The organism is Leuconostoc mesenteroides subsp. mesenteroides ATCC 8293, assembly GCF_000014445.1.
GTDB classification, from domain to species: Bacteria; Bacillota; Bacilli; order Lactobacillales; family Lactobacillaceae; genus Leuconostoc; species Leuconostoc mesenteroides.
In genome coordinates, this window is sequence record NC_008531.1 from 268,595 (window position 1) to 499,280 (window position 230,686).

The 230,686-nt window shown below is 38.0% G+C and carries 208 protein-coding genes, 8 tRNA genes, 1 other RNA gene, 2 pseudogenes, 1 riboswitch and 1 other annotated feature (2 of these 221 cut by a window edge); of the genes and pseudogenes, 187 read left to right on the plus strand and 32 right to left on the minus strand.

All coding sequences use genetic code 11. The features are described from left to right. From fabF to LEUM_RS01605, 19 genes and pseudogenes are all read left to right on the plus strand, one after another. Positions 1-550, plus strand: the end of a protein-coding gene (fabF, locus tag LEUM_RS01520) for a beta-ketoacyl-ACP synthase II (protein WP_011679194.1). 713 nt of this gene lie to the left of the window's left edge; only the last 550 of its 1,263 coding nucleotides appear in the window; the start codon falls outside the window, past its left edge; it ends in the stop codon at positions 548-550. Between the two features lie 3 nt (positions 551-553). Next, entirely contained in the window at positions 554-1,012 is a 459-nt protein-coding gene (accB, locus tag LEUM_RS01525; protein WP_010286228.1) for an acetyl-CoA carboxylase biotin carboxyl carrier protein, read from the plus strand. Positions 1,013-1,091: 79 nt separating this feature from the next. After that, positions 1,092-1,524, plus strand: a pseudogene (gene fabZ, locus LEUM_RS01530) (3-hydroxyacyl-ACP dehydratase FabZ). Between the two features lies 1 nt (position 1,525). Beyond that, complete coding sequence (gene accC, locus LEUM_RS01535; protein ID WP_011679196.1) at positions 1,526-2,902, plus strand: acetyl-CoA carboxylase biotin carboxylase subunit; 1,377 nt, start codon at positions 1,526-1,528, stop codon at positions 2,900-2,902. A 56-nt stretch (positions 2,903-2,958) separates the two neighbouring features. Next, positions 2,959-3,801, plus strand: coding sequence for an acetyl-CoA carboxylase carboxyltransferase subunit beta (locus tag LEUM_RS01540; protein ID WP_011679197.1), 843 nt, complete (start codon positions 2,959-2,961; stop codon positions 3,799-3,801). Next, a complete protein-coding gene (gene accA, locus LEUM_RS01545; protein WP_010291045.1) occupies positions 3,802-4,605 on the plus strand; it encodes a carboxyltransferase subunit alpha in 804 nt (267 codons plus the stop codon). It begins immediately after the preceding gene. A gap of 52 nt (positions 4,606-4,657) precedes the next feature. After that, positions 4,658-5,015: a transfer-messenger RNA gene (ssrA, locus tag LEUM_RS10455) on the plus strand. 86 nt (positions 5,016-5,101) lie between these two features. Beyond that, positions 5,102-5,602, plus strand: coding sequence for a MepB family protein (locus tag LEUM_RS01550; RefSeq protein WP_011679198.1), 501 nt, complete (start codon positions 5,102-5,104; stop codon positions 5,600-5,602). Positions 5,603-5,918: 316 nt separating this feature from the next. Further along, positions 5,919-8,603 (plus strand): valine--tRNA ligase, encoded by a 2,685-nt coding sequence (locus LEUM_RS01555; RefSeq protein WP_011679199.1) that lies wholly within the window; start codon positions 5,919-5,921, stop codon positions 8,601-8,603. Positions 8,604-8,782: 179 nt separating this feature from the next. Next, positions 8,783-9,751 (plus strand): beta-ketoacyl-ACP synthase III, encoded by a 969-nt coding sequence (locus LEUM_RS01560; protein ID WP_011679200.1) that lies wholly within the window; start codon positions 8,783-8,785, stop codon positions 9,749-9,751. Between the two features lie 318 nt (positions 9,752-10,069). Next, the gene (locus tag LEUM_RS01565) at positions 10,070-11,380 is read left to right on the plus strand and encodes a LysM peptidoglycan-binding domain-containing protein (RefSeq protein WP_011679201.1); all 1,311 of its coding nucleotides are present in this window, start codon (positions 10,070-10,072) and stop codon (positions 11,378-11,380) included. A gap of 1 nt (position 11,381) precedes the next feature. Further along, positions 11,382-11,735, plus strand: a complete 354-nt coding sequence (locus LEUM_RS01570; protein ID WP_002815861.1) for an NlpC/P60 family protein — start codon at positions 11,382-11,384, stop codon at positions 11,733-11,735. Positions 11,736-11,926: 191 nt separating this feature from the next. Further along, entirely contained in the window at positions 11,927-13,045 is a 1,119-nt protein-coding gene (locus tag LEUM_RS01575; protein WP_011679202.1) for a LysM peptidoglycan-binding domain-containing protein, read from the plus strand. Positions 13,046-13,120: 75 nt separating this feature from the next. After that, positions 13,121-14,374: an aminoacyltransferase gene (locus LEUM_RS01580; protein WP_011679203.1), complete on the plus strand. Its 1,254-nt coding sequence runs from the start codon at positions 13,121-13,123 to the stop codon at positions 14,372-14,374. A gap of 80 nt (positions 14,375-14,454) precedes the next feature. Next, entirely contained in the window at positions 14,455-16,497 is a 2,043-nt protein-coding gene (locus LEUM_RS01585) for a peptidoglycan D,D-transpeptidase FtsI family protein (RefSeq protein ID WP_011679204.1), read from the plus strand. A 122-nt stretch (positions 16,498-16,619) separates the two neighbouring features. Next, positions 16,620-16,886 (plus strand): autorepressor SdpR family transcription factor, encoded by a 267-nt coding sequence (locus tag LEUM_RS01590; protein WP_010290287.1) that lies wholly within the window; start codon positions 16,620-16,622, stop codon positions 16,884-16,886. After that, positions 16,876-17,511 carry an SdpI family protein gene (locus LEUM_RS01595; RefSeq protein ID WP_010290289.1) on the plus strand — a complete coding sequence of 212 codons (636 nt, stop codon included), beginning with the start codon at positions 16,876-16,878 and terminating at the stop codon, positions 17,509-17,511. Before LEUM_RS01590 ends, LEUM_RS01595 begins: the two co-directional genes overlap by 11 nt. 205 nt (positions 17,512-17,716) lie before the next feature. After that, entirely contained in the window at positions 17,717-19,705 is a 1,989-nt protein-coding gene (locus tag LEUM_RS01600) for an ABC transporter ATP-binding protein/permease (protein ID WP_011679205.1), read from the plus strand. A gap of 204 nt (positions 19,706-19,909) precedes the next feature. Continuing rightward, on the plus strand, positions 19,910-21,070 hold the full coding sequence (locus LEUM_RS01605) for an LCP family protein (RefSeq protein ID WP_011679206.1): 1,161 nt from the start codon (positions 19,910-19,912) through the stop codon (positions 21,068-21,070). A gap of 49 nt (positions 21,071-21,119) precedes the next feature. Here the strand turns inward: LEUM_RS01605 and LEUM_RS01610 are convergent, their stop codons facing one another. Next, complete coding sequence (locus LEUM_RS01610) at positions 21,120-21,521, minus strand: YbaN family protein (RefSeq protein ID WP_011679207.1); 402 nt, start codon at positions 21,519-21,521, stop codon at positions 21,120-21,122. Between the two features lie 59 nt (positions 21,522-21,580). Between LEUM_RS01610 and LEUM_RS01615 the strand changes: the two genes are divergently transcribed. From LEUM_RS01615 to LEUM_RS01720, 22 genes and pseudogenes are all read left to right on the plus strand, one after another. Next, on the plus strand, positions 21,581-22,504 hold the full coding sequence (locus LEUM_RS01615; RefSeq protein ID WP_011679208.1) for a Ppx/GppA phosphatase family protein: 924 nt from the start codon (positions 21,581-21,583) through the stop codon (positions 22,502-22,504). Next, on the plus strand, positions 22,497-23,702 hold the full coding sequence (locus LEUM_RS01620) for a hydroxymethylglutaryl-CoA reductase, degradative (protein ID WP_011679209.1): 1,206 nt from the start codon (positions 22,497-22,499) through the stop codon (positions 23,700-23,702). The genes LEUM_RS01615 and LEUM_RS01620 overlap by 8 nt, the downstream gene beginning before the upstream one ends. Next, positions 23,686-24,636 carry a hypothetical protein gene (locus LEUM_RS01625; RefSeq protein ID WP_011679210.1) on the plus strand — a complete coding sequence of 317 codons (951 nt, stop codon included), beginning with the start codon at positions 23,686-23,688 and terminating at the stop codon, positions 24,634-24,636. The genes LEUM_RS01620 and LEUM_RS01625 overlap by 17 nt, the downstream gene beginning before the upstream one ends. Positions 24,637-24,677: 41 nt before the next feature. Further along, a complete protein-coding gene (locus LEUM_RS01630; protein ID WP_010284065.1) occupies positions 24,678-25,382 on the plus strand; it encodes an NAD-dependent protein deacylase in 705 nt (234 codons plus the stop codon). Positions 25,383-25,483: 101 nt separating this feature from the next. Further along, the gene (locus LEUM_RS01635) at positions 25,484-26,401 is read left to right on the plus strand and encodes a cation diffusion facilitator family transporter (RefSeq protein WP_011679211.1); all 918 of its coding nucleotides are present in this window, start codon (positions 25,484-25,486) and stop codon (positions 26,399-26,401) included. A 374-nt stretch (positions 26,402-26,775) separates the two neighbouring features. Further along, a complete protein-coding gene (locus LEUM_RS01640; RefSeq protein ID WP_011679212.1) occupies positions 26,776-28,170 on the plus strand; it encodes an Nramp family divalent metal transporter in 1,395 nt (464 codons plus the stop codon). A gap of 38 nt (positions 28,171-28,208) precedes the next feature. After that, positions 28,209-28,676 (plus strand): universal stress protein, encoded by a 468-nt coding sequence (locus LEUM_RS01645; RefSeq protein WP_010290864.1) that lies wholly within the window; start codon positions 28,209-28,211, stop codon positions 28,674-28,676. 84 nt (positions 28,677-28,760) lie between these two features. Then, a complete protein-coding gene (locus LEUM_RS01650; RefSeq protein WP_011679213.1) occupies positions 28,761-29,105 on the plus strand; it encodes an ArsR/SmtB family transcription factor in 345 nt (114 codons plus the stop codon). 48 nt (positions 29,106-29,153) lie between these two features. Further along, positions 29,154-29,237 (plus strand) — tRNA-Leu (locus LEUM_RS01655). Between the two features lie 182 nt (positions 29,238-29,419). Next, positions 29,420-31,053 (plus strand): annotated as a pseudogene (locus LEUM_RS01660) (peptide ABC transporter substrate-binding protein). Between the two features lie 291 nt (positions 31,054-31,344). Next, positions 31,345-32,292, plus strand: coding sequence for a ribonucleoside hydrolase RihC (gene rihC / locus LEUM_RS01665; RefSeq protein ID WP_011679215.1), 948 nt, complete (start codon positions 31,345-31,347; stop codon positions 32,290-32,292). Positions 32,293-32,368: 76 nt separating this feature from the next. Next, complete coding sequence (rsmG, locus tag LEUM_RS01670; protein ID WP_011679216.1) at positions 32,369-33,088, plus strand: 16S rRNA (guanine(527)-N(7))-methyltransferase RsmG; 720 nt, start codon at positions 32,369-32,371, stop codon at positions 33,086-33,088. Positions 33,089-33,106: 18 nt separating this feature from the next. Then, a complete protein-coding gene (locus LEUM_RS01675) occupies positions 33,107-33,868 on the plus strand; it encodes a ParA family protein (protein ID WP_004164768.1) in 762 nt (253 codons plus the stop codon). Next, positions 33,858-34,757 (plus strand): ParB/RepB/Spo0J family partition protein, encoded by a 900-nt coding sequence (locus tag LEUM_RS01680; protein WP_010280682.1) that lies wholly within the window; start codon positions 33,858-33,860, stop codon positions 34,755-34,757. The genes LEUM_RS01675 and LEUM_RS01680 overlap by 11 nt, the downstream gene beginning before the upstream one ends. Next, positions 34,757-34,966 (plus strand): DUF951 domain-containing protein, encoded by a 210-nt coding sequence (locus LEUM_RS01685; protein WP_011679217.1) that lies wholly within the window; start codon positions 34,757-34,759, stop codon positions 34,964-34,966. The genes LEUM_RS01680 and LEUM_RS01685 overlap by 1 nt, the downstream gene beginning before the upstream one ends. A gap of 1 nt (position 34,967) precedes the next feature. Then, complete coding sequence (gene ychF, locus LEUM_RS01690) at positions 34,968-36,068, plus strand: redox-regulated ATPase YchF (protein WP_011679218.1); 1,101 nt, start codon at positions 34,968-34,970, stop codon at positions 36,066-36,068. 44 nt (positions 36,069-36,112) lie between these two features. Beyond that, complete coding sequence (locus tag LEUM_RS01695) at positions 36,113-36,811, plus strand: DUF1129 domain-containing protein (protein WP_004164763.1); 699 nt, start codon at positions 36,113-36,115, stop codon at positions 36,809-36,811. 36 nt (positions 36,812-36,847) lie between these two features. Further along, positions 36,848-37,540: a response regulator transcription factor gene (locus LEUM_RS01700; RefSeq protein WP_004164761.1), complete on the plus strand. Its 693-nt coding sequence runs from the start codon at positions 36,848-36,850 to the stop codon at positions 37,538-37,540. After that, positions 37,537-38,622, plus strand: coding sequence for a sensor histidine kinase (locus tag LEUM_RS01705; RefSeq protein WP_011679219.1), 1,086 nt, complete (start codon positions 37,537-37,539; stop codon positions 38,620-38,622). Before LEUM_RS01700 ends, LEUM_RS01705 begins: the two co-directional genes overlap by 4 nt. Before the next feature lie 7 nt (positions 38,623-38,629). Continuing rightward, complete coding sequence (locus tag LEUM_RS01710) at positions 38,630-39,964, plus strand: D-alanyl-D-alanine carboxypeptidase family protein (protein ID WP_011679220.1); 1,335 nt, start codon at positions 38,630-38,632, stop codon at positions 39,962-39,964. 134 nt (positions 39,965-40,098) lie between these two features. After that, on the plus strand, positions 40,099-40,800 hold the full coding sequence (nagB, locus tag LEUM_RS01715; protein ID WP_010285057.1) for a glucosamine-6-phosphate deaminase: 702 nt from the start codon (positions 40,099-40,101) through the stop codon (positions 40,798-40,800). Between the two features lie 47 nt (positions 40,801-40,847). Beyond that, complete coding sequence (locus LEUM_RS01720; RefSeq protein ID WP_011679221.1) at positions 40,848-42,200, plus strand: glucose-6-phosphate isomerase; 1,353 nt, start codon at positions 40,848-40,850, stop codon at positions 42,198-42,200. A 119-nt stretch (positions 42,201-42,319) separates the two neighbouring features. On the opposite strand, the gene LEUM_RS01725 is transcribed toward LEUM_RS01720, so the two are convergent. Continuing rightward, positions 42,320-42,934, minus strand: coding sequence for a GntR family transcriptional regulator (locus tag LEUM_RS01725; RefSeq protein ID WP_011679222.1), 615 nt, complete (start codon positions 42,932-42,934; stop codon positions 42,320-42,322). Positions 42,935-43,149: 215 nt separating this feature from the next. On the opposite strand from LEUM_RS01725, the gene LEUM_RS01730 reads away from it, so the two are divergent. Both LEUM_RS01730 and LEUM_RS01735 read left to right on the plus strand, forming a co-directional pair. Continuing rightward, positions 43,150-44,343 carry a quaternary amine ABC transporter ATP-binding protein gene (locus LEUM_RS01730; protein ID WP_011679223.1) on the plus strand — a complete coding sequence of 398 codons (1,194 nt, stop codon included), beginning with the start codon at positions 43,150-43,152 and terminating at the stop codon, positions 44,341-44,343. After that, positions 44,336-46,051: an ABC transporter permease/substrate binding protein gene (locus LEUM_RS01735; RefSeq protein WP_011679224.1), complete on the plus strand. Its 1,716-nt coding sequence runs from the start codon at positions 44,336-44,338 to the stop codon at positions 46,049-46,051. The genes LEUM_RS01730 and LEUM_RS01735 overlap by 8 nt, the downstream gene beginning before the upstream one ends. A 38-nt stretch (positions 46,052-46,089) precedes the next feature. On the opposite strand, the gene LEUM_RS01740 is transcribed toward LEUM_RS01735, so the two are convergent. Genes LEUM_RS01740 through LEUM_RS01760 form a run of 5 tightly spaced genes read right to left on the minus strand, consistent with a single transcriptional unit; the run spans position 46,090 to position 49,368 of the window. Further along, the gene (locus LEUM_RS01740; RefSeq protein ID WP_004164751.1) at positions 46,090-46,569 is read right to left on the minus strand and encodes a hypothetical protein; all 480 of its coding nucleotides are present in this window, start codon (positions 46,567-46,569) and stop codon (positions 46,090-46,092) included. Positions 46,570-46,583: 14 nt separating this feature from the next. Beyond that, on the minus strand, positions 46,584-47,804 hold the full coding sequence (locus tag LEUM_RS01745) for an ABC transporter permease (RefSeq protein WP_011679225.1): 1,221 nt from the start codon (positions 47,802-47,804) through the stop codon (positions 46,584-46,586). Then, positions 47,797-48,690 carry an ABC transporter ATP-binding protein gene (locus LEUM_RS01750; RefSeq protein WP_011679226.1) on the minus strand — a complete coding sequence of 298 codons (894 nt, stop codon included), beginning with the start codon at positions 48,688-48,690 and terminating at the stop codon, positions 47,797-47,799. Before LEUM_RS01750 ends, LEUM_RS01745 begins: the two co-directional genes overlap by 8 nt. A gap of 11 nt (positions 48,691-48,701) precedes the next feature. Then, entirely contained in the window at positions 48,702-49,169 is a 468-nt protein-coding gene (locus tag LEUM_RS01755) for a hypothetical protein (RefSeq protein WP_011679227.1), read from the minus strand. Next, on the minus strand, positions 49,162-49,368 hold the full coding sequence (locus tag LEUM_RS01760; protein ID WP_011679228.1) for a helix-turn-helix transcriptional regulator: 207 nt from the start codon (positions 49,366-49,368) through the stop codon (positions 49,162-49,164). Before LEUM_RS01760 ends, LEUM_RS01755 begins: the two co-directional genes overlap by 8 nt. A 143-nt stretch (positions 49,369-49,511) precedes the next feature. Here LEUM_RS01760 and LEUM_RS01765 point away from each other — a divergent pair, with 143 nt between their 5' ends. From LEUM_RS01765 to LEUM_RS01775, 3 genes are all read left to right on the plus strand, one after another. Beyond that, positions 49,512-49,727: a P8 family protein gene (locus LEUM_RS01765; protein WP_011679229.1), complete on the plus strand. Its 216-nt coding sequence runs from the start codon at positions 49,512-49,514 to the stop codon at positions 49,725-49,727. Positions 49,728-49,821: 94 nt separating this feature from the next. Next, positions 49,822-49,893: transfer RNA gene (locus LEUM_RS01770), tRNA-Glu, on the plus strand. A gap of 175 nt (positions 49,894-50,068) precedes the next feature. Next, positions 50,069-50,374, plus strand: a complete 306-nt coding sequence (locus tag LEUM_RS01775; RefSeq protein ID WP_010280212.1) for a hypothetical protein — start codon at positions 50,069-50,071, stop codon at positions 50,372-50,374. 430 nt (positions 50,375-50,804) lie between these two features. On the opposite strand, the gene LEUM_RS01780 is transcribed toward LEUM_RS01775, so the two are convergent. Next, positions 50,805-51,305: a cysteine hydrolase family protein gene (locus tag LEUM_RS01780; RefSeq protein ID WP_011679230.1), complete on the minus strand. Its 501-nt coding sequence runs from the start codon at positions 51,303-51,305 to the stop codon at positions 50,805-50,807. Between the two features lie 624 nt (positions 51,306-51,929). On the opposite strand from LEUM_RS01780, the gene LEUM_RS01785 reads away from it, so the two are divergent. The 29 genes from LEUM_RS01785 (at position 51,930) to LEUM_RS01925 (ending at position 86,464) form a co-directional block, all read left to right on the plus strand. Further along, a complete protein-coding gene (locus LEUM_RS01785) occupies positions 51,930-52,676 on the plus strand; it encodes an amino acid ABC transporter permease (RefSeq protein WP_011679231.1) in 747 nt (248 codons plus the stop codon). 50 nt (positions 52,677-52,726) lie between these two features. Beyond that, entirely contained in the window at positions 52,727-53,554 is an 828-nt protein-coding gene (locus LEUM_RS01790) for an amino acid ABC transporter substrate-binding protein (protein ID WP_011679232.1), read from the plus strand. A 12-nt stretch (positions 53,555-53,566) separates the two neighbouring features. Next, entirely contained in the window at positions 53,567-54,271 is a 705-nt protein-coding gene (locus tag LEUM_RS01795; protein WP_011679233.1) for an amino acid ABC transporter permease, read from the plus strand. A gap of 2 nt (positions 54,272-54,273) precedes the next feature. Then, entirely contained in the window at positions 54,274-55,011 is a 738-nt protein-coding gene (locus LEUM_RS01800; RefSeq protein WP_011679234.1) for an amino acid ABC transporter ATP-binding protein, read from the plus strand. A gap of 32 nt (positions 55,012-55,043) precedes the next feature. Then, positions 55,044-56,279: an aminotransferase-like domain-containing protein gene (locus LEUM_RS01805; RefSeq protein WP_011679235.1), complete on the plus strand. Its 1,236-nt coding sequence runs from the start codon at positions 55,044-55,046 to the stop codon at positions 56,277-56,279. Between the two features lie 11 nt (positions 56,280-56,290). Beyond that, entirely contained in the window at positions 56,291-57,262 is a 972-nt protein-coding gene (locus LEUM_RS01810; protein ID WP_011679236.1) for an NAD(P)-dependent oxidoreductase, read from the plus strand. A 10-nt stretch (positions 57,263-57,272) separates the two neighbouring features. Next, positions 57,273-58,046 carry an amino acid ABC transporter ATP-binding protein gene (locus LEUM_RS01815; protein WP_011679237.1) on the plus strand — a complete coding sequence of 258 codons (774 nt, stop codon included), beginning with the start codon at positions 57,273-57,275 and terminating at the stop codon, positions 58,044-58,046. Further along, on the plus strand, positions 58,043-59,278 hold the full coding sequence (locus LEUM_RS01820) for an MFS transporter (protein ID WP_011679238.1): 1,236 nt from the start codon (positions 58,043-58,045) through the stop codon (positions 59,276-59,278). Before LEUM_RS01815 ends, LEUM_RS01820 begins: the two co-directional genes overlap by 4 nt. A gap of 150 nt (positions 59,279-59,428) precedes the next feature. After that, entirely contained in the window at positions 59,429-60,649 is a 1,221-nt protein-coding gene (gene tgt / locus LEUM_RS01825) for a tRNA guanosine(34) transglycosylase Tgt (protein ID WP_011679239.1), read from the plus strand. 91 nt (positions 60,650-60,740) lie between these two features. Next, positions 60,741-61,103 carry a preprotein translocase subunit YajC gene (gene yajC, locus LEUM_RS01830; protein ID WP_011679240.1) on the plus strand — a complete coding sequence of 121 codons (363 nt, stop codon included), beginning with the start codon at positions 60,741-60,743 and terminating at the stop codon, positions 61,101-61,103. 57 nt (positions 61,104-61,160) lie between these two features. Further along, the gene (locus LEUM_RS01835) at positions 61,161-61,895 is read left to right on the plus strand and encodes an alpha/beta fold hydrolase (protein WP_011679241.1); all 735 of its coding nucleotides are present in this window, start codon (positions 61,161-61,163) and stop codon (positions 61,893-61,895) included. After that, entirely contained in the window at positions 61,882-64,416 is a 2,535-nt protein-coding gene (gene mprF, locus LEUM_RS01840; protein WP_011679242.1) for a bifunctional lysylphosphatidylglycerol flippase/synthetase MprF, read from the plus strand. Before LEUM_RS01835 ends, mprF begins: the two co-directional genes overlap by 14 nt. A gap of 57 nt (positions 64,417-64,473) precedes the next feature. Beyond that, positions 64,474-65,127: a YfbR-like 5'-deoxynucleotidase gene (locus LEUM_RS01845; RefSeq protein WP_004164739.1), complete on the plus strand. Its 654-nt coding sequence runs from the start codon at positions 64,474-64,476 to the stop codon at positions 65,125-65,127. A 1-nt stretch (position 65,128) separates the two neighbouring features. Continuing rightward, on the plus strand, positions 65,129-65,623 hold the full coding sequence (locus LEUM_RS01850) for an NUDIX domain-containing protein (protein WP_011679243.1): 495 nt from the start codon (positions 65,129-65,131) through the stop codon (positions 65,621-65,623). Continuing rightward, positions 65,620-66,276 (plus strand): histidine phosphatase family protein, encoded by a 657-nt coding sequence (locus LEUM_RS01855; protein WP_011679244.1) that lies wholly within the window; start codon positions 65,620-65,622, stop codon positions 66,274-66,276. Before LEUM_RS01850 ends, LEUM_RS01855 begins: the two co-directional genes overlap by 4 nt. Before the next feature lie 198 nt (positions 66,277-66,474). Further along, entirely contained in the window at positions 66,475-67,665 is a 1,191-nt protein-coding gene (locus LEUM_RS01860; RefSeq protein ID WP_011679245.1) for an MFS transporter, read from the plus strand. Positions 67,666-67,667: 2 nt separating this feature from the next. After that, positions 67,668-69,146: a sucrose phosphorylase gene (gtfA, locus tag LEUM_RS01865; protein ID WP_011679246.1), complete on the plus strand. Its 1,479-nt coding sequence runs from the start codon at positions 67,668-67,670 to the stop codon at positions 69,144-69,146. Between the two features lie 195 nt (positions 69,147-69,341). After that, positions 69,342-71,060 (plus strand): ABC transporter ATP-binding protein, encoded by a 1,719-nt coding sequence (locus LEUM_RS01870; RefSeq protein WP_011679247.1) that lies wholly within the window; start codon positions 69,342-69,344, stop codon positions 71,058-71,060. Next, positions 71,060-72,841, plus strand: coding sequence for an ABC transporter ATP-binding protein (locus tag LEUM_RS01875; RefSeq protein ID WP_011679248.1), 1,782 nt, complete (start codon positions 71,060-71,062; stop codon positions 72,839-72,841). Before LEUM_RS01870 ends, LEUM_RS01875 begins: the two co-directional genes overlap by 1 nt. A 178-nt stretch (positions 72,842-73,019) precedes the next feature. Then, the gene (locus tag LEUM_RS01880; protein WP_011679249.1) at positions 73,020-74,246 is read left to right on the plus strand and encodes a glycosyltransferase family 4 protein; all 1,227 of its coding nucleotides are present in this window, start codon (positions 73,020-73,022) and stop codon (positions 74,244-74,246) included. Next, positions 74,247-75,254 (plus strand): LTA glycolipid anchor biosynthesis glycosyltransferase, IagA/BgsA family, encoded by a 1,008-nt coding sequence (locus LEUM_RS01885; RefSeq protein ID WP_011679250.1) that lies wholly within the window; start codon positions 74,247-74,249, stop codon positions 75,252-75,254. 9 nt (positions 75,255-75,263) lie between these two features. Continuing rightward, positions 75,264-76,301 (plus strand): lysylphosphatidylglycerol synthase transmembrane domain-containing protein, encoded by a 1,038-nt coding sequence (locus tag LEUM_RS01890; protein WP_011679251.1) that lies wholly within the window; start codon positions 75,264-75,266, stop codon positions 76,299-76,301. Further along, complete coding sequence (locus LEUM_RS01895) at positions 76,294-76,557, plus strand: YkuJ family protein (protein WP_011679252.1); 264 nt, start codon at positions 76,294-76,296, stop codon at positions 76,555-76,557. Before LEUM_RS01890 ends, LEUM_RS01895 begins: the two co-directional genes overlap by 8 nt. Before the next feature lie 51 nt (positions 76,558-76,608). After that, complete coding sequence (locus LEUM_RS01900; RefSeq protein WP_041775226.1) at positions 76,609-78,747, plus strand: LTA synthase family protein; 2,139 nt, start codon at positions 76,609-76,611, stop codon at positions 78,745-78,747. Positions 78,748-78,863: 116 nt separating this feature from the next. After that, entirely contained in the window at positions 78,864-80,873 is a 2,010-nt protein-coding gene (gene uvrB / locus LEUM_RS01905) for an excinuclease ABC subunit UvrB (protein WP_011679254.1), read from the plus strand. A gap of 31 nt (positions 80,874-80,904) precedes the next feature. Next, on the plus strand, positions 80,905-83,763 hold the full coding sequence (gene uvrA / locus LEUM_RS01910; RefSeq protein WP_011679255.1) for an excinuclease ABC subunit UvrA: 2,859 nt from the start codon (positions 80,905-80,907) through the stop codon (positions 83,761-83,763). Positions 83,764-83,860: 97 nt separating this feature from the next. Further along, positions 83,861-84,829, plus strand: coding sequence for a gluconeogenesis factor YvcK family protein (locus LEUM_RS01915; RefSeq protein ID WP_011679256.1), 969 nt, complete (start codon positions 83,861-83,863; stop codon positions 84,827-84,829). After that, positions 84,830-85,774, plus strand: a complete 945-nt coding sequence (gene whiA / locus LEUM_RS01920) for a DNA-binding protein WhiA (RefSeq protein ID WP_011679257.1) — start codon at positions 84,830-84,832, stop codon at positions 85,772-85,774. An 87-nt stretch (positions 85,775-85,861) separates the two neighbouring features. Next, positions 85,862-86,464 (plus strand): ATP-dependent Clp protease proteolytic subunit, encoded by a 603-nt coding sequence (locus LEUM_RS01925; protein WP_004164719.1) that lies wholly within the window; start codon positions 85,862-85,864, stop codon positions 86,462-86,464. Positions 86,465-86,535: 71 nt separating this feature from the next. On the opposite strand, the gene cbpA is transcribed toward LEUM_RS01925, so the two are convergent. Continuing rightward, on the minus strand, positions 86,536-87,180 hold the full coding sequence (gene cbpA, locus LEUM_RS01930) for a cyclic di-AMP binding protein CbpA (RefSeq protein ID WP_011679258.1): 645 nt from the start codon (positions 87,178-87,180) through the stop codon (positions 86,536-86,538). 125 nt (positions 87,181-87,305) lie between these two features. Between cbpA and pth the strand changes: the two genes are divergently transcribed. The 14 genes from pth (at position 87,306) to LEUM_RS02000 (ending at position 100,548) form a co-directional block, all read left to right on the plus strand. Continuing rightward, entirely contained in the window at positions 87,306-87,872 is a 567-nt protein-coding gene (pth, locus tag LEUM_RS01935; protein WP_010291225.1) for an aminoacyl-tRNA hydrolase, read from the plus strand. Beyond that, positions 87,873-91,412 (plus strand): transcription-repair coupling factor, encoded by a 3,540-nt coding sequence (mfd, locus tag LEUM_RS01940; protein ID WP_011679259.1) that lies wholly within the window; start codon positions 87,873-87,875, stop codon positions 91,410-91,412. A gap of 15 nt (positions 91,413-91,427) precedes the next feature. After that, positions 91,428-91,709, plus strand: a complete 282-nt coding sequence (locus LEUM_RS01945; protein WP_004164715.1) for an RNA-binding S4 domain-containing protein — start codon at positions 91,428-91,430, stop codon at positions 91,707-91,709. Between the two features lie 81 nt (positions 91,710-91,790). Further along, complete coding sequence (locus LEUM_RS01950; protein ID WP_011679260.1) at positions 91,791-92,189, plus strand: FtsB family cell division protein; 399 nt, start codon at positions 91,791-91,793, stop codon at positions 92,187-92,189. Positions 92,190-92,219: 30 nt separating this feature from the next. Further along, positions 92,220-93,512, plus strand: a complete 1,293-nt coding sequence (gene tilS, locus LEUM_RS01955) for a tRNA lysidine(34) synthetase TilS (RefSeq protein ID WP_011679261.1) — start codon at positions 92,220-92,222, stop codon at positions 93,510-93,512. Then, positions 93,513-94,052, plus strand: a complete 540-nt coding sequence (hpt, locus tag LEUM_RS01960) for a hypoxanthine phosphoribosyltransferase (protein ID WP_010277907.1) — start codon at positions 93,513-93,515, stop codon at positions 94,050-94,052. A 27-nt stretch (positions 94,053-94,079) separates the two neighbouring features. After that, entirely contained in the window at positions 94,080-96,182 is a 2,103-nt protein-coding gene (gene ftsH, locus LEUM_RS01965; protein WP_011679262.1) for an ATP-dependent zinc metalloprotease FtsH, read from the plus strand. A gap of 108 nt (positions 96,183-96,290) precedes the next feature. Beyond that, positions 96,291-97,184 carry an Hsp33 family molecular chaperone HslO gene (gene hslO / locus LEUM_RS01970; protein WP_011679263.1) on the plus strand — a complete coding sequence of 298 codons (894 nt, stop codon included), beginning with the start codon at positions 96,291-96,293 and terminating at the stop codon, positions 97,182-97,184. A gap of 86 nt (positions 97,185-97,270) precedes the next feature. Then, complete coding sequence (gene lysS / locus LEUM_RS01975; protein ID WP_011679264.1) at positions 97,271-98,758, plus strand: lysine--tRNA ligase; 1,488 nt, start codon at positions 97,271-97,273, stop codon at positions 98,756-98,758. Between the two features lie 62 nt (positions 98,759-98,820). Beyond that, a tRNA-Asn gene (locus LEUM_RS01980) sits at positions 98,821-98,893 on the plus strand. Between the two features lie 106 nt (positions 98,894-98,999). Continuing rightward, a tRNA-Asn gene (locus LEUM_RS01985) sits at positions 99,000-99,072 on the plus strand. 4 nt (positions 99,073-99,076) lie between these two features. After that, positions 99,077-99,149, plus strand: a tRNA-Thr gene (locus tag LEUM_RS01990). Positions 99,150-99,227: 78 nt separating this feature from the next. Next, positions 99,228-99,761, plus strand: a complete 534-nt coding sequence (locus LEUM_RS01995) for an rRNA large subunit pseudouridine synthase E (RefSeq protein WP_011679265.1) — start codon at positions 99,228-99,230, stop codon at positions 99,759-99,761. A gap of 70 nt (positions 99,762-99,831) precedes the next feature. Continuing rightward, entirely contained in the window at positions 99,832-100,548 is a 717-nt protein-coding gene (locus LEUM_RS02000) for a YebC/PmpR family DNA-binding transcriptional regulator (RefSeq protein WP_004164706.1), read from the plus strand. Positions 100,549-100,596: 48 nt separating this feature from the next. Here the strand turns inward: LEUM_RS02000 and hemH are convergent, their stop codons facing one another. Together hemH and LEUM_RS02010 are read right to left on the minus strand one after the other, a co-directional pair. After that, positions 100,597-101,544 (minus strand): ferrochelatase, encoded by a 948-nt coding sequence (gene hemH, locus LEUM_RS02005; protein ID WP_011679266.1) that lies wholly within the window; start codon positions 101,542-101,544, stop codon positions 100,597-100,599. Positions 101,545-101,950: 406 nt separating this feature from the next. After that, positions 101,951-102,022 (minus strand) — tRNA-Glu (locus tag LEUM_RS02010). 334 nt (positions 102,023-102,356) lie between these two features. Here LEUM_RS02010 and LEUM_RS02015 point away from each other — a divergent pair. From LEUM_RS02015 to LEUM_RS02040, 6 genes are all read left to right on the plus strand, one after another. Next, on the plus strand, positions 102,357-103,805 hold the full coding sequence (locus LEUM_RS02015; protein WP_011679267.1) for an NCS2 family permease: 1,449 nt from the start codon (positions 102,357-102,359) through the stop codon (positions 103,803-103,805). A 119-nt stretch (positions 103,806-103,924) separates the two neighbouring features. Next, positions 103,925-104,725 carry an ATP-binding cassette domain-containing protein gene (locus tag LEUM_RS02020; protein ID WP_011679268.1) on the plus strand — a complete coding sequence of 267 codons (801 nt, stop codon included), beginning with the start codon at positions 103,925-103,927 and terminating at the stop codon, positions 104,723-104,725. Continuing rightward, positions 104,722-105,450, plus strand: coding sequence for a membrane protein (locus tag LEUM_RS02025; protein WP_011679269.1), 729 nt, complete (start codon positions 104,722-104,724; stop codon positions 105,448-105,450). The genes LEUM_RS02020 and LEUM_RS02025 overlap by 4 nt, the downstream gene beginning before the upstream one ends. Further along, positions 105,428-105,895: a LytTR family DNA-binding domain-containing protein gene (locus LEUM_RS02030; protein ID WP_011679270.1), complete on the plus strand. Its 468-nt coding sequence runs from the start codon at positions 105,428-105,430 to the stop codon at positions 105,893-105,895. Before LEUM_RS02025 ends, LEUM_RS02030 begins: the two co-directional genes overlap by 23 nt. Beyond that, positions 105,882-106,292, plus strand: coding sequence for a DUF3021 family protein (locus tag LEUM_RS02035; protein WP_011679271.1), 411 nt, complete (start codon positions 105,882-105,884; stop codon positions 106,290-106,292). Before LEUM_RS02030 ends, LEUM_RS02035 begins: the two co-directional genes overlap by 14 nt. Before the next feature lie 133 nt (positions 106,293-106,425). Beyond that, positions 106,426-108,516, plus strand: a complete 2,091-nt coding sequence (locus LEUM_RS02040; RefSeq protein ID WP_011679272.1) for a DNA topoisomerase — start codon at positions 106,426-106,428, stop codon at positions 108,514-108,516. A 32-nt stretch (positions 108,517-108,548) separates the two neighbouring features. Here LEUM_RS02040 and LEUM_RS02045 read toward each other — a convergent pair whose 3' ends face one another. Then, positions 108,549-110,375: an MFS transporter gene (locus LEUM_RS02045; protein ID WP_011679273.1), complete on the minus strand. Its 1,827-nt coding sequence runs from the start codon at positions 110,373-110,375 to the stop codon at positions 108,549-108,551. Positions 110,376-110,597: 222 nt separating this feature from the next. Between LEUM_RS02045 and LEUM_RS02050 the strand changes: the two genes are divergently transcribed. Together LEUM_RS02050 and alr are read left to right on the plus strand one after the other, a co-directional pair. After that, on the plus strand, positions 110,598-111,146 hold the full coding sequence (locus LEUM_RS02050) for a TetR/AcrR family transcriptional regulator (protein WP_011679274.1): 549 nt from the start codon (positions 110,598-110,600) through the stop codon (positions 111,144-111,146). 111 nt (positions 111,147-111,257) lie between these two features. Next, a complete protein-coding gene (gene alr / locus LEUM_RS02055; protein WP_010292339.1) occupies positions 111,258-112,379 on the plus strand; it encodes an alanine racemase in 1,122 nt (373 codons plus the stop codon). A 45-nt stretch (positions 112,380-112,424) separates the two neighbouring features. Here the strand turns inward: alr and LEUM_RS02060 are convergent. After that, a tRNA-Gln gene (locus LEUM_RS02060) sits at positions 112,425-112,496 on the minus strand. A gap of 98 nt (positions 112,497-112,594) precedes the next feature. Here LEUM_RS02060 and LEUM_RS02065 point away from each other — a divergent pair. From LEUM_RS02065 to LEUM_RS02075, 3 genes are all read left to right on the plus strand, one after another. Then, a complete protein-coding gene (locus LEUM_RS02065) occupies positions 112,595-113,119 on the plus strand; it encodes a phosphatidylglycerophosphatase A family protein (protein WP_011679275.1) in 525 nt (174 codons plus the stop codon). A gap of 140 nt (positions 113,120-113,259) precedes the next feature. After that, positions 113,260-114,396, plus strand: a complete 1,137-nt coding sequence (nagA, locus tag LEUM_RS02070; RefSeq protein ID WP_041775259.1) for an N-acetylglucosamine-6-phosphate deacetylase — start codon at positions 113,260-113,262, stop codon at positions 114,394-114,396. Positions 114,397-114,400: 4 nt separating this feature from the next. Next, the gene (locus LEUM_RS02075) at positions 114,401-115,099 is read left to right on the plus strand and encodes a GntR family transcriptional regulator (protein ID WP_011679277.1); all 699 of its coding nucleotides are present in this window, start codon (positions 114,401-114,403) and stop codon (positions 115,097-115,099) included. Between the two features lie 33 nt (positions 115,100-115,132). Here LEUM_RS02075 and LEUM_RS02080 read toward each other — a convergent pair whose 3' ends face one another. The 6 genes from LEUM_RS02080 to LEUM_RS02105 form a co-directional block, all read right to left on the minus strand. After that, positions 115,133-115,828: a methionine ABC transporter permease gene (locus LEUM_RS02080; protein ID WP_004164688.1), complete on the minus strand. Its 696-nt coding sequence runs from the start codon at positions 115,826-115,828 to the stop codon at positions 115,133-115,135. Positions 115,829-115,830: 2 nt separating this feature from the next. After that, a complete protein-coding gene (locus LEUM_RS02085) occupies positions 115,831-116,910 on the minus strand; it encodes a methionine ABC transporter ATP-binding protein (protein ID WP_011679278.1) in 1,080 nt (359 codons plus the stop codon). After that, on the minus strand, positions 116,907-118,238 hold the full coding sequence (locus LEUM_RS02090) for a M20/M25/M40 family metallo-hydrolase (RefSeq protein ID WP_031941264.1): 1,332 nt from the start codon (positions 118,236-118,238) through the stop codon (positions 116,907-116,909). The genes LEUM_RS02085 and LEUM_RS02090 overlap by 4 nt, the downstream gene beginning before the upstream one ends. Positions 118,239-118,289: 51 nt before the next feature. Continuing rightward, the gene (locus tag LEUM_RS02095) at positions 118,290-119,132 is read right to left on the minus strand and encodes a MetQ/NlpA family ABC transporter substrate-binding protein (protein ID WP_011679279.1); all 843 of its coding nucleotides are present in this window, start codon (positions 119,130-119,132) and stop codon (positions 118,290-118,292) included. 27 nt (positions 119,133-119,159) lie between these two features. Next, complete coding sequence (locus LEUM_RS02100; RefSeq protein ID WP_011679280.1) at positions 119,160-120,005, minus strand: MetQ/NlpA family ABC transporter substrate-binding protein; 846 nt, start codon at positions 120,003-120,005, stop codon at positions 119,160-119,162. 447 nt (positions 120,006-120,452) lie between these two features. Next, positions 120,453-121,112, minus strand: a complete 660-nt coding sequence (locus LEUM_RS02105) for a YoaK family protein (protein WP_011679281.1) — start codon at positions 121,110-121,112, stop codon at positions 120,453-120,455. Positions 121,113-121,208: 96 nt separating this feature from the next. Between LEUM_RS02105 and LEUM_RS02110 the strand changes: the two genes are divergently transcribed. From LEUM_RS02110 to LEUM_RS02120, 3 genes are all read left to right on the plus strand, one after another. Next, the gene (locus tag LEUM_RS02110) at positions 121,209-123,050 is read left to right on the plus strand and encodes a DUF2207 domain-containing protein (protein ID WP_011679282.1); all 1,842 of its coding nucleotides are present in this window, start codon (positions 121,209-121,211) and stop codon (positions 123,048-123,050) included. 271 nt (positions 123,051-123,321) lie between these two features. Beyond that, the gene (locus LEUM_RS02115) at positions 123,322-125,985 is read left to right on the plus strand and encodes a calcium-translocating P-type ATPase, PMCA-type (protein ID WP_011679283.1); all 2,664 of its coding nucleotides are present in this window, start codon (positions 123,322-123,324) and stop codon (positions 125,983-125,985) included. Between the two features lie 6 nt (positions 125,986-125,991). Further along, on the plus strand, positions 125,992-126,438 hold the full coding sequence (locus tag LEUM_RS02120) for a hypothetical protein (RefSeq protein ID WP_011679284.1): 447 nt from the start codon (positions 125,992-125,994) through the stop codon (positions 126,436-126,438). A gap of 70 nt (positions 126,439-126,508) precedes the next feature. Here LEUM_RS02120 and LEUM_RS02125 read toward each other — a convergent pair whose 3' ends face one another. Further along, positions 126,509-127,486 (minus strand): sugar transferase, encoded by a 978-nt coding sequence (locus LEUM_RS02125; RefSeq protein WP_041775227.1) that lies wholly within the window; start codon positions 127,484-127,486, stop codon positions 126,509-126,511. Between the two features lie 173 nt (positions 127,487-127,659). Here LEUM_RS02125 and LEUM_RS02130 point away from each other — a divergent pair, with 173 nt between their 5' ends. The 22 genes from LEUM_RS02130 (at position 127,660) to LEUM_RS02230 (ending at position 152,301) form a co-directional block, all read left to right on the plus strand. Then, the gene (locus tag LEUM_RS02130; protein ID WP_011679286.1) at positions 127,660-128,715 is read left to right on the plus strand and encodes a BMP family lipoprotein; all 1,056 of its coding nucleotides are present in this window, start codon (positions 127,660-127,662) and stop codon (positions 128,713-128,715) included. 257 nt (positions 128,716-128,972) lie between these two features. Continuing rightward, positions 128,973-130,415, plus strand: a complete 1,443-nt coding sequence (locus LEUM_RS02135) for an ABC transporter substrate-binding protein/permease (protein WP_011679287.1) — start codon at positions 128,973-128,975, stop codon at positions 130,413-130,415. Further along, on the plus strand, positions 130,412-131,164 hold the full coding sequence (locus LEUM_RS02140) for an amino acid ABC transporter ATP-binding protein (protein ID WP_011679288.1): 753 nt from the start codon (positions 130,412-130,414) through the stop codon (positions 131,162-131,164). Before LEUM_RS02135 ends, LEUM_RS02140 begins: the two co-directional genes overlap by 4 nt. A 66-nt stretch (positions 131,165-131,230) precedes the next feature. After that, positions 131,231-132,676 carry an ABC transporter substrate-binding protein/permease gene (locus LEUM_RS02145; RefSeq protein WP_011679289.1) on the plus strand — a complete coding sequence of 482 codons (1,446 nt, stop codon included), beginning with the start codon at positions 131,231-131,233 and terminating at the stop codon, positions 132,674-132,676. Between the two features lie 41 nt (positions 132,677-132,717). Continuing rightward, positions 132,718-133,086, plus strand: a complete 369-nt coding sequence (locus LEUM_RS10930; protein WP_306457259.1) for a competence protein CoiA — start codon at positions 132,718-132,720, stop codon at positions 133,084-133,086. After that, complete coding sequence (locus LEUM_RS02150) at positions 133,076-133,741, plus strand: competence protein CoiA family protein (protein WP_306457258.1); 666 nt, start codon at positions 133,076-133,078, stop codon at positions 133,739-133,741. Before LEUM_RS10930 ends, LEUM_RS02150 begins: the two co-directional genes overlap by 11 nt. 57 nt (positions 133,742-133,798) lie before the next feature. Then, complete coding sequence (gene pepF / locus LEUM_RS02155) at positions 133,799-135,592, plus strand: oligoendopeptidase F (RefSeq protein WP_011679290.1); 1,794 nt, start codon at positions 133,799-133,801, stop codon at positions 135,590-135,592. A gap of 110 nt (positions 135,593-135,702) precedes the next feature. Continuing rightward, positions 135,703-136,092 (plus strand): cytidine deaminase, encoded by a 390-nt coding sequence (locus LEUM_RS02160; RefSeq protein ID WP_011679291.1) that lies wholly within the window; start codon positions 135,703-135,705, stop codon positions 136,090-136,092. A 16-nt stretch (positions 136,093-136,108) separates the two neighbouring features. After that, on the plus strand, positions 136,109-136,549 hold the full coding sequence (locus LEUM_RS02165) for a nucleoside 2-deoxyribosyltransferase (RefSeq protein ID WP_004164656.1): 441 nt from the start codon (positions 136,109-136,111) through the stop codon (positions 136,547-136,549). After that, the gene (locus LEUM_RS02170) at positions 136,549-137,478 is read left to right on the plus strand and encodes a phosphoglycerate dehydrogenase (protein ID WP_011679292.1); all 930 of its coding nucleotides are present in this window, start codon (positions 136,549-136,551) and stop codon (positions 137,476-137,478) included. Before LEUM_RS02165 ends, LEUM_RS02170 begins: the two co-directional genes overlap by 1 nt. 19 nt (positions 137,479-137,497) lie before the next feature. Next, entirely contained in the window at positions 137,498-137,866 is a 369-nt protein-coding gene (locus LEUM_RS02175; RefSeq protein ID WP_011679293.1) for a winged helix-turn-helix transcriptional regulator, read from the plus strand. A gap of 10 nt (positions 137,867-137,876) precedes the next feature. Next, positions 137,877-138,070: a binding site (T-box leader), on the plus strand. Between the two features lie 99 nt (positions 138,071-138,169). Further along, entirely contained in the window at positions 138,170-139,219 is a 1,050-nt protein-coding gene (pheS, locus tag LEUM_RS02180; protein ID WP_025267790.1) for a phenylalanine--tRNA ligase subunit alpha, read from the plus strand. Positions 139,220-139,221: 2 nt separating this feature from the next. After that, positions 139,222-141,678, plus strand: coding sequence for a phenylalanine--tRNA ligase subunit beta (gene pheT, locus LEUM_RS02185; RefSeq protein ID WP_011679295.1), 2,457 nt, complete (start codon positions 139,222-139,224; stop codon positions 141,676-141,678). Positions 141,679-141,758: 80 nt separating this feature from the next. Next, entirely contained in the window at positions 141,759-143,045 is a 1,287-nt protein-coding gene (locus LEUM_RS02190) for a UDP-N-acetylglucosamine 1-carboxyvinyltransferase (RefSeq protein ID WP_011679296.1), read from the plus strand. A gap of 92 nt (positions 143,046-143,137) precedes the next feature. After that, positions 143,138-143,404, plus strand: coding sequence for a type B 50S ribosomal protein L31 (locus tag LEUM_RS02195; RefSeq protein ID WP_004164650.1), 267 nt, complete (start codon positions 143,138-143,140; stop codon positions 143,402-143,404). 39 nt (positions 143,405-143,443) lie between these two features. Then, entirely contained in the window at positions 143,444-144,835 is a 1,392-nt protein-coding gene (rlmD, locus tag LEUM_RS02200) for a 23S rRNA (uracil(1939)-C(5))-methyltransferase RlmD (RefSeq protein WP_011679297.1), read from the plus strand. Between the two features lies 1 nt (position 144,836). Then, a complete protein-coding gene (locus LEUM_RS02205; RefSeq protein ID WP_011679298.1) occupies positions 144,837-146,165 on the plus strand; it encodes a UDP-N-acetylmuramoyl-tripeptide--D-alanyl-D-alanine ligase in 1,329 nt (442 codons plus the stop codon). Positions 146,166-146,188: 23 nt separating this feature from the next. Further along, positions 146,189-147,331 carry a serine hydrolase domain-containing protein gene (locus LEUM_RS02210; RefSeq protein ID WP_011679299.1) on the plus strand — a complete coding sequence of 381 codons (1,143 nt, stop codon included), beginning with the start codon at positions 146,189-146,191 and terminating at the stop codon, positions 147,329-147,331. Positions 147,332-147,366: 35 nt separating this feature from the next. Beyond that, entirely contained in the window at positions 147,367-148,953 is a 1,587-nt protein-coding gene (gene cshA, locus LEUM_RS02215; RefSeq protein WP_011679300.1) for a degradosome RNA helicase CshA, read from the plus strand. 144 nt (positions 148,954-149,097) lie between these two features. Next, on the plus strand, positions 149,098-150,279 hold the full coding sequence (locus LEUM_RS02220; RefSeq protein ID WP_011679301.1) for a bifunctional folylpolyglutamate synthase/dihydrofolate synthase: 1,182 nt from the start codon (positions 149,098-149,100) through the stop codon (positions 150,277-150,279). Then, a complete protein-coding gene (locus LEUM_RS02225; RefSeq protein WP_011679302.1) occupies positions 150,269-151,657 on the plus strand; it encodes an MFS transporter in 1,389 nt (462 codons plus the stop codon). Before LEUM_RS02220 ends, LEUM_RS02225 begins: the two co-directional genes overlap by 11 nt. Positions 151,658-151,662: 5 nt before the next feature. Further along, positions 151,663-152,301, plus strand: coding sequence for a JAB domain-containing protein (locus tag LEUM_RS02230; RefSeq protein WP_105295940.1), 639 nt, complete (start codon positions 151,663-151,665; stop codon positions 152,299-152,301). 23 nt (positions 152,302-152,324) lie between these two features. Here the strand turns inward: LEUM_RS02230 and LEUM_RS02235 are convergent, their stop codons facing one another. Further along, positions 152,325-153,293, minus strand: coding sequence for a thymidylate synthase (locus tag LEUM_RS02235; RefSeq protein WP_011679304.1), 969 nt, complete (start codon positions 153,291-153,293; stop codon positions 152,325-152,327). Positions 153,294-153,493: 200 nt separating this feature from the next. Continuing rightward, positions 153,494-153,970 (minus strand): deoxycytidylate deaminase, encoded by a 477-nt coding sequence (locus LEUM_RS02240; protein WP_011679305.1) that lies wholly within the window; start codon positions 153,968-153,970, stop codon positions 153,494-153,496. 71 nt (positions 153,971-154,041) lie between these two features. Between LEUM_RS02240 and LEUM_RS02245 the strand changes: the two genes are divergently transcribed. The 11 genes from LEUM_RS02245 (at position 154,042) to LEUM_RS02300 (ending at position 163,553) form a co-directional block, all read left to right on the plus strand. Beyond that, a complete protein-coding gene (locus tag LEUM_RS02245; RefSeq protein WP_004164635.1) occupies positions 154,042-154,887 on the plus strand; it encodes a bifunctional 5,10-methylenetetrahydrofolate dehydrogenase/5,10-methenyltetrahydrofolate cyclohydrolase in 846 nt (281 codons plus the stop codon). Positions 154,888-154,995: 108 nt separating this feature from the next. Continuing rightward, positions 154,996-155,937 (plus strand): competence type IV pilus ATPase ComGA, encoded by a 942-nt coding sequence (comGA, locus tag LEUM_RS02250; protein WP_010289199.1) that lies wholly within the window; start codon positions 154,996-154,998, stop codon positions 155,935-155,937. Beyond that, positions 155,906-156,916, plus strand: coding sequence for a type II secretion system F family protein (locus tag LEUM_RS02255; RefSeq protein WP_011679306.1), 1,011 nt, complete (start codon positions 155,906-155,908; stop codon positions 156,914-156,916). The genes comGA and LEUM_RS02255 overlap by 32 nt, the downstream gene beginning before the upstream one ends. Then, entirely contained in the window at positions 156,913-157,224 is a 312-nt protein-coding gene (comGC, locus tag LEUM_RS02260) for a competence type IV pilus major pilin ComGC (RefSeq protein WP_011679307.1), read from the plus strand. Before LEUM_RS02255 ends, comGC begins: the two co-directional genes overlap by 4 nt. Next, the gene (locus tag LEUM_RS02265; protein WP_011679308.1) at positions 157,208-157,609 is read left to right on the plus strand and encodes a type II secretion system protein; all 402 of its coding nucleotides are present in this window, start codon (positions 157,208-157,210) and stop codon (positions 157,607-157,609) included. Before comGC ends, LEUM_RS02265 begins: the two co-directional genes overlap by 17 nt. Before the next feature lie 176 nt (positions 157,610-157,785). Next, positions 157,786-158,199 carry a prepilin-type N-terminal cleavage/methylation domain-containing protein gene (locus LEUM_RS02275; protein WP_010290465.1) on the plus strand — a complete coding sequence of 138 codons (414 nt, stop codon included), beginning with the start codon at positions 157,786-157,788 and terminating at the stop codon, positions 158,197-158,199. Further along, complete coding sequence (locus LEUM_RS02280) at positions 158,192-158,479, plus strand: hypothetical protein (RefSeq protein ID WP_011679310.1); 288 nt, start codon at positions 158,192-158,194, stop codon at positions 158,477-158,479. The genes LEUM_RS02275 and LEUM_RS02280 overlap by 8 nt, the downstream gene beginning before the upstream one ends. 37 nt (positions 158,480-158,516) lie before the next feature. Further along, positions 158,517-159,506, plus strand: coding sequence for a class I SAM-dependent methyltransferase (locus tag LEUM_RS02285; RefSeq protein WP_011679311.1), 990 nt, complete (start codon positions 158,517-158,519; stop codon positions 159,504-159,506). 62 nt (positions 159,507-159,568) lie between these two features. Next, positions 159,569-160,828: an acetate/propionate family kinase gene (locus LEUM_RS02290; RefSeq protein ID WP_011679312.1), complete on the plus strand. Its 1,260-nt coding sequence runs from the start codon at positions 159,569-159,571 to the stop codon at positions 160,826-160,828. Between the two features lie 74 nt (positions 160,829-160,902). Then, positions 160,903-162,204: a glycoside hydrolase family 73 protein gene (locus tag LEUM_RS02295; protein ID WP_011679313.1), complete on the plus strand. Its 1,302-nt coding sequence runs from the start codon at positions 160,903-160,905 to the stop codon at positions 162,202-162,204. Between the two features lie 383 nt (positions 162,205-162,587). After that, on the plus strand, positions 162,588-163,553 hold the full coding sequence (locus LEUM_RS02300) for a GRP family sugar transporter (RefSeq protein ID WP_010294328.1): 966 nt from the start codon (positions 162,588-162,590) through the stop codon (positions 163,551-163,553). A gap of 81 nt (positions 163,554-163,634) precedes the next feature. On the opposite strand, the gene greA is transcribed toward LEUM_RS02300, so the two are convergent. From greA to LEUM_RS02315, 3 genes are all read right to left on the minus strand, one after another. Further along, on the minus strand, positions 163,635-164,117 hold the full coding sequence (greA, locus tag LEUM_RS02305) for a transcription elongation factor GreA (protein ID WP_011679314.1): 483 nt from the start codon (positions 164,115-164,117) through the stop codon (positions 163,635-163,637). Positions 164,118-164,172: 55 nt separating this feature from the next. Next, on the minus strand, positions 164,173-166,782 hold the full coding sequence (locus LEUM_RS02310) for a YfhO family protein (RefSeq protein ID WP_011679315.1): 2,610 nt from the start codon (positions 166,780-166,782) through the stop codon (positions 164,173-164,175). Positions 166,783-166,870: 88 nt separating this feature from the next. Further along, positions 166,871-167,488 (minus strand): SDR family oxidoreductase, encoded by a 618-nt coding sequence (locus LEUM_RS02315; protein WP_011679316.1) that lies wholly within the window; start codon positions 167,486-167,488, stop codon positions 166,871-166,873. 124 nt (positions 167,489-167,612) lie between these two features. On the opposite strand from LEUM_RS02315, the gene LEUM_RS02320 reads away from it, so the two are divergent. The 14 genes from LEUM_RS02320 to LEUM_RS02385 all read left to right on the plus strand — a co-directional run bounded on the left by LEUM_RS02320 (position 167,613) and on the right by LEUM_RS02385 (position 180,498). Then, a complete protein-coding gene (locus LEUM_RS02320; RefSeq protein WP_011679317.1) occupies positions 167,613-168,764 on the plus strand; it encodes an AAA family ATPase in 1,152 nt (383 codons plus the stop codon). Next, positions 168,761-169,918 (plus strand): vWA domain-containing protein, encoded by a 1,158-nt coding sequence (locus LEUM_RS02325; protein WP_011679318.1) that lies wholly within the window; start codon positions 168,761-168,763, stop codon positions 169,916-169,918. The genes LEUM_RS02320 and LEUM_RS02325 overlap by 4 nt, the downstream gene beginning before the upstream one ends. Further along, positions 169,915-170,205: a hypothetical protein gene (locus LEUM_RS02330; RefSeq protein ID WP_010291654.1), complete on the plus strand. Its 291-nt coding sequence runs from the start codon at positions 169,915-169,917 to the stop codon at positions 170,203-170,205. Before LEUM_RS02325 ends, LEUM_RS02330 begins: the two co-directional genes overlap by 4 nt. Further along, positions 170,202-170,708: a hypothetical protein gene (locus LEUM_RS02335; RefSeq protein ID WP_010291656.1), complete on the plus strand. Its 507-nt coding sequence runs from the start codon at positions 170,202-170,204 to the stop codon at positions 170,706-170,708. The genes LEUM_RS02330 and LEUM_RS02335 overlap by 4 nt, the downstream gene beginning before the upstream one ends. A gap of 350 nt (positions 170,709-171,058) precedes the next feature. Beyond that, positions 171,059-172,234, plus strand: coding sequence for an ABC transporter substrate-binding protein (locus LEUM_RS02340; protein WP_011679320.1), 1,176 nt, complete (start codon positions 171,059-171,061; stop codon positions 172,232-172,234). A 57-nt stretch (positions 172,235-172,291) separates the two neighbouring features. Then, entirely contained in the window at positions 172,292-173,170 is an 879-nt protein-coding gene (locus LEUM_RS02345) for a branched-chain amino acid ABC transporter permease (protein ID WP_011679321.1), read from the plus strand. Beyond that, positions 173,170-174,144, plus strand: coding sequence for a branched-chain amino acid ABC transporter permease (locus LEUM_RS02350; protein ID WP_011679322.1), 975 nt, complete (start codon positions 173,170-173,172; stop codon positions 174,142-174,144). Before LEUM_RS02345 ends, LEUM_RS02350 begins: the two co-directional genes overlap by 1 nt. Further along, positions 174,116-174,901, plus strand: a complete 786-nt coding sequence (locus tag LEUM_RS02355; protein ID WP_011679323.1) for an ABC transporter ATP-binding protein — start codon at positions 174,116-174,118, stop codon at positions 174,899-174,901. Before LEUM_RS02350 ends, LEUM_RS02355 begins: the two co-directional genes overlap by 29 nt. Next, on the plus strand, positions 174,898-175,611 hold the full coding sequence (locus LEUM_RS02360; protein WP_011679324.1) for an ABC transporter ATP-binding protein: 714 nt from the start codon (positions 174,898-174,900) through the stop codon (positions 175,609-175,611). Before LEUM_RS02355 ends, LEUM_RS02360 begins: the two co-directional genes overlap by 4 nt. Positions 175,612-175,648: 37 nt before the next feature. Beyond that, a riboswitch (TPP riboswitch) is annotated at positions 175,649-175,739 on the plus strand. A 144-nt stretch (positions 175,740-175,883) separates the two neighbouring features. Next, on the plus strand, positions 175,884-176,663 hold the full coding sequence (gene thiM, locus LEUM_RS02365) for a hydroxyethylthiazole kinase (protein ID WP_011679325.1): 780 nt from the start codon (positions 175,884-175,886) through the stop codon (positions 176,661-176,663). After that, complete coding sequence (thiD, locus tag LEUM_RS02370; RefSeq protein WP_011679326.1) at positions 176,656-177,489, plus strand: bifunctional hydroxymethylpyrimidine kinase/phosphomethylpyrimidine kinase; 834 nt, start codon at positions 176,656-176,658, stop codon at positions 177,487-177,489. The genes thiM and thiD overlap by 8 nt, the downstream gene beginning before the upstream one ends. Continuing rightward, the gene (gene thiE, locus LEUM_RS02375; RefSeq protein ID WP_011679327.1) at positions 177,482-178,120 is read left to right on the plus strand and encodes a thiamine phosphate synthase; all 639 of its coding nucleotides are present in this window, start codon (positions 177,482-177,484) and stop codon (positions 178,118-178,120) included. The genes thiD and thiE overlap by 8 nt, the downstream gene beginning before the upstream one ends. Positions 178,121-178,239: 119 nt before the next feature. Further along, entirely contained in the window at positions 178,240-179,646 is a 1,407-nt protein-coding gene (locus LEUM_RS02380) for an NAD-dependent succinate-semialdehyde dehydrogenase (protein ID WP_011679328.1), read from the plus strand. 111 nt (positions 179,647-179,757) lie between these two features. After that, on the plus strand, positions 179,758-180,498 hold the full coding sequence (locus tag LEUM_RS02385; RefSeq protein WP_011679329.1) for a DUF1003 domain-containing protein: 741 nt from the start codon (positions 179,758-179,760) through the stop codon (positions 180,496-180,498). A 49-nt stretch (positions 180,499-180,547) separates the two neighbouring features. On the opposite strand, the gene LEUM_RS02390 is transcribed toward LEUM_RS02385, so the two are convergent. Further along, positions 180,548-182,359, minus strand: a complete 1,812-nt coding sequence (locus LEUM_RS02390) for a M3 family oligoendopeptidase (RefSeq protein ID WP_011679330.1) — start codon at positions 182,357-182,359, stop codon at positions 180,548-180,550. Between the two features lie 157 nt (positions 182,360-182,516). Here LEUM_RS02390 and LEUM_RS02395 point away from each other — a divergent pair, with 157 nt between their 5' ends. Next, the gene (locus tag LEUM_RS02395; protein WP_010282851.1) at positions 182,517-183,446 is read left to right on the plus strand and encodes an alpha/beta hydrolase; all 930 of its coding nucleotides are present in this window, start codon (positions 182,517-182,519) and stop codon (positions 183,444-183,446) included. 58 nt (positions 183,447-183,504) lie between these two features. Here the strand turns inward: LEUM_RS02395 and LEUM_RS02400 are convergent, their stop codons facing one another. Then, positions 183,505-183,909, minus strand: a complete 405-nt coding sequence (locus tag LEUM_RS02400; RefSeq protein WP_004164584.1) for a Fur family transcriptional regulator — start codon at positions 183,907-183,909, stop codon at positions 183,505-183,507. A 122-nt stretch (positions 183,910-184,031) separates the two neighbouring features. Between LEUM_RS02400 and LEUM_RS02405 the strand changes: the two genes are divergently transcribed. From LEUM_RS02405 to LEUM_RS02420, 4 genes are all read left to right on the plus strand, one after another. Beyond that, positions 184,032-184,718 carry a VIT1/CCC1 transporter family protein gene (locus LEUM_RS02405; protein WP_011679331.1) on the plus strand — a complete coding sequence of 229 codons (687 nt, stop codon included), beginning with the start codon at positions 184,032-184,034 and terminating at the stop codon, positions 184,716-184,718. Between the two features lie 14 nt (positions 184,719-184,732). Further along, on the plus strand, positions 184,733-185,416 hold the full coding sequence (locus tag LEUM_RS02410) for a VIT1/CCC1 transporter family protein (protein WP_004164582.1): 684 nt from the start codon (positions 184,733-184,735) through the stop codon (positions 185,414-185,416). A gap of 77 nt (positions 185,417-185,493) precedes the next feature. Next, entirely contained in the window at positions 185,494-186,354 is an 861-nt protein-coding gene (locus LEUM_RS02415; protein WP_011679332.1) for a YihY/virulence factor BrkB family protein, read from the plus strand. Then, the gene (locus LEUM_RS02420) at positions 186,338-186,931 is read left to right on the plus strand and encodes a DUF1054 family protein (protein ID WP_011679333.1); all 594 of its coding nucleotides are present in this window, start codon (positions 186,338-186,340) and stop codon (positions 186,929-186,931) included. The genes LEUM_RS02415 and LEUM_RS02420 overlap by 17 nt, the downstream gene beginning before the upstream one ends. Before the next feature lie 43 nt (positions 186,932-186,974). Here the strand turns inward: LEUM_RS02420 and LEUM_RS02425 are convergent, their stop codons facing one another. Beyond that, positions 186,975-189,062, minus strand: a complete 2,088-nt coding sequence (locus LEUM_RS02425; protein ID WP_011679334.1) for a cation:proton antiporter — start codon at positions 189,060-189,062, stop codon at positions 186,975-186,977. Between the two features lie 45 nt (positions 189,063-189,107). Continuing rightward, positions 189,108-190,097, minus strand: a complete 990-nt coding sequence (locus LEUM_RS02430) for a LacI family DNA-binding transcriptional regulator (protein ID WP_041775228.1) — start codon at positions 190,095-190,097, stop codon at positions 189,108-189,110. Between the two features lie 119 nt (positions 190,098-190,216). Here LEUM_RS02430 and LEUM_RS02435 point away from each other — a divergent pair, with 119 nt between their 5' ends. The 11 genes from LEUM_RS02435 (at position 190,217) to LEUM_RS02485 (ending at position 205,189) form a co-directional block, all read left to right on the plus strand. Continuing rightward, complete coding sequence (locus LEUM_RS02435) at positions 190,217-190,471, plus strand: hypothetical protein (RefSeq protein ID WP_010286019.1); 255 nt, start codon at positions 190,217-190,219, stop codon at positions 190,469-190,471. 10 nt (positions 190,472-190,481) lie between these two features. Then, positions 190,482-191,225, plus strand: coding sequence for a sugar phosphate isomerase/epimerase family protein (locus tag LEUM_RS02440; protein ID WP_011679336.1), 744 nt, complete (start codon positions 190,482-190,484; stop codon positions 191,223-191,225). A gap of 15 nt (positions 191,226-191,240) precedes the next feature. Further along, positions 191,241-192,518 carry a hypothetical protein gene (locus tag LEUM_RS02445; RefSeq protein ID WP_011679337.1) on the plus strand — a complete coding sequence of 426 codons (1,278 nt, stop codon included), beginning with the start codon at positions 191,241-191,243 and terminating at the stop codon, positions 192,516-192,518. A gap of 21 nt (positions 192,519-192,539) precedes the next feature. Further along, positions 192,540-193,502: a sugar kinase gene (locus LEUM_RS02450; RefSeq protein WP_011679338.1), complete on the plus strand. Its 963-nt coding sequence runs from the start codon at positions 192,540-192,542 to the stop codon at positions 193,500-193,502. Between the two features lies 1 nt (position 193,503). After that, the gene (locus LEUM_RS02455; RefSeq protein WP_011679339.1) at positions 193,504-194,448 is read left to right on the plus strand and encodes a phosphoglycerate dehydrogenase; all 945 of its coding nucleotides are present in this window, start codon (positions 193,504-193,506) and stop codon (positions 194,446-194,448) included. Positions 194,449-194,529: 81 nt separating this feature from the next. After that, the gene (locus LEUM_RS02460) at positions 194,530-197,064 is read left to right on the plus strand and encodes a M1 family metallopeptidase (protein WP_011679340.1); all 2,535 of its coding nucleotides are present in this window, start codon (positions 194,530-194,532) and stop codon (positions 197,062-197,064) included. 142 nt (positions 197,065-197,206) lie between these two features. Further along, complete coding sequence (locus LEUM_RS02465) at positions 197,207-198,979, plus strand: oleate hydratase (RefSeq protein ID WP_011679341.1); 1,773 nt, start codon at positions 197,207-197,209, stop codon at positions 198,977-198,979. A gap of 72 nt (positions 198,980-199,051) precedes the next feature. Continuing rightward, complete coding sequence (locus tag LEUM_RS02470; protein WP_011679342.1) at positions 199,052-201,382, plus strand: Xaa-Pro dipeptidyl-peptidase; 2,331 nt, start codon at positions 199,052-199,054, stop codon at positions 201,380-201,382. A 141-nt stretch (positions 201,383-201,523) separates the two neighbouring features. Further along, positions 201,524-202,009 (plus strand): PTS sugar transporter subunit IIA, encoded by a 486-nt coding sequence (locus LEUM_RS02475; protein WP_010284928.1) that lies wholly within the window; start codon positions 201,524-201,526, stop codon positions 202,007-202,009. 2 nt (positions 202,010-202,011) lie between these two features. Further along, positions 202,012-203,526 (plus strand): PTS transporter subunit EIIC, encoded by a 1,515-nt coding sequence (locus LEUM_RS02480; protein WP_011679343.1) that lies wholly within the window; start codon positions 202,012-202,014, stop codon positions 203,524-203,526. A 13-nt stretch (positions 203,527-203,539) separates the two neighbouring features. Continuing rightward, on the plus strand, positions 203,540-205,189 hold the full coding sequence (locus LEUM_RS02485; protein ID WP_011679344.1) for an alpha,alpha-phosphotrehalase: 1,650 nt from the start codon (positions 203,540-203,542) through the stop codon (positions 205,187-205,189). 43 nt (positions 205,190-205,232) lie between these two features. Here LEUM_RS02485 and treR read toward each other — a convergent pair whose 3' ends face one another. Further along, positions 205,233-205,955, minus strand: coding sequence for a trehalose operon repressor (treR, locus tag LEUM_RS02490; RefSeq protein WP_011679345.1), 723 nt, complete (start codon positions 205,953-205,955; stop codon positions 205,233-205,235). A 9-nt stretch (positions 205,956-205,964) separates the two neighbouring features. Beyond that, positions 205,965-207,311: an HD domain-containing protein gene (locus tag LEUM_RS02495; protein WP_011679346.1), complete on the minus strand. Its 1,347-nt coding sequence runs from the start codon at positions 207,309-207,311 to the stop codon at positions 205,965-205,967. A gap of 61 nt (positions 207,312-207,372) precedes the next feature. Here LEUM_RS02495 and LEUM_RS02500 point away from each other — a divergent pair, with 61 nt between their 5' ends. The 11 genes from LEUM_RS02500 (at position 207,373) to alsS (ending at position 219,611) form a co-directional block, all read left to right on the plus strand. Continuing rightward, a complete protein-coding gene (locus LEUM_RS02500) occupies positions 207,373-207,819 on the plus strand; it encodes a YwiB family protein (protein ID WP_004164570.1) in 447 nt (148 codons plus the stop codon). Positions 207,820-207,846: 27 nt separating this feature from the next. After that, positions 207,847-208,434 carry a DNA-directed RNA polymerase subunit delta gene (gene rpoE, locus LEUM_RS02505; RefSeq protein ID WP_011679347.1) on the plus strand — a complete coding sequence of 196 codons (588 nt, stop codon included), beginning with the start codon at positions 207,847-207,849 and terminating at the stop codon, positions 208,432-208,434. Positions 208,435-208,639: 205 nt separating this feature from the next. Beyond that, a tRNA-Lys gene (locus LEUM_RS02510) sits at positions 208,640-208,713 on the plus strand. 475 nt (positions 208,714-209,188) lie between these two features. Continuing rightward, the gene (locus tag LEUM_RS02515; protein ID WP_004164568.1) at positions 209,189-210,598 is read left to right on the plus strand and encodes an amino acid permease; all 1,410 of its coding nucleotides are present in this window, start codon (positions 209,189-209,191) and stop codon (positions 210,596-210,598) included. 81 nt (positions 210,599-210,679) lie between these two features. Next, positions 210,680-211,222, plus strand: a complete 543-nt coding sequence (locus LEUM_RS02520) for a biotin transporter BioY (RefSeq protein ID WP_011679348.1) — start codon at positions 210,680-210,682, stop codon at positions 211,220-211,222. Continuing rightward, entirely contained in the window at positions 211,219-211,524 is a 306-nt protein-coding gene (locus LEUM_RS10460; protein WP_011679349.1) for a CHY zinc finger protein, read from the plus strand. Before LEUM_RS02520 ends, LEUM_RS10460 begins: the two co-directional genes overlap by 4 nt. 9 nt (positions 211,525-211,533) lie before the next feature. Continuing rightward, positions 211,534-212,511, plus strand: coding sequence for a biotin--[acetyl-CoA-carboxylase] ligase (locus tag LEUM_RS02525; RefSeq protein WP_011679350.1), 978 nt, complete (start codon positions 211,534-211,536; stop codon positions 212,509-212,511). Positions 212,512-212,727: 216 nt separating this feature from the next. Then, positions 212,728-214,341, plus strand: a complete 1,614-nt coding sequence (locus tag LEUM_RS02530) for a CTP synthase (protein WP_011679351.1) — start codon at positions 212,728-212,730, stop codon at positions 214,339-214,341. A 117-nt stretch (positions 214,342-214,458) separates the two neighbouring features. Further along, a complete protein-coding gene (gene uvrC, locus LEUM_RS02535) occupies positions 214,459-216,258 on the plus strand; it encodes an excinuclease ABC subunit UvrC (protein ID WP_011679352.1) in 1,800 nt (599 codons plus the stop codon). Positions 216,259-216,423: 165 nt separating this feature from the next. Further along, positions 216,424-217,743 (plus strand): GTPase ObgE, encoded by a 1,320-nt coding sequence (obgE, locus tag LEUM_RS02540; RefSeq protein WP_011679353.1) that lies wholly within the window; start codon positions 216,424-216,426, stop codon positions 217,741-217,743. A 182-nt stretch (positions 217,744-217,925) separates the two neighbouring features. Then, the gene (gene alsS, locus LEUM_RS02545; RefSeq protein ID WP_011679354.1) at positions 217,926-219,611 is read left to right on the plus strand and encodes an acetolactate synthase AlsS; all 1,686 of its coding nucleotides are present in this window, start codon (positions 217,926-217,928) and stop codon (positions 219,609-219,611) included. Positions 219,612-220,125: 514 nt separating this feature from the next. Here the strand turns inward: alsS and LEUM_RS02555 are convergent. Then, positions 220,126-221,355: an aminopeptidase gene (locus tag LEUM_RS02555; RefSeq protein ID WP_011679355.1), complete on the minus strand. Its 1,230-nt coding sequence runs from the start codon at positions 221,353-221,355 to the stop codon at positions 220,126-220,128. 144 nt (positions 221,356-221,499) lie between these two features. On the opposite strand from LEUM_RS02555, the gene LEUM_RS02560 reads away from it, so the two are divergent. From LEUM_RS02560 to LEUM_RS02605, 10 genes are all read left to right on the plus strand, one after another. Further along, a complete protein-coding gene (locus LEUM_RS02560) occupies positions 221,500-222,237 on the plus strand; it encodes a GH25 family lysozyme (protein WP_011679356.1) in 738 nt (245 codons plus the stop codon). Further along, positions 222,234-223,238, plus strand: a complete 1,005-nt coding sequence (locus LEUM_RS02565; RefSeq protein WP_011679357.1) for a Gfo/Idh/MocA family protein — start codon at positions 222,234-222,236, stop codon at positions 223,236-223,238. Before LEUM_RS02560 ends, LEUM_RS02565 begins: the two co-directional genes overlap by 4 nt. Before the next feature lies 1 nt (position 223,239). Beyond that, on the plus strand, positions 223,240-224,535 hold the full coding sequence (locus LEUM_RS02570; protein ID WP_011679358.1) for a DEAD/DEAH box helicase: 1,296 nt from the start codon (positions 223,240-223,242) through the stop codon (positions 224,533-224,535). A 190-nt stretch (positions 224,536-224,725) separates the two neighbouring features. Further along, a complete protein-coding gene (gene mutM / locus LEUM_RS02575) occupies positions 224,726-225,559 on the plus strand; it encodes a bifunctional DNA-formamidopyrimidine glycosylase/DNA-(apurinic or apyrimidinic site) lyase (RefSeq protein ID WP_011679359.1) in 834 nt (277 codons plus the stop codon). A 1-nt stretch (position 225,560) separates the two neighbouring features. Continuing rightward, the gene (locus tag LEUM_RS02580) at positions 225,561-226,295 is read left to right on the plus strand and encodes a DUF975 family protein (protein WP_011679360.1); all 735 of its coding nucleotides are present in this window, start codon (positions 225,561-225,563) and stop codon (positions 226,293-226,295) included. Next, positions 226,296-226,916 (plus strand): dephospho-CoA kinase, encoded by a 621-nt coding sequence (gene coaE / locus LEUM_RS02585; RefSeq protein WP_011679361.1) that lies wholly within the window; start codon positions 226,296-226,298, stop codon positions 226,914-226,916. It begins immediately after the preceding gene. Beyond that, positions 226,903-228,192: a DnaD domain protein gene (locus LEUM_RS02590; RefSeq protein WP_011679362.1), complete on the plus strand. Its 1,290-nt coding sequence runs from the start codon at positions 226,903-226,905 to the stop codon at positions 228,190-228,192. The genes coaE and LEUM_RS02590 overlap by 14 nt, the downstream gene beginning before the upstream one ends. Before the next feature lie 7 nt (positions 228,193-228,199). Further along, positions 228,200-229,147, plus strand: a complete 948-nt coding sequence (gene dnaI, locus LEUM_RS02595) for a primosomal protein DnaI (RefSeq protein ID WP_011679363.1) — start codon at positions 228,200-228,202, stop codon at positions 229,145-229,147. Further along, the gene (locus LEUM_RS02600) at positions 229,144-230,229 is read left to right on the plus strand and encodes a YibE/F family protein (protein ID WP_011679364.1); all 1,086 of its coding nucleotides are present in this window, start codon (positions 229,144-229,146) and stop codon (positions 230,227-230,229) included. The genes dnaI and LEUM_RS02600 overlap by 4 nt, the downstream gene beginning before the upstream one ends. Further along, positions 230,229-230,686, plus strand: the 5' portion of a protein-coding gene (locus LEUM_RS02605) for a YibE/F family protein (RefSeq protein ID WP_011679365.1). The gene runs 319 nt beyond the window's last position; 458 of the gene's 777 nt are visible here — the first part of the coding sequence; it begins with the start codon at positions 230,229-230,231; the stop codon falls past the right edge of the window. The genes LEUM_RS02600 and LEUM_RS02605 overlap by 1 nt, the downstream gene beginning before the upstream one ends.

A 230,686-nucleotide genomic window follows, 5' to 3' on the forward strand; every position in this document is an offset into this window, starting at 1 on the left:
TGAAGGTTCAGGAATTTTGGTTATTGAAAGTCTAGAACATGCTCAAGCACGTGGTGCTCATATTCTTGCGGAATTAGTTGGTTATGGTGCATCATCTGATGCATATCACATGACGTCACCATCCCCAGATGGTGAAGGTGCTGCACGCGCAATTCGTGATGCATTAAATGACGCTAATTTGGAAGCCAATCAAATTTCATATATCAATGCTCACGGAACAGCAACAGGAGCAAATGATTCGGGTGAAGCACATGCTATTGCCACTGTGTTTGGAGAAAATACAGTACCTGTTTCTTCAACAAAGGGAATGACAGGTCATTTGCTTGGTGCTGCTGGTGCCATAGAAGCTTTGATTTCTGTAGGTTCTTTGACACGTGGTGAATTACCAGTAAACGTCGGTCTTGATGAACAGGACGAGGACACTAAGGTAGTTAATTTAGTTGATCAAGAAAACAAGCATCAAGCACCTGAGTATGTAATGAGTGCTAATTATGGTTTTGGTGGTCACAACGCTGTCATCGTATTTAAGAAATGGCATGAAGGAGTGTAATTGATGAGTTTAAATATTGAGGAAATTCGTGGATTAATTGCTGATTTAGAGAACAGTTCTTTACGCGAATTCAAAGTTGTTGATGGCGAATTCAGTTTGCATTTATCAAAGAACAAAAATGAAGCAGTCGTGAACGCGCCAGTTCAAACTCCAGTTGTTGCTCCTGCCGCTGTTACATCAGATCAAGCTCAAGTAGCTGCAGAACCTGAAACGCTTAAAACAGGAACTGAAATTGTTGCTCCTATGGTTGGAACAGTATATTTGCAACCAAAACCTGATGCACCAATGTTCAAACAAGTTGGTGATAAGGTCTCAGTGGGAGAAACAGTTGCTGTGATTGAAGCGATGAAATTAATGACAGAAATTCATAGTGAAGTCAGTGGAACAGTAGCCGAAATACTAGTTGCTAACGAAGAAGTAGTAGACTACAATAAGCCACTCTATAGAATAACAACAGATTAAATGTAATTTTAAGGTTTGTATCGGTATGAAATATAAATATCATACAAACGTACATAATACATACTACGAAGGAGCCAAAATGTCGATTCTAAACACACAACAAATTCAAGAAATATTACCTCACCGTTATCCAATGCTTATGCTAGATACAGTGGAAGAATTAGTACCAGGTGAGAGAGCAGTAGCAATTAAAAATATCAGTGTCAATGAAGAAATTTTCCAAGGCCATTTCCCTGGGGAATCCAACTTTCCCGGGTGCTTTGACTGTCGAGGCATTAGCTCAAACTGGTGCGGTTGCACTGTTATCTATGCCTGAATTTAAGGGTAAAACGGCTTACTTCGGGGGCATTAAAAAGGCTCGTTATCGTAGAATGGTTCGTCCAGGAGATCAACTACGTTTAGAAGTTACTTTGGATCGTTTGCGCGGACCAATTGGTACTGGCAAAGGTATTGTTTGGGTTGGTGACAAAAAAGCGACAACAGCAGAATTGACGTTTATTATTGGAGACTAAAATGTTCAAAAAGGTTCTAGTGGCAAATCGCGGTGAAATCGCGGTGCGTATTATTCGGACATTGAGAGAAATGGGTATTGCATCAGTTGCTGTTTATTCAACAGCTGACAAAGATAGCTTGCACGTTCAAATTGCTGATGAAGCAATCGCAGTTGGTGGTGTTAAGCCAACAGATTCATATTTGAATATGAAAAACATTCTGAGTGCGGCACTATTAACAGGTTCTGAAGCTATTCACCCAGGATACGGCTTTCTGTCAGAAAATGCTCTATTTGCTGAAATGGTTGGCGAAGTAGGAATTAAATGGATTGGCCCACGTCCAGACACAATTGAATTAATGGGTAACAAAGCTAATGCTCGTGAAGAAATGCGTCAAGCAGGTGTTCCGGTTATTCCTGGATCTGACGGTTTCATCCGTGACTTTTCCGAAGCTAAGGTTGTTGCTGATCGTATCGGATATCCTTTGTTGCTAAAAGCCGCTGCTGGTGGTGGTGGAAAAGGCATGCGTTTTGTTTATAGCGAAGATGAATTGAGCGACAAATTTGATGATGCCCAAAATGAAGCGCGCCTGTCAGTTGGTGATGATCAAATGTACATTGAAAAAGTGATGGAACATGTCCGACACATTGAAATGCAGCTTTTGAGAGATGAAAATGGTCATGTTGTCTATCTACCAGAACGTGATTGCTCATTACAGCGTAAAAATCAAAAGGTGTTGGAAGAGTCACCTGCTGTAGGTGTAACGCCTGAGATGCGTGCTTATTTAGGTGGTATTGTAACAAAAGCTGCGCAAGCGATCAGGTATGAGAACACTGGAACAATTGAATTTTTGCAAGACCATGAGGGCAATTTTTACTTCATGGAGATGAATACTCGTATCCAGGTTGAACACCCAGTCACTGAGATGGTAACCAATTTAGATTTAATTAGATTACAAATAGAAGTCGCTGCAGGGCAAGATTTACCTATAAAACAGGACGATATTCAAGTTAATGGTCATTCCATCGAAGTACGCTTGACGGCCGAAAGACCTGAAAGTAATTTTGCACCAAGTGCAGGCACAGTTGATCTTGTATTTTTACCTACCGGAGGACCTGGTGTTCGAATTGATTCCGCACTATTTGTGGGCGATAAAGTCCAACCATTTTACGATTCAATGATTGGTAAATTAGTGGCGAAGGCAGATACTCGTGAACAAGCGGTTCAAAAAATTCATCGCATTGTTGATGAAACTGTTGTGCATGGCATTTCTACAAGTTTAAATTTCCAAAAAGCTTTATTGGAAGATCCACACGTGCAGCGTGGCGAATTTGATACACGCTATTTAGAAACTGAATTCTTACCACGGTGGACTGAGAGCTTATCAGAAGATGAATAATACAATGCCGCATGCGTTTGACGTGTGCGGTATTCTAGTAAATGGAGACATTTAATATGGACTTATACAACAATAAAAATAGCGATACATCAAAAATTAAAAGAGATGCTTCGGTTAATGATCGCATTCCTGATGGTCTTTTTCTAGCGTGCCCATACTGTGGTGCACAAATGTACAATAAACAGCTTGGCAAATATCGTGTGTGTGCAAAGTGTAATTATGGTTTTCGTCTCCAAGCATGGGAACGTGTTGAATTATTGACTAAAAACTTTGAAGAAATGGATTCAGATATCCAAATGGATCATCCAGAGTTTCCAGGTTATGCAGAAAAACTAAAGCGGGCACAGTCACAAACTGAGTTGGCAGAATCTGTTTTGACTGGAACGGCTGACATTGAAGGGGAACAGGTGGCTTTAGGAATCATGGATTCCTACTTCATGATGGGGTCTTTGGGTTCAATGACAGGTGAAAAAATTACGCGCTTGTTTGAATACGCAACGGCTCATACGTTACCGGTTGTTTTGTTCACTGCATCAGGTGGCGCACGTATGCAAGAAGGAATTGATTCCTTAATGCAGATGGCCAAGGTTTCAGCAGCTGTTGCAGCCCACCAGGAAGCTAAGTTATTGTACCTAGTTGTGCTAACTGATCCTACAACTGGCGGAGTAACTGCAAGTTTTGCTATGCAAGGGGATGTTACTTTAGCTGAACCACACGCGCTTGTTGGTTTTGCTGGGGCAAGAGTGATTGAATCAACAATACATGAAAAACTACCAAAAGACTTTCAACGGGTAGAGACATTATTGGAAAATGGTTTTGTAGATCAAATTGTACCTCGATCAGAATTAGCTCAACTGATTGCCAAAATTGTTAGATTACATACAGCGGAGGCCGAATAAATGCCTGATATTTTAAGTGGATTGAAATTATTTAAACGTGAATTAACGCCAGCGCAAGTGGTTAAAAAATCCCGTGAAGACCGTTTTATGGCGCGGGAAATCATTGATGGCATTTTTGCAGACTTTGTCGAATTGCATGGTGATCGTCTCGGTGGTGACGATATGTCTATCATTGGTGGCATTGCATTTTTAGCAGACCGGCCTGTTACGGTGATTGTTGTTGACAAGGGTACAGATATTCATGACAAGTTGAGCAAACGTAATGGTTCGCCAGAGCCATGGGGCTACCGTAAAGCTCAACGTCTAATGCAACAAGCTAATCGATTTAATCGTCCAATTATCATGTTTGTTAATACACCAGGTGCTTTTCCAGGCAAAGAGGCTGAGGCGCAAGGGCAGGGTGAGGCAATTGCTAAATCAATCCTAGACTCAATGAAGTTAACCGTTCCAATGATTTCTATCATATATGGTGAGGGAGGCTCTGGTGGTGCACTTGCATTGGCCACGGCTGATCAAGTTTGGATGTTCCAAAATGCAACCTATTCGATACTATCACCAGAAGGATTTGCATCCATTCTTTGGAAAGATAGCAAACGTAGTGAAGAAGCAGCGGCTGTTATGGGACTAACTGCTAAAGATCTCTTGGAGAAAAATGTTATTGAGTATATTATTCCAGAGTCTCGTAATCATCCTCGAGTTTTCAACTTAATTCGGAAGCGGTTAAATGACGAGATACATACATTGAATCAATTAACACCAGATGAACTATTAACGAAGCGACGTAACCGCTTTAGAGCATTCTAATCCGATAAATATGTTATAATAAAGTCTCTCAGATAATGGGTAGATTTTAGACGGGTCTGTTTTTGGAATTCGACAGGTCGTTTAGAGCATTGATTGCGTTTCGCCATCCGGGCGCAAAACGGGCAGAAATTTTAACTGCAAAAAACGAAAACTCTTTCGCTATCGCTGCCTAAAAACCAGTGATGCGTAGCTTAATCTTGGTTGCTGGCGTCTGAGGTTAGGCCATAAAAGGCCAGATCGTACTGCTTCTTACATCTGGAAAAGCAGTATTAAATCAATCAGGTTAGTTATATTGAAGAGCCTTGAGCTATGGCAGACAATATAATGAACTACAAATAATAGCCCTATAAACGTAGATATTGGTGTATCGGGCGATTTGGACAGGGGTTCGACTCCCCTCAGATCCATTTAGTATTTCATGGCGTTGCATAAGGTTTCAAAAACCTTGATGTAGCGCTTTTTCTTATGAAAAACGTTGATTGTGAGGAAAAGTAAAATGGAGTCACTCAACTTAATTGAAGGCGTTGTTGCACGTATGTACCAATGTGACGTAACACGAGTATCAGAAGAATCACAAAATAACGAATATGAAGGGACAACTTTATTTGTTGGTAACAAAAGTCTTCGTATCCGTTTGGCGAAGAAAACACCTACTAAACAAGGATACTTTGTCGTGTTGTGGGAAAAAGACGACAGAGGTCAAAATAAACCATTTGATGCGTACAATAGTCCTGAGTTATTAGTGGTTTGTGTGATAGATAATCAGCAAAAGGGAGTCTTCATTTTTCCTAAAGTGTTACTGGTACAACAGAAAATATTGAGTTCGCAGCAAACCAAAGGAAAAATGGCTTTCAGAGTTTATCCAGATTGGGTAGTTGAATTAAATAAAACTGCTCAGCAAACACAAACATGGCAGAAAAATTACTTTGTGGATTTGTCAACTGATCAAGTTGATGAAGATAGGTTTAAAAGATTGCTTTCTAAATCTAACTGTTGATTAAGATACTATGAAATAAATACCAGTTATGCAGCGTCTTGAATATCTGCTTGACGAACTGTCTAATTTACGGTAACATTAAAATAATCTTAGAGGATTAAGCAAGCGCACGTCTAGAGAGTTGATGTTTAGTGGAAATCAATCGTGTTAATGCCCAAGGTTGCTGAGAATTATAATTAATCATATTAAATAAATAAGCGGTCGTTTAAAAACGACAAATTAGGTGGTACCACGGTAGAAAGATCGTCCTAATCTCTGTAATTTGAGATTAGGACGATCTTTTTTCGTGTTACGACTTAAAAGAAAGGAATTAACAATGCGTGATATTGATATGTCAACAAAGTATGATCCAACTTCTGTTGAAGCTGGCCGTTATGACAACTGGCAAAGCAAAAAGTTATTTGCACCCGAATCAAACAAAGAAATTCAAGGCAATGAGCCAGAACCTTATTCTATTGTCATTCCACCTCCTAACGTTACCGGAAAACTTCATTTAGGGCATGCATGGGATACGACATTACAAGACATGATTATTCGCCAAAAGCGGATGCAAGGATTTGATACCTTGTGGTTGCCCGGAATGGATCACGCTGGTATTGCAACGCAGGCAAAAGTTGAACAAAGATTACGTGGTGAAGGTGTTTCACGTTACGATTTGGGTCGTGAAAAATTTGTTGAACAAGTATGGGACTGGAAAAACGAGTATGCTACTACCATCAAGCAACAATGGGGTAAGATGGGGCTGTCACTTGACTTTGACCGCGAGCGCTTTACGCTTGATGAAGGTCTGAATAAGGCTGTTAACAAGGTATTTATTGATCTATACAATAAAGGATTAATTTACCGTGGGGAATATATCATTAACTGGGACCCACAGGCAAGAACTGCCTTATCTGACATTGAAGTTATTTATCAAGATGATGCTGGCGCATTTTATCACGTTAAGTATCCATTTACAGATGGGACAACATTCGATGGAAAAGATTACATTGAAATTGCAACAACTCGTCCAGAAACAATGTTTGGGGATGTCGCTGTTGCGGTTCATCCTAGCGATGAACGATACAAAGATTTAATTGGTAAAAAGGTTTTGGTGCCATTAGTTGGTCGTGAAATTCCAATTATTGCAGATGAGTATGTAGAAAAAGATTTTGGTACTGGTATGGTGAAAATAACACCAGCCCATGATCCTAATGATTTCCAAGTGGGTAATCGTCACGATTTGGAACGCATTAATACGATGACTGAAGACGGTCATTTAAATGAATTTGCTGGTAAATACAATGGCATGGATCGTTTCGATGCTCGTAAAGCAATTGCCGCTGACCTTGAAGCTGGCGATTACATGCTAAAAGTAGACCCAATTGTTCATTCTGTTGGTCATTCAGAGCGTACAGGTGTTCAGGTTGAATCACGTCTATCAACGCAATGGTTTGTTAAAATGGAACCATTGGCTAAACAAATTTTAGACATGCAAAAGAATGACGATGAAAAGGTTGAATTTGTACCAGCACGTTTTGAAGATACATTTTCACGCTGGATGGAAAATATTCGTGACTGGGTTATTTCACGTCAATTGTGGTGGGGTCATCAAATTCCTGCTTGGTACAAAAATAAAGGAACAGATCAAGAAGAATTATATGTTGGTACTGAAGCACCAGCAGGTGACGGCTGGGAGCGTGATCCGGATGTTTTGGACACATGGTTTTCATCTGCTCTATGGCCATTTTCAACCATGGGTTGGCCAGAAAAGCTAGACGGTGACTTCGCCCGTTATTATCCAACAAATACATTAGTAACTGGCTATGATATTATTTTCTTCTGGGTAGCACGGATGATGTTCCAGGGGAAAGAATTTACTGGACAACGACCTTTTAAAAATGTCTTGATTCATGGTTTAATTCGTGATGGTGAAGGGCGTAAAATGTCGAAATCATTGGGTAATGGCGTTGACCCGATGGATGTTATTGAAAAATATGGTGCTGATGCATTACGTTGGTTCCTAGTAACGGGATCAACTCCGGGACAAGATTTACGATTTACTTACGAAAAGATGGATTCGGCTTGGAACTTCATTAACAAAATTTGGAATGCGTCACGTTATGTTATTATGAATTTGGATGAAGATACACCATCTACGTTACCAGATATGAGTCAATTAACATTAGCTGATCAATGGATTTTGTCACGTTTGAATACAGTGGTTACGAATGTAACACGTAATTTTGACAAATTCGAGTTTGGTGAAGCAGGACGTGAGTTGTACAACTTCATTTGGTCTGATTTTGCTGATTGGTATATCGAAATGACCAAGGAAACTTTGAATGGTGATCAAGATAAGGCACCAGTTCAGCAAACATTGGCCTACGTATTGGATCAGACATTACGTCTATTACAACCAATCATGCCATTTGTTACTGAAGCTATTTGGCAGGAAATGCCAGCTCAAAATGGCAGCGAAGCCGATTTTGCTATTGTAAAATATCCGGTCGTGCGCGAAGAGTTAAGCAATCCTGACGCAGAACAAGCCTTCAAATCGTTGCAGGATTTGATTGTAGCTGTTCGTAATATCCGAGCAGAAGCAAATGCACCAATGTCTACACCAATTGATTTAATGATTCAAACCACGGATGATAATTTGAAGCACATTTTTGAAGCGAATGCTGATTATATTAATCGTTTTGCTCACCCTAAAACGTTAATAATCAGTGATGATGTGCAAGCTCCTAATTTGGCAATGTCACAAGTAATTTCAGGTGCTGAAATTTATGTTCCACTGGCTGAGCTGATTGACATTGACGAAGAAATAACACGCTTACAAACTGAAGTGAAAAAATTTTCTGGGGAAGTAAAACGAGCTGAAGGAAAACTAGGAAATGATAAGTTCGTTTCTGGGGCCCCTGAAGCGGTTGTTGCTGCGGAAAAAGAAAAATTAGCTGATTGGCAAGCCAAACTTAACGCAACAGAAGAAAGATTACAGACATTAAAGGCAAATCAATAGAAATTATAAAATCACTCTTAACAGGGTGATTTTATTTATTATTTGACAAGGTAATGAGCAATAGTTTTGTATGGTAAAAAAATCAAGTAGTGGACTTTTTTCTTAAATTCGATACAATAGTTAGAGTATAAAATAGCGTGTAATATATGGCAGTATGCAATTTTTTAAGGAGAGTTACAATGTCCGGAAGTAAAATACTCGCAAGTGCACATTATGTACCTAGAGACATCGTGACTAATAATGATTTAGCAAAAATCATAGATACCAGTGACGAGTGGATTCAGGCTCATACTGGTATCAAAACGCGACATATATCATTGCAAGGTGAAAATACGAGTGATTTAGCGACACGTGCCGCGGAGTCAGTATTGAGCCAAACTGATATTAAACCAGAAGATATTGATTTAATTATTGTAACAACATTTACCCCAGATGGATTGGCACCATCAACGGCAGCATTAGTACAGCGCAATTTACATGCTGAAAATGCTTGGGCCTACGATATTGTAACAGCTTGCTCAGGGTTTGTTTTTGGGTTGAGCACAGCTGACAAGTTTATTAAATCTGGTCAATATAAGAATGCATTAGTCATTTCTGCGGAAGTCAACTCCAAAATGATGGATTTCAAGGATCGCACCAGTACTGTCTTTTTTGGAGACGGTGCAGGAGCAGTGCTGATGACAGCTGATGATTCCGGTATTGTGGAAGCTGAAAAAATGCACACAATCGGGAATGCCGATGTTGTACATTCAGGGCGAATAGCACCACTGACAAGTCTATCTGTGGATAACTATCCAAAAATAGATGCTTTTTCACAACAAGGACGTAATGTATTTGATGAAGTAACAACTATTGTTCCAGATCATATCCGCAATTTTTTGAGCGAACATAATTTATCAACTAGTGATATTGATTACTTTATACCCCATCAAGCAAATTTACGTTTGATCGAGTATATTGCAAATGATCTCGGCGAACCAATGACAAAGTTTTCAACAAACGTTGTTACGAATGGTAATACATCATCTGCTGGGATCGCTATTGGACTAGATGAATTAAATAAGTCAGTTAGCTTAAAAGGAAAACGGGTATTGCTAACTGGATTCGGTGCTGGCTTTACTTATGGCAGCATGCTTTTACAATTTTAAAGAAAACCTTAAGAGTTTTAGTTGGATTTAATAATATTGAAATGGTGAAAAAATGCAAAATGAAGCGTACTTTTTCACCATTTTTATGTGGAATGAGTTCATTTTTAAATTATTAAAAGGTCTTAAAATACCTATATATCAACGTTTATTCGAGTATGACATATTTCAGTAATATTGTTACAATATTGATATAGTCGCACAATACACACGTTACAACAAACGGATATACTAATTAATGTTATTAAGATTTGCTTAACAGTAAATCTAAAATTTAATTATTACGAGTTAATACAATTCATTCAGGAGTTACATAAGAATATGGGTAAATTTTTTAAGAAGACTTTATTGACTACTGCAGCTGGTGCTGCGGCCTTTGTTGGTGGACATGCAGCAGCTTCTGCTGATACAGTAGAAGTGCAATCAGGCGACACTTTGTCAAAAATTGCAGCAGCAAACAATACTACTGTTGATGCGTTAGCTAAGGCTAATGGAATTAGCAACAAAGATTTGATTTTAGCAGGTTCATCACTAGAAATTAACGCAACACAAGAAGTTTCTGGTTTATCAGAAGACGGTACATCATATACAGTGCAATCAGGTGATACATTATCAAAGATTGCTGAAAAAACTGGTGTAGATGTATCAGTATTGTCTTCATTGAATAGTTTGTCAAATACTGACCTTGTTTTGACTGGACAAGAATTGTCATTGAAGGCTTCAACTACTCAAGCAACCAGTTCAGCTGCTACAACTGTGACAGCAGCTTCTGCACAATCTTCATCGGTTGACACAAGTAATTTGAAATATATTGCAGCAGCTGATACAGACAGCAATAACTTTATGACGCTTGATGAATATAATACATATGTTGCAAATGGTGGCTCAACATCATCAGCTGCGACAGAATCATCAGCTTCATCAGCAAGCGCTTCATCAGCTACAGAAGATATCACATATATTGCAGCAGCAGATTCAGATAATGATGGTTACATGACAATGGCTGAGTATAATGCATACAAAGCTAACGGTGGGTCAACATCATCATCAGCGCAAGCCACCACATCAACGGCCTCATCTTCAGCAAGCACATCAAGTGCTTCATCATCAACTAGTGACAATATCACTTATGTTGCTGCGGCTGACACTAATAATGATGGCTACATGACAATGGCTGAGTACAATGCGTACAAGGCTAATGGCGGTTCAACATCTAGCGCATCATCAGCTTCTTCGTCAACGCAAACGACAACTACTAATACTACTGCCACTGCAACAACAACTAACGTTTCAACTGGTAGCACAACGGCAGATGCAACAATCAACGCATGGAATGCAAAGCGTGCAGAATTAGGATTATCACCCGTTACAATTTCTGCATCATTGACTTCACAAGCTCAAAGTCGCGCACAATCAATTGGAACATCGTCAAACTGGTTTAGTACACATATGTCTTCCGGTACTGCTGAAGTTGTTGCAAATGGTTTTGGTGCTGGATCTTCTGTTATTAATGCTTGGTATTATGAAACAGGTATGGTGAACGGCGGGCACACAGCATTTATTGTTAACCCTAACTTCACACAAGCAGGTGTTGGCTATTACAACGGTTGGATTGTTATTAACGCACAATAATATGCAAAATGATTATTTAAAATTAGCATTAGATAACTTAGGAAAAACATTCAACGACTACAATAGTGGTCGTTTTGTTGCTCAACAGCTTATGAGAGCGCAAGTACCATTACCCGAAGGATCGCATTGGGATGCTTCACCAGCGCATCTCATTAAACAAATGCATCATTTATTGGGCGTTTTACAAGCGACACCAGGAGATTTGCTATTTTGGGGCACACAGAATGCACCATATGAAGTGGGTATTTATGTCGGTGGGAACCACTTTATTGCTGTAAATAACGGGGACCATGTGGCAAAAATTCAAACGTTATCAAGAAACTGGTATCCATGTATTGCCGGTTCTATATTTTGACACACAATTGTCATTTAGATGTTTGTTTTGTTACAAAAGAAACTCCTTTGATATATTGACAACAAAGTGCAAAGTACAGAAAATATCCATGACACAGCGGATTGCTATACTAGGAATTGTCGAGAAGACGGAAAAGAATTTAAATTAAAATATATTACTGAATATGAGTCCCTATTAGGAGTTTGACTATTATGAAAAAATCTACTATTGCTAAATCTGTCGTTACAGCTGCCGGTGCTTTTGCCGTTGCTGGTGCTGCTCAAGTTTCTGCTAATACTGTATCAGTTAAAGCTGGTGACACACTTTACAAGATTGCATCAGCAAACGGTACAACTGTTGACGCTTTGGTTAAAGCTAATAACATTTCAAATGCTAATTTGATTTTTGTTGGACAGCAACTACAAACTGCATCTTCATCATCAACTACTACACAAAGTTCATCATCAGAGAGCTCAACTACAACAACTTCATCATCTAATGGTTCATACACTGTTAAATCAGGTGATACATTAAACAAGATTGCAGCAGCAAATGGTACAACGGTAGCAAATTTGGTAGCAACTAATAACATTTCAAATGCTAACTTGATTACTGTTGGTCAAACATTGAAGTTATCAGCTTCATCAACTTCAAGCTCAACAACAACGCAATCATCAACTACGACAACTCAAACAACATCAAATAACACAGCAACTGCCTCAAATGGTTCATACACTGTTAAGTCAGGTGATACATTAAACAAGATTGCGGCAGCAAACGGTACAACAGTAGCTAACTTAGTAGCTGCTAATAACATTTCAAATGCTAATGTGATTACTGTTGGTCAAACTTTAAAGTTGTCAGCATCATCTGCTTCAACTTCAAGTTCATCAACTGCAACAACATCACAATCATCAAGTTCTACACAATCATCATCAACTTCTAATAATACTGCTTCAACATCAAATACAAGCAATACAAGCAACAGCTCATCAACTTCAACAACAGCTGATGCTACTATTAATGCTTGGAATGCAAAGCGTGCTACTCTTGGCTTGTCACCAATTAAGATTTCAGCTTCATTGACAGCACAAGCTCAAAGCCGTGCACAAGCTCTTGCAACATCATCTAACTGGTTTGGTTTGCATGAATCATCATCAACTCCTGAAGTTGTTGCTAATGGTTTTGCTGCAGGTGCAACTGTAATTAATGCTTGGTACTATGAAACAGGTATGGTTAACGGTGGTCACACTGAATTTATTGTTAACTCTAGCTTCACCGAAGCTGGTGTAGGTTATTATGACGGATGGATCGTCATTGACGCACATTAATAACACCAAAAAGTGGATAGTTGCTATCCACTTTTTTTGTGTTCTCATGTATAGTAGAGTGCAGAGGTATAAAAAATGTTGTACAAATTTACTGAATTAACAAAAGAAGAATATACAGAATTTGAAAAGCAAAGTTCTGTGGGTACCTTTTTACAATCAGGTGAACAAGCTGAATTATTACAAAAACGAGGCTATAAAATATGGTTGTTAGGTATCAAAGCTGACGACAAGGTAGTGGCTGCAGCGTTGGTCATGCGTGAAAAGGTACATATGGGATACATCTTTTCAATTGATCGTGGGCCATTATTGGATTTTGAAAATCATGAATTGTTGGCTTTTTTCATGTCTAATTTCGTAAAGTTTTCACGCGAGAATAAAGGGCTTTATATTGAAGTAAGGCCAAATGTGACTTTGAAAATGACGAATAACCATGGCGATCTTCTAGGTGAAGAGAATACGGTGTTTATCGAAGAGATGAAAAAGCTTGGATTTACTCATTTGCCATTTGTAGATGGTTTCACTACAGCTGGTTCTCCAGAATGGGAGTATATCAAAGATTTGTCAGAATTAACCGATGAGAAATCTGTTCGTGCCTCGTATAATAAGAAGGCTCAGTATTATTTAAAAAAGAATGCTCAGTTCGGTATTCGTTTACGTCAATTAACACGAGATGACTTGCCAGATTTTAAGGAATTAACACAAAAAACTGCCGATAGGTTACATTATAAAGATAAAAACTTGAATTTTTATCAAACAGTATATGATGTGTATGGCGATGATGCAACATTTGTCTTTGCTGAACTAAACTTTGACAACTATATTAAGGAAGAGAATGAAAAAATCTCTGAATTAGATGCCAAACTGGCCAAAATTAATCAGAAGATCGAAAAATATCCTACGAATGATAAATTTAAGCGTCAGTATGCTGAATTTGATGATCAAAAAAATCAACATAGCAAGCGCATATTAAAAGCGGAACAACAGAAAGAAGCTGCTGGTAAATCGACAGTCGTCGTCGCTGGTGCATTATTTATACAGCAACCTCAAGAAATGAATTATCTGTATTCAGGCACTTATGAAGAGTATATGGACTATTACGGCCCTTATCAAATACAAGACGTTATGATCAACAAGGCAGTTCAGGCAGGACTCAAGCGCTATAACTTCTACGGCATTGCTGGAAAGTTCGATGGTAGCGATGGTGTACTAGGATTCAAAACGACTTTTGAGGGACAAGCACGTCAACTGGTAGGAAACTTCATGATGCCTGTTAATCCCTTTAAATATGGCGTCTATCGATTGCTCAAAAAAATGATGGGCCGTGCTTAAAATGAGCTTTTTTAGCGAGTAAAACCCGTTTTGTGGTATGGTATATAAGGTAATTATTAAATTGGCGGTACACAATACTTATGAAACACAATCCATATCTAGAAGAGCGAGATAATAAAAATGACGCACGTGCTAACTTACCAACACGTCTGCGAATTTTGTTGTTTATATCGTTTATACTAATGGTTGCCCTAGTTGTACAATTAGGGTTTTTAACGATTAAGCAGGGAGCCAATTATTTGGCTGAAGTCAACCGAAGTGAAGAGACCGTTGAAAAAGGAAATACACCACGAGGTTTAGTTTACGACTCAACCGGCCGTGTTCTGGCTGGAAACAAGGCGCAAACGGCGATTACATTTACGCGTGGTACTAATATTACTTCTAGCACAATGCGAAGCACTGCAATTAAACTTGGAAAATATTTGACAGTTGATACGACCCGCCTCAGTGATCGTTCTAAAGCTGACTTTTATTTGGCTGACGCAACTAACGCGGCTAAGGTGCAGAAACGCGTTGCTAAAGAACATAAGAATGGTAGTAGCCTGACGACATCAGAGATTAATAGTCTGTCGGTAAGTTATGTAGAAGAGCATAACTTGCTTTCAAAAGTTAGTGATAATGATGCAATGATATTTCAGCGGATGAGCGGTGCTTATTCATTGTCAACGACATTTATCAAAGAAGACGATGTGACAGAAACAGAATTAGCGGAGATTGGCGAGCGTTTAAGCCAATTCCCTGGTATTAAGATAGGTACAAGCTGGGCAAGACAATATCCTGAAGGAAACGATTTTAAGGCTTTGATTGGTACAGTAACTAGTGAAGATAATGGGTTGCCAGATGATAAGTTACACACACTCTTAGCACAAGGATATTCACAAAATGAATCAGTTGGTAGTTCTAATTTGGAATCTAGCTATGAATCCTTATTGAAGGGATCAGCCTCACAGACTGTAGTTACAACTGCTTCTGACGGTACGGTAAAATCATCTTCTGTAAAATACAAAGGGCAGTCTGGAGATAGTCTTAAATTAACCATTAATGCTGACTTTCAGAAAGAAGTTCAGAAAATTTTGGAAGACAATTTACCAACTGGGGATGTTCAAGGTGCTTATGCTACAGTAATGAATCCCTATACTGGCGGTATCTATGCTATGGCAGGCGTAGACAGAGATTACTCAACCGGAACAAAAACAGCTGATCCGTTGGGAAATATTAATCATGCTATTGTCATGGGATCTGTGGTTAAGCCGGCGGTATTAGCTACAGCTTTCCAAAAAGGTGTGATTACTCCCTCAAATTCTACATTGTTGGATCAAGCTATTAAAATTGCGGGAACACCAACAATCACATCATATTGGAATAAAACAGGTACGCCTGTTTCAGTTGATGCACAAACAGCCTTAGAGCGTTCTTCGAACACTTATTTCGTTCAATTGGGTATGAAGATTGGTGGACAGACTTATAGCTCGGGATCGGCATTAGCATTGAATTCTGATGCCTTTCAGACATTACGTAATGGGTTAGGACAATTCGGATTAGGGACAAAAACAGGTATTGATGTCAGCGGAGAAACTGCTGGTTATCGCGGAGATACTACAGGGTCAAATATTGGTAAATATTTGTACGAATCATTTGGTCAATATGACACCTATACAACACTTCAACTTGCACGATACGTTTCTACAATTGCTAATGGTGGGTATTTGATTCAGCCTCATTTGGTAAGCTCAATATTACAAAGTTCAACTAATAGTTCAAAAAAGCGTACAGTGTGGACAGCCACACCGAATATACAAGGGCAAGTTCAGTTGGATTCTGACGAATGGAAAGTAATCCATGAAGGAATGAATCGTGTTGCAAATGGTACGGACACGTACAATACTGGTGGAACAGATATACATAAACTTGAACCACATGTTTATGCTAAAACAGGAACCGCCGAAACAACAACCAATGGACATACGACTTATACAGAATCCATTGTTGCTTATGTACCGGGACAACCGATGGTCATGGCCATGGCTATCCCAGGTATGAATAATTATTTAGATGGTACCAATGGTAAGATTGCGGCAAAAATAATTAATGCTTACTGGAAGTATGTTCAAAATAAACCATAACTTTATAAAAAAGACAGTAATCATGATTACTGTCTTTTTTATTCTTACCTATTTTGCTATATTTCTAAATAGATGTTCTAATCTATTTAGAAATATAGCAAAATAGGTAAAGGAAAGAAATAATGAGTTTACAAAATACACTGAAAGCGATTTCGAATCCTGTCAGGCGTGATATTCTTACGCTACTGAAAGAAGGGCCTCAGTCAGCGGGAAGCATTGCGGATCATTTTGAATTGAGTAAAGCAACAATATCATCACATTTAGCCCAATTAAAACAAGCTGATTTGATAAGAGAAGATAAATATAAAAATTTTATTTATTATGAATTAAATTTATCTGTGTTTGAAGAAGCCACATTATGGTTGAAAGGATTTACTAATGAAAAATAAAAAAAGCTTTTTACCACTAATTATTACCTTGTTACCCATTTTTTATGGGCTAATATTGTGGACGAAGCTGCCAGTTGAGCTTCCAATCCATTTTAATATTAACGGAGAAGTGGATAGATATGCTAATAAAGTATGGCTTATCATTATTTGGCCAATAATAGCAACACTCTTGCACCTGTTTCTAATTATTTATCGTACGAAAATAGTTGCTCGTAGTCAAAATAATAAAATGCATACAATTATTAGTTGGTCTATTCCATTAGGCAATAACATTTTATTATCTTATATATTTGCTTATGGATTAGGTAATCACATCAATATAACTAGTATATTGTTGCCGACTATTGGCATTTTATTTATAGCATTAGGTAACTACATGCCCAAAACACAGCGAAATCGCTTTGTTGGGATACGAATACCAACCGCTCTGAATAATGATATAAATTGGTTTAAGACGCAACGTATTGGTGGTTTGATGTTTGTTGTTGGCGGGTTTATGATGATTGGTGGTGGTTTTTTAGGAATGATTTCTGAATTTTGGACTATAGCATTAATGATTCTGCCCTTAGTATTAATTACTGTCGTACCGATTATTTATTCGATTAGATCAAGCCATAAAGCTTAACTTGAGTCGGCATAGTAGTGTTTTTCACATTTGATCAAACAGAAGAAATAAATAAGAAACTAAAATATTTAACGGAAAAGATTGAAAAAGAACATGACTATTGTATACTAGATTACAACTAGTCAAAAGTAGTGTACTAATTTAACTATTTTTAAAAGGGTTGCATATTAAACGACATAGTAAATTCAAAAGAGGGAGAAAAAGTATGTCATTTTTAGAATTAAAAGATATTCATAAATCCTATTTTTTAGGAAAAGATGAATTTCCAGTTTTGAAGGGGATCAACTTATCATTTGATAAAGGTGAATTTGTTTCCATTCTTGGTGAATCAGGTGGCGGTAAATCAACACTAATGAATATTATTGGTGGCCTTGATCGAAACTTTTCAGGTGATGTGTTGATCAACGGAAATCGATTAGATCATAAACAAGAAAAGAAGTTAGATGTTTATCGTCGTGAGACGATTGGCTATATTTTCCAAAGCTTTAACCTAATTAATTATCAAACGAACTTGGAAAACGTTGAAACCAGCTTAAACATGACTACTTTATCATCCGCGCAACGTAAACAACGTGCCATGGAATTATTGGAAAAAGTTGGTTTGAGCGAGCATGTTCATAAGTATCCATCACAACTTTCCGGTGGTCAAAAGCAGCGTGTCGCCATTGCGCGTGCGTTAGCAGCAGATCCTGATGTCATGATTGCTGATGAACCAACGGGCGCATTAGATTCTGTGAATACCACTGAAGTACTGGAGCTTCTTGAGCAAATCGCCCAAGAAGGTAAATTGGTTATTGTTGTTACGCATTCACAAGCGGTAGCTAATTACGGAACGCGTATTTTGCACATGGCTGATGGAAAAATTGATGAAGAAAAAAATTTGAAAGACAAGTTTGAGGCACCATCGGCACCTGATCGGTTAACATCGAGACCGTTGTCAACTAGATCAGTTTGGGACATGGCCTTTGATCATTTGAAGTATAAAAAATTACAAAACTTTTTGATTATTCTCGGATCGGCTATTGGTGTTTTCTCGGTAATACTATTCCTCGGATTGGGTAATGGTATTAAAGGGTATATTAATAATCAAGTTAGTTCGTTGGCTAACCCTAACTATCCAACTGTTGTTAAGAACACGTTAGATGATGATGATGCGTCAAGCAATGAACGTGTTCAAGCCAGAGCGCAAGCATCAACAACAAATTACTCGTCGATTGTTTTTTCTGATAATGTAATTAAAAAAGTTAGTAATGTAAAAAATGTTGCCAAGACTTATCAAGGATATGAGTTTAATGGTGCTGTATTCAAGTACGGGAAAGCACAATCACAGGCTGGTACGCAGGTACAAACATGGTCACCAATCTATGCCGACAAAGTCATCAAGGCGGGGCACAAGCCATCTGGTGACAATGAAATTGTGATTGACAAAACATTTGCTCAAAAAGCTAATAAAAATTGGAAATCTTTGATTGGTAAGAATATCACGTATACTTACGTAGCTTATAATCAAAATAATCAAGCAGTTCCTGTGACATCAACAATGAAAATTGTTGGAATCACTGACGGCGGACAAGCTGGTACAGTGTTTGCAACTACATTTGCTGCAATGAAAAAAGACTTAGCAAAGGCTAATGCCATGACCGAAGCTAACTATTTGACATTAAAGGTTAATGATACGGAAAACGTAAAGTCAACAGTGAGTGCGGTTAACAAAATCAAGGATAATGGTAAACAAGCCGTCGTGGCAGTATCCATTGGTAGTGTGCTAGACACGATTAACACAATTACAAGTTTGGCTTCATATGTATTGGCTGCCATTGCCGGAATTTCATTGATCGTATCAGCGATTATGATTATTGTGACAACTTATATGTCTGTTTCTGAACGTACCAAAGAAATCGGTGTATTGCGCGCACTTGGTGCACGTTCAAAAGATATTCGTGGTTTATTTACAAATGAAGCGCTGTTAATGGGAATCATTTCAGCTGTTCTTGGTATTGTCACAGCTTATCTAGGACAATTTGCTATGAACGCAGCTTTGTATGGCTTAATTAAATTTGATATTGTACAGGTTTCTCTTGGTAATGTTATATTTGCGGTAGTGATTTCTCTTGTTATTGCTCTAGTTGCTTCATTTGTTCCTTCGCGTCGAGCGGCTAATTTGAATACGATTGATGCATTAGCAGCTGATTAATATGTTGAATAAAAAACATTCACTTCTTGTGAGTGTTTTTTTGTTATTGATTAGACAAGTTATAAACAAAAATGTCAACAAAAGCTCTAAAATAAATCGGCTAACCTAATTAATATGGCGTTATTATTAACTTAATTGTATTAGCGCCATTCTTGGTTTTAATGGTATAATATTAAATCAGGATATCCCTGGGGGTACAAAACAATGGATAATAACATGAGTCGAATGGCACGTCAAAATCAAGCGCCAAGACCAGACGATAAGCAACCACGAAAACCTAAAAGACGACATAAAAAATGGCGTTGGATTGTTAGTATAATTGTTATTCTGTTGATTATTGGTGGCGTTGTGATATCGATGCTATTGAGTAATATCAAAGAATCGGTTGATACAATGCATCGTAGTGCGAATATTACAAAAGCTCGCGATGTTAACCAAGTCTTAAAAGATGGCAAACCATTTTCAATTTTAGTACTAGGTACAGACACAGGTGCTTTAGCACGTGATCGAACAGGGTTAACCGATTCTATGATGCTAATCACTGTTAATCCAAAATCTAAAACAACGACAATGTTGTCAATCCCTCGTGATATTATGGTTTCAATTGTCGGTCGAGAAGATACTTTTCCACAAAAACTTAATGCTGCATTTCCAATTGCTGGTGTTGGGGCAACGATGTCTACGTTGCAAAACTATTTGAACGTACCAATTGACTTTTACGCTCTGGTTAACATGGGCGGACTTGAAAAAGTTATTGATCAAGTAGGTGGCGTGAAAGTTAAGTCTCCACTAACATTCACTTATCAGCCTGAAAATGACAAGTCTGATGTTTATAAATTTTACAAAAATCAAGAAAAATATGAATATGCCTCTGATGGTAAGAATTTTAAAACGTATACGACAATGGATGGCTACGCCGCGTTGTCATTTTCAAGAATGCGTTATGACGATCCAGAGGGAGACTACGGTCGACAAAAGCGTCAACGGCTAGTTTTGAAAGCTTTGGTTAAAAAATCAGCCAGCGCTAAAACTCTACTGAATGCAAAGTTTATGAAATCAATATCTAAAAATGCAGAAACAGACTTAACTTATAATAATGTGACAAAAATTGCTTTATCTTACATGGCAGCCACTAAAAATCAGAAATCTGATCATTTACAGGGCGTTGGTGATATGTATAATGGTGTGAGTTACCAAATGGTGAAAGCATCAGAAAAGCAACGTGTTACAAATCTACTACGCAAGTCATTAAACTTGGGCAGTAAAACAACAGGCACACAGTTTGGTAGTTCGGTACCCGTACTATCTTATGGCGTTGCTGAATATAACTTAAATGTTATTGGTGAAACATTAGACGCGCAATAAAAAAATACTTCCCTCATATTTGTTTGAGGGAAGTATTTTTTTATTTGAATTACTCACGTGTTTTTGCTTTGGTAAAGGGAATGCCATCGCGCCAAAGATAGCCACGATAGTAGCTTTCCATTGATATAATCTGTGTTAACGAGGTGAGTGGTAGTACCCATTTTAGCCAAACCATATCTGTCTTGAAAAATGGGATAGCCATCATGGCAGCAGTCACTAAATAAATTAAAGCCCGCCCCTTTAGTGATAGTTGCCGATCAAAAACAGCTTCGTCAACGTACTTTTGATAATATTTATTGTTGTGTAGCCAACTATCTAGCTTTTTAGAAGATTTAGACCACAAAATTGCGGTTAGGACATAAAATCCTGTTGTTGGCAAGCCGGGAATCCATATCGCGATGGTACCAATAGCAAAACTGAGCGCCCCAAGGGCAATTAATAGTATTTTCATATATATAGTGTACCATCACATGGTACAATTAAACTAATAAAATTGATTAGGATGTCTATATGAGCTATTTAGCAATCGTTGATCTTGGTAGTAATTCTGCCAGAATGGTAGTCGAAGAGCTGCATGATGATGGTACTCATACTGAGTTAATCCGCGAAAAAAGAGACACGCGCATTGCTCAAAATATGGGAGAAGAACTACTACTAAAAGAAACACCAATTTTGCGTACTATTGAGGCGCTAAAATATTTTCAATCTAAATATATCAATTTTCATCCGAAAGTCCGTGCGATTACAACGGCAGCAGTTCGTATGGCTAAAAATCAAACTGAGTTTTTAGATCGTGTCGCACGAGAAACGGGAATTCAGTTTCAAGTTTTGACGGGTGATCAAGAAGCATATTATGATTATTTGGGTGTGATCTCAACCTTAAATGTTACCGAGGGTGTGATTCTAGATACTGGTGGTGCTTCAGTTGAATTGATTGCTGTGGATAATCGACGCAGCAAGGAAGCTGTAAGCTTATCTTTTGGTGCAGTTACTTTATCAGAACAATATCACTTAGCTAATAATATCATGCCGAACAATCTGGCTTCCGCAAGTGATTATATATTAAGTCAGTATAACACGTTGCAGTGGTTGGAAACGCAATACCAAAAGCCAGTTATTTTATTAGGTGGGGCAAATCGTTCGCTCGCGCGTATGGCACGTACACGACTTGGTGAAACCGAAGTAAGTATGATTCATGGATTTGAGATGCCAGTTGACTTAGTTGAGCAGATTTTTGAAGAAATCCGACAGATGACACGAAAAGAACGTGAGAAAATTGCCGGATTAGAAACTTCTCGCGCTGATATTATCGTCAGTGGCTTACTACCATTATTGAATCTTATGAGAAAAATTAATTCACCTAAAGTTATATTTTCAGAAAGCGGGGTTCGCGAAGGTCTAATTGCTGAGACTTTAGCACAGCAGGATGAGTAAAAAATTTTATGAATTAACACCCGATGAGCGTTTACTCGCATTAAATTTAAAAGAAGATATACGATTATCATTTTCAAGTCGTCAAAGCCCAGTTAACGCTCAAATGGTTGAGAATTACATTAGTGATTTTCGCATGCCAATGGGCGTTGTTCATGATATTCTGATTGATGAACAACATTTTAGAGTGCCGATGGCTATTGAAGAACCAAGTGTGATTGCAGCAGCTAATAATGGTGCCAAAATGTTATCTAATGGGGTTCATGTCATCATGGCGGATACTGCTATGATCGGCCAAATGCTGCTGGTTGATGCTGCTGGTGTGGATGAATTCATTAACTTACATCGCGATGAGATTTTTGCTAAGGCAAAGCAAGCCAAACCATCGATTTATAAACGCGGTGGTGGTTTGCGTGATGTTCGAGTAAGAAACATCTCGAAAACGGAAACGAGTGTTGACTTTATTATCGACACAAAAGACGCAATGGGCGCTAATATTGTTAATACAATTTTAGAAGCAGAATTACCATTGTTTGAAAAGTTCATACCTTTAGGTGTGATTTTATCTAATTATGCCACAAATCAATTGGTCACAGTGACTGGTGATGTCGATTTTGAGCGCATAGGTGGTCGTGAAGTAGCTCAGAAAATAGTCGCATTAAACCATTTTTCCAAAAACGATCCTTACCGTGCAACTACGGAGAATAAAGGTCTTTTTAACGGCATTAGTGCTGTGGTTTTGGCGACGGGTAATGATTGGCGAGCTGTAGAAGCTAGTGGTCATGCCTATGCAAGTCGTGATGGTCAATACCGTGGTTTAGTAACTTGGACAATTTTAAACGGTAAACTTCATGGTGAGCTGACATTGCCTATATCTGTTGGCACGGTTGGCGGTGCAATTTCGGCTATGCCAGATGCTAAGCAGGCCTTGTCAATCATAGGTGATGTGAATGCTGACACACTTCGTGGTGTGATTTTATCTGTTGGGTTGGCGCAAAATTTAGCAGCCTTAAAATCAATTGCCTCAGGCGGTATTCAACGGGGACACATGCGAATGCAGTATCGCGCGTTAGCGATGCAAGTAGGCGCAAAAACTGATGAAATTGCCGCAGTAGTATCACGGCTAATATCCCTCAGTCATGTGGATGCAAGTGTTGCCAAAAAAATATTAATGGAGATAAGAAATGAACCCAAAAATTAAAGATTTGTTGGATAACGTTAATGGTGTCTATCCAGGAACTGTGATGACACGTGTTAATGGAGGAGAGACTGGGGAATTACATATCGACCAAGTTTCACAAGAAATTTTAGGACAACGTTTGCTAATAGAAATTGCTAACAAAACTGAGAGTGATTTCTTGCTTGGTAATGAGTTATTAAAAATGCTATTAACATTAAATGGCATTGCCCCACAAGTATTTTTTGCGCTAACATTCAATGATGGAAAATTAGACGATCAGCTGATACAAATTGCAACGCGCATGCATCGTACAGTTGTTCATGCAATCACCTATCGTGAATTAGCTAAGCAAGGCATTACAACTTCTGCGACGGTAAAGGCTTATTTTTCTGGGCTTAACGCTGAGTTAACGCCTGAAAATGGTGAAGTGGATGATGAAAGTTTATGGCGTTTACTCATGATCTTGGATGCATTAGTATTTGCTAATACGATTTCTGACAGCAGTTTTGTTGCCGAGTTGCAACAAAAATATCCGCTAGCTTACACGGCCGCGAGTTCGCTTATTAAACCTGTAATGGCAGCTGATCTGAAGCAGGCACGTAATATTCGTCATCAAATGGTTTCTTTGTTTGAAGGCATTGACGAAGTATTGACAAGATGGGGCAAACCTACTGTAAACGCTAAAGAATATGTCACATTAACAAGTGTCTTGTCAAAACGTCAATTGGATTTACCAGTTAATCAAGTATTTACAATATATCATTCGGAAATGACCGATTTTCAGACGCAGAAGACAGCTTACGTTGGGCTAAGTAAAAATGATAATCAAAATAGTTTTGTAGTATCGCCACCGGATAATGAAGCTGATAAACCAACCTTTTTCAAAGAACTATATGCTCTAAAAGTGTCGGAACTATTCCAAAAGTTAGCGCTACCTTACATTGAAAGAGACTAAATTAATTATTATCAGTTAACATTCATAAAGAAAGGATATTCATGTTAGTCACAGCAGAAATTCAAAAGCGCTTTGACAACGCCAAAAATATTGTATTCATGACCGGAGCGGGTGTTTCAACTTTATCAGGAATACCGGATTACCGTTCTAAAGGTGGTATTTATGATGGCATTAGTTTGCAACCTGAATACCTATTGAGTGCAACAGCTTTTCATAATGAGCCCGAAAAACAGTATCAATTTATGATTGATAATATGTACTTTCCCGAGGCTGTTCCAAATGTTATTCACAAAAAAATGGCAGCTTTAACTCGACAAGGTAAGGCCAAAATTATCACGCAAAATGTTGATGATTTGCATGTCAAAGCGGCATCGGATCCAGAAAAATTGATCCGTTTTCATGGCTCATTATATGATGTGTATGCGCCTGTTGATGGCCAGAAATCTCCCTATCAGGATTACTTGCGTGCAATGAGACGTGCAGACAATGCCCTATTACGTCCGCGAATTACATTTTACGAAGAAATGCCTTTTGACGTTAAAAAATCAGCCCTATGGGTACGAAATGCTGATTTAATTGTTATTGTAGGCACTAGCTTTAAAGTTTATCCTTTTGCTGGATTATTGCAGTATGCTAGTCCGGCAGTTCCGGTGATGTCAATCAATTTTGAACGTATTGCTACGCCATTTGATGTGGATCAGATTGTTGGGGATGCAGGCGAATTCTTTTCAGAGTTAAAACTTTAAATAAATATGAATACCTAAAAAGTAGCAGATTAATCTGCTACTTTTTTAAATATATGAATTATTTTTCAGATAAAGTGTTAAAATAGAATCGAGGTGAAAATATGAAGAAACCAATGGAGCAGTTAAAAATGAAACAAATGCCTTATTTAATAGGTATTTCTTTAAATATGATTTTTGTTTTATCTGAGTTAGTATTTGCTAAATTAGCACATTCAACCGCACTATTTGCTGATGCTTTCCACAATTTAAGTGATGTATTAGCATTAATGATCGCTTGGCTTGCAGTTGTAGTATTTGGTCTACAAGCCACTAAACGACATACTTATGGATGGCATAATATGTCCATTCTAGCTAGTGTATTTAATACAATTTTGTTAATATTTGCGGTGATAACGATTTTTTACGAGAGTATTCGTAATTTGATTTTGCCAGAAAATACTGTTACTACAGGCTGGTTAGTGATGGTTGTTGCAGCGGTTGGTATCGTGATTAACTTTGCCACTGCTATGCTTTTTAAAGCATCAGGTGTTCCTGATGAACATGGGCATCACCATGAACAAGATTTGAATGCCAAAACAGCTTACATTCATCTTTTAGCTGATGCTGGTGTGTCGGTTGGCGTGATTATTGCTGGACTTTTAATCCAAGTTACTGGTTGGCACGTCATTGATCCTATCGTATCAATGATTATCGGTGTTATTATTGCCGTGACTTCATGGCCAGTTATGAAATCAACATTTAACTTAGCATTAAATGGGGTACCTGATAATGTGAATGAGTCAGACGTTTTGCGATACTTATCAACACATGAAGGTGTGGAACAACTTCACGACTTACACATTTGGCCTCTTTCTACGACTGAAGCTGCCATGACTGTTCATCTATCTGTTAAAAAGAATGTAGATGAACAAGAATTATTAGCAAATATCTCTAGTGACCTACGAGAAAAATATGATATTAGCCATGTCACCATTCAAATTGAAACAAACGAATTTGATCAGTCTTGTAATGTTATTTGATATAAAGATAAAATTATGTCACGTAACTAATTTGTAATATTTTAATAAAATAGCGTTTTGCCCCTTTAATACAATGTTTTTCTATCATAAAATTGATAATACACAACTTTATTTTTTGTAAGTAAAAAATTTTTGTTGACGAATTTAGAATTGGGTGTATTATAAAGTATGTATTAGAGCGATTATAGCCGAGTTAGGTAATTTTCATAAGCTTTCAACAGCCAAGTTGAATGAAATTCTTTATGAAATTTATTTAGCACTTGATGTTTTATTTTGGTGTTTATCAATTGTCAAAAAGTGAATATTTCACGATATTTCAGTCAAGTCGAAATTCGTTTATTTAGCTCTGAGGAGAAATCTAAAGGAGAGATAGAATGCAAGATTCTACAAGTGTTAATCCGAAACATCACCTTGTTCAAAAAACTGAGGATGATTTAAGTTTATCGGATGTTAATGGTTCCATAGAAGTACCAGAAAATGGGTCATTTTGGCGTAAATTATTGGCCTTTTCTGGTCCCGGAGCCTTGGTGGCCGTTGGCTATATGGATCCGGGTAACTGGGTTACTTCGGTAGCCGGTGGTGCGCAATACCGTTATACATTGTTGTCTGTTGTTTTAATTTCTAGTTTGATTGCCATGATGCTACAGTACATGGCCGGTAAGTTAGGAATTGTTAAGCAAGAAGACTTAGCGCAAGCAACACGTGATCGTACAAATAAAGTTGGTGGATTCGTACTATGGATCATGACTGAATTAGCATTGATTGCTACAGATATTGCCGAAGTTATTGGAGGGGCTATAGCACTTCACTTATTGTTCGGTTGGTCAATGATTGCATCTGTTCTGACCACAGCTTTTGATGTTATTTTGTTGCTATTGTTGATGAAATTTGGTTTCCGTAAAATCGAAGCTATTGTCATGACATTGATCATTACTATTTTGGTTATTTTTGCTTATCTAGTTATTTTATCAACACCACAATTATCAGCACTGTTTGGCGGTTATTTGCCTCAATTACAGACTTTAAGCTCACATACGCCAATTGGTGGTGGTGATTCTCAGTTAACATTAACATTGGGAATTATCGGTGCCACTGTTATGCCACATAATCTGTACTTGCATTCATCAATATCTCAGACACGTAAAGTAGATAGAAGTAACAAGTCAGAACTTAAAGAAGCTGTTCGCTTCATGACTTGGGATTCAAATATTCAGTTGTCATTGGCATTCGTTATTAACTCATTATTGTTGATTTTGGGTGCAGCATTATTCTTTGGACATGCTGATAAAGTTGGTACATTTGGTTCAATGTATAACGCTTTGAAGGATAATTCAATTGCTGGTGCTATTGCATCACCAATTTTATCAACATTGTTTGCTGTTGCTTTGCTTGCTTCAGGACAAAACTCAACAATCACTGGAACGCTTACTGGTGAAATTGTCATGGAAGGTTTCTTGCACTTGCGCATTCCAATGTGGCTACGTCGTGTTGTTACTCGTGGTTTGGCATTGATACCAGTTGTTGCCTTCACGTTGATTTATGGTGGATCTGAGGGTAAGTTAGATGATTTGATGGTTCAATCACAAGTCTTCCTTTCAATTGCTTTGCCATTTACTATGGCACCATTAATCTATTTCACGTCTTCAAAGAAGATTATGGGAGAAGAATTTGCTAATCCAAAGTGGATTGCAACCTTAGGATGGATTGCATTTGCCGTTCTGACTTATTTAAATGTTCAACTTGTCGTACAACAATTAATGGGATCTTAATCAATATAGATACTAAGCGATACTAAAGGAGAGATAAAATGAGTGAATTAAACTTAAACATCGAACCAACACAATTTAAGAACATCTTAGTTGGTGTTGATGAATCAGAACAAGGTTACTTTGCTTTGGCAAATGCGATTCATCAAGCTAGCGAAGATGGTGCCACATTGACAATAGCAACAATTCTTGAAATGGGTGACCTATCAGCAATCGAAGCGCTACACCTTGACTTTATCAAGGAAAAGCGTGCTGAATTTGAAGCTAACCTCGTTCGTTACAAGGAATATGCGTTGTCAAAAGGGGCTACGAACGTTGAAACAGTTTTCGAAGATGGTTCTAAAGCTGGAGAAGTATTAGTCCAGAAAATTGCGCCACAAGTAGGTGCTGATTTAATTATTGTGGGTGCGCATTCTCGTGAAGGCTTCTGGGGATCATTAGGATCTCAAGCAGCTTACATTGCTCGCCATGCAAAAGTATCTTCAATGGTTGCACGTAAAGAGAATTAAACATCATTAATGAAAAGTCGCTAGATAGCGGCTTTTTTTGTTTTATTTAATACATTACGATATGGAGGCTGTTATAATTAAAATATGAAAAAAGAAGCCATCATAGAACTTGAAAAAATATTTAAACTATTAGGCAATAAGCAACGTCTGATCATTTTAGAATTGCTCAGAGAGCGCTCGTACAGTGTTTCAGAGATTATCAATTCTTTAGGTATGGAGCAATCTGCTGTATCACACCAATTAAAACTGTTGCGTGAGGCGCAACTTGTTGAAACAGAAAAACGTGGCCGCGAAGTATTGTATGGGTTAAGTGATTCACATATCTTAATTTTATTAGATAATGCGCTTAAACACGTGAGCCACACCATCACAGGAAATGTTAATGATACAACACGTCAAGTCAAAAAAGAAAAGCCAAAAAAAGGTTGACGAACAAATATTTTACTGGTATTCTAATATAGTTGTTTAATATTTAACGCCGCTGTGGCGGAATTGGCAGACGCGCTGGACTCAAAATCCAGTGGTGGCAACACCGTGTGGGTTCGACTCCCACCGGCGGCATCAACAAAAGTAGTAAACATAAAGCATTACACAATTATTGTGTAGTGCTTTTTTTGATCGTTATTTTTAAAAATGATGTTTTGTATCGTAAATGTAATACATTTTGTGTGCAAATGTTTTTCATTGTGCTAGAATAAAAAAATAGAGTAAATTTATGATGAGAATGTAGCGAGGAAAATATAATGAAAAATTGGCAAAAACTCACACTTGTGGGAGTAGCCCTTGTAGCGGTAGTTGGTGGCACTCGTGCTGCTGGATTGTGGGGAATAGTGGGAACAGCAATGATAAGACACTTCGCTTTTCATTACCAACACCACTAAACGGGTTAGATTCAGCGACAATTACTGATGAATATTCGATAACAGTTGTTGGTAACGCTGGTGAAGGCTTAATGCGAGCCGATAAAAATGGCAAGCCACAACCAGCATTAGCTAAGTCAGTTAAGTCATCTAGTGACGGTAAGACCTGGACAATCAAGCTGCGTAATGGGCTTAAGTGGTCCGATGGTAGCAAGTTAACTGCTAAAGATGTTGTGTATGCTTGGCAACGTGCCAATGATCAAAAAACGGCTTCGGAGTATGCCTATTTGTATAGCGGTATTAAAAATGCTGATGCTATTCAGGCAGGTAAAGTTGATAAGAAGGACCTCGGAATTAAAGCGAGTGGGAATACATTAACTGTTTCACTCGAAAAGCCAATGCCACAATTTAAGAGCTTGCTAACATTTCCAACATTTTTCCCACAAAAGCAAAGTTTTGTTGAGAAATATGGCAAAAAATATGGCACAACAACAAGCAAGACATTATATAATGGTCCGTATACTTTTAAAGGATGGAATGGAACCAATAACAAGTTTAAACTTGTGAAAAACAAGTATTATTGGGATGCAAAAAATGTTAAAACACCTGAAATTGATTTGCAAGTTGTTCAAAAGCCAGAAGTGGCTGTACAAATGTATAAGACGGGTAAGTTAGATTCAGCACTGGTTAATACGCCACAATTGTCACAGGCCAATAAAACAAATAAGGGCTACCGAATAACACCACAAGCCACAACGGTATTCTTAGCATATAATCAATCAGGAAATGTTAAAGCTCTAAATAACAAAAAAATTAGACAAGCACTGAATATGGTTACGAATCGTTCCGAGTTGAATTCCCAAGTTCTATCGGGCACTTCAACACCAGCAACATCATTTACACCTAAAGGCTTAAGTACTGTGAATGGTACGGATTTTGCCACATATGCTAAGCAAGATTATACGTATAATAAATCAGAGGCACAAAAACTATTCAAAGAAGGACTAAGTGAACTAGGTGAAAAGTCGATTACGCTTGAAATTGAAGCTGATACAGACCGAGTAGCAAATGCCAAAGATGTAGTCAACTATCTTCAAGGACAATGGAGTAAAAACTTGCCAGGTCTAAAGGTTACCGAAAAATTTGTACCATTTAAGCAGCGTTTGCAAGATGGAACTGACGCTAATTTCCAAGTTATGCTGACACAATGGGGAGCTGATTATGCCGAACCGACAACATTCCTGGATCTGGCTTCAACTGGCAATGCAAACAATTATAATCATAATTCTAATGCCGATTACGATGCTTTATGGAATAAGGCTAAGGGAGCTGATGCGACGAATGATACAAAGCGAGCTGCTGATGAAAAGGGACTTGAGAAGATTATTCATCAAGAAGCAATTTTGAACCCACTATATTATCAGGCACAGCCAGAATTGGTTAACCCCAACATTACTGGTTTCTATCATCATGCGGTCGGTGTACCACTGGACTTTAAGTTAGCTGCTCGTAAATAATGATTAGATAAAAAAGCACGCTAGAAAGCGTGTTTTTTTATTAGGCAATATGGTAAAAAAGAAAATAAAAAACCACGAAGCAGAATCTAAATCAAACTTGCTTCGTGGTTGCTGCAATCGAATCGACCGCTTTTCCTATTAAGCGGCCAAAACGATTGAGCGTTTTCCGTTAGAATTACTCAAAAGTTATGACCCCCTTTCCTAGATTGCTTATATAATAAATCTACTAAGCAGAAAAGTCAAACCTTTTGTTCTGGTATAATTAATTGAATAATATATAGAGGTAAAATAATGACGATTCCACTTATTTTTGATACTGATCCCGGCATTGATGATGCAGCAGCAATCGCAATTTTGTTAACTAATGATGACTTTGAAGTACGTCTGATTACGTCTGTTTCCGGTAATGTTTCGGTTGATAAGACAACAAACAATGTTTTGAAATTAACACACTATTTTAATCGACCAGACGTTAAGGTGGCCCGTGGTGCTGAGAAACCACTAGTCAAACCATTTAAGGATGCATCAAATATTCATGGGAAGAGCGGAATGCCAGGTTATGAATTTGGCGAGCTTTCTACCAGAACTATAAGTAAAAAAGCTGTAGATGCTATTCATGAAACGCTGAATAGCTATGATGATCAAACGACATTAGTAGCCGTTGGTGCATTCACTAATATTGCAAACTTAATTCAAAAGTATCCACAAGATTTACAAAAAATAGAGCGATTAATCGTAATGGGTGGTTCGCTTACCGGTGGGAATTTAACATCGGTGGCAGAGTTTAACGTATTTACAGATCCGGACGCAGCGAAAATTGTTTTTGAAAGTGATTTGGATATCACAATGATTGGGCTTGATGTTACTGAAAAAGCGTTGTTAACCAAAAAATCTATGTCTGAATTACTTCAGATGAATGAGACCGGAAAAATGCTGATGGGACTGTTTGGACACTATCAAGATGGTTCTAATGCTGGTGGTAAACCAATGCACGATGTCAATACACTTTATTACTTACTGCACCCTGAAAAATACAAATTAGAAGATTTATGGGTTGATGTCGTGACAGATGGACCTGCGATTGGTGCCACGGTAGCTGACATTCTTCATAGTACGCATAGCCAAACGAATGTTCATGTTGCTAAGGATATCGATGTACCTGCATTCAATGCTTGGTATTTACTACAAATTTCTGGTATTTCTGATGGAAATATTAATGCTGGAAGGCTTGAAAATTAAGCGTTTTTTAGGTATTCTGGTATTAGCTGAAACTGGCGCTTTTTCGTGCTGAATTAACTGAAATCGGAGCAGAATATTGACAAACGAAGACTTCATCGAAGCATTAAGTAGTGCTGGTATAACTTTAACAACACAGCAGGTTCGGCAATTTGAACGTTATTACGAGTTGCTGGTCGCAACTAATGAACACGTTAACTTAACGGCTATTACTGAAAAAAAAGACGTGTACTTAAAACATTTTTATGATTCTTTAACTGTAGCAATGTATGAACAAAAGTTAAAAAGCTCTGAAAGCACTTTAATTGATATTGGCACAGGCGCAGGTTTTCCGTCATTACCCTTGAAAATAGCCTTTCCAGACTTAAAAATTACAATGGTTGATGCGTTAAAAAAACGAGTTAATTTTTTGCAAGAAGTGGTTGATACGCTCGACTTAACCGGCGTAGAAATCGTTCACGGGCGTGCAGAAGATATAGGACAAAATCCAAAGTACCGGGAAAATTTCGATTATGCAACGGCTCGAGCAGTTGCCCGTACTAGTGTTTTGGCTGAGTATACATTACCTTTTGTTAAGATTGGTGGCAGATTCTTAGTCATGAAGGGATCAGCTGCCCATCAAGAGCTCCTCGATGGTCAAAAAGCATTAGCTATGCTTGGCGGTCAGGTTAACGAAGAGTTTGTATTTACACTACCAAATGGTGATCAGCGTTATATACAGATAGTAGATAAAAAAACAAAAACACCTAAAAAATACCCTAGGCAAGCTGGAACACCAAGCAAAAAGCCAATCTCATAAATAAAGGAGGCACCTAAAATGGCGCAAATAATTGTATTAGCTAATCAAAAAGGTGGTGTGGGTAAAACAACAACCAGTATCAACTTGGGCGCAGCATTGGCACAAGCTGGACAACGTGTGTTACTGGTTGATATTGATGCACAAGGGAATGCTACAAGTGGGTCAGGTGTTGATAAATCTTTGTTAGAGCACGATAGTTATGATGTAATCGTTGAACAAACGCCACTTCACGAAGTAATCGTAGCGACTGATAATTATGACCTAGTCCCAGCTACCATTCAATTGTCCGGTGCTGAGATTGAACTCGCTAAGCAACCGCAACGTGAGTATCGTCTAAAAACGGCACTTGAAACAGTGCGTGATGATTATGACTTCATTTTAATTGATAATCCACCAGCTTTAGGATTAATGACTGTCAATGCATTTACAGCTGCTGATGCTATTCTTATCCCGGTACAGACCGAATTTTATGCTTTAGAAGGTCTAGGACAACTACTAAATACGATTGAACTTGTTCGGCAGCAGTTTAACCCAGATCTTGATGTTGCTGGTATTTTGTTAACAATGTATGATGGACGAACGAACCTCGCCAAGCAAGTGGCCCAAGAAGTGCGTAGTTATTTTGATGATAAGGTTTATGATACAATCATCCCACGTTCGGTACGCCTGAGTGAAGCGCCATCTTATGGACAAGCGATTATTGATTTTGATCCACGGAGCGTGGGTGCACAAATGTACAACAATCTCGCACAGGAGGTTTTGAAACAATATGGTAAGTAAAAAAGGCGGGCTTGGCAAAGGCATGAATTCACTTTTTGGCGCAAATAATGTGTCAAAAGAAGCCGTTGAACATACAAAGGTGGTTACAAAAGAACAAGAAGCAACGGAACAAGTCGTTAAGTTACCATTGAAAGATATCCAACCTAATCCGTTTCAACCGCGGTATCATTTTGATGAAAGCAAGCTAAAGGAATTATCAGCATCTATTACAGAAAATGGTGTTTTGACACCAATTATTGTACGTCAAATTGGTCAAAAATTTGAAATCATTGCTGGTGAACGTCGTGTTCGTGCTTCAAAATTATCTGGTTTGAAATCAATTTCAGCTATTGTACGCCATGTCGATGATGACACGATGGCAGCACTGGCGTTGATCGAAAATTTACAACGTGATGATTTGGACGCTATCGAAGAAGCACAAGCTTTTGACGCACTTATGACACGCTTGCAAATGACACAGGCAGAAGTAGCTGAAAAAGTTGGTAAAGATCGCGCTACCGTTGCTAACTTACTGCGCCTATTGAAATTGCCGGAATCAGTACAAGTACTGATTCAAGATGGTGAGTTATCAATGGGACAGGCGCGAGCATTACTAGGATTAAAAAAGAAGCCGCAAATCGAAAAAGTAGCAGAAACAGTTGTTTTCCGTGGATTGAATGTTCGTCAAGTGGAAAACTTGGTCAGGCAAATGAATGATGGTGTACCCGAACCCAATACGAAAGAAATTTCACCCTTTGCTGTTTCTTTGTCTAACCAATTAGAAGAAAAGTTTGGGACCAAGGTCAAAGTCAACGCGGGCCGTAAGGGAAATGGTAAAATTGAAATTAATTATGTTTCCAATGAGGACTTAAGTCGCATTTTGGCATTGTTAGATATTGAGGTGGACTAATGGCAATAGCACCGGACTATAAACTTCATGATATCGTTGAGATGAAAAAGCCGCACGCTTGTGGCGCCAATTCTTGGGAAATTACACGTGTTGGTGCTGATATTAAGCTGTCATGTACGAATTGCGGTAGAGGCATTATGATGTCGCGTTTTGATTTTAACAAACGAATAAAAAAGATTTTACAAGTAGCAAATCAGAAAGAAGAATAAAATGGCACTAACTGCTGGAATCGTCGGCTTACCAAACGTCGGCAAATCAACACTATTTAATGCAATTACTAAAGCTGGTGCTGAAATGGCAAACTATCCGTTTGCTACGATTGAACCAAATGTTGGCATGGTAGAAGTCCCAGATACTCGCTTGGCGCGTATCCAAGAAGTTGTACCTGCTGATAAAATTATTCCAACCACGTTTGAATTTACCGATATTGCTGGTATTGTCAAAGGCGCTTCTCAGGGAGAAGGTTTAGGGAATAAATTTTTAGAAAACATTCGTCAGGTAAATGCTATTGTGCATGTTGTACGAGCTTTTGATGGGGATGAAATTATTCACGTGAATGGGGTAGTTGACCCGTTAGATGACATTGAAACAATCAATACTGAATTAATTTTGGCTGACTTAGAAGCTGTTGACAAGCGTTATTCTAAAGTTGCACGTGCGGCAAAAGGGAATGATAAAAATGCCAAAGCTGAGTTTGTTGTACTAGAAAAAATCAAACCAGTTCTTGAAGCGGGCAAGTCTGCTCGCACCATTACATTTACTGAAGAAGAGCAAAAAATAGTTAAAGGTTTGTTCTTATTGACAACAAAACCTATTTTATACGTTGCCAATTTGGCTGAAGATGATATGGCAGATCCAATGGGATCAAAGTATTTCAATCAAATTAAAGAGTTTGCTGCCACTGAAGGAGCTGACGTAATTGGCTTGTCTGCTAGCGCAGAAGAAGAAATTGCTCAATTGCCAGAAGAAGAAAAAGCTGAATTCTTAGAAATGGCTGGAGTAGAGGAAGCTGGTTTAAATAAGTTAATTCGAGCAGCCTATCACTTATTAGACTTACGAACGTTTTTCACTGCAGGTGGTAAAGAAACTCGAGCATGGACATTCACTGCGGGATCAAAGGCACCCCAAGCTGCTGGTGTGATACACTCTGACTTTGAAAGAGGATTTATCCGTGCAGAAACAATTGCATTCTCGGATCTTGATGAGTTAGGGTCTGTTAAAGCAGTCAAAGAAGCCGGAAAATTACGTTCAGAAGGTAAGGAATACGTTGTACAGGACGGCGATATTATTGAATTCCGTTTCAACGTGTAAATGGCGCTGATCGCGCTGTACATAATATTTTAGGGAGACATTTTATGTCAGAACAAAAAAGAGAATTGACGAAAAAAAATCAGGATTTTATCTTTCAATTTAAAAAGCTGTTAGCTCAAAACAGTAAATTGACTGGTGAACAAATTGAAGGTATTGTGACTGAGGTTGAAAATAATCTTCTTGAAACCCAAGGGAAAGGGCAGACAGCAGCGCAAATTTATGGTACGCCAACAATGGCTGTTCAGCAGTATCTTGATCCTAAGCGAACGGCCAAGAAACTTTTTGATTATAAATTTAGTACTTTGGCACTCGATACATCTTTAGCCATCTTCATGTTATTTGCTGTGGTATTTGGTTTGACATTGTTCTTTTCCAAAAATGCTAGTAACCAAGGTGCGGGAATCGTTTCCTTGCTTCTTATCGCAGCATTGGGTGGCTCAATCTATACAGGTGTAGTCTTAAAGTTAACACCAAATCCTAAAGCAAAAGACAAACAAGAACCAACGAGTCGTCGATGGGTTTACCTGTTAATGGCTGTTGTGGCTTGGCTTGGAGGATTTTTGATATTAGGTATGTTACCACAGGTAATTAATCCAACCTTACCACCAGTTGTATATATTATTCTTGGTGCCGCAGCATTTGGTGTCTTCCGTTGGAACCGTAAGAAATACGGTTTAACAGGTGGGTTCTTCGCAATCAGTCAATTATCACAGCAAGCACGTTTAGAAGCATCTAAAAAATAGTTACTATTGTTGCAGACATTTAAGAGGATAATATAAATGAAAATTTTAGTAGTTGATGATGACATCGAAATTGCAGAATTACTTGAAATTTACCTAAAAAATGAAGGCTATGAGCCAATTATGGCTGACGATGGTAAAGAAGCACTTTCTAAGTTGAATACAAATCCAGACATTGCTTTAATGATTTTGGATGTTATGATGCCAAACATGAACGGTTTAGATGTTGTAAAAACTGTTCGTAAGGATAGTCGCATTCCTATTTTAATGTTGTCAGCAAAATCTGGTGATATGGACAAAATTCAGGGACTAATTACAGGTGCGGATGACTACGTTACCAAGCCATTTAATCCGCTTGAGGTCATGGCTCGTGTTCGTTCATTATTGCGACGCGCGGAGAATGCTGTTCAAGATCAGACACCAGATGTCTTGGACATTGGCTCGCTAATAATTAATAAAGACAGTCACGAAGTCAAGACTTCTACGGGTGATTTGGTCAACTTAACGGCTTTAGAGTTTGGTATTTTGTATTTATTAGCATCGCATCCTAATCGTGTTTTCTCGGCAGATGATATTTTCGAGCGTGTCTGGCAACAAGAATCTGTTGTTTCTGCAAAAACCGTTATGGTGCACGTTTCACATTTGCGAGATAAAATTGAAGAAGCCACAAATGGCGATCAAGTTATTCAAACAGTTTGGGGCGTTGGTTACAAAATTGAAGTGAATCAATGACAAAAGTAGCATTGATATTAAAGCACAATCGTACTAAAATATATTATTTGGTAGTGACGATATTGTTACTACTTCTTTTTAGTTGGACAATCATGACTGGCTTTGATGCACTAAGACACCGATTTTCCTTTATATCGTTTAATATTTGGAATGTTTTAGAGTTTGTGACTTTTGTTTCAGGAAATATTGGTATTGTGTTTTGGCAGTACTTGAAGTGGCGCCGTGATGAAAGTTTGTATCGTTTGATTAGAGAGATGCGTCAGGTCGCACGTGAAAATTCTGACATGACAATTTCGTGGCGTGCTCCTTATGCGCCAACAACTCAAGCGCTGATTGATGTATCTAATACAATTGCTGAAAACACTCGTCGTATTAGAGAAGAAGAACGTCAGAGTGAACGTTCTAAGGATGAGATGATTACCAATATATCTCATGACTTGCGAACACCACTAACCGCTATTATCGGTTATCTTGGCTTGGTTGAAATGGGACAAGCATTGAGTGAAAAGGATCGAAAAAAGTATATTCACACAGCGTATAGTAAGTCTAATCAAATGAAGGTTCTAGTTGAGGATTTGTTTGAGTACTCACAGACACAGGCACAAGACGCCGCCTTAAATATTACGTCACTCAGTCTAAATGATTTGTTTGGCCAATTACTTGCTGGTTATGAATTAGAAGCACAAGAGAAGAATATTGCATTGAATCAATTAACAAATCCTGAGATGATTGTTATTGAGGCTGACTCTGATAAATTGGCACGCGTCTTAATGAATTTGGTTTCTAATGCGTTTAAATACGGTGATGGAGCTACTTTCATAAAACTTACGGCACAAATTGATGATAAAAATGTTGTTATTCGTGTAACGAATGATGGTGTCAAGATACCAGATGAGGCAATCGGGGATATTTTTGATCGATTTTATCGTGTTGAAAGTTCGAGAAATAGTAAAACAGGTGGCACAGGATTGGGACTTGCCATCGTGAAGGGGATTGTTGTACAGCATCATGGTAGTGTAGCTGTTGAGTCTGATGATGATATGACTTCATTCATTATTACATTACCGTTGAAGCAGACATGAGGGGAATATGTTACAAAATAAAAAGCATCAAGTGAAAAGAATATGGTTTATTATTACTGCATTAGTGGTTGTATTATTGGCTATATTTTTTATGGTTCCTCGTCATGAGCAATCAACGCAATCAACAACCAAGGTGGCAACAGTCGATGATCAGCCGGTTCAATTAAACACCAGTGCAACCTCTGCTTTAGTGGTTGATTTGACTACGGGGCAAATTTTGGGCCAAAAAAATTCTTCAAAACAGGTAGCCATTGCTTCGCAAAGTAAAATGTTGACAGCGTATGGCGTGCTTAAAAGTATTAAGTCAGGAAAAATAAAATGGTCTACGATGGTCCCAATTACTAGTAAGGCAGATTTATCGAAAGAAGACAGCCATTTGTTTTCTCATATCGCGATCAAAGCTGGAGACAAAGTATCAGTTCGTGAACTTTACGATGTCATGTTTGCTAATTCTGCTAACGATGCGGCTTTTGCATTGGGTGAGTTTGTGACTCCTAAAGGGGAAACAACACAACAGGCACTAGAATCATGGGCTAAAGAACTTCATTTGAGCGGTTCACAATGGTACAATTCTGCTGGACAAGTTAATGAGAATGCTTTTGAAAATGAAATCTCTTCGGCCCCTAAAACAGCTTCTAATAAAGCCAGTAATCAGCAACTAGCTATGATTGCACGAGCTATCTTAGAATTGGATCCTTCCCTGCGTCAATTATCAAAAAAATTAACGATTTCTTATCATATGACGCCTAACTTTGTTGTGACAGATAAAACTGATTATTGGCAATTAATGACTGAAACAATGCCCAACCTTAGTAACCCCAACCAGTTAACCATAGAGGGGCTTAAGACGGGATCTTCGCCTGAATCTGGTGCTGGATTCACTGGTTTAATTAAAGATAAAAACGGTCACGAATTCATAACTGTAGTCAATGGTATTGCTAATTACATGGATGAAACAAAGCGTTATCAAGAATCTCTGCGTATTGTTGATCAGGTATTAGCACAAAAACAGCCAAACTATATTAAAGAAAATCAAACAGTTGGCCATTTAAAAACGTTGACGTTTCCAAATACGAAGCAAGAACATATAATTGTTAAGGCTGCACAAACAAGGCATTATTGGACAAACAAGGGTGTAAAATTGGCATTTACACAACCTACTTTTGACTCAAAGTTAGCCAATATAAAAAAGAACCAAACCGTGGGCTATACAACAGCAGCGTTGAATGCTCAATATCTGCCTTATGCTCAAAAAACAGAAAAAAGGATTTCATTAAAATCAACTTCCTCATCAAAACCAGTTAATTGGTTTGTTAAATTTTGGCGTGATAGAACAAAATAATTGTTAAATTGACCATAATTGGTCTTTTTTTATGTCATCAAATACTTCTCGAAAAACTTGCTACAAGACTAGAAAGGTGTTATTATATTGGTATAGACCAAAACGGTATAGACCAATTTGAAAGAGGTTGGATTATGAACATTATTAGAGTAAAAGATGTTGAACAAAGTGCAGAAAAAGCACTCGAAATTTATCAAAATGCTGTGCAACATGGTGCGAAGGTACTGGGTTTGGCAACTGGATCAACACCAATACCCTTATATCAAAAATTGGCAACTAGCCAAATCAATTTTTCTGAATTAGTGTCGATAAACTTGGATGAATATCTTGGCTTGGATGGCGAAGACGAGCAGAGCTATCGTTATTTTATGACTAAACACTTATTTCAATATAAACCATTTAAACATTCCTATGTTCCAGACGGTAAGTCTGAGGATCATGAAGCAGCAATTAAAGCTTATGACAGAATTATTGTTGAGCATCCAATCGATTTACAATTATTGGGCATTGGACGCAATGGACACATTGGTTTTAATGAACCAGGAACATCGTTTGATTCAACTACTCATATTGTGAATCTTACACAATCTACAGTTGCCGCCAACGCTCGTTTCTTTGAGAAGGAGTCGGATGTGCCCACGCAAGCAATTTCTATGGGAATTGCTTCAGTAATGTCTGCAAAGAAAATTTTGCTGATAGCCACTGGAGAAAGCAAAGCAGAAGCAGTGGCAGCTACTATCAATGGTCCAATAACCGAAGATGTACCAGCATCTATTCTTCAAAAACATTCAGACGTTACGATCATTATTGATGAGGCAGCAGCATCAAAGTTGTGATAGAATAAACTTGTAACCGATTTCATAATTTTTAATAGGAGTAAAAAATGGCACACATTACATTTGACACAAAGAACATTGAGAATTTTGTTGCAGATCATGAACTTGATGAAATGCAACCGCTAATCAAAATGGCGGACGAGCAGCTTCGTAATCGAAGCGGTGCTGGGGCAGAATATTCTGATTGGATTACCTTACCAACAGATTATGATAAAGACGAATTTGCCCGCATTCAAACTGCTGCTCAGAAGATCCAATCTGATTCGAAAGTCTTGGTTGTTATTGGTATTGGTGGCTCATATCTTGGCGCAAAAATGGCTGTTGATTTCTTGAATCCAATGTTTAATAATGAACTGGCTGACAATCAACGTCAAGGTGTTAAAATTTATTTTGCTGGTAATTCAACATCTGCTTCGTATATCAACGATTTGGTACGAGTAATTGGTGATCAAGACTTTTCAGTTAATGTTATTTCAAAGTCTGGGACAACAACAGAACCATCAATTGCTTTCCGCGTGTTCAAACAATTATTGGAAAAGAAGTACGGTGCTGAGGCCGCTAAGCAACGTATTTATGCTACAACTGACGCGAACCGCGGTGCATTACACGATGAAGCAAAAATTTCAGGATACGAGACATTTACAATTCCTGATGGGGTTGGTGGTCGCTTTTCTGTCTTAACGGCGGTCGGTCTTCTACCAATTGCTGCTTCCGGCGCTGACATTGAAGCCTTGATGACAGGTGCTAGAGATGCTCAAGAAGAGTATTCTGATTCAGATATAAAAAATAACGAAGCTTACAAATATGCTGCTGTTCGTCGTATATTGTACGACAAGGGTTATACAACTGAACTATTGATCAACTGGGAACCAACGATGCAATACTTGTCTGAGTGGTGGAAACAGTTGATGGGAGAGTCAGAAGGTAAGAATCAAAAGGGCATCTATCCATCATCTGCAAACTTCTCAACAGATTTGCATTCTTTGGGCCAATATATTCAAGAAGGACGTCGTGATTTATTTGAAACAGTTGTTAAACTAGATAATCCAGTTTCAAATATTGATCTTCCTCATGAAGATGGCAATAATGACGGGTTGCAATACCTTGAGGGCGTTACAATTGATGAAGTAAACACAAAAGCTTCGCAAGGTGTTACATTGGCTCACGTTGATGGCGGGGTACCAAACTTGGCTGTCCACTTGCCAGCACAGGATGCCTATTCATTAGGATATTTGATTTACTTCTTTGAAATCGCTGTTGGTGCATCAGGATACACATTCGGTATTAACCCCTTCAACCAACCAGGTGTTGAAGCTTACAAAACAGCAATGTTTGCCTTATTGGGTAAGCCTGGTTATGAAGAACAAACGAAGGTTTACCGGGCTCGTCTAGGAAAATAAGTTAATTAATCATATTTTATAACAGTATGCTCTTATCTTAAGTTTAAGGTAAGAGTTTTTTATATGAGAAAATAAAAAAGGCCTAGCAGGCCATGATAATATGATGAAAAATTGATTAGTTATTGAAAAAAATTTTGGACAGCATGAAAGGCCATTTCGGTGCCAACAAAATAAAGCGTGTCACCACTTTCAATGACAGCATAAGGTCCAGGCGATACTACAAGTTCTTCATTATGTAAAATAGCGATTATTGTTGCGCCAGTATTTTGCCATATATTCAGATTGCCAATTGATTCACCAAGTTGCTTAGAAGAATCTGATAAGCTAAATTCATAAGGAGTTAGTGGGTTATGACGCTGTACACGTTGCGTTTGGTCAAATAAAGCCGTTAGGGAATCAGAAAGACTATTTAAAGACGTTCTTTGGGTCTCAATTAAATCGTTAATCTGATCATGAATTGTTTGAATATTAGTAGTTTCTTGGGCCTGATTTAAAAAATATTTTGCTCTTTCACGTGATAATACTTCAATACCACTACCGTGTATTGGTTTAACAATATCGAGGTCCGATAAAATATTAATAGCCTTTCGGGCAGTTTCGGCTGAAACACCAAATGTTACTGACAAGGTTGACCTAGCGTGAAGCTTGGAACCAACCTTGTACTCATTATTAACGATTTTTTCAGCTATTTGAAAGGCTATTTTTCGGTAACGCGGTTCTCTGATTTTTGACATTTTTATATCCTGCAAGTTCAAAATTTGACACAAGTGACAATCTATGTAAAAATTGAAGTTGTCAATTAAAGAGACAACTTGTTATAAAGTATAGGTTGTCACTATATTTTATACGGAAATTCGAAAAGAAGCAAGGAGGAGATGTGTGTGGTGTCATTAGAAATGATGTGCATGATGTAGTATTTTTATATTACGCGGCACCACCACTTTAGAACATGCCAAAAGTAGAAATTAAGCATCTCACCAAAATATTCGGTAAGCGTCCAAAAGCTGCGATGAAAATGGTGAAGCAAAACAAAAGTAAGAACGAGATCGTTGAGAAGACAGGGAGCACGGTTGGTGTCTATGATATCAACATGTCCATTGAAGAAGGCGAGATTTTTGTCATCATGGGTCTTTCTGGTTCAGGAAAATCAACTTTAATTCGCTTGCTAAACCGTCTGATTGAACCAACTGCGGGTCAATTGTTTATTGACGGTCAAGAAATTACTAAATTGAATAAAAAACAGATGATAGAAATTCGTCGTAAAAAAATGAGTATGGTTTTCCAGAACTTTGCTCTATTTCCACACCGTACTTTGTTAGAAAATACAGAGTATGGTTTAGAAATTCAAGGTGTAGGCAAAGAAGAACGCCGTAAACGAGCAGAACAAGCCTTAGAAAATGCCAAATTGCTATCGTTTAAGGACCAATATCCACACCAATTATCTGGTGGTATGCAACAACGAGTTGGTCTGGCTCGTGCACTAACCAATGATCCTGATATATTATTGATGGATGAAGCTTTTTCAGCATTAGATCCATTAGTACGTGGTGAAATGCAGGATGAGTTGCTAGATTTACAAGCTAACGTTGAAAAAACAATAATCTTTATTACTCATGATTTGAACGAAGCGCTTCGTATTGGTGACCATATTGCCATTATGAAAGATGGTCGTTTACAACAAATTGGTACTGGAGAAGAGATTCTTACGAACCCAGCCAATGATTATGTGAAAACATTCGTGGGTGATGTTGATCGTTCTAAGGTATTGACGGCTGATAGTATTATGATCCCAGCTTTAACATCGAACATTTATGTTGATGGGCCAACTGTTGCTTTGAGAAAAATGACAGCAGAAGAAGTTTCAGGCCTCGTTGCAGTCAATCGTCACCGTCAACTTGAAGGCTATTTGTCATCAGAAGAGGCGGTTCGCGCACGTCGTGAAAAGTTGCCACTTGCAGATGTTCTAACAGAAATGCCAAAGATTAAACCTGACACGCTTATCATGGATATTATGCCTATTATTTACGATGCTCAGACACCTGTGGCTGTTGTAGATGATGATAACCGTTTGAAGGGTGTTGTTATTCGTGGCGCGGTATTGAAGGCGCTTGCTGATACAGAAGGGGAAGATGACAATGAATAATTTAGTAAGTATTCCAAAAATTCCACTTGAAGATTGGGTCAGTTCAGCGGTTTCATGGTTAACTACTAATTTATCCGGATTTTTTGATGCCATTCAATCTGGCGGTCAATACATAATGGATGCTTTAACAAATGGTTTAACTGCTGTACCCATGGCACTAATGATTATTGGTATCACAGTAATTGCCATTGTTACGACACCGAAAAAGATTGGCTTTCCGTTATTCACACTTTTGGGACTTTTGTTAATTGCCAATCAAGGACTTTGGTCTGACTTAATGAATACCGTTACATTGGTAATCATGGCGTCTATTGTTTCGTTGATTATTGGTATACCCCTTGGAATTTTAACAGCAAAGTCACAAAAGACTGCGGTAGTTGTTCAACCAATCTTAGACTTTATGCAGACTATGCCAGGATTTGTTTATTTAATTCCTGCTGTTGCCTTCTTTGGAATCGGTGTGGTTCCTGGTGTGTTTGCTTCGATAATCTTTGCCCTACCACCGATGGTTCGTATGACTAGTTTAGGTATTCGTCAAGTTCCAGTTGATTTGGTTGAAGCAGCTGATTCATTTGGATCAACTACTTGGCAAAAGTTGTTTAAATTAGAACTTCCTAGTGCAAAAAATACTATTTTAGCAGGCGCTAACCAAACAATCATGTTGGCATTGTCGATGGTTGTCACAGCTTCTATGATTGGTGCACCAGGTCTTGGGCGTGGCGTCTTGTCTGCGGTTCAACACGCTGATGTTGGTTCTGGATTTGTTAACGGGCTTGGATTGGTGATCTTAGCTATTGTTATTGATCGTTTTACACAAAAGTTTAACACCCAACCCGGACAAAAAGCGGTGACAAAGCCATGGCGTCGTTGGACAGTACTTGCGGCTTTGTTGGTTATGATTGGTGGAGGTGTTGTCAACACTTTGACTTCCGATAAAACAACAGGTCAAAAAGTTACTATTGGCTATGTTGAGTGGGATTCAGAAGTTGCCTCTTCGAATGTGCTGGCTGAATCATTACGTCAACATGGATACGATGTCACGTTAACGCCATTAGATAATGCTGTTTTGTGGCAGTCGCTATCTAATAATCAAATTGATATTTCAGTTTCAGCATGGTTGCCAGATACACACAAAGCTTTGTATGATAAGTACAAAAATGATGTAACATTGCTTGGCCCTAACTTGAAAGGTGTTAAAACTGGATTAGTTGTTCCTGATTATATGGATGTAAATTCCATTAGTGATTTAACAACTCAAGCAAATAAGACAATCACAGGTATTGAGCCGGGGGCCGGTGAAATGGCCACAGCTGCTAATGCTTTGAAGTCGTATTCAAACTTATCGGGTTGGAACTTATCATCCTCATCTTCTGGTGCTATGGTATCAGCATTGGATAAAGCTTACAAAAATAAGCAAGATGTTGTGGTGACCGGTTGGTCACCACACTGGATGTTTAGTAAGTACCACTTGAAGTTCTTGTCTGATCCAAAAAACGTGTTTGGATCTGGAGAAACCATTAATACGATTGTGAATAAGAAGTTTAAAACTTCTAACCCCAAGGCCTATAAGGTTGCTGATAATTTTAATTGGACGAAAGATGACATGGAATCAGTCATGCTCGATATTCAAAATGGTCAAACACCAAAGCAGGCTGCTGCTAAATGGATTAAGTCACATCAAAAGTTAGTTGATAGTTGGTATAAATAAAAAAATAACGCTAAGCTGAAAATCAGCCTAGCGTTATTTTATTTGTTATTCTGGATTGTCATCCTCTTATCTTGTTCAACGATAAAATGGCACAAGTCTCCGTCATCAATACGTGTAGGATGTTCTTTTAGAAACCGTTTGTATAGGAAAGCAATACGTGGTTTAAAAATCAATGTATTGGGTGCTACTAAATCATCACTCAGTAACTGATAACTGCGAATCGCATACGTCATAAGTTCATGTTCTCGTTGCCATGATTCTTCGCTTAGTCCGTTTTTTTCGACAAACAAATGTTGACGTTCTGCATATCCCAAAGCTTGTTGAAATCGATTTAAATTGTTAGGATCAATAGAAGAGTCAGGTCCAATGGCAATCATTGTTTGTTTAAAACTAGCTATTGCTTCTGGTGTTGCGTGTTTCGTTAATTCAAAACGTTGAAAGGGAATGCCAGTGCTAGTCTGACGTTCTTCATATTTGTACCATTTGGGATTTGTTAAAAAGTATGGTGTATTGTTCAAATGTGCTCCTCCGTTTACTTGTGGCGCAGTCTTGCTGCTAGTTGTTTCATAATTGGTTCATCAGAGTAAGATAGAACGTTTCTGGCGTAAATACCTTGACCAAACCATAGTAGTAAGAATAATGTGATAACAGCAATGAGTAATGCACTTATGGCTGCAGGCCATCCCTCAGTATGCGTAACAAGACGTATTGGCATCATACTTTGAGAGGCAAATGGTATATAACTAAGAATGCGAATCAAGAGATTATTCGGCATTTGAGTCATGATAAAGCTAAATACATAGCCAACCATAGCAATCATGGAAATGGGTTGAATAGCCTGCTGAACTTGTGCATTATCATTAATTAGAGAGGCAATCATTGACGTTAGCACTAAGTACAGCGCAACAGAAACAAGAACAAAAATTACTGCATAGATTATAAATGATAATGTCACACCATTTAAGTTAGATGCTAATCCTTTTACAAAACTGTTTTCTTTAAAGAAATTGAAAGTTGTGAATCCGGCGATGACGTAGATTAGCAGATGTGTGGTTACCAGAGCAAAAATACCGATGATCTTTCCAAAATATTGTACGCGTGCAGACGTCGCTGCCAATAGAATTTCCATAATGCGAGATGATTTTTCATTGGCGATTGCATTTGCAATCATTGATGTATACCACATGACTATAATAATAGTGATGATACCAATTGCACTGGCTATTAATTGGTTAGCGCTTTCAGTATTGCCACTATTAGTTGATTGTTTTGCTTGTTTGACAACGCTTTTTAAGTTATAAGGTTGCACTAAATCAGCAGTTTGTTCAGCAGTTAGTCCATATTGAGTAGCTTTTTGGGAACGTGATAAGTTACCTAATATAGCAGTAATCTTTTCTTTTGGAATCTGTTCACTTTTAGGCTGTGTGGTAATTGTGGCTTCATTCTTGTTGACGGTTAACACACCATCTAACTTTTCGTTTTGCAGTGCTGTATTGGCTTTTTTCTCATTGGTTATGTTGGAAACATGGATGTCTAATTCCTTTTCCGATTGAACTAAAATACTGCGGACTTCTTGGTTGCCAACAACAGCAATATTGGGTGTTGTATTGCCTTGCATTTTGGTAATGCCAAATATAACTGCACCAGCTAAAGCAGCGAAAATCAAGGGAGAAATCACAAGCATCCAATAACCGCGTGATTTAAATTGGCTGAGAAAAGTGTCTTTAATAACAATAAAAAGTTGATTAGTCATGAATAGCGACCTCCTGGCGGAAAATGTCATCGAGTGTTGGTGGTTGTTGGCTGAAGGCTGGGATATAGCCATTTTTTGTAACGAGGTCAAACACACGGTGCCCAGCTTCCTCTTCTGACAAAATTAAGTCATAGCCAACACCATGTGGCGTAACTGAGGCGACACCATCAATAGCTTTTAATGCTGCACTTGAAGTGGAGGATTCCACATAGACACGTGTGCGACCAAATTGTTCACGGATATTTTGCACAGGACCTTGGAGAACGATTTTTCCACGTTTTAACATAGTTAGATCGTCAGAAATCTTGGTCACGTTGTTCATGTCGTGACTTGAAAAAATAATCATTGCACCATTATCACGTAAGCGTATGATTTCATCCATCATTAAGCTTGTATTGACAGGATCTAAACCAGAAAAAGGTTCGTCGAGTATGAGTAGACTGGGTTCAAAGATTAATGAAGCGATCATTTGAACTTTTTGTGCGTTTCCTTTGGAAAGTGATTGTACTTTATCACTTACTTTACCAACGACATCAAGGCGTTTCATCCAATCTTTCAATGCAACGCGGGCATCTGAACGTTTCATACCGTGTAATTCTGCAAAGTACAATATTTGTTCTTCAACGGTCCGTTTTTGGTATAAACCACGTTCTTCGGGTAAGAAACCAATACGCTGTTTATCATTTTGGGTAATTTGCTGGTCGTTCCAAGTGATTGTTCCTGATGTTGGTTTAATGAAGTTTAAAAGCATACGGAAGGTGGTCGTTTTACCAGCACCGTTTTGCCCAATGAGTCCCATTACTTTTCCTTCGGTAAGCGTCATATTCATATTAGAGACAGCAATGTTTTGTCCGAACGTCTTGTTAAGATTAGTCAGTTGAATCATATTTTTATTCCTTATAATATTTTATTTAGTATATATCGCACACCACTATTGAACAAATAAATTAAGACAATTAAGAGATATAGATATGCAGCTCTTCGGTCCCAATAAAAAGTTGCCCAGCAAATAGCAATATAACTTACAATTAGTAACATAATAAAAGTTATTGTATTTGCGCGGTGAGTAATTTCTTGCAGTCGTTCGTCTGTTGCCTTTATTTTGCTTTTGTGTAGATACTTGCGATTATGAAATAGTATTCTAGATGTAATTATGGTACCGATACCCCCGCCAAGTATACCGGATGAAAATCCACGTAGAAAACTTCGCGAAGCTGGTGACTTTTGCAAGCTTGCTAAAAGCATTGTAATAGTCACAGTCAATATGATAACGATTGTCAAAAAATTAACTTGATATTTGATTTTTGCACGATATTCGTCGTCAGTTATTCCTGGTTTTGGTGATGCGAATAGTTTATTAATCATTTTTTCCCCCTTCAAAAATAAAGACATCTTCAATCGGTAAGTCAAAGAACTCGGCAATTCGATGTGCCAAAAACAAAGAGGCATTATATTTACCTTTTTCGAGTGATATCACGGTCTGACGCGTTACCTCAAGTTCAGCAGCAAGCTCTGCTTGAGTTAATTTACGTGATTTTCTTAGTTCTTGAATACGATTTATCAAAGTATGCCTCCTATAGTTTGGCTATTCAACAAAAATAGTATAGCGTACTTTACATTAAATGTAAAGTTTTGCTTACATTTTGAAAAGGTTGCATTTATAGGAAATAAGAACTATAACTAAGGTATAGAAAAGGGGGCCGAAACATGGCTGATGAAAAATTTGAAACATTGGATCTTCCAATGAGCGAAGTCTTTAGTTGGAGCGAGGACAAAACCCCACTACGCGATGCATTGTGGAACCATTATATGGACACAAGCAACAAAAACACTTTGGAAACTTTGAAACACTTGAAGGCTTATGAAAGCATGAGTTCTGATGAAGTTAAGCTTGAAGCTGAAAAAGTATTGCAAGAAGCATAATCGGATAAAAAGAGATTGATATTGTTTCAATCTTTTTTTGTTGCAAAAACCATTGACGCATGCTGGTTTTTTCGGTATACTTAATATTTGTTATGGCGCTATGGTCAAGTGGTTAAGACGTCGGCTTCTCAGGCCGAAATCGAGGGTTCGACTCCCTCTAGCGCTATTAGTATATTTCATGGCGTTGCATCAGGTTTCAAAAACTTTGATGTAGCGCCTTTTCTTATGAAAAACGTTGCACTGTATTTCGTAATAAATTGGAAACATTATAAATACGCAAGTAGGCAGTATAACGGCATATAAGCCGTTTTTTATTTGTAGAAAAGGAAGTGAGTAATAGTATGGAATTTTTAGGATTAGTTATTAGCTTAGCTGATGAACTATTTGATGTAGACGATAATAAGCCATTTGGCTTTAAATTTTGGCTGTCTATATTTGTATGGTTAATCATGCTTAGTGGGTTTATAGTTGTAGCTACAGTATTTATAATTTTATTTCCAGCTGTGTTTTTAAAAATCCTAAATACTATTTGGCTTGCGGTGATGGGTATAGAAATATTGTTAGCATGGTTTTGTTATTATTCTGGTAAACGTGTAGTAATATGGGCATTTCAAATTAAAAATAATATACAAGCACACAGTAAGTAAGTGTTGCATCAATTTTTAATAAATGATCTACGAGCTTGGAAAGCTGGTCTATGTTTTAGCGTATATCTGTTATTTATTAATTTAATCAACCAATGTCAATTAATTACTTTTATTTACACTTAAAAACCTGTACACAAAAAAGCCCCTGATTAATTTTAGAAGTTTTTTATTATCGATAAATATACAGATGGCGGTATAGTTTTTGAGCAACAGATAGAATGATGAGTGGGCTAACTATATGTATGCCTCACATAACATAGGTGTTCCCTATGTATCTAAAGCTCACTATGAAAACAATAATGGCGATAACCGCCACTGCTGCTCTCAATTGAAATGTTTTACTTTTGGTATCTATCCTGTTCATATTATGTTGCTTTCTAAAATGTTCATATTCTGATTCAGCATCAAAAACTTGTTTATTTTGGGGTACCTAAAACAGTCTTAAAAACCGATCATTCCATATGTTCTCATAAAATTGCACAGTTTGTTTTGCACTCATGTAGTAATTGTCTAATGTGGTGCTAAGTCCTTTTTTCATTTGCAATTCATAGCCCAAACCGTGTGCCATTTTGATTGTGGTGTCAACATAAAACTCTGTTTGAGCACCACAAATTTCAATGCTACGAACATCGTTTTCGTTGAGTAGTTTTCTTAGTTTAGTGTGATAGAAAGAATTGGCATGTGTTTTCTGAATGAAATAATCATTTGGTTGACTATCAATTTCGGGGATGATTTTCCAAAGGAAGCTTCCAAATATTAATTCTTCGTCGTTATGTTGGATAAAAATAATCGGTTTATGTGCATGACGATAAGCCGTAATGCGACTGTTTATACCAGTCACACATTCTTGAATGTTAAAAATGTCCTGCGGCTCTTTACAAACGCCATTTTGAAAATCAATAACTAGTAGTGTGTCTGATATTGGTAACATCATTTTTCCTTCTTTTAAGTTAAGTGTTCAAATTTAGGGAGCCACTAAACGAATAGAAAGACGTATTATAGTCCAATATTATTCGTTTTCTTTCACTTACTCTTACCATGAACTAATACATTAGTATCTTCGTAAATAAGCTATTTGAATTACAACGTTATATTAACACATTAAAAAAACGTATGTTGATGCACGAATAAAGTAGCTGCGTATTTTAAAGGTTTGTTAAATACATAAGTTGCGGTGCCAGTGACATTAATTTTGTACAAGCACTGGTACGTCATAAAATTTTTCTTCTTATATATTATCAAAAAAAGGCCAATCAATATTGTTATTGATCGGTCTTTTTTATATCAAGTTGAGATGAATATACGAACAAATGGTGATAATTTTTAGAACTAGTAGATAGGAAGTATTGTTTTACGTTGTGCAATGTGAACAAATTTAACATAATTATTGTTTAATTGATTTATAACGTGTATGATGTATTTTAACACCTAGTTAATTTTATGATTATAATAATGTTATTTAACCGGTTAATAACTTTATAAATTAATATATAAAATATTGTTCTTTATTAGGTTCTTATAATTTTAATTTCATCGATGAAGTAGGAGGCGTTTTATGAATAATTTTTTTCAACCACACCTTATATGGGAATATTTGCCTGATGTATTGTCAGCATTACCGACAACGCTGTTGCTTACTCTAGTATCAACAATCATTGGCGTAATCGTCGGCGCAGGTATTGCGTTTGTCAAAATGGAAGATACACCAATCTTTAAACAAATTGCAGTAGTCTTCACTTCTTTTATTAGAGGGACACCAATTTTGATACAAATGTTTTTAGTTTATTATGGACTGCCTATGTTTCTAGGATATGTGGGCATTAACACAGATGACGTCAGCCCATTAATCTATTTATTTATTACATATGGGTTGAATATGGCGGCTTTTCTTTCAGAAATCATTCGTGCCGCATTGGAAAGCGTGCCAGCAAGTCAACGTGAAGCGGCTTTAACTTCAGGTTACACAAAGCGTCAGATGTATTTTAAAATTATTTTCCCTCAGGCAGTAATTATTGCGGTGCCCAGTTTTGCGACAATGGTCATTTCGTTGCTGCAAGATACATCATTGGCATTCACAATCGGTGTATTAGATGTTGTTGGTAAAGCCAAAGCATTGGGTACGGCGACATTTCACACAGTTGAGGCTTACATTAGTGCGATGATCATATTTATTATTTTAAGTTTCATTTTAGAAAGATTCTTCCGTTGGATTGAAAAGCGCAGTAACTTTACGTCACGCAAAACACCAATTTTGGCTAATAATCCTGTGATACCAGTGATTGAGACACCAAAAACAACTTAATACATACACAAGATGTTGATAAATGAGAAGAGAGCTAGAGGAGTAATATTATGCAGAACAAAGCAAGTCGTAGCAAGGGCCTATGGATTGGTATTATTGTAGTCGTGGTAGCAGTTATTGCGGTCGCATTATTACACAATAACGGAAAAAGCAGTGGATCATCTTCTAAAGTACAGACAATTAAAGTTGGTTCCGGTAACGATGCTCAACCCTTTGCTTATTTAGATAAAAGTGGAAAACCAGTTGGTATGGATATTGCTTTGATCCAAGCCATCGATAAAAAGTTACCACAATATAAATTCAAGCTAACACTATCTGATTTTCCTACGTTAATCACAAACTTGAAGAGTGGTAAGACAACGATGGCTATGGAACAGATCGAACAGAATACAGAACGAAAGCAAGACTTTAAGTTTGGAAGCGTTGGCTATACTGTCTGGGATACCTTGTTGGCTACAAAGAAATCAACCGGCGTTTTGAACTCATTTGCGGATGCAAAAGGAAAGAAGCTTTATGTTACTAATTCAACGAACCAAGCAACTCTAACAGATGCTTACCTAAAGAAAAATCCTAATGCATATTCAGTTGTACGTGGAACCTACACAATGGAGCAAGTTGCGCAAGGAATCAATTCTAACCAGTTTAACGTTTACCCAGCTCCTAAGTATTCAATTGATTTGTTGAATCGTCAATTCAAAACGAAATTAGTCTATGGAAAAGCTGTTAACCATTCTAACGCTTATCCAATGTTTAATAAAAAGGCTGATCCAAAATTGGTTAAGGCTGTTAACAAGGCAATGGAAGAATTGAAGAAGGATGGCACAATTAAGAAGTTGAGTAATAAGTGGTTAAAGGGCGATTATGTACCTAAGGATTAGTGGAGGATTTCAATGAACTTTGATATTGGATTTATATTTCAAGTGGTAGTTAAATTAATTCCATACATCCCCATCACGATTTACATGGCGTTTGTTAGCTTAATTCTTGGCGGATTATTAGGATTAGTCATCGCACTAGTACGACACTATAAAGTGCCGGTATTATCACAGTTGTTTACCATCATGATTACCATTCTTAAAGGCGTTCCCTTGATTTTAGTTTTTTTGCTTATCTTCATGGTTACTTCCCAGAATTTTAATCGTGTGGCTAAAGCACTAGGATGGCATATGCACTATGGTGATTTACCAATGAGCCTTCTAGCAATCATTGGGTTATCCTTGATGGCAATGGTTGGTCTGAGTGAGGCATTCCGAGGTGCTTTTGAGTCAGTGAAAACTGTTCAGTTTGACGCTGCACGATCACTTGGTATGACCAACTTGCAGACAATTCGTCGTGTGTTAATACCCCAAGCATTTCCAGTCGCTTTACCAATGATTATTAATATGTTGATTAACTTAATCAAAGGTACAGCAATTGCATCATTAATTTCTGTGGTTGAAATTTTCTCAACGGCAACGCAAGCCGCTAGTTCTAACTATAAATATTTTGAAGCTTACATTGCTGCGGCAATCATTTACTGGTTAATGACAATTGTTATTGAACGAGCTGCTGTTCTATTAGAAGGACGTATGGATAAAAAGACAAGGAGGGCGTAATAATGATTGAAGTTAAGGATGTCCATAAAAGTTTCAATGATAATGAGGTCATTAAGGGCGTTAGCTTGTCTTTAAATGAGGGTGAGGTAGTGACCATTCTAGGGCCATCTGGGTCTGGAAAAACAACCTTCCTACGTTGTTTAAATTTTTTGGAAACAGCCGATTCAGGATCAATAACGGTAAATGATGAGCAAGTTACATTTGGTCAAGCAAATGCGAATGATATTCTACAGTTGCGACGACAAATGGGGATGGTATTTCAAAACTATGCGTTGTTCTTAAACAAAACTGCAAAGCAAAACATCATGGAACCCATGGTTATTGTTCATGGATTTAGTGTTAAAGAGGCTGAAGTGCGTGCCGCTGAATTATTGGAAGCTGTCGGTTTACCAGATCATGGTGATTATTACCCAGCACAATTATCAGGTGGACAAAAACAACGTATCGGTATCGCACGAGCATTGGCAGTCCACCCAGCGGTATTACTGTTTGATGAACCAACAGCGGCATTAGACCCAGAACTTGTGGGCGAAGTGCTTAAAGTCATGAAAGGGGTTAAAGATGCCGGTGTAGCCATGATTGTAGTGACACATGAAATGCAATTTGCGTACGAAGTGAGTGACCGGGTTATTTTTATGGCCGATGGCGTGATTGTGGAGGAAGGAACGCCGCAACAGATATTTGAAACACCGAAAGAAGAACGAACAAAAGCATTCTTAAACCGTTTTACAGTACAATAAGCGATTAATAATTTTAAAGGAGACTGCGTAATATGTCAGAAAAGCGTTATGAATTTGCAACACGGGTAGCAGGATTGCTCCCAAATCCTTTGCGGGAACAAGCCAAACATGTTCAAGAGGCTGATGATTATATTAAACTAACTTATGGTTATCCTAGCAATCAGGCCTTTCCTGTTGAAAAGTTGGCCAAAATTTCTGAAAAAATTTACCGTGATCACGCATTTGACTTTATGCAGTATGGTGAAACCGAAGGGATTCCGAGATTAAGAGCACAAATTAAAGAAAGATTAGCAAAATACCAGTCTTTAGATGTTGAAAATAATGATGTTTTGATTACTTCTGGTTCGACGCAAGGAATGGATTTGGTTTTTAAAATATTTGTGAATGAAGGTGATATTGTTCTAACTGAAGAACAAACATTTGTTGGCGCAGTTAATGCGATTAAATCTTACGGGGGCACGGTGCAAGGGTTACCATTTGATTTCTCGGCTGGAAGTATTGATACATCAGCCTTGAAAGCCACACTTGAAGCGGACACGGAGCATAGGATTAAAGTGTTGTACTTAATCCCAACTTTTCAAAATCCGGTTGGCACATCAATGCCACTTGAAAAACGTCAAGAAGTATATGATATTTGTCAGGCACATGAAGTCATGATTTATGAGGATGATCCATACGGTGATTTGCTGTATGCAGAAAAAACAGCCATTCCAAAAATTAAATCATTTGATCAGACGGGTAATGTCATTTACGCAGGTTCTTTTTCAAAAATATTAGCGCCAGGATCACGTTTGGGATACTTATTAGCACCAAAAGACGTATTCGATAAATTAGTTTTGATGAAACAAGTTGCCGATTCGTTTGCCAATTTATATTGGCAATATTTGGCTAGTCAGTTGATAGACGATTACGACTTTAATGAACATATTGATTACTTACGCCAGCTTTATAAGGAAAAAATGGACACAATGATTTCATCGCTAGCCCAAAAGTCTGATGATAATATGGCATTTGTTGTACCAGATGGTGGTTATTTCATATCAGTTAAACTAAATGACGATATAGAAACCGAAGCATTTTATGACGAATTGGAACAGCGCCATATCGGTGTCATTCCAGGCAATATTATGAGTGCAGCAGGTAGCGGTTATGAGCAATACTTTAGATTGAACTTTACGTTACCCACATTATCTGAAATCAAAATTGGCATTGAAAGAATTTCTGAGGCAGCAGCGGCGGCAAAACAAACTAAGTCCCCAGTAATTTGAGAGACGGGCATATGAAAATACTATTTTTTAACGTCTCAGCTGTAGAGAAAAATATTATCGATGAGTGGGCTGACACACAACTGATTTCTGTTAAAACGTTACCTGTTTCGATTGACTACGATAACATTGACTTAACTCGCAATTTTGATGCTGTTATTTTTTATCCAGGAAAATCTTTTCAAACTGATGAAAAGTTATATGCTCGATTGGCAGAGAATGGTATGAAACAAATTTCTGTCAAATCAACAGGTTATGATAATATTAATTTCGAATTTGCTGAAAAATATCACCTGACAATAACTAATGTTCCTGATTATTCGCCAGAATCTGTATCGCATTTTACAGTGATGAGCGTGCTCATGTTGTTACGTAATTTACCGCGATATCTTGATAGCCCAGAAACGACACAGCGAAAAGAGTTTATGGGAAGAGAATTAACAGAAGTGACCGTGGGCATATATGGTGCTGGCCGATTGGGTAGTCTTGTGGCTAAGACGTTGAAATTCATGGGTGCACGGGTAATGATGAATTCTCGTAGTCTGAAGCCAGAGTTAATTGGATCAGGCATAGAATTTGTTGATTTTAAACAGTTATTAGTTGAAAGCGATGTGTTGAGCATTCACGTGCCACTAAATAAACAAACTTTCCATAAATTTGACTTTGATAATCTTAGTTTAATGAAACAAAATGCCATATTAATTAACACAGCTCGAGGTGAGATAGTTGATACATCAGCACTGATAACGCACTTACAGCAAGGAAAATTTCAAGGTTTGGCACTTGATGCATTGGAAGATGAGGATACGAAAGGATTTGCAACAAATCCCTATTACCAGTCACTTCATAAATTTGAGAATGTATTGCTGACACCGCATATTGCGTATTTTACGAAGGCAGCTGTTCGTGATATTGCAATAACTGCATTAGAAAATGCACGTGATATTGTTATTGAAGGTAAATCAGAGAATACTGTTGTACAATAGGAGGTAAGCAATGAGTTTTATTGAAATTAAAGATGTACACAAGTCCTTTTACCAAAAAGAAATTTTAAAGGGTATTGATCTAACCCTGCATAAAGGTGAAGTTATTGTTATCTTGGGCCCATCAGGTTCTGGTAAAACAACTTTCTTACGCTGTTTGAATACACTTGAAAAAGCAGACAAAGGACAGATTAAGATTGATGATGTGACAAAAGATTTTACAGTAAAAGATCGTCAAAATACACGAGACCTAATTTTAAAGACAGCGATGGTTTTTCAAGGGCATGCTTTATTTGATAATATGACGGTATTGCAAAATGTTATTGAAGGTTTGATTCGTGTGAAAAAAATGGATCGCGAAGCGGCCACAAAAATTGGGTTGTCAACTTTAGACAGAGTTGGGCTATCTGACCGAGCAAATTATTATCCTGTTCAACTCTCTGGTGGGCAACAGCAGCGTGCAGGGATTGCTCGAGCAATGGCGATGCAGCCAGAACTATTATTGTTTGATGAACCAACGAGTGCTTTGGATCCTGAATTAGTAGGTGAAGTTTTATCCGCTATGAAAGAGTTGGCACAAGAAGGGCACACGATGATTGTCGTCACGCATGAAATGCAATTTGCTTATGAAGTGGCAGATCGGGTATTATACATGGAAGGTGGCGTTGTGGTAGAGCAAGGTCCACCAGAAGAAATATTTAATGCACCAAAAGATAAGCGGACTCAACAATTTTTGGCACGACTATCGGGTAAAAATTTTGGAGAGCCAGAATTGGTAAATTCATGATGCAGAATAATCAACAAAGTTTGGACAAAGTAAAAGGCGCAGTCAGTACTCAAAGCAGAGATACTGATCAGCGTCTTTTTACCAAGGATTTTATCATTCTAATGATGATTAACTTCTTGGTTATGACAGCAGTTACTACTCAAATGGGTACGCTGCCACTTTATGTAACCCATTTAGGTGGTAATTCGATTATGTCGGGATTAGTTGTCGGCATCTGGGGATTGGCTGCTCTTTGTGCGCGAATTCCAGTTGGCAAGTTACTGGACACATACGGTCGAAAAAAATTAATTTTTATTGGTTTAGCAATTTTGATGGCTGATTTTTCTATGTTGATTTTTTATAGTACAATTGCTAGTTTAATTGTTTTAAGAGCGCTACAAGGTATTGGTAATGGTACCCAATCTACGTCGGTTGCAACTATGGTAGCTGATAAGTTACCGAAGCAAAAGTTATCAATTGGTTTGGGGTATTTTAGTATATCGCAAACTTTACCGGCCGCCATTGGTCCTGCAATAGGGTTAGTTGTTGTTGAAAATTTTGGATTTCAATCACTTTTCTATTTTAGTTTGTCACTGATTTGTTTAGCGTTTGTTTTATCATTTTTCGTTAAGGATAATTATACTCATGTTGAAAAATCTAAGCATGTAGTAGATGAGAATACAGGCTTTCTCGATTTAATTCGTCTAAAAAGTGTGTGGGTGCCAAGTCTAATTGTTTTTGTGGTTTGTTTCGCAAATGCTGCTGTTACGGCGTTTTTAGTCCAATTTGGTGAGCAAAAAAATTTATCAGCGACGATTGTTGGGTTTAGCTTTACTATGCAGGCGATTATTGGTGCTTTAGTTCGTGTTTGGTTTGCGAAGTTATATCTATACTTTAGGTCTTATGTGTTAGTAATAGCCGGCATATTAATGATTGCCTCAGCCTATTTTATGATTGCTTTTGGTGCAACGGTGGAATGGTTAGTTTTAGCCGGTGCTTTGAATGGATTTGGATTTGCATTGCTTATTCCGTTGATGAATGCAGTGGTTTTGAAGAATGTTTCCTCAGCACAACGTGGTCGGGCAACGGCAATTTTTTCCTCTGGTACGGATGTCGCCTATGGCTTAGGGGCGTTTATGTGGGGTGTAGTTGCCAATTTTATCGGTTTCTTTGGAATGTATTGTCTCACGGCTACAATGGTCATTGCAACTTTGTTGTTAGTAATCGCCCATAATCGTTTGTTAAATGAATAAAAAAGAGAAGAGGGCGGTACCATGCCCGAGGTGTTGATTAAGTTGACAGTGTTCGGATTTTTCACGTACAATAGTAAAGTATCAAATTACCATTTTCGTGGTAATTTCAACATGACATGGTCGATACGTTGCTAGAAATGGAGAAGAAACATGGCAAATGAAAAACATCCTGCAGTATGGTATGAACACCTTCATACTGAAAAGTATACAGGTGCTCGACGAGGTCGTATTCACACGCCACATGGTACGTTTGAAACACCGATGTTTATGCCTGTTGGCACACAAGGTGCTGTGAAAGGCGTGGGCACGCGTGAATTAAAAGACATTGGTTCACAATTCATTTTAAGCAATACATATCATTTATGGGTACGTCCAGGAGATGAATTAATTGCTGAAGCAGGCGGTTTACATAAATATATGGGATGGGATCAGGCTATCTTGACTGATTCTGGTGGCTTTCAAGTTTTTTCATTGTCCGATGCACGTAAATTAAAAGAAGAAGGCGTAACTTTCCAGAATCATGTTAATGGTGACAGAATGTTCCTATCACCTGAAGTAGCCATGCGGATTCAAAACAACCTTGGATCTGATGTTATGATGCAGCTAGACGAAGCCATTCCTTATTTTGAAACATATGATTATATCAAGAATTCAATGCAACGCTCGCTGCGGTGGGCTGAGCGAGCCAAAGTAGCGCATAAGAAGACAGATACGCAAGCTTTATTTGGTATTGTTCAAGGAGCAGGTTTTAAAGCTTTACGAACTGAATCGGCCAATAACTTGGTGGATATGGATTTACCCGGATACGCAGTTGGCGGTCTATCAGTAGGTGAGTCTAAAGCTGAAATGAATCGGGTTCTGGACTTCACTATGCCCCTGTTACCAGAAGATAAGCCACGTTACTTGATGGGCGTGGCAGCACCAGATTCATTGATAGACGGTGTGATGCGCGGTGTTGATATGTTTGATTGTGTCTTACCAACTAGAATAGGACGCAAGGGAACGTTGATGACACGTTACGGTCGTGTTGTCATCCGAAATTCAAAATATAAGAATGATTTCACGCCATTAGATCCTGATTTGAGTTATTACTCACCAAATCCTATTCGTAAGGAACAATTTGGCAATTTAGCACAATACGATATACCAGGCTATAATCCTTTTAAAACATTAACTCGTTCTTATTTGCATCACCTATTTAATGCAAATGAATTATTAGGTGCGCAATTAGCTTCGGAACATAATTTGCGGTTCTTGTTACAATTCATGGAAGATATGCGTACTGCTATTGAAAACGATGAACTATTGGCTTTCCGTGAAACTGTTATGGAAGAATATGGATATAATAAGCCTAATGCACGATTATTCTAAGTTTGGTATAATAATAGTATTAGCAAAATGAGTAAAAGTTACCGTGAAATGGAACGCGTAGCTAAACTCGCTTAGGAAAGTAGGAGTTAGAATGTCGTTGAATTTGATTTTGCCATTAGTAATTATTGTGGCAATGTTCTGGTTTATGTCACGTCAGCAAAAGAAGCAACGTGAACAACAACAAAATATGCAAAAAAGTTTGCAAAAAGGTAGCAAAGTTGTTACAATTGGTGGTTTGCACGCAGTTGTTGATAGCGTGGATAATGCTGCAAAGACTGTTGATTTAGATGCTGAAGGTGTTATTTTAACATATGAATTATCAGCTATTCGTTCTATCAGCAATCCAGTAGATACTGAAAAGCCAACTGTGGCTGATATTACACCTGCTGATAAGGTCGAAGAAACAAGTGAAAAAATTACTGACGATGCTGAAAAGCCAGCAGATGACAAGTAATATATAGTGGCAGTATAATAAAAGGAAGCGCAAGCTTCCTTTTATTATGGAGAAAATATGAAAACAGTCACAAAAGTTATGTCGGATGGTACAAAAATTGTATATGATGAATACGGTAATGATCAGTTGAAGACTGTTTTTTTATTACATGGTAATGGTAGCTCAGCCCACTATTTTAAACGTCAATTACCCAGTTATACAGCGTACTTTCACGTTATTGCAATAGATTCTCGAGGACACGGTCGTTCCACCAATACTAAAAAATCTATTGATATGGCAGATGTGATTCGTGATATCGATGAATTGAGACGAGAGCTGTCTATCGATAAAATAATCATAGTTGGTTATAGTGATGGCGCTAATATTGCATTGAAATATGCCGTTGAAAATCAGAATCATGTTTCTAGAATGGTTTTGAACGCACCTAATGTAACAGCAGATGGTGTTTATCGTATTTTATGGTGGGGGGATGCTATTGCACGATTTGGAACTGAATTATTTTCACCAATTAGTCAGAAAGCTCGTCGCCGTCATATGCAACTACATGTCATGAGTGAACCATTGGATATTACACGGGCACAATTAAAGGTGTTAACAATACCGATATTATTTGTTATTGGGCAATTTGATATCGTTAAACGGCAACACATTGAAAGTATTTCCAAAATTATGCCGGTTGCCAAAGTTATGATTCTGCGTGGGCATGGGCATTTCGTAACCTACACAAATCCGCGGAAGTTTGCACAGTTGATTACACCATTTTTACTTGGGGGAAAGCATGAAGGGCATTAATCACGTTTTATCAAAGTTAATTATATTAGTTATTACGTTGGTGCTGATTACTCAGCTGTTCATTATGACACGAGAAATCACGTGGCATGCAATATTGTCGACAATGAATGATATTGCTTGGTGGCAAATGGTGTTGCTACTTATAGCTGGATTTTTGGTGATCATGCCAATGTTATTCAATGATCTTATTTTGCGCGAATGGCAAGGCTACGGACTAACTACGAGTGAAATGTTACAGCGTGCGTGGTTAGTTAATGTTTTTAACTTAAATGCTGGTTTTATTGGTATTTTAAGTGTATTTTTACGACGTATTTTTTATAATGATCAACCAAAACAAAAGCCGATTAAGCCGTATATACAAATGTACATACTCGGTCAAAGTGGTCTACTCTTCGCAACTGTCGTTGCTTTTGTCATTTTAATATTAGATGCCAATAAACAATTAACTGAACAATTAGTGTGGTTAGCCCTGTTTATTTTAGTGGCTATCATAGGGATAATTGTTTCCTTTAGTAAGCGGATAAATATTTGGCAAAGTTTGAACAGCACAGTTGTTGCACGTTTCATAATTAACTCAGTTATTACGCTGTCCGCTCAAGTGGGGTTGTTTATATTAATAGGTCGTATTATTGACATTGATATTGGTCCTTCAGAAATCATACTTAGTTTTATTATTTCTAGTGCAATTGCTCTGATTACCATGACACCCGGAACTTGGGGTTCGTTTGACGTTGCGATTATTATTATGTTGTCGTTTTTTGATGTAGCTCGTGTGGATAGTTTTATTTGGCTCATATTATATCGTGTTAGTTATAATTTGTTTCCTTTATTGAGCGCTGTGGCTCTTTTGTTTTTACGTATTTCTAAACGAATCAATGCTAGTTTTCGAGGTGTACCGCATTATGTTGCCCAATCAGTTGTTCACCAATTTTTGATTATTATACTCTATTTATCTGGTATGTTGCTTGTCTTAGCAGGGACGATGCCCAAAGTTGCAGAACAAATATTTGTTTTTAATCACCTACGTTCTTGGCCGGTCACATATACTTTAATCAACCAATTACCCAATATTTTATTTGGTTTTTTGATCCTAATTAGTGCACGTGGCATTGCTAATCGTGTACAACGCGCTTATGGGGCGACTATTGTTGTCTTATTGCTAGTAGCTACATACGTATTTTTCTTTTATCAGTATGTGGCACCGTTGTTTTTTATAGCCGTTATTTTGATAGCGGTGTTATTTAGTAAAAAGTCTCTGTATAGAAAGCAATTTATTCACTCTTGGGAAGAGCAGGCTGTGGATTTTCTGATTTGGGCGACGCTAATTATTAGTTATTTGGCTTTGGGCGTGGTTAATCTACCTCCAATTCATCGCCATTTTCGTCATGTTGGCAACATGCCATCCATGCATTGGTGGTACGTAGGTCTTATTATTATCAGTGTTGTCTCTGTTTCTGGTTTAGCTTTGTCTAAATTTTTGCATTCACAGCAGATCCCGCTTGGTGTGGGGTTAGATGAAGCAAGAGTGAACAAAGTTCTGACTATTGGTGATAATCACTACACTAATCTCGTTTTTCTGGGGGATAAAAGACTATATTTTTATCGAATTGATGATGAAGATGTTGTGGGTATTCAGTTTCGAATTATTAACAACAAGGCGATGGTTATGGGGGACCCTTTTGGGAACGAAAAGTACTTTGCTGCTGCGATGGAGCAATTTGTAAACGAAGCGGACGTACTTGGTTATATGCCAGTTTTTTATGAAATTAGCGAAAACATTGCCATGATGGCTCATGAATTTGGTTATGATTTTTTTAAACTTGGTGAGGAAGCATTAGTTATTCTTGATGATTTTTCGACTGCTGGTAAAAAAATGCAGAATATTCGTTCAGAAATGAATCAAGCAACGCGTGCTGGTTTCAAATTCAAGGTATTAGAACCACCATTTAAGCATGACGTGTTGCAGCAAATGCAACTAATTAGTGATGAATGGCTTGCTGGACGTGAAGAAAAAGGATATTCACTCGGATTCTTTGATGAAAATTATTTGCAGCGTGGTCCAATAGCTGTACTTGAAAAAGAAGGACAAATCGAAGCGTTTGCAACGTTAGTGACTTCATATACAGAACAACAAATGACAGTTGACTTAATGAGATTTACGCATGCTGCTCCGAATGGTGTCATGGATGTTTTATTCGTCAACGTATTTGATTATGCTAAACAGCGGCATTTTAAAATATTTAATTTAGGTATGTCACCTTTGGCTAATGTTGGCCAGCATCGTCAAAGTTTTGGACGTGAGCGCTTGGCTAATTTGGTCTATCAATTTGGTTCAAAGGTTTATTCCTTTGAAGGATTGCATCATTATAAAAATAAATTTACCAAAGTTTGGCAACCTATGTACATTGGCTACTCAAGAAAAAGTAGCATTATTGCCGTTATGTTTGGATTGCTGAAAATAGACAACAAAGGAGTGAAACATGCACCAAAAAGCGATATGAGATATACTAGAAGCAATTAAAATAGGAGGAAAAACATTTAGGATAGCGTTATAATTTGCTAAATGTTCTGATAGTTAATGGCAATGCATCAATATTTCATGGGAATGAGTCAGCTTGAACTCATTAACCGAGCTCCAGGTTTTTTTAAATACCAGCCCCATAGTGTAGCGGCACATTCATGGAAAGTAACTCAAATTGCTCAATTTTTAGCCGATGTCGAGGAACAAAATGGCGCTCAAATTAATTGGAAATCAGTTTATGAAAAAGCTTTAAATCACGATTATACAGAAAGATTTATCGGCGACATTAAAACGCCAGTGAAATATGCGACGTCAACATTGCGTTCCATGTTAGCTGATGTTGAAGAATCAATGACTGAAAACTTTATTAAAACAGAAATTCCTGAACAATTTCAAGCCGCATACACACGACGCCTAGGCGAAGGGAAAGATGACACGATTGAGGGCAAAATTTTATCTATTTCTGATAAAATTGATCTTCTCTATGAAGCATACGGTGAATTAGAAAAGTTTAACCCTGAACCCGTTTTTGTGAATATTTTTCAAAGCAGCTTGGAAGCGCTCGCCGAATTTAAAGATATGGCCAGTGTGAAGTATTTGGCAAAAGAAATATTACCAGAAGTTTTTAAAGAAGATTTTATTCATAAGGATTTATTGTTTGACCTAGCTAAAAGTTTGTTACCTGATTTTGCCGAGGTGGTTAATAATTAATATGGAAAAAAATTACATTGCGCGCATGCGTGAAAAAGTTGGGCACGAAGGCATGATATTTGTCTCTGCATTTGGCGTATTGTGGAACGACACACATGACGCAATATTACTAGAAAAACGTTGGGACTCCGATGAAGGCTGGGGCTTCCCTGGTGGTTATCTTGAGTATGGCGACTCACCAATGCAGGCTGTTACACGAGAATTTAAAGAAGAAACTAACCTTGATGTTAAAGTTACTCGTATGTTAGGGATCGCCACAAATGAGGTTAAAAAAAATTCTTGGGGTGATGCGCAAGAAACCATTGGAATTGGTTTTGAAGTTGAGCATGTTGGTGGTGAGATGTTGAAAGATGGTACTGAAACGCTTGATTTACAATTTGTGCCTGTTCATCCAGAACCTAAAATGTTCGTCCCACAAGCACAAAAAACAATGCATCTTATATTGACGCAAAACGAGATTAGTGAACAACCTTGGATGAGGGAGAAAAACGAATGAAACTTTATGTTGTACGTCATGGTCAGACCATATTTAATACATTAAACAAAGTGCAGGGATGGGCTGATACACCGCTAACCAAGAAAGGTGAAAAAGATGGCCAGGAAGCTGGGAAAAGATTAAAAAACGTAGCTTTTGACGTAGCTTTTTCTTCTGATACTTCACGTGCTATGCATACGGCAGAATATATCCTAGCTGAAAATATCCACGAGCATACTAAGCTACAAATTACACCAGAGTGGCGTGAATACTTTTTCGGTAGCTTTGAGGGTGGTAGTAATGATGTGATGTGGGGTGCTGTGGCTAAAGAATTTGGCGTAAATAAAGGCACACCAGATGCTATTGCTGCAGAAGTTCAAGACATGACAGCGATTATGAATAAAATTTACGAAGTGGATCCAGAGCATCTAGGTGAGAACGCCACACGTTTTTGGCAAAGAATAGACGCTGCATTGGAAAAACTCCTGATGACACAAAAAGCCAATGCTAATGTCTTGTTAGTTACGCACGGTCAGCTCATTGGTAATTTGGCACAGCACTATGGCCATTTTCTCGGGGCCGAAAGACCAAAAAATGGTGCTGTGGCAGTTTTCAATCTTGATGACGACGGTTTGCAAGTGGAACTTTTTAATGATGTTAACACCGTATTTTGATAAAATATGGTTAATATTTTATATTTTTTTAAGGATTAAATTTAGCCAAACAAATCGTTTAATGATAATGTTTTCATTGTTGTTTCAGAAAACATACTCGTTATTTTCTTCACAAAAATTGTATTAAACGATTGACATTTTATGGTGGAACCGGTTACAATATTATGGTAAGCGATTATCATAATTGAAGGAGATAATATGGTTAAACAAGATAGCCTGCTCACTAAAATTGCTTTTTTGGGCATTTCATTTGTCTTGACAAGTGCATACGCTATTAACGGCGCATTGCCACAAATGACAGAGGCGTTGCATATTTCATCCACCGAAGCGCAAGTGCTGGCCACTACACCTTCTATTACTGTGACTATTTTTGTTCTTTTGAGTAGCTTTATAGCTGCTAAATTAGGTGATAAAAATACAATCATTTTAGGTGTAACATTGGTCGGAATTGCTGGAATGATACCATTTTTTACCGATTCATATGTGATCATTTTAGCATCACGAACGGTGTTAGGTGCTGGATTTGGTATTTTCAACTCACTGGCAGTGTCCATGATTGCTGTGATGTACAACGGAAAAACACGTTCTTCGATGCTTGGATACCGTGCAGCTGCTGAACAAGTTGGACAAGCTGTATTAACATTGTTAGCAGGATTGTTGTTAGCGTTTGGTTGGCACGCAACATTTTTGGTATACCTAATTGCATTTCCGATTTTGTTCTTGTTCATTAAGCGGGTTCCTGATACATCAGAAATGACACCGCTTAAGACAGAAACGACGGACAGTACACAGGTAGAAGAGGTAACTCGTATTAGTCCATTGGTATTGGTACTGACATTCTTTGCTGCTTTCCTTGTTATTGATTATATGGCCATTCAACTTAGCTTTCCATTTATGGCGGCTGACTTGAAGGGCGACGGATACAATACCTCACCAATATTGTCAGCTATGCTGATTGCAGCAACAATTGGTGGTGTAACATATGGTTGGTTTATGGCAAAGTTTGGTCGTTTCACACTACAAATTGGATTAGTATTAATGGCGATTTCAAATTTCTTGGTCGCATTTTCAAATGGTAACTTTGGTATGTTGATTTTAGGGGTTTTATTAATAGGATTCCCCCTACAATTAATTTCACCATTTATTTTTAATCAATTACCAAAGTTGGCACCACTTGCACGTCAGTCATTGGTAACGTCAATCATATTAATCGGATTTAACGTTGGTGTATTCATTGAACCGATTGTAGTTGCAGCTTTTGCAAAGATGATTGGTCATGGCGGTGGTAGCGCTGCTTCTTCAGCATATGCTACTATTCCATATCTGGGTTCGGTACTTCTTATTATCGCAATTATTACAGTTATAACTAATAGAAAACAGGAGAAATAACTATGGAAATTCAAAATAAAGCAATGCTCATCACATACGCTGATTCATTGGGTAAAAACTTGAAGGATGTTCGCAAAGTCTTGAAAGAAGATATTGGTGATGCAATTGGTGGTGTTCACTTGTTGCCATTTTTCCCATCAACGGGAGACCGCGGTTTTGCACCTTCTGATTACACACGTGTTGATTCAGCATTTGGTGATTGGAGTGATGTAGAAGCATTAGGTGAAGAATATTACTTGATGTTTGATTTCATGATTAACCATATTTCACGTGAATCTGTTATGTATCAAGATTTCAAGAAGAATCATGATGAATCAAAATATAAGGATTTCTTCATTCGCTGGGAAAAGTTCTGGGCCAAGGCTGGTGAAAACCGTCCAACACAAGCCGATGTTGACTTGATTTACAAGCGTAAGGATAAGGCACCAACTCAAGAAATTACTTTTGATGATGGTACAACTGAAAACTTGTGGAACACATTTGGTGATGAACAAATTGATATCGATGTAAACTCAGCTATCGCTAAAGAATTTATCAAGACAACGCTTGAAGACATGGTGAAGCATGGAGCTAACTTGATTCGTTTGGATGCCTTTGCATACGCTGTTAAAAAAGTTGATACAAATGACTTCTTCGTTGAACCTGAAATCTGGGATACATTGAACGAGGTTCGTGAAATTTTGACACCTTTGAAGGCCGAAATTTTGCCAGAAATCCATGAACACTATTCAATTCCTAAGAAGATCAATGATCATGGTTACTTCACATATGATTTTGCTTTGCCAATGACGACACTTTATACATTGTATTCAGGTAAAACAAATCAATTGGCTAAATGGTTGAAGATGTCACCAATGAAGCAATTTACTACTTTGGATACGCACGACGGTATAGGTGTTGTTGATGCGCGTGACGTCTTGACTGATGAAGAAATTGATTATGCATCTGAAGAGTTATACAAAGTTGGTGCTAACGTGAAGAAGACTTACTCTTCTGCTTCATACAACAACTTGGATATCTACCAAATCAACTCAACATATTACTCAGCTTTGGGAAATGATGATGCTGCGTACTTGCTAAGCCGTATCTTCCAAGTGTTCGCTCCTGGTATTCCACAAATCTACTATGTTGGTTTGTTGGCCGGTGAAAATGATATTGAATTACTTGAATCTTCAAAAGAAGGTCGTAACATCAACCGTCATTACTACTCAGTTGATGAAGTTAAGGAAGAAGTTAAGCGCCCAGTTGTTGCTAAGTTGTTGAAGCTTTTGTCATGGCGTAACAACTTTGCTGCATTTGATTTGGACGGATCAATTGACGTTGAAACACCATCTGATACAACTATCAAGATTACTCGTAAGGATAAGTCTGGTGAAAATGTTGCAGTCTTGGTTGCCAACGCTGCCGATAAGACATTCACAATCACTGCAAATGGTGAAGAAATCTTAGCCAACACAGAAGCTGATAAGCAACAATTGTAATTTTAAATATATGAATGATTAAAAAATCAGTACGAAGAGTACTGGTTTTTTATGTACTTAAAAATAGTGAATAATTGGTATATTTTACATTGACAGGCAAAGTAATCTTTCCTATACTAGTTGCGTGTTAAATAGTTGAAAAATAGTATTCGATAGCGTAATATTAGTTTTTAATGTCTTGAAAGAGGAAATGAAATGCAAATTTTAAAAGAACATGCAAAGCCTTATGCTCGTGATATTATGTTTTCAATTATTGCGGTGGTGATAATGGCTGTTGCATCATTGTGGCAACCACGATTGCTTCAGCAAGTTATGAAAGCAATTATCGCTGATGATCAAAATAAGGTTGTTGCTTACGGATTTCAACTGTTATTTTTAGCTTTAATCGGATTGGTTGCTGGTGTAATTAATACAATTTTTGCCTCCAAAGTTTCACAGGCGATTGCTGCAGATATTCGTGCACACGAGTATAAAAAAATACAATCATTTTCATTTGGTAATATTGAAAAATTTTCAGCGGGTAACTTGGTTGTCCGTATGACAAATGATGTCAATCAAGTGCAGCAATTAATCATGATGATTTTACAGTCTTTGACACGCATTCCAATATTGTTTGTTGGAGCCTTTATTTTGGCATTGATTACATTGCCACGTTTATGGTGGATTGTAATTTTAATGGTTGTACTGATTTTTGTATCTTCGCAAGTGATTTTTAAACAAATGGGGAAGTTTTTCTCCAAAATTCAAACACTAATTGATAAGACGAATACGTTGGCCAAGGAAAATCTTCAGGGTGTTCGTGTTGTCAAGTCTTTTAACCAAGAAAAAAATGAAACAAACCGTTTTACGGATAATTCTAATGAGTTGACGCGTGTCAACACGACTGTTGGCTACTTATTTTCGACTATGATGCCGATGTTCATGTTAATATCTTATGTTGCCATCGGTACAGCTATTTGGTTCGTAGGTCGCGATGTTGTCAAACATCCCAATGATTTAGTTGCGATTGCTTCTTTTACTTCTTACTTAATGCAAATATTCTTTGCCATTATGATTGGTGGTATGATGGCTACCTTTGCATCTCGTGGTTTTGTCTCGCTAAGACGTATTAAAGAAATTTTAGATACGACTCCAGACTTAACGTACGCTCAAGATGCGCCTGATCGTGATTTGAATGGAAATATTTCATTCAAAAATGTTTCTTTCACCTATCCTGGAGATACTAAACCAGCTTTGAAAAACGTATCGTTTGATATCGAAGCAGGTGAGATGATCGGTATCGTTGGTGCAACTGGATCAGGTAAAACAACACTTGCCCAATTAATCCCAAGATTGTATGATCCTACTGAAGGTGTGGTAGCTGTTGGTGGTGTGGATCTCAAAGCAGTAAACGAAAAGTCGTTGCGAGCTGCGGTTTCGTTTGTTCTACAAAAGGCCATATTGTTTAGTGGTACGATTGCAGCAAATTTGCGTCAAGGTAAAAAAGACGCTAATGAAAAGGATTTCCAAAAAGCTGTTGAAATTGCACAGGCTGCGGAGTTTGTTAATCGTTATGAAGATAATTTTGACCACATTGTTGAAGAGCGTTCTGCCAATTTTTCCGGTGGTCAAAAACAACGTCTTTCTATAGCAAGAGGTGTTGTTGGTAGTCCTAAAATATTGATTTTAGATGATTCAACATCGGCTTTAGATGCTCGATCCGAAAAGCTGGTTCAAGAAGCACTTGACCAGGAATTAAAAGGAACGACAACAATTGTAATTGCTGAAAAAATCAGTTCAGTTATTCATGCCAACCGCATTTTAGTAATGGATGAGGGTAAGGTAGTAGGCATCGGTGCACATCACGAGTTGCTTGAAACTTCACCGGTCTATGCTGAAATTTATCAAACACAGAAAGCGAAAGGGGCAGAATAATGACAGATATTAAACACGCAATTAAATATTTTGCAAAGTATCTTAAGCGTTATTGGTTAGCATTGTCTTTCGTAGTTGTTGTGACAATAGCCTCAACTTATTTCCAAGTTAAAGCACCAGTGTATATGGGAAAGGCAATTACAGAATTATCGACTTATTTAGGTCAATACTTGAATCCTCAAACGCATGCTGTTGCTAGCAAAACACCTTTCTATCATGCGCTGGAAGCAATGATGATTTTCTTTACTTTAACTGCAGTAACAATGTTCATTTCTAGTTTTATATCTAGTCGTATTAGTTCAGAGGCATCAGGCCGGATGAGAATTGGTCTATTTGCTAAATTGCAACGGATGACGATTAAATATTTTGACACGCATCAAGATGGCGAAATTTTATCTTTGTTTACGTCTGATTTAGATAATATTTTTAACGCGATGAACCAGGCCATTTTCCAACTTTTATCACAATTCGCTTTGTTTGTTGGTATCATTATTATGATGTTTCAGCAGAACGTCAAATTAGCATGGGTAACTATGGCTTCAACACCAGTTGCTATTATTGTCGCCTGGTTTGTGATCAGTCGTGCTAGAAAATATATTGACACGCAGCAAGATGAAACTGGCCGCATGAATGGTTATATTAATGAGCAAATCAATGGTGAGAAGATTATTATTACGCAAGGATTGCAACAAGAATCAATTGCTAATTTTGGTCCGTATAATGAACGAGTGAAGCAAGCTACTTTTAAAGGACAGATGTATTCTGGTATGCTGTTTCCTCTAATGCAAGGCTTGTCATTGTTGAACTTAGCTATTGTGATTTTCTTTGGGTCATGGTTAATTGTTCATGACGGTATGGATAAGTCGGTTGGTTTGGGATTAATTGTGGTGTTTGTTAACTATTCACAACAGTATTACCAACCAATCACACAAATTACATCTATTTATAATATGTTGCAGTTAGCTGTTACTGGTGCAAGACGCTTGAGCGATGTCCATGAACAAGCTGAAGAAGTTAACCCCGAAAGTGGTCAGAAATTAACTAATTTAAAGTCGGGTGTTACCCTAGAAAATATTCACTTTGGATACAATGATGACAAAGAAATTCTTCACGGTGTTTCAATTGACGTTAAAAAAGGGGAAATGATAGCCCTTGTTGGTCCGACCGGCTCAGGAAAGACAACGGTCATGAACTTATTGAATCGATTTTATGATGTGACTGAAGGATCCGTAAAGTTTGATGGCACCGACGTTCGTAAGTTAGACTTGAAGTCTTTACGTGATCATGTTGGCATTGTGTTACAGGAATCAGTATTATTTAGTGGTACTGTCGCAGATAATATTAAATTTGGTGAGCCAGATGCTACCGAAGAAGAAATGATTGATGCTGCCAAGCAGGCGAACATCCATGACTTTATTATGACACTTCCAGAAGGTTATCAGACCAAAGTAGATGACGAAAATTCGGTCTTTTCAACAGGTCAAAAACAATTATTATCAATCGCCCGCACAATTTTGACTAATCCGGATTTCTTAATATTAGATGAAGCAACATCTAATGTAGATACGGTGACAGAGGCAAAAATCCAAGCGGCGATGGATAATGTTATTGCTGGACGTACGAGTTTTGTTATTGCGCACCGATTGAAAACAATACTGGGTGCTGATAAAATTGTTGTTCTTAAAGATGGTCGAGTTATTGAAAAGGGCTCGCATCAAGAATTAGTTGCTGAAGGCGGATTTTATTCAGAATTGTACCATAATCAAATGGTATTTGATTAACATAGTAAAAATCAACAAATAGTTTGAAGTCCTGTGTTATAAAGGATGGAAAATAATTTGTTGTTTTTTTTTAGTGAAGAACAATTGCATCAGTATTCGACCATTTTTACGTAAAATGTTATAATAGCAGTATTGCTTTTATAGAAAATTTGTATATTTTTGAACATTGGAGAAAACAATGAACATTGGTTTGTTTACGGACACGTACTTTCCACAAGTCAGTGGAGTTGCGACTTCGATTAAGACACTTAAAGAAGCACTTGAAAGTCAGGGGCACGAAGTTTATATTTTTACATCTACTGACCCCAAGGTACCTAAAAATAAATTTGAATCGCATATTTATCGTTTTTCAAGCCTCCCATATCTTGGATTTAAAGATCGTCGACTAGCATTTCGTGGCTTGATTCAAGCTGTTGAAATTGCCAAATCTGTACAACTCGACATTGTACATACCCAAACAGAATTCTCTTTAGGTTTAATGGGTAAATTTGTGGCGCGACAGTTAAAAATTCCTGCTGTCCACACCTATCATACGATGTATGAAGACTACACCCATTATTTTGCTAAGGGGATGTTGATTGGACCGCATGGTGTGGGGCGTATTATGAAGGGATATATGGTTAGTATGGCAGGTGTTATTGCGCCGTCAAATCTCGTTCAAGATACGCTTCGTCGTTACGGTGTGACCGTGCCTATGAGAGTTATTCCGACAGGTGTTTGTTTACCAGAGCATGGTACGAAACAAACTAACTTACGAGAAAAGTATCACTTTTCTGAATTGCAGCCTATTGTTCTGTCGCTGGGACGCTTAGCGTTTGAAAAGAATATTAGTGTGACAATTTCCGTATTTTCTGAAGTATTACAGACAATACCCGAAGCACGTTTAGTAATTGCTGGTGATGGTCCAGCACGTAAATCTTTAGAAGAGCAGGTCGAAGAACTAGCGCTTGAAGACAAAATAATATTCACAGGGATGGTCAATCATGATGACATCTTTGATTATTATAAGATGTCGAATGTGTTTGTAAGTTCTTCAGATACTGAAACTCAAGGATTAACATTTATTGAGGCGATGGCAGCAGATAGACCATTTGTGGCTATACATTCACCTTACTTAGATAATTTAGTTGATAATGAAGCTATTGGTACGTTGGTGAGCGATTATGATGAACTACTAGCAGGTATCACAAAATATCTTAAACGACCAAATACAGAAGAAGATATTGCCTATCGGCATAAAAAAATGAAAGACGTGGATGCAAACACCTTTGCAACACGTGTTTTAGCATTTTATGATGATATTTTGGCCAGTTATCATGCTAGCGACGTGGAAGATGAGTATCCCAATGATGAAGAGGTGGGATATATGAAACGTATCTTACGTAATCCATTCAGGAGAAATTAATTGAAAGTTTTACTTTATTTTGAAAATCAAAATTTAATAGCTAAGTCTGGTATTGGACGTGCGTTAAAGTTACAAAAAGAAGCCTTATCTTACACAGATGTTGAAGTAACTACTGATACCCAGTCCCTTGATTACGATGTACTGCATATTAATACATACGGTGTGAATAGCCATCATATGGTCAATAAGGCACATAAATTGGGTAAAAAAGTTGTTTACCACGGTCATTCAACTTATGAAGATTTTCGGAATTCCTTTACTGGTTCTAATACCATTGCCCCGTTATTTAAACGATACTTAGTATCGCTTTATAGTAAGTCTGATGCGATTATTACGCCAACACCTTATTCGAAGCAGTTACTACGTGGATACCGTTTAAATCAACCAATTATTCCTATTTCTAATGGTATTCCCCTAGAAAAATATCAGCATGATGATGATAAAATAAAAAAGTTTCGTGAATACTTTGACTTGGCAGATGATCAAAAAGTGATTATGAGCGTGGGGCTTTTCTTTGAGCGAAAAGGTATTTTAGACTTCGTTGAACTAGCAAAAAGGCATCCTGAGCATGTTTTTATTTGGTTTGGCTACACTGATTTACGATTAGTACCTAATAAGATAAGTCGTTTGATAAAAGGTAATCATCCACGAAATTTAATTTTTCCTGGATATATTACTGGGGATGTCATTCGTGGTGCTTTTCAAGGTGCAGATTTGTTTTTGTATCCTTCTTACGAAGAAACGGAAGGCATTGTGGTACTAGAAGCTTTAGCTTCCAAGCAAAAGGTTTTGGTTCGTGACATTCCAGTATATAAAAAATGGTTACAGGATGGGGTAAATAGCTATAAAGCCCGTGATTTAGATGAGTTTGAAATCAAAATGCAAAAAATTTTAACTGGGGAATCACCAAATTTAAGTGAATCAGGCTATAAATTAGCTCAAACACGTGACCTACCTGAAATTGGAAAACAATTACAGGCGGTATATAAAATGGTGTTAGAAGGGTGAGTAATCGCGATGTTCAAACGTGATAGAGTATCAATGATTATCGTTGTTGTTCTGACGGCTATTGTCGTTTATTTTTTGACAAAAGAATTAAGTGGTAAAGGACACCAACTGTCCGTGGCGTTGGAAAATCTGGATTGGCATTGGTTACTGTTTGGCCTGTTCACGATGATTATATCAATTTTCCTTGAGGCGGCTGCTACAAGGGCCTTATTGAGCAAAGAAGATCGGCGCCATACCTCGGTTTTGTCCTTATTAAGAGTTCCGCTACTAAACTTATTGGGAACAGGAGTCACGCCATTTGCTACTGGAGGCCAGCCGGCACAACTATATGGTTTATCGCGATCTGGAGTAGAAACTGGGCGGGCGATGTCTGTTATTCTCATGAAGTTTTTAGTCTATCAAATTGTTGTTGTGGTATTCTTTATAATAGGCTATGTCTCTGCCGAACACTTTATTTATCAACAGGTTAATCCCACTTTCGCAACATTCATCCCCTTTGCCATAGCGATTCATGCTGTAGTAATTATTGGTATTATATTGGTTATGTTTTGGCCATCGTTAACATTACGCTTGGTCGATTTAGTGGCAATAGTTGTAAAAAAAATGATGCGTCGCGAGCGTTTTGAGCGATTAATTGCGAATGTTAAGCAAAAGATTGATAATTTTCATACCGAATCACGTCGCGTAATTAGCAGTTGGCAATCATTGGTTGGCGCCACTTTTTTTACGTCATTACAACTGATTACGTTCTATATGATACCTTATTTTGTCATACGTGCTTTCGGCTATCAGTCTGTCAATCCGTGGCTGATTGTAACGATGAATATTATGATTGTTATGGTGATTTCCTTGTTCCCAATCCCAGGTGGTGTTGGTGGTGCAGAGCTTAGCTTTCAATTATTGTTCTCACCTTTTGTTAAAAATCCAGCAACATTGATTCTCGTTATCTTACTTTGGCGATTTATTACTTATTATTTTGGTATCTTTGCAGGGATAATTGCTTACCTTATTCCTGCTCACCATGATAGGAGGAGTGACAATGCTTGACAACAAATACAATACGAGTGATTTGAAACAAATTTTATGTCGGTTACGTGCTATGATTGATTCAACAGATGGCAGCGTGCAAACGCGTCGATTTGATGCTTTTGGCATTGAAGCTTTACAGGTTACGTATGATCAATTGACAAGGATCTGGACAGTTCAGGAACATCGTGAAATTCGACAGTTTCAGTTTGATGATATTGATTTAGTTGCAATTGAAATTTATGATGTTTTACATGATTTCAAACTAATTTATTAGGAGGGTGCCCAACACATGCTATTAGGATGTTATCGGGCACGTTTATAACAAATGATAAGTTTATTAAAACGAATCTCAAATCCCAGAAACCTCTGGCACCAAGTTAAACGAACTATGGATACATCGGCGCCAATAGTTTGGTTTTTCATATTAAACGTCGTTCTTGTGTGGTTGAAGACGTATGCTGAATACCACATGAACTTTAATTTGGGTGTGGAAGGATCAACGCAGCAATTTTTGCTATTTTTGAATCCCATCCCGACGGCTATTATATTTTTAAGTATTTCCTTGTATTTTCGTGGCGTAACCAGTTATTGGTTGGCAATTATTTTTAATTTGATTCAGTCAATATGGTTATTTGCGAATATGCTATACTACAGAGAATTTTCAGATTTCTTATCCATGGGTATTTTGGGTTCGGGTAGTTCAACTGGAACAAATCTTGGTAAATCAATTGCGGCAATTATTCATTGGACGGATTATCTTGTCTTTATCGATATTGTGATCTTAATCTTGCTAGTGGTTTTCAAGCAATTAACGATTGATCATAAAGGCGTTCAAAAAAAATTTGCTATTTTAACGACGCTTTTTGGTGTCATCTTGATGTTAGTAGATTACGGCATCGCATCAACGGATCGTTCAGGTTTGTTGACCCGTTCGTTTGATAATAATTACATTGTTAAATATTTAGGATTGAATGAATATGCTGTATTTAACGCTGTACAAACTTATAATCAAACTGAAAGCCGGAAGCGAGCAAAGCCATCCGATTTAGCTAAAGTAAAAAAGTTTGTTGCTACGCAAAAACTGCCTGCCAATATTCAGTATTATGGTACGCAAAAAGGTAAGAACGTCTTTATGATTCATTTGGAATCATTTCAGCAGTTCTTAATAGATTATAAAGTTGATGGGCAGGAAGTCACACCCAACCTGAACCAGTTCTATCATGACCAAAACACACTAAGTTTCGATAACTTCTATAACCAAGTTGGTCAAGGGAAGACATCTGATGCGGAGATGATGCAAGAAAACTCACTATATGGTTTGGCTACAGGTTCTGCTATGGTCAAGTATGGTACGAGTAATACGTTTGAGTCATTACCAGCTATCTTAGGACAAAGAGGCTATACAACTGCTGCCTTTCACGGGGATGTTGCAAGTTTTTGGAATCGTGATAATACCTATAAATCATTTGGCTATAATTACTTTTTCTCTAAAGCTTATTATGCTAATGCAAACAAAGCAAACTATAACATTGGTTATGGGATGAAAGATAAAATTTTTCTGCGAGATAGTGCGAAGTATATTGAACAGCTCCCACAACCATTTTATGCGAAGTTAATAACCGTAACAAATCATTATCCATATGATTTGGATAAACAAAATATCAGTTTCCCAGCAACAAAAACTGGAGACAAAACTGTTGATGGTTATGTTCAAACTGCTCACTATTTGGATCAGGCATTCGCTGAGCTGATGAGTTATCTCAAAAAAGCTGGGTTGTATGACAATTCTGTATTTGTGCTGTATGGTGATCACTATGGAATTTCTGAAAATCATCAGGATGCTATTGCACAGCTACTTGGTAAAGATAAAATTACTAACAATGATTTAGCTACTTTCCAAAAAGTGCCATTCATGATTCATGCGACAGGGCTAAAAGGTGGTATTGACCATACATATGGTGGTGAAATTGATATGTTGCCAACTTTAATGGATGTGCTTGGCATCCCAGATAATAATATGACAATGTTTGGACAAGATATGCTATCCTCGAAGTACGATGGTAAAGTAGTTTTCCGTGATGGTGATTGGATAACGCCAACGTATACGAAATACAATAACCAGTATTTTAATACTACAACTGGTGATCAAGTTACGCTCAAATCAGATAAAAAGTTGCAAAAAGTGGCAAAACAAATGTCCGCTTATGCAACCAAAGTTTTGGGTTACTCCGATGCAGTTATTACAGGCGACTTATTGCGCTTTGATACTTCAAATTCTGATTTTAATCTTATTAACAAAAAGAATTATAATTATAAAAAAACAGAGGGACTGGCTTCGCTTAAAAAAGCACTCAAGTCTAATCCTTCGAGTGTATTAGCCAAGAACAAAGGCAAATCAACACTTAGCGACTATGTCACAGATGCACCGGAATTAAAAACAGATTCTGATGACGATGACAAGTAGTCACAAAAAACGAACAAAACGCTCATGTAGAACGTTTGTTCGTTTTTTGTTATAATGGGATGATAGTGTATTAATTGTGAAATAATACTGAGCAGATTTATGAAAAGAGAACGTCAATGATAGAGCGACAGATAGAACATGAATTTGAAATTAAGTCTAAATATGAACCAACCGGTGACCAGCCAAAAGCCATTGAAAAACTAGTTGGTGGAATCAACAATCATGTTAAAGAACAGATATTACTCGGAGCTACGGGAACAGGTAAAACATTTACCATTTCAAATGTCATTAAGGAAGTAAAAAAGCCAACGTTGGTTTTAAGTCACAATAAGACTTTAGCTGGGCAGTTATATGGTGAGCTAAAAGAATTTTTTCCTAACAATGCAGTAGAATATTTTGTCTCTTACTATGATTATTATCAGCCTGAAGCTTATGTCCCAAGTTCTGATACGTTTATTGAAAAAGATTCAGCTGTGAATGATGAAATCGATAAACTACGAAACTCCGCGACTAGTTCGTTACTTGAACGTAATGATGTCATTGTAGTTGCTTCCGTCAGTTCTATTTTTGGTTTAGGAGATCCGCACCAATATAAGGATCATGTTATCAGTTTGCGTGTTGGATATGAATATGAGCGTGATCAATTAATGCGTGATTTGATTGATGTGCAGTTTACTCGTAATGACATTGATTTTCATCGTGGAACGTTTCGTGTTCGTGGTGACGTGATCGAAATTTTTCCTGCCTCCCAAGATGAAATGGCTTTGCGAATTGAATTTTTTGGTGATGAAATTGATCGTATCCGAGAAATTAATTCTTTGACAGGAGAAACAATAGCAGAACGTGACCATGTAGCTATTTTTCCAGCAAAACATTTTATGACCGATGACGACCAAATGCAAGTGGCATTGGACGGTATCCGTCAAGAAATGAACACTCAGGTTGAGCTATTCAAAAAAGAAGGTAAGTTATTAGAGGCGCAGCGTATTAAACAACGTACAGAGTATGATTTGGCGATGCTCGAAGAAATGGGATTTGTTGGCGGCATTGAAAACTACTCACGTTGGATGGATGGTCGTCAAGCGGGTGAACCACCATTTACATTGATTGACTTTTTTCCAGATGATTTTTTGATTGTTATTGATGAAAGTCATGTTACCATGCCACAAATTCGCGGTATGTTTAATGGGGATAAAGCTAGAAAAGAAACGTTGGTTAACTATGGCTTTCGTTTGCCAAGCGCATTAGACAATCGGCCATTAAAACTTCCTGAATTCGAAAAACACGTTAACCAGATTATTTATATGTCAGCGACACCTGGTGATTATGAAAATGAGCGTGTCGATTCAAAACACGTTATTCAACAAATTATTCGACCAACGGGGTTGCTTGATCCAGAAGTTGAAGTGCGACCTGTTATGGGACAAATTGATGACTTGGTCGGGGAAATAACGAAGCGATCGGAGCGTGATGAACGTGTGTTTATCACAACGTTAACCAAACGTATGGCTGAGGACCTAACTGATTATTTGAAGGATTTGGGAATAAAAGTAGCTTATTTGCACGCGGATATCAAAACACTTGAACGTACGGAAATTATCCGTGATTTACGCTTGGGTAAATATGATGTTTTAATTGGTATTAACTTATTGCGTGAGGGGATTGATGTTCCTGAAGTATCCTTAGTAGCTATATTGGATGCTGATAAAGAAGGATTTTTGCGTAATCCACGTTCATTAATCCAAACTATTGGCCGTGCCGCACGTAATGAAAATGGACACGTTATCATGTATGCGGATAAGATGACTAGATCCATGCTTGAAGCTATTGATGAAACAGCCCGCAGGCGAGAAATTCAGATGCAATATAATACGCAACATGGTATTACACCGAAAACAATTAAGAAAGATATTCGTGACCTGATATCTGTCACACATGCTGCTACTGAAGAAAAAGTTGTTGATTTGACAAAGGTGGCGTTTAACGACTTACCTAAAGATGAGCAACAGTCTATTGTGGATAATATGACGAGTCAAATGAAGGCGGCTGCTAAGGCACTTGACTTTGAAGAGGCAGCTCAGTTACGCGATACGGTAATGGAATTAAAAACACGTGCTAATCTTTAATTGAACTGATATAAACGAAAAAGAGAAAATAATGGCAAAAGATCATATCGAAATACGCGGTGCTCGCGCTCATAATTTAAAAAATATTGATGTAAATATTCCTAAAAATCAACTCACAGTCGTTACTGGTCTATCTGGATCAGGTAAATCATCATTAGCTTTTGATACCCTATACGCAGAGGGGCAAAGGCGCTACGTGGAAAGTTTAAGTTCTTATGCACGCCAATTTTTAGGTCAAATGGACAAACCAGATGTCGATTCTATTGATGGTTTATCACCTGCTATTTCTATCGACCAAAAAACAACATCTAATAATCCACGCTCAACCGTTGGTACAGTGACTGAAATCAATGATTACTTCCGTTTACTATACGCACGTGTTGGGCGACCGGATGATCCAAAAGATGGTACAAAAATTATGTATACAATCGATCAAATGGTTGAATATACATTGAATAACCTGCCTGAGGGTACAAGATTACAAGTATTTGCACCAATCATTAGAGGAAAACGTGGATCGCATGAAACAGCATTTGACCATATGCGCAAACAGGGATATATTCGAGCTCGTGTAGATGGAGATATTATTGAGATTGATTCACAGCAGTTGAGTCTTAATAAAAACAAGCCTCACGACATTGACGTTATGATCGATCGAATTGTTTTACGTGGCAATTCTCGGTCACGTCTATTTGACTCGATTGAAGCAGCTGTTCGTTTGAATGACGGCCAAGTTGAACTTGATGTGGTAACTCGTGATGATGAAAATCCAGTTGCACCATTAAAGTTTTCTGACCACTATCTTGGAGAGTTGAAGGATTTTCGTGCAGGGCGATTAGAACCGCGCTTGTTCAGTTTCAATGCACCATTAGGAGCTTGTGAGTTTTGTCAAGGTTTGGGTGTCACGCGCGAAGTGGATATTGATTTAGTAATTCCGGACGATGCGAAAACCTTGAATGAGGGAGCTATTCTGCCATGGAATCCAATATCATCCAATTATTATCCGGAAATGTTGCGTCAATTTGCTGAGCAATTTGCTATTGACATGGACACACCATTTAATAAACTTCCTAAAAAACAACAAGATTTAATTCTGAATGGTTCTGATGAAAAGGATTTTCACTTCCATTATAAAAATGATTTTGGCGGGGTTCGTGATGTTGATATCCCCTTTGAGGGAGTAATAAATAACATTGCTCGCCGTTTCACGGAAACAAATTCAGATTTCACGCGCGAGCAAATGACTCATTATATGACAGAATTAAAGTGTAAAGCCTGTGGCGGTTATCGCCTAAACAAGGCCGCACTTTCAGTCAAAATTAATGGCAAACATATTGGTGAGGTGTCGGAGTTACCGGTTGATCAAGAATTGGCATTTTTTAATAGTGTTTCCTTGGGACAACAGGATAGTGAGATTGCCTCGCCTATTATCAAAGAAATTAAGGATCGTCTTGGCTTCCTACAAAGCGTAGGTTTAAAGTATTTAACACTTTCTCGTTCAGCACGAACGCTTTCTGGCGGAGAATCTCAGCGAATTCGTTTGGCTACTCAGATTGGATCTAATTTATCAGGAGTTCTTTATGTTTTAGATGAACCTTCCATTGGTTTGCACCAGCGTGACAATGATATGTTGCTAGAGTCAATGCATCGTATGCGTGACTTAGGAAATACCTTAGTTGTTGTCGAGCACGATGAAGATACAATGCGTGCGGCTGATTATTTGATAGATGTCGGCCCGGGTGCTGGTGCTTTGGGCGGTACTATTGTGGCTAGTGGCACGCCAGCTGAAGTTGAAGCCAACAAAAGCTCATTAACTGGACAATATTTATCTGGGAAAAAATTTATTGCAATACCTGCCAAGCGCCGAAAAGGGAATGGCAACTGGATTACGGTGAAAGGCGCCAAAGAAAATAACTTAAAAAACATTACTGCAAAGATACCTCTAGGAAAGTTTGTTGCGGTAACAGGTGTTTCAGGTTCTGGTAAATCAACATTAGTCAATACAGTGTTGAAGCGAGCTTTGAAGCAAAAACTAAATAATAACTCTGAAAAACCAGGTGCGTATCGATCGATTGAGGGCACTGAAAATATAGAACAAATAGTTGATATTGATCAATCACCAATTGGACGTACACCACGTTCTAATCCTGCGACCTATACAGGTGTATTCGATGATATTCGTGATTTGTTTTCACAAACAAATGAAGCTAAAATGCGTGGATACAACAAAGGACGCTTTTCATTTAACACAAAAGGTGGTCGTTGTGAGAATTGTCGTGGCGATGGTGTGATCAAAATAGAAATGAATTTCTTGCCTGATGTGTATGTAGCCTGTGAAGTTTGTGGTGGTACTCGTTATAATTCAGAAACGTTGGAAGTTACCTATAAAGGCAAAAATATATCACAAGTCTTAGACATGACTGCTTCAGAGGCACTTGAATTTTTCACGCCTATTCCAAAAATTGCTAAAAAGCTACAAACGATTAATGATGTGGGCTTGGGTTACGTAAAACTAGGGCAATCTGCAACGACCTTGTCAGGTGGTGAAGCCCAACGTATGAAATTGGCATCGGAACTTCATCGACGCACTAATGGTAAAACAATTTATATTCTGGATGAACCAACTACTGGTTTACATACTGACGACATTGCTCGCTTGCTAGAAGTGCTGGAACGGCTAGTAGATGCTGGCAATACTATTGTAGTTATTGAGCATAACTTGGATGTGATTAAGTCAGCTGATTGGATAATTGACATGGGTCCAGAAGGCGGCGCTGGTGGTGGAAAAGTTTTGGTCGCCGGCACACCTGAAAAGGTGATGAAAACGGCAGGATCTTATACCGGTAAGTACTTGAAAGAAGTAATTGAGCGCGATTTGTCACGAGCTTAAACAAGAAATCTCTCAAGCAACGACTAAAACCACCTAGCAATTTGTTGGGTGGTTTTGTGTTAAAATGAATGTAAGTATATGGAAGGTTAACTATTATATGAAACCCAAAATCGTCATTATTGGTGGTGGTTCGGGTCTACCTGTAATTATCAAGCCGCTTGTGAAACAAGAAGTTGATTTATCAGCAATTGTGACAGTGGCTGACGATGGTGGATCAAGTGGACTACTACGAAACTACATTAATATAGTACCTCCCGGAGATATTAGAAATATCCTCGTAGCAATGGCAGATACGGACGCGGAATTTTTAAAGGTTATGCAGTATCGTTTTGATGCAAAAGATGATTTTTTTGCCAAGCACGCTGTTGGAAATCTAATTATCGCTGCGATGACTGAAATGCATGGAAATATTTTTGATGCGGTGCAATATCTAGCTAATTTTATGCATGTTCAAGGGCATATTTATCCTGTTTCTAACGAGCCTCTAGTGCTACATGCTGAATTTAAGAATGGCAACACAGTTGCTGGAGAAGCTGAAATAACACATGCACATCAAACAATAGACCATGTTTGGGTAACAGGTGATGAACCGGGTGAAGAGCCTAAAGCTGCTCCAGAGGTTGTTGAAGCGATTTTGAGTGCGGACTTAATTGTCTATGGTCCCGGAAGTCTGTTTACATCAATTTTACCTAATGTAGTTGTGCCTGAAGTCCGTGAGGCATTACAGCTCACTAAAGCCAAGCAAGTTTACATTGCCAACATTATGACTCAAAAGGGCGAAACTGATGCTTATACAGATGCACAACATCTCCTTGCTTTAAATGCACATATTGGCATGCAAGCAATTGACTATGTCATTTCAAATAGTGAAAAGGTTCCTGATGATTTTGTCGACTTTCAAAAGTGGAATGAGGTTTCTAATCAGGTGAAGCTTGACGAGCAGGCAGTTGTGGTTCAAGGAGCAACTCAAATTTCAGGTGATTTTTTGCAGTTACGTGACGCTGGTGCATTTCATGATGGTCAAAAAATTACTGAAGAATTATTGAAAATTTTGGAGCAGTGCTAAATGTCATATGCAGCAGATGTAAAAAAAGAGCTGACTGGTTTGATTGTTCATGCCGGAAATGCAAAAGCTGAGTTGGCAGCTTTAATGAGAATGAACGGGGTTAGTACCCTTGGTTTTGATCAAACAATTCGGGTACAAACTGAAAACGCTGCCATTGCCCGTCGAATTTATACACTCTTAAAAGAAACTTACGTTGAAGTTGAAGTTGAAGTCAGCGTAACAGATCACAATCATTTATCACAACACAAATCCTATGGGGTATTACTAAAAACTAAGATTGATGAGGTACTGGATGATTTAGGTATTGATCCATTTGGCTTACATCCAGAAGTACCTCCGCGTATGCTAAATCAAGTTGACAAACGGCGTTCTTTTTTACGCGGTGCTTTTTTGGCTGCTGGATCAGTTAATTCACCAGAACGAGCTAACTATCATTTGGAAATTTATACGACCCACGAAGAACTAGCTGAGCAATTGATGATAATGATGCAAGAATTTGATTTGCCATCAAAAATTTCTGAGCGAGGTAATGGTTTTATTGTCTATTTGAAACGCGCAGAAAAAATCGTGGACTTTTTGCAAACAATTGGTGCGACTCAATCTATGCTCAAGTTTGAGGATATTCGTATGATGCGTGATATGCGTAATTCAGTTAATCGCCTGGTCAATGCTGAAACAGCAAACATGCAAAAAACAGCAATCGCAGCTAATAAACAAGTTAGTCAGATTAATTTAATTATTGATACATTGGGTAGTCTAGACATATTACCAAAAAAACTGCGTGACATCGCGAAGGCAAGATTAGAATATCCTGATGAAACGTTGGCAGAATTAGGTGAAGTACTAGATATTAGTAAATCAGGTGCTAACCATCGCATGCGTAAATTAACACAACTGGCAACAATGATTGAGCAAGGTATAGACTATGATTTAACAAAGTTGTAAAACTTTTTAGCACTCTCGTCTCTAATGTGCTAAAATATATATAAGTTAATTATTAAATTAACCACTCTAAGATATGAGGTAAAATATATGTGGCCAGGAGTTATTGAACAAACTGCCAATGGACGTGAAAATTATGATTTACCATCACGTTTGTTAAAAGATCGTATTATTTTGGTACAGGGCGAAATTGAAGATAGTATGGCAACATCAATCGTTGCGCAATTGCTATTCTTAGAAGCTCAAGATCCAACAAAAGAAATTTCTATGTATATCAATTCACCCGGAGGATCGGTGACAGCTGGATTATCAATCACTGATACAATGAATTTCATTAAGGCACCAGTAACAACTATTGTAATGGGCCTAGCGGCATCAATGGGAACAATCATTGCTGCATCCGGTGAAAAAGGGCATCGTTTTATGTTGCCAAATGCTGAATACCTCATCCACCAACCAATGGGCGGTGCTGCCGGTGGAACACAGCAAACTGACATGGCAATCATTGCAGAACAATTGACGAAGACACGTGCCAAGTTGAACAAAATTTTAGCTGATGCTTCAGGTAAGGATTTGAAGGTAATTGGCCGCGACACTGAACGTGATAATTGGATGAGTGCTGAAGAAACATTGGAATATGGTTTCATTGATGGTATTTTAACAAAATCAGGTGAAAAACCAGCAACAAAGTAATACGCAATACATGAAAAAAACACCATATCAAGGTTTTATTACCTTGGTGCGGTGTTTTTGTATACTACTTATTATCTAAAACGATTTAAATTTTCGACGCTTGAAACATGATAACCTTTCTTTTCTAAGCGTTTGATAAGTTTTTCCAATTGCTCGCTATCTTCTTGCAAGGGAAGCGTGAAGAGAACAGTTAAGGGTTTAAGCTCAGATTGAATGGTAAGTAGTGATTCAATATTTGAATAGCGTGTGATGATTTTAGAAATTTTGCTCAAATCCCCTTGAGTGTTATGTGTTGAAATAGCTATGGCAACACCCCCAGAACGGACTGACCAACTTTGTGACAATAAGTCCATTAAAGCATCGTGCGTAAAAATACCATAAAACTGATGATTTTCATCTAAGACAGCAATAAATGGTAAATCTCTAATCGCAAAAAAAACTTCATAAAATTTACTATTCGTGTAAATAAATTTTGTTGAGTTGCGCATAATGGCTGTTGCAGGTAAGTTCATATTCCCGTTTTTTGCAACGTGTTCAAAAACGTGTTGTTTATAGACATTACCACGAAAAAGCTTGCCTGATTCGTCAAGAATAGGCATGGTGCGTGTGTGTGCGTTTTCTGGGTCATTAAAAATATCGTACACTTCTTGAATTGTTGCATTTTCGGTTACGGTTGTTAACTCCGATTTAGGGATTACCAAAGATTTTTGAAACATTATCCTGTCCTAATCTAATTTTTTTATCATTAAATAGCCATACAATATGATAACACAAAATTGTAGTGTGTGCGTGGTATACTGAAGGTTAGATTATTTTAGAATGCTTTATGAGGAATAGAAACGTGAAATTTATATTTGGACTTGGAAATATTGGTGCAGAATACGACCAAACACGCCACAACATTGGCTTTATGGCTGTTGATGCTTTTGCGACAGCAAATCATATGTCATTTTCTCCAAGTAAGCAATTTGCTTTGGTTGCTAAGACAATCATAGGCGGAGAATCAGTCATGTTGGTTAAGCCAACAACATACATGAACGATTCTGGTAAAGCCGTTCGAGCCATTCTGGACTATTACGACGGAGATGTTGATGATGTATTAGTATTGGTTGATGATATGGATCTACCATTTGGTAAAATGCGTTTTCGTGCGAAAGGATCGGCGGGTGGTCATAATGGCTTAAAAAGCATCATGACGCATACTGGTTCCCAGACATTTCTGCGTTTGAAATTTGGACTAGGGCATCCTGTTCATGAGCAAAATGTAGTTGTTAATTATGTTTTAGGAAAATTTACTGCAGCAGAAAAACCAGACATAGACGCAATGTTGGACCGTAGTACGCAAGCGATAGCGGATTGGATTCAAGGTGCCACAGCACCTGAACTAAGTAATCGATATAATGGATAAATGACATTAATAGACTTTTTAAGTGACACAGTAACAATTAAAAAACTTAACGAACAGGCAACTGTGGGCTCAGCACAGTTGCTTTTAGGCGTGAATGGCACCGCTCGTGCGGCTAGTATTGCTGCCTTATACCGTAAAAATCCCCGACCAATGTTGATTATATCTGACACGCAAGTGCATGCTGATCAATTTTTCGATGATCTGTCATCTTTGCTTGAAGATCTGGTCTACAACTTTCCAGCAGAAGAGTCTATTGCCACAGAAATGGCAATTAGTTCTTCTGAATTACGACTACAACGCGTACAAACATTACTTGCCTTAAAAACAGAAAAACCTATTATTGTGGTTACAAGTTTGGCAGGTGCAGAACGTTTGGTACCTAAAAAGCAGTCACTGGAACAAGCACATTTACATGTTAAAGTTGGGGATGCTTACAATTTGAATGTCATTAAAAACACTTTAATGATGATGGGATATACACCAACTAAATTAGTTCAAACACCAGGTGAATTCGCACATCGAGGATCAATTGTTGATGTTTATCCAATTACCTTTGATGATCCTATTCGACTTGACTTTTTTGATGATGAATTGGACCAATTAAAGAGCTTTGATGTTGCGACCCAAAAAAGTACCACTAGTTTTGACGAAATCAATATTGAACCGGCGACAGATTTTATCGTATCAGAGCATCAGTATGACCAGGCTAAGTTAGCGATTGAAAGCGCTTTTAGCGATTACCGCACCAATCTAAGCGGGGTTGATAAAAAGCATGCCACGGATGGCTTTGCTCCCACACAGTATATGTTGAACGAACGAGAACGAGGTAGTGTGTTAGTGCCATATGCTCCTTTTTTCTTTGATGGCCAGACAACCCTACTTGACTATTTTCCAACTGATTCGTTAATCATCATTGATGAATACACACGATTAATGGAAACGCGACTTCAGCAAATGACACGTGATCAGGAATGGATTGAGCAGCAAATTGAAGCGTATCAGTTATTACCAAAACAAACTTGGCGAACTGAAATCACCGATTTATTAGCAAGTAATCAACATGCGACAATCTACTTAGCTAATTTTCAGCGTGGACTCAACCGAATTAAGTTTACCAATGTTGAAGAAGTGACAACGCGCCCAGCAAATCAGTATTATGGACAAATTCCTGCCTTGAAAAATGATTTAATATATGCACAGGAATCTGGTATTACAATGGTGTTATTAATTCCTGACGCTAAACGACGGGCTAACTTTTCTCGTAGTTTATCTGAATTAGAAGTACCGGTCACTGAGACGCGAGATATAGTGAAAAACCAAGTACAAATTATGCCAGGTGAGCTATCAGCTGGATTTGAATGGCCAAAATTACATTTGACCGTACTAACTACACATGAACTATTTACACAAGCAAAGCATTCCGCACCGCGAACCCGCAAAATTGCTAACTCAGAGCGTTTGAAATCTTATAATGAATTGAATGTGGGCGATTACGTTGTTCATATTAATCATGGTATTGGTCGCTATGAAGGCTTGCAAACAATTGAAGCTGACGGTGGAAAACAGGATTATCTAACAATTGCTTATCAGCAAAATGCGAAAATATTTATTCCTGTCACACAACTTAATCTTATTCAAAAATATGTTGGTGCATCTGATGTTGCTAAGAAACCTAAGTTAAACAAATTGGGTGGTAGTGAGTGGGCTAAAACAAAAAGACAAGTTGCGGCAAAAATTGAAGATATTGCTGATGATTTATTAGAGTTATACGCTAAACGTGAAGCGCAGCAAGGGTACGTTTTTCCACCGGATGATCATGCCCAAATTAAGTTTGATGATTCTTTTGGTTACCCAGAAACACCTGATCAAATTCGCAGTATTGAAGAAATTAAAGTTGATATGCAAAAGCTGCGACCAATGGACCGGTTACTTGTGGGAGACGTTGGCTTTGGAAAAACTGAGGTTGCCTTGCGTGCTGTTTTTAAAGCTGCTCATTCTGGTAAACAAGTCGCCTTTCTAGCGCCAACTACAATTTTGGTTCAACAACATTATGAAACAATGTTGGCTAGATTTAGTGATTTTCCAGAAATTAAAATTGGCGTATTAAGTCGTTTTCAAACGCCAACCCAGAACAAAATGATTATTGAGCAGCTTCAAAATCACGAAATCGATGTAGTTGTCGGTACGCACCGTTTGTTGAGCAAAGATGTGGACTTTTCAGATCTTGGTTTACTAATCATAGATGAAGAGCAGCGGTTTGGTGTTAAACATAAAGAAAGACTAAAACAGTTACGAACAAGTGTTGATGTCCTAACATTGACTGCAACACCAATTCCACGTACGCTTAATATGGCTATGGTGGGCGCCCGTGATTTATCTGTCATTGAAACACCACCTGCAAACCGATATCCAATTCAAACTTATGTTTTGGCAATGGATTGGAAAATAGTTCGTGATGCGATTGAAAAAGAAATTACACGTAACGGTCAAGTTTTTTATCTACACAATCGTGTTGCTGACCTAGACCGTATTGTTAGTCAAATAGAAGAATTAATTCCTTCGGCGCGTGTAGCTGCAATTCATGGGCAGATGTCAGAAACACAGCTTGAAAGTATCCTATATGACTTTTTGAATGGACAATATGATGTTCTAGTAACAACCACAATTATTGAAACAGGTGTCGACATCCCTAATGCAAATACTTTAATTGTCGAAAATGCTGACCATATGGGGTTGGCACAGCTTTATCAATTGCGTGGTCGTGTTGGGCGTTCGACACGTTTAGCGTATGCATATTTTACTTACCCATTTACGCGTACACCCTCAGAAGAAGCCGAGAAAAGACTTGAGGCCATACGCGATTTCACGGAACTCGGTTCAGGTTTCAGAATAGCTATGCGTGATTTAAGTATTCGTGGTGCAGGTGATTTGCTCGGTAAACAACAACACGGATTTATTGATTCAGTGGGTTATGACATGTATACTCAAATGTTGAAAGATACTGTGGCACAAAAACAGGGAAAACAAGTTACGGCAAGCCAACCAGAAACGGATGCAGAATTAATCTTAGGTGTGCTAGCTTATTTGCCAGATGAGTACGTTAGTGATAATGCACAAAAAATTGAATTATATTCTCGCATTCGTCAGGCTAGAACTGATGCAGAATTTGAAGACATTGAGTCTGATATGCTTGACCGATTTGGTGAAATGCCAGATGAGGTGGCCCGATTATTGCTCGTAGGTCAAATTAAGCAGTTAGCTGATCAGTCACAAATTACGAATATACGACGCCAAAGAAAACAATTAATTATGACATTTAATGAAACAGCTACGAAAAACTTAGCTGGAGAAGCCATATTTGAGACAATGGTTGACGTGCCGTTAAAAGCAGCTGTACGAACAGAAGAAGGTAATTTACAAGTGATCTTCACTGTGAACGATGTCGCAGAAAGTAGTATCTGGCTCAATATTTTACGGAACTTTTTGTTAGTCATTATTAATAAATTATCAGCAAAAACATTAAATGAACTTCATCATTAAATATAGGAGAAGAATATGCGTTTAGATAAATATCTTAAAATTTCGCGGTTAATTAAGCGTCGGACGGTCGCCAAAGAGATTGCTGACCAAGGACGAATCTCAATTAACGGTAAAGTTGCTAAGTCATCATCAGATGTGTCCACAAATGATGAATTAGAAGTACGTTTTGGAAACAAAACGCTGACAGTTAAAGTACTCAAAATTGTTGAAACAACCAAAAAAGAAGAATCTGCTGACATGTATGAAGTTATTAGTGAGAAATTTCAGCAAGATTTTCGTAAAATTGGTGACGAATAATAGCCAAAATGTTTAAGTTAGTTTAAATATTATTGTAAAATGATAAAGAACGTGACAAAATTACATTAGGTAGAATTCACTATGGCGGGTAATTTTAAAAGAAGACAATCAAATATTACACCGTTAAACCCAGCGATAGCACGTGAAATTAAAAAATCAGAACGTGCTAACTCGGAAGCGGCAAAACATTATCGCAAGGCGCACGCGCGACGGGAGAAAAAAATTCTTCTTTTTGGCGGGTTGATAGCGATAATTTTTGTTGTGCAACTCTTGATAGGCCAAGTGAAGTTGCATGCGGCTAATCAAGAACTAACGAATACACAAGATCGTTTGGAAAAAGTCCAAAAAACCAATACTGATTTAACTGCTGATACAAAACGTTTAAAAGACGCAACGTATTTACAGCAACTACTACGAGACAAATATGGTTATTCAAAGCAAGGAGAACTTGTTTATAATTTACCATCCGATAATAATTAAGGAAGCGCCCTAGGGGTGCCTTTTTCGTATATGACAGAAAAAATTTTGCAAACTATACAACAGTATAATTGGCCAGAGACAGTTATCGTTGCAGTTTCTGGTGGTGTTGACTCCGTAGTTCTAGTTCATGCGTTGTCAAAAACTAAGGCCAACCTTGTTATTGCACACGTGAATTACAGGTTACGTGAGGAAAGTGATGATGATGCTGACTTCGTTCGGCAGCTTGCGACTCAAACTGGTGCCATATTTGAAGAACAGGTCTGGCAACATATTCCTGACCATGCAGTGGAAAAAGCAGCTCGTCAATTTCGTTATGATTTTTTTGAGGAGTTAGCTCAAAAGTATCACACGAATACAATCGCTGTTGCCCATCACGCAGACGATCAAGCAGAAACAGTCCTTCTTAAGATGATACGAGGAGGGCGACTACAACAAATGGGTGGCATGCAAACAAAGAACCATAAAGTTATTAGGCCCTTTTTGTCGATAACTAAACAAGAACTAATTACTTATGCACAGGATAATCATTTGGGGTGGCGTCAGGATAAAACGAACTTTGACGTTGATTATACGCCGAGAAATTTATTGCGTAACGATGTTTTACCAAAATTAACAACTATTAATCAACGAGCCGTCAGACATATTAATAATATGGCCGCACAAATTTTACAACAACAGCGGTTAATTGATAATCAGGCTAAAATATACGCTAATGATATTCAAGACTGGCAGAAGATTCCTACACTTTGGCAACTACCAACACTGAAATATTGGCTTCAAAAAAATAAGCTATTTAACATTAAAGAAAATCAACTGCAACAAATGATTCAATTGTTGAGCAATACCCATAAACCGAATGGAAAAATTGCTCTGGCAGATAATTTTGAGTTCATAAAAACTTATCAAAAAATTAGTATACAAAAACAACAAAATATGGCGCAAGTTTTGACGCCAGTTATGTTAAAATTGAATCAATGGCATTCTTTTGCAAAAACAACGTTCATGTGGACTGATAATGTCCCTATGAACGGCCAATCATTTATCAAGTTTCAGCTTACGCGTTCATTACCATATCTAAGCTTGCGCCCAGCAAAAGCGAGTGATAAAATTGCTCTCATAAACGGCCATAAAAATTTACGACGTTTAGCAATTGATGAGAAACTGACGCCGCAAGAACGTACAATGATGTGGGTTCTTGCGACAGCCGATGATGAGGTAATTGCAGTGCATTTACGCAGTAATCAGTGGCGTGTAAATGCGGATTTTGCTGTTAAAGAAAATACACAGCCATATTGGCTCGTATGTCAAATTGAGGAAACCTAAGTGGATAACGATATACAAGAAGTGTTGTATGACCAAGAAAGTATTCAAAAAGCGGCAGAGCGTTTAGGAAAACAAATTACCCAAGATTATGCGGGTTCAACGCCTTTGTTTTTATCAGTGCTGAAAGGCGCCTACCTTTGGACAGCTGATTTACTGCGCGAAGTAGATTTATATGCTGAACTAGAATTTATAAAAATCTCTAGTTATCATGGCGGTGTCTCAAGTTCTGATGAAATAACGCTCGTAACAGACGTTCGCTCAGATGTTCGAGGACGAGATGTTATCATTTTAGAAGACATTGTCGATACTGGACAATCATTACTTTTTTTGAAAGAATTACTTGCGAAACGTGGTGCAAAATCAATTAAAGTAGCGACTTTACTTGATAAGATTGAAGGTCGAAAAGTCGAAGTTGATGCTGACTATGCAGGATTCAATGTTCGTAATGAATTCGTGGTTGGTTACGGCCTTGACTATGAAGAGCACTACCGCAATTTACCTTATGTCGGTATTTTGAAAAAAGAAGTATACACTAAATAAACTTCGAACAAGAATTGAGGAAATACAATGAACAATAATAAAGGTGGCTTCTTACGAAGCAGTGTATTCTATATTTTCATATTTCTTGCTGTTGTAGGAATGGTTTACGGCTTGTTTGGTAACGATAAGACAACCACGAAAACGATTACATCAAGTGAATTTATTAAAGCACTGAATGATAAAGAATTGAAGTCAGTTACAGTACAGCCTGGTAACAGCATCTATAATGTTACTGGAACGTATAAGAAGGCACAAACAGCAACCAAGGATAAGGGACTTAGTTTATTCCAACCTACACAAAAGGTAACTAAGTTTACGTCAACTTTGCTACCCAATGATGCGTCGCTAAAGTCAGTGACAGACGCTGCTACAAAGACTAAAACAGAATTAGTGACTAAACAAGCTGAAAATTCTGGATTTTGGTTAAACTTGTTGGTATCCTTAGTACCCGTTTTGTTGATTGTTGCGGTATTTTACCTGATGATGAACCAAGCTGGTGGCGGAAAAGGTGGTCAAGGTGGCATGATGAGCTTTGGTAAATCCAAAGCCAAACCTTCAGATCCCAAGGATAACAAAGTACGTTTTGCTGATGTTGCTGGTGCCGAAGAAGAAAAACAAGAACTGGTTGAAGTTGTTGAATTTCTAAAAGCGCCAAAGAAGTTTGTGAACTTAGGGGCTCGCATACCAAAGGGTGTATTGCTAGAGGGACCTCCCGGAACCGGTAAAACGCTTTTGGCCAAAGCCGTTGCTGGTGAAGCTAGCGTACCATTTTTCTCAATGTCAGGATCAGATTTCGTAGAAATGTTCGTTGGTGTTGGTGCATCCCGTGTTCGTGACTTATTTGAAAATGCTAAGAAATCTGCGCCAGCCATTATCTTCATTGATGAAATTGATGCAGTTGGTCGTCGTCGAGGAACAGGCATGGGCGGTGGTAATGATGAGCGTGAGCAGACTTTGAACCAAATTTTGATAGAAATGGACGGTTTCGAAGGTTCTGAAGGTGTTATTATTTTAGCATCTACTAACCGTTCTGATGTCTTAGATCCAGCGTTGCTTCGTTCAGGTCGTTTCGATCGTAAGATTTTAGTTGGAGCGCCGGATGTTAAAGGACGTGAAGCAATCTTAAACGTCCATGCAAAGAACAAGCCATTGGCAGACAATGTTGATTTGAAAGCTATTGCTCAGCAAACTCCAGGGTATGTTGGAGCGGATTTGGAAAACTTGTTAAATGAAGCGGCATTACTTGCTGCCCGTCGAAACAAGTCCAAAGTTGATGCTGCAGATATTGATGAGGCTGAAGATCGTATTTTCCAAGGTCCAGCCAAGACAAACCATAACATGTCTGAATCAGAGCGTCGTACAACTGCCTATCATGAAGCTGGTCATGCGTTAGTAGGATTAGTTCGTTCAGAAGCTTCAGTCGTTCGAAAAGTTACTATTGTTCCGCGTGGTCGCATTGGTGGTTATGCCTTAATGACGCCTAAGAATGATCGATATAACTTAAAATATTCAGAGGCTAAGGAGCAACTGGCTGGTTTGATGGGTGGTCGTGCCTCAGAAATATTTATGTTTAACGAAGCTAGTTCAGGCGCGTCAAATGATTTCCAACAAGCAACTGGTTTGGCTCGTCAAATGGTTACGGCTTTCGGAATGTCTGATAAGTTAGGCATGGTTCAACTTGAAGGTAATGCTAGCGTTGGCTATGCTGATCAAGCTGGTAACCGTGCATACTCTGAAGAAACAGCTCGTTTGATTGACGAGGAAGTACGTCGTTTGGCACGTGAAGCATTTGATGATGCTATTGCTATATTGCGCGACAATAAAGACAAATTGACAGCAATTGCTGAGGCTCTACTTGAAGTTGAAACATTAGATGAAAAGCAAATCAAGGATATTTATCTAACAGGAACCTTTACTCGTAAGGATATCCAAGATGATACAGAGCTTGCAAAAGCAAAGTCGTTTGAAGAAGCAAAAGCTGCTGCTGATGCTAAGGATTCACAAGCTGAACAACGCTTTGAAAAACAAGATGAAGAAAAGTCATCTGACGATCACTCAGAGTCCAAAAATGAGGATACTGATTCAACAGATAAGTCAGAAACAGATGACAATAATACAGAAAATAAGTAAAATAGAAGTTGACGGTGACGTCGACTTTTTATTTTGTCATGTGTTTAGCAAATACAAAAGTAATAAACTGTTAAATAAAAAAATATTAAATTAAACATAGGGAAAATTATGGCAGATCAATTTATCAAAGCAATTACTAAAAACAAGTATTTTCGTACGTTTGCCGTAAATGGGACCAATCTCGTCCATCAGGCAGCGCAAATCCACGAAACATCGCGTATTGCTGCTGTTGTTCTTGGACGTGGTTTGTTGGCCACGACCTTGACAGCTCAGGCCGTTTTGAAAGGTGAAGAAACCTTATCAACAAAAATTAATGGACGCGGACCAATTGGCAATGTTGTAGTAGAATCTGATGCTAAAGGAAGTGTGCGTGGCTACGTAACCAATCCTAACCTTGAGACACTTATAAATGAAGCGGGACAGCTTGATGTGGCTAAAGCTGTTGGAAAAAATGGCTTTCTACAGGTTACAAAGTTTGCTCCCTACTCTGATCCTTACATAGGTCAGAGTCAATTGGTTAGCGGAGAAATTGGAGACGATTTTACATATTACTTAGCACAATCAGAGCAAACACCATCGGTTATAGGTGTTTCCGTTTATATGAACAGTGATGATACGGTTGCTGGAGCAGGTGGCTTTCTTGTTCAGGCGCTACCTGACGCTACTGATGAAGCAATTGATCAACTTGAGCTAGCTCTAAAAAACATGAAACCACTTTCTGAAATGATTCAAGAAAGATATACGCCATTAGAAGTGCTTGAAGAGATTTTTGGGAAAGGTGAAGTTGAGATACTTCAAACAGCTGGCATCGGTTTGGCCGCAGAGCCATCCAAAGACGCTTATGCTAAAATGTTGCTCACACTTCCAGCATCTGAAATTCAGGCAATGATCAAAGAAGACCATGGCGCTGAAATTGTGGGAAAGTTCTCCGGAAAGCGTTACTTTTTCACAGAGGAACAATTATCCGAAATTTTGAAGCAGATTGAAAAAAATAACGAGTGACTTTGAGATTATTGTTTTTTTTGGTATGATATTTAGTTAGTAGGCGTGTATTTAAAAAACGCGCAATAGGGAAGGATTTTATACAAATGGCTGAAGAAAAAGCCCTTAATGATCAAATGCTAGCGCGTCGACAAAAGTTGGCAACAATCGTTAGTGATTTACACTTAGACCCATTCGGTAAGCGATTTGAACGTACAGCAAAAGCGCAAGAACTGCATAATCTATATGATGCCAGCTCTTTAGAAGAGTTAGAGAATGCAAAACATGAAGTTGTTATTGCAGGTCGTATGGTTGCAAAGCGTGGCGCAGGTAAAGTTATTTTCGCTGATTTTCGTGATGTTTCTGGAAAAATTCAGGTTTATGCAAGACGTGATGATTTAGCAGATAATTATCCGATTATTAAAAGAGCAGATTTGGGTGACTTCCTTGGAATCAAGGGAATTATGATGAAGACTGAAGCTGGTGAATTAACAGTTTTGGCTACAGAATTAACACATTTATCTAAGGCTCTTCGTCCAATGCCTGATAAGTTCCATGGTATTTCTGATGTTGAAACACGGTATCGTAAGCGTTACTTGGATTTGATTGCCAATGAAGATTCTTTCAAAAAGTTCCAAGAACGCTCACATATCATTTCTGCTATTCGTGCATATATGGATAGAAATGATTTCCTTGAGGTTGAAACGCCAATTTTGCAAACTGAAGCCGGTGGGGCTGCAGCCCGTCCATTTATCACACATCATAATGCTTTGAATATTGATATGTACATGCGTATCGCAACAGAATTGTACTTAAAGCGTTTGGTTGTGGGTGGCATGGAACGTGTATATGAAATTGGCCGTATTTTCCGTAATGAGGGTATGGATCCAAAGCACAATCCTGAGTTTACAACAATGGAGTCATATGCAGCTTATATGGACTTTACAGATGTTATGGACGAAACTGAAGGTATTTTCAAAGCTGCCGCTTCTGTCGTCTCAGATGACTTGAAAATTACTTATCAGGGAACTGAAATTGATCTTGGCACAAAGTTTGCGCGCAAACATCTAGTCGACTTGATTAAAGAACAAACTGGTATTGATTTTTGGCAGGAAATGTCCGTTGAAGAAGCACAAAAGTTGGCCGATGATAACCATGTAAAGTACGAAAAATACTGGGGTGTGGGTCATATTATCAATGCATTCTTCGAAGAATTTGTAGAGGATACTTTGGTACAGCCAACATTTGTTTATGGACATCCAGTTGAAGTGTCACCACTCGCTAAGAAAAATACTGATGATCCTCGTTTTACTGATCGTTTTGAATTGTTTATTATGGGTAGCGAGTATGCGAATGCCTTTACTGAGTTAAACGATCCTATTGACCAACGTGCACGTTTTGAGGCTCAAGCGGCTGAACGTGAGAATGGTAATGACGAAGCTGAAGGTATTGATGAAGACTTCATAGAAGCTTTGGAATATGGTATGCCACCTACAGGTGGACTTGGTGTTGGTATTGATCGTTTGGTCATGTTATTGACTGATTCTGACACAATTCGTGACGTTGTGTTGTTCCCAACAATGCGTCCAGAATAATAAATCATTGACAAGTCGTTACACAATTAGTTATAATAATATAGTTGTGTTAGCGACATCATTCCGACTTAGCTCAGTTGGTAGAGCACCTGACTGTTAATCAGGTTGTCGCCGGTTCGAGCCCGGCAGTCGGAGTTTTATGAGAAGCAAATCATCTTGATTTGCTTCTTTTTTATGTGATAAACTGTTGACAGATTTTCTCACTCATGGCATAATAATATAGTTGTGTTAGCAACGTCATTCCGACTTAGCTCAGTTGGTAGAGCACCTGACTGTTAATCAGGTTGTCGCCGGTTCGAGCCCGGCAGTCGGAGTTTCGCCGACGTAGCTCAGTTGGTAGAGCACGGGTATCGTAAACCTGGGGTCGGAGGTTCGAATCCTCTCGTCGGCACTATTATGCATATCTTGCAAAGCAAATCATCTGAGGTTTGCTTATTTTTTTACAATGAAAAGGACGCAATTGAAAAACATGATTGTACTATTCAATAAACCGTACAATGTTTTAACTAAGTTTACTGATGCTGAAGGGCGACCAACTTTGGCTGACTACATTGATATTCCACGGGTTTATGCCGCTGGTCGTTTGGACATGGACAGTGAGGGCCTATTATTGCTGACTGATAGCGGTAAACTGAATCATGAATTGACTGATCCTGATAATAAAGCCTATAAAACTTATGTTGTTCAAGTAGAAGGGGTCCCAACAAAGTCACAACTAAAGCAACTTGAGCAAGGTGTGGCGTTAAAAGATGGGTTAACTTTACCAGCTAAAGTCAAACGTATTCCTTATCCAAAATGGTTATGGGAACGAGAGAAGCCAATCCGTATTCGTAAAAACCAGCCAACGAGTTTTATTCAATTAAAAATAAAAGAGGGCCGTAATCGGCAAGTACGCCGTATGACAGCAGCTGTTGGTATTCCAACGCTACGCTTGATACGGACACATATTGGTGAATATCATATTGCCGACTTAAAACCAGGACAATATCGAATTGTGAAGTAATGATTTTGTGGTGCAAAAGCATCATAAACGGTTATAATAGTAAAAGATGTAAATTAAAAGAGGTGACCTCATGGGACGTAAATGGGAAAACATTAAAATGAAGAAGGCGCAGACTGATGGTGCTGCCGCTAAAGTTAACAGTAAGTATGGCATTGAAATTTATGCTGCAGCGAAGCAAGGTGGCAGTCCAGACCCTGAGGCTAATTCAACATTAAAGTTTGTTATTGAACGTGCTAAGCAAGCACAAGTGCCAAAGCACGTTATTGAACGTGCCATTGAAAAGGCAAAGGGTTCAGGGGATGAAACCTTTATCGAGGGACGTTACGAGGGATTTGGACCAAACGGTTCATTGATTATTGTAGATACGTTGACATCAAACGTTAATCGTACAGCTACAAATGTGCGCACAGCTTTCAATAAAAATGGTGGAACTTACGGTGCTGCTGGCTCTGTTAGTTATTTATTCGATGAAACAGGCGTGATTGTTTTTGAGGGTGAAGATGCCGATGCTACGTTGGAAACACTGCTAGACGCTGAAGTTGATGTTCGTGACGCCGAACAACAAGATGATCATATTGTTGTTTATACAGAACCAACTGCTTTGCATCAAGCAATTGCTGCTCTGCGTGAAAGTGGTGTGAGCGATTTCTCAACTACGGAAATCAGCATGTTGCCACAATCAGAAATGACACTGGCAGGCGAAGACTTAGAAATTTTCGAAAAGTTAATTGATGTATTAGAATCTGACGATGATGTTCAAAAAGTTTATCATAACGTCGAATTATAATAATAAATAAAAAACGCAATGGCATTCATTGCGTTTTTTATTTGTGAATTAATTTTGTGCAAAATGCCGATTCGCAAGAGAAGCAATATATTTGGAAAAATCAATATGTTCATTAAAAGGTTGGACAACATCAAAGACTTCGCCACCTGCCTGTTTGAAAATATCATGATTTTCAACGTGAATTTCTTCGATGGTTTCCAAGCAGTCGGCTACAAATGCTGGAGTTGCTACTAGGACACGTTTGATACCTTGGCTGGGCAGTGACCTTAGTGTGTCACTTAAGTATGGTTTGACCCACTCAGTTGGCCCAAATCGTGATTGGAAAACCTGGTGAGTATTATCAGGTGTTAACGGCCCAACGCGCTCTAAAACGCCTTGTGTGGTTGCTGTACAGTGGTCAACATAAGGGTCACCACGACGAACATATGATTCGGGAACACCATGATAACTAATGATTAAACGATCATAATCGTTTTTAGCCCACGCCTCGCGAATGTCTCTAGCTAATAAATCCAAATAGGCTTCATCGTTGTAAAATGACTTAACAATGTTAATGTTTTTGTCGGCCTTACGGACTTGATCAATGACTGATTGTGTTGATGTAACAGAATATTGGGGAAACAGTGGCAATACAACAATGTCGTCAGCGCCCGCCAGACGCATTTCTTTCAGTGTTTCTGCAATGTTAGGCTTACGATAAGTCATTGCACAACGAACAATCCAGTTTGGTTGTAATTGCTGTACTTGCTCAACTTGTTTTTTCGCATAGACCATTAATGGCGAACCGTCTTTTCGCCAAATTTTTTGGTAAAGTTCAGCTGATTTAAACGATCTCTTAGGCAAAATTTTACCTCTTAAAATGGGTTGCCAGAGTAGTCTGGGCATTTGAATAACGTTGGTATCTGATAGAAACTCTTTTAAATATGCTTTCACATCATCTGGATGTGGGGAGTCAGGGGTGCCTAGGTTGACTAATAATAGACCTTTTTTATTCATATGGAAGCGATCCTTATCTAGTTTAATATTTAATACTATAACTCAATTTTTGACTAAAATGTATGTCGAAAAGCCAAAAATTGTGATAAGGATAACTATTGTCCTTTTATTTAGAAATTATTTTTGCTTACAAAAATAATTCGAATTTGTTAATAAATACTATATTTTTTTCTCGGATTGTTTGCTCTGACATTATAGTATGTCGAGACTATGTTTTTTAAGCCTTAAATCATCAGCACAGTTTATTTTGAAAATTGAAATAATTTCCATAACAATAGAATTAGGATTGAGTAATGTCAGCATATTCGTCGTGGAGAAAAAAGCCTGACAACGTCTAAAATAAAAGGAATTGTTGATTATTTAAGAAGAGATAATAAAAAGCCGCAACCGGAGTTGCGACTTGATATAGCTCGTGAGAGAATCGAACTCTCGATTCCGCCGTGAAAGGGCAGCGTCTTAGCCACTTGACCAACGAGCCATGGTCAATAATGTCAATCTGTATCAGATGACTATAATATAATATCAAGTTTTTAAGTAGTCGTCAAGTTATTTATAAGTATTTTTGGACAAGTAATTATTATCATTTCAGTTTAAGCACTTGTCTTCTTTGGATATCAATGCTAGACTATTCTATGTGAAATTTAGCTGATATAGTATCGAATAATGGTCGATTGTTTCTAGCCAGCACCCATGCTGGAACTATCATAAACATGTTATTTAATTGATAGCCACTCGTGCGTCAATTTTTTATTTTCCATTGATGTATTCATACAAATAGGCTGATGAGTTACATAATTGTATAGGAGAGAATAATGGAAAAATTATTTCAATTGAAAGAAAATAAAACTACTGTCCGTCGTGAAATCATTGCTGGGATTACGACATTTGTATCAATGGCCTATATTTTCTTTTTGAACCCTCAAATTCTAGGGCAAGCTGGTGTGCCAACACAAGCCGTATTTTTAGCGGCTATTCTAGTAGCAGTTTTTGGTACATTGTTTATGGGCTTGTTTGCTAATGTACCGTTTGCTTTGGCACCAGGTATCGGCATGCAAGCATACTTCACGTATACTATCGTGTTTGGCTTCGGATTTACCTGGCAGCAAGCATTGGCTATCGTATTTTTAGTTGGTGTAGTGGATATTGTCATTACGTTGACACATGGTCGCCGTGCAATTGTTAAGGGTATTCCAACTGAATTAAAAGCGGCTATTGGTGGTGGAATTGGGTTGTTCGTTACTTATATAGGGTTGAAAAACGCCGGTTTTATCAATTTTATTGTTGATCCTAGCAATATTATGACGCTAAATGGCAAACCGTTCACTGGAGAAGTACATGGTGCGGTAAATAGCATCTTGGCCAATGGTGGTGTAACACCAGAATTGACTAAATTCAACAACGCTAGTACCTTATTAGCATTAATTGGTTTTGTTATTTTGGTTGTGTTGGTGATGCGAAAGGTGCCTGGCGCATTCCTTATATCATTGATAGTGACCACATTAATCGGTATTCCAATGGGTGTTACGAATACGCATATTGGGGCTGGAACCTCAGTTAGCCATGCCTTCGGTGAATTGGGGCAGGTGTTTGGTCAATCATTAGGTGCTCAAGGATTGGGCAGCTTATTTAATAACTGGCATCATGCGTCATTAGCGTTAGTTACGATTTTTGCTATGGGCCTAACCGGATTATTTGACGCTATTGGCACATTAATTGGTATCGGTAATCAAACGGGCATTTTTTCAAAGGAAGATCAGAAGTCATTTGAGTCTAGTAATGGCTTTAACTCTAAAATGGATCGTGCGCTAGTTGTTGATACATTTACAACAGCATTTGCTGGTATTGTTGGTACATCAAATACGACAACCTTCATTGAATCAGCATCAGGGGTTGCAGCCGGAGCAAGAACAGGCTTGGCCAATGTCGTAACAGCTGCAGGATTTGCCTTAATGATCTTATTTGCTCCTTTGGTTGGTGTTGTGCCAACAGCAGCTACATCTCCACTACTTATTTTGGTGGGTATTATGATGATGGGCGAATTTAAGAAAATTTCATGGGAATCATTAGAAGTTGCGTTACCTGCTTTCTTTACTTCTGTGTTTATGGCCTTTAGTTATTCAATTTCTTATGGTATCGCTGCTGGTTTTATTTTCTTTATTATCGTGAAATTTGCTTTAGGAAAGTTTAAGGAAGTCTCACCAGTGTTATTAATCGTATCTGCATTCTTCTTGCTTAACTTTGCTGTACTTGCATTTATGTAATGTCAGTGAATTATATTAACAGGTATTTTCATTACTTGTATTCAACCGCTTATCACAAAAGCGGTTTTTTTATGTCCTCAATTGCTACAATAAAGCCAATATTAGAAGGGTGATAATATATGTTAAACATAAAAAATTTGAGTGTATCTTATGGAAGAAAAGTTGCCTTAACGGTGCCAAAACTATCCATCAATAAGGGTGAGATTATAGGAGTAATGGGTAAATCCGGCTCAGGGAAATCGACGTTAGTTAATAGCTGTCTCGGGTTAATTCCTTTTAAGGGTCAGGTGAGAATTGATACCGATGATGTTGGCATCTTAATGCAGGAACAGCACTACGTTGATACGATGACAAATCAAAAAATGATAGAAGGCATGCTGAACACGCGTATTAAGCGAGATAAAAAATTAACTGAGTTAATTGATTTTTTTGATTTTAGTGACCAACTATCACTTCATTTTAAAAACTTATCTGGTGGACAAAAACAACGAATGAGCTTGATTATGGTACTTTATCAAGAACCAGAATTACTATTTTTGGATGAAATGACGACGGGACTTGATTTTGAAAGTCGGCAAGCACTAATTAGTCAATTGAAAATCTATTTTAAGCAACACCAGACGACTGTTCTGATGGTCACGCACTACGCACAAGAAATTGAAGCGTTAGCTGATAAACTTCTAGTTATTCATGATGGACAAGTAAAAGCTTTTGATGAACCCAAAAATTTGTTTAAGCAGTATATAGGTTATTCTGCTTTTATAGTAGACAATCATACTGAAAAAAGCATCAAAGTCCAACAACCAGAAGATGAATACAAGGTCGCACGTCGACTGATTGATGATGGGGATGACTTTAGGCGGACACAGAGCGATATTGAATTAGTTTATACGGAAGTTATGAAGGGGCAGCGGGCATGATTAAAAAAAGGAAGTTAGTCTTTGAATTTCAAAATTTATTAGGCAATATCATTACATTATTTTTTGGGTTTGCGTTTGCACCAATGATGGCATTAGTGTTTGGCAATAGCTATGCTAACGTACCGCAAGCTTTGAACCAACTTTACCTGGGCTTTTTTTGTACGATACCGCTTTCGATGGTATTTGTTGGTTTTAGTTCATTATTTTCACAAGAAGTCGAGCAAGGTTTTACATTGCGTGCCGAACTTTTCGGTTATTCGCGCGTTTCGCAAGCCTTACACAAATTTATGGCACTAACAGTGTTTGTTCTATTATCAAGCATCATCTACTCGTGGATTTTTCTATCACATTTTAATTTGCCTCTGCCAAATGCAGTAATCATCGGTCAAATGGCAATATTTCAAATATTAAATACAGCAGTATATTTCATCATTGTTTTTATCCTGACAACGATTTTGAAGAAATTTTCTCGTGTCTATGGTATTTCCATGATTAGCTATTTTGCTATCATGATTATTTCAGGAATCATGGGTAATATGGATGTCGGTAAGTTAGGAGATTATTTGCCAATCAAATTATTTGTCACCAATTATACCAATCATCTTAATGACACTGATTATATATCTGGTAAAATAGGTCTATATCTACTTATTTTATTAGGTATTCTGGGTGTGATTTTGAAAGTGATTGTGAGAAATAAAAATGGAAATAAACATCAATATTGATGATAAATTGAAAGATGTTCAAGTTGTTATTTCAGGTAGTGATATTGAGCAATTAGCAGATATTGCGCAGTATCTTAAATCTAGAAACACACCTTCACGACAGCTTGCTATCAAAACAGCTGACAATATTCGTGTTGTAGATAAAGAAGATATTATTTTAGTTGAAAGTTATGGAAATGATTTAACTTTTACACTCAAAAATAATCACAAAATCACAACTAGAAAAACGTTAAAAAGGTTTTTGGAAGAAAACCAAAAATCTGATTTCGTGCAAATTTCCAAATCAGAAGTAATGAACTTATCTTATTTGTCGAAGATGGAATCTGCGTTTTCCGGTAATTATTACGCTTTTTTGACCAACCAGGCTCGAGTAACCGTATCTAGACGGTTTATCAAAGGTATTCTAAAAAGATTAGAAGGGAACGCAGAAGATGAAGCATTTTAAAGAGGCAATTGTATATCTATTAGTTGGCATTGGCGTTGGATCATTTATCTCTCTATTATCGTTTACCTTAAATCATGCAACACCATCGATGAAGCAATTTGGTCTGTTAATGACCATGAGCGCAATTATGGGCTTATTATCTCTCATATTTGAGTATGACAAGATAACGTTTATTACACAGCTCATTAGCCATTTCATTTTGGAGATATTGACATATGGATTTTTCATTTGGTTAACGTTTGGAAGTGCAGTGATTACGTTTACTAATATACCAACATTTGTGATTACTTATGTCATTATTTTTATCTATTTTAGGAAACAAGGCAGAGATAATGCGCGCCGTATTAATGAGCAATTGCAAAAAAATAAGCCGAAAAAAAGTGATTCAACAAATTAATGCGATGTTGAATTGCTTTTTATATTGGTTATACATTCATGGTTTAATTTTCTAGTTGACCGTCTTCGCGGATTAACTTGTAATCTGTTAAAATAGAATAGGTCAACTTTAAGAAAGATTAAAAATATTCCTTATGCCAAACTACCTTATTTTAACTGAAAAACCTTCAGCGGCAGCCAATTTTACGAAAGCGCTTGGTGGAAAAACAGGAGTTTTTAGTGATTTTACATATAAAATTACGAATTTACGTGGTCATGTTATGACCTTAAAAGATCCTGAAGAGATGGTGGCTGAAGATTTAAAAAAGCAATATAAATCTTGGTTGGTGAAACATTTACCATGGAATTTAGAAGATTTTTCTTGGGCACGGACTTATATTCGCCAACGTAATATTCGTACAGGAAAGATTGAATCAACCAAAAAACTTATTGATGAATTGAAAAAGGAGTCCAAATCAGGGTACGATGCGATTGTAATCGCAACTGATACAGATCCTTCCGGAGAAGGGGAACTACTCGCTTGGGAAGCATTAGACGCAATTGGCTGGCGTGGACAGGTATTACGGGCTAATTTTATGGATGAGTCAGTGTCCGGCATTCAAAAAGCCATGCACCAATTACGAAATGTTTCCGATAAAATGGCGGATGGGGAGTATGTAAAGGGTGAAAGTCGTAACCGCTGGGATTTTGCGTCTATGCAACTTACGCGAATTGCAACTACCGCCGCTAAAAAAGAAGGATTTAAAGTGGTCGCGCGTGAAGGTCGGTTGAAATCTGTTATTGTTTGGCGTATTTATCAACAACTTGCAGCTATTAAAAATTATATTAAAACGCCATATTTTGAAGTGAAGTTTAAAGATCCAGCGGGGCATATTTTTGGACGAGTGACACCGCAGGGAGAGGTAATTCCTTGGCGTTTTGCAACAAAAGAACAAGCAAAAGTCGATTTTAACAATTATCATGAAACTGAAGTTATTAATGAAAAACACCAAACACGTACACAAGCACCCGGTAAGCTGTTAGATTTAGCAGGATTGGCTTCTATATTGGCACCTCGTGGGTTTTCTTCCAAAGAAGTATTAAGTACCTATCAAAAAATGTATGAAGCACAGATCGTGTCTTATCCGCGTACAGAGGATAAGACAGTGACGCCGGAACAATTTAATGAGTTATTGCCGTTGATTGATCAAATTGCAGGCGTCGTTGGTGTTGATAAGAATTTACTAACACACCGTTCACCACGAAAAACACATGTTAAGTCACAAGGGGCACACGGTGCCAATCGTCCTGGTGAGAATGTGCCACAAACTACGCAATCTTTAGCAAAATTTGGCTCTAGTGGACCAGCGATTTATGAAGTTTTGGCTAAAAACTACTTAGCGATGTTAGCAGAAGATTACGTTTATGACCATGTTACGGCTAATTTGAAAGATTATCCGGAATTCAAGACAGCCTTCAACATCCCAATTAAGCTAAACTTTAAGTTAGTCTATGATTCACAAAAAGCTATTAAGGTTGAAGAAGGTGAAGAAGAGGAGTCAATTAGTGGCCAATTAGGTCCGCAAGCAATGCCATATTTACATGAAGGTGCGAATCCAAAGCCACAGGTACCGACGACCAAATGGATTATGGCGTTTTTAGAAAAGCATAACGTTGGAACTGGTGCGACGCGCGTATCAACACTATCTGAAATGTCTCGTGGCACCAAAGCCATGTTAACTGAAAAGCGTGGTAAATTAGGTTTGACGGAAACTGGAAATGTATCTGCAATCATGGTAAAAGATACTTGGATTGCTTCACCAAAAATCACAAAGCGTTTATTCGAAATGATGGACCAAGTCGGCCGATTTGAAATGACGATGGTTCAAGTACTGGATTCAGCGACAAAAGTAGTTGAACACGATATGCCGATTATGTTAGACAATGCGCAGACACTTGAAACATTGCTTGGTAAGCCCAAACCAAGTATAAAAAAGCCACGTAAAACATCTGAAAAAATGACCGGTATCTGGCAAGGACAGGAAATTACCTTTGCTCGCGAATGGAGTGGGCACGTTTTTACAGATGAAGAACTGCAAAAGCTACTGACTGGATCAGAAGTCAGCTTTCCAGCTAAGTCTAAACGTGGCAAATCATACACGGCTGTTGGAAAAATGGCGAAACAAACTTTTAAGGGGAATACTTTTTATGGTTTTAAGTTGAACCCAAAAACAAAAAAAGCATAGTCAACATAGGGTTGATTATGCTTTTTTGTTTATTAATGTGTTTTCTTTTGACGTTTATCTGACAACAAAGCGATAGGAGAGCAAAGTAGTAATAAGAAAGCACATATGACATAGGTTTTACTGAATGCATGGCTTAGGGATGTATTTTTTTCCTTTTTAATTTCTGATAAAGTACTTTTCAATTCATCCCTTTGAGCCAGCAATTTAATGGCTTCTAATATGTTTTTTTGACCATTTAGTAAAGTTAAGGTACCATCAGATAGCGCAATAATACTGTTGTTTAACACTTTATTTGTTGTGGTTGTGCCCGCTAATTTTTGTAAAGAATCATTGATTTTTTGATTTCCCTCACTAATTTTAAATGTGGCATCATATAGCTTTCGGTAGTCTGTGCCTTTTTTAGGTCGGGGCAGGTTATTTTTGTTTAAAGCAGCATGCTTTAATTGTTTAGTAAATTGTTTTTGTCGCGACGTATAGTTGACATTTTTTTGATCATTGCTTGAAAAAATCTGCCTGATTCCGGATTCTGCAGTATTTTTAACATTTGGAGATAAGTTTTTTCGATTGATTATGGCTACGGAATGATTTTGTATATGAGACTTGGCTGTTGATATATTAGTATTGAGGACAGTAACTAATACGGCAATTCCCAGACAAGTACCAATTTGGCGGGAAGCATTCGTAATACCAGAGCCAATGCCAGTTTTTGATTTTGGTAAGTGCCTGACGGAAGAAACAAAAGAAACCGTAGAGAAACCGAATCCTGAACCGATAATAATCGAGAAAACAATCATTACTCTTTTTGGTGTTGTTGTAGTTATAAATGAGAATAATAGTAGGCTACCAGCTATAAGTAGCATACCAATCAAGTTTACAGGGATAGCACTGATTCTATCAGATAAACGTGTAGCTAGGGGCATTGTCACAGCAATAGCTAACGAAACGGGTATAATCATTAAAGCAGCATGCAAAGCATCATAGTTGAGTACATTTTGTAGATAATAATTAAAAATAACAGCTGGGGCGACTAGCGCAAATCCAGTCGCGAAATAAATAATACAAGATGAAGTGAATGTTTTTTCACGAAAAAGATTAAGTTCGACAATGGGTGAACTAACTTTTAGTTCTATCAGAATAAACGTGATTAACCCGATTATGCCAGCTAAAAAGCTTGACAAAATAAGCGTTGATGTCCAACCGTACTCACGGCCTTCAAGTAAACCAAAAGTAATTCCTGTTAATGATATGGTTAAAAAAAGCATGCCAGAAATATCGAAATGACCAACAAGTGTTTCATCAAAAGACTCTTTTGTAAAGAGCAGTACTAGTAGTAGAGATATTAGGCCAATCGGTACATTAAGGCCAAATATCCAGTGCCAAGACATATATTCCAAAATAAAGCCACCAGCAGCAGGGCCACCAGCTGCCGCAAGGGCAGTAATGGCACCTACAATTGCCGCAATTTTTGACATGTGTTGTTTACCAAAGAGTTCAACGCCCATGGGCAATACCAGTGGTGTAATTATTGCGCCACCCAATCCTTGAAAAGATCTAAAAACTAAAAGATACATGAGTGAGGGGGCAAACATGCAAGCTGCCGAAGATCCTGCGAAAAGAAGTAAACCAATAATCATGAGTTTTTTTCGACCAAATTTGTCGCCTAATTTTGTCGCTGTAATCATAAAAACGGCTAAGGCAAGCGTGTAGGTAGTAGCAACCCAACTAACTCCTGCCAAATTAGTATTGAATGTCGTCATTAGTTTTGGTAAAGCAATATTGACTATGGTGCTGTCTAATGTCCCCATAAACATGGCGATTGTCAGACCAATGAATCCCAAACGTTTTGTTGATTTAATCATCTTAAAATTCTCCTACTATTTTTATTCACCTTGTTTTCTCCTTTTTGTGCATCGTTATAAAAGTGTACAATTGTAGTGACGCTTGACACAGAAGTGTATTCATGTCACAATTGTGCCAACAACATATAGTATAGGCTTAAAAAAATGAAATAGAAGCGCTGAAATAAAATTGTAACTAGTTACACAGATTAAAAGATTTGTGTCAAATATAGGAGGAACTTGATGAATAACCGAATGTCGTTGCAAACAAGAGAATGGGTGCGGAGTGCATTCTTGGAGTTATTGGATGAAGTAGAAGATATTAAATCAATTACCATTTCAGATATTAGTAAACGATCAGGAATATCAAGGAGAACATTTTACCGCTACTATGCCTCTAAAGAAGATATTTTGACGGAATACATTGATATCCTAATTGAGCAGTATGGTAATGACTTACGCTCAAAAAAATTAGCAAATTTCAAAGAGTTTATCGTTTATTTTTTTAATTATTGGGGTCAGTATGATCACGAGTTGTTTATATTACAAAAGAACGGTTTATTCACCTATGTGTTAAGTGAGTTTAACAAAATGATCCCTGAGTTGTACGCGACTATTTCTGCGCCTTGGCATATTCAAAAAGAGGTGAATAGTCGTGAAATAATATATACAACAAGGTACGGGGTTGGCGGCTTATGGAACGTATACGGGGAATGGCTTGAATTTGATCGTGAAAAGATTGAAATAACGGAAGTTGCCAAAATACTAATCCAATCGTTTAATTCCTTATAAAAAATTAGGAAAGAATACACATCAACATACAGTTTTATAAAATTCTTGTGTTATTGTATAATTAAGAGAATTACATGAGAAATTATTTATAAAATGAAAGTGTGAAAATGAATGAACTATAATGCACCACATCGACATGCTGTAATTGAGTTGTCGCAATCAGCAGTTGTGCATAATTTAAAAGTGATTAAAGAGAACACGCATGCCAAAGAGATTATGGCTGTTTTGAAAGCTAATGCTTTTTCGCATGGATTACCTGAGATGGCCTCTTTGAGTATTACAGCTGGGGCTACCCGCTTTGGCATGGCCATGCTCGATGAAGCTTTGATATTACGTGATTTGGGCTATATACAACCAATTGATGTACTCGGATTAACAGATCCACGCTATGCGCGATTGGCTGCTGAACGTAATATTACGCTAGCTTTTAGTACTAAGGAGTCAATAAAAGCAGCAGCTGAACAGTTAGCTGGTACAGGATTGACATTAAAGGTATCGTTACCCGTTGACACGGGCTTAAACCGTATTGGTTTTAAAAGTCGTGAAGATTTAGTGGCAGCAATTCAAGAGGTATCAGCGCAAGATACACTCATTTTTCAAAGTATGTGGACGCATTTTGCTACTGCAGATACACCAAATGTTGACTATGTGGATTTTCAAATTTCCGAATGGCAGCGCTTGACACATGATTTACCAGTAGAACCAAATGAAAAGCATTTTGCGAATACGGGTATTGCTACTTGGTATCCCGAAAAAATTAATACGGATATTGTTCGTTTGGGTATTGGATTATTTGGCATTAACGGTTCTGTGCCAATAATGTCGATGCCATTCGAGTTGATACCAGCTTTATCATTGAAAGCTAAGGTTGTTAACAGCAAGCCACTGAAAAAAGGTGATGCGGTCGGCTATGGGGCAGAATATCATGCACCAAATGATGGGTATTTGATTACTATTCCAATTGGACATTCTGACGGTTATCCGTTCAATGGGAGTGGCATGCGTGCTCTGGTTGCGGATGGACAAATTGGTCATATTGTCGGGGGCGTAGCCATGGATCAATCAATGATCCTTGTTACTAATCCAGTTGCAGTTGGCACTACGGTGACCTTAATTGGTCGTGTTGGTGATCAAAGTATAACGATGCAGGATTTGGCTGAGCATACACAAAGTAGTATTGTGGCGTTAATGAATGATTTTGCACCGAGACTGCAACGAATAATTGTTTCATAAAAAGAAAAAGGTGAACGACATCAAGTCGTTCACCTTTTAAAATTATTGCCCCTGCTGGATTCGAACCAGCGCGTAGTGGCACCAGAAGCCACCGCCTTACCGCTTGGCCAAGGGGCAATTACTTTATATATTTTACAGAATTTGTTATCAATTTGCAAGTGGAAATTAGGAGATAAATTCGTTATACTGGTTAAAATACTTTAAGGGGGAATACTATGCAATATGCAACATATGAAAATACAGTCGCAAAGTTAGCTGCGCATCATATTACGATTTCAGATATCGCGCGAATAGCCTTTAACAATGAGCAATCGTATGTCGAAGGATTAACAATTGAACAAGTAGAAGATGCAGTTGAAAGTATCTTACATAAGCGGGTTGTTCAGCACCAGGTATGGGTTGGTTTAGAACTTGATCGTTTGGCCGAAGCTCATTTGCTAGAAGCACCATTGCAAGATTTGGTTGAAAATGATGATGGGCTTTTCGGTGTTGATGAAACTATCGGTACAGCAATTGCAATGTCCTTTGATACAATTGGTGTCACAAACTATGGTTACATTGATAAAACAAAAGTTGGCCTTGTTGGCGAATTAGATCGTAAAGGAAAAACTTCTGAAGTGGTAACAACGTTTGCAGATGATATTGTGGGCGCACTGGCCGCAGCTGCAGCATCTAAGGTTGCGCACAAGTATGCGACCGGTAGAGTTGATTCTGTTCTACCAAACCAAGATAACGCTTAGGCGTTATTTTTTTGTAGTTAAATTTGCATAATAGGTCTAGACCAATTATACTATAATTATAGACTTCATTATTATCGTTGTAGAGGCAAGATTGAGGAGGAATGTGCTGCGTGGTGACTTCACTTCGCGTACGAAATATTATGGCAAAACTAATTAAAAACATTGATCTTTACACAGGGTATCAACATATGGAAGATGCCTTCATGCGTTTTACAGATACGGTTGAGGAAGTCGGTTACATGATTGACTTCAAGGAAAAAGCTGATGACGAATTGATTAATGAGGCATCAGGAAAGATAATTGTTCCAGGGTTTATTGATGTTCATAAACATGGCGGTTATGGATTAGACACGATGGATGGTGATCCCGAAAAGTTAAACACCATGATTAATAAGATGGTTACGGAAGGCATTACATCACTATTCCCAACAACAATTACACAGTCACCAGAAAATATTGAACGTGCTTTAAAAAACATTGATCAAGTCGCCAAAACTAATCCGGTTATTCAGGGGATTCATTTGGAAGGACCTTTTATTAACAAAGTCTTCATGGGTGCACAGCCTGAAGAATATATTATTGATCCAAACACAGAACTTCTGAAAAAATGGTATGCACTTTCAGGCGAACGTATTCGATTAGTGACCTATGCGCCAGAAAATGGCGGTATTCCTGATTTTGAAGAATTTATGCTACAGCATAACATTATTCCATCAATTGGACATTCTAACGCGACACGAGCACAATTGGTACACTCGCGTGCAACACATATTACTCATTTGTATAATGCCCAAAGGCCATTACAACATCGTGAACCTGGTGTTACAGGACATGCTATGCTAGAGGACGCAATTACTGGTGAATTAATCGCTGATGGTTTTCATATTGTACCTGACATGTTACAATTAGCTTTTAGAATCAAAGGCGCTCAAAAATTAGAACTAGTAACAGATTCCATGCGAGCTGAAGGATTAGGAAATGGTATATCTGAACTTGGCGGACAAAAAGTTACTGTTAAAGATAAGCAAGCGCGCTTAGATAATGGTCACTTGGCTGGTTCTGTACTGGCTTATGATGATGCGTTCACCAACATTCAAAAATTCACAAGTGCTGATATTAATGATGCAGTGCAAATGAGTTCAGTTAACCAAGCACGTGAGTTTGGACTAACCCAAAAAGGCAACTTATCCGAAGGGAAGGATGCTGACTTTAACATTTTTGACAAGGAATTGCATTTAGAGGCGACGTATTCACTTGGTCGCCGTTTTGCACGGTAAAACAATGGCTAAACCTCGATATATTGAAATTCACAATCAAATATTGTCACGTATCGAAGCTGGTGAGTGGCGATCACAAGAACGTTTACCTGCTGAAAGAGATTTGGCACTTGAATTTAACGTGTCGCGTATGACATTACGCCAAGCAGTTCAAACATTGGTTGACGAAGGCATATTGGAGCGTAAAGTAGGATCAGGCACTTACGTCGCTGAACAGAAGGTTTCTGAACGTGCCCTGGGTGTCACTAGTTTTACAGAATTAATGGCAGCTACAGGTCGAACGCCGCATACGGTGACGGTTAGCTATAAGACCACGACGCCATCCGCTTCGGAAATTGAGCATTTGCAACTGGATAGTACAGATAAAGTATTGATCATGGAGCGTTTACGTTTGGGGGATGATGAACCTATTTTACTAGAACGTACAACCTTGCCAGTCCAATTAATTGAGTCATTCACTCGTGGCGCATTGACAGAATCATTGTACGCCACATTAGCATCAGCGGGAGTATACCCTGGACATGCTGAACAAACAATTACGGCCACGTTAGCAAATGAAAGATTGTCGGAATTATTACAGATAAAAAGAGGTGATCCAATTTTATCTGTGCGACAGGTCTCATATGATCAACATGATACGCCGTTTGAATATGTGCGATCATATTATGTAGGTGAGCGTTTCGAATTTACTTTAACAAGATAAAAAGATGGTTGATCTATGATCAACCATCTTTTTTTATTTATGATTAAACTTCTTAGCCAGGAAGTCACCGGTAACTTGAACAGTTAACACCAATATTAAGACAAGCAGTGTAGCTACCAAAGTTGTGTCAGTTGCAAAACGATTGTATCCGTATGAAATGGCCATATTACCTAGACCACCAGCACCAATGGCACCAGCCATGGCAGTTAAACCAATCAGACTAATTAAAGTCACAGTCGATACACGAATGATTTCTGAAAGGCCTTCCCGTAAATAAACGCCAAAGACAATATCCCAAAATGATGAACCCACTGACTGAGCAGCTTCAACAATTCCGCTGTCAACTTCGCTCAAGGCTACCTGTATTTGACGCGCATAGAAAGGGAATACACCCAATGATAATGGCACTAAAGCAGCTGTGGTACCAATTTGAGTACCAATGAGGAGCTTTGTAAATGGTGCGATAAAGGCCAGCAAAATAATAAATGGAATAGCACGGAAAAGGGACACGACCTTATCAAAAATCCAAAATGAAGCTTTGTTCGGTGCAATACCGTTGGGTGCAGTAATGATTAATCCAAGACCAAAAATTAGCCCAAGTATGCCACCAAAAATAGCTGACCAAAAAGTCATATACAGCGTTTGAATAATTGATGTCCACCAACCAGTATCGCCGCTCCAACCTTGATAAACAACGTTAGGGAATGTATTTGTAAACCATTGACTCATAATTAGTTGCCTCCTTTAAGAATTGTAACTTCAACATGATGATCATGTAATGTAGATAGGGCTGTTTGCACTTGCGTGGGTTCACCTGACAAAATAACAAGCAAAGATCCAACTGGTGTATCCTGCAAGACTTCGATATTACCATACAGAATGTTTGCCGTAACATTGAAATCACGGAACAAGCTAGCGATTAATGGTTCATCAGTTGTTTCACCAACATAGGATAAACGAGCAAAAATTTCGCCTTCTTTTAACTCATTAACTAGTGGTTCGTGCCTAATTGTTTCAATGGCTTTATCAATATTTGTAGCTGTTTCAATAAATTCTCGTGTCAACTGTTGCTTTGGCTGGGCAAATATTTCCAAAAGTGAGCCGCGTTCAATGATTTCACCATTTTGCATCACAGCCACTTTATTTGCAACTTCCTTGACGGCCTGCATTTCGTGCGTAATTAATACAATTGTTAAACCAAATTCCTGGTTTAGCTTTTTTAATAGGGCCAAAATTTGATTCGTTGTTCTAGGATCCAATGCGGAAGTTGCTTCATCAGAAATTAAAATTTCAGGATCATTGGCTAACGCACGAGCGATAGCGACACGTTGTTTTTGACCACCAGAAAGTTGTGAAGGGTATTGTTCTGCACGATCAGATAGATCAACTAATTCGAGTAGCTCAGCTACTTTAGCTTTCTTTTCATCGTCTTTTAATTTACTGTGTTGCAATGCGAAGGCAACATTTTCTGTGACTGTTCGTTCATTTAATAAATTGAAATGTTGGAAAATCATTCCAATCTTTCGACGGCGAACGCGCAAGTCATTTGTGCCAATGCGTGTTTTTTTAGCATCCTGACTATCAGCCTGAAAAAAAGTTTCTCCATTAACAGTTACAGAACCACTAGTTGGTTCTTGTAGTAAGTTAATTACACGTACAAGTGTTGACTTTCCAGCACCAGAATAGCCTACGATACCGTAAACATCACCACGTTCAATATTGATGGAAACGTTTTTGACAGCTTCTATGGTGCGCTTTTTTTGATGGAAAGTGACATCGATATTTTTTAGTTCAATGATTGGTTCGGTCATTTTTCATAACTCCTAATTAGTTCTTTGATTACAGCAATATGTTGATTATAATCTGTTAATCGGATATTTTCATTGGGTGCATGGTCTAATGTATGTGCGTATCCTACACCCAAGCTAGCTATGGGTGCGTTCAATGCTTCGTGAATGTAATACATTGGGCCAGTACCGGGTGACGTTGGCATAATAACTGGATGCTGATGATAATACTTTTCAGTGATATCAATAACACGCAAAATTTCGGGATCCGACATGTCACTGCGATATCCTGGTTGACCTAACGTCTTAGTTACCACGATATCAGAAAATCCTTCATTTTGGAAATGCTGTTTAATTTGTTGCAAGGTTTTGTCAGGATCCATATTAGGAACTAAACGTGCTTCAAGTTTAGCAGAGGCAACAGCAGGCAAAACAGTTTTTACACCGTCACCTAAATAGCCACTTTGAATACCTTCTATATTTAATGTTGGTTGAAAATATAATGTTTCTTTTAGGTCATCGCCAGTTTTATCACTTAAAAGTGGCGAGGTTAGACCATGTTGTTGAATCAATGTGTCTCTTGTTGTAGGAAGATTTCTAACCAGTTCTTTTTCTCGTTGATTAGGGATGGCTACATCGTCATAGAATCCTGGGACAGCAATGTGACCTTCTCTATCAAATAGGGTTGCTAAAGCTTGGGTCAGACGCCAAGCAGCAGAATCTACGACACCAGCTAAAGATGAATGAAGATCGGTCTTTGCTGTTTTTACATCAACATTGAATGTTACGATACCCTTGTTACCACCAAAAATCTCCACCACATCATGCACGTTTTTTCCGCCTGATTCCCAAATAACTAAATCTGCGAATAGTTGATCTTGATACTTACTTAAGTATTCATCCAAGTGCTGAGAGGATGATTCTTCAGAACCTTCAATAATAAAAGTGATATTTACTGGTAAATGACCTTCGTGTTCAGTTAAGTAATCTTCGATAGCTGTCAAGCGGGCAGTGATGTTTCCTTTGTCATCATCAGTTCCGCGTCCGTATAATTTACCGTCATGTTCAGAAAGCGTCCAAGGATCTGTTTGCCACAATGATATTGGTTCTACTGGTTGTACATCATAGTGATTATAGATAACTAGCGTCTGAGCATCAGGGACGCTGCTCCTAAATTGCGCTAATACGAATGGCGCAAAATAAGTATCATCATAGGTTACTTGAGCACCTAATTCACGAAAAGTTGTCGTCAAGAGTTGAGCTGCTTCGGGTAAACAGCGATGAGTTGCCGAAACACTGGGTAGTGCAACTAAATCGCGGAGTAAGTTTAGATATTTTTGATTAGAGCTCATGTTCATTTATTACCTTCCACAGAAATTATGTACGCGCCGAGGCGCATGTCTTTACTTGTTATAGTCCCAAACTGTAACTTCCGCTGAACCGTAATATTTTTTAACTAGTTTCTTTGTCTTATCAGTTTGCAATGACTTCACGACCTTTTTGTAAGTCTCGTTGTCTTTGTCTTTCTTATTGGCAGCGATGAAGTTGAAGTATTGTTCAGTTTCCTTATTCAAACCTTCCACGTAAATGGCTGAATTGACATCTAAGTTAGCTGATACGGCGTAATTGGTGTTCACCACGGCACCAGCAACTTTTGAATCATCTAACGATTTAGCGGTTTGCGAAGCATCAACCGGCGTAATCGTCAAGTTTTTAGGATTTGATGTAATATCTTTTGGTGTAGCTGTGTCAGTATCTTTAATCTTAATTAGTCCTGCTTCAGCCAAAAGATGAATACCACGGTTTTCGTTAGTGACATCGTTAGCTACCAAAATTTGGTCACCAGACTTAAATTCAGAGATCTTCTTATATGATGTTGAATATATACGAAGTGGTGTTGTCCAAGTGTCTCCAATAGAAACAATGTTAGTCTTGTAAGTCTTGTTCCAGTTCTTCAAAAAAGGATAGTTTTGGAAAGCATTCAGATCAATGTCACCATCTGCTAAGGCTTTGTTCGGTTGTGAATAGTCAGTGAATTTCTTTGTTTTCAAAGTAATGCCGTACTTATCTTTGGCAGTTTTAATAGTGGAAGCCCAGATTTCATCTTCCGCTTTTGATCCAGCCATTACACCAATAGTAACGGTCTTAGATTCTGTTTTTCCTTGTCCACCAAATGATAGGTAGGCCGCACCAGCGATAACGACAACGGCAACACCAGCGATAATATAGTTCTTTTTCTTACTCATAATAAATTCTCCCTTAGTATCTCATTCTTATTTTGAAAAATCTTTATCCCAAGCAGGTAGTTCAACACCATCATATTGCTTATTAATGGCTTTCTTAACGGCATCTGTTTGGTAAGCCTTCACAACTTGTTTATAAGTTTTATTGTCTTTATCTTTGCTGTTTGCGGCAATAATGTTAACCCATTGATGTGAATTCTTGTTGATTGGTTCAACGAAAATAGCTTTTTTATAGTCCAATTTAGCTGAATCTGCATAAGTACCGTTGATTACTGCGCCTTGGATGTCAGATAAGGTACGAGCTGTTTGATCGGCAGCTAATTCTTTAATTTTCAAATTTTTAGGATTTTTTGTGATGTCTTTAACTGTTGCAGTCGTTAGACCATTTTTTAAATCAATTAATCCAGCAGATTTTAAAACATACAGTGACCGGCTTTCATTTGATGGATCATTTGGTACGGCGATTGTGTCGCCACTTTTGAACTGAGAAACCTTGGTGTATGTTTTAGAATACAATCGGATAGGTGAAATAACCGTGTCGCCGATTGAAACAATTTTATTACCGGTTGCTTTATTTGACGCCTTTAAGAATGCATAATGCTGGAAGGCGTTAAGATCAATGTCGCCTGCAGCCAAGGCTTTGTTTGGTTGTGAATAATCTGTAAATTCTTTGAATTTAATTGTAATGCCATATTTATCTTTAGCAGTTTTCTTAACAGTATTCCAAATGGCTTGGTCTTGTTTAGAGCCAGACATTATGCCGATGGTTACTGTTTTTGACGATGTTTTTGAGTGCTGCCCAAAGCTGGCGTAAGCGGCACCAGCAATTACAATCACTGCAGCACCACCAATAAGCCATTTGGTTTTTTTACTCATAATATATATTCTCCTCAATATTCCCAAATAACGTGCAAAACGGATTTTTAAAACAAACAACAGAACGAAACAGTTTTGATGAGTTCAAAAAAGCCGTTTCCATATCATAGTCATAGATACAGAAACGGCTAAAAAATAGCGTGTTACCATTCTGAGTTGTAGATATTTGTTACCAAATATTTGCTCACTAACCATCAGGCATCGGGAGATGATCCTAGCCGAATGGTGTGCCCGGTAACGGGGGCCAAGTCGTTGTATGCTTAACGGTAAACCGATTCGCATACACCAATCACAGGTCATTTTCACAATCGCACTCACGCTGGCTCTCATCAACCGTCAGCTTTCTTAGCTTCGATAAATTGCTACTTTTCTGTTCAATTTGTTTTCGTTTTAAAAATCGTTATAGCCTATAATAACTAGATTATATTTATTTGTCAAATGTTTTATTTAATTCTTGAATAATAACAAGAAAACAACAAACATAATTATGCTGGAACCAAGTAGCGCGAAAGTGCCAAAGATACCAGAAAGAACAGCAGAAGAGAAGGCACCAACCATGAAAAAGACAACTAATATTGAAAATACCCATGCATTATGTAGAAAAATATGGTCACGGTTAATAAAGTATTTTACGAGATTGGTACCCACATTACGTAAATTACCAGTTGACATAACGCTTGTGAAAGGTAGACCACGTAATTTGGGGAATGAGTCTAATTGCATTGCTAATAGAAAGGATAGTGCCGATATGATGACCGTACTAGCTAGGTGATGATTAAAGACACCAATCATTGCAATACCAATAAATTCGATCAAAATACTGTGCTGTTGTAAGGATAATTTGCCGGCTGGAACAAAATGATTTAATACAGTATTAAATGCAGCCCCAAGCACGAAGAAAATGATTGGGATAACAAAAAATAAGGTTGCTTTCCAGTGTCCTTGGGCAAGGTGGAATCCTGCTTGGATAATATTTCCAGTTTGTAAGCTAGCAAATCGTTCGTGGTGGTATTCAAATGTGTACGAGTCGATAAAACCCGAATTCATGACGAGCAGTAGACCAATACGCAATCGTTCTTGCATTGGATTTTTATTCTTCAATATCATAACATCTCCTAAAAAATATTATTTTAACACGCCTGATTTGCTAATACTAGTAAAAAATAGATATACTGATACTACCATTCGGAGAGGGGAAGTTAATTGATAAAATTGAAGATAGTAGTATTTACATTTTTGTTTGCCATGATGGGTGTCTTAACGGTTTCCGCAGATGGCGATTATCGTATTACTGATTTGAATGAGGTTGTACGAATTGATGCCAATGGGGATGCGCGTATTACTAAAAAGGTCACTTATCATTTTGATGATGAGATGAACGGTGTGTATTTTAAAGAATCACTTAAAAAAGGAACTGCTTCACAATCGTTACAGTGGGGAGGATTAACTTCAATTGAGGTTAGCCATAACAATGGGGAAAAGCAGACTATTTTACCTCGTCAGGGTGATAGTAGTTATGGTTATGTTGAAACAAAAACCAGTCAGCAGGTTCAAGAAAAAATATATTATCCAGTCCAAGAGAATGATCAGTTGACAATGTTTTATCATTACACTTTAAAAGGTGTCGTGGTAAATTGGGATGATATTGCTGAGATAAACTGGTTACCTATAGGAACTAGGGACGTTGCCATCGAAAAATTACGTTTGGAATTTGCACTACCTAATCAACCAGCATCAACTTTAAAGGCTTGGGTACATGGTCGGTCGGTGGGACATGTTCTTGTGAATAAGAAACAGGCGAACATAACAGTTAACAGCAAGAAAATTGGCCCCGATGATACCGTCGAAGTCCATACTTATTTTGATACCAGCCAGACACCGTTGAATACGAATAAGAAGTCAGGTAACCGTGCTGCCTATATTCAAAAGCAAGAAAAAGCGATTGCGTTAAAAAATAAGAAATCCCTACAGATAAAGAAAGTAATTGGATTCATTGTTTCTCCAATTGTTATTATGATACTCGTATTCATTATTATGCTAAAAACTATCCAACGACGAAAGCTATTACAAAGCGCGCGACAACAGAGCGGTGTAACTGGTGACATTGTCCATATCTTTGATATACCAAATGATATTGGACCAGCGCTGGTCAGCGAACGAATTGCTAAATCAGTTACAAATGCGAAACTTATTATTGCAACACTGCTCGATTTGATTGCCCGTCGCAAAATTGCAATGACATATGACGATATTCAAAAGCAAGATGACATAACCTATTCAGTTTTGGATGAAACGAATTTACAGCCATTTGAGTTAGTTTTCATTAATATGATTTTTGGTAAGTATCGTAGAGCGGTTGTACATGCCGAATTTAAGCAGCCAGAATCGGGGGTGTCAAATCGGATTAAAAAAGATATCAGTTCTTTTACAAAAGCACTAAAGGAAGCTGAAAAGCAGGCTTCAATAATTGACCATGTACTGACTAACAAAATAAAAAGTCAGCAATTTTTTCTAACGCTAGCCCTAATTATTAGTACAATAATATCTACTTTTTTGTTAGGAATTTTTGCTTATAGTACACAAGCATGGTCCATGTGGTATGTTATTTTTACGGAAATTATTGTTGTCATATTAGTTCTTATTTTTAGTATTAAACCAGCAATATTTTATAAGGTTCCTGATGGCTTTCAGGAAAAATGGCAGTGGGATGGATTTGCCAAAATGTTACACGATATTGCTCATTTAGAGAATAAAACGGTTTTGGACGTACAACTTTGGGATAAGTTGTTGGCCTATGCTATCATATTTGGCGAGGCAAAAAATGTCGCAAAACAAATGAAAGTTTGGTCACAAAAGGTTGATACAGATGATTCTATAATTTTTGTGCCAATCATGTTATATGGCGATGACTGGAGCGAGAGCTTGATTTATAATATTGAAAATGACGGTGCTTTTCACGTCGATAATAATGTGAATGGCGACGGTGGGGGATTTTCCGCTGGCTCATCAGGAGGTGCAGGGGGCGGCAGTGATGGTGCTTTCTAAAATGATAAAATTTCCAAACAAAAATGACACGTACTTAGAAAAATTTGTTATACTATAAACATAAGTTAATTTCTGAGGGAGTAACTGACGGAATGATCGTGGCTGAATCGTCAAAGCAAAACAGCAATGTTTTATATCGCGCTTTATTGCGCCGGTTTAGCATTAAACAGTGAGACTCATGTAAACACACTTTTATTTGTGTTTACATGAGTTTTTTCTTTTGTTGGTAAAAACTTGGAAATTTATTTGAAAGAATAAGGAGATATTCAACATGGCAGATAAGCCACTCTATAATCAAGATAACACAGAAGTGTTATCTCATTTGCAGACGGATGCTAGTAAGGGGCTTTCGAGTTCTGAAGCTAATAAGCGTCTTGAGCAAAATGGCGCTAATCAATTGAATGAAGCTAAGTCAACGAATTTAGTCCAAAAATTTATTAATCAATTTAAGGACTTGATGATTGCTATTCTGTTGGCCGCCGCCATTGTTGCCGCATTTACTGGAGAAGTGGTTGATGCAATTTTCATTTTAGCTATTGTTATTATTAACGCCATTTTTGGTGTTTTCCAAGAAGCTAAAGCTGAGGATGCGATTAATGCCCTAAAAGAAATGTCGACACCAAATGCTAGTGTAATTCGTGATGGTAAAGAAACTTCAATTAAGTCCACAGAATTAGTAGTCGGTGATATTGTTCGTTTGGAAGCTGGAGATATTGTACCAGCTGATGTACGTTTGATTGAATCTGCGTCCTTGCAGGTTGAAGAGGCATCGCTGACCGGTGAATCTGTGCCAATCAATAAGAGTGCGGAAACACTGCAAGAGACAGATTTGCCCCTCGGTGATCGTACAAACTTGGGATTCATGAACACTAATGTGACTTATGGTCGTGGTGTTGGTGTCGTCACAGGTACTGGTATGCAAACTGAGATTGGTCATATTGCTGGTATGTTAGAAGCAACGGATGAAACTAAGACACCATTGCAAGCAAACTTGGCTAAGTTGGGACAAGTATTAACTTATTTGATTCTCGGTATTGCTGTGGTCACTTTCATCGTTGGTCTAGCACGTGGTAAGGAAACAATTATTGACATGTTGTTGACCTCAATTTCTCTAGCGGTGGCGGCAATTCCAGAAGGATTACCTGCCATTGTAACAATAACCTTAGCATTAGGAACAACGCGTATGGCCGCTCGTCATGCACTAGTTCGTAAACTACCTGCGGTAGAAACGCTAGGCTCTACAGATATTATCGGATCTGATAAAACAGGTACCTTGACACAAAACAAGATGACTGTGGAGAAATTAGTCGTCAATACTGAAATTTCTGATGCTGCTACTACTGAAGAATTGACGGGAACTTACGCTCGCTTAGCAGATATTCTGGCTTTAAATAACGATACAAAGCGAACTGAAAATGGTTTTATCGGTGATCCTACAGAAACAGCTTTGATTGCTTTTAATGAAAATCATGGGCGTGATTTAGATAAGCTGTTTACAGAAATGCCACGTGTGGCCGAGCTTCCGTTTGATTCAGAACGTAAATTAATGTCAACTGTTCATCCGGCACCGACTGGCTATATTATAACTGTCAAAGGCGCACCTGATGAATTACTTAAGCGTGCGACACGAATTGAGATTAATGGTGAAATTAAGCCATTATCTGATGACATTCGAGCAAAGCTCTTGTCGATTAACTCAGAGTTAGCAACGCAAGCTCTTCGTGTACTTGGTTTTGCTTATAAGACAGTTGACCAAATACCTGGCAATCTGGATACAGAAACGGTTGAGCAGGAACTAGTATTTACCGGATTCGTTGGCATGATTGATCCAGAACGTCCTGAAGTTGCACAAGCCGTTGCAGAAGCTAAAGCAGCTGGTATTCGTCCAATGATGATTACTGGTGACCATCGAGATACAGCAGCTGCTATTGCTATTCGATTGGGTATATTGGATGAAGCGGATAAAGAAACAGCTGTTATTTCAGGATCTGATTTAGATGCAATGAGCGAAGAGCAATTTGCACAAAATGTTGATAAATATAATGTTTATGCACGAGTAGCGCCTGAGCATAAGGTTAAAATTGTTAATGCTTGGCAAAAGAAGGGCAAAGTCGTTGCCATGACAGGAGACGGTGTTAATGATGCCCCAGCCTTGAAGACAGCTGATATTGGTATTGCCATGGGTATCACCGGTACAGAAGTATCCAAGGGTGCTTCTGACATGGTTTTGGCTGATGATAACTTTGCTACGATCGTTCATGCCGTTGAAGAAGGACGTAAGGTCTTTGCCAACATACAAAAGGCTTTGCAATACTTATTGGCCTCAAACTTAGCTGAAGTTATTGCAATTTTCGTTATGACATTATTGGGCTGGAATATATTGGCACCAATCATGATTTTATGGATTAACTTAGTAACAGATACTTTGCCAGCTATTGCATTAGGTATTGAACCGGCTGAAAAAGGTATTATGAAGAATAAGCCCAGAGGTCGTGGCGCTAGCTTCTTATCAGGTGGTGTTGGACCAGCAATTATTTGGCAAGGGATTTTGCAAGCTGTGATTGTGTTAAGTGTTTATGGGTTTGCGTTAGCAGCTCCTGTTCATCCAGAAGTACATTTGGCGCACCAAGATGCCTTGACAATGGCATTTATGACGCTTGGTTTAATGCAAATGTTTAATGCTATTAACGTAAAATCTGTCTATGGCTCAATGATTGGGCCGCAAGCTTTCCAAAACAAAATGTTTAACTGGGCATTGTTAGGATCTGTCTTAGTAATGGCTGCAGTTGTTGTTATTCCAGGTTTGAACCCACTTTTCCACGTATCACATTTGGATGGTTATCAATGGGCTATTGTGTTAGTGGCTGGAATGAGTATCATTGTCATCGTAGAACTGGTAAAATTGATACAGAGATCAATTTTCAAAAAAGGATAAACAACATTGGCAAAATTCAACCCCAAACAAGCACAAGTTTACGTACAAACATTGCAAGAAGTATTAACAATAACTCAAGACACTGCTGATCGTGTAGCACCATTTTTTACAAAGTTAGATGATGCAAAAGAAGCGAATGCTGTTGCAGATATCCCTGCAGCAGAATTCGCCGAAATCAAAGCAGAATTTGAAGACGCTGTAGCAGCATATCAAAAGAATGCTCAAATTTTAAATGCGGTTCAAGCACCTGTTCGTTTGTTGGGATTGCATAAATCATTGGCTAAAAATTATAGTGCCTATGCTGGAGCAACCAATATGATGAGCGAGGCATTAAATGTTGCCGATCAGACAGTAGATGACGTATTATACGTTAAATCAGAGGAAGACCAGGAACTTTATCTTGGCAAAATACAAGCAAATGTTTCAAAAATTATGATGGGTGCCGGTCGTTAAGAACGGTAACTTGCTATTAATATAAGGTTTGAAAAACGAGTAACTTACTCAGTAAGTTACTCGTTTTTTATTACATTAATTTTTTAAGTGTTTGCTGTGTGAAATAACCATTTTCTAGCTGCTTGGCCAAAGGAATAATATTTTTTTGCCAATTAGTATATTGTTTTTCCGATATTGAAGAAATCCTCTCAAGCTCAGACAAGGAGTCAATAACAAACCCTAGGTTGTATTGAAGGATTAAATGACCAATTGCACTTTGATTCCAAGCAATTAATGGCAAGCCAGCGCGCAAATATAGGCTAGCTTTGTGTGGTGCATTGAATCGTGTGTAGGTTTGGTATGTTTTGTCCTCAAAATCACTATCCCATAATAAGCCAAAACCATCATGAAAAGCATCTAAAATACTGGTAGGGTCGAAGTTTTCACGATAGTTAATGTTTGAAGGAAAGGTCACGTCAGCCCAACGCTTTGGTCTTGAACCAAAAAGCTCTATTTTGGGGCCATTATAATGTTTAAGCCACGGAGATTTTTGAAAAGTACCCGCAAAGTTAATTTTGTGACTAAAAGTAGCTTTTTTAGTGACGTCACCTAAATAATCAAAAAAAGGTTGAATAATGGCAGGTACGTGAACACCCAATTTCTTAAGTTCATCATACATTGCTTGCGAATGAACGATAATGGTGTCGTAGCTATTTAACACATTTATTTCCCAAGATGCTGTTTTAATCAAGCGTAAGGGCTCAATATCATGAATCAATAGAGCGCTCTGTGCCTGATGTTTACTCAAGACCATGATAAGTTCAAGTTCAAAATCAGCGCTCATATAAGTTGGAAATTGGTGGATGACCTGATCACCCGGATTTACCATATTTAGCCATGATCGAATCTTTTGTTGACGTGTTTCGCTGTCAAAACGTCCATCGTTATAGCGTTCTAAAGGTAAAATTTTCCAACCAGTTGCAGCGGCAATTGCTGCGTAGTCCGCTTTTGCTTTTAAAGCACCTGGTGGCATCCAGGGTTCTATTGTATGAGTTATAAAGTTTGTCATAGTACGATTATATCAAAATCCGAACATTTTTAAATGTTTTTTGTCAAAAAACGAACTATAAAATAACAAAACGTTAAATATTCGGATATAAAACAGACTTTTAATCAAATTCTAAGAAAAAAGCTGCTTAAAAAACGGATAATAAGAGCATAAAGAATATTTGGAGAAAAGATATGCAACGTTCAGCAAAAATTGGTATTGGTGTAGCAGCAGTAGTCGTTATTGGTGGTGGTATTTATGCCGCAACGCAAAAGTCTTCTACTAAAAGTACAGGATACGCTGTAGCTTTGGTTACTGATGGCGGTGGTATTGACGACCGATCATTTAACCAATCAGCATGGGAGGGATTGAAAGCCTATGGAAAGGCTAACAACCTCGAACAAGGGAAAGGTGGTTATAATTATTTCCTAAGTTCAGATACTTCGGATATAAAAACTAATTTGCAAACTGCTGTTAAGGGTGGTTACAAATTAGTATATGGTGTGGGATTCGCAGCCGCCCCTGCCGTTACTAGTGTTTCTAAGGCTAATTCTAAGACTAATTTTGCGATTATTGATTCAGTCGTAAACAACAAAAACGTAGCTTCATTGCTATTCAAGTCAGAACAATCATCTTATTTGGCGGGTGTCGCTGCGGCAAAGCAAACTAAGTCAAAGACCGTTGGTTTTGTCGGCGGTATTCACAGTGACACAATTGACACTTTTGAAGCTGGCTTTAAAGCTGGTGTGAAAGATACAGACAGCAGCATCAAGGTCATTACGCAATATACAGATTCATTTACAGATGCAGCTAAAGGAAAGACAATCGCGGCTTCAATGGTTGCAAATGGTGCTGATGTGATTTTCCAAGCTGCCGGTGGCGCAGGTAATGGTGTGTTTGCCGAAGCCAAGGCAGAAAACCAAAAGTTAGCTGCAAATGCAGATAAAAAGGTCTGGGTCATCGGTGTCGATCGTGATCAAAAAACTGATGGTAACTATAAAGATAAAGATGGTAAAGCGTCAAACTTTACTTTAGTATCTGCAGTTAAGCGCGTTGACAGTGCGGTTGAAGATGTGGCAAACAAGGCGAAAAACGATAAGTTCCCTGGTGGAAAGACCATTACATATGGACTGAAGCAAAAAGGGGTAAGCTTATCAAAGGATTCAGCTTCAGAAGATGTTTGGTCAGCAGTTCAGACGGCACAAAAGAAGATTATTAGTGGGAAAATCACTGTGCCAGTGCATCCTTAAAAACGAACAGCTAAGTAAAAAATTATCGATTAATAAGTCGATAATTTTTTTGATGTAATATTGAACTCAAAAATAAAGAGGCCAGTTTCTGCTACAATTTCTTGGATACAGATTAATAACATTTCTAAAAAACAGATGACTTTTCGTAAGACATAAACAGGTTAGCTGCATTTCAGTATCAATTGTTATATGCTTTTAGATTAAAATCTAACATTATCTGGTCTAACCAATCGTTTTTTTGTTATACTAAATATATTATGAAAAAAATATGGATAATTCTCACAACGCTTGCAGTTAGTTTCATTGCAATGGCGTCTGTTACGACCGTCAGCGCAGCAAAACCAAACTACATCATCACAACGGATGCAACATATCCGCCGTTTGATTTTCAAGATAGCAATAATCAATATACAGGTATTGATCAAGAAATCTTGAAAACTATCGCAAAACGTGAAGGATTCACGTACACATTAAAGCCTATGAGCTTCAATGCTGCAACGCAATCGGTCACATCAGGTCAAGCTGATGGGATTATCGCTGGTATGTCAATTACTGACGAACGAAAAGAAGTGTTTGACTTTGGAACGCCTTATTATAAATCTGGTATTGCATGGGCAGTAAAAAAAGGATCTAATATCAAATCGTTAAGCGATTTAAAAGGGAAAACCGTTGCCTTAAAGACGGGAACTGCGGGTGCTGATTACGCACTTTCAATTCAAAAGCAGTATGGCTTCAAGGTTACCTATTTTAATGATTCAGATACGCTATACAATGATGTTGTGAATGATAATGCACAGGCAACATTTGGTGATTTACCAGTGTTGCAATACAGTATTAAAAATGGCACAAAGTTGAAAGTTATGAACGCGAAGTCACCATATGAATCAGGATGGTATGGATTCGCCGTTAAAAAGGGCCAAAACAAACAACTTTTAGCTTCTTTTAACAAGGGATATGCAGCAATTAAAAAAGACGGTACATATGACAAAATTATCAAAAAATATCTTGGTGCACCAGCATCGGATTTCACTGGTAAAAAGTCGGATAATAACTCAGTATTAGGTATTTTAAAAGCCAACAATGGGGCGTTCATGCGTGGCTTGTGGCAAACATTGTTGTTAACGATTTTGGGTATTATCTTAGCCTCAATTTGGGGCGTAATTCTAGGAGTCATGGGTGTTAGTCAAAACAGCGCAGTTCGTGGTTTGTCAACAACACTTATTTATATTTTCCGTGGTTTGCCATTGATGGTATTGGCATTCTTCATTTATATTGGCTTGCCAGGAGTGATTGGAACAAAGATACCCGCCTTTACAGCGGGACTAATTACCTTAATCTTAAATGAAGGTGCTTATACAGGGGCCTTTGTACGTGGTGGCTTTGAAGCCGTTGATAAAGGTCAGATGGAGGCAGCACGAAGTCTAGGGTTCACTTATAATCGTTCGATGCGTAAGGTCATCATGCCACAAGGATTGAAGATTATGGTACCAAGTTTCATTAACCAATTTATCATCACGTTGAAAGATACCTCAATCTTGTCAGCCATCGGTATTTTAGAGTTAACACAAACTGGAACCTTAATTGTGTCACGTAATTCGCAAGGTTTCCGTGTGTGGGCTATTGTGGCTGTGATATACTTAGTCGTTATTACATTACTCACGTGGTTGAGTAATTGGGTAGAAAAGAGGACACGTGCATGAGTGAAGCACAAACTAAAGTTAAAGTACATGTCGATAAAGTTAATAAATCATACGGTTCGAACCATGTTTTGCGTGATATTTCCTTAGATATCAATGAAAATGAAGTTGTCGTAATGATTGGACCATCTGGTTCAGGTAAGTCAACATTCTTACGTATGTTGAATCAGTTAGAAACGCCTGACAATGGTACAATCGTTGTTGATGGCTACGATCTTTCTCATAAAGGCACAGATATTAATAAAGTTCGTGAAAATATTGGTATGGTTTTCCAAAGCTTCAATTTATTTAATAACTATACTGTTTTAGAAAATATCATGTTGGCACCTGTTGAACTTGGTAAGATGGATAAAGAAAAGGCCGAAAAAAAGGCCCGTGAATTACTGGAAACGGTTGGTCTAGCTGAAAAAGCAGATGTATCAGTGAATTCATTATCTGGTGGACAAAAGCAACGTATTGCTATTGCACGTGCCTTAGCCATGGAGCCAGATATTATGCTCTTCGATGAACCAACATCCGCTTTGGATCCAGAAATGGTTGGGGATGTTTTGGATGTTATGAAGAATTTGGCCGGATCAGGTATGACAATGATTATTGTGACACACGAAATGGGATTTGCTAAACAAGTGGCGGATCGGGTTGTGTTCTTTGAATCAGGTAAGATTCAAGAATCTGGTGTACCAGAACAAGTTTTCAATGCACCAAAAAATGAGCGTTTACAAGAATTCTTGAGCAAAGTTATGCATGCATAATAGCGTAAACAAAAAACAATTAAGTAAGATGGCTTAAAATGCCATCTTTTTTTGAGAGGGAAAAACATGTTCAAAAAAGGTTTCATCCTTGCTGTTACACTGGTTGTAGCACTACTATCTTTTTCATTGGCGGCAGATTGCATTCATGCCGATAAACCACACTATACAATTTCAACAGATGCCACTTATCCGCCATTTGACTTTCAGGATAAGAACAACGATTATATTGGTATTGATCAAGACATTTTGAAAGAAATTGCTAAACGAGAAAATTTTACTTATACACTTAAACCAATGAGCTTTACCTCAGCGGCGCAACTAGTGGCTAATGGTCAAGCGGATGGCATTATTGCCGGTATGGCTATTACAGATGAACGCAAAGAAGTTTATGATAATTCGACGCCATATTATAAAACCGGTGTTGCTTGGATTGTAAAAAAAGGTAGCGAAATTAAGTCTTTGAAGGATTTGAAAGGTAAAACAGTAGCTTTGAAAACGGGCACAGCTGCCTCTGAATATGGTAAGTCACTTCAAAGAAAATACGGTTTTAACATCAAATATTTTAATGATACTGATACGATGTATAATGATGTCGTTGTGGGTAACTCTGCTGCCACTTTCGAGGATATGCCAGTCATTCAATATGCTATTAAAAATGGTGTAAAGCTCAAGGTAATGAATGCCAATAATCCAGGTAATGCTGGATCATACGGTTTTTTCGTTAAAAAAGGCGAAAATAAAGAATTATTGGCATCCTTCAACAGGGGATTTGCATCAATTAAAAAAGACGGTACCTACGACAAAATTATCAAAAAATATCTTGGTGCGACACAGTCAACGTTTACTGGTTCTAAGAAAAACAATAATTCAGTGCTAGGTATCCTAAAAGCCAATGATGGTGCATTTCTAAAAGGATTATGGTTAACAATTGAGCTGACTGTATTGGCAATTATTTTAGCCTCAATTTGGGGCGTAATTCTAGGAGTCATGGGTGTTAGTCAAAACAGCGCAGTTCGTGGTTTGTCAACAACACTTATTTATATTTTCCGTGGTTTGCCATTGATGGTATTGGCATTCTTCATTTATATTGGCTTGCCAGGAGTGATTGGAACAAAGATACCCGCCTTTACAGCGGGACTAATTACCTTAATCTTAAATGAAGGTGCTTATACAGGGGCCTTTGTACGTGGTGGCTTTGAAGCCGTTGATAAAGGTCAGATGGAGGCAGCACGAAGTCTAGGGTTCACTTATAATCGTTCGATGCGTAAGGTCATCATGCCACAAGGATTGAAGATTATGGTACCAAGTTTCATTAATCAATTTATCATCACGTTGAAAGATACCTCAATCTTGTCAGCCATCGGTATTTTAGAGTTAACACAAACTGGAACATTGATCGTGGCGCGAAATTCACAAGGTTTTCGTGTTTGGGCAATCATCGCTATTATTTATTTGATAATTATTACATTACTCACATGGTTGAGTAACTGGGCTCAAAAGAAAATACAGTGATAAGGACACCTCTAATTCGTATGATGAATTAGAGGTGTTTTATGATTATTGCATGTGATAGTAACAAGAAATATGTGCGGGCCGACGAAGCAAATAAAAGAAATAATTACTTTTGCCCTGGATGCCATGAAAAAGTTATTTTAAAGAATGGGGAAGTCAAACAAAAACATTTTTCCCATTGTGCTGGTGCGGCATGCGTGACTTTTACTGAAAACGAATCGATGCAACATTTGTCTGGAAAATTGCAACTCGCGTCTAAACTACAGTATTATGGTGATGTGCAAATTGAAGCAGTTTTGCCAGAAATTCAACAGCGACCAGATATACTACTAATACATAACCATAAAAGAATAGCTATCGAGTATCAGTGCAGTCCCATATCGCAAAAAAAAACTCGACATGAGAAATAAAGGATATTTCGCTGAAAATATTCATGTTATTTGGATTTTAGGGCAAACTTATTTTAATAGAACAATGACACAAGGAACAATTATGAAATTCATGGCTGATAATGCATTGGTTTTCTATTTGCCCGATAAACAATATTTTGTACATCGGCAGCATTTTAGAAAACCAGATTTTTCACGTGTACTTTTTGTTGATAAAATAAATACAACATTATTTAATGCAAAAGTTCCAAAACAAAGAACGAGATTAAATATTCCAAAACAAATCTATAAACTGCAGAGCTTAATTCTACAGCAGCGAGTCGATCCTAAGTTGGTTGATTATCTATACAAAAAGAATCGGCTGCTAATGGATGTGCCCGTGTGGGTACATGGTGGAAATACTTTTGGGCTTAAGGTGCCTAATTGGTATTGGCGCTTGATTACTATTCTATTTTTAGAAAAAATAGGTCAACAAAATGTTGTGAAAAAGGCAGAATTAACAGTTAAGCTAATCCCTTTTTTGTTAGGTGATAATACATTTAAGCGACAACAAATTGCAGAGTTATACCATGATCTCGAAGTACATGATTACATCTTGCAGCAAGAGAACTACATATTAGTGAGGCGTCTGCCACAGTGGAAAAATGCGCGTCAACAAAGTATAGTGAAAATATGATAAAATGATTAGTACTGAATGATAAGGAGTATGCGTTTGATCGCAAATTAAATAATTATGTCTGAAAAACAACTATTACGTAATCAAGTACCAGAAAATCTTACATGGGATCTATCCTCAATTTTTCCGACAGATGAAGCTTGGGAAACCGCTTTTAATGAGACACGAAAGTCTGCACAAGCATTAAGCAAGTATGCTGGACACGTCGGGGATTCTGCGGATGTTTTGAAAGAAGCCTTAGAAGCAGATTTAGCAGTAGAACGTCAATTCGAAAAAGTCTACGTATATGCTCATCAAATTTATGATCAAGATACAACTAATCAAAAGTATAGTGCATATAATGCTCGTGTTCAAGGCTTATATGCTGAATTAAGTGCGAATACAGCTTTCTTCCAGCCTGAAGTGTTAGCATTGTCAAACGAGACACTAGATGCATACTTAGCGAGAGCTGGTTTGAAAAAATATGCACACTTCTTTGACGTTTTAAAAGCTCGTAAACCGCATACGCTACCTGCAGAACAGGAAGCCTTACTAGCAGGAGCAAGCGACATCTTTAATGCTTCTGAACAGACTTTTGGTGCATTGGATAATTCAGATATTGTTTTTGGTGATGTCCATACTGAAACAGGTGAAATTGTGCCATTGACAAATGGACTCTATTCATTGTTGTTGGAGTCTAAAGATCGTTCATTGCGTGAGGAAGCGTTCACAACGCTTTATGATAGTTATATTGCTTTGCAAAATACATTTGCCTCAACGTTATCTTCACATGTCAAGGGACATAACTTTTTGGCTAAAACTCGTCACTATGATTCAGCTCGTCAAGCTGCTGTAACAGCCAATGATATTCCTGAGTCAGTTTTTGAAACATTAACCAAAACAGTTGATGCCAATCTGCCATTACTACACCGTTTTGTATCATTACGTAAAAAAATTCTTAATGTTGACGATGTACACTCTTACGATTTATATGTACCACTTGTTGATGAAATTAATTTTGAAGTAACATATGAAAAGGCAAAAGACATTGTTTTGGCGGCTTTGGCACCGTTAGGCGAGGATTACATCGCTATTGTTCAAAAGGCTTTTGATGAACGATGGATTGATGTGGTTGAAAATAAGGGGAAGCGTACTGGCGCTTATTCAAGCGGTTCGTATGATACAAAACCATTCATTTTGCTTAACTGGCAGAACAATTTGAATAATGTTTATACGTTGGCTCATGAAATGGGACATTCGGTTCATTCATACTTTACACGCCATAATCAAGAGTATCATTATGGCGATTATCCAATATTCTTAGCTGAAATTGCTTCAACTACTAATGAGGGATTATTAACGGATTATTTGCTAAAGACAAATGATGATCCCAAGTTTCAGGCCTACGTATTGAACCAGTATTTAGATGGATTCAAAGGAACAGTTTTCCGCCAAACTCAATTTGCTGAGTTTGAGCAATGGATTCATGAACAAAGTGCGGCTGGAGTTGCTTTGACAGCTGATGAGATGAGTACATTCTATGGATCGTTGAATCAAAAGTTTTATGGATCGGACTTATTTCCAGATGAAGCTATTGCTTATGAATGGGCACGTATTCCACATTTTTATTACAATTTCTATGTTTATCAATATTCGACAGGCGAAGCTGCTGCCACAACTTTGGCAGAACGCATACTAACACAAAATGGTGCTGAGGATTATAAGAACTATCTGAAAGCAGGTAATTCAGATTATGCTTTAAATGTGATCAAAAAAGCTGGCGTTAACATGAGTCAACCGGACTATTTAAATGAAGCTTTCAAAGTGTTTGAAGAGCGATTAAATGAGTTTGAAAAAATCATGTTAAAGTAAAATATTTGTCTATTGGTTAAATAGAAATTGTTAACCACGTATATAAAAAACAAAACTAATCAGTCCTTGCGGCTGATTTTTTGCTAAAATAATATTAGGAGAAAATGATCATGGCCCCACGAAAACTTGTCGACGTTGCAAATCAAGCACTTAACGATACATATACCCCTTACTCTCATTTTCCTGTAGGTGCTGCGTTACTCGGCGAAAATGGTGAAATTTTCAAAGGTGTTAATATTGAAAATGTATCATTTGGTCTAACCAATTGTGCCGAGAGAACTGCAATTTTTACAGCTATAGCAGCAGGGCAACGCCATTTTCATGGGTTAGTTATTTCAGGGCGTACAGACGAACCTATAGCTCCATGTGGTGCTTGTCGACAAGTGATGGTGGAGTTTTTTGATCCTGACATGCCGATTTGGTTGATTAACGATCAGGGTAAAGAAATTGAAACAAATATTGCAGAACTAATGCCGGGATCCTTTAATTCATTACAATAAAGAAAGAAGAATAATAATGTCACAAATCTATCTTGCAGGACCTTTTTTTTCAGATGAACAAATCGATCGTGTGAAACGTATTGAAGCTGCTCTTGATTCGAATCCAACTGTTACTGATTATTATTCACCCCGCAAACATCAAAAGACTGAAAACCCTGAATTCACCTCACCATGGGCGGCAGAGGTTTTTCAACGTGATATCAAGAATGTCACAGATGCGGACATTATTTTGTCGATTATTGATTATCGTGATAATGATGCTGATTCAGGAACAGCCTTTGAGCAGGGCATGGCATGGGTACAAAAAAAGCCAATTATTGTATTTAATGAATTGAAGTTCCCAGTGAATTTGATGCTATCAGAATCACTGACTGCCTACATCACAAATTCGGACGACATTGCAACATATGATTTTGATCAAACACCAAAGTTACCATTTACGGGAGAACTATTCTAATGAAAAAAGTATTAGTAGCTAACATGACATCTCAAAAAGCTGTCGACTATCTTGAATCCAAGGGATATCAAGTGATTAAAAATGATCAGGCCTCAGATGATGATTTTCTGGGGCATGCAGATGTTGATGGCATTCTAATTATGATGCATCCATTTGGTGAAAGCTTGATGTCCAAAATGCCCAATCTCAAGGTAGTTGCACGTCACGGCGTTGGATATGATAATGTTGATTTAGATGCAGCCAGTGCACATGATATTGTTGTGACCAACACGCCTGGAGCGAATGCAACTGCGGTCGCCGAAACGGCTATGATGCATATATTGATGGCTGGACGACTGTTTTATCAGCGTCGTCAAGCTATTACTGATAACGCGAACAAGCGTTACCTAGCCGCGCATCACGGTCAAGAGTTAACTGGAAAAACAGTTGGTATTATTGGCTATGGGCACATTGGCCAAGAAATTAATCGTATGTTGACGGGATTTAATGTAAAAGTATTGGCTTATGCACGCCATCAACATGAGGTAACTAATGGTCGCATGGCAACGCTAGATGAGATATATGAACAGGCGGATTTTGTAGTGACAGCGCTCCCAGCAACGCCTGAAACAAAGCATATGATCAATGCGAGTGTTTTTAGAAAAATGAAAAAGAGTGCCGTATTAGTTAATATCGGACGTGGAGCACTTGTTGATGAGAGGGCATTGGTTGAGGCATTAACTAATGAGGAAATTGCTGGCGCTGGGGTAGATGTTGTTGAAAAAGAACCAATTACAGCGGAAAATCCATTACTACACTTGCCTAATGCATTTGTTACACCACATGTCGCTATGATTTCCAAGGAGGCCATGGATAATGTAGCTTTGAAAGCGGCAGAGGATATCGTTCGTGTCTTGGAAGGTGAACGAGCTGTATTTCAAGTGAATTAACTAAAAATAGGGGGTTATGATGGTTAAAAAAACAAAAAATACTGAAAATACTTTGTGCAAGAACTTCACCTGTACTTTCGAACTTTTGGGGCGTAAATGGAACGGACTAATTATTGAAACATTGCTGATTAGTGGCGCCAAAAGGTTTTTAGAAATATCACGTGCTGTTTCAGGGTGTTCGGATCGGGTGTTAGTTGAGCGCTTAAAAGAGTTAGAGGCTGCAAACATAGTAATTCGTCAAACTTATAAAGATTCCAATTTAATTGAGTATAAATTAACTGAGGCGGGAGAAGCTATGCGACCTATGATGACAGCAATTCATGAATGGTCAGATCAATTCAATAACGTTGCTAACCTGGAAGAACCTGACAGTGCAACAAAATTTTGATATACTAAAGAAGCATACGATGAATGACCCAGTAATTGTATTGATGCCCTCAGCGAACGGTGATTAGTGAAAGACCGTGGCTAAGATACGGTGAAATTCAGTCAGGAGTATTGGTTTAATCGCCAACGGTTGTCTCCGTTATGGACACCAAAGCTGGATTTATCCAGGAATTTGGGTGGTACCACGGTATTTAACGTCCCATGTAGTTCTTTTTTGGAAGAATTACATGGGACTTTTAATTTGTAAAGTATAGGTGACTGGTAAAGATAAAAGTTAATGGTCACAATATTGAAAGGAAAAAATATGGGCTTAATTGAAGATCTTACGGCTTTAAAAAATTCAGCAGTAGAACGAATTAATGATAAAAATGCTGATATTGAGCAATTACGTGTGAAGTTATTAGGAAAAAAGGGTGAGTTAACAGGTTTGCTGAAGGGGATGAAGGATGTCGCCGCAGAAAATCGTAAAATGGTTGGTGAAGTTGGTAATGATGTTCGTCAAACTATCACAGAGTTATTGAAACAAAAAAAACAAGCGCAAGAAGAATATGCTTTAAATCAACAGTTATTGGCAGAAAAAATTGATGTTACTCTGCCGGGTAGCGCGCATCAGGTGGGACAACCACACGTTTTACAACAAATTATTGACGAAATTGAACAACATTTCTTGGGCCTTGGGTTTGAAATAATCGATGATACAGTTGATTCACCAGAAGTTGAGACTGATGAATATAACTTTGAACGTGAAAATTTGCCTAAGGATCATCCTGCTCGCGATATGCAAGATACATTTTACATTACGCCAGAAATTTTATTGCGTACGCAAACATCTCCAGTTCAATCTCGATCGCTTGAAAAACATGATTTTTCAAAGGGACCACTGAAAATGATTGCTCCTGGAAAAGTCTATCGTCGTGACACTGATGATGCCACTCACTCGCATCAGTTCCATCAAGTTGAGGGCATGGTGGTTGGCGAAAATATCACAATGGCTGACTTAAAAGGTACATTGCTTTCCATTATGCAAGAATTATTTGGTGAAAAACATCAAATTCGCATGCGACCTTCTTATTTCCCTTTCACTGAGCCATCTGTGGAGGTAGATGTTTCCTGGAATGAAGTTACACCAGATATGAATCCAGAAGACATTGAGTGGATTGAAGTTCTTGGTGCTGGAATGACACACCCAAATGTGTTAAAAATGGATGGCATTGATCCTGAAAAATATTCAGCTTTCGCCTTCGGCTTAGGACCAGATCGATTTGCTATGTTGAAATATGGCGTAGATGACATCCGCCAATTTTACTTGAATGATGTGCGTTTCTTATCACAATTCAATCGAAAGGGGAACTGATTATGAAAACAAGCTTAACATGGATAAATGAATATTTGGATAATGCAATTGACTTGCACCCAAAATCAGTGAGTGATTTAGCGGAAAAAGTAGAGCGTACAAGTGTAGAAATCGACAGTAATACAACGATTGCTTCAGGGCAAAACGGTCTTGTAGTAGCTAAAATATTATCAGTAATTCCACACCCAGATTCTGACCACATGGTTATTACTCAGGTTGAGGCTGGTGAGCCAGAACCAATACAAATTGTCACAGGAGCGCCTAACGTAGCCGAAGGACAAATGGTTATTTTAGCTAAAGTTGGTGCACATATTATTAACCGTGAAAATGGTGAGCTAATTGAACTAAATGCAGTTAAATTACGTGGAGAATTCTCTTATGGCATGTTAGTTGCACTACAGGAAATTGGCTTCAGTGACAAAATTGCCCCCAAAGCGTTTGAAGCAGGGATTTATGTTTTTAATGAAACTGATGATGTTAAACCTGGAGATGATGCGCTTGTAGCTTTGGGAATGGATGAGCCGGTATTAGATACTGACTTAACGCCTAATCGAGCAGATATGCTATCAATGATCGGTACAGCCTATGAATTTGGGGCGATGTTAAATAAGCCGGTTACTCTGCCATCATTTGAACTGGTCGAGTACGAACAAACAGCAGATAGTCAAGTTTCTGTTCAAATTGATGATCAAGAACTAGTTTCAAAGTATGCGTTGCGCGTTGTAAACAACGTCACTATAAAGGATTCTCCCTTGTGGTTACAAAAGCGCCTGTGGAATGCCGGTATGCGTCCAATCAACAATATCGTTGATATCACTAATTATATGATGTTAACCTATGGGCAACCACTACATGCATTTGATTTGGACAAGTTAAATGGTTCAGATATTTACGTACGCCGTGCGAAAGATGGCGAAAAGTTGGTAACCCTCGATGGTGAAGAGCGATCATTGCGATCCGGTGAAGACATTGTCATTGCTGATGAATCAGAAGGATTGATGTTAGCTGGTGTCATGGGTGGCATGGGTTCTGAAATCGATAATAATACAAAAAATATTGTGATTGAAAGTGCCATATTTAACCCAAGTTTGGTTCGAGCAACTGCAAGACGCCATAATTTGCATTCTGAGGCATCATCACGCTTTGAGCGTGGATTAAACTGGGATGAAACACTTAATGCCTTGGATCATGCAGCTAGTTTAGTAGATGAATTAGCAGACGGTCAAGTAGCACGTGGCCAAATTGTTGCCGCTGATGATGTTCGTAAAGATATCCGATTGTCATTGTCAATACAACGGGTAAATAATATTTTGGGTACATCATTAGAAACAGATGAAATTGCTAACATTTTTGATAAGCTGAACTTTGTTTATGAAAAAAATGATGAAAAAATTGTTGTTGATGTGCCAGCACGTCGTGCTGATATTTCTATTGAGGCCGATTTAATTGAAGAAGTAGCACGTTTGTATGGTTATGATAACTTACCAGTTACATTGCCCTACGGTCCTACAACGTCTGGTAAATTGTCTAGAGAGCAACGTCAAATCCGTGCTAGTCGGCATATTATGGAAAGCTTGGGATTAAATCAAGCAATTTCATATGTGCTAACAACGAGTGAAAAAGCCCAGTTATTTGCTGAAAATAAAGCAGATGGTGTTGTAACATTAAACTATCCTATGAGCTCTGACCGTACAACGGCTCGCCAAAATTTATTAGCAGGATTATTAGATGATGTCAGTTATAATGTGAGCCATTTTGTACCTAACGTTGCGTTATATGAACAAGGTCGAGTGTTCATTGCTAATGAACCTAATGAGCAACCAAAAGAAATTGAGCATATAGCGGGAGTAGTAACTGGTAATTTACAAAAATCATCATGGCAAGAATCTAAGCAAGAAAAAGCCGTTGATTTTTATGATATCAAAGGAATTGTAGAAAATTATTTAGATCAGATTGGTGTCGATAACGTCCGTTATGTTGCGACAGAACGCCATGAAAGTATGCACCCAGGTCAAACGGCTGATATTTATATTGGAGAACAATATGTCGGATTTGTTGGTCAAATTCATCCCAAGATTACAAAAAAGCAAAAATTAGCGCCAGTATTTGGGTTTGAACTTAATTTATTTACTGTATTTAATCATGTGACAGATAGTATTCAATTTAATCCTATTTCACGTTTTCCACAAATTAGTCGAGATGCCGCATTATTAGTTGATCAGGCGACAACCAATAGTGAAATTAGTGCAACAATTGTAGAGACAGCAGGGGAGCACTTAGTTGATGTGACTTTGTTTGATGTTTATACAGGTAACAATCTGCCAGAAAGCAAAAAATCACTTGCTTACACGTTAACTTATCAAGATAGTGATGGCACGTTGCTAGAAACTGATGTGAATTCCGATTTTGAACATATTATGAGTGAATTACAATCTAAATTTAATGTAGAAATACGCTAATTATTTTTCTAATGTTATTTGAGTTGTCATTGTAAATACGATATAATGGGTTGCAGACTATAAAGTTATAGGATAATTTCATGGCAAAAATAATCGTACACGGCGGTAAACGCATACGTGGAGAAGTCACAATTGGTGGCGCTAAAAATTCAACAGTAGCATTAATCCCGGCGGCCATTTTAGCTGATACACCGGTGAAATTTGATACGGTACCACAAATTCTAGATGTTAAAAACCTGCAATTGATTTTGCAAGCAATGAATGTGACGTCTAAGTTTGAAAATGGGGTGTTGGATATTGATCCAACACGCATTGAAGAAAGTGATTTGCCCAGTGGCGCTATTAAGTCATTACGCGCTTCATATTATTTTATGGGTGCATTACTTGGCCGGTTTGGCCGTGCAACAGTGACTTTCCCTGGTGGTGATAATTTAGGCAGACGCCCTATTGATCAGCATATTAAGGGGTTTGAAGCGCTAGGTGCCGTGGTGACTGAAAGCAATGATATTATTCATATTGATGCAACGGATCATGGTCTAATTGGTGCGCGTATCGCTTTAGATACTGTATCTGTCGGTGCTACTATTAATATCGTTTTGGCTGCGGTTCGTGCAAAAGGCCAAACAGTTATTGAAAATGCTGCACGAGAACCTGAAATCATTGATATTGCAACATTTTTGAACAACATGGGCGCTAACATTCGTGGTGCGGGAACAGATACTATTCGTATTGCTGGCGTACCGACTTTGAAGGCACGCAATACGCACACTGTTATTCCTGATCGGATTGAAGCTGGAACATACATGAGTATGGCAGCAGCATATGGGGATGGCGTGACAATAAAAAATGTTATTCCAGAACACTTAGAATCATATACATCAAAACTAATTGAAATGGGTGTTAACCTTGATATTGGTGAAGATGCAGTTCATGTATACAAATCAGATGCATTAAAACCGGTCGCCATCAAAACGATGCCGTACCCTGGTTTTGCTACTGACTTGCAACAACCTATCACTCCTTTACTGCTAATAGCTCAGGGTGAAAGTACTATTATTGATACCATTTATCCAAAACGAGTGAAGCATATTGCTGAATTACGTCGTATGGGTGGTGATATTGCTTCAGCTAAGCCGGGCGAAATTAAAATTAATCAGTCACCGCGCTTGGTTGGTACGGATGTTGAGGCTGCAGAAATTCGCGCAGGAGCAGCATTAGTCATTGCAGCAATTATGGCTGATGGTGAGACGATCATTAACAATGCCGATCATATTTTACGTGGATATGATCGTATTCAAGAGAAGTTAACAAGTTTAGGTGCCGACATTAATATTGAAGGCATCGATCTTATCAATCTAATGCCATAATGTATTGCGTTACGAATTAATATTTGGTATACTAGTTTAGTTAATAACTGACTCTGGGTCACGAGACTCAGGGCGCTAAGGAGAAATGAACAATGCAAGCAGAAATCCACCCAGATTATCGTCAAGTTGTTTTCATTGATGCTTCAACAGGAAAGAAGTTCTTGTCAGCTTCAACTGTAACATCAAATGACACAACTGATTTTGAAGGTAAAGAATATCCAGCAATTCGTATGGATATTACATCTGATTCACACCCATTCTACACAGGTAAGCAAAAGTTTACGCAAGCCGATGGTGCGGTCGACAAGTTCAACAAGAAGTTTGCTGGATTTGGTTTCAAGAACAACGAAGACAAGTAATTGTTCTTTTAGAAGCGTTCACTTTAGTGAACGCTTTTTATGTATGAGGTGAAAATTATCGCACGCACAGTTTTACCAGTAAAATTAAATCAAGAGTTGATCGTTGTCGTCGATGATATTCGGATTGATGGTATGGGTATTGTTTATGTCACAGCAAAGTATCCGTTGTATGTTGCTGATGCATTACCAGGAGAAAAGGTGCATTTACTGGTAACTCAAGTAGACAAATTTTCTGGCTATGCTAAAGTTCTTGATTGGTTGGAAAGTTCAGATAAACGTCAAAATAGTGACCGGCAGTATTTGATTGATGCCGGTACAGCACCATTAGTGAACTTGAAATATGAGGCACAACTTGAACTAAAACAAGCCCAAGTGAAGAGACTGTTTGAAGAACAGCATATTGATGTGTCAGTTGACCGAACGATTGGGATGGACAATCCAACATACTATCGTAATAAGACTATTGTGCCAGTGAAATGGCAGAATGATCATTTGACTAGCGGGTTTTACAAGAGGGGGACTCATGATTTAGTACCCATGGATGATTATTTTGTTAACGATGCAGAAATTGATCAGGCAATTATTGTGGTTCGAAATATTTTGGAGAAGTATGATATCACAGCATTTGATCCTGATTTGGAACGTGGTGCGATTCGTTATATAATGATACGTCGTGGCTATTATTCTCATGAATTAATGGTCGTATTGGTTTCAAACGAAGAAGTCATTTCGCACGAAACAGAAATTATTGCTGATATCCGAAACCAGCTGACAGAATTAAAAAGCTTGATTTTGAACTATAGTCCCAAAAAAGACTACGTTTTGTTAAGTCCAAATAATCGAATACTATGGGGCGAGAAAGCAATTTATGATACTTTGCTTGGGTATGAGTTCATTATTGGTCCTAATTCGTTTTATCAAGTTAATCCGCAAACCACCGAAGTTCTATATGATTTAGCTGCCCAAAAAGCGGATTTGAAGCCGACAGACACTGTTATTGATGCTTACTCAGGTATTGGGACTATTGGAATTAGCGTTGCTAGTCGGGTTAAAAAAGTACTTGGTGTTGAAGTTGTTCCTGGTGCAGTTGCTGATGCACAATTGAATTTACAGGTCAATAATATTTCTAATGCCGAATATATTTTGGCTGATGCACCTGTGCAATTTAAAAAGTGGCAAGAACAAGGTTTGAAGCCAGATGTTGTTTTCGTTGATCCACCGAGACGTGGCTTAACGACTTCTCTCATTAACGGCACAACTGATATGTCACCAGAAAAAATAGTATATATTAGCTGCAATCCAGTAACTTTGAGTCGTGACGCCGTTGAGATTATTGAAAATGGGTATCATATTGATGGTTCGGTCTTACCAGTGGATCAATTTCCACAGACTTCTCACGTCGAAAGTATTACAGTGTTCCGAAAGGATTAAAATGAATTACTCAGTAAAAAAGATAGGTCAGATATTAAATGCGACAACACAAATAGATTCCAAAATAGTTACTGGTGTGTCTTTTGATTCTCGTAAAGTTAAATCTGGAGATTTATTTGTTGCTCTGGTTGCTGAAAACGATGGGCATGATTATGTGCAACAGGCGTTGACAAAAGGGGCCACAGCCGTTTTAGTGGACGACAGGCATCAAATAGATTCAAAAATTCCAGCTATTATTGTATCAGACACATTGTTAGCTCTTCAGCAATTGGGAGAATATCGTCGTCACCAAATTAATCCTAAAGTTGTTGCTATTACTGGTTCAAATGGTAAAACAACAACAAAAGATATGGCTTCGGCAATAATGGGTTCTCAATACAAAACCTTTAAAACACCTGAAAACTTTAACAATGAAATTGGTGTTCCTTTGACGTTGCTCACCATGCCAGATGATACAGAAGTGTTAGTGGTAGAATTAGGTATGGATCGACCTGGTCAATTGACGACATTATCTGAGTTAGTGAGTCCAGACATTGCCATCATTACTATGATTGGAGAGGCGCATATTGAGTTTTTCAAAACACGTGAAAATATCGCTAAGGCAAAACTCGAAATTACTAAAGGTCTCAAATCACAAGGAACATTATTGGTTCCTTACGATGAACCTCTTCTGACAAATGCACAAGTTAAACAAAATGTGCAAACCTTTGGACAAGATATTAAAGATATTAATTCGTCATCCTCCAAGACAATTTTTACTTATCAAAATACTCGATTTGCTATTCCACTGTTGGGTCGGTATAATATAATGAATGCGCTCGCAGCGATTTCAGCGGGTATCTTATTACATATTGAATTAAAAAACGCTGCAGAAGCGCTTCAGCATTTTGATTTGACAAAAAATCGCACAGAACAGCTCACCACATCTCACGGCGTGAACTTAATTAGCGATGTTTATAACTCAAATCCAACGGCTGTTGCTGCTGTCTTAGCAACATTAAAAATTATACCGGCCACACACAAGTATGTTGTGTTGGGTGATATGTTAGAATTAGGCGAACAGGCTGCAAGCTTGCACGCTTGTCTGGCAGAAACGGTGATAAATGCGAATGTTGATGGCGTTTACTTGGTTGGACCATTGATGAATAAATATCTATATCCAATCTTGCAACGACGCTTTGATTCAGCGCACTTGCACCAATATGAAACAGATCAGTTAGCCGAATTAATCAAAGATTTACAGACGTTAGGTGAAAACGGGGACGTGATTTTGTTAAAAGCAAGTCATGGGATTCATCTTGAGAACGTTGTTAACGCATTGGTAAAATAGTTTTATGTGTTGAGGGGCACAAAATGAAACGCAGTCAGAAGCAACAATTTAAGATCAGAAAATGGTCTGTGTTCTTAATATTAGTTTGTACCATGGGATTAGTGTTATGGCCGAATCAGTTGAATAACGGTCAATATACGATTAATCCAATCGTTGATGATAAGTATAGTGCTAACAGTATGTCAGCACTAAAAAGCAATATCTCACCACAAAATAAATTTGCTGAGACATTGGATAAAAAACTTCAGTCGGAAAACTATATAGGTACAGCGCTGATTGTGCACCATAATGAAATTATTTTGCAAAAGGGCTATGGTGAGGCAGATGAAAAAATGCATCGTGATAACGATGCCTCAACACTTTTTCAGCTTGCCTCAATTGAAAAATCCATGACTGCTGTATTAATAATGCAGCAAATAGAATCTGGTAAACTGTCATTTGATACCAAGCTGAGTGATTATTATCCGAATGTGGTGAATGCTAATCGTATTACGATTAGCGATTTAATCACCATGACTAGTGGTTTAAGTCAACGTATTCAACCGACGACATTTGAGTCCGAAGAAGATAACATTGATTTTTCTGCTGTTCATGCTGTTAAAATTGGTGAACCTGGTACTGGAATCGGTTGGTCTTACCAGCCGGTCAATTATCGTTTGTTAGCAGGTATTTTGATGAAGCTCACTAATAAAACGTTTGCCGTATTGTTGAACCAAGTATTCAATAATACTTATCATTTAAATGTGAGAAATTACCAAGATTTCATCAATTCCAAACATCGTTCTATTGGGTATGATAATAGTTACGATAAAGCTTATAGTGAAAATCAAGTGGCATACAACCGTGAAACTGGCACCGGAAATGTTGCCATGACAACTGGAGAATTGTATCACTTTTATCGATTAATGATTGATAAAGTTATCATTAAACATCCCAGTCAGTTATGGCAAACACGAACCGGTGAGACTTATGCTGCTGGAATGTATCACGAGGGGAAATACCTTAATGCTCACGGCATTTTGCCAGGATTTGAACCCACGGTTGTTATAAGAAATAATGGACAAGATGCGGTAATATTGCTTAGTAATCAATATTATAAGAATCACAGTTTTCAACCATTAGCCAGAGAATTATTTACAAAAATGACTGCCATTCCAACAAAGTAATGGCAAACGCGCACAAAGCGCAAGGAGAAAAAATTTTGAAATTTAGTGAATTAGGTTTGTCACAAGACATTTTGGATGCTATTACAACGCATGGATATGTTGAAGCTACACCAATCCAAGAAAAGACAATTCCATTAACATTAGCAGGACGTGATGTAATTGGACAAGCACAAACAGGAACTGGTAAAACAGCAGCATTTGGTTTGCCAATCTTGGAGCACATTGATTTAAATAATAAAAACATTCAAGCATTGATTGTATCACCAACGCGTGAATTAGCAATTCAAACAGCTGAAGAATTAAAAAAGTTGGGACGCGACAAGCGAGTTGATGTACAGGTTGTCTTTGGTGGTGCTGATATTCGCCGTCAGATCCAAAATTTGAAGTCACATCCACAAATCCTAGTTGGTACACCTGGTCGTTTACTTGATCACATTAACCGTAAGACTGTAAAAATTGATAATGTTCGTACATTAGTATTGGATGAAGCTGATGAAATGTTAAATATGGGCTTCTTAGACGATATTGAGGCAATTATTTCAAAGACACCAGCAGAGCGTCAAACACTGTTGTTCTCAGCAACAATGCCACCAGCAATTAAGCGTATTGGTGTCAAGTTCATGACGAACCCTGAACATATTCAAATCGAAGCAAAAGAATTAACAACTGATTTGGTTGATCAATACTTTGTTCGTATGCGCGAAAACGAAAAGTTTGATACTATGACGCGTATCTTTGATGTGCAGGCACCAAAATTGGCGATCGTCTTCGGTCGTACAAAGCGTCGCGTTGAAGAATTATCACGAGGATTAGAAGCACGTGGTTACCACGCTGCTGGTTTGCATGGTGATTTAACACAACAAATGCGTTCACGTGTGTTGGCTCAATTTAAGTCACATGAAATTAATATTTTAGTTGCAACAGACGTTGCTGCACGTGGTTTGGATGTGAAGGACGTATCTCACGTTTATAACTTTGATATTCCGCAAGATCCAGAATCTTATGTTCACCGTATTGGACGTACTGGTCGTGCTGGAGCTAAGGGTGTATCTGTCACTTTCGTTGCACCAAACGAAATGGATTACTTACGTGCTGTTGAAGATTTGACTAAGAAGCGCATGACGCCTCTTGAACCAGCATCTCTAAAGGACGCTCGTATTGGAAAGATTAACAATGCTGCTGGTGAAGTTGCTAAGTTAATTGATACAACTGAGGTTTCAGAAATTCAATCTCAGGTAGATGCGTTGACAGCAAAGTATAGTGCTGAACAATTAGCTGCTGCTGTATTATCTAGCGTTGCTGATTTAGAAAAGCAAAATACACCAGTTGAAATTACTCGTGAACGTCCATTACCACGTCGTAAGGGTGGTAATGGTGGCTCACGCGGTGGTTCACGTAATGGCGGCGGACGTCGTAATGGTGGTGGCGGTGGTTACCGTGGCAATCGCGAACGTCGTGGTAATGGTGACACCCGCGGTAATGATCGCCGTCGAGGCAGTGGCGCTGCTTCTAGCGAACGCCGTTTTGGAGATTACAAGCGTCGTGACGGTCGCTCAACTGAAAGTCGTCGCAACAGTAGTGGCGGATCACGTCGCGAATTTACTGTACGTGAAAAAGATTAATAAATTAAAATGCTGTTTGAGACATCTTTGTATGATGTCTTATGAACAAGTGGAGCTCAGCTATTATTGAGTTGTTATCCACACATTTTGTAACACGATGAAACCGTCCAAACATTTTGGACGGTTTTTAGTTGGAGAAAGTAAATGAAAACAGTTGAAGATGCCATATCTTATATTCATAACCGGCCAAAAGGTGGTCAAAAAGAGTCATTATACCGCATGACCACATTGTTAGCAGCCTTGGGAAATCCACAAAATGATTTACCATATGCCATACATGTCACTGGTACGAATGGTAAGGGCTCAGTATCAACGATGGCTAGTAACATTTTACGTGTGGCAGGTTATGATACTGGTTTGTTTGTTTCACCTTTCATCACTAATTTTCGGGAACGAATACAAATCAATAATGAGATGATTTCGAAAGATGATTTACTGCACGCTACTAACAAAGTCGCACAAGTGTTAGTAAACGTTGATGCAGAATTATATCCGGATATTCCTGTAGAATTTGAAGTTTTGACAGCGATTATGTTCACCTATTTTTCTTCAAAAAAATTAGACGCATTAGTGATAGAAGTGGGTATTGGTGGTTTACTTGACTCTACTAATGTGATGCCAAATACAAAGGTAGCTGTTATCACTAGCGTAGGATTAGATCATCAGAAAATGTTGGGTAATACAATTACTGAAATTGCATCACAGAAGGCCGGTATTATTCATGATGATGTTGCTGTTGTTACCGGTGATTTACCAGATGAAGCACGCTTGGTCATTGAAAAGAAAACCCCACATGTCATAAAAGGTCTGCGCCATGAATTTCAATCCGGATTGCCAGGAGAATATCAGATAGAAAACACAGCGACTGCTGTTGCAGCAGTACGTGCTTTTGCTCAGAATATTTCTGATGATACAATTCAAAAAGGGCTAGAAGAGAGCCACTTTTCGGGACGGTTTGAATTAATTGCACCAAACATTATGGTGGATGGTGCTCATAATGCTCAAGGACTTCGTGCTTTATACAAGTCGTTGTCAGTGGCATATCCAAAGGGAAAAATCACCTTGATTATTGGTAGTTTGATGGATAAAAATGTTACTGCTGAATTCAATGAAATATTGCGAGATGACAGATTTAATATTGTTCTTGTGCCATTTACTGGACCTAATGGCCGTCCTAGTTTATCCATTGAACAGACATTAAAACAGTATCAGGTATCTGCGATGCCACATTGGCAAGAAGCGGTTGAAAAATCAACCGCGGATTTAACGGTATTGACTGGATCATTATATTTTATAAGTGAGGTAAGAGAGCAATATGATAGATGATAAGTTATCCCCACGTTTGGTGCTAAGTGTCTTAGCGATTGGATTGCTGGGATTTACTGATATTATGTTAGAAACTGCCTTGAACGTCAGCTTTCCAATGTTGATGACAGAATTTAAGGTAACCTCTAGCACAGTACAATGGTTGACCTCAGGTGTCATCTTGTTGACAAGTATGGTAGTTATTTTGTCGCCATGGTTAAAGAAAAACTTCACCAATCGGAGCCAGTTTATTGTTGCCACGGTTATATCGATTGTAGGTGTGCTGATTGATGCTGTGAGTAATACCTTTGTGATTACATTGTTCGGCCGGTTGCTACAAGGGATTGGTGGTGGCGTTGGCTTACCATTAATGTATAATGTTATTTTCGAACAAGTTCCTGAGAAAAAGCGTGGCACGATGGTCGGACTTGGCTCATTAATTATTTCTTTTGCTCCAGCAATTGGTCCAGCTTTTGGTGGTTATCTAACTCAAAATTACGGTTGGCATATGGTCTTTTGGGTTGTGCTGCCCGTTCAAATTGGTTCTCTCATACTTGGGTGGGCCACAATCAAGCAAGTTTCAACAATTAAAAAAGAAAAATTAGATATTATTGGCTGGCTCTTGTTAAGTCTGTTTTTTGTCTCTGGTATTTTTGTCATCGAAAGAATCAGCACACATGGATTAGTAAATCTTTTAAGTTTATTGATGACTTTGGCGATGTTTGTGGGTATTATTGGATATATTCTTTATGCAAAAAGAGTTGACAATCCATTGTTAAGCCCAGAAATATTTAAGTTTAAGGTTTTTCGTTTTGGTATAGCAGCGGCATTTGTAGCTCAAATAGTTAATCTAACGTTTAACTATGCAATACCCATGGTTCTACAAATTGTTTTACTCAAAAATCCACAAGTTGCCGGTTTGACTTTACTTCCAGGTGCTTTAAGTTATGCTATGATGGCTATAATTTCTGGTCGCCTATATGATCGATATAGTGCACGGCTACCAATTACAATTGGTGTGACATTGATGTTTGTTGGGACGTTACTAATTGCATTTATCCCAATTAATCTCATTAGTTTAACAGGTGGATTCATGGTTATTCAGATAGGGGCTGGTTTCTGGTTTGGTAACAACATGACCTATTCGGTAAGCAGTGTACCAGTTGAATTTCAAAGCTCAGGAAATTCTATTTTTTCTGCAACAACGAACTATTCCGCTGCAGTTGGTATTGCACTTGCTGCTGGCATTATTGCTACATTTCAAAAGCAAGCAATTAACGTACGTGAGTTGGCTTCATCAACACACATTGGTGCATTGTGGACATTTAGAGTGGACATAGTACTGATTGTTCTAGCCGCCATTCTTTCATTAAGTGCTTTAGGTTCTATAAGAAAATAGAGAGAATGACGTATCATATTGTAGAGGTAAACAATATGGTCAAAGAAAAAGTAGAGAAATTTTACAATCTTTTGGGGTATAAGGAAAAGAAAGATATTCGTATTTTTCAACGTTACTTTCCAAATAACTATAATTTAAATGAATTGACAAATGATATGGTGGAAGATTTTTTGTCTCATAATCCGATTGCTAATGAAGCTTTGCTGTTAGGAATTGAAATTGGCAAACATGTTGCGCACCAGCGACGGCCACAGTTACTAAATGCCAAATATTCAGCAGAAATAGGTCGGTTTGCGCAACAACAAATTGGTAATTTAATGCAGGAACAATTAAGTGTAGCTTTGCTTGATACGCAGTTGAATGTTATCGGTTGGGAAGTAGTCTTTGTGGGTACTTTAAGTCAAGTACAAGCTTCACCGCGAGAGATATTTCAACGCGTACTAAAAGCCAACGCATTTGGATTCATGATTGCACATAACCATCCTAGTGGTAATATTATGCCTTCCAATGCAGATATTACTTTCAGTCAGCGTTTGGCAACAATTGGTCATCAAATGGATTTACGTTTATTTGACTCGTTTATTGTAACGCAAAATGAGTATTGGAGTATGTCAGAAAATCAACAATTAAAAAAAGTTATCTGATTTTTCAGATAACTTTTTTTTATTTAGACAGCTACGGGCGCTTTAATGGCCGGTTCACTATCGTAATCTAATATTTTGATGTCATCCATCGTATAATCAAACAATGATTTAACTTCCGGATTTAGCCATAGTTTTGGTAATTTGTGCATAGGCCGTGACAATTGTTCAGTTATTTGATCAACATGATTATTGTAGATATGCGTGTCACCAATGGTATGAATAAATTCACCAACTTCGTAGCCAGTTTGAGCTGCCACCATGTGTAGCAACAGTGAATAGCTGGCAATATTGAATGGAACACCAAGGAAAAAGTCACCAGAGCGTTGATACATTTGCAAACTGAGTTTACCGTCCGCAACATAAAACTGACTAAGTACGTGACAAGAAGGTAAGGGCGCTTGCGGTGTGGTCTCAGCATTCCAAGCTGTTAAAATGAGGCGACGTGAATTCGGTGTTTCCTTAATTTGATCAATAAGTCTGGCGACCTGATCAACGGTTTCATCACCGGCGGTCAGACTATTTGTTTCCCAGCTGCGCCACAATTTTCCATAAACATTTCCAATATAACCAAATTCTTCCTTGAATTCGTCATCATTGAGAATGTTGTTAACGAAAATGTCTTTTTGTTCTTTGTATATTTTGGCAAAATTTTCATCAGTTTGTGAACGAAGACCAAAATTAGTCATATCGGGACCGGTATATTTATCAGATTCAATCCACTTTTTAAACGCCCATTCATCCCAGATATGATTATTGTGTTCAAGTAAGAATCGGATATTATTATCTCCTCTTAAGAACCATAAAAGTTCACTTTTAATCAAACCAAAGAAAACCTTTTTGGTAGTTAAAAGGGGGAATCCTTCAGCCAGGTTAAATCGCATTTGTGTACCGAACAATGAACGTGTTCCAGTACCAGTGCGGTCTCCTTTATGTGATCCTTCATCAAGAATCTTTTGTGCGAGGTCGAGATATTGTTGTTCATTTTGAGACATATGTCAAAATACGTAATGTGCGCGACTGAATCATTGGCATGCAATGCCTCTAGGCGATTCCTTATCAAACACATTTCCTTTCAAAATTAATCTTTACTTAAAATACTAACGAAAACCCCATTAAATAGCAAATGATTTAACGGGGTTTTCGATGTGATATCTCTTTCTATTGGATTAAAAAACGCTAAGGCATATCGTATTCATACAATGAATTGGTTCATATCAATTTGCTGTGCTGTAAGTGCAGAAAGTGGAACTTGTTTTAATTCAATTCCTTTTTGTGCTAATAGTTCTTCGGCAAAGGTATTATTTCGATAATCTCTCATAAAATAAATTTTACTGATGCCGGCTTGTAAAAGTAATTTAGTACATTGGACGCAAGGTACGTCTGTTACATAAACTTCCGATCCATCAATTGTTATACCCATTTTTGCTGCTTGCATCAAGGCGTTTTGCTCTGCATGAACTGCTCGAATACAGTGACCGTCAACCATCAAGTCACCAACTTCTGTACAGTGAGGCGTGCCAGATACAGAGCCATTGTACCCACTGGCAATAATGCGATGATCACGAACAATAATGGCACCAACGTGTAATCGCGTGCAGGTAGATCGTGTGGATAAAATTGCTGCTTGTGCAATGAAATATTGATGCCAACTAATGCGTTGATCTGCCATGAATAACTTCCTTTATCAAATAAATCTGTTAGAATGATAATAACACATTTTTATTTGAAGGAGTAAAAAATATGACAGAGATTTTAGATGGTAAGGCGGTTGCAAAAACCATCAATGAACAAACAAAAGCACGTGTGGCTAAACAAAAAAGACCTGTCACTTTAGCAGTTATTTATGATCCTTCAAATGATGGGAGCCAATTATATGTTGGCATGAAGTCACGTCAAGCAGCTAAACTCGGAATTGTAACGCGAGATATACCAATCTCAACTGATGCAACAACAGAAAGTGTTATTCAATTAGTAGAAGAGCTAAATGACGATGAAAGTATTACAGGAATCCTTGTTCAGAGTCCGTTAGCCAAAGGAATTAAAGAACGACAAATTTTTTCTGCTGTGGCACCACATAAAGATGCTGATGGTCTAGGAGCAACAGTTCAAGGAATGCTATTCGGTGATTCTTTGGAAAATTATACTGTTGCGGCAACGCCTCAAGGTGTGATGACACTTTTGGCGCAATATAATATTTCTTTAAAAGGAAAAAATGCTGTGGTCGTTGGCCGCTCACAATTATTTGGCAGGCCAATGTTTGCTTTGCTCACTAATGCAGACGCTACGGTAACCTTAGCACACCGCTATACTGAACCAACGACCTTAAAGGCACTTTTAAAAAATGCAGATATTGTTGTTGTTGGTGTTGGTATTCCAAACTTTATTCAAGGTGAAGACCTGAAAAAGGGCGCTACAGTAATCGATGTTGGTATGAACGTTGTTGATGGGAAAGCCACGGGGGATGTAAACTTTTCCTCAGCCCAAGGGATTGCCGGTTATATAACCCCTGTTCCAGGTGGTGTTGGACCAATGACTATCGCAACGCTGTTAGAAAATACAGTAACACTAGCAGAACAACATCAATAAAACGATAAATAAAAAAGCATCTGGCATATTTGTCAGATGCTTTTTTGTGCGAAAAGATATCTAAACTCGTATGATACTGTGAGCTCAAAAAAGAGAAAGGAGTTAATGATGGAAATTGATCAATTACTTGATAACGCTGTTGCTGAGGAAGCTAGTGATATTTACATATTGCCCAACGATGATAGGTTTACGATAAAGTTTCATGCTGGTGGTTCAATAGTAACTCAAGAATATCTGGACAATAAAGCTGCTGAAAAAATGATTTCAGCTATTAAATACCGTGCTAAGATGAATATTTCTGAGCGACGAAGGCCACAACTCGGGCGTTTTCAAAAACAGGATATTTGGATACGTGTTTCAACTGTGGGAGATTTTTTGAACCGAGAGACAGTAGTTTTGCGTGTAATTTATCCAGAGCACAATACACAAAATTGGTTGGCTGAAAAGCAGTTTGATGATATGAAATTAAAGTTACCTGATTCAGGATTGTTTTTAATCTCAGGACCAACCGGATCAGGTAAAACAACAACACTTTATCATTTATTAAAAAGCATTGCGGAAAATAAATTAGTATTAACCATTGAAGACCCCGTAGAAATTAATGCCCCAGAGTTTGTGCAGTTGCAGGTTAACGAGACAGCGGGCATTGACTATACAGAATTAATTAAAGTAGCTTTACGCCACCGACCTGAAATTTTACTAATCGGAGAAATTCGTGATGTTAAAACAGCTCAAGCTGTGATACAAGCAGCTTTGAGTGGACATTTAGTATTTAGTACTATTCACGCAATGTCAACAAAAGACGTCGCTTTACGGTTGTTGGAACTAGGTGTTGATAAAAGTCAGCTCGAAGCAGCATTAACAAAAATTGTTTATCAAAGGTTAGTGCCCACGATAGACAATAAACAAGCAGCTGTTGCTGATGTTGTAGCAGGAATGCCTTTAAAAGGTTCACCAAAATTTACTAATAGATGGCGAGAAACGCTTGCGGATGCCTTAAAGGAAGGGAAGATAACAAATGAAACCTATCAAAAATTTAGCGCGCTTTAATAAGCGGGACCAGGTATTATTTTTTCAAGAGCTGGGTGAGCTACTATCATCAGGATATAGTATCGCACAGAGCATTGATATCTTAGCTAGTGCACATCAAAAATGGCAATCAATCCTTAGCCAGGTTCAGAAAGGTCTATCAACAGGGCAAACATTCTATCAAGCCCTCGAGGCATTTATTAGTCCAAATATTTTATTACAATTGCGGTTATCAGACCAACATGGGGATATTTCCAATACACTGGTTCGAATTGGGCAGACCCTTGCCAAATTTCAGCAACAACAAAGCAAGTTATCACAGGTCATGCGTTATCCAATTATTTTACTGGGTATCCTTGGTTTGTTGTTGATTGGACTAAAATGTTTTTTATACCCAATGATCAATCAATGGCGAGAAACTAATCAAGAGGCGATCAATTATCCATATGCATTTATTTTCTGCACCGGTCTCTTAACTTTAACCTTCTTAACACTGTGGTTATGGTATTGGCATCATTTATCATCAATTCAACAATTAAATATGCTGGCTAAAGTACCATTTGTGGGGACGATAGTGCGCAGTATTGTTACCTATCAAGTTAGCCAACAATTATCAATGTTAATGTTTAGTGGACTAACGTTACCAGAAATTATTGATGAAGTTGCACAACAAAATAATAAATCATACGCAGTTGCACTTGCACATGATATTCAAAAGCATCTCAAATTGGGAGGCAATATCGAGAGGTATATATTATCACAGTCATTTGTTAATGATTCATTGGCTGGATATTTTATTCGTGGTCATAAACCTAAGATACTTGCTCGATATCTCGATTATTATGCAAAAACACAATTTAAATTACTTATGCAACAAACAGACCGTTTTATTGGCACGCTGCAACCATTATTTTTTGGTATTATCGGCGTTGCAATTGTTGGTCTGTATATGAGCATGCTATTACCAATGTATCAAACAATTGGAGGACTATATCAATGAATATTTTTAAAAAATCGAAAAAAGCATTTACACTAATTGAAGCAGCAATTGTACTCTTTATTATTAGTTTGTTAATGTTACTTATTTTGCCAAATTTAAATGCACAGCGTAAACATGCGGTAGAAAACCATGCGACAGCGATGGTATCAACTGTTCAAACACAAATTGATTTGTATCAAAATGATCACCCCAATCAGGATAATGTGACACTCGCTGCACTAAAGTCAGAAAATTATTTAACTGAGAAACAGTTTCAAAAAGCACAAGATCTTAAAATAACAATTGTTCATAATGAAGCACGTAAATAGTGGGTTCACATTAATCGAGTCAGCTGTAACATTAACGATTGTGAGTTTGCTGCTTTTTGTTGGAGCACAAACATCGGCGCGTCCCAAAATAGACACGCAACAATGGTTAGCAACATTTCAAACCTACTGGCAAAACGCAAGACTAACGGCACAACATGAACAAAAAACAGTTGAGGTTATTTTTGATAAGAAGGAGGTGAGATTTAATAATCAAGTACTAGTTTATCCATCAGGTATAAAAAAAGATTCGCAACAAAGAATAAATGTCTTAACAACAGGCTATGTTGCACCAACCACAGTGACACTCACAGGAGAACAGACGATAAAACTAATATTTAGTCTTGGAGGAGGAGAATATCGTGTTGAAACAAATAATTCAAAATAAGCAGTCCGCATTTGTTTTGGCAGAATCAATGTTAGCTTTAATACTAGTATCAGTATGCATGTCATTTGAGTATGAACAAGTTCACCAATTTCATATTCACAAAAGTAACTTGGAAAGGAAATTAAAAGTTGCAGAACGAGAACGAATTGATGCAATAAATCAGTGGGAAGGGTGTAATGAAAAATGATGGGTTTACATTGCTAGAAGCCTTGATATCATTGCTTATAGCCGCGTTAGTTTTGACTTCTTTACAATTTGTTGTTCCGTTTTTAAAGCAAATTTCTGATGCTCCAAAGGCAACAGTCCTGCAAACGATCACGCATCAACTTGAAACTCAAAAATATACCATAACCTCAGCAACATTGACATCAGCTAGACTTAAAAGCTACGAGGGTAAAGATATGTATCTTGAAGTCAAAAATAATAAATTACAAATAAGTGGCAGTGGTGCGGGTCAGATAATTTTAATGCAGAACGTAACAAATCTAGCGGTGGATGATCGCAATAATTATTTGAATTTAACAATTACAACTAACAAAGGTAAATTTTCAAGTATATTGCATTTAAAGAAGACGGTACAAAATGAATAAAAAAAATGCCTATGTTTTAGTACCAACCATTTTTGTTCTGGGAGCATTAAGCGCGTTATTTATTTTGCAGAATATGGCTTTTAATCAACAGTTGCGGGCACAAACACGTTTGATCGAAATAGCAAAAATTGACAAGATACAAATGATTGTCAGTACGCAAGTATACAAAAATAATGAGACCAAATTCAATTTTGATGAGGCTAAAGTCACCGTTATTAATAAGCAAATAAAAATTGACTTAGGAAAGCGTATATATCAGCGTGAATTGCTTGTGAAATAACCTTGAAAATTGGTCCTAAAACCGCTAAAATAAACCTATGACACAAGAAAAAATAGCACAATATTTTGATGCTTTAACTAGCGCTTCACAATCTTTGGTTAAAGACACGAACATCAGTTATATCGATGCACTAATTGAGATACTTGAAGATATTAATTCGCAGACTGTCCATCGCGAGTTTGATAAGCCAAGTAACGATGTGGTGCAAATAATACAGTCAACAATTGATATGGACTGGTCTTTATTATCACCAGCTGAAAAACGCAAAGCACTACAATTGGCTGTTTTGAAAGCTAATCGTGAAGATCAAACTCCTGCTAATTACCAGATTACCCCCGATGGAATTGGCTATTTGCTGGCTGATTTTATTAACCAGACAGCTAGGTTACGAGATAATGATACTATTATCGACATGAATGTTGGTTCAGGTAATCTTTTATGGACAATAAATGAGATGCTAGATGTGACAGTTAAACGCATAGGGATTGATAATGATGAAACACAACTAGCGCTCGCGTCCGCCACAGATGAAATAATCAATAGCGATGAAACAACTCTATACAAGGAGGACACCATCAGCATAGAAGAGCCCCCTAAAGCCAAAGTTGTTATAGCTGATTTGCCAGTCGGGTATTATCCACTCCAGCCAAGTGACAAATTTATAACTCGTAATCAAAATGGGCGTTCCTTCGTTCATCACCTACTTATTGAAAAGTCATTGGATTTTGTTGCAGATGATGGATGGATATATCTACTTGTACCCGCAAATGTTTTGAACGGCGATGAAGCAAAAAAAGTATTACAATTTGTTACGTCACGGGCACAGCTAAAAGCATTTCTACAATTACCAAACGAATTTTTCCAAGAGGTGCGTGCAACAAAAGCTATTTTAGTGCTTAAAAAACAAAGGACTAAAAATAATGAAGTGCTCATGGGCCAATATCCTTCGCTCAAGGATCTAAAATCATTGCAAAATTTTTTGCAAGAAATCAAAGCGTGGGTTAAACTAGAGAATGAACAAAATTGATGTATTCGTGGCATTGTCACTTAGAATTTAGGTAAGGAAGAAAGACAGGTAAAAAGAATATCATGGCTAAAACAATGGCTGTTAACGCAGGTAGTTCATCACTAAAGTTTCAATTATTAGAGATGCCTGCAGAACAAGTAATTGCACAAGGTGTTATCGAACGCATTGGTATGGACGATGCAATAGTAACGATTAAATACGGTGCAGAAATCAATGCAGAGCGCTTGGTTGGCCATTCAGAAGATGACGAACATATTACTTTGTCCAAAGACGGCAAAGGTAAGAAGTACGAAAACGTTACTGCAATTAAAAACCACCAACAGGCCATTAACTTCATGTTGCAAAAGTTAACAGATCTGGGTATTATTAAGGACTTTAATGAAATTACTGGTGTCGGACATCGTGTTGTTGCTGGTGGTGAATGGTTTAATCATTCCGTGGTGGTAACAGATGAGGTGCTGGCTAAAATTGATCGTCTTGCAGATTATGCACCACTTCATAACCCAGCCAATGCTATGGGAATTCGTGCTTTCCAAAAGCTCCTCCCTGATGCATTGTCAGTGGCGGTTTTTGATACTTCTTTCCATCAAACAATGCCTGATGAAAACTTTCTTTATGCCTTGCCATATGAATACTACACGCGTTATGGCGCCCGCAAGTATGGTGCTCATGGTACATCGCACCGATATGTTGCATCGCGTGCAGCCGAGTTGCTCGGTAAAGATTTAAAAAGCTTGAAATTAATCACGCTGCATTTAGGTGCAGGTGCCTCAATTACGGCTATTAAGGATGGTAAGTCATTAGATACTTCTATGGGATTTTCTCCCTTAGCTGGTGTTGCTATGGCAACGCGTTCAGGGGATGTCGATGCTTCGCTTGTTTATTATATTCAAGAACGCGAAGGACTATCTAACGAAGAGATGTTAAATATATTGAACAAAAAGTCCGGTTTGCTTGGTATTTCGACAATTTCAAGTGATATGCGTGACTTGTTAGATGTCCAAGACACTAATGAGCATGCTGACATGGCGATTAGAATATTTATTAATCGTGTTGTTAAATATGTGGGACAGTATGTTGCGGAAATGGGAGACGTTGATGCTATCGTATTTACAGCAGGAATTGGTGAAAACTCAGTCCCAGTTCGTAAAATGATTATTGATAAATTAAACTACTTTGGTGTGAAATTAGATGAAGAAAAAAATAATGTTCGCGGCAAAGAAGTTGAAATATCTACGAATGACTCCAAGGTAAAAGCCTTGTTGATCCCAACCAATGAAGAACTAATGATTGCTAGAGATGTTGAATCTTTGAAAGCATAGTTAGATGTAGAGTATGTGGACGGCTAGTGGACAACACTAGCCGCTTTATTACGCTGTAAGAGGTGAGATGAGATATGCAGTCTAGAAAAGAAAGACATCAGCATGAGATCAAAAATGCTGAGGCGATTGAGAAAGGCCTCGATCCATTTGCTGATACAATGAATAGTGGGAATAAGGGTGGTAGCCCTAGAAAAAAACGTAAAAAGCCTAATCGTCTGATATTACTTTTGTTACTTTTAGTTATAGTGATAGGTCTGTTTTTCGGATTAAAAGTGTTATTGACAGATAATACAGCTGCATTAGATCCGAATGACACAACGTTTAAAACTGTGAAAATACCATCCGGATCTACACCCTCTCAGATGGCAAAAGCATTGCAAAAACAAAAAGTTATTAAAAGTTCTGAGGCCTTTTACAAATATTCATTAAAGCACGGTGCTGAAGATCTCCAAGCAGGAACTTATAAAATATCACCTTCTCAAACTGTTCAATTGATTTTTAAACAGTTGACGATGGGGCCTAATGCCGGCCCACAATTGGGCAAAGGATATGTTTTGGTAGCAACAGGTCAAGATCAAGCGGCTATTGCCAAAAACGTTGCCAGTGAGACTAAATTGTCACAAGATAAAGTGAATAAGGCATTTGGTGATAAATCTATTATTTCTAAGATGAAATCAAAGTATCCGGATTTATTGAAAAATATGTCTTCTAAGAGTAACTTGGCCGATTACGTTTACCCAGCAGCATACGATTTAAATAAAGTGACAGATGTTACTGATTTAATGACGAAATTGTTGGCAACTTCAGATAAACAACTAAAGTCGTATTATAAAGACTTGAACAAAGATGGTATAAATAAGCCTGCTGTTATAACATTGATGGCTACTTCGGGTAAAAGCGAATTTGAACATCGTTTGGCTTTTGTCAACAAAATTGCGCCATATGCTCAGACACTCAGTAAGAAATATGGTATCTTAGCATCAATATCCATAGCTCAAGCGGCACATGAATCAAACTGGGATAACTCAAAGCTATCATCTAAATACAATAACTATTTTGGTGTTAAAACTCAGGATGAGACAGCAGGAAAATCAGTTGTTTTGGAAACGACTGAGTATGTTGATGGGAAACCTGAGACACAAAAAGCACGTTTTGCTGTGTATAGTGATTGGAAAGATAGCATGAAAGAACATGCTGAGACATTAGTGAATGGTAATACTTGGAATCCTAATCAGTTCCAAGATGTATTGGATGCAAAAAACTACAAGGAAGCCGCTAAAGCTCTGTATAAGGATTCATATGCAACCGATGTTAATTATCCAAAATTGATTATAAATTTGATAGAGACATGGAATTTACAACGTTTTGATAAATAAAAAATGTACCCGATCATCTAGACATTTTAGATGATCGGGTTTTAATATACGATATAACTGGATATGTTTTCAATTTTTATTTCTTATTTAATTTTAATATTTTAAAAAAATGATGTAAATTTACAAAAATTATCGTGTAAATGATTGTATTGTACTTAATAAAAGTAAGTGCACACCAATAGTAATAAAGATTATCAGTAATTTTATAACGTAAACTTTTTCATGATTTTTATTCAAAATTTTTAATAAATTAACAAGTATTTGAAAACGTTTACAGAAATTGTAAAAAAAGACTTGTGTAAACGGTTTCACTAATGTAAAATAAACAGTGTTAAAAAATGATGTGTTGCAGAACATCATATGAAAAAGGAGCAATATTTAGCATGAGTTTAGCAATTTTACTGGCCCTAGTGCCGGCACTAGCTTGGGGTTCCGTTGGAATCGTCAACACAAAAATGGGGGGAACAGCAGGGCAACAGACCTTAGGTATGACTTTTGGTGCTTTGATATTTGGCCTAGCAACAATGTTTTTCTTTGTCATGCCACGCCACATCGAATTAAGCAGTCATATTTGGGTTGTCGGTATTGTTTCTGGATTGGTTTGGGCAGTTGGAACAGCAGGACAGTTTTTGGCTATCAAGGATTTGGGCGTTTCGCTTGCTATTCCATTGTCAACAGCCGGTCAAATTGTAGCAAATGCTTTAATGGCTGCTGCTGTCTTAGGCGAATGGAAGACTGCTAAAATGTGGGCAATTGGTGTGATTTCAATCATTACGGTTGTTATCGGTGCAACTTTAATTTCAGCACGTGATAAAGCAAAAAACAGCGCAGGAATTGAAGCACAAGAGCAAAAAAAGGACTGGACTAAAGGGCTTATCTACCTGATTGTTTCAACCATCGGATTCATGTTCTATTTTGTTTTACCAAACTTCTTAAACAAAGTTGGTTACATCTCTGATGCCATTAAAGCACGTGGTAATGGTGTCGATTATATGACCGCCATTGTTGGACCACAAGCTATCGGTCAAGTTATTGGTGCCTTTCTAATTGTTGCCTTCGTTTTGAAAGAATCAAGTATCATGTTTAAGTTACCAACTTGGCGTAACATTGTAACAGGTTTAGTTTGGGCTGCTGGTAATATTTTCATGTTCATCTCAGCTGCCAATCCTGATGTTGGTCAAACTATCGCGACAACATTCTCACAATTAGGTATTATTGTTGGTACTTTTGGTGGTATCTATATATTAGGAGAGAAGAAGTCAAGTTATCAGATGAAGTTAATTGTGATCGGTACAATATTAGTTGTTATTGGCGCAATTATCATCGGCAATATTTATACTTTCGCATAATATGAAACGTCTGAACCATTGTTCAGACGTTTTTTAATGCAATAAAAAAGCACCTAGGCAGGTGCTTTTTGAATACTGAACTTATTTAGTTACGTTAATAATTTCAACGTCAATGCTAATACCATTTGGCAATGGAACAGCAACGGTTTCTCCGACCTTTTTACCAATTAAGGCATTAGCCATTGGAGACTCGTTAGAAATTTTTCCTGCCAAAGGATCAGCTTCTACAGAACCAACGATAGCATATGTTTCAGGTTCTTCATTTGGTAATTCTTTGAATGTCACCGTCTTACCTAATGAAACTTCGTCCTTAGCTGTTGCATTAGAATCAATGATTTCAGCATTATCAATCATATTTTTTAATGTTTGAATGCGTCCTTCAACAAAGGCTTGTTCATCTTTAGCTGATTGATATTCCGAGTTTTCTGATAAGTCACCGTATGATCTTGCAATCTGAATACGTTTTGTAATTTCTGGTCGTTGATTAGCAATAAGATCTTCCAACTCAAGTTGAAGCTTGTCACGGCCTTCAGCAGTCATTGGATATGTTTTTTCTTCAGACATAAGTGTTTCCTTTCAATTTGCGCTTTTTTCCGCAAAATATAACGGAAAAAGCATATCATGTGTGGATTTTTTTTGCAATAGATTTTCGATTAATTATTAATAATAGCAATAAGGCGAGTAAGCTAATTATTACACCGTAATAGAAAAGAGGTGGTGTATATACAAAGGATATTTTATGAAGGCCAGGTTTTGTTTTTACTGCTATAAAATAATTAGCTACTTTGGTCGTTTTGACTGTTTTACCATCAACCTTAACTTGCCAGCCTGGAATTGACGGAATAGTTGTCATAACGAGTGGCTTTTTTGTCGTTGTTTTGATAGTGCCTTCAATGCGTCGCTGCGAGCGTTTGCTTATCTTTAGACCATTCTGTTTCAAATTAGTCGAATCATTGGCTATTCGCTCATTATCGATGTGATACAGAGTCACATTTGTCAGTGCTAGTGTTTGGGTATCTTTAAGCCTAAACGTGATAGTTTGCAGTTTATCTTTGGCATTTGTGGCCAAATTAACAACAACAGTGTGTCGGTAAGTATTGAATTGTGTAATTACCTTGCCGTTAATTAATAAATCAAAATTTTTAATGTCTAATCCGCTGCCGATCGTCAGATAATAACTATCATTATTTGTGGGCGTAAATTGTAAGTCAAGACTTGCAGGTTTTGCAGCATTTTGTCGAGTGATAATTGAACCAGTAATCATACTTGGTGCAGTAATATTATGTCCGATGGACTTCTGGAAGTTATCTACATGAACAGTTGAGGTTGTTGTGCCTGTTATACCTTGCCAAAGATTACCTTGATTTTGGAGTGGATTATTGAAAAGCATTTTCGTATTCAATGCACCAGAGCTAGCTGCAAATGCGAGTGGCAAAGCATTTTTATTTTGATAAACATTTGTGGTTTTGGTAGTGGCCTTAAGGTTGTATTTTTTGGTATCAGGACGAAAACCAATTAGATGTTGGCTAGGCTGGCCAGCGTCTCCATTATCTTTGCCATTTGCCGTGATAAAATACTTCATCCCCAAAAAGGCATCGGATAATACGCTACCATTACTATAAACAACGTAATTATCACCATCTGGTTGACCAAAATTACCAAAGAAAGTTGGTGTTGCCTTTGGTAAAGCAGAACTAAAATGAGCACCACCATAATAGTTAAGCATCATTGAGTCGCCACGTGTGCGCTGGAATGTTTGTGCCACGCGGTACCATGAACGATCTTTTTTAATTTTTTGATTTGCGTCGGTAAGGGCGTGAATGGCATTCTGATATTCGGTGTTTGTAAGATATGAAAAATGATTCAGTGTTAATGCTACATTGGCGCCAAGGGAAACGATGGTGATTAGACTAAGTATCGGCAACCAAATACGATCGTGACTTTTAAAAGTAAATTGGGCTAGCGTTAATAAAGCTAATCCAATAAAAATGGCAATGCTATTACTGTCTGTGTAGCTTGTCTTTTGATTATTTATAAACGCATATACCGCGACGCCTACTAAAGAGACAAATAGCAAAACAAGTGTTATTTTTTGAGGTCGCCAAGTCGGCTGCCAACTCATTGCAGCTAAGTATATAACAAAAAAACTAATTAGGAAACTAAACCGGTAAGGATACCAAACCGGATATTGAAAACCATGAAAAAGTAAGGTTAAGGGCGCCCATGTTGTTGCCAAGATGAGAAAACTCAAAATAGCAAACGCACCAACTTTGACACGCCAATGTATGACACGAGTGGTAATAAAGGTAACCAATGTGATTAAAATAAACGCGCTAACATAAAAATTGGCTTGACCACTCTGCATCTGGTCAAAATCAAAGCTGCCCGGAATTAACTTGAGAAATAGATGCAAAGGATTGTTATCAAATTTGAAAGAAAATTCGGAATTATATTGTGATTTACCAAGCGTCAATTGGAAGTAGGTGGGCAAAATAAGCCACGCGGATAATGCGCCACCAATAATAGAACCAAGAGCAAAGTGCCATAAAATAGTTAGACGATGTTTAACATTAGGCCATGTGAGGCGCCACAAAAAATAAAGAACAATAAAGATGGCTACCATGAAGCCAATATAATAGTTCGTGATGATAGTAATAGCAAGTAAGACGCTATAACGCCACCATGTTTGACGGTAGAATACTTGTTCAAGCTGATAAATTACAAGTGGCAGCATGACAGCTGTATCAAGCCATAGTAGGTTGAGATTATTAGCGACAAACCAACCAGATAGAGCAAAGTTGATGGCAAAGAGGGTAATATAGTAGCCATGTTGTAAATGCAATTTTTTTAAAAGGTAACCCATTGAGAGACCAGCTGCACTAATCTTTAAACAGATAACCAATAGAATCGCAGCAGGTAAATTAGCGTTTGATACAAAAAGAAAAATGAAGTTAAATGGGCTCATCAAATAGTAGGCCCATTCACCTAACATATCTCCACCTAGTGCGTTTGAAAATGAATAGAAGAAACTGGACGGGTGTTGTAAAATAGTGTATTTGAATGCTGCAAATTGATCAATGTATTGTTGACCAAGATCAACAGTCAGGATAGAGTTGGAACCAAAGGGTGCCATTTTTCGATAAGCAAAATATCCGATTAGAACAAGAAAAGGAATCCAGAAACTGAGTGCAAGCGGTGAAATTGTGTATTTTTTAATTTTACTTTTCATAAGTATTAGCATACCAAATTTTATTTAAATTGAGAAAAATTAAAACCAGAATCTTCTTCCGTATTAGAAAATTCTGGCCAAGTTGTTGTTATTTAGTTGAAGAAATCGCAACAGATTCTGCAATATGTTGTTCGGGATTTAATAATAGCTGTGCAATAAATTCTGCGACGCTTGTTCTAGTGATTGGGCCACCAATAATTTTTTCGTGAGGATCAGTTTGGACATTCACTTGTTGCATTTTATTATCATCTGTTAATTCATTGGGTCGGATGATTGTATAGTCCAATTGGGACTCTTCGATGCGCTTAGCTGCAGCAGCTTGATCGCCCATGTAGGTGTTTTCATTGTCTGGGGTGCCCAAAATATTACGCCAAATGTCAGCAGTTTCGGTAGCTATCTCATTGTAAATACCGATTGTTGCGACCCAAATTAAGCGCTTAACGCCGGCAGTGTGCATTGCGTTAACTAAGGCATTAGCGGCGTTTTTTTGTCGACCTTCTGCACCAATATTTGCATAAACAATATCAATGTCTTTTAGCGCACGAACCAAGTTTTCTTCCTTGGTAGCATCAAGTGATTTGATTGACTTTTCAGGGCGAGCATGAAGAGAAGTTAATGTAATTTTTGTATCGGTATTTGCCAGTATGTCAACCACAATTTTAGCAATTTGACCGTTGGCACCGAGGATTAAAATGTTTTTTGTCATGTCTTCATTTTAGCACGATTGTTTGTGTTGCGGTAGAATATACTTAGAAAGGGTATAGAAATAAACGTGGTGATAATTATTAGCTTTTAGACACGGTTAACTATACATAAAACATGAGGTTTATATGAGTTTAACTTATCAAAAATTACTAGTAGCTGTACCTTTGATTTTGCGTGGCGGTGACGTACCGACGATTGTGGGAGAAGCTGGAATTGGAAAATCTGCCCTTGTTGCTGAAATAGCTAAAAAATTGGGTGCAAAACTTTTTACAACAGTAGTTTCATTATCTGAAAAAGGAGATTTAGCAATTCCAATTCCACCTTTGAATGAGACATCATTCTTGCAAACTAAAAATTATGGTCGATTGGCTGATATCAAATTTGGTTATACACACACTTTGATACAGATTATAGAACAAGCTGAAGTCGAACCGGACCGAACAATTATCTGGTTTTTAGATGAATTCAACCGAGGATCACAAGCAGTACAAGGTGAACTAATGAATCTTGTTTTACAGCGACAGATTAATGATCTGGTATTGCCTGATAATGTTAAACTCATTCTCGCAGAAAATCCTGATGATTCAATGCAAGGGTTTGAGAATGCCGAATATGCGGTTCAAACATCTGATGCAGCGATTAAAGATCGAACCACTCGACTTGTCATGACTGTTTCAGTTCGTGATTGGTTGCAGTGGGCCGCATCTGGAAAAAAGCGGCCACACATACACGACTTGGTCCGCCAATTTATTGCCGAAAATGCCGAATTATTGTACCCAAAAAATCGAGATATTGACTTGAACCCTACCCCGCGTGCGTGGCAGCGCGTATCTGATAATTTATTCCAGTTGCAAAAACTAACCAATGAGCAGCAGGATGAACTGTTATTTGATATCGTGGCAGGAGATCTTGGGGACAATTGTGCCACACAATTTGTGACTTTTGTCCAAGAAAAAACAACTAGTCTAACAGCTGAAGACGTCTTTGATTCATTACCAAGTGGTCCAAAATTACCACAGACAATACGTGAAAAATTTGAGAGCTTTTCAGAAATTCAAAAGCTGAACGTGATGAAAACCTTATTATTAACGGCAGATATGAGACTAGACAATAATGCTGGCCGTTTCAGTGAGTTACTCAATTTGATTGCTCCCGATGGACAGTATGCACTGGTAAAACAAATGACGAGCGCGCCAATTTTGGATGATTTATATGCTTCTGATAATCATTATGCCAACGTGTTATATCAACAGATTATGGATATTGCTACACGATGAAATCAGAGAATGACAATCTAATTATTGATGGTATTAAAACATTGCTTGATGTATCGCCCCTCTACGGCAATATTGTGATGAACTTAGTCCGAGAGGTGAACCCACAGGCTGCTAATCCATTAGCGTTAAAATGGCAAGGACACCACTGGTACTTACTGGTTAACCCTAATTTATTAACGGCTCGTTTTACATCACACAACCAGGTTGCTGCTGCGTTAGCTCATGAGGCTTTGCATGTTATTTGGCAGCATCCGACTCGTTATGCGAAAGAACGAGAACATAATCAAATGGTTGATATAGGTACTGACTTAGCGGTCAACCAATACTTACCAAGAGATTTGGGTGAACTACCTGGTGCAATATCGTTTCAAACTATTAATGAACTCTATCACATTAATTTACCACACAATCAAGATTCATCGACCTATATTTCTTTATTGTCAGAAGTTGATCAAAAAAATTCACGGGCAAAAAAGAGGGCTTTGCCGAAACATACGGAATGGCAGAGCGCGAGTAATTCAATAGAAGAAGCTGAGTCTGCACTTAAAAATGTGATAAAAAAAGCTAATGACGATACGAAATACGCTGGGCGTGGTAATGTATCGGGTGCGGTTTTGCAACAAATTAGTGAGGTTGTTGTACCAAAACGTAACTGGAAAAGTATTTTGCGATCTGGTATCAGTCAAGCACCAAATAAAAAGAAAGATTCACGAGCTAGGTTTAATCGCCGACAGGCTTATCGACTTGATCTACCAGGAGAAATTAGTCGTTATGATACGGAAATTGCTGTTTTCATTGATAATTCTGCATCAATATCTAATTCACAGGCAAGTGAGTTTTTAGCCAATGCAATGCAGATAACAAAACAATTTGATATTAACGTGCATTTCTTTTCGTTTGATACGAAGGTGCATCAAATTAAAAATATAAAAACTTGGCAGCGCCATGCCGGTGGTGGGACAACTTTCCAAAGCATATTTGATGCATTGCCCGCTTTAAAATTTTTCCCTTTGCAAACACTGGTAGTTATTTTTACGGATGGCGATGGCGAAAAAGAGTTGATTCAAACCAAATTTAAACATGTGTATTGGTTACTACCAGAGGGGCAAACATTAAGCATACCATCACCATTTGGAAAGGTTATTACGCTATGAAATTAAAACCTCGAGATCTTAAGAGCTTTATTGATAAAGACATACGCTACAAGCGGGCAGAAGCATTACTGATTGGGCAGTGGGAATCATTGCTATTAAGTGAGCCGTGGGACATGCCGATGATTACACGAGCCGATGTTTCTTTTGCGAAAACATTAAGCGAAGCAAATGTTGTTAAAACAGATGTTGATTTGTCGACGTTTAAGGGTGTACAGAAATTTATAAGCCACAACAACAGTCGACTATCACCAGACGTTGTTAAACTATTAAAGGAGCCATTTTTATGAAAATAAACTTAGTATTAGCACCAGAGCAGCCAGTTTCGGAACTGTTAACACTACAAAGTGCTCAACCGCAAAATGTATTTTATTTAGGAAAAATTTCTCAACTGGCGGGGACAAATTTACTCATCATTGATGCACAGAATGTCGTTGCAAAATTTGCCCGTCCTATTGGATTTGAGAGTCGAGCAGTTATCGGACAATTTAAGGGGAATGTTATCCATCAAATTGCTTTTCAGGCTAAAGATAACAATGATGAATTGATTGCAAAGTTATTAACTGGGAATGCCATTATGGCTCAAAATGATAATGGTAAGTCAGAGTATATGATTTGGTCATTCTGGTCTACTCACGATGAATTGGCACGTTTTCTAGCTAGTGAAATCTATCAACAAATGCACGCTTTGATGAAAAATGCGTATACTACAACTTATCAGCACGTGACTGATCAATCGCAATTATCCTTGACTACCAAAATGCGTGACTTTGACAAGGGGTGGTGGGGATAAGTAATTACGAAGGCTAATTTTCACATTTTTATCGTGTAAATCCCGATATGTTCTTGACAATGTTTTTACTGGCCTGTATGATATTAGATATTAAGAAATTAGGAGGCAACACATCATGCAAAATATGAATCAAAAACAAAACTCATCTCAAGCCCTCCTTCTCCTCCTCATGCTGTAGTCATGATGAGGTTTTTCGCACTCATGACTAACTGGAATCAGTGTTCATGGGTGTTGAAGTGATGAGTATAACTGCTGTCATTATTAACGATTAGTAACCCATGAATTTTGGTATTCATGGGTTTTTTGTTTGTGAAAAGAAGGAACTGAGAGAATAAATTGGAGAAGAAAGAATGAAAAAAATTGTAATTATCGGCGCTGCGTTTATTGTTGCTATTGGTGGTATTGTTGCATTTGGGGTAGTCAATAAGTCTAGCAAAGCATCAACATCAAATGTGATCAAAATTGGGGGTGTTTTTGATACATCTGGTGACGCTTCCTCATATGGAAAAGCTGAGCAAGATGGTGCTAACTTTGCTACAAAGCAAATTAATGCTAATGGTGGTGTTAAAGTTAACGGAAAAAGCTATAAGTTTAAAATCATTAACAAAGATGCTAAGACGGACAATACTGAAACTGCTTCGGTAACAAGTAGTTTGATTAACAAAGAAAAAGTCAGTGCTATCGTTGGTCCCGTGATTACCTCTGGTGTTCAAGCAGCAGTGCCAGTGGCAACTCAGGGTAAGACGCCGATGATTTCACCAACTGCTGGTGCAGACAACATTACTTTGCAAAAGAATGGGAATGTTCAACCTTACGTATTCCGCGCACAATACAAAAATTCTTTTATGGGTACAAAGATGGCACAATTTGCCACAGAGACTTTAAAAGCTAAAAATATTGTGATTTTCCAGGACAATTCTTCCGATTACGGTACTGGTATCACATCTGCATTTAAAAAAGCCTTTAAGGGTAACGTCGTAGATGTTGAATCTTATCAAGAAGGGACGAAAGACTTTCAAGCAGTTTTGACAAAAATTAAGGATAAAAAGTTTGACGCAATTGCAATCAATGGCTATTACACTGAGGGTGGCGCAATTTTGAAGCAAATGCGTGATATGGGGATTGATGTGCCGGTTATTGGACCAGATGGCATTGGTGATCCTAAAACGGCTGAAATTGCAGGAAATAAAAATACAAGCAATGTTTATTACGCGGCACATTTCTCAGTTGATGCACCAGCTACTAAGGTTTCAGCACCATTCGCCAAAGCTTATAAAAAGGCTTACGGCAAGTATCCATCACAATTTACAGCTTTAGCTTATGATTCAGTTCGCATGATAAAAGCAGCTATTGAAAATGAAAATTCAACTAGCAAATCGGCAATTACTAAGGGATTGGCTAACTTGAAAAATTTTGATGGTGTAACTGGTAAGATGTCAATTGACAAAGACCACAATCCTGTCAAATCAATGGTTATGGTCGGTATGACTGATGGTAAAGAGTCATCTGCCGTAGTTGTTAAGTGAACACGTTTTCTAAGAAACGTATGAAACTAATGCGTTTGATAATATTTTGAGGTTAAAATGACTACTTTCATTCAGCAATTAATCAATGGTCTTATGCTAGGCAGTGTCTATGCGCTACTAGCTTTAGGCTATACAATGGTCTACGGTATTATTAAATTAATCAATTTTGCACATGGTGATATATACATGCTCGGTGCGTATTTTGGCTATTTTTTCATCAAGGTTTTACATTTGAATTTCTTTATAGCGTTAATTCTCGCAATGGCAGTAAGCGCCATTATTGGTGTGGTCATTGAGTATATTGCCTATCGACCATTGCGTCATTCTCCAAGAATTGCGGTTCTTATCTCCGCTTTAGGCATCTCTTTTTTACTAGAAAATGGCATGACTTATTTATATGGGTCAGATCAACGTTCATTTCCACAGGCGATTAAGACAGTACAATACCACTTTTATGGTATACAAGTTTCAAATATTCAGTTGATTATTGCTGTAACTTCAATAGTTTTGATGCTGTTATTAACTTACATTGTTAAAAATACAAAAATGGGTCGTGCGATGCGAGCAGTATCCGCAGATCCAGATGCAGCGTCATTAATGGGCATCAACATCAATCACACAATTTCATTTACATTTGCAATTGGGTCAGCATTGGCGGCGGCTGGTGGCGTTTTGATTGGATTATATTATAACAGTATTGACCCATTGATGGGTATGACTCCTGGGTTGAAAGCGTTTGTTGCCGCGGTTTTGGGTGGTATAGGCATTATTCCAGGGGCAGCAGTAGGTGGTTGGCTAATCGGTATATTGGAAACAATGGTTCAAGCGACAGCTTTTTCAGATTACAAAGATGCGATTGTGTATGCAATGTTGATTGTCATATTGCTTATTAAACCGACTGGTATTTTAGGGAAAAACAAGCGGGAGAAAGTTTGATGGATCAAGCGCATATTAAATACACGTTATCATGGGCATCTTTGGCTGCAATGGGGTTCATTTTGATATTCGTAGCTCAAATGCTTGGCCTTATTGGTCATTATGGCATCACAACGATTGTACTTATCGGCATTAATATCATTGCTGCACTGGGACTTAATCTAGTGGTTGGTATTTCAGGGCAGTTTTCGTTAGGGCACGCTGGATTTATGGCTATCGGTGCTTACGCGACAGCATTAGTTATGGAAGTTGTTCCTGGTATCATTGGCTTTATTTTGGGAATGGCTGCAGGCATCGTAGTCAGTGGCGTAATTGCCTTAATTGTTGGTATTCCAACTCTGCGTTTACGTGGTGATTATTTGGCTATTGCAACATTAGGGTTTGCTGAAATTATTAGAATTGTCATTATGAACTTGAAAATAACTAACGGACCAGCTGGTATTTTTGGCATCGCACCTTTTGTGAGTTGGCAATTAGTTTATATACTAGCAGTTATAACATTGATTATTGTGGTCAACTTTGTTCGTAGTATGCCTGGGCGAGCCATTATTGCCGTTCGTGATAATGAAATTGCTGCCGAATCCTTAGGAATTAATACAACTAAGTATAAGGTAATTGCTTTTGTGACAGGGGCATTATTTGCTGCTATGGCTGGTAGCTTACGTGCAAGTTTCATCCAATCTATTGCGCCTAAAGACTATGCTTTTATGCAAAGTATTATGATCTTAATTATTATTGTGATAGGTGGGATTGGCTCAATGAGTGGGACAGTTGTGACAGCAATTGCGTTAGGTGTGTTAGACACAATGTTACAAAATTTTGGTTCCTTGCGTATGGTCATCTACGCTGTTATTTTAATTGCTGTGATGCTGGTTAGACCTCAAGGTATTTTTGGTAGTCGAGAACTTTCATTAAAGAAATGGTTATTTGATGAAGGAGACGGACATGGCTCAGACAATACTGAAAACGCGTGATTTAAGTATCCGTTTTGGAGGTGTAACTGCTGTTGATGGTGTTAATATTGAAGCTGCCGAAAATGAGTTAATTGGTTTAATTGGACCAAATGGTGCGGGTAAAACCACATTATTTAATTTACTAACAGGTGTATATTCACCTAGTGAGGGAGAAGTACTCCTATTTGATGGTCAGCAGTTAGCTAATGTCAATCGTCAATCTCCTGCAAAACGTGCTCGATTAGGCGTTGCGCGCACTTTTCAAAATATTCGCTTGTTTGAAAGTCGAACAGTATTAGAGAATGTTATGATTGCTATGAATTCTAGTACTCAGGCACATGTATTCAGTTCATTGTTTCGTTTACCTTCATTTTATAAAAATGAAGAGCAACTAAAAAACGAAGCTCGTAAGCTGCTAAGTATTTTTGATATGCTGGAGGTACAAGATACGCTGGCAACAAACTTACCATATGGGCAACAACGACGTTTAGAAATTGTGCGGGCATTGGCCACAAAACCTAAAATCTTATTTTTAGATGAGCCAGCAGCTGGTATGAATCCACAAGAAACGGCTGATTTAACACGTTTAATTAAACAAGTTCAACAAGAATTTAAGATGACAATTATTTTAATTGAGCATGATATGAACCTTGTTATGGCTGTCAGTGAGCGATTATATGTATTAGAGTACGGTAAGTTATTAGCCAGTGGCACACCATTAGAAATACAGCAAAATGCCGATGTGATCCGTGCATATTTGGGAGAAAATAACGAATGAGTGCATTACTGACAGTTGAAAATTTAAACGTAAGTTATGGTGCCATTAAAGCGGTACAAGATGTTAACTTTGTGGTGAACAATAACGAAATCGTATCACTAATTGGTGCTAATGGCGCTGGGAAAACTACAATTTTACGTACGATTTCGGGCTTAGAAAAACCCACTAAGGGACGTATTTTATTTGAAAATCAAAACATATTGACTATGAATTCAGAGCGAATTGTCTCAAGTGGAGTTGCTCAAGTGCCAGAAGGACGTCGCGTGTTTTCTGGCATGACTGTTCAAGAAAACCTACAGTTGGGTACTTTTACTCGAGGCAAGGGTATTAACTTGAAAGATGAATACACACTTATTTACGATCAGTTTCCAATTTTAAAGGAAAGACGTAATCAAGATGCAGCGACTTTATCTGGTGGTGAACAACAAATGCTAGCCATGGGTCGCGCATTAATGGCAAAACCAAAATTGTTATTGTTGGATGAACCTTCCATGGGCTTGGCACCGCTATTTATTGAGAAAGTTTTTGATATTATTAAAAATGTTAATGCACAAGGAATGACAGTATTAATAATCGAACAAAATGCGAATCAAGCGCTAAAAATTGCGGATCGCGGCTATGTTTTGGAAAGTGGAAAGATCACGATGACAGGTACGGGAGCAGAGCTACTTGCATCAGATGACGTGCGCAAAGCATACTTAGGCGGTTGATTATTCATATGGATTCAGGTACACTGAAGTAGAATTAAATAAATATCTGGGGTGCCCAAGCTGGCTGAGAGATACCCATTGAACCTGATTACGGTAATTCGTGCGAAGGAAGATTATAATAATGAACTATTCTAGTGTATAAATATGCCTATTTAGCCGTTAACTAATCTTTTCTGATAGTTAGCGGTTTTTTTATTCATTAATGTTAATTTTTAAAATTAATGAAGATATTTGTTTAAAAACACGAAGCCAAACAAAAAAGGAATTTAATCATGAATATTACAGACATTAGAACGAAATCACCTCTTGTCCTGACTTATGCAAATTTTGTTACACCACAATTTGTAGCTAATGTAGTTAATGTTGTTGGTGCCTCACCGTTAATGAGTCGCGAGCTAGCAGAATTTAAGGAATTAGCCGGAATTGCCAATGCGGTGATTATTAACACAGGGACGCTTCAAAAAGTAGAAATTAACGATATTATTAAACTTTCTCAGGAAGCATACCAATTAGGCAAGCCAGTCGTATTAGATCCGGTTGCTGTATCAGTTCCATTTAGGTCTAAAGCCATTACACAATTTTTAGCATCTGGTCATGTTGATGTTATTCGTGGCAATGCAGCCGAAATTGCTTGGTTTGCCGATATTGATTTTGCTAGTCAAGGTATCGATGCTACTGGAAAAGGTGACGTAATTGAAATTGCACAGCGTGCCGCCAAAAAAACAGGTGCAGTGATTGCGCTAAGCGGGGCTTGTGACGTTGTCAGTGATGGTCAATACACACAAACACTTGATATAAATGTTGAACAATTATCTTCTATTGTAGGTACAGGAGATGCCTTATCATCATTAATTGGTGCGTTCATTGCCGATGGGCTAAAGGTTCCTAATGTGATGAATGCAATGGCTACATTCAAACTTGCTGGACAAAAAGCCGCTACAAAAACGAATCAACCAGGTTCTTTTACAAATCAATTATTAGATGAATTATTTGTTATTGATAATATCGATGTTCAAAATTTTGTTAAGGAAAGTGTGCTGAATCATGGTTAATAAAACACCCCAAGTTCTAACAATTGCTGGTATGGATAGCAGTGGTGGCGCTGGAGTTAGCGCGGATCTAAAGACGTTTGCCGCCCAAGGTGTTTATGGCGCTAATGTTATTGTTGCTCTAACAGCACAAAACACAATGGGTGTACAGCAAGTTTCGATGACTTCACCATCTATGATCCATGCCCAATTAAAATCAGTGGCTGATGACTTAAAAATAAGTGCTGTAAAAAGTGGCATGCTTGGTGATGTGCCCACAGTAGAAGCAGTGGCTGAATTTTTACAACAAGCAGATTTTGGTAACTATGTATTAGATCCTGTAATGGTTGCCAAGGGAGGCGCTCACTTATTGAGTGATGAGGCCATAGTTGCTATTAAGTCTAGTTTGATACCGCTGGCAACGCTCATTACGCCTAATATGCCAGAAGCTGAAGTCTTAAGTGGGTCAAACATTACTAACCATGAAGATGTGATGCAATCAGCTTCAAAGATACAACAATTAGGAGTTGAAAACGTATTATTAAAAGGTGGACATGCCTCCGGGAAAGATGTTTATGACTATATTCTATTGGCTGATGGTAGTCATTTTTGGCTTAAAAGCTCACGGGTAGATACAATTAGAACTCACGGGACAGGGGATACAATTTCTGCGGCCATTACTGCTCGTTTAGCTTTGGGAGATGATATGAAAACGGCTATTATTCGTGCAAAAGCTTATGTTGATGCTACCATTCGTGAAGGTATCGATGTTGGGCATGGGCATGGACCGCTTAATCACCAGGCAAGAGTGACTGACAGGCATTTTCCAGAGGTACTAGAAAATGTTTGATCCGAGCATATTAGTAAATTATTTTGTATTAGGAACTCAGGACACCAATGGAGAGAGACATTTTTTTGAAGTCTTAGAGGAAGCACTGCAATCGAAAATCAGTGTGTTTCAATATCGAGAAAAAGGGCAACTGGCTTTAAGTGGATCAGAGAAATTACGAGTAGCCAAAAAAGTCCGGCAACTAACAGCTGACTACCATGTACCATTGATTATTGATGATGACATTCAACTAGCACATGAAATTGATGCAGAGGGTGTTCATTTTGGGCAAAAAGATGGCGATATTATCAATAATATTCAATTAGCTGGGAATCTAGCTGTTGGGGTATCGGTGTCTAATGACAGCCAATATAAAAGAATAGAGAATATTAAAGGGATTGATTATATCGGAATTGGTCCTGTTTTTGCGACGGTAAGCAAAGCTGATGCAAATCCAGAGATTGGGGTTGAAGGTTTAAAATATTTGACAAGCAAAAGTAAATGGCCAAGTGTGGCAATCGGTGGAATATCGGAAATAAATTTGTCATCAGTTTTATCTACGGGTGTTAACGGTGCTGCTGTAATCAGTATGATTAGTCAAAGTGCAAATATAAGCGCTACCTTAAAATATTGGCGTTCATTACATTTATAAATAATGTGTTTTGCTGAAAATATCACAAACAAAATATACTTTGCGAATGAATAATGGTGTTATAGTAGGGGTGTTTAGAACAGAAATGTAATTTGTTAATTGAAGAAAGGTCGAATAAAATGAGCTATCAAACAATTAATCCCTTTAACGACGAAGTTATTCAAACATTTGACAATCATGATGACGCTTATGTTGAGAAGGCCATTGCCGAAGGTCATGCACTGTATAAAAAGTGGCGCAATGACCCGGCTAGTAGTCGCGCAGAGATATTAAACAAAATTGCTGACTTGATGGAAGAAGATGCTGATCATTTAGCTAAGGTACTTACTATTGAAATGGGTAAGCGATTTGTCGAGGCTCAAGGTGAAGTAGCATTAAGTGTTTCAATTGCTCGTTACTACGCCAAAAATGGTGCAGATTTTCTTAAGCCAGAACCAATCAAATCCTCGATGGGGGATGCGCAAGTAATTTCGCGCCCCACTGGGGTATTGATGATGGTTGAACCATGGAATTTTCCTTACTATCAAATTATTCGTGTATTTGCACCAAATTATATAGCTGGAAACCCAATGCTTTTGAAGCACGCAAGCAATACGCCAATGGCTGCATCAGAATTTGAAAAAATTGTTGAACGGGCTGGTGCACCTACTGGTGCGTTTGCTAATTTATTCATTGATTACGATCAAGTGAATAAAATTATTGCTGACGATCGTGTACAGGGAGTGGCGTTAACTGGTTCAGAACGTGCTGGACAATTAATTGCTGCCGAAGCTGGTAAAAATATGAAACAAAGTTCGCTTGAACTTGGTGGAAGTGATCCATTCATTGTTCTGGAGGATGCCGATTTATCTGAGATTAAAAAGATTATCGGGGGTGCTCGTCTATACAATGCAGGACAGGTATGTACTTCGTCTAAACGGTTTATTGTAACCGAAAAAAATTATGATGCGGTACTTACAATGTTAAAAGATGCCTTTGCTGAAGCAAAACTAGGCGACCCATTGTTGGAAGATACGACATTAGCACCATTAAGTACCAGCAAGGCTAAGAAAAACTTGACCAAACAAGTGAAAGCGGCAGTTGATGCCGGTGCTACTCTTGAATATGGTAGTGTTGTCCAAGATAAACCAGCTGCACTGTTTGATCCCGTTATTTTAACTGGTATTACAAAAGACAACCCAGCTTATTATCAAGAGTTCTTCGGTCCAGTTGGACAAGTCTACAAAGTGAAAGATGAAGAAGAGGCAATTACACTAGCTAATGATTCTAATTATGGCTTATCGGGCGTGGTATTTGGTGGTTCACCTGAGCATGCGACGGAAGTTGCTTCTCGTATTGAGACGGGAGCGGTTTATGTGAATAGTTTTGGTGGAACATTACCTGAGTTACCATTTGGTGGTGTTAAAAATTCTGGCTATGGACGTGAGCTAGGACGCTTTGGTATCGAAACCTTTGTGAACAAGGAACTTATTGTTACTAAAAAGGAACCAATTGATTTAGATAATGCTTTTGGTGGATTTGTTTAAAAATTACTGAATGCTGGTTATCATTGGTTAAACGATTAGATCTCGAATAATGCTGAGATTTAATCGTTTTTCGTTACTTCAAATTGAAGAGTTGGTTGGAAAGGATAAATAATGACCAGTATGCAAAGAAGTTTTACATGTTTTGTGGATGGTGAAGAAAAGAATGTTGTCGATGGTGTCTTACTGGCAGAACTAGATATTGAATTACAACAAAAGATAAAGCATGATTTTCCTGACAGCATGTTGGCAGATTTTATTTGCTTTGATCATTTGCTTCAATACCGTTTAGAAAAAATCGATAAAATGATATTGGAGAAGCATAGAACAAACAAACATATTAATAACAAACTGACGCACATATTGACAGATAAAAGTTTTAAAGTTGTCAATGTGAATAAGCATCAAAGAGAATCCTATACATTTGGCCAAAAAATAGCAGATAATGTCGCACATTTTGGCGGTAGTTGGGGATTTATTATCGTGTCCATTTGTGCAATGATTATGTGGATCATCACCAATGTTTTTCAATTGTTCAACATGCATTTTGATCCCTACCCTTTTATATTATTAAACTTATTTTTGAGTATGGTGGCCGCATTACAAGCGCCGTTAATACTAATGAGTCAGAATCGATCATCTGATTATGACAGATTGCACGCGGATAATGATTACCATGTGAATTTAAAGACCGAGGAAGAGATGAGGGTACTGCATGCTAAAATTGACCGTATTATTCAAAAAGATAACCCCGATTTATTTGAAATTCAAAAAATGCAGACCAAAATGCTTGGAGAATTACAAAAACAGGTCAATGAGTTACATAGTCACCAAAAAATTAAAAATGTTGACTAATAAAAAGGCCTAGGTGTGATACACTTTAGGCCTTTTGTTCTGTCTATTTTTATTTTATAAATTGCTCAGAAAGTGACAAGAATTCGTCAATATCTTTTTTAACCAAATCGGCACCAGTCTGCCAAAATTCCGGCTTCGTTAGATCAACACCAAGATGCTTTTTTGCTAATTCTTCTGAAGTCATATTAGCAGTGTCACGTAGCAAGGCAATATATTTTTCTTCAAAATTGTCACCATCTTTTTGTGCTTGCGCGTAAATGCTTGATGAAAATAAATAACCAAATGTATAAGGGAAATTATAAAATGGCACAGAATCAATGAAAAAGTGCAGTTTTGATGACCAGAAGTGGGGATGACGGACATCTAAAATACCATCAAAAGCTTCTTTTTGCGCGTTATCCATTAGTTGATTGAGACGCTGTGGTGTCACTAGGCCATGCTTACGTTCTGTGTAAAACGAATCTTCAAATAAGAAGCGGGCATGTATGTTTAAAAACATAGCAATAGGATTAGTCATTTTTGCATCTAATAATACAATTTTCTCGGCATCTGTTTTTGCTTCTTTTACGTTAGCGTCATTAACAATCAATTCGGCAAAAGTTGAGGCTGTTTCGGCAACGTTCATAGCATAGGCATCACGCCAAAATGGTAAGTCAGTTAGCTGCGCAGAGTGGAATGCGTGACCCAGTTCGTGCGCAATTGTCGCAGCATCATTTACTGAACCTGTGTAGGTTAGAAATATTCGAGACTCGTGTAAATCTGGGACAGATTCCATATAACCACCTGGTTGTTTACCAGGACGGTTCTCTGATTCAATCCAATTATTCTCAAAAGCCTTTTGAGCAAACGTTGCCATCTTAGGTGAAAACTTACCAAATTGTTCGATAATAAATTTAGCAGCGTCATCATAAGAAACATCTGATGGTTTGTAGTCACCGATGTTGGTTAGTGGCGCGACTTGATCTTGCCAACCGATGGATTTCAAACCGAGTAATTGCTTTTTACGTTCAAAATATGGTTTAAACATACTCTTGTTAGCATCTACAACTTGCCACATAGCATCCAAAGTTCCGCGAGACATACGGTTGAGCTCCAGTGGCTGTTCTAAGTGTGATTGACGACCATGAGCTTCTTGATTGGTTAGACGAAATCCAGCCAAATGATTTAATGTATCACTTGTTAAATTTTCAGCTTTTGCCCACATTTTTTCATAGTTTGTCATGAGGTTAGCCCGCACCTCATTATCGGGTTCACCATCTAACATGTTCAAAGCTTGTCCAGCGGAAATTTGACGAGTTTTATTGTTTTCATCGGTATAGCTCATCGATAATGAAGCAGATATTGTGTCATAATGCTGGGACCAAGCTTGCTGTCCGTCAAGATCAAATTTGTTAATTAACGTTTCTGTTTTATCGTCCAACAATCGTTTAGCATCAGTACGCAACTCTGTTAAGTAAAAAGCAATTGGTGCAAGACGGCTAGTAGTGATAGCTTTTTCAAATGTTTCATCATCTAATTTTGAAAGTAGTTTTTGAAAAGCATTTAAAGGAGATGAGAAAGATACCCATAAGTTTCCCAATTTATTAAAATGAGGCGCATAAACACTGTTACCATAATCTACAGACGACCAACCATTAACAAAAATATTGGCAGTACCAATTCCAGCACCAATATTTTGTGCTAAATCAGCTAAATCAGCCAACACCGTGAAATATTTGTCTTGTGCGAGGCTGTAATCGGCTATCATATCAGTAAAATCATTGATTTGCTTTGCGATAAGTTCATATTTTTGAGTGAGTTGTGGTGAAGTTATACCACCCGGGAATATATTTTCTAAATTCCATTTTTGTGAGTAGGTCACGTTAATATACCTCGCTTTCTTTATAATTTATGATACCATTCTTAATGAAATTCTAGGGATAATAATTTATTAAACTTCAATTTTAATCATAATTTGTTTGCTCCATGACCAAAATTAGCGTACAATTTTATGGATTGATTATAAGGAAAAGTGATTTATGAAAAGAAAGTATAAGTGGTTAATTGGTTGTTTGGTTTTTATTGCTATTTTATTGTTATCAGCTGGTATGTATTTTTTTCATGTTGCTGAGGTCCGCGATGTAGCAGCAGATAAGCCAGACAAATTACGTGCAAAAACAAATTCACTTTATCACTACGAACATGATTTTTTGTCTCGTGAAAAGCAAACATGGACACAAAAAACATCTGATAATTTGAAACTAATTGCTTGGTACGTACCTGCTGAGAAAAAAACAGGTAAAACAGCTATTCTGGCTCACGGCTGGCACAACAATAAAACGACGATGGCCATATATGGTGAGCTATTCCATGAGTTGGGCTACAACGTATTAATTCCAGATAATCGTGCACACGGTGATTCACAGGGTGAAATGATTGGCTACGGTTGGTTAGATCGGCGAGACTATATCGGTTGGTTGAATCAAATTTTAGAAAATAATGGTCAAAAATCAGATATTGTCATGTATGGTATGAGCATGGGTGCTGCTACTGTGTTGTCAACTTCTGGTGAAAATGATTTACCGAATCAGGTGAAAGCAATTATTGCTGATTCGTCCTACACAAGTGTTATAGAAGAGATTAAACATGAAGCAGGAGATATGTATGGCTTACCATGGTTTCCACTTGTTAATGTGGTTTCGGGTATCTCGAAGGTACGGGCCGGATACTCATATGAGGAAGCTAGTCCTTTGAGACAAGTTGAAAAAAACACGCGGCCAACCTTTTTCATTCAAGGTGGGGCCGACACTTTTGTGCCAACCAAAATGGTTTACCCGCTGTACAATGCTTCTAGAGGACCAAAGCAGTTATGGATTACCAAGGGCTCAAAACATGTTCAAAGTTTTCATGACTACCCAGTCGCTTATAGAAGTAAAATAAAAGCATTTTTGGAAAAATATGATAAATAAAAGGATCAACTCATTAATGAGTTGATCCTTTTTTGGAACAAAGTTAATATCAGAAACACTACGAATCTTCTGGATTAACCCCAAAGATCTCAATATGATATCCTGTAATATTTAAACCGCTAGCTTTACGTGCTGCGTCAAACAAAGGAGCCATATCGAAATTATCTGCATCAATAATCTCACTAGTTTGTTGATTGATGATGTGATAATGTGGCTCACCATAATAATCAAAGTGGCGCTTGCCATCATCATGAATGTCTATAGCGATGATTAATCCAGTTTCAATTAATTTATCAAGCGTGTTATAAACTGTTGCCAAACTAATATTATTTAAATCTTCGTGAATCATTTCTGCTGTGGGGTGGGTTTTATTTGTAGCGAGATATTCTAAAACGGCCATTCGTTGATACGTAGCTTTTAAACCGTGTTCTTGCAATATTGTACGCAATTTTTGATCAGTCATAAGAATCCTCCATATTTATTACTATTATATCATGATATGTAGAATTGTTCCAAATAACTTGATTTATGAAACTAGATGAGTTAGAATGTTCATTAGAATAGTTCTAACAACAAGGGGAAGTTATGTCTGAAAAATCTGAAAAAACAAGCTTTATGCAGCGAAATAATATTATTCGTGCAGCAGTTATGGGTGCCAATGATGGTATTTTATCAGTATCTGGTATCGTTTTAGGTGTTGCAGGTGCTACTAGTCACACAGATACAATCTTACTAGCGGGGTTTGCTGGTATGTTAGCTGGAACTGTGTCGATGGCAATGGGGGAATATGTTTCGGTCAATTCTCAACATGATGCACAAGAAAAAGTGCGTCAAATTCAAACTCGGGCTGTTGCAAATGATTACGATGGCGAATTTGAATTTGTACAAAAAAAATATGAAGAGACAGGTATATCATCAACGTTAGCTCAACAAGCTACGCAGGAGATGATGTCAAAAGATCCCTTGGTCACATCTGTCCGCGAACGCTATGGATTTTCTTTAAACCAAGAATTAAGTGCTGGCCACGCTGCTTTGGCGTCATTAGTTAGTTTTCCCATAGGATCAATATTACCAATGGTTGCTATTTCTATAGCGCCTCAGGGAACGCGAGAAATTGCCACATTTATTGCTGTTATTGTAGCATTAGCCATTACAGGATATGCAGCAGCTCAAGTAAATGGTGCAAACAAAAAGCATTCCGTAATTCGTAATGTCATTGCCGGTATCTTTACAATGATTGTGACGTTCTTAATCGGTAGTTTGTTTAGATAAAAAAGGGGACTGAAATGGAAAAAGTAAAAAAACACGAAACCATGGATGAACGATTAAATGCCATTCGAGCAGGGGTTCTCGGATCTAATGATGGCATACTGACGGTTGTTGGGGTTTTGTTTTCAGTAGCAGCAGCAACGACAAATCAATTTGCAATTTTTATTGCTGGGCTAGCTGACTTAGTGTCATGTGCTTTATCAATGGCTTCTGGAGAATACGCCTCTGTCAGTTCACAGTCAGATAGCGAAAAGGTGGCCGTTGAAACTGAAAAAGAATTGTTAAAAACTGATATGCCAGGGCAACACCGTTGTGTACGAGACTTTTACATGGAACGTGGTGTGTCTGAAAAAACAGCAAGTGCAATAGCTGATGAGCTGTTGCAGAAAAAGCCTTTAGAAACAGTATTAAGTGTTAAGTATGATATTACACTAGGACACTATATGAGTCCATGGTCAGCCGCTTGGTCATCATTGTTTTCTGCAGCTTTAGGTGGTGCCTTTCCATTGTTGACGTTGTTAATTGTGTCAGGAAAGTATCAATTCGTTGCCACAATTGCAGCAACTGTAGTAGCAGTTGCACTTACTGGATTTCTTAGTGCGAAAATTTCTAACGGCTTAGTTAAGCGTGCAGTGATTCGTAATATTATCATTGGTCTTATTACGATTGCAATCCACTTTGGCATAGGAAAAATATTCTAACTAGTATATGTTAACAATATCTGTTATATTTTTAATTAATGTTGCTGAATACGGGCTATGTTTGAGATAATAGTATTATGAATAAGAAAATTATGCACAAATGGCGTGTTTTAGATGCACGATTAAAAATATCAACTTTAACTACTTTTTTTACACGCTCACAAATTGGTTATGTTGGACCGACATTTGCTTATTATGCACTTTTAACAGTCTTTCCTATATTGATGGGGGCAGCTTTAATTGTCTCTTTCACGAGCATCAGTACTGCTGATTTACTAGCAATGATGCGTAATGTATTACCAAAAAATATTGAGAATATTGTGATTCCAATTATGGAATCCGTTTTATCATCAAGAAGTACTTCGCTACTTTCTTTTTCCGTCCTGTTTACGATTTGGTCGATTTCACGTGTGATTGCGGTCTTTCGTCAATCATTTAATGCCATTGCAGACGTTAAAGAACACATTAATAGTTTGTTCACACGAGCTTTTTCATTTATATGGTTGTTGTTTATTTTGACATTATTTGCTTTGTTAATGGTTGGTAGCAATGTTTTGACCATCGTCATTCAGCACTTGCCGTATTCAGAATGGACTAACTTTTTACAACATCAAACGCGTTGGTTTATATGGTTGGGTATTTGGCTGGCTTTGGTCATGATGAATTTTTTTCTGCCGGCAAAAGACGCTCGAGCACCATTTCGTTTTGTTTTAGTTGGCAGTTTTCTTGAATTAGTGATGTTGAATCTCTTGAATAGAGGATTCACGTTTTACGCTCAATTTGCTTTGGGGAAATATGATTTTTATCAATCCGTGAGTTCTATGATTGCTATGCTGATTTGGTTAAACTTGATTGCTACAATTTTGGTATTAGGTTATGTAGTCATCAAATGGTTATCGGTCATTAATTGGAGGAAAGAAGATGTTTCGAAACAGTGATTTTGATATTTTTGAAGACAAAACGTTAAATGGTCGAATGGAAAAAATAAGAACGATTATTGATCCAAAGTTTGAAGAGTTTGCGTCGATTGCGTTGCCTATATTGAATACAAATGGGCAAGAATGGTATGCGCATGTAGCTAAGCATTTACGAAGAACAACTTATGCGCCGGATAATACATGGGTAGCCTTTGCGCCAAATAAGCGCGGTTATAAAATGTTACCACATTTTGAATTAGGCATTTGGGAAGATAATGTTTATTTTTATCTTGCTGTTGAAGAGAATATGAAACCTGATCAAACCAACGTAATCACTCAAAAATTGCGTGAGGTGAGCCCGTTAGTGAGAGAATTACCAGATTCATACCGATTAAGTCAAGATCACATGGTAAACAAGACATACTCATTATTACAATATGACGATTCAATAGAACGTTATGAATCGGTTAAGCATAGTGAGGTATTGATTGGAGTAGAAATAAAACGTGGTGATAAACTTTGGGATGGCGATGGCATTGTAGATACCTTGGTTCTAGCAATGAAAAATTTGTTACCAATCTACGAAAAAATTAAATAAAAATAATGGCTAGACTTGAATATTAAGTCTAGCCATTATTTTTTTAAGAATTCATTGCTTCTATCTGGTTAATTTGTTGTAACTCTAGCGTTTGGGCTTCATTTATTTCATTGTATAGTACGGCTGCCAGTGTATTGGGAATAATGCCTGTCGAGCTGGCTTGTTGAATATAATTATATTCAAATTGAAATGCTTGAATATATAAATCAGTGTTGATAGTTGGCGTTTCTTGATTATATTCACGTTTTATTAAATTAAAATAACGATCAAATCTTTGACGAACATAACTAATGTATTGGTGGTCATCAGTGTCATTCTCTAAACTATTACGTAAGAGATTATCAAAGTGCTGATTAACTTCACCAATGACGTCGTTATTTAATAGCAGTAATCCTTCATGAATATTTTGCCATTGTTGTGCACTACCTTGATGCTCTTTGGCCCATTTTTTACGACCCTTTAGCCGTTGTTTTTTCGTAATTTGGCCATTTCGGACGTGCCACTTTATATGACGATATCTTGCCTTTACATAGTGAAAAAATCTTTGTAGGGGGCTGTGTTGGAAAAAACTGCTGATTTTGAGACGATTAAGAATTTTTTCATATGCATCAATTACTTCAGAACTGTATTTTTGTTCAACACTGTCACTGTGGAGATAATGAATAATAAAATCTTTCGTGTTGTTTAGCAAACTATTATATTTTTGAGAATTATAATTTCTTGTTGAATGGTTGTCGTTTAACCAGCCTTTTTGCGACTGTAATTGTATCATAATTGCCTCTCGAACTGCTGGGTTTGCAGTAGTCTCAGAAACCTTTAATGAGGCATAGTCAACCATTTTGTTACGTGTGTTTTCAAGGTCAGCCTTGGTATAGGTGACCGCTTTCTTTGGTAGGGCGATAGGTAAAATAATTGCACTCATTAACATACTAATTAAGATAATCAAAGTGGCAACTACAATAAGTTCAGCACGATAAGGGAAAGCATGATTGGCAATAGTTAACGGTAAAGAAAATGCCATGGCTAGCGTCATGGTCCCATGTACGCCACTGATGGCGAATATATGGGACAAAAAACGATGTTGTTTGGGATTGCTGTGGCTGTCAAAGAAAGTGTTAGCCGACTGGTTGTCTTCGCGAAATGCCCAAATATATCGCACAGCATACATAGCAATATAAATTAAGATGCTTAAACCTAATAGTTGCATGATTCCAACTAAGCCCATATGAATAATTTCTTGCCAAACAATCGGTAAAGAAATACCTAAAATAATGAAAACAATACTATTTAAGACATTCGATATTGATTCCCAAATAGTGTTGGAAGTCAGTTGTACTCGTGTCGATGTTAAGCGAAGCTTATTGGATTCCCAATTGTGCACAATACCAGTAGCAACCACGGCTAAGATACCGGAAGTACCAAATGATTCTGCTAAAAAGTAAACAATAAACGGGGTTAAGAGACTAATCGGAATGATCGTTGTTTCTGGGCTAACGGTTCTGAAAGTAATATTGGTTCGGATAGTGACGAGTAGAAAACCAGCAATGACACCAATTAGCGCGCCATCAACTGCAACAAACAAGAAGTGACCAATGCCTGCGATGAGAGAAAATTTTCCTTGTTCAAGCACGGATAGGGCTAAGTCTAATAAAACTAGTCCTGTTGCATCGTTGAATAGTGATTCCAATTCAAGAGCCTCGCCCACACCATTGGGCATATCAACTGACGAGGTCATTGATTTGACGGCAACAGCATCGGTAGGCACAACAATTGCAGCTAGAGCAATTGCTAATGGTAATGTCCACTGTACTTCCACGCGATTAGCTATTAAGCCAACAACGATTGCGGTGGCCACAGCTAGGACTACTGATAGGAGAAAGATAATTGAAAAACGTTTTTTTATTTTAGAAAATGATTGTTTTTGTCCATCTAGAAACATTAACGGTGCAATAATCATTAGCATAAAAAACTCAGGTTCAAGTTCGAAATTTTGAAATATCGGTGTAAATGACAGGAAAATACCAACAATAATTAGGATGAATGGTTCCGGAATTTTGGGGAAGAATTGTTTAATTAGGTTAGTACCAATCACACCGATTAACAATAAAGCTAATGTATATAGTGCTGTCATATATCCTCCTTAAGAATGAAGTTTTAGTGGTTACAATAGTTCTAGTCAAAGAGATTCTCTCATTTGGATTGTTGACGGGATTCGAATTGTTTTGGACAAAGTGGTTTTATCATTCATAATCTGCATTAAGTTGGCTGCAGCCGTTCGACCTATTTCTTGGGGATTTTGTGATACAGAAGTAATTTCGGGTGAAATCATGTCAGCAAACATGTCATCATCATAACCAATTACACCAACATCATCAGGTATAGCAATATGATGTTTCTTTAAAAATCGAACAATTTCCCACAAGACTTGTCCATTGAGCGCATACAGCGCTTTTTTTGTGGGTGATTCAAGCATGGATTGTAGTGTGTTTTGCCAGTCCTTATTGTCATCAATTTCGATTAGTTTAATTGTAATATTTGTGTTTTCAATACCAGTTTTTAGGCCATTGTAACGATTCATACGGCTAGACACACCGTTGATATGATTGGATAAAACAATAATTTCTTCGTAATTTTTTGATTTCATTAGATCTGCCACTTCTAGTGATTTTTGAAAATTATCCGATACCACTGCTGGCCAAGTAAATGGTTCAGTATAACGATCAACTTGAACAACGGGGATATTTTCATCAATTAATAGTTGGTAGTGATCAGGTTGGTGAACCAATGGTTGTAAGATAATACCGTCGATCCTTTCGGTGACCATCTTTTCCAAATTACTATATTCACGTTCAATTGAATTGTCGCCGTCCATAATCAAAACTTGATAGATTGTATTTTGAAAATAATCACTGATGCCTTTTAAAAGACGCGAGGTATACATATTGGAAATATCTGCTACAGAGATACCGATTAACAGAGAGTTCTTGGCTTTTAAGGCTTGTGCTTGGCGACTAGGATGATAATCTAATTCAGCAATTGTTTCAGCAATACGTTCTTTTGTTGCTTCTGACATATTATCAAATTTCCCGTTTAAAAAACGGGAAACAGTTGTCTTTGAAACCCTTGCCATTTCAGCTATAACGTTGATGGTCACTTTTTTACTCATGAGAACATTATACGACAAATTAAAAAAAGGGGTTGACAAATATTTGGAAGCGTTTACAATATATCATGTAAACCGGTTTCCGAAAACGATACACGTAATAAAAATAAAGGGATGGAAAAATGGAAAAAGAGCAGTTACATATTGATCCAGAAAAGTTTGCGTTACAATTTCTTGAATCTTTTAAACTAAATTTTGATGCTAAAAATCTTGAGGGTATGGCTAAACAACAACTTGCGGCCTATCTATCTGCTTACTTTCTAGTTGAAAAATTTAATAAAATTGAAGGCGAAAACTTTGATCGGTCACAACCTAATCTATCAGATTTAGGATTTGACGAGTTATTGAAACATGTAACAGAACTAAACAAGTATTGAGGAGCGGATAATGAGAAAAGAACAAATTGTTTTAAATAATTTAGTATTCATGAATGATCATGAGAAGGGAATGCAACAACTTGAAATGTTAAAAAAAGCTGTGTCTTTCGGTGTCTCATCGGTTGAATTACGACGGGAGTACTTTGATGACATTGTTAAAGAAACTCCAGCCATTGCACAATATGCAGTTGATAACAAGTTGCGGTTATTTTATTCCGTACCAGATGAGGTATTTGTGAACCATCGTCTTAATCCAAAATTGGCACAATACTATAATGAAGCACAGGCGCTTGGCATTTATGCAATTAAATTTAATATTGGAGATTTCGAAACGTTATCTTCGGAAGATGTGTCTGAATTAAACCAATTATTAGCGCGCGGCATTCAAACAAATATTGAAAATGATCAAACCCAAGTTTCGGGAAAAATAAAAGCGATTGAAAAGTTTATGTCTGCTGTTACCGAAAATAATTTAGATATTCGCTATGTTTATGATATGGGTAATTGGCGTTATGTTGGTGAAGACGAAGTTGTGGCAGCTGAAAAACTAACACAGTATGTACGCTATATTCATGTTAAAGATGATCAAGGACACGGTGATAATTTGGTAACCGTACCGCTTAATGAAGGAGATATTGCATGGCAATCAATTTTGAACATCTTGCCAAGCAACGTTCCCGTAGCGGTTGAATATCCAACAGTTAATGACAAAGTTATACAAGATGGCGTTCAGGCACTCGCCATCTTTAATTAAAGGGGTGTAAGACTTATGACTAATATAATTATTAGTATTTTGCTCTTACTAACATTCGTAGGCTTTATCTATTACATTGTTAAGGGTGGCAATTTAGTTATTGGTTTCTTTGTAATGGCGCTTCTCTGGTCTGTTATTGGGCTGGTACCTTTCGACCAAGTTGTTCAAAAGGTTATTGCAGAGCCAGCATTGAATTATGGACCAACAATTATTTACATTGTTTTTGGTTCTTGGTTTGGTCGTGTACTAGTTGATTCTGGTATAGCTGGATCCATTTCGGCGCAGACTGAAAGAGTTGGACGAAAAGCGCCTATTTTTGCAACGATATTAGTTGTGCTCGTCACAGCATTGATTTTCTCGTCGGCATACGGCGTTGGTTCGGTTATCGCCATTGGTGTTATATTAATTCCAATCTTGTTGTCGATTGGGGTCCCTAAAAAGGTCGCCATTCCAGCATTCACAATGGCTATTGGTGCGCCAATGTACATTAACGTAGTCCTATTTAATCAAATAAAAGCGTTCTTCCCGTCAGTTAGTTTTTCGGGAAAATACTTGATTTTTGGATTAGCAGCCATGGGGGTTCAATTATTAGGCGTTATTGTCTTCATATTGCTTAATAGTAAAAGCATCAAAAATGGTGAAATTGAAACAATTGATGACAGTAAACAAGCAACCTTCCAGAAAACGCATCCAATTACATTTATCATCCCTGTTTTACCGGTGGCCTTGAATATGTTCTTCCATTGGGATGCTATTCCTGCTCTGTTATTGGCAACTATTATTGCGTTGTTATTGACAGGGCAAATGAAATCTTATAAAGGATTAGTTGCTTTTATCAACAAAACAGTTTCACAAGCAATCAATGATATTTCTGGTTTGATCATATTCTTGATGGCATTGGTTATGTTTGCCGGCGCAGCTACTATGAACGTGCCCCATTTTAAAAGCATGATTGAAGTTATTTTACCAAGTAGTCCATTGGTTTTGGCAATTGCCATTGGTATATTAGCACCATTGGCTTTGTTCCGCGGACCTTTGCATGTTTGGGGTGCCGGAGCGGCTACGGCGGCAGTTTTAGCTGCTACAGGTACTTTCCAACCAATATTTTTGCTACCACTTCTTTACACGGCAAGTATTATGGCAGTTTCCATTGATTTAACACAGTCATGGAATACATGGGCGCTAACTTATTCAAAGTTGGAAACAAAGGAATACTTAAAAATGGGCATACCAGTGATGTGGGTAGTATCGTTTGTGAACGAACTATTGGTTTATGGCTTTTTTGGACATTAAAAAGGAGTTAGGAGAAACAAGATGAGTGAAATTTTAACATTAGGTGAACCGGTAGTGACGTTTGCTTCCACCGACTTAAATAAGGGTTTAGTTGATAGTATTAATTACTATAAATTTTTGGGTGGTGCTGAACTAAATGTCATGATCGGTGCTACTCGATTAGGTCATAACACGGAATACATTTCTCAGGTTGGTGCAGATCCGTTGGGTCAATTTACGATTAAGGAAATAGCGCGTTATAATGTTGGTAATCATTATATTGCTACAGATGAAGGCAATTGGACGGCGTTTCAGTTAAAAGAATTAGTTGATCAAGGAGATCCATCAACTTTTAATTTTCGCAGAAATTCAGCTGCGGCACACTTTGACAAATCGTTAATTGATCAAGTTGATTTTTCCGATGTAAAGATAGCCCATTTATCAGGGATTTTCCCCGCAATTTCGCTTCAAGCACGTGAAGCATTCCGTTATTTTGCTGAACAATTAATTGATCATGGTATTAGAACAACATTTGATCCAAACTTACGCCCTGCTTTATGGGAGTCTAGAGAAGTGATGATTGAAACGATCAATGATTTAGCAAAATATGGTGAAATTGTTTTACCTGGTATTGATGAAGGTGAAATCCTAATTGGATCAAGAGACCCAGAGACCATCGCCGATTTTTATCTGAATAATAGTGACCGCACACAAACTGTCGTTGTCAAAATTGGTTCTGATGGAGCCTATGTCAAAAACAAGAGCGGTGAGAGTTACATTGTTAATGGGTTTAAGGTTGAAAAGGTCGTTGATACTGTTGGCGCAGGGGATGGATTTGCGCTTGGCTTGATTACCGGTTTGATTGAAGGATTGACCATGGCAGATGCTGTAAGACGGGGGAACGCTGTAGGTGCTCTACAAGTTCAAACACCGGGTGACAACGATGGGTACCCAACACAGGAAGAACTAGAAGCATTTTTGGCAGATAATAAGAAAGAGGCATAATATGACAAAACAAGTATTCTTACCAGATGATATTCCAGCAGTTGGGAAAAAGATTCTTGAAGAAGCAGGATTAGAAGTAGTTGTTGGTTCTGGTCGTGATCATGAAAAGATGAAGGCTGAAGGGGTAGAGGCAAGTGCTGTATTGATTGGTACACAAAAGTTTGATGCAGATATAATGGACGCTATGCCAAATTTAAAGGTTATTGCACGTAACGGCGTTGGTTATGATGCTGTTGACGTGGATGCTGCAACCCAGCGCGGTATCTATGTTGTGAACACACCTAAAGCTTTATCAGGATCAGTTGCTGAAACGGCTGTCTCTGAGTTATTAGCTATCAGCAAGAACTTATATCAAGATTCAAAAGCAATTCATGATGATAATTGGAATTATCGAAAGGCACACCCAGGCCGTGATATTGAAGGAAAAACTGTTGGTATCTTAGGATTTGGTCGTATTGGTCAGCAAGTTGCTAAAAAATTAAGTGGGTTTGATGTTAAGGTCATTGCCTTTGATCCCTTTGCCAAGGATGTGCCTGGTGTTGAATTGGTTGATCGTGAAACGATTTTTAAAACTGCCGACTATGTGATGGTCCATTTGCCGGCATTACCTGAGACTCAGCATTCAATTGGCGCAGATGAGTTTAAGTTAATGAAAAATGACGCATTTCTAATTAATATGGCTCGTGGTTCTATTCTGGTTGAATCTGACTTGGTCTTGGCTCTGAAATCGGGTGAGATAGCTGGTGCGGCTTTAGATGTTTTTGAAGAAGAGCCATTGCCTGTTACAAACCCATTAGTTGCATTGGAAAATGTTTTGCTCACACCACATATTGCTTCTAATACTGTTGAAACTAAGGCGCGTATGGCGGTTGATGCAACCAATGACATTGTTCGGGTATTATCTGGCAAGAACCCAGAATCAGCTGTGAATAAAATTGGTAAATAACTAGAAAAACGACTGATTAAAAGTCGTTTTTTAATTTCAAGGTGTATAATGTAGCTATTCTAATAGATTACAGGAGAAAACATGACTCAATTCACACGGCTTTATAATAATTTTCAACCTGAACACTATGATATCTATTTAGATATTAATCGTGAGACGAAACAGTTTAATGGTAGAACAAAGATTAGTGGTAATGCACTAGTCAACAATATTGCCTTACATCAAAAAAATTTGCAAATTCAGTCTGTTCACATTAATGAAAAAGAGATTCCTTTTGTCATTGATGATAACGCTGATTTGATTAAAATTTCGACAGAAACTATTGGTCAGATAGATATCACTGTGACTTATAAGGCGACGTTAACCGACACAATGATGGGGATTTATCCTTCGTATTACGAGCTAGATGGTGTTAAAAAACAAATTATCGGTACACAATTTGAAACAAGTTTTGCTCGTCAAGCTTTTCCAAGTGTGGACGAACCGGAAGCTAAAGCGACATTTGATTTATCAATCAAGTTTGATGAACAACCAAATGAAACAATTTTAGCCAATATGCCAGAGATACGCACAGAAAATGGCGTACATTATTTTGATACAACAGTGCGGATGTCAACTTATTTAGTGGCCTTTGCCTTTGGTGAATTACAAAGTAAGCAAACGGTTACTAACACAGGGGTAAAAGTTGGTGTATTTTCTACCAAGGCACATGCTCCCAAAGAATTGGATTTTGCACTAGACATTGCTAAACGATCGATTGAGTTTTTCGAAGATTTTTATCAGACACCTTACCCATTACCACATTCTTGGCAACTAGCCTTGCCTGATTTCTCTGCAGGAGCAATGGAAAACTGGGGATTAGTAACTTATCGTGAAGCTTATGTATTGCTTGATCCTGAAAATTCAGCGTTGAATACCAAACAAATTGTTGCCACAGTTATTGCTCACGAATTAGCGCATCAATGGTTTGGCGACTTAGTCACGATGAAATGGTGGGATGATTTGTGGCTCAATGAAAGCTTTGCTAATATGATGGAGTATGTGGCAATTGATGCCATTGAGCCTGATTGGCACATTTGGGAAAGCTTCCAAACAAGTGATGTTGTTTCAGCATTGAAGAGAGATAGCACAGATGGCGTACAATCAGTCCACACTCAAGTAGAACACCCAGCTGATATTGATGCTTTATTTGATCCAGCAATTGTTTATGCCAAAGGGGCAAGACTGTTGGTGATGGTTCGTTCTTTGATTGGGGATAAGGCCTTACGTGAAGGACTAAAAAGATACTTTGCTCGTCATCGCTATGCAAACGCAGCAGGAGCTGATTTGTGGGAGGCTTTGGGTGAAGCTTCAGGTCAAAATATTAAAGCAGTGATGGATTCTTGGTTGGAACAACCAGGATATCCAGTGGTTTCAGCAAAAGTTATTGATGGCCAGTTAACCATATCTCAAGAACAGTTTTTCATTGGTGAATACGAAGAAAGTGACCGTCAGTGGCAAATACCCTTAAACAGTAACTATGATGTGGCACCCCAAATACTATCCAGTAAGCGTGTAGTGATTGGTGATTATGCTCAATTACGTGAATCAGTTGGCACACCTTTTAGGCTGAATGACGGTAATGATTCGCATTTTGTTGTTAAATATGATGCCCAATTACTAAAAGATATTTTAGAACATCTTGATGAATTGGATAATATTTCGCAAAGACAAATTCTTCAGGATCTACATTTGCTAGCTGATGGTAGGCAAATTACCTATGCTGATATCGTGCCACTGCTGGTCAATTTTGCGCACAAAGATGCCATGTTGGTTAATGCAGTACTATATAGTATTCTTTCAGACTTGAAGAAATTTGTTACACCAAATTCAGCTGAAGAAAAAGCTTTGAAGGAATTCTATGATGTACTAAGTAGAAAACAAGTAAAACGCTTGGGCTGGGCCGGTCAAAGCGGTGAATCATACGACAATCAGCTCACACGTCCTTATGTTTTGAATGCTTCTTTGTATGCAGAAAATCCTGATACAATTGCAACGGCTCATGAATTATTTGAGAAAAACAGTGATAATCTACAAAACCTATCTGCTGATATTCGTCACTTTGTACTCGCCAATGAATTGAAGCACTTTGGCAACACGTCATTGTTTGAACAACTGTTAACTACTTACCGAAAATCCTCTGATGCTAATTACAAAGCTGACTTACGTTCGGCCTTAACTAGTACCCCAAAGCCAGATTTAATTGTAAAATTGATTGATCAGCTAAAGGACGCTGACACGATTAAACCGCAAGACCTCCGTGGTTGGGTCTATGGCTTGCTAGTTAATGATAAAAGTCAGCAGTTAGTCTGGGATTGGGTTCGTGAGCAGTGGCAGTGGCTAGAAGATACGATCGGTGGTGACATGGAATTTACGATGTATATTACTGTTATTGCCATTGTGTTCCATACACCAGAGCGACTAGCTGAATTTAAGGCGTTCTTTGAACCTAAGTTGAATACGCCTGGATTAACACGGGAAATTACTATGGACATTAAAGTAATCTCAAGCCGTGTTGGTTTAATCGCAGCTGAAAAGGATGGTGTGAATAAAGCCATTTCTGAGGCTATAAAATAAACTAGTTAAAAAGCAAACGGTTATATGTTTGCTTTTTTGATATAAATCATTTTGTGGTAATCCTTTTGAATTGCTAATTAATACCGACTTAGAGTAGAATGGGGTTGTATTGAAAGCGTTTTCTATTAGAAAGGGGATCACGATGTATTATAGCAATGGTAATTATGAAGCATTTGCAACACCACGCAAGCCGAAGAACGTAGATCAGAAATCAGCATATATTGTCGGTTCGGGGCTAGCAGGATTGGCTACTGCAGTATTTCTTATTCGTGACGGTCATATGAAGGGAGAGTCAATTCATATATTTGAAGAACTCCCACTGGCTGGTGGTTCATTGGATGGTATTCAACGACCTAATGTTGGTTTTGTCACACGTGGCGGCCGTGAAATGGAAAATCATTTTGAGTGTTTATGGGATTTATATCGCTCAGTGCCATCATTGGAAATCCCTGGAGCCTCTTACCTTGATGAGTATTATTGGCTGGATAAGGATGATCCTAATTCATCAAATTGTCGGTTGATTTACGATCGTGGAAATCGTGTGCCAAACGACGGTGACTATACGTTAGGTAAATCATCTGAAGAAATTATTAAATTGATTATGACGCCTGAAGCAAAATTAGGCACAACGACGATTGAAGATTATTTTTCAGAAGACTTTTTCAAAAGCAATTTTTGGATATATTGGGCAACAATGTTTGCTTTTGAAAAGTGGCATTCAGCAATCGAGATGAGACGTTATGCAATGCGCTTCATTCACCATATTGATGGGTTACCGGATTTTTCTGCATTGAAGTTCAATAAATATAATCAATATGATTCGATGGTCTTGCCTTTGATCAAGTATCTCGAAGATCATGGTGTTGACGTACAGTTTGATTCTACGGTTGATAATGTCATGGTGAATTTTGATCACGGCAATAAAGTTGTCAAGGAGTTACAGCTCACTGTTGCAGGGAAGCCAGAAACTAAACAGCTTACAGCAAATGATTTAGTTTTCATAACGAACGGTTCCATTACTGAAAGTACGACCTATGGGAGCCATTTTGAACCAGCGCCAGTGACAAACGAACCCGGTGGGTCGTGGCGTTTGTGGGAAAAATTAGCTGAACAATCAGACGAATTTGGTCATCCAAGTGTGTTTTATCAAAACTTACCAGCAAAAAGTTGGTTTGTTTCAGCAACAGCAACAATTAAAAATACTGAAATTGATCCCTATATTGAACGACTTACCAAGAGGGATCTGCATGACGGTAAAATCAATACCGGTGGCATTGTAACCATTACCGATTCAAACTGGTTGATGAGTTTTGCTGTCCATCGTCAACCACATTTTAAGCAACAAAAGCCCAATGAAACAACAGTTTGGATTTACGGACTATATTCTGATGTTCCTGGTAACTATGTTAAGAGGACTATTGTAGAGTCTTCTGGTCAAGAAATTACACAAGAATTTTTGTACCACCTAGGTGTCCCTAAAAGTAAAATTAATCAATTAGCACAGCAAGAATCAATTAACACTGTTCCAGTGTACATGCCGTTTATTACAAGTTATTTTATGCCACGTGTCATGGGTGATCGTCCAAAAGTAATTCCGGATGGCTCTGTCAATTTGGCATTTATTGGAAACTTTGCTGAGTCACCTTCGCGAGATACAGTCTTTACTACGGAATATTCAGTACGGACTGCTATGGAGGCTGTATATAGCTTGCTAGATGTTGAGCGTGGTGTACCAGAAGTCTTTAATTCAATCTACGATATTAGAGAATTATTGCGAGCTATGTACTATATGAATGATAAAAAGCCACTGAGCGAAATGGATTTGCCAATTCCTAAACTAATACAAAAAGTTGGACTTAAGAAAATTAAAGGTACTTGGTTAGAAGAATTATTGGCAGAAGCACACTTATTATAAACTTTGTCAGGCACTCGTCCGCAGATGAGTGCTTTTGTCGTATAATGAGATAAAAACAATAAAAGGTGTATTATGATTAATCAATATGGTCGAATTGCTGTTGATTCAGCAACCGAATTAGAAGAGCTAAGAGCTGTTGGTTTTAATAGTGAAGACTTTGAAACACTATTGCGACGTGCTTTGACAAATTATAAAACTTATGAAGCCCAAAATGACTGGTTACGGGAACATGTCGCCACCGATGAGCAAAATATTTTTCTTTTCTTAGAAACAAAGCAACCACTCACACAAGCCGTCTTTTATTGTATTGCTGCCCAACTGCTAGGATTTACGGAGGCCTTGGCGGGTAACGGATATAATGGGGTGGCTACATTTCGGCAATTAGGTTTACCAATAGCGACGGTAAATAATTTACGTCACGCATGGTATGAGTTGCTAAACAGCCACACAAATAATGGTTTGTTATTTATTGATGAGCTGGCAAGCCAAGGATATTTTGAATCTAATAATCATCGCCTACTCTTTAATGGTAAGTCTTTGCCAACCTATAATACAAACGATTTAATCCGTGAGTCGGTTTGGGTGGAAACTTCTGTTGATACTGATAATGACGGGCGATTTGATTTAGTCCAAGTAGATATTATAAGACCAAATACAAATGAAAAATTACCGGTTCTATTTACAGCATCACCTTATTATCAAGGTTTAAACGAAAAAGGAAACGACGCCAAGGTTCATGACGTTAACGTACCGTTAACAAGAAAGGACACGCATCAATCAGCCCTGAGTAATTTGAATCAGATGGAAGAGACTGTGGCAAAACCGCTTGCACGTCAAATTAATGGTTACGCTGAAGAAGCTTCTGTGATTTTTACTCAAGAAGCAGGGAAACCCGTTGATTTGAATCAGTATTTTTTGTCTCGTGGCTATGCAGTTGTTTACGCTGCAGGTATTGGCACACGTCATTCTGATGGTATGCAGGATACTGGATCTCCCGAGCAAGTTGAATCAATGAAAAATGTTGTTGAATGGTTAGCTGGTAATAGAGTGGCCTTTACTGATCGCACAAGTAATATTGCCATTGTAGCTAATTGGTCAAATCACAATATTGCTATGACGGGACGCTCTTATTTGGGAACTTTGGCTACGGCAGTTGCCACCACAGGAGTTTCTGGTTTAAAAACGGTTATTTCTGAGGCTGCTATCTCTAATTGGTATCAATATTACAGAGACAATGGTCTGGTTGTCGCACCCGGTGGCTTTCCAGGTGAAGATATGGATGTATTAGCCGAATTAGTATATTCACGGATAAAAGATCCAGCTGACTGGTTAAAAACTAAAAACCAGTGGGATGATTTTCAAGCGAATACTGAAAAGTTCACTGACCGTGTAAATGGCAATTATGACTACTACTGGGATACACGTAATTATTTAAATCAAGTCAAGAATATTAAAGTGGATATGATAATGGTTCATGGTCTAAACGATTGGAATGTTAAACCACGGCAAGTTTATCAATTATGGTCAGCACTCCGCGATTTACCAAACGTTAAGAAAATATATTTACACCAAGGCCAACATATCTATATCAACAACAATCGCTCTTTGGATTTTTCAGATCAGATGAATCTTTGGTTGACTGAGAAATTATTGGATAAAGATGTCAAAGCTAACGAAATATTACCTACCGTTATATGGCAAGACAACTCTACAGAAGATGCTTGGCATGTCCTAGATGAGTGGGGAGCAAGCAAAAAAGGTAAGTACTATATTGGTAATAATGTGCTTACCACCAATCAAAATAGCGGTGAACTCAATTTTAAGGATTGGTTACCTGAAAATCAGTTCGCTTATTACTGCGAGCATTTTGATAAATGGCGTGACGACACGATTACTGGAAAATTGCCAACAAATCAGATATTTAAGAGCGAAACTTATACGAGCGAACGAACAGTAGATGGGGAAATCTTATTAAACCTGCGAGTGAAATCATCACAGAATATAGGATTAATCAGTGCAATGGTTGTCGACTATGGGAATGACACATATCTCAAAGAAACACCTACTAACCAAGGAGTGGTGATTGACCGTGGTGTGAATTTTAGTCCGACAGATTTGATGTCGTTTGAATCCGAAAAATCTTCTTACAAGATGATTACTATTGGTCATATTAATCTACAGAATCGGACAAGTCCTCGTCAAAATGATGACTTATGGCCCAATCAATATGTCGATTTACATTTTGAGTTACAACCAACCTACTACAAAATGAGACCAGGACATCAATTGGGATTAATTATATATGCGACAGATTTTGAAATGACAATTCGGGGAAACCAATCCATCGCGTACACTATAGATTTATCAAAGAGTTCGCTAGATGTACCATTCACTTGTAAATAATAACTATAAAACATGAAGTTTTATCTTGTAATTAAGATAGGCTTCATGTTTTCAATTGTAACCGTTTACATAATTGCCGGATTGTGTTATCCTTAAGATAGTAACTAGTACGTACAAGTTGTTTAATTAAAGGAGAAGGCTATGTTTGGATTTGGGAAAAAAATAAGCGAAGATGAGCACGTTTACGCACCAGTAACCGGTGAAGTAATTCCTTTAGACAAGGTTTCGGATCCTGTTTTTGCACAGAAAATGATGGGTGATGGATATGCAGTCGAACCTAATGCTTCAAAAATTGTTTCCCCGGTTTCTGGGAAGGTGACGATGGTTCAAGGTCATGCTGTTGGTTTGAAACGCTTTGACGACCTAGAGCTGTTAGTGCATATAGGTATCGATACCGTTTCTTTAAATGGCAAACCATTTACAACGGCAGTGAAAGAAGGCGATATTGTTGATGCAGGTGATGACCTGGTAACAGTCAACTGGGAGCAAGTGGAAGAAGCTGGTCTTCCAAAAACAACGCTAGTGTTGATTACAAATACAGCAGATAAATTAGAATCAATCACAGTTCATTATGGACCAGCAGTTGCAGGACAACAGTTGGGTAGTGCTAAGGCAAGGAGAGACTAATTATGGCTAAGGAAGATTATGAAGGCATGGCTCAAGACATCATTAAAAATGTGGGCGGTAAGGACAATGTTGATAAAGTGATACATTGTATTACACGCTTGCGTTTCTATTTAAATGATGAAACTAAGGCCAATACAGAAGAAATGTCAAAAGTACCAGGAATAGCTGGTGCCGTCTATAACAGCGCGTTGGGACAGTATCAAGTAGTTATCGGACCAGCAGTTGCTGACGTCTACGATAAGGTTGTCGAGCATCTAGGATCAAGTGTAGTGGACAACGAAGCAACGAATGCAGCAGTAGAAGCAACAAAAGCCAAAGAGCAAAAGCCAAAAAATGTACTTGACTGGTTTAAAGGTGCATTCCAAACGCTAATTGGTACAATCACTGGATCAATGATTCCGGTGATTGGATTATTAGCAGCAGGTGGTATGTTAAATGGATTTCTGACTTTATTGTCAGATCCAAATTTGCTTGGTTTAATTAGTACCAAGTCAGATACGTTTACGATTATTCAGTCGATGGCGATGGCACCATTTTACTTTTTACCAGTGTTAGTCGGATTTACAGCAGCGCAGCAGTTAAAATCAGATCCTTTGGTTGTGGCGGCGATTGGTGCGCTGTTAGTTAAACCAGAAATGATTGGGTTATCAGCAGCAAAGGCTTCAGGTGTGTTGTTAGGTATGCCAATCAACGCACATTTCTTTGGTTTACCAATTACAATTCCTAACTATGCTTATTCAATTTTCCCAATTATTTTTGCAGCTTGGTTGGCACGTCCCATTGGGAATTGGCTAAAGGACCATTTGCCAGTTTCAATTCGATCAATCTTCCAACCTTTAATCACTATATTTATTGTTGGTTCTGTTGTATTAGTAATCATGGGACCCGCAATTACAATGATTTCATCCGGTATATCTGTTGCTATTAATGCGTTGCTTAACTTTAACTACGCATTATCTGGTTTGGTTATCGGAGGTTTGTATCAAGTATTAGTTATTTTCGGATTGCATTGGATGGTTGTGCCGCTAATTGCTAACGAAATTGCGCAAACAGGGCAGTCACAATTGAATGCGCTGGTTAACTTCACAATGATTGCACAAGGTGCTGGTGCATTAGCAGTCTTTGCAAAAACTAAGATTGCTAACTTGAAAGGTTTGGCCGGTGCTGGTGCGTTGTCAGCCTTTGCTGGAATTACTGAGCCTGCCATGTATGGTATTAATTTGAAATATGGTCGAGTGTTCTGGATGGCTAACTTAGGTGGTGCCACAGGTGGTTTGATTGCCGGACTATTCAATCTTCATATGTATGGTTTCACCGGCTCATTAATTGGTTTCCCATCATTTGCTTCTCCACAAGATAATCCTAATAACTTATTGATTTTCGTTATCGCCTCAGCAGCAACAATTGCCGTTTCGTTTGTAGCAGTTTATCTATGGGGATTTAAAGACAGCGACACGGAACAAGCAGCCGCACAAGTTGAAAAGAAGAACGTCTTCAAAGATGCCATTTCAAAGTGAGGGATAGAAGATTATGACTGAATTAGGAAAACATGTTGTTTACCAGGTTTATCCCAAATCGTTTCAAGACAGTAATGGGGATGGTGTAGGTGATTTGCCTGGTATCATTCAAAGGCTGCCCTACTTGGCAAAGCTGGGAGTTACCATGATATGGTTGAACCCAGTGTTTCCATCCCCACAAAATGATAATGGCTATGATATAAGTAATTATACGGCGATTGATCCATTATTTGGTACGATGACTGATTTTGAGAACTTGGTCAAAGAAGCTAAAACATACCATATGGGTATTATGTTGGATATGGTATTCAATCACACCTCAACTGATCATACTTGGTTCCAAAAAGCGCTTGCAGGTGATCAAAAGTATCAAGATTATTATTACTTGCGACCTTACCGTGATGATGGACATGAGCCAACTAACTGGGTATCGAAGTTTGGTGGTTCGGCGTGGGCTAAATTTGGTGATACTAATTTAGCCTACCTTCACTTATATGATCCAACACAAGCTGATTTAAATTGGCATAATCCAGCAGTTCGTCAAGAGCTCTATGATGTTTTAAATTTTTGGTTAGCAAAGGGGGTTCGTGGTTTCCGATTTGATGTGATTAATGTAATCGGTAAATCTGAAGTACTAGTTGATGATGAAACTGATAACGGCGGAAAGTTTTTATATACTGATACACCAATCGTCCAAGACTATATACAGGAGATGAACGCAGCCACTTTTGGGAAATATCCTGATGTCATTACTGTAGGTGAATTAAGTTCAACTACTGTGCAAAATACAGCTGCATATACAAATCCTGATAACAAGGCGTTAAGCATGGGGTTCAACTTTCATCATCTAAAAGTTGATTATGATCATGGTAACAAGTGGACAAAAGTGCCTTATGAGTTTGAATCATTGCGTCATATTTGGCATGAGTGGAGTCAAGGATTAATGGAGAATCACGGTTGGCCAGCTTGGTTCTGGAACAATCACGATCAACCACGGGCAATAAACCGTTTCATTAAAACACCAAAATATTATCGTGTCGGTGCCAAAATGTTGGCTATGCTTGTTCATTTAAACCGAGGCACACCATATGTGTATATGGGCGAAGAAATTGGCATGATTGATCCAACGTATCATAAAATTGAAACGTATGTTGATGTTGAAAGTAAAAATGCTTATCAAATGCTATTGAAGCAGGGGTTGACGAAACAACAAGCTTTTGAAATTGTTCAAACAAAATCACGCGATAACTCACGTGTTCCAATGCAATGGCGCAATGAGGATTATGCTGGTTTTTCAACGCATGAGCCATGGCTACAAAATGCGAATTACGAACAAATTAATGTTGCTCAAGATGAAAAATCAGCTGACAGTTTGTATGCATTTTACCAAAATTTGATTCGTTTACGTCAAGAAAATGAAGTGATTGCTGATGGTGACTATACACCAAAGTATGAGGAATCTGAAGAAATCATTGCCTTTGAACGACAATTAGCAGGAAAACATATTTTGGTTGTTACACATTTTGGTGAAACGCCAGTGTCAATATCTATTTCTGATGAGATTGTTAAAAATGGTCAAGTGTTGGTTACTAACTATCCAGCGCAACCTGTTTCGGGGACAATGCTTTTGAAACCCTATGAAAGTTTTGCAATTGCTTACTAAATAAAAAACAACTGCTCAAGTACTTAGTATTTGAGCAGTTGTTTTAAGTTGTTTGTCGTCGTGCAAATTCATTAAACTGAAATTGATCAGGTCTATGTCTTGCAATAGTGCGTTGAAAATATGTTGTGTCAGTTAAGTGACCTTGGCTTTCAACTTGGATTAATCGATTTTCGTCCTCAGGCAAGCCGACCAATAATTTGCGATCCATTGCTGTAACTAGTTCGGCAGTAATTGTTTTTTCAGCATAGGCAACCGACAAGTGTAGGGTATTCTCAATATAAGCATAAATAGAATGCTTAGCTATGTCTTTAGTGAGGCCAGGAACAATGTCTGCACGGATATAATCTTCGTCAATAACACTATAGATACCGTCGATAATGCGAACACGAACAATATGATATAAAGGGGTGCCAACAGGAAATAAAGTTGTTTTCTGAGTCTTTTTTGTGACGGTAAGATGTTCGAATACAGGAACCTCAGTAACAACATGGAAGTGTTGCAGCTCTTCCAATTCATGAAAACTGGTGAGCCCACTGATTGGAAAGTGACGTAACTGATGAGAAATGACTTGTGACCCCTTACCACGCTGTTTTTGAATAAGTCCCTCTTCGTCTAATTTTGCGAGCGCTTTACGGATTGTATCGCGAGATGTTTGAAATTGAGTCACCAACTCATTTTCGCTGGGTAGAAAAGAACCAGCGGGGTAAGTATGGTCACGAATGTCATCTTTAATCTGCTGATATATTTTAAAGTATAATGGAATCATGTTGAACCTTTAGGATTCTGGATTTGGTGTAGTTAATGCATTGTTACGAATAAAACTACGGAATTTTTTGAACGTATCTGCGAATAACTCGTCTGGTTCAATATTGAGCATTTCCTTTGGGAAAAAGAAGCGCTGATCTATGGAGGCCTTACCTTTAATAGCTGCAACTAATGTGGACATATCTGATAATTCACGATGTGAACCATCGGCTAACAAAAAGTCAATTTGTGTCCTGGGCTTGGCGACATTTGGTTTGTAATCATCATAAGGCAAGTCATAGGCATTATTACGCGCCGTGTAAAATCTAGGATTAAATCCAGCATTATCCACAAGTTGCTCGAGTTCTTCAAGCAGTGGGGCCGTTTCGTCGGTGATTTCCATTGATTTTAGTGGGCGACGTCCCATGAAACGTTGTGATAAATCAGACAAAATGGGATCAGAATGTGATTGCCAAATATTAATATAGGTCATAAAAACATTATCATCGAGCTTTAAATATTCAGATAAAGTTAGTTTTTTGTCGCTAAATAAAGGCGCTAGTAGCGGACCAACAAAATCGTTTTCCGCAAACTCGCTAGTTGTATTAGAGCGATACAGTTCTTGTGCGCGTTGTAGTAAATGTTCTAGCAAGACTTCCATGCCACGAGATACTGGGTGGAAGTAAACTTGTAAATACATTTGATAACGTGAAACAATATAATCCTCAACGGCATGCATACCAGCAATGTCAAAGGCAATGCCATCAGGGGTTGGTTGCATAGTACGTAATATTCGATCAATATCGAATTCACCATATTTTGTACCAGTAAAATAGGCATCACGTAGCAAATAATCCATTCGGTCAACATCGATTTGACTAGAAATTAGTTGAACGACTTGTGGATTTTCATAAGTTTTCGCGATAACACTGGCAACTTTGTTTGGAAAGTCTGGTGAAACTTGAGCCAAGACGCGGTGGATTTCTGTATCACCCGTAATAATCTCACGAGTCATCGCCTCGTGATCTGTATGAAATAAGTGTTCAAAGGTATGCGAGAAGGCGCCATGACCAATGTCATGAAGCAGTGCGGCTACTAGCGTTAGTAGGCGTTCTTTCGGTTCCCAAACATCACTGTAATACTGTTCAAAGCGTTCCGTGATACGACGAGCAAGTTCATAGACGCCGACTGAATGGCCAAAGCGAGAATGTTCTGCTCCATGAAAAACAGAACTTGTTATACCTAATTGTTTTACACGGCGCAACCTTTGAAATTCAGGTGTATTGATGAGATCTAAAATAATAGGATCTTCAACATGTATGAAGTTATGGATTGGATCACGCAGTACTTTTTCTTTAGGTAATTTTTCTTTTAACATAGTAAGCCCTTTTGCCGTTTCTTATATTATAATAGATTTTAGATTAAAATAGGGGTAAATTATGGCAATTAAAGACCAAATAGATGTTGAAATTCATCTAAAAACGAAAATTCGTCAAGAAAATGATCTTGAAGAATTCGAATTTCATACAAATGGACAACTTTTTTTGAAAAACGATACACTTTATTTACGATATACAGAAGTAATTGAGAATCAAAAAACACAAATTATGTTTAAGTTTGAAGAGAACCGTGTACGTATGAATCGATCAGGTGACATTTTAACAAAGTTCTCTTTTGTTAAATCACAGCGTATCCCTGCTTTGTATCAAACACCAACTGGGCAGATGCAGTTGGAAACACTGACCACATTAATGGCGCTAAACATAGATCACGAAGAAACGCATGGTGAAGTTGCGATTGACTATGTTCTTTATGCTATGCAACAAATTGTTGGGCAATATGAAATTCGGTTGCAATTTATGCCCAAATCTAGTATGCTAGATTAGTTAGAAACCCCCGAAAGGACGTAGAACATGTCACTTACAACATTAGGCAATCACCCTAAAGAAGAATTTGCATTGGTTGAAATTGCAACAGCCATTTTGACAGAACATAAAGAAGCGATGCCTTTTAGTTCATTAGTTCAAGAAATCCAGGAATTTTTGGAAGTTGATGCAGAGACGTTTAAATCACGTCTTTCACAATTTTATACAGATTTGAACACTGACGGTTCATTCATTTCACTTGGAAATAATGAATGGGCTTTGCGTGCGTGGTATCCAGTTGATGCAATCGACGAATCTATCCATGAGCTTGACGATGAAGAAGACGCTCCTAAGCGTAAGAAGTCAGCAAAAAAGAAGGTTAATGTATTTGCTGATAATGCTTCAGATGATGATGTTATTGATTATAATGACGATGATCCTGAAGACGAAGACTTTGGTACGGTTACTGATGATGATACAGAGACTGACGACGAAGAAACTGAAGTTGAAGTTGAAAGCGATGATGAGAGTAATGAAATCGATTTATCAGATGATGAATCAATTGATGCCAATATGACAGAGTTATCTGGCGGCGATGATCTTGATGATCTGAGCGATGGCGACCAAGAAAAATAATCTAGAATGAAAACTACCTGCTGGGTAGTTTTTTTCTATAATATTAACAAAAAATTTTAATTTTTGTAAGTGACAACGGCTATTTGAATGCCTTTTCAGTTAAATGATAAACGCCAATCAAAAAAAGTAATTTAAATTGAAAAAAAGGGTTGCTTTTTGTTTGGAAAGTCTGTATTATATATAAATGTGCTAAGGCATAAGAAATGCTCCTGTAACTCAGTTGGTTAGAGTAGGGGATTTTTAATCCCAAGGTCCTCGGTTCGAATCCGAGCGGGAGCACTGACGTAAAGTTGGCGACCTTTGGGATAATCCATTTAAAAAGAATTGTTCGTTCAGAACAGTTCTTTTTTTGTATATCAATTAGGATATATAGGGGGGAAATGTGTTTTAAATACTGGTTAAAATTGACTTTGCAAAATAAGCCAATATAGTGTATTATAGGTAAAAACGTTGAAGAGGAAGAGTACTAATAGTTGTTGTTTGAGAGACGTCATGGCTGGTGAAAATGACGCAATGCTGTTTGGAAAACTACCTTGGAAGTGACATACGAGTAGCACGAGTGAAAGTATGACCGGAGTCATTGGTCGTTAACCTGATGAAAGAGTTAAGATGAAGCGCAGCTAATAAGGAATTAATTATTTTTGCTTAAGCTTTATCTTGAACTATTCATGAGGTGGTACCGTGCAAAAAGCGCCCTTAGATTTAAGATTCTAAGGACGCTTTTTTTATTCGTTTTAAAGAAAAGGAAACTGTCATGGCAGAGAAACAGAATAGAGAACTAAGCAGAGATTTATCATCTCGACAGATGCAAATGATTGCGCTTGGCGGCACAATTGGTGTTGGCCTGTTTATGGGATCATCAGCCACAATCAAATGGACTGGTGTGTCGGTATTATTAGCCTACGCGATAGCGGGATTGGTTTTGTACCTAGTGATGCGTGCTTTAGGTGAAATGCTTTATGTCGATCCGTCAGTTGGGTCATTTGCTAATTATGCAACAAAATATATTCATCCGGTTGCTGGATATTTGACCGTTTGGGCAAATGTTTTCCAATGGCTCACAGTTGGTGTCAGTGAGACGATTGCTGTCGGAATGTATTTAGATTATTGGTTCCCGCACATTCCTGGTTGGGTCACTGGGGTGGTAGTATTGGCTATGCTAACAGCCGCGAACCTAGTGACTGTTAAAGCATATGGTGAAATGGAAACATGGTTTTCGTTGATTAAAGTGGTTACTATCATATTTATGATTATTTTAGGCTTGTTGGTTATTGTGTTGGGTTTTGGTAATCATTGGCAACCGATTGGTTTTTCAAACCTTTGGACGCATGGACCGTTCTTTGCTGGTGGTGTTAAAGGATTTTTCTTTGCACTGTCAATAGTTATCACATCATACCAGGCGATTGAGATAATTGGTATAACTGCTGGAGAAGCGGATAATCCACAAGTAGCTATTGTAAAATCAATTAAATCAATTGTGGCGCGTATATTGATTTTTTACATTGGTGCCATATTTGTTATCATTACTATTTATCCTTGGAACGAATTAGATCAAGTCGGCTCCCCATTCGTCGAAACATTTTCACGAGTAGGTATCACAGCTGCTGCTGGAATTATCAATTTTGTGATGATGACAGCAGCTATGTCAGCTTTGAACTCAGGAATCTTTTCGTCTAGTCGGATGCTTTACACATTGGCAATTGGCAAAGAGCTCTCACCAAAATTTTTGAAATTATCAAAGCACCGTGTACCCACATTACCAGTACTAGCAATTTCAGGTGGTATCCTACTAGGGATTATTTTAAACGCCGTATTACCTTTATTTTGGCACGGTAGTTCAAGTATTTTCGTATTAGTTTATTCAGCAAGTACATTACCAGGCATGGTACCTTGGTTTGTTATCTTGTGGAGCCAGATAAAGTTTAGAAAAGAAAATGCTAGTCAAATGGTGAATCATCCTTTTAAAATGCCATTCGCACCATATACTAACTATTTTGCGATTTTGATGTTATTGGTAACACTAGTATTTATGGTATTTAATCCAGATACACGAGTGCCGTTGTTTATAGGCCTTGGATTCTTAGTGATCATGTCAATTGTATTTTTTGCAACAAGAAAGAGTCACCGACGAAATAGTGAAGTAAGTTCATCGAAAACGCTTTGAGCGTTTTTTATTTGCTGTAAACTTGACAACATTATTTTAGTAAACTAAAATAATTAACATGGTTTACTAAAGGAGAATATTATGAAAACAAAAGCCCTTTCGGCTTCGGCTATTTTATTAGCAGTAATTATTGTAATGGGCGCTATTCCAGGGATTCCATTAGGATTCATACCGGCCCCAATTATTTTGCAAAATATGGGTATTATGTTGGCGGGTGTTATTCTTGGAAAAAAATACGGATTCTTCACAGTTCTTGGGTTCTTGATTCTAGCAGCCCTTGGATTACCTATTTTAAGCGGTGGTTCGGGCGGATTTGTTGTGTTCATTGGACCAACAGCAGGGTATTTATTTTCTTATCCAGTTGCTGCATTTTTAATTGGTTGGGTAACAGAATGGTTAGAGAAGAACAACAAGCTTAGTTTTTTAACACTGTTGATAACATTACTCATTTTTGGAATGTTGTTCATTCTTGTATCTGGTGCGATTGGATTAAATATAGTGGCACACATGTCATTAAATAAAGCGTTGATTTATCAAGCAGCCTTCTTGCCGGGAGATACTATCAAAGCTGTCTTGGCAAGTATTATTGGCATTATCTTGCATAAAAGACGTTTGACATTGTGATTAAAGGAATAAATTTAGATCAACAAGGCCGTTGCAAGCATTGGCATACGGATGTCGATGTGGTGGCTAATCGTTGCGCTAAATGTCGAAAATACTATGCTTGTTACTTATGTCATGATGCATTAAATACGCATCCATTCGTGCCAGTTTCTCTAGATACTGAAGAGACGGCCGTCTACTGTGGCGTTTGTTTGCATCAAATGACACCCGCACAATATCTACATGCTCACTATCAGTGTCCCAAGTGCCATCATTTGTTTAACGCGCAATGTGCATTGCACAAAAATACCTATTTCTGCTAAACTAAAACTATGAAAACAACTGATCAGCTTTTAAAATACTTTCTGAAACACGAAGGTGAATATTTAAGTGGCGAGACGTTAGCTAATCGATTAGGTGTGAGCCGCGCGGCTATTTGGAAAGCAGTTCAGAAACTAAATGAAGACGGCCATCAAATCGATAGTCAACATAGAAAAGGCTATCGCTACAAAGAAACAGGCGTTTTGAGCGTACCAGCTATTAAGGCGCTGATTGCCACTAATTGGGACATTCAGGTATTTGATCAATTAGATTCATCAAATTCATATGCTAAGGAAGCCCTAGCGGCTGGGAAGATAGTTCACCCAACTGTTATCATTGCCGATCAACAAAATGCCGCATACGGCCGCTTTAGACGCTCTTTCGTTGCACCGGAAAAAACAGGGTTGTATTTATCCATTGCGTTACCGGTGATGAATGATAGGGTGTTAGAGCCAGGACTACTGACCACCGCTACAGCAGTAATTGTTCGACACGTTATTGCATCATCCTTAGGATATCAACTCTCCTTTAAATGGGTTAATGACTTAATCTTTAATGATAAGAAAGTTGGCGGTATTTTAACAGAAGGTGTCCTCGATATAGAGTCGCAAAGTTTGACATCTTTGGTTGTCGGAATCGGTTTAAATTTAATTCAACCCATAAATTTACCTGATCAGTTGGATAAAAAAGTTGGTGGCATCGTTTCGGATTTAGTTTTTTCACGAAACATGATGATTGCAAAGTTGGTTGATGAATTTGCTGACATGATTAATCAATATCAGACAGGAAAGTATTTGCCTGAATATAGGGCGCACAATATTGTCTTGGGACACGAAGTTGTAGTTCAATATGCTGGTCAAAAAATTCATGGAAAAGCGGTTGAAATAAGCAATCAAGGTGCATTAATTTTAGTGACATTCGCTGGCGAAAAAATCACAATATCCTCAGGCGAAATTACCAAACTTAATGTTAATGGTAAGGAATATTGACTGAACACCTTTTCCTCAACCCAAAGTTAAAAATAATTTCAATATTTATTTGACAAATCTACAGCAACTCTGTAATATATATTAGGGCTCCCGTTAATGGGACAGACGTTAAAAGCTCCCAAGTTGATCTTGGGGGCTTTTCTATTTTATTTTTACCCCTAGTTGTCGCAATAAAACGTGTTAAGCCAATGCGCGTTTGAATTATGAGGAGGCATTATGGCAGATAAACAAGTGAAGTATATTTTTGTTACCGGTGGTGTTGTTTCATCTCTTGGTAAAGGAATAGTTGCAGCATCATTAGGTCGATTGCTCAAAAACCGTGGATTGAAATTAGCTATTCAAAAATTAGATCCATACATTAATATTGATCCCGGTACAATGTCACCATATCAACACGGGGAAACATTTGTTACTGGCGATGGTTTAGAAACTGATTTGGATATGGGGCACTATGAGCGTTTCATGGATATTAATACAAACATGTATTCTAACGTGACAACAGGGCGTATTTATTCTGAGGTTTTGGCAAAGGAACGTCGTGGTGATTATAATGGTGGTACTGTACAAGTGATTCCTCATATCACAAATGCCATTAAAGAAAAAATGCAAAAAGCTGCTGAATCAACTGATGCCGATGCCGTGATTGTTGAAGTTGGTGGAACAGTTGGTGATATTGAAAGTTTGCCATTTGTAGAAGCATTACGCCAAATGAAGTCGGATTTGGGTAGTGAAAATGTTTTCTATATTCATACTAGTTTGATTATTTACTTAGCTGCGGCTGGTGAAGCCAAGACAAAGCCAACACAACATTCTGTAGCACAATTACGTTCGTTAGGTATTCAACCTGACATGATTGTCTTGCGTACACAACGTCCTCTAGAAGAGAATTTGAAGCAAAAGATATCAACATTTACCGATGTTAATGAAAATGCAGTTATTGAATCTCGTGATGTAGAAACTCTTTATGAGATTCCGTTAAATCTGCAAGCACAGGGCATGGATGATGTTGTATTACATAAGTTAAAGCTTGATGCGCCAAAGGCAGAAATGTCTGATTGGTCAAAGATGGTTGAATTAATTAAGCATCCTAAGAAGACAGTTAACGTGACTTTGGTTGGTAAATATACTGATTTGCCTGATGCTTATATCTCTGTTAACGAAGCCTTGAAGCATGCAGGTTATGCCCAAGATGCCGATGTCAAGATTAATCATGTGAAATCAGAAAATGTTACACCAGAGAACGTTGCTGAATTGTTAGCAGGTGCTGATGGTGTGATTGTACCTGGTGGATTTGGTGAACGTGGTACTGAAGGTAAGATTCAAGCCATTCGTTATGCGCGTGAAAACAATATTCCTTTCTTAGGCATTTGCTTGGGTATGCAACTAGCATCAATCGAATTTGCTCGTCATGTTTTAGGTTATAAGGACGCGAATTCGACAGAATTAAATCCTAATACTTCAGCGCCAATTATTGATTTGATGAAAGATCAAGCCAACGTCGAAAACCTAGGTGGTACGCTACGTCTGGGATTATATCCAGCAATGCTATTACCTGGCACATTGACAGCCAAGGCTTATGGGAATCAATCAGAAATCGAACAACGTCATCGTCATCGTTATGAATTCAATACACAATATCGTGAAGAATTTGAAAAGGCGGGTATGTTATTCTCAGCAACATCCCCTGATAACCGTTTGATGGAAGTTATTGAGTATCCTAAGAATGATTTCTTTATCGCAGCGCAATATCATCCAGAATTTTTGTCAAGGCCAGATCGTCCCGAAGGCTTGTATCATGACTTCGTGGCTGCCTCAATTAAAAATAGTTGATTCATAGCATTTTTTAGTTAGATAAAATATCCCTTTAACACTTTTCGTGTAAATGGGGTATTTTTTAATTAAGATTTTGGGAGCTGACAAACTTGACAGACAAGGTATAATGAAAACATGTTAGCAAATACAACACAACATATCGAACAAAAATTAATTTTATTACCCAGTGAGCCTGGTTCATATCAGATGAAAGACCAGAATGGCAAAATTATTTATGTTGGTAAGGCAAAAAATCTAAAAAATCGTGTTCGTTCATACTTTAAGCAAGATCATGACGGAAAGACAGCCGAATTAGTATCCAAAATAGTTGATTTTGATTTCATCGTGACAAATTCTGATAAAGAAGCTTTTTTGTTAGAAAACGAATTGATCAAGAAGTATAAACCATACTACAATATTCGTTTGAAGTATGGTACAGGATATCCTTATATCAAGATTACAAAAGAACGTAATCCAAAAATGGCTTTAGTCAATGAGGTAAAAAAAGACGGTGGTTTTTATTTTGGACCATACCCAAACGTCTATGCTGCCCAAGAAACGCTAAGGTTTCTAGAGAAGAACTATCCATTGCGCCGCTGTAACGGACCACAAGGTAGACCGTGCTTGTACTATAATATGGGTCAATGTCTGGGCGCTTGTTTCCGTGATGTTCCTGTTCAAGAATACAATGATCAGATCAGCCGCATCAAAAAGTTTCTTGATGGTGATACAAAGATTGTCAAGAAACAAATAGCTGAAAAAATGCAAGTTGCAGCATCGTCATTGGAATTCGAACGGGCTGCAGATTTACGTGATCAGTTAAAGTATATCGACGAAACTGTTGAGAGCCAACGTGTGCTATCAAAAGACACTACACCAAGAGACCTATTCAATTATTATATGGATAAGGGCTGGATGACCGTTGAGGTATTCTTTCTACGGCAAGCCCGTTTGATTCGTCAATTTAAGCGAACGTTTTCCATTGTTGGTGAGGCTGATGAAGAAGTTTCCAGTTTTATTCAGCAATTTTATTCGCAAAAAAACATTCAAAAGCCACGCGAAGTTCTGGTACCAAAAGGTATTGATACAAAAGCACTTTCTGCTGTTCTAGAGGTTCCAGTTAGAATTCCTGTGCGTGGTGAAAAACGGGAGTTACTTGATTTAGCTGCTAAAAATGCTCGTATTGTGTTAGAGGAGAAATTCCGACTAATGCAATTGAATGAGCGAAAAACGACTGGGGCAATGAAGGAAATTACTGATGCACTTCAAATACCTATGGGTCATCGAATTGAAGCATTCGATCACTCTCATACACAAGGAGTTGAGATTGTCAGTGCCATGGTTGTTTTTGACGATGGGATCCCTAATAAAACAGAGTACCGTAAATATAAAATTAAATCGACAGATCATGCAAATGAATGGGCAGAAACGCAAGAGGTTATTCGTCGCAGATATTCTCGTCTATTAAGGGAAGACGGCGATTTTCCTGATTTAATTTTAATGGATGGCGGCGAAATTCAATTGCATGCGGCGCAAGAAGTGTTAGAGGATGAGCTTGGGTTAACAAATATACCAATTGCCGCAATGGTTAAAAATGATAAGCATAAGACGGCTGATCTAATCGATGGTGTGACTAATCAGATAGTTACTCTTGACAAACAGTCGGAGGGTTTCTTTTTAATACAACGCGTACAAGAAGAGGTACACCGATTTGCTATTAGTTTTCATCGTCAGTTACGTTCAAAAAACTCACTTGCTTCACGTTTAGACACGATACAAGGTGTTGGTCCGAAAACAAGACAAAAGCTTTTGCGAGAGTTTGGGTCGTTACCCAAAATTACCGCAGCAAGTGTTAGCGACTTAGTTGACATTGGTATTAATGAAAAATTAGCACGTGTGATTCATTTGTCGCTCTCGGCAGGTGATAATAGCTAAGATGGCTTATATATGTTAAACTAGAGTGTTAATTATTCGCAAGCTCTTCGTTGTAGAGCAGTAAAGGAGAAAAGGCGCCGCAGGATAGTCAGCTAAACGATTAAGTTAAATGTTAATTTTTTGGTTTACAAGCAAAGAATATATCTGCTCGCGCTCTATATAGATATGGCATTCGTAGATCAAGCACAAATAGAAGTAAAAGCCGGAAAAGGCGGTGACGGTATTGTTTCATTCCGTCATGAAAAATTCGTAGCAATGGGTGGACCTTTTGGTGGTGATGGTGGTCATGGTGGCTCAATCATCTTTAAAGTAGATGAAGGCCTGCGCACACTAATGGATTTTCGTTATAATCGGCATTTTAAAGCTCAACCAGGTGGCAATGGTGGCACGAAAGGGATGACCGGTGCTTCAGCTGATAACCGTGTCGTTAAGGTGCCACAAGGTACCACCGTTAGCGACGCTGATACAGGTGAAGTATTGGCTGACATGCTTGAAAACGGTCAAGAACTTGTGGTCGCTAAAGGTGGGCGTGGTGGACGTGGAAATATTCATTTTGCTACGCCAGCAAACCCAGCGCCAGAATTGTCAGAAAACGGTGAACCTGGCCAAATTAGGAATCTAAAGCTAGAGCTTAAGGTACTGGCTGATGTTGGTTTAGTTGGATTTCCTTCTGCCGGTAAATCAACGCTCCTGTCAGTTGTTTCAAATGCTAAACCAAAAGTAGCGGCTTATCATTTTACAACATTATCACCAAACATTGGTATGGTTCGTCTAGACGACGATCGTGATTTTGTTATGGCTGACTTACCAGGATTAATTGAAGGGGCTTCTCAAGGTATCGGGCTGGGGTTCCAATTCTTACGTCATGTGGAACGAACTAAAGTTATTCTGCATCTAGTTGACATGTCAGGTATTGAGGGAACAGATCCCTACACACAATATCGTAAAATACTAGATGAGCTACAACAATATGATGAAACGATTTTAAACCGACCACAAATTGTTGTACCAACTAAGATGGACATGCCTGACTCTGAAGAAAATCTTGCCAAGTTTAGGAAAGAAGTTGCTACTGATTCTGGGTTACCCATCCAACCAGAAATTGTACCAATATCATCAATCACACGTGATGGTGTCAAGGACTTAATGCGTTTAACAGCAGATATGTTAGCTACAGCACCCGCGCCTGAAAGTTATCGACCAGAGACCAAAAATGATACATCTGAAAAGAGCTACACGTTCAAACCGGAAACACATGATTTCACAGTCGAGTGGATTGCGGATGAAGAACGTTGGTTGCTTAGCGGTGCTGAAATCGAGAAGTTATTCTTAATGACTAATATTCAGCGTGACGCAACAATTATGCGATTTGCTCGTCAACTACGTCATATGGGCGTTGATGATAAACTTCGTGAAGCTGGAGCTAAAGATGGTGACGATGTTCGCATCAATAATTCCGACTTCGTATTTGAATTTAGTGAATAAAATATTCTCAAAAAGGTTTGTCAACAAGACGAACCTTTTTTTTTACAATTTTTAAAGAGCTATATCTGTTCTTGTGAAAATAATACCTTGTTGTATAAGCGATCTTCACAATTTTAAGGCTACTCAAATTTAATCAAGAGTGCTATGATGAAAATACTAAGATAAGGTGAGGCAAATGAATCATGGCAAATAAAAAATATGGTGCAGATATTGTTACTGATAGTTTAGTCAATCATGGCGTTGATTTAGTTTTTGGAATTCCAGGTGCTAAAATTGATCGTTTATTCGAAACATTAGAACATCCAGCCGAAGGTCAAAGAGTACCTAAATTAGTTGTTGCACGTCACGAACAAAATGCAGCTTTTATGGCACAAGCATTTGCTCGTATAACAGGAAAAACAGGTGTTGTTATTGCCACCTCAGGTCCTGGTGTCGGCAACTTAGCTACTGGATTAATGACAGCAACCGCTGAAAGCGATCCTATTGTAGCCATTGGTGGTCAAGTACCGAGAAATGATTTATATCGTTTGACTCATCAATCAACAAATTCAGTTGCATTGTTTAGTCCGATCACAAACCTCGCTTCAGAAATTCAAGATCCAAATAATATTTCAGAAATTATTGCTAATGCTTTTGCAGCCGCTAATGGCGCTAAAAAAGGTGCGACTTTTGTTTCATTGCCACAAGATGTAGACGATGCACAAGTAACTATTGAAGCACTTCCTAAAATTACCCCTGCACAGCAAGGCGCAGCCGCTATTAAGGATATTGATTGGTTAGCTGAACAAATTAAGGCTGCAAAATTACCGGTGTTGCTTGTGGGATCACGTGGATCTGATGATGCTACCGTTACTGCACTACACCAATTACTGAAACAAACAACTTTGCCAGTCGTTGAAACTTTCCAAGGTGCTGGTGTAATTTCACGTGAATTAGAACCGGAAACATTTTTCGGCCGTATTGGCCTATTCCGTAATCAAACTGGCGACAAACTGCTAAAGCAATCTGATTTAGTGATTACACTGGGTTATGACGCGATTGAATATGAGCCACGTAACTGGAACAAAGAAAACACTCTGAACATTGTCGCTTTGGATACAACACCGGTTCAAATTGATAATAATTTTGTACCGCAACGGCAGTTGGTCGGGGACTTAGCACAGAGCCTACGTTTGTTGATAGAACGTCTTAACGGATATGAATTGCCAACCACTAGCAAAGAAGTGCTAAAAAAATTGAAAGCAGATCTACGAGCATCTGACGAACCTTCTTATACCCCAGCACAAGGAAATTTGAACCATCCGTTGGATGTTATTAAGTCGATTCAAGCCCATGTGACAGATGATATGACAGTATCAACAGACATCGGTTCACACTATATTTGGATGGCACGTCATTTCAAGTCTTATGTTGCGCGTCACTACCTTATCTCTAATGGCATGCAAACACTTGGGGTAGGGTTACCTTGGGCTTTAGCGGCAGCAATGGTTCGTCCTAATGCCAAATCGGTATCAGTATCTGGTGATGGTGGTTTCTTCTTCTCAGCGATGGAATTAGAAACAGCAGTACGTTTAGGATTAAATACAGTCCACATCGTTTGGAATGATAATGCATATTACGATATGGTCAAGTTCCAAGAGGAAATGAAATACAACGGCCAGTCAGCAGGGGTTAAGTTTGGTAACATTGATTTGGTTAAGTATGCTGAAAGTTTTGGGGCCAAAGGCTTACGCGTTGAAACACCAGATGACCTTGATACTGTGCTAGACGAGGCATTTTCAACACAAGGACCTGTTGTTGTTGATATTCCGGTAGATTATTCACATAACTATGAGCTTGGTTCACAATTGATTGGTTCTGAAGGATAACATTATTACTAAGTTTTATAATTAAAAAGGAACAGGCGCAACATTAGCCTGTTCCTTTTTCTATATGTTAAACTGGTTTTTCTATAGTTCGTGTTAATAGGATGCTTTCAAAGACCACAAATACAAGTAACTGAGGCCAAAAGGTAAGGCCTAGAATATTGTTTGTAAAGGTATTAGTGAGTACGAAAGTGCAGCCGATATAACAAAAATAGTATAGCGACAATAATTTATAGGGGACACTAGAATTATTTGTTAAACGAGGCAACTGAAGTAAATAAATTAATGCAATTAGGGTTGTAATGATTATCATAAATCGGAATCTTATACTACTTTGGGGATGAAAATACCAAAAATCAACATGACCTATAATTGCGATAAAAATAATGAAAAATAGATCATAAAGTCTTTTTGACCTTGGTCGGCCACCATCCCAATTATCTAATAGATTATTAAACATACGTAAACCTCTAACCTAGTGTATCACTTATTCGAAGTTTGGGCAGGATGCAGGAACTTATGCCCAATCACCTGAACGGAATACTGGTACAACCTCACCATCTTGAGTGACACCATCAATGTCCATATCATTTGATCCAATCATAAAGTCAACATGTTCATCTGAAATATTCCATCCGCGCTTCGCTAAATTCTCCGGTTTTTCTGTTTTTCCACCTGAAATATTAGAAGCATAAGCAGCACCGATGGCCAAATGATCGGAAGCATTTTCATCAAAGAGGGTATTGTAGAATAAAATACCACTTTGTGCAATTGGTGAAGGGTCGGGTACTAGAGAAACTTCACCTAGTGATTTAGACCCTTCGTCAGTATTGATGATTTTTTCTAATACATCTAATCCAGAAGTAGCTTGTGCTTTGACAATGCGACCGTCTTCAAAATCTAATTCAATATTTTCAATGACATTACCTTGATAAGACAGTGGAAGCGTTGCTGCCACATGACCATGGATATTACGGTTATCTGGTGCTGTAAAGACTTCCTCAGTCGGCATGTTTGGAATGAAGATGTTGCCGGCTTTATCTTGGGAGTAAGCAGCCTCCCAGACATGACCTTCAGCTAATCCAATTGTGAAAGCAGATTTTGCGTTTTTGTAATGTAGTTCTTTGAAATTTTGTTCGTTTAACCAATCGGCTTTGTTTTTGAGTTTGTTGATGTGTAGATCCCAGTTATCCACTGCATCACTATCATCATCAATACGCACATCTTTGAGAATTTCTTCCCACAAGCGGTTCACTGCATCTTGTCCTTTTAAATCTGGGAATACTTTTTCTGCCCATTCTTGACCAGCTGCTGCCACAACAAGCCATGAGATATCATCTTTCATCGTTGCTTCACGAACGCGGAATAATGCTTTTTGATTGGCTTTTGTCAATGTAGCTAATCTTTCTGCATCAACGTCAGCCAAACCATCAGGATCCTGTGAAATTAATGAAATGCGGGAGGCGTATTTGTCCATTAATTCATTTGCTTTAGTTACCTGATAATTTGGTACTTCCTTCAGACGGTCTAGCGACGTATGATTTAGAAATTCTTTGGCGATCGTTTGATCTGACCATTCCATAACAACCTCGTGAGCACCTGCTTTATAAGCTTCGGCAACAATTTTACGAGCAAAATAAGCTTCGTCAACTGCTGCGTAAAGGATTATTGTTTGTCCTGGTTGGACGTTAACCCCTTTTTTTACGATGAGTTCAGCGTACTTGTTGAGTTTTGTTTCTAAAGACATGTTTTCTCTCCGTATGAGTAAATTTAGTTTGTCTGTCAATTTTCCCATTAATGCACCATGTTAGCAAGTTTTTTGTTATTGATTTATCATTTTCGTAAGGCATGTTAATAGGCGTAAGTATCTATTTTCTTGTATAATAATAGTATGGAAAATGTATTTGCAAGTGCCTCACAATATAAAACTAAAAAATTACTAACATTTACTTCTTGGCTATTGATTCTGTCTGGTATTGTTTGTTCATTTACTGTCTGGGTTTTTGCGAAACCAGTGGTGACACAAACAAATGCGATTCCTAGCGGCTTTTCAGTGCAGGGTGTGTCAATTAACCAAACATCTAACTATGTTGATTTTAATAATCTAGCAAGTAATGGTGTGAGCTTTGTTTATATGCGCACGACATCTGGTAGTTCGGTCATGGATGGTGGTTATAAATCGAGTTTTTCCCGCGCTAAATCAGCCCATTTGAAAGTTGGGACCATTCATGTTTATGATGCGAGCGTCACAGCAGCGACACAAGCACAATACTATATTGACAATGTGGGAAACAATATTGGTGAGCTGCCAATTGCAATTTCAGTGACTGCTGATCAGATTAGTACGGCAACATCCAAGCAACGTTTAGCATCGCTAGTCCAAATACTAGCTTCGCACTATAATCATGACATGATTATTTATACGACACCAAATGTTCAAAAGAAGTTGTCGTCCACAATATCCAAAACAAAATATTGGTTGATTGAAGACAATACAAAAAATACAGACAGCAAGAACTTATTTATTCAATATGATGAAGATCAAACAATTGGATCAGGGTTGAAGGCAATTAAAATGCCAACGACAGTGTTTAATGGCACGCAAAAACAATTTGAGGTGTACAAATGATTAAATTGGGTATTATTGGTACAAGCTGGATCACAGCAATGCTCATTGATGCAGCAATAAAAACAAAAGCGTATGATTTAACAACAGTCTATTCACGTTCACAAGCTAGTGGTGAAAAATTTTTAGCATCATTAGACCTTGATACAGACAATGTTGATGTAGTTACTACTTTAAGTGATTTATATCAAAATATTGATGTGGTTTATATAGCATCACCGAACGCTTTGCATTTTGAACAGGCTAAGGTAGCCATTCAGTCCGGCGTTCACGTGATTGTTGAAAAACCTTCGTTTAGTAACCCAACAGAGTTTGAAAAAATAGAATCTCTGCTAGCAACACATCCAGATGTGCGTTTATTTGAGGCTGCTCGCCATGTTCATCAACCAAATTTCAAGGCCATTCAGGAAACAGTCGCTAAGATGGATCAGTTACAAGGGGCAACGCTAGTTTATCAAAAGTACTCATCCCGTTATAATGCTTACTTAGCTGGGCAGGAGCCAAATGTTCTGACGAGAGAGTTCAGTGCTGGTGCGTTATATGATTTGGGCGTCTATCCAATTTACGCAGCGTTGGCTGTTTATGGTGCGCCTAATGCCGTACAGTATTTACCTAGACTATTACGCAACGGGGCCGATGGTAGTGGTGTAGCCAATCTATTTTACGACAATTTTAATGTAACTGTTATCTTCGGTAAAACTTCAAATTCGTATTTACCAAGCGAGTTTTATGGATTAAAGGATACAATTAGTGTCAGCAATATTGCAGAGCTTGAAAAGGTTACTTATTATGATGGTGAAGGAAACAATAATCATTTAGGAGATGTACCCGAAGAAAATCCCATGATTCGTGAGAGTCAGGATTTTGCAAATATTATTAACGACCCAACTAAAAATCACGCTGAATATAGTCAGTGGTTTCAGTTGGCGAAGCAAGTGAACCAGACATTGTTTGACTTGCGTCAGTCTGCAGGCATTGAGTTTCCTGCAGATATAAAGGAATAAAATGAAACCTGAACTTTTAGAAAAATTTAACGCCTCTTTTGATACACCAACGCCTATACAAAGTGCTGTTTGGCAACGCTTGACGGATGGCGATTCAATATTTGGTTTAGCACCAACTGGAACTGGTAAGACATTAGCTTTTGTATTACCAGTTTTATCTCGTATTGACACGAACTTGAAACGTACACAAGTATTGATCCTAGCGCCCAGCCAAGAATTGGCCATGCAAACAACACAGGTCGCTAGAGAATGGGGGAATGCTGTTGGTGCAAGTGTAGCTAGTTTAATTGGTGGCGCAAATGGCCGTCGACAAGCTGATAAAATCAAGAAAGACAAGCCGCACATTGTAGTTGGCACTTTGGGTCGTGTGCTGACAATGGTAGACGGTGGCGTACTAAAATTAGATCATATTGCAACCGTTATTTTTGATGAGGCTGATGCAATGTTAACTGAGGAACGTCATGACAGTTTACATGAGCTAGCAGATAAGTTGCCTTCACATATTCAATTAGGATTGTTTTCAGCAACTTCTGGTGTGGATCTAAACTATGTCAGCGACACGTTTGAACAAAAAGTGCATCCGATTTCTGTAGGAACAGATGCGCCGGTATCTATTAAGCATGAATTCCAGTACGTGGATCAACGTGCAAAAGAAAAAGTATTAATACAATTAGCCCGAAATAATCAACAGGCTTTGGTATTCTTTAATACAATCAGTGCTTTAGTGAATATGCAAGCTACCTTGCGACACGCTCATGTGAGTGTTATGAGCATCGGTAGTAATGACAAGCGCCAAGTGCAACGTGCAGACGCTTTGCGTTTATTCAAAAAAGGTGAAGTAACTTTATTGTTAGTAACTGATGTTGCGGCGCGAGGATTAGATATTGAAGATCTGCCATTAGTAGTGAATGCACAATTGCCACAACGTAAGAAAACCTATGTCCACAGGACGGGACGAACAGGACGTATGGGAAAAATAGGTCGTGTATTGAATCTTGGTAACGATCATGACATTCGTGACCTGAAAAGAGAATTAGGGGATAGCTTTAATCTAGACAAAGCAGAAAACTTGTTTGAAAAAAGTATAAAGTCCCAAGAAAATACTGTCACAAAAGATACAAACACAAATAATGTTTCATCTGTCTCTAAAGCCAAAAAGTCCTCAAGTGCCGCTCCTTTGGTAACAAAAAAAGAAGTTATAGTTGAGCCTACCACAAAAGTTAAAAAGAAGAAACGTGCAAAAAGTTCCAAAGATAAGGGAAAACCAAAGTGGGCTAAGAACGGGAAAACGAAGTGATTGGGTTAGCTTGATACTTGGTTATTTGCGTGACAATATGATATAAAGTTAAAAGCGCACACAATATTTGATTGGGTGCGCTTTAGTGCCTGTGTGTTAAAATAATGTAATATAGAAATAATGCAAGGCAAATTTATAAAATCAAGCTATAAAACAATTAGTCTTGTTTTACAAGACAGCAGGAGGGAAGATGCCAGAACTACCAGAAGTTGAAACAGTCAGACGTGGGCTTGAAAAACTAATTATTGGCAGCAAAATTATTGATGTACAGTTACCTTACCCAAAAGTTATTACTGGTGATGGGCAGCAGTTCATCACCGGTGTCATGAACACAGAATTTAAACAAATTGATCGTCGTGGTAAATATTTATTACTACGTTTAGCGAATAATCATACGATTGTTTCGCACTTACGAATGGAAGGGCAATATTCAGTAGAGTCCCTTGAGACGGTCCCTTATAAACATACAGAGATTGTCTTTGAATTATCTGATAAGCGAGCTTTGTTTTACAATGACACGAGACGCTTTGGGCGCATGGCGTTGACCACAACTGGTTTTGAAAACACAGAAGTGCCTTCGTTGTCCAAATTAGGACCAGAACCGACAGAGGAGCAGCTGACTTTATCTTATATGATGGCCATTTTTTCAAAGTCTAGAAGGCCTGTTAAAACATTTTTATTGGATCAAACACAAATAGCTGGTATTGGTAATATTTATGCTGATGAGGTTCTGTGGCAAAGCAAAATTCATCCCAAAACGCCGGCCAATGTACTAGATGAAGTTCAACTGAGTGTTCTTAGAGCAAACATCATTTCAGAAATTAAACGAGCGATTAAGCATCACGGTACAACAGTGCATAGTTTTAGTAATGTTTTTGGTGAGGTGGGCAAGTTTCAAAATGAATTACAGGCGTATGGGCATGCTGGCGAACCATGTTTACGTTGCAATACGCCAATGGTTAAAATAAAAGTTGGTCAACGTGGCACGACATTTTGTCCATTTTGTCAAGTGGAGAAGGATTAATATGAATCAAGAACCAATAAGTATTATTGACGTCAAACGCGACGCAAAGAAATTGATGAAGGGTCGACTAGGAACAGCTATCAAAATTAATATTATCGCGATTATTGTGACAGTGACGACCTTATCAATGATGACTTTCACAGTGTATGCGATGATCAAAGACACCAATCTAATGTCTAGCGCTGATGTTTCTTCAACAACAACATCTCTGGGTCTGAATCCGAGCGAAGTAATTGTTTCAGTATTGCAAGATGCAGCTGGGCTAACATTTATGTGGTCTGTTTCTTGGACAATTATTGATTGGTTTAATAATCCTAAAAAGAATCCAAGATTCATTCAAACTTTTCAAATATTTAATAATGGTAAATTTCCGCAAAGTCTGCTATTAACCGTCGTGCAGTCCATGTTGACTTTCCTTTGGACGATGCTGTTTACAATTCCCGGATTGATTAAGCATTATTCCTACGCTCAAACGTATTTTAGTTATAAACTAGATTTGGATGCTGGAAAACAAGCCAATGCATTGACAGATTATATTACACGTAGCCGAAAAATAATGAATGGCCGTAAGTGGGAATTATTTTTATTAGACTTGAGTTTTATTGGTTGGCATTTATTAGGAATATTGACAGCTGGCTTGGCTTACATTTATGTTATTCCTTATCTGAATGCTACTAAGGTAGCTTATTCACGTCGGTTATTTAAGCTAAATAATGAAGTAAGCGAGGAACAGTAAATGTTGACAATTGGTTTAACAGGTGGAATTGCTACAGGGAAATCAACAGTTAGCGCTTTGTTGCGTCAAGCAGGTTTTCCAATTGTTGACGCAGATATAGTGGCTCGTGAAGTTGTTGAGCCAGGAACACCAACGCTTGAGAAAATTAAATTAGCGTTTGGTCCAGGGATAATTGACAATGGCGTATTAGATCGACGTAAGCTTGGTCAAATTGTCTTTGAAGATGGTGCCCAATTAAAAAAATTAAATGATATTATGCAACCAGCCATTAGCAGTGCTATGGCAGATAAAATTAATTTTTGGCGTTTACAAAATGTGCCAATATTAGTCCTGGATGTGCCATTGTTATTTGAACGAGACTATGATAAAAATAAGTCAGTAGATAAAATAATTGTTGTTACTGCTAGCAAAGAAATCCAATTATTTCGTTTGGAAAATCGTGATCAACTTAGTAATATGGAGGCACGTAATCGTGTAAAGGCACAGTTACCAATGTCGCAGAAAATTGCGAGAGCTGATTATGTTATAGACAATAATGGCCGTATCGAAGAGCTACAGGAACAAGTTACAGTTTTAATCAAAAAAATAAAGGAGATCGCGTCAACGCATGATGCAAAATGATGGCACAATTGAGTTTCACGCTAAGGCTGGTGTTTTTGTGCAGTCAAACACACCAATCACATTGACTGATTTAGATCGTGCTTTTGATTTATACACGCCGTTTATTGGTGCAACTGGATATGCATTGTACCATATGTTGGTAAGAGAATTACCCTACAATACACGACTAGATGCACGTGAAGATCATAATTTTATTTTAGATAGTCTGAATGTCAGTTTACCCGATTTTGTTAAGGTTCGTCGTCGTTTAGAAGCGGTTGGCCTATTGACGACACTTTATACGGAAGATGCTTTGGGAGAAATTTATACGTATCAATTATTTGCTCCGCTTGACGTTGACAGTTTTTTCAAAGAAAAATTATTGGCCGGACTATTGTTTAAATATGTTGGGGAAGAACGTTATTTAACACTCCAGAAACGATATGCTACACAAGGACAACCAAACGTGAAGGGTGATAATATATCCGCCAAGTTTTTACAGGTCTTCAAGCACGATACAGCTACCTCATTACCAACAGTTGAAGTAAAAGCAAGTCATGGCAAAATTGAAATAGAAGATGACTTTAATTTTGAAAACTTTACCGGCTTAGTGAGAGGTACAACAATAGAAAAGTTGGCACAACATCGTGATTTCTTAGTATCGATGCACGTGATTTACGGTGTTGATGAGGTGACGCTGGCTGGCTATACCTCCCAGGCAATATCATTAGATACGCATGATGTTGACGAAAAGATTTTGCAGCAAGTTATGCGTCAGAATCGTACAACCGTCGTTGCAGAGCCGGTGGTCTCACAGCCAGTACAACAAAACCGTTCCAGAGAAATGTTACAATTAGTTCAAGATGCAAAAACATTAGCGCCTAATGCCTTTATTGAAGATGTTAAGTTTAAAAAAGGTGGCGGATTTGTGACACGAAATGAATATTATTTCATCAGTAAAATGATCAAAGATGTGCGCCTCAAAGCAGAGGTTGTCAACATGTTGGTTTGGTACGAGTTGGGTAAACGAAATCGTGATACTGTCAATGTTGATACAGCGGAAACAATTGCTAATTCATGGTTGAAAATGCATGTGAATTCGGCTGAAGCAGCTCTAGATGCAATTGAAAAATATCAACCTAGTCGCCCTACAAAGCGAAACTATACCAAAAAAGTGACGCGTGTCGAACCAAAAATGCCTTCTGATACTCCCCAAAATAAGCCAGCAACTTCTGTGGATGAAGTAGCGGAAGCCTTAGCTGAACTAAAAAAGTTGAATATTAAGACTAAGAATTGAGATTAATATGCAGAATTTATCTGAAGTACTCAAGCAATTTCAGCAACAATATGCTAATAAAGCTAATTTATCGGATATTATTGAATCCATTGGAAAGGATCAAGATATACGTTCTTTTTGGAATGAGCATCAAGATGAATTGAACTCAGATGCTTTTCAACTTAAAATGGGTGATCTGTATGAGTACATTCAACAAAAGAAAAGAATTGCAGCTGGGGAAAAAGTTCTCTATCCAGGATATTATCCACAGTTAACGATTGAAAAAGGTTATCCAATAGTTCATTATGTTGCTGATGAAAAAACACGCAAACAATTAATGCAACGTGAAAAACTGACTTTGTACAAAATTCCAAAATCTGTTCGTTCAGCAGATTGGAGCACTATCGGGCAGGAAATCATTGATCATGCCCAAGAGGAACAGGGTAAAACGGAAGCATTTGTTTCGCTCAATAAAATTCTAAAAAGCTTAACTAGTACGGTCCAAAATAACTTTGTTCAAGGTATTTATTTATACGGTGATTTTGGCGTAGGTAAAACATATATGATGGGGGCTCTTGCTAACGCATTGGCCGTTAATAACATAGGCGTTATGTTATTACATTTCCCTTCATTTATTAGTGATTTGAAGGCAACATTTGATCATAAAAATGAATCTTTGGATGAATTATTAAGTAAGGCAAAAAGTGTTTCTGTGTTAATTCTTGACGATGTTGGCGCAGATACGTTGACAGCGTGGAGCCGAGATTCGATTCTTGGTATTATTTTGGAATACCGTATGCAAAATGAGTTAACAACTTTTTTTACCTCTAATTTTGATGCGAATGGGTTTGAACAATATCTGTCGCAAACTAGGGAAGGTAATGAACCTATTAAAGCTGCTAGACTCATGCAAAGAGTGAAGTTTCTAGCTAAGCCGGTCCAAATGACAGGAAAAAATAAACGGTTAGAAAATTGATATTCCTAAAAAAAACAAAAAATTATTGGTTTGTGGCCATTGCCGTAATTGCTGCTTGGTTTCTATTGAGATCTGATTCATTTTTGTATCAAGAGCCAGTAGGGCAGGTTACGCATGTCAAAGTTCAGGCCAAACAAAAAACGACAGATGAGCATAATAATACAGATAATATTTATCATCAACAATTAACGGTTAAACTGTTAAACAGAAACAAAATCATTAAGTTGACAAATCAATACACCGATTCGCAAACTGTGACACATAAGTACAAAGTTGGAGACCAGCTATTATTAACAGGGCATGCGGGACATTTTCGCATTATATCTCTTAAACGTGACGCAGTCATCGGATCTTTAGTTGTTTTACTATTAGGGCTGTTATTGATTTACGGAAAATGGCGTGCGACGTCATGGCTAACCCTCAGCCTTGTCGCTAATGTGATTCTTTTTGCAATTGCATTATATATAGATGTTCATCTTAAAAATCCGAATGTCATTTTGATTTTTAGTATTTTAGCTATCGTTGTAGCCTCACTGAGTTTGGTATTAGTATTGGGCAGAACCCTTCAGATGGTGGTTACGCTTTTGGCAACTCTTTTATCAACGGTCCTTACGATGTTCATCATGTTTGCTGCCCTTAAAATTACAGGTAATGAAGGTGTTCATTTTGAAACAATGTCGTATGTAACGCAAGTGCCAGTGACTTTGTTTATCGCCCAAACGATTATTGGTGTTCTAGGAGCGGTTATGGATGAAGCTGCAGATATTGTTGCTGCGTTATTTGGTCTGCGTCGTGAAAAAATCGAGCGACACTTCAAGGATTATTGGCATGCGGGAATGAATGTTGGGCGCGATATTATGGGTACATTAATTAATGTACTATTCATGATTTTCATTGCGGAAACAATGCCGATGGTTTTTTTGATGCTACGAAATGGCAATAATTGGCCCTATATACTTGACCAAATTATGAACCTAGGTATTTTACAGACAGTTATTTCTGGAATCGGCATTGTATTAGCTGTCCCTGTCACTAGTGCTTTGGTTGGCTGGATTGCTGAGCGATACAAGGTGGTGGACTAATGAATGCAATTGGATTATTAATAATTATTTTATTTATTTTAATGGTATTTGTTGGCGGTGTTCAGGGAATGAAAGCTTTTGTAGGCTTGGTGTTGAACTTTATCGTCATTTTCATTTTAATGATTTTAATCAATTGGCAATTTAATGCTTACATTGTTACGGCTTTAATGAGTGTCATTATTTTGGCTCTTGCAATTTATTTAGGTGCAGAAAATCAATTTGTGACTAATACAGCTTTTAAGACAAGCTTAATAGTTGTGTCAATTTTGATGGTAGTGGCGATTTTGGTTCAGCATTTAGGCCAGTTTCAAGGATTTGCAACCGAAAATTCGGAAGAACTGGAAGGCTTATCGTTGAATGTCGGTCTTCCTTTCACAAAGGTCGCTGTAATTGTAATGGTTATATCCATTTTAGGGGCTGTTGCTGAAGCCGCAATGGCTATTGTGGCGGACTTGAA

Excerpts from the sequence above, each read along its gene's own strand:
- accB (WP_010286228.1), top strand. The coding sequence starts at position 554 with ATGAGTTTAAATATTGAGGAAATTCGTGGATTAATTGCTGATTTAGAG.
- accC (WP_011679196.1), top strand. The coding sequence starts at position 1,526 with ATGTTCAAAAAGGTTCTAGTGGCAAATCGCGGTGAAATCGCGGTGCGT.
- LEUM_RS01540 (WP_011679197.1), top strand. The coding sequence starts at position 2,959 with ATGGACTTATACAACAATAAAAATAGCGATACATCAAAAATTAAAAGA.
- accA (WP_010291045.1), top strand. The coding sequence starts at position 3,802 with ATGCCTGATATTTTAAGTGGATTGAAATTATTTAAACGTGAATTAACG.
- LEUM_RS01550 (WP_011679198.1), top strand. The coding sequence starts at position 5,102 with ATGGAGTCACTCAACTTAATTGAAGGCGTTGTTGCACGTATGTACCAA.
- LEUM_RS01555 (WP_011679199.1), top strand. The coding sequence starts at position 5,919 with ATGCGTGATATTGATATGTCAACAAAGTATGATCCAACTTCTGTTGAA.
- LEUM_RS01560 (WP_011679200.1), top strand. The coding sequence starts at position 8,783 with ATGTCCGGAAGTAAAATACTCGCAAGTGCACATTATGTACCTAGAGAC.
- LEUM_RS01565 (WP_011679201.1), top strand. The coding sequence starts at position 10,070 with ATGGGTAAATTTTTTAAGAAGACTTTATTGACTACTGCAGCTGGTGCT.
- LEUM_RS01570 (WP_002815861.1), top strand. The coding sequence starts at position 11,382 with ATGCAAAATGATTATTTAAAATTAGCATTAGATAACTTAGGAAAAACA.
- LEUM_RS01575 (WP_011679202.1), top strand. The coding sequence starts at position 11,927 with ATGAAAAAATCTACTATTGCTAAATCTGTCGTTACAGCTGCCGGTGCT.
- LEUM_RS01580 (WP_011679203.1), top strand. The coding sequence starts at position 13,121 with ATGTTGTACAAATTTACTGAATTAACAAAAGAAGAATATACAGAATTT.
- LEUM_RS01585 (WP_011679204.1), top strand. The coding sequence starts at position 14,455 with ATGAAACACAATCCATATCTAGAAGAGCGAGATAATAAAAATGACGCA.
- LEUM_RS01590 (WP_010290287.1), top strand. The coding sequence starts at position 16,620 with ATGAGTTTACAAAATACACTGAAAGCGATTTCGAATCCTGTCAGGCGT.
- LEUM_RS01595 (WP_010290289.1), top strand. The coding sequence starts at position 16,876 with ATGAAAAATAAAAAAAGCTTTTTACCACTAATTATTACCTTGTTACCC.
- LEUM_RS01600 (WP_011679205.1), top strand. The coding sequence starts at position 17,717 with ATGTCATTTTTAGAATTAAAAGATATTCATAAATCCTATTTTTTAGGA.
- LEUM_RS01605 (WP_011679206.1), top strand. The coding sequence starts at position 19,910 with ATGGATAATAACATGAGTCGAATGGCACGTCAAAATCAAGCGCCAAGA.
- LEUM_RS01610 (WP_011679207.1), bottom strand. The coding sequence starts at position 21,521 with ATGAAAATACTATTAATTGCCCTTGGGGCGCTCAGTTTTGCTATTGGT.
- LEUM_RS01615 (WP_011679208.1), top strand. The coding sequence starts at position 21,581 with ATGAGCTATTTAGCAATCGTTGATCTTGGTAGTAATTCTGCCAGAATG.
- LEUM_RS01620 (WP_011679209.1), top strand. The coding sequence starts at position 22,497 with ATGAGTAAAAAATTTTATGAATTAACACCCGATGAGCGTTTACTCGCA.
- LEUM_RS01625 (WP_011679210.1), top strand. The coding sequence starts at position 23,686 with ATGAACCCAAAAATTAAAGATTTGTTGGATAACGTTAATGGTGTCTAT.
- LEUM_RS01630 (WP_010284065.1), top strand. The coding sequence starts at position 24,678 with ATGTTAGTCACAGCAGAAATTCAAAAGCGCTTTGACAACGCCAAAAAT.
- LEUM_RS01635 (WP_011679211.1), top strand. The coding sequence starts at position 25,484 with ATGAAGAAACCAATGGAGCAGTTAAAAATGAAACAAATGCCTTATTTA.
- LEUM_RS01640 (WP_011679212.1), top strand. The coding sequence starts at position 26,776 with ATGCAAGATTCTACAAGTGTTAATCCGAAACATCACCTTGTTCAAAAA.
- LEUM_RS01645 (WP_010290864.1), top strand. The coding sequence starts at position 28,209 with ATGAGTGAATTAAACTTAAACATCGAACCAACACAATTTAAGAACATC.
- LEUM_RS01650 (WP_011679213.1), top strand. The coding sequence starts at position 28,761 with ATGAAAAAAGAAGCCATCATAGAACTTGAAAAAATATTTAAACTATTA.
- rihC (WP_011679215.1), top strand. The coding sequence starts at position 31,345 with ATGACGATTCCACTTATTTTTGATACTGATCCCGGCATTGATGATGCA.
- LEUM_RS01675 (WP_004164768.1), top strand. The coding sequence starts at position 33,107 with ATGGCGCAAATAATTGTATTAGCTAATCAAAAAGGTGGTGTGGGTAAA.
- LEUM_RS01680 (WP_010280682.1), top strand. The coding sequence starts at position 33,858 with ATGGTAAGTAAAAAAGGCGGGCTTGGCAAAGGCATGAATTCACTTTTT.
- LEUM_RS01685 (WP_011679217.1), top strand. The coding sequence starts at position 34,757 with ATGGCAATAGCACCGGACTATAAACTTCATGATATCGTTGAGATGAAA.
- ychF (WP_011679218.1), top strand. The coding sequence starts at position 34,968 with ATGGCACTAACTGCTGGAATCGTCGGCTTACCAAACGTCGGCAAATCA.
- LEUM_RS01695 (WP_004164763.1), top strand. The coding sequence starts at position 36,113 with ATGTCAGAACAAAAAAGAGAATTGACGAAAAAAAATCAGGATTTTATC.
- LEUM_RS01700 (WP_004164761.1), top strand. The coding sequence starts at position 36,848 with ATGAAAATTTTAGTAGTTGATGATGACATCGAAATTGCAGAATTACTT.
- LEUM_RS01705 (WP_011679219.1), top strand. The coding sequence starts at position 37,537 with ATGACAAAAGTAGCATTGATATTAAAGCACAATCGTACTAAAATATAT.
- LEUM_RS01710 (WP_011679220.1), top strand. The coding sequence starts at position 38,630 with ATGTTACAAAATAAAAAGCATCAAGTGAAAAGAATATGGTTTATTATT.
- nagB (WP_010285057.1), top strand. The coding sequence starts at position 40,099 with ATGAACATTATTAGAGTAAAAGATGTTGAACAAAGTGCAGAAAAAGCA.
- LEUM_RS01720 (WP_011679221.1), top strand. The coding sequence starts at position 40,848 with ATGGCACACATTACATTTGACACAAAGAACATTGAGAATTTTGTTGCA.
- LEUM_RS01725 (WP_011679222.1), bottom strand. The coding sequence starts at position 42,934 with ATGTCAAAAATCAGAGAACCGCGTTACCGAAAAATAGCCTTTCAAATA.
- LEUM_RS01730 (WP_011679223.1), top strand. The coding sequence starts at position 43,150 with ATGCCAAAAGTAGAAATTAAGCATCTCACCAAAATATTCGGTAAGCGT.
- LEUM_RS01735 (WP_011679224.1), top strand. The coding sequence starts at position 44,336 with ATGAATAATTTAGTAAGTATTCCAAAAATTCCACTTGAAGATTGGGTC.
- LEUM_RS01745 (WP_011679225.1), bottom strand. The coding sequence starts at position 47,804 with ATGACTAATCAACTTTTTATTGTTATTAAAGACACTTTTCTCAGCCAA.
- LEUM_RS01750 (WP_011679226.1), bottom strand. The coding sequence starts at position 48,690 with ATGATTCAACTGACTAATCTTAACAAGACGTTCGGACAAAACATTGCT.
- LEUM_RS01755 (WP_011679227.1), bottom strand. The coding sequence starts at position 49,169 with ATGATTAATAAACTATTCGCATCACCAAAACCAGGAATAACTGACGAC.
- LEUM_RS01765 (WP_011679229.1), top strand. The coding sequence starts at position 49,512 with ATGGCTGATGAAAAATTTGAAACATTGGATCTTCCAATGAGCGAAGTC.
- LEUM_RS01775 (WP_010280212.1), top strand. The coding sequence starts at position 50,069 with ATGGAATTTTTAGGATTAGTTATTAGCTTAGCTGATGAACTATTTGAT.
- LEUM_RS01780 (WP_011679230.1), bottom strand. The coding sequence starts at position 51,305 with ATGTTACCAATATCAGACACACTACTAGTTATTGATTTTCAAAATGGC.
- LEUM_RS01785 (WP_011679231.1), top strand. The coding sequence starts at position 51,930 with ATGAATAATTTTTTTCAACCACACCTTATATGGGAATATTTGCCTGAT.
- LEUM_RS01790 (WP_011679232.1), top strand. The coding sequence starts at position 52,727 with ATGCAGAACAAAGCAAGTCGTAGCAAGGGCCTATGGATTGGTATTATT.
- LEUM_RS01795 (WP_011679233.1), top strand. The coding sequence starts at position 53,567 with ATGAACTTTGATATTGGATTTATATTTCAAGTGGTAGTTAAATTAATT.
- LEUM_RS01800 (WP_011679234.1), top strand. The coding sequence starts at position 54,274 with ATGATTGAAGTTAAGGATGTCCATAAAAGTTTCAATGATAATGAGGTC.
- LEUM_RS01805 (WP_011679235.1), top strand. The coding sequence starts at position 55,044 with ATGTCAGAAAAGCGTTATGAATTTGCAACACGGGTAGCAGGATTGCTC.
- LEUM_RS01810 (WP_011679236.1), top strand. The coding sequence starts at position 56,291 with ATGAAAATACTATTTTTTAACGTCTCAGCTGTAGAGAAAAATATTATC.
- LEUM_RS01815 (WP_011679237.1), top strand. The coding sequence starts at position 57,273 with ATGAGTTTTATTGAAATTAAAGATGTACACAAGTCCTTTTACCAAAAA.
- LEUM_RS01820 (WP_011679238.1), top strand. The coding sequence starts at position 58,043 with ATGATGCAGAATAATCAACAAAGTTTGGACAAAGTAAAAGGCGCAGTC.
- tgt (WP_011679239.1), top strand. The coding sequence starts at position 59,429 with ATGGCAAATGAAAAACATCCTGCAGTATGGTATGAACACCTTCATACT.
- yajC (WP_011679240.1), top strand. The coding sequence starts at position 60,741 with ATGTCGTTGAATTTGATTTTGCCATTAGTAATTATTGTGGCAATGTTC.
- LEUM_RS01835 (WP_011679241.1), top strand. The coding sequence starts at position 61,161 with ATGAAAACAGTCACAAAAGTTATGTCGGATGGTACAAAAATTGTATAT.
- mprF (WP_011679242.1), top strand. The coding sequence starts at position 61,882 with ATGAAGGGCATTAATCACGTTTTATCAAAGTTAATTATATTAGTTATT.
- LEUM_RS01845 (WP_004164739.1), top strand. The coding sequence starts at position 64,474 with ATGGCAATGCATCAATATTTCATGGGAATGAGTCAGCTTGAACTCATT.
- LEUM_RS01850 (WP_011679243.1), top strand. The coding sequence starts at position 65,129 with ATGGAAAAAAATTACATTGCGCGCATGCGTGAAAAAGTTGGGCACGAA.
- LEUM_RS01855 (WP_011679244.1), top strand. The coding sequence starts at position 65,620 with ATGAAACTTTATGTTGTACGTCATGGTCAGACCATATTTAATACATTA.
- LEUM_RS01860 (WP_011679245.1), top strand. The coding sequence starts at position 66,475 with ATGGTTAAACAAGATAGCCTGCTCACTAAAATTGCTTTTTTGGGCATT.
- gtfA (WP_011679246.1), top strand. The coding sequence starts at position 67,668 with ATGGAAATTCAAAATAAAGCAATGCTCATCACATACGCTGATTCATTG.
- LEUM_RS01870 (WP_011679247.1), top strand. The coding sequence starts at position 69,342 with ATGCAAATTTTAAAAGAACATGCAAAGCCTTATGCTCGTGATATTATG.
- LEUM_RS01875 (WP_011679248.1), top strand. The coding sequence starts at position 71,060 with ATGACAGATATTAAACACGCAATTAAATATTTTGCAAAGTATCTTAAG.
- LEUM_RS01880 (WP_011679249.1), top strand. The coding sequence starts at position 73,020 with ATGAACATTGGTTTGTTTACGGACACGTACTTTCCACAAGTCAGTGGA.
- LEUM_RS01890 (WP_011679251.1), top strand. The coding sequence starts at position 75,264 with ATGTTCAAACGTGATAGAGTATCAATGATTATCGTTGTTGTTCTGACG.
- LEUM_RS01895 (WP_011679252.1), top strand. The coding sequence starts at position 76,294 with ATGCTTGACAACAAATACAATACGAGTGATTTGAAACAAATTTTATGT.
- LEUM_RS01900 (WP_041775226.1), top strand. The coding sequence starts at position 76,609 with ATGATAAGTTTATTAAAACGAATCTCAAATCCCAGAAACCTCTGGCAC.
- uvrB (WP_011679254.1), top strand. The coding sequence starts at position 78,864 with ATGATAGAGCGACAGATAGAACATGAATTTGAAATTAAGTCTAAATAT.
- uvrA (WP_011679255.1), top strand. The coding sequence starts at position 80,905 with ATGGCAAAAGATCATATCGAAATACGCGGTGCTCGCGCTCATAATTTA.
- LEUM_RS01915 (WP_011679256.1), top strand. The coding sequence starts at position 83,861 with ATGAAACCCAAAATCGTCATTATTGGTGGTGGTTCGGGTCTACCTGTA.
- whiA (WP_011679257.1), top strand. The coding sequence starts at position 84,830 with ATGTCATATGCAGCAGATGTAAAAAAAGAGCTGACTGGTTTGATTGTT.
- LEUM_RS01925 (WP_004164719.1), top strand. The coding sequence starts at position 85,862 with ATGTGGCCAGGAGTTATTGAACAAACTGCCAATGGACGTGAAAATTAT.
- cbpA (WP_011679258.1), bottom strand. The coding sequence starts at position 87,180 with ATGTTTCAAAAATCTTTGGTAATCCCTAAATCGGAGTTAACAACCGTA.
- mfd (WP_011679259.1), top strand. The coding sequence starts at position 87,873 with ATGACATTAATAGACTTTTTAAGTGACACAGTAACAATTAAAAAACTT.
- LEUM_RS01945 (WP_004164715.1), top strand. The coding sequence starts at position 91,428 with ATGCGTTTAGATAAATATCTTAAAATTTCGCGGTTAATTAAGCGTCGG.
- LEUM_RS01950 (WP_011679260.1), top strand. The coding sequence starts at position 91,791 with ATGGCGGGTAATTTTAAAAGAAGACAATCAAATATTACACCGTTAAAC.
- tilS (WP_011679261.1), top strand. The coding sequence starts at position 92,220 with ATGACAGAAAAAATTTTGCAAACTATACAACAGTATAATTGGCCAGAG.
- ftsH (WP_011679262.1), top strand. The coding sequence starts at position 94,080 with ATGAACAATAATAAAGGTGGCTTCTTACGAAGCAGTGTATTCTATATT.
- hslO (WP_011679263.1), top strand. The coding sequence starts at position 96,291 with ATGGCAGATCAATTTATCAAAGCAATTACTAAAAACAAGTATTTTCGT.
- lysS (WP_011679264.1), top strand. The coding sequence starts at position 97,271 with ATGGCTGAAGAAAAAGCCCTTAATGATCAAATGCTAGCGCGTCGACAA.
- LEUM_RS01995 (WP_011679265.1), top strand. The coding sequence starts at position 99,228 with ATGATTGTACTATTCAATAAACCGTACAATGTTTTAACTAAGTTTACT.
- LEUM_RS02000 (WP_004164706.1), top strand. The coding sequence starts at position 99,832 with ATGGGACGTAAATGGGAAAACATTAAAATGAAGAAGGCGCAGACTGAT.
- hemH (WP_011679266.1), bottom strand. The coding sequence starts at position 101,544 with ATGAATAAAAAAGGTCTATTATTAGTCAACCTAGGCACCCCTGACTCC.
- LEUM_RS02015 (WP_011679267.1), top strand. The coding sequence starts at position 102,357 with ATGGAAAAATTATTTCAATTGAAAGAAAATAAAACTACTGTCCGTCGT.
- LEUM_RS02020 (WP_011679268.1), top strand. The coding sequence starts at position 103,925 with ATGTTAAACATAAAAAATTTGAGTGTATCTTATGGAAGAAAAGTTGCC.
- LEUM_RS02025 (WP_011679269.1), top strand. The coding sequence starts at position 104,722 with ATGATTAAAAAAAGGAAGTTAGTCTTTGAATTTCAAAATTTATTAGGC.
- LEUM_RS02030 (WP_011679270.1), top strand. The coding sequence starts at position 105,428 with ATGGAAATAAACATCAATATTGATGATAAATTGAAAGATGTTCAAGTT.
- LEUM_RS02035 (WP_011679271.1), top strand. The coding sequence starts at position 105,882 with ATGAAGCATTTTAAAGAGGCAATTGTATATCTATTAGTTGGCATTGGC.
- LEUM_RS02040 (WP_011679272.1), top strand. The coding sequence starts at position 106,426 with ATGCCAAACTACCTTATTTTAACTGAAAAACCTTCAGCGGCAGCCAAT.
- LEUM_RS02045 (WP_011679273.1), bottom strand. The coding sequence starts at position 110,375 with ATGATTAAATCAACAAAACGTTTGGGATTCATTGGTCTGACAATCGCC.
- LEUM_RS02050 (WP_011679274.1), top strand. The coding sequence starts at position 110,598 with ATGAATAACCGAATGTCGTTGCAAACAAGAGAATGGGTGCGGAGTGCA.
- alr (WP_010292339.1), top strand. The coding sequence starts at position 111,258 with ATGAACTATAATGCACCACATCGACATGCTGTAATTGAGTTGTCGCAA.
- LEUM_RS02065 (WP_011679275.1), top strand. The coding sequence starts at position 112,595 with ATGCAATATGCAACATATGAAAATACAGTCGCAAAGTTAGCTGCGCAT.
- nagA (WP_041775259.1), top strand. The coding sequence starts at position 113,260 with ATGGCAAAACTAATTAAAAACATTGATCTTTACACAGGGTATCAACAT.
- LEUM_RS02075 (WP_011679277.1), top strand. The coding sequence starts at position 114,401 with ATGGCTAAACCTCGATATATTGAAATTCACAATCAAATATTGTCACGT.
- LEUM_RS02080 (WP_004164688.1), bottom strand. The coding sequence starts at position 115,828 with ATGAGTCAATGGTTTACAAATACATTCCCTAACGTTGTTTATCAAGGT.
- LEUM_RS02085 (WP_011679278.1), bottom strand. The coding sequence starts at position 116,910 with ATGACCGAACCAATCATTGAACTAAAAAATATCGATGTCACTTTCCAT.
- LEUM_RS02090 (WP_031941264.1), bottom strand. The coding sequence starts at position 118,238 with ATGAGCTCTAATCAAAAATATCTAAACTTACTCCGCGATTTAGTTGCA.
- LEUM_RS02095 (WP_011679279.1), bottom strand. The coding sequence starts at position 119,132 with ATGAGTAAGAAAAAGAACTATATTATCGCTGGTGTTGCCGTTGTCGTT.
- LEUM_RS02100 (WP_011679280.1), bottom strand. The coding sequence starts at position 120,005 with ATGAGTAAAAAAACCAAATGGCTTATTGGTGGTGCTGCAGTGATTGTA.
- LEUM_RS02105 (WP_011679281.1), bottom strand. The coding sequence starts at position 121,112 with ATGATATTGAAGAATAAAAATCCAATGCAAGAACGATTGCGTATTGGT.
- LEUM_RS02115 (WP_011679283.1), top strand. The coding sequence starts at position 123,322 with ATGGCAGATAAGCCACTCTATAATCAAGATAACACAGAAGTGTTATCT.
- LEUM_RS02125 (WP_041775227.1), bottom strand. The coding sequence starts at position 127,486 with ATGACAAACTTTATAACTCATACAATAGAACCCTGGATGCCACCAGGT.
- LEUM_RS02130 (WP_011679286.1), top strand. The coding sequence starts at position 127,660 with ATGCAACGTTCAGCAAAAATTGGTATTGGTGTAGCAGCAGTAGTCGTT.
- LEUM_RS02135 (WP_011679287.1), top strand. The coding sequence starts at position 128,973 with ATGAAAAAAATATGGATAATTCTCACAACGCTTGCAGTTAGTTTCATT.
- LEUM_RS02140 (WP_011679288.1), top strand. The coding sequence starts at position 130,412 with ATGAGTGAAGCACAAACTAAAGTTAAAGTACATGTCGATAAAGTTAAT.
- LEUM_RS02145 (WP_011679289.1), top strand. The coding sequence starts at position 131,231 with ATGTTCAAAAAAGGTTTCATCCTTGCTGTTACACTGGTTGTAGCACTA.
- LEUM_RS10930 (WP_306457259.1), top strand. The coding sequence starts at position 132,718 with ATGATTATTGCATGTGATAGTAACAAGAAATATGTGCGGGCCGACGAA.
- LEUM_RS02150 (WP_306457258.1), top strand. The coding sequence starts at position 133,076 with ATGAGAAATAAAGGATATTTCGCTGAAAATATTCATGTTATTTGGATT.
- pepF (WP_011679290.1), top strand. The coding sequence starts at position 133,799 with ATGTCTGAAAAACAACTATTACGTAATCAAGTACCAGAAAATCTTACA.
- LEUM_RS02160 (WP_011679291.1), top strand. The coding sequence starts at position 135,703 with ATGGCCCCACGAAAACTTGTCGACGTTGCAAATCAAGCACTTAACGAT.
- LEUM_RS02165 (WP_004164656.1), top strand. The coding sequence starts at position 136,109 with ATGTCACAAATCTATCTTGCAGGACCTTTTTTTTCAGATGAACAAATC.
- LEUM_RS02170 (WP_011679292.1), top strand. The coding sequence starts at position 136,549 with ATGAAAAAAGTATTAGTAGCTAACATGACATCTCAAAAAGCTGTCGAC.
- LEUM_RS02175 (WP_011679293.1), top strand. The coding sequence starts at position 137,498 with ATGGTTAAAAAAACAAAAAATACTGAAAATACTTTGTGCAAGAACTTC.
- pheS (WP_025267790.1), top strand. The coding sequence starts at position 138,170 with ATGGGCTTAATTGAAGATCTTACGGCTTTAAAAAATTCAGCAGTAGAA.
- pheT (WP_011679295.1), top strand. The coding sequence starts at position 139,222 with ATGAAAACAAGCTTAACATGGATAAATGAATATTTGGATAATGCAATT.
- LEUM_RS02190 (WP_011679296.1), top strand. The coding sequence starts at position 141,759 with ATGGCAAAAATAATCGTACACGGCGGTAAACGCATACGTGGAGAAGTC.
- LEUM_RS02195 (WP_004164650.1), top strand. The coding sequence starts at position 143,138 with ATGCAAGCAGAAATCCACCCAGATTATCGTCAAGTTGTTTTCATTGAT.
- rlmD (WP_011679297.1), top strand. The coding sequence starts at position 143,444 with ATGTATGAGGTGAAAATTATCGCACGCACAGTTTTACCAGTAAAATTA.
- LEUM_RS02205 (WP_011679298.1), top strand. The coding sequence starts at position 144,837 with ATGAATTACTCAGTAAAAAAGATAGGTCAGATATTAAATGCGACAACA.
- LEUM_RS02210 (WP_011679299.1), top strand. The coding sequence starts at position 146,189 with ATGAAACGCAGTCAGAAGCAACAATTTAAGATCAGAAAATGGTCTGTG.
- LEUM_RS02220 (WP_011679301.1), top strand. The coding sequence starts at position 149,098 with ATGAAAACAGTTGAAGATGCCATATCTTATATTCATAACCGGCCAAAA.
- LEUM_RS02225 (WP_011679302.1), top strand. The coding sequence starts at position 150,269 with ATGATAGATGATAAGTTATCCCCACGTTTGGTGCTAAGTGTCTTAGCG.
- LEUM_RS02230 (WP_105295940.1), top strand. The coding sequence starts at position 151,663 with ATGACGTATCATATTGTAGAGGTAAACAATATGGTCAAAGAAAAAGTA.
- LEUM_RS02235 (WP_011679304.1), bottom strand. The coding sequence starts at position 153,293 with ATGTCTCAAAATGAACAACAATATCTCGACCTCGCACAAAAGATTCTT.
- LEUM_RS02240 (WP_011679305.1), bottom strand. The coding sequence starts at position 153,970 with ATGGCAGATCAACGCATTAGTTGGCATCAATATTTCATTGCACAAGCA.
- LEUM_RS02245 (WP_004164635.1), top strand. The coding sequence starts at position 154,042 with ATGACAGAGATTTTAGATGGTAAGGCGGTTGCAAAAACCATCAATGAA.
- comGA (WP_010289199.1), top strand. The coding sequence starts at position 154,996 with ATGGAAATTGATCAATTACTTGATAACGCTGTTGCTGAGGAAGCTAGT.
- LEUM_RS02255 (WP_011679306.1), top strand. The coding sequence starts at position 155,906 with ATGAAACCTATCAAAAATTTAGCGCGCTTTAATAAGCGGGACCAGGTA.
- comGC (WP_011679307.1), top strand. The coding sequence starts at position 156,913 with ATGAATATTTTTAAAAAATCGAAAAAAGCATTTACACTAATTGAAGCA.
- LEUM_RS02265 (WP_011679308.1), top strand. The coding sequence starts at position 157,208 with ATGAAGCACGTAAATAGTGGGTTCACATTAATCGAGTCAGCTGTAACA.
- LEUM_RS02275 (WP_010290465.1), top strand. The coding sequence starts at position 157,786 with ATGAAAAATGATGGGTTTACATTGCTAGAAGCCTTGATATCATTGCTT.
- LEUM_RS02280 (WP_011679310.1), top strand. The coding sequence starts at position 158,192 with ATGAATAAAAAAAATGCCTATGTTTTAGTACCAACCATTTTTGTTCTG.
- LEUM_RS02285 (WP_011679311.1), top strand. The coding sequence starts at position 158,517 with ATGACACAAGAAAAAATAGCACAATATTTTGATGCTTTAACTAGCGCT.
- LEUM_RS02290 (WP_011679312.1), top strand. The coding sequence starts at position 159,569 with ATGGCTAAAACAATGGCTGTTAACGCAGGTAGTTCATCACTAAAGTTT.
- LEUM_RS02295 (WP_011679313.1), top strand. The coding sequence starts at position 160,903 with ATGCAGTCTAGAAAAGAAAGACATCAGCATGAGATCAAAAATGCTGAG.
- LEUM_RS02300 (WP_010294328.1), top strand. The coding sequence starts at position 162,588 with ATGAGTTTAGCAATTTTACTGGCCCTAGTGCCGGCACTAGCTTGGGGT.
- greA (WP_011679314.1), bottom strand. The coding sequence starts at position 164,117 with ATGTCTGAAGAAAAAACATATCCAATGACTGCTGAAGGCCGTGACAAG.
- LEUM_RS02310 (WP_011679315.1), bottom strand. The coding sequence starts at position 166,782 with ATGAAAAGTAAAATTAAAAAATACACAATTTCACCGCTTGCACTCAGT.
- LEUM_RS02315 (WP_011679316.1), bottom strand. The coding sequence starts at position 167,488 with ATGACAAAAAACATTTTAATCCTCGGTGCCAACGGTCAAATTGCTAAA.
- LEUM_RS02320 (WP_011679317.1), top strand. The coding sequence starts at position 167,613 with ATGAGTTTAACTTATCAAAAATTACTAGTAGCTGTACCTTTGATTTTG.
- LEUM_RS02325 (WP_011679318.1), top strand. The coding sequence starts at position 168,761 with ATGAAATCAGAGAATGACAATCTAATTATTGATGGTATTAAAACATTG.
- LEUM_RS02330 (WP_010291654.1), top strand. The coding sequence starts at position 169,915 with ATGAAATTAAAACCTCGAGATCTTAAGAGCTTTATTGATAAAGACATA.
- LEUM_RS02335 (WP_010291656.1), top strand. The coding sequence starts at position 170,202 with ATGAAAATAAACTTAGTATTAGCACCAGAGCAGCCAGTTTCGGAACTG.
- LEUM_RS02340 (WP_011679320.1), top strand. The coding sequence starts at position 171,059 with ATGAAAAAAATTGTAATTATCGGCGCTGCGTTTATTGTTGCTATTGGT.
- LEUM_RS02345 (WP_011679321.1), top strand. The coding sequence starts at position 172,292 with ATGACTACTTTCATTCAGCAATTAATCAATGGTCTTATGCTAGGCAGT.
- LEUM_RS02350 (WP_011679322.1), top strand. The coding sequence starts at position 173,170 with ATGGATCAAGCGCATATTAAATACACGTTATCATGGGCATCTTTGGCT.
- LEUM_RS02355 (WP_011679323.1), top strand. The coding sequence starts at position 174,116 with ATGGCTCAGACAATACTGAAAACGCGTGATTTAAGTATCCGTTTTGGA.
- LEUM_RS02360 (WP_011679324.1), top strand. The coding sequence starts at position 174,898 with ATGAGTGCATTACTGACAGTTGAAAATTTAAACGTAAGTTATGGTGCC.
- thiM (WP_011679325.1), top strand. The coding sequence starts at position 175,884 with ATGAATATTACAGACATTAGAACGAAATCACCTCTTGTCCTGACTTAT.
- thiD (WP_011679326.1), top strand. The coding sequence starts at position 176,656 with ATGGTTAATAAAACACCCCAAGTTCTAACAATTGCTGGTATGGATAGC.
- thiE (WP_011679327.1), top strand. The coding sequence starts at position 177,482 with ATGTTTGATCCGAGCATATTAGTAAATTATTTTGTATTAGGAACTCAG.
- LEUM_RS02380 (WP_011679328.1), top strand. The coding sequence starts at position 178,240 with ATGAGCTATCAAACAATTAATCCCTTTAACGACGAAGTTATTCAAACA.
- LEUM_RS02385 (WP_011679329.1), top strand. The coding sequence starts at position 179,758 with ATGACCAGTATGCAAAGAAGTTTTACATGTTTTGTGGATGGTGAAGAA.
- LEUM_RS02395 (WP_010282851.1), top strand. The coding sequence starts at position 182,517 with ATGAAAAGAAAGTATAAGTGGTTAATTGGTTGTTTGGTTTTTATTGCT.
- LEUM_RS02400 (WP_004164584.1), bottom strand. The coding sequence starts at position 183,909 with ATGACTGATCAAAAATTGCGTACAATATTGCAAGAACACGGTTTAAAA.
- LEUM_RS02405 (WP_011679331.1), top strand. The coding sequence starts at position 184,032 with ATGTCTGAAAAATCTGAAAAAACAAGCTTTATGCAGCGAAATAATATT.
- LEUM_RS02410 (WP_004164582.1), top strand. The coding sequence starts at position 184,733 with ATGGAAAAAGTAAAAAAACACGAAACCATGGATGAACGATTAAATGCC.
- LEUM_RS02415 (WP_011679332.1), top strand. The coding sequence starts at position 185,494 with ATGAATAAGAAAATTATGCACAAATGGCGTGTTTTAGATGCACGATTA.
- LEUM_RS02420 (WP_011679333.1), top strand. The coding sequence starts at position 186,338 with ATGTTTCGAAACAGTGATTTTGATATTTTTGAAGACAAAACGTTAAAT.
- LEUM_RS02425 (WP_011679334.1), bottom strand. The coding sequence starts at position 189,062 with ATGACAGCACTATATACATTAGCTTTATTGTTAATCGGTGTGATTGGT.
- LEUM_RS02430 (WP_041775228.1), bottom strand. The coding sequence starts at position 190,097 with ATGAGTAAAAAAGTGACCATCAACGTTATAGCTGAAATGGCAAGGGTT.
- LEUM_RS02435 (WP_010286019.1), top strand. The coding sequence starts at position 190,217 with ATGGAAAAAGAGCAGTTACATATTGATCCAGAAAAGTTTGCGTTACAA.
- LEUM_RS02440 (WP_011679336.1), top strand. The coding sequence starts at position 190,482 with ATGAGAAAAGAACAAATTGTTTTAAATAATTTAGTATTCATGAATGAT.
- LEUM_RS02445 (WP_011679337.1), top strand. The coding sequence starts at position 191,241 with ATGACTAATATAATTATTAGTATTTTGCTCTTACTAACATTCGTAGGC.
- LEUM_RS02450 (WP_011679338.1), top strand. The coding sequence starts at position 192,540 with ATGAGTGAAATTTTAACATTAGGTGAACCGGTAGTGACGTTTGCTTCC.
- LEUM_RS02455 (WP_011679339.1), top strand. The coding sequence starts at position 193,504 with ATGACAAAACAAGTATTCTTACCAGATGATATTCCAGCAGTTGGGAAA.
- LEUM_RS02460 (WP_011679340.1), top strand. The coding sequence starts at position 194,530 with ATGACTCAATTCACACGGCTTTATAATAATTTTCAACCTGAACACTAT.
- LEUM_RS02465 (WP_011679341.1), top strand. The coding sequence starts at position 197,207 with ATGTATTATAGCAATGGTAATTATGAAGCATTTGCAACACCACGCAAG.
- LEUM_RS02470 (WP_011679342.1), top strand. The coding sequence starts at position 199,052 with ATGATTAATCAATATGGTCGAATTGCTGTTGATTCAGCAACCGAATTA.
- LEUM_RS02475 (WP_010284928.1), top strand. The coding sequence starts at position 201,524 with ATGTTTGGATTTGGGAAAAAAATAAGCGAAGATGAGCACGTTTACGCA.
- LEUM_RS02480 (WP_011679343.1), top strand. The coding sequence starts at position 202,012 with ATGGCTAAGGAAGATTATGAAGGCATGGCTCAAGACATCATTAAAAAT.
- LEUM_RS02485 (WP_011679344.1), top strand. The coding sequence starts at position 203,540 with ATGACTGAATTAGGAAAACATGTTGTTTACCAGGTTTATCCCAAATCG.
- treR (WP_011679345.1), bottom strand. The coding sequence starts at position 205,955 with ATGATTCCATTATACTTTAAAATATATCAGCAGATTAAAGATGACATT.
- LEUM_RS02495 (WP_011679346.1), bottom strand. The coding sequence starts at position 207,311 with ATGTTAAAAGAAAAATTACCTAAAGAAAAAGTACTGCGTGATCCAATC.
- LEUM_RS02500 (WP_004164570.1), top strand. The coding sequence starts at position 207,373 with ATGGCAATTAAAGACCAAATAGATGTTGAAATTCATCTAAAAACGAAA.
- rpoE (WP_011679347.1), top strand. The coding sequence starts at position 207,847 with ATGTCACTTACAACATTAGGCAATCACCCTAAAGAAGAATTTGCATTG.
- LEUM_RS02515 (WP_004164568.1), top strand. The coding sequence starts at position 209,189 with ATGGCAGAGAAACAGAATAGAGAACTAAGCAGAGATTTATCATCTCGA.
- LEUM_RS02520 (WP_011679348.1), top strand. The coding sequence starts at position 210,680 with ATGAAAACAAAAGCCCTTTCGGCTTCGGCTATTTTATTAGCAGTAATT.
- LEUM_RS02525 (WP_011679350.1), top strand. The coding sequence starts at position 211,534 with ATGAAAACAACTGATCAGCTTTTAAAATACTTTCTGAAACACGAAGGT.
- LEUM_RS02530 (WP_011679351.1), top strand. The coding sequence starts at position 212,728 with ATGGCAGATAAACAAGTGAAGTATATTTTTGTTACCGGTGGTGTTGTT.
- uvrC (WP_011679352.1), top strand. The coding sequence starts at position 214,459 with ATGTTAGCAAATACAACACAACATATCGAACAAAAATTAATTTTATTA.
- obgE (WP_011679353.1), top strand. The coding sequence starts at position 216,424 with ATGGCATTCGTAGATCAAGCACAAATAGAAGTAAAAGCCGGAAAAGGC.
- alsS (WP_011679354.1), top strand. The coding sequence starts at position 217,926 with ATGGCAAATAAAAAATATGGTGCAGATATTGTTACTGATAGTTTAGTC.
- LEUM_RS02555 (WP_011679355.1), bottom strand. The coding sequence starts at position 221,355 with ATGTCTTTAGAAACAAAACTCAACAAGTACGCTGAACTCATCGTAAAA.
- LEUM_RS02560 (WP_011679356.1), top strand. The coding sequence starts at position 221,500 with ATGGAAAATGTATTTGCAAGTGCCTCACAATATAAAACTAAAAAATTA.
- LEUM_RS02565 (WP_011679357.1), top strand. The coding sequence starts at position 222,234 with ATGATTAAATTGGGTATTATTGGTACAAGCTGGATCACAGCAATGCTC.
- LEUM_RS02570 (WP_011679358.1), top strand. The coding sequence starts at position 223,240 with ATGAAACCTGAACTTTTAGAAAAATTTAACGCCTCTTTTGATACACCA.
- mutM (WP_011679359.1), top strand. The coding sequence starts at position 224,726 with ATGCCAGAACTACCAGAAGTTGAAACAGTCAGACGTGGGCTTGAAAAA.
- LEUM_RS02580 (WP_011679360.1), top strand. The coding sequence starts at position 225,561 with ATGAATCAAGAACCAATAAGTATTATTGACGTCAAACGCGACGCAAAG.
- coaE (WP_011679361.1), top strand. The coding sequence starts at position 226,296 with ATGTTGACAATTGGTTTAACAGGTGGAATTGCTACAGGGAAATCAACA.
- LEUM_RS02590 (WP_011679362.1), top strand. The coding sequence starts at position 226,903 with ATGATGCAAAATGATGGCACAATTGAGTTTCACGCTAAGGCTGGTGTT.
- dnaI (WP_011679363.1), top strand. The coding sequence starts at position 228,200 with ATGCAGAATTTATCTGAAGTACTCAAGCAATTTCAGCAACAATATGCT.